This window comes from Streptomyces barringtoniae (assembly GCF_020819595.1).
GTDB lineage: Bacteria > Actinomycetota > Actinomycetes > Streptomycetales > Streptomycetaceae > Streptomyces > Streptomyces barringtoniae.
In genome coordinates, this window is the sequence record NZ_JAJHNP010000003.1 from 56,632 (window position 1) to 282,059 (window position 225,428).

The 225,428-nt window shown below is 70.8% G+C and carries 207 protein-coding genes and 9 pseudogenes (2 of these 216 only partly in view); 95 read left to right on the top strand and 121 right to left on the bottom strand.

Annotation, left to right across the window (positions count from 1 at the left end; genetic code table 11):
* Window positions 1-1,609: the 5' portion of a heavy metal translocating P-type ATPase gene (locus LMU33_RS05080; RefSeq protein WP_228617721.1), read on the bottom strand. The gene continues 371 nt to the left of window position 1, outside the view; only the first 1,609 of its 1,980 coding nucleotides appear in the window; its start codon is at window positions 1,607-1,609; its stop codon lies off the left edge, out of view.
* 142 nt (window positions 1,610-1,751) lie between these two features.
* On the opposite strand from LMU33_RS05080, the gene LMU33_RS05085 reads away from it, so the two are divergent.
* On the top strand, window positions 1,752-2,159 hold the full coding sequence (locus LMU33_RS05085; RefSeq protein WP_228617722.1) for an ArsR/SmtB family transcription factor: 408 nt from the start codon (window positions 1,752-1,754) through the stop codon (window positions 2,157-2,159).
* An 899-nt stretch (window positions 2,160-3,058) separates the two neighbouring features.
* Here the strand turns inward: LMU33_RS05085 and LMU33_RS05090 are convergent.
* On the bottom strand, window positions 3,059-3,292 hold the full coding sequence (locus LMU33_RS05090; protein ID WP_228617724.1) for a hypothetical protein: 234 nt from the start codon (window positions 3,290-3,292) through the stop codon (window positions 3,059-3,061).
* Between the two features lie 381 nt (window positions 3,293-3,673).
* Here LMU33_RS05090 and LMU33_RS05095 point away from each other — a divergent pair, with 381 nt between their 5' ends.
* From LMU33_RS05095 to LMU33_RS05105, 3 genes are all read left to right on the top strand, one after another.
* Complete coding sequence (locus tag LMU33_RS05095; RefSeq protein ID WP_228618340.1) at window positions 3,674-4,546, top strand: Sco1979 family transcriptional regulator; 873 nt, start codon at window positions 3,674-3,676, stop codon at window positions 4,544-4,546.
* Window positions 4,543-4,794: a DUF397 domain-containing protein gene (locus LMU33_RS05100; RefSeq protein ID WP_228617726.1), complete on the top strand. Its 252-nt coding sequence runs from the start codon at window positions 4,543-4,545 to the stop codon at window positions 4,792-4,794. Before LMU33_RS05095 ends, LMU33_RS05100 begins: the two co-directional genes overlap by 4 nt.
* An 80-nt stretch (window positions 4,795-4,874) precedes the next feature.
* Window positions 4,875-5,699 (top strand): SAM-dependent methyltransferase, encoded by an 825-nt coding sequence (locus LMU33_RS05105; RefSeq protein ID WP_228617727.1) that lies wholly within the window; start codon window positions 4,875-4,877, stop codon window positions 5,697-5,699.
* 273 nt (window positions 5,700-5,972) lie between these two features.
* Here the strand turns inward: LMU33_RS05105 and LMU33_RS05110 are convergent, their stop codons facing one another.
* A complete protein-coding gene (locus LMU33_RS05110; protein ID WP_228617729.1) occupies window positions 5,973-6,521 on the bottom strand; it encodes a GNAT family N-acetyltransferase in 549 nt (182 codons plus the stop codon).
* A gap of 1,002 nt (window positions 6,522-7,523) precedes the next feature.
* Between LMU33_RS05110 and LMU33_RS05115 the strand changes: the two genes are divergently transcribed.
* The 3 genes and pseudogenes from LMU33_RS05115 to LMU33_RS05125 all read left to right on the top strand — a co-directional run.
* Window positions 7,524-8,045 (top strand): hypothetical protein, encoded by a 522-nt coding sequence (locus tag LMU33_RS05115; protein ID WP_228617731.1) that lies wholly within the window; start codon window positions 7,524-7,526, stop codon window positions 8,043-8,045.
* A 454-nt stretch (window positions 8,046-8,499) separates the two neighbouring features.
* Window positions 8,500-9,351, top strand: coding sequence for a phosphotransferase enzyme family protein (locus LMU33_RS05120; RefSeq protein WP_228617732.1), 852 nt, complete (start codon window positions 8,500-8,502; stop codon window positions 9,349-9,351).
* Between the two features lie 237 nt (window positions 9,352-9,588).
* Window positions 9,589-9,710: pseudogene (locus tag LMU33_RS05125) on the top strand (NAD(P)-binding protein); the annotation flags it as partial.
* 104 nt (window positions 9,711-9,814) lie between these two features.
* Here LMU33_RS05125 and LMU33_RS05130 read toward each other — a convergent pair.
* The gene (locus tag LMU33_RS05130) at window positions 9,815-10,552 is read right to left on the bottom strand and encodes an SDR family oxidoreductase (RefSeq protein WP_228617734.1); all 738 of its coding nucleotides are present in this window, start codon (window positions 10,550-10,552) and stop codon (window positions 9,815-9,817) included.
* A gap of 216 nt (window positions 10,553-10,768) precedes the next feature.
* On the opposite strand from LMU33_RS05130, the gene LMU33_RS05135 reads away from it, so the two are divergent.
* The 5 genes from LMU33_RS05135 to LMU33_RS05155 all read left to right on the top strand — a co-directional run bounded on the left by LMU33_RS05135 (window position 10,769) and on the right by LMU33_RS05155 (window position 16,080).
* Window positions 10,769-11,569 carry a helix-turn-helix transcriptional regulator gene (locus LMU33_RS05135; protein ID WP_228617736.1) on the top strand — a complete coding sequence of 267 codons (801 nt, stop codon included), beginning with the start codon at window positions 10,769-10,771 and terminating at the stop codon, window positions 11,567-11,569.
* Between the two features lie 416 nt (window positions 11,570-11,985).
* Complete coding sequence (locus LMU33_RS05140; protein WP_228617737.1) at window positions 11,986-12,198, top strand: hypothetical protein; 213 nt, start codon at window positions 11,986-11,988, stop codon at window positions 12,196-12,198.
* A gap of 171 nt (window positions 12,199-12,369) precedes the next feature.
* Window positions 12,370-12,900 (top strand): (2Fe-2S)-binding protein, encoded by a 531-nt coding sequence (locus tag LMU33_RS05145; protein WP_228617739.1) that lies wholly within the window; start codon window positions 12,370-12,372, stop codon window positions 12,898-12,900.
* Window positions 12,887-13,876 carry an FAD binding domain-containing protein gene (locus LMU33_RS05150; RefSeq protein ID WP_228617741.1) on the top strand — a complete coding sequence of 330 codons (990 nt, stop codon included), beginning with the start codon at window positions 12,887-12,889 and terminating at the stop codon, window positions 13,874-13,876. Before LMU33_RS05145 ends, LMU33_RS05150 begins: the two co-directional genes overlap by 14 nt.
* Complete coding sequence (locus LMU33_RS05155) at window positions 13,873-16,080, top strand: xanthine dehydrogenase family protein molybdopterin-binding subunit (RefSeq protein ID WP_228617743.1); 2,208 nt, start codon at window positions 13,873-13,875, stop codon at window positions 16,078-16,080. The genes LMU33_RS05150 and LMU33_RS05155 overlap by 4 nt, the downstream gene beginning before the upstream one ends.
* A gap of 314 nt (window positions 16,081-16,394) precedes the next feature.
* Here LMU33_RS05155 and LMU33_RS05160 read toward each other — a convergent pair whose 3' ends face one another.
* Together LMU33_RS05160 and LMU33_RS05165 are read right to left on the bottom strand one after the other, a co-directional pair.
* On the bottom strand, window positions 16,395-17,255 hold the full coding sequence (locus LMU33_RS05160; protein ID WP_228617744.1) for a DUF427 domain-containing protein: 861 nt from the start codon (window positions 17,253-17,255) through the stop codon (window positions 16,395-16,397).
* Window positions 17,256-17,714: 459 nt separating this feature from the next.
* Entirely contained in the window at window positions 17,715-18,584 is an 870-nt protein-coding gene (locus LMU33_RS05165; protein WP_228617746.1) for an alpha/beta fold hydrolase, read from the bottom strand.
* 483 nt (window positions 18,585-19,067) lie between these two features.
* Here LMU33_RS05165 and LMU33_RS05170 point away from each other — a divergent pair, with 483 nt between their 5' ends.
* Window positions 19,068-20,831: an MOSC and FAD-binding oxidoreductase domain-containing protein gene (locus LMU33_RS05170; RefSeq protein ID WP_228617747.1), complete on the top strand. Its 1,764-nt coding sequence runs from the start codon at window positions 19,068-19,070 to the stop codon at window positions 20,829-20,831.
* Window positions 20,832-21,127: 296 nt separating this feature from the next.
* Here LMU33_RS05170 and LMU33_RS05175 read toward each other — a convergent pair whose 3' ends face one another.
* The gene (locus LMU33_RS05175; RefSeq protein WP_228617749.1) at window positions 21,128-21,562 is read right to left on the bottom strand and encodes a hypothetical protein; all 435 of its coding nucleotides are present in this window, start codon (window positions 21,560-21,562) and stop codon (window positions 21,128-21,130) included.
* A gap of 130 nt (window positions 21,563-21,692) precedes the next feature.
* Here LMU33_RS05175 and LMU33_RS05180 point away from each other — a divergent pair, with 130 nt between their 5' ends.
* Complete coding sequence (locus tag LMU33_RS05180) at window positions 21,693-21,947, top strand: hypothetical protein (RefSeq protein WP_228617750.1); 255 nt, start codon at window positions 21,693-21,695, stop codon at window positions 21,945-21,947.
* Window positions 21,948-22,347: 400 nt separating this feature from the next.
* Here LMU33_RS05180 and LMU33_RS05185 read toward each other — a convergent pair.
* Window positions 22,348-22,767: pseudogene (locus LMU33_RS05185) on the bottom strand (oxidoreductase dimerization domain-containing protein); the annotation flags it as partial.
* Window positions 22,768-22,799: 32 nt separating this feature from the next.
* Here LMU33_RS05185 and LMU33_RS05190 point away from each other — a divergent pair.
* On the top strand, window positions 22,800-23,129 hold the full coding sequence (locus LMU33_RS05190) for a hypothetical protein (protein ID WP_228617752.1): 330 nt from the start codon (window positions 22,800-22,802) through the stop codon (window positions 23,127-23,129).
* 94 nt (window positions 23,130-23,223) lie between these two features.
* Here the strand turns inward: LMU33_RS05190 and LMU33_RS05195 are convergent, their stop codons facing one another.
* Together LMU33_RS05195 and LMU33_RS05200 are read right to left on the bottom strand one after the other, a co-directional pair.
* On the bottom strand, window positions 23,224-23,742 hold the full coding sequence (locus tag LMU33_RS05195; protein WP_228617753.1) for a lamin tail domain-containing protein: 519 nt from the start codon (window positions 23,740-23,742) through the stop codon (window positions 23,224-23,226).
* Between the two features lie 446 nt (window positions 23,743-24,188).
* A complete protein-coding gene (locus tag LMU33_RS05200; RefSeq protein WP_228618341.1) occupies window positions 24,189-25,205 on the bottom strand; it encodes an NmrA family NAD(P)-binding protein in 1,017 nt (338 codons plus the stop codon).
* A gap of 526 nt (window positions 25,206-25,731) precedes the next feature.
* On the opposite strand from LMU33_RS05200, the gene LMU33_RS05205 reads away from it, so the two are divergent.
* The 5 genes from LMU33_RS05205 to LMU33_RS05225 are packed head-to-tail and all read left to right on the top strand — an operon-like array spanning window position 25,732 to window position 32,048.
* The gene (locus LMU33_RS05205) at window positions 25,732-27,681 is read left to right on the top strand and encodes a maleylacetate reductase and hydroxyquinol 1,2-dioxygenase domain-containing protein (protein WP_228617755.1); all 1,950 of its coding nucleotides are present in this window, start codon (window positions 25,732-25,734) and stop codon (window positions 27,679-27,681) included.
* Window positions 27,678-29,450, top strand: coding sequence for an FAD-dependent oxidoreductase (locus tag LMU33_RS05210; protein ID WP_228617757.1), 1,773 nt, complete (start codon window positions 27,678-27,680; stop codon window positions 29,448-29,450). The genes LMU33_RS05205 and LMU33_RS05210 overlap by 4 nt, the downstream gene beginning before the upstream one ends.
* Before the next feature lie 11 nt (window positions 29,451-29,461).
* Entirely contained in the window at window positions 29,462-30,220 is a 759-nt protein-coding gene (locus tag LMU33_RS05215) for a CoA transferase subunit A (protein WP_228617758.1), read from the top strand.
* Window positions 30,217-30,861: a CoA transferase subunit B gene (locus LMU33_RS05220; RefSeq protein ID WP_228617760.1), complete on the top strand. Its 645-nt coding sequence runs from the start codon at window positions 30,217-30,219 to the stop codon at window positions 30,859-30,861. The genes LMU33_RS05215 and LMU33_RS05220 overlap by 4 nt, the downstream gene beginning before the upstream one ends.
* Window positions 30,858-32,048: a thiolase family protein gene (locus tag LMU33_RS05225; RefSeq protein ID WP_228617762.1), complete on the top strand. Its 1,191-nt coding sequence runs from the start codon at window positions 30,858-30,860 to the stop codon at window positions 32,046-32,048. Before LMU33_RS05220 ends, LMU33_RS05225 begins: the two co-directional genes overlap by 4 nt.
* Before the next feature lie 22 nt (window positions 32,049-32,070).
* On the opposite strand, the gene LMU33_RS05230 is transcribed toward LMU33_RS05225, so the two are convergent.
* Entirely contained in the window at window positions 32,071-32,940 is an 870-nt protein-coding gene (locus LMU33_RS05230) for a helix-turn-helix domain-containing protein (RefSeq protein WP_228617764.1), read from the bottom strand.
* Window positions 32,941-33,114: 174 nt separating this feature from the next.
* Here LMU33_RS05230 and lpdA point away from each other — a divergent pair, with 174 nt between their 5' ends.
* Complete coding sequence (gene lpdA, locus LMU33_RS05235) at window positions 33,115-34,530, top strand: dihydrolipoyl dehydrogenase (RefSeq protein WP_228617766.1); 1,416 nt, start codon at window positions 33,115-33,117, stop codon at window positions 34,528-34,530.
* 623 nt (window positions 34,531-35,153) lie between these two features.
* Complete coding sequence (locus LMU33_RS05240) at window positions 35,154-35,666, top strand: F0F1 ATP synthase subunit B family protein (protein WP_228617768.1); 513 nt, start codon at window positions 35,154-35,156, stop codon at window positions 35,664-35,666.
* A 570-nt stretch (window positions 35,667-36,236) separates the two neighbouring features.
* Here LMU33_RS05240 and LMU33_RS05245 read toward each other — a convergent pair.
* Window positions 36,237-36,485: a hypothetical protein gene (locus LMU33_RS05245; RefSeq protein WP_228617769.1), complete on the bottom strand. Its 249-nt coding sequence runs from the start codon at window positions 36,483-36,485 to the stop codon at window positions 36,237-36,239.
* 189 nt (window positions 36,486-36,674) lie between these two features.
* On the opposite strand from LMU33_RS05245, the gene LMU33_RS05250 reads away from it, so the two are divergent.
* Complete coding sequence (locus LMU33_RS05250; protein ID WP_228617771.1) at window positions 36,675-36,875, top strand: hypothetical protein; 201 nt, start codon at window positions 36,675-36,677, stop codon at window positions 36,873-36,875.
* A gap of 766 nt (window positions 36,876-37,641) precedes the next feature.
* On the opposite strand, the gene LMU33_RS05255 is transcribed toward LMU33_RS05250, so the two are convergent.
* The gene (locus LMU33_RS05255; protein ID WP_228618343.1) at window positions 37,642-39,741 is read right to left on the bottom strand and encodes a HelD family protein; all 2,100 of its coding nucleotides are present in this window, start codon (window positions 39,739-39,741) and stop codon (window positions 37,642-37,644) included.
* Between the two features lie 505 nt (window positions 39,742-40,246).
* A complete protein-coding gene (locus LMU33_RS05260) occupies window positions 40,247-40,855 on the bottom strand; it encodes a TetR/AcrR family transcriptional regulator (RefSeq protein ID WP_228617773.1) in 609 nt (202 codons plus the stop codon).
* 46 nt (window positions 40,856-40,901) lie between these two features.
* Between LMU33_RS05260 and LMU33_RS05265 the strand changes: the two genes are divergently transcribed.
* Window positions 40,902-41,363, top strand: a complete 462-nt coding sequence (locus LMU33_RS05265) for an SRPBCC family protein (RefSeq protein ID WP_228617774.1) — start codon at window positions 40,902-40,904, stop codon at window positions 41,361-41,363.
* Window positions 41,364-41,945: 582 nt separating this feature from the next.
* Here the strand turns inward: LMU33_RS05265 and LMU33_RS05270 are convergent.
* A complete protein-coding gene (locus LMU33_RS05270; protein WP_228617776.1) occupies window positions 41,946-42,518 on the bottom strand; it encodes a hypothetical protein in 573 nt (190 codons plus the stop codon).
* 381 nt (window positions 42,519-42,899) lie between these two features.
* A complete protein-coding gene (locus LMU33_RS05275) occupies window positions 42,900-43,442 on the bottom strand; it encodes a hypothetical protein (protein ID WP_228617778.1) in 543 nt (180 codons plus the stop codon).
* Between the two features lie 194 nt (window positions 43,443-43,636).
* Here LMU33_RS05275 and LMU33_RS05280 point away from each other — a divergent pair, with 194 nt between their 5' ends.
* Complete coding sequence (locus LMU33_RS05280; protein WP_228617779.1) at window positions 43,637-44,443, top strand: nucleotidyltransferase domain-containing protein; 807 nt, start codon at window positions 43,637-43,639, stop codon at window positions 44,441-44,443.
* A 197-nt stretch (window positions 44,444-44,640) separates the two neighbouring features.
* On the opposite strand, the gene LMU33_RS05285 is transcribed toward LMU33_RS05280, so the two are convergent.
* The 4 genes from LMU33_RS05285 to LMU33_RS05300 all read right to left on the bottom strand — a co-directional run bounded on the left by LMU33_RS05285 (window position 44,641) and on the right by LMU33_RS05300 (window position 52,069).
* Entirely contained in the window at window positions 44,641-45,579 is a 939-nt protein-coding gene (locus LMU33_RS05285; RefSeq protein WP_228618345.1) for a L,D-transpeptidase, read from the bottom strand.
* Window positions 45,580-46,286: 707 nt separating this feature from the next.
* Complete coding sequence (locus LMU33_RS05290) at window positions 46,287-47,021, bottom strand: DUF1275 family protein (RefSeq protein ID WP_228617780.1); 735 nt, start codon at window positions 47,019-47,021, stop codon at window positions 46,287-46,289.
* A 214-nt stretch (window positions 47,022-47,235) separates the two neighbouring features.
* Window positions 47,236-50,601, bottom strand: coding sequence for a GH92 family glycosyl hydrolase (locus LMU33_RS05295; RefSeq protein WP_228617782.1), 3,366 nt, complete (start codon window positions 50,599-50,601; stop codon window positions 47,236-47,238).
* An 886-nt stretch (window positions 50,602-51,487) separates the two neighbouring features.
* Window positions 51,488-52,069 carry a peptidase inhibitor family I36 protein gene (locus tag LMU33_RS05300; protein WP_228617784.1) on the bottom strand — a complete coding sequence of 194 codons (582 nt, stop codon included), beginning with the start codon at window positions 52,067-52,069 and terminating at the stop codon, window positions 51,488-51,490.
* Between the two features lie 281 nt (window positions 52,070-52,350).
* Here LMU33_RS05300 and LMU33_RS05305 point away from each other — a divergent pair, with 281 nt between their 5' ends.
* Window positions 52,351-56,028, top strand: coding sequence for an nSTAND1 domain-containing NTPase (locus tag LMU33_RS05305; RefSeq protein ID WP_228617786.1), 3,678 nt, complete (start codon window positions 52,351-52,353; stop codon window positions 56,026-56,028).
* 184 nt (window positions 56,029-56,212) lie between these two features.
* On the opposite strand, the gene LMU33_RS05310 is transcribed toward LMU33_RS05305, so the two are convergent.
* Together LMU33_RS05310 and LMU33_RS05315 are read right to left on the bottom strand one after the other, a co-directional pair.
* On the bottom strand, window positions 56,213-57,379 hold the full coding sequence (locus tag LMU33_RS05310; protein ID WP_228617788.1) for a hypothetical protein: 1,167 nt from the start codon (window positions 57,377-57,379) through the stop codon (window positions 56,213-56,215).
* A gap of 211 nt (window positions 57,380-57,590) precedes the next feature.
* Window positions 57,591-58,340, bottom strand: coding sequence for a MerR family transcriptional regulator (locus LMU33_RS05315; protein ID WP_228617789.1), 750 nt, complete (start codon window positions 58,338-58,340; stop codon window positions 57,591-57,593).
* A 58-nt stretch (window positions 58,341-58,398) separates the two neighbouring features.
* Between LMU33_RS05315 and LMU33_RS05320 the strand changes: the two genes are divergently transcribed.
* Window positions 58,399-59,619 carry an erythromycin esterase family protein gene (locus tag LMU33_RS05320; RefSeq protein WP_228617791.1) on the top strand — a complete coding sequence of 407 codons (1,221 nt, stop codon included), beginning with the start codon at window positions 58,399-58,401 and terminating at the stop codon, window positions 59,617-59,619.
* Between the two features lie 72 nt (window positions 59,620-59,691).
* Here the strand turns inward: LMU33_RS05320 and pstS are convergent, their stop codons facing one another.
* The 3 genes from pstS to LMU33_RS05335 all read right to left on the bottom strand — a co-directional run bounded on the left by pstS (window position 59,692) and on the right by LMU33_RS05335 (window position 63,402).
* Window positions 59,692-60,840, bottom strand: coding sequence for a phosphate ABC transporter substrate-binding protein PstS (gene pstS, locus LMU33_RS05325; protein WP_228617793.1), 1,149 nt, complete (start codon window positions 60,838-60,840; stop codon window positions 59,692-59,694).
* 370 nt (window positions 60,841-61,210) lie between these two features.
* Entirely contained in the window at window positions 61,211-62,629 is a 1,419-nt protein-coding gene (locus tag LMU33_RS05330) for an MFS transporter (protein WP_372477873.1), read from the bottom strand.
* A gap of 251 nt (window positions 62,630-62,880) precedes the next feature.
* Entirely contained in the window at window positions 62,881-63,402 is a 522-nt protein-coding gene (locus LMU33_RS05335) for a transglycosylase SLT domain-containing protein (protein ID WP_228617795.1), read from the bottom strand.
* Between the two features lie 271 nt (window positions 63,403-63,673).
* Between LMU33_RS05335 and LMU33_RS05340 the strand changes: the two genes are divergently transcribed.
* Entirely contained in the window at window positions 63,674-64,273 is a 600-nt protein-coding gene (locus LMU33_RS05340) for a VOC family protein (protein WP_228617796.1), read from the top strand.
* Here LMU33_RS05340 and LMU33_RS05345 read toward each other — a convergent pair.
* A complete protein-coding gene (locus LMU33_RS05345; RefSeq protein ID WP_228617798.1) occupies window positions 64,171-64,599 on the bottom strand; it encodes a spore-associated protein in 429 nt (142 codons plus the stop codon). The genes LMU33_RS05340 and LMU33_RS05345 overlap by 103 nt on opposite strands.
* Window positions 64,600-64,980: 381 nt before the next feature.
* Window positions 64,981-65,205, bottom strand: a complete 225-nt coding sequence (locus LMU33_RS05350; protein WP_228617800.1) for a hypothetical protein — start codon at window positions 65,203-65,205, stop codon at window positions 64,981-64,983.
* Between the two features lie 294 nt (window positions 65,206-65,499).
* On the opposite strand from LMU33_RS05350, the gene LMU33_RS05355 reads away from it, so the two are divergent.
* Window positions 65,500-66,009 (top strand): DinB family protein, encoded by a 510-nt coding sequence (locus LMU33_RS05355; RefSeq protein WP_228617802.1) that lies wholly within the window; start codon window positions 65,500-65,502, stop codon window positions 66,007-66,009.
* Between the two features lie 715 nt (window positions 66,010-66,724).
* The gene (locus LMU33_RS05360; RefSeq protein WP_228618349.1) at window positions 66,725-67,510 is read left to right on the top strand and encodes a pentapeptide repeat-containing protein; all 786 of its coding nucleotides are present in this window, start codon (window positions 66,725-66,727) and stop codon (window positions 67,508-67,510) included.
* Window positions 67,511-67,696: 186 nt separating this feature from the next.
* On the opposite strand, the gene LMU33_RS05365 is transcribed toward LMU33_RS05360, so the two are convergent.
* On the bottom strand, window positions 67,697-68,341 hold the full coding sequence (locus LMU33_RS05365; RefSeq protein ID WP_308280752.1) for an SMI1/KNR4 family protein: 645 nt from the start codon (window positions 68,339-68,341) through the stop codon (window positions 67,697-67,699).
* Window positions 68,342-68,600: 259 nt separating this feature from the next.
* Between LMU33_RS05365 and LMU33_RS05370 the strand changes: the two genes are divergently transcribed.
* Entirely contained in the window at window positions 68,601-69,062 is a 462-nt protein-coding gene (locus LMU33_RS05370; protein ID WP_228617804.1) for an SRPBCC family protein, read from the top strand.
* A gap of 322 nt (window positions 69,063-69,384) precedes the next feature.
* Window positions 69,385-69,891 (top strand): hypothetical protein, encoded by a 507-nt coding sequence (locus tag LMU33_RS05375; RefSeq protein ID WP_228617805.1) that lies wholly within the window; start codon window positions 69,385-69,387, stop codon window positions 69,889-69,891.
* A gap of 155 nt (window positions 69,892-70,046) precedes the next feature.
* Here the strand turns inward: LMU33_RS05375 and LMU33_RS05380 are convergent, their stop codons facing one another.
* The 4 genes from LMU33_RS05380 to LMU33_RS05395 all read right to left on the bottom strand — a co-directional run bounded on the left by LMU33_RS05380 (window position 70,047) and on the right by LMU33_RS05395 (window position 73,821).
* Window positions 70,047-70,415 carry a YybH family protein gene (locus LMU33_RS05380; protein ID WP_228617807.1) on the bottom strand — a complete coding sequence of 123 codons (369 nt, stop codon included), beginning with the start codon at window positions 70,413-70,415 and terminating at the stop codon, window positions 70,047-70,049.
* Window positions 70,416-70,444: 29 nt separating this feature from the next.
* Window positions 70,445-71,158 carry an SDR family NAD(P)-dependent oxidoreductase gene (locus tag LMU33_RS05385; protein ID WP_228617809.1) on the bottom strand — a complete coding sequence of 238 codons (714 nt, stop codon included), beginning with the start codon at window positions 71,156-71,158 and terminating at the stop codon, window positions 70,445-70,447.
* A 148-nt stretch (window positions 71,159-71,306) separates the two neighbouring features.
* Window positions 71,307-72,236: a LysR family transcriptional regulator gene (locus tag LMU33_RS05390; protein ID WP_249813372.1), complete on the bottom strand. Its 930-nt coding sequence runs from the start codon at window positions 72,234-72,236 to the stop codon at window positions 71,307-71,309.
* Between the two features lie 322 nt (window positions 72,237-72,558).
* Window positions 72,559-73,821 (bottom strand): MFS transporter, encoded by a 1,263-nt coding sequence (locus LMU33_RS05395; RefSeq protein WP_228617812.1) that lies wholly within the window; start codon window positions 73,819-73,821, stop codon window positions 72,559-72,561.
* 137 nt (window positions 73,822-73,958) lie between these two features.
* Here LMU33_RS05395 and LMU33_RS05400 point away from each other — a divergent pair, with 137 nt between their 5' ends.
* On the top strand, window positions 73,959-74,894 hold the full coding sequence (locus tag LMU33_RS05400) for a LysR family transcriptional regulator (RefSeq protein WP_228617813.1): 936 nt from the start codon (window positions 73,959-73,961) through the stop codon (window positions 74,892-74,894).
* A 140-nt stretch (window positions 74,895-75,034) separates the two neighbouring features.
* Here LMU33_RS05400 and LMU33_RS05405 read toward each other — a convergent pair whose 3' ends face one another.
* On the bottom strand, window positions 75,035-76,318 hold the full coding sequence (locus LMU33_RS05405; RefSeq protein ID WP_228618352.1) for a phosphatase PAP2 family protein: 1,284 nt from the start codon (window positions 76,316-76,318) through the stop codon (window positions 75,035-75,037).
* Between the two features lie 375 nt (window positions 76,319-76,693).
* Between LMU33_RS05405 and LMU33_RS05410 the strand changes: the two genes are divergently transcribed.
* Window positions 76,694-76,849 carry a DUF6131 family protein gene (locus LMU33_RS05410; RefSeq protein WP_228617815.1) on the top strand — a complete coding sequence of 52 codons (156 nt, stop codon included), beginning with the start codon at window positions 76,694-76,696 and terminating at the stop codon, window positions 76,847-76,849.
* Window positions 76,850-77,299: 450 nt separating this feature from the next.
* Here LMU33_RS05410 and LMU33_RS05415 read toward each other — a convergent pair whose 3' ends face one another.
* A complete protein-coding gene (locus LMU33_RS05415) occupies window positions 77,300-78,133 on the bottom strand; it encodes a cytochrome c oxidase assembly protein (protein ID WP_228617816.1) in 834 nt (277 codons plus the stop codon).
* The gene (locus LMU33_RS05420; protein ID WP_228617818.1) at window positions 78,133-78,699 is read right to left on the bottom strand and encodes a DUF2243 domain-containing protein; all 567 of its coding nucleotides are present in this window, start codon (window positions 78,697-78,699) and stop codon (window positions 78,133-78,135) included. Before LMU33_RS05420 ends, LMU33_RS05415 begins: the two co-directional genes overlap by 1 nt.
* Before the next feature lie 481 nt (window positions 78,700-79,180).
* On the opposite strand from LMU33_RS05420, the gene LMU33_RS05425 reads away from it, so the two are divergent.
* The 3 genes from LMU33_RS05425 to LMU33_RS05435 all read left to right on the top strand — a co-directional run bounded on the left by LMU33_RS05425 (window position 79,181) and on the right by LMU33_RS05435 (window position 82,350).
* A complete protein-coding gene (locus tag LMU33_RS05425) occupies window positions 79,181-80,095 on the top strand; it encodes a GNAT family N-acetyltransferase (RefSeq protein WP_228617819.1) in 915 nt (304 codons plus the stop codon).
* 482 nt (window positions 80,096-80,577) lie between these two features.
* Entirely contained in the window at window positions 80,578-81,000 is a 423-nt protein-coding gene (locus LMU33_RS05430) for a hypothetical protein (protein ID WP_228617821.1), read from the top strand.
* Window positions 81,001-81,156: 156 nt separating this feature from the next.
* Entirely contained in the window at window positions 81,157-82,350 is a 1,194-nt protein-coding gene (locus LMU33_RS05435) for a permease (protein WP_228617822.1), read from the top strand.
* Between the two features lie 42 nt (window positions 82,351-82,392).
* On the opposite strand, the gene LMU33_RS05440 is transcribed toward LMU33_RS05435, so the two are convergent.
* The 3 genes from LMU33_RS05440 to LMU33_RS05450 all read right to left on the bottom strand — a co-directional run bounded on the left by LMU33_RS05440 (window position 82,393) and on the right by LMU33_RS05450 (window position 85,071).
* Window positions 82,393-83,373: a threonine synthase gene (locus LMU33_RS05440; RefSeq protein WP_228617824.1), complete on the bottom strand. Its 981-nt coding sequence runs from the start codon at window positions 83,371-83,373 to the stop codon at window positions 82,393-82,395.
* Window positions 83,374-83,486: 113 nt separating this feature from the next.
* Window positions 83,487-83,699 (bottom strand): hypothetical protein, encoded by a 213-nt coding sequence (locus LMU33_RS05445; protein WP_228617826.1) that lies wholly within the window; start codon window positions 83,697-83,699, stop codon window positions 83,487-83,489.
* Between the two features lie 265 nt (window positions 83,700-83,964).
* Window positions 83,965-85,071 carry a carboxylate-amine ligase gene (locus tag LMU33_RS05450; protein WP_228617828.1) on the bottom strand — a complete coding sequence of 369 codons (1,107 nt, stop codon included), beginning with the start codon at window positions 85,069-85,071 and terminating at the stop codon, window positions 83,965-83,967.
* Window positions 85,072-85,502: 431 nt separating this feature from the next.
* On the opposite strand from LMU33_RS05450, the gene LMU33_RS05455 reads away from it, so the two are divergent.
* Window positions 85,503-86,879: a glycoside hydrolase family 43 protein gene (locus tag LMU33_RS05455; protein ID WP_228617829.1), complete on the top strand. Its 1,377-nt coding sequence runs from the start codon at window positions 85,503-85,505 to the stop codon at window positions 86,877-86,879.
* 220 nt (window positions 86,880-87,099) lie between these two features.
* Window positions 87,100-87,336: a hypothetical protein gene (locus LMU33_RS05460; RefSeq protein WP_228617831.1), complete on the top strand. Its 237-nt coding sequence runs from the start codon at window positions 87,100-87,102 to the stop codon at window positions 87,334-87,336.
* Between the two features lie 42 nt (window positions 87,337-87,378).
* Here LMU33_RS05460 and LMU33_RS05465 read toward each other — a convergent pair whose 3' ends face one another.
* A complete protein-coding gene (locus LMU33_RS05465) occupies window positions 87,379-88,866 on the bottom strand; it encodes an extracellular catalytic domain type 1 short-chain-length polyhydroxyalkanoate depolymerase (RefSeq protein WP_228617833.1) in 1,488 nt (495 codons plus the stop codon).
* A gap of 821 nt (window positions 88,867-89,687) precedes the next feature.
* Here LMU33_RS05465 and LMU33_RS05470 point away from each other — a divergent pair.
* The 5 genes from LMU33_RS05470 to LMU33_RS05490 all read left to right on the top strand — a co-directional run bounded on the left by LMU33_RS05470 (window position 89,688) and on the right by LMU33_RS05490 (window position 95,671).
* On the top strand, window positions 89,688-89,825 hold the full coding sequence (locus LMU33_RS05470) for a hypothetical protein (RefSeq protein ID WP_228617835.1): 138 nt from the start codon (window positions 89,688-89,690) through the stop codon (window positions 89,823-89,825).
* A 101-nt stretch (window positions 89,826-89,926) separates the two neighbouring features.
* Complete coding sequence (locus tag LMU33_RS05475) at window positions 89,927-92,002, top strand: SpoIIE family protein phosphatase (protein WP_228617837.1); 2,076 nt, start codon at window positions 89,927-89,929, stop codon at window positions 92,000-92,002.
* 899 nt (window positions 92,003-92,901) lie between these two features.
* Window positions 92,902-93,111 carry a ferredoxin gene (locus LMU33_RS05480; RefSeq protein WP_228618354.1) on the top strand — a complete coding sequence of 70 codons (210 nt, stop codon included), beginning with the start codon at window positions 92,902-92,904 and terminating at the stop codon, window positions 93,109-93,111.
* Complete coding sequence (locus LMU33_RS05485; RefSeq protein WP_228617839.1) at window positions 93,101-94,456, top strand: NAD(P)/FAD-dependent oxidoreductase; 1,356 nt, start codon at window positions 93,101-93,103, stop codon at window positions 94,454-94,456. The genes LMU33_RS05480 and LMU33_RS05485 overlap by 11 nt, the downstream gene beginning before the upstream one ends.
* Window positions 94,457-94,486: 30 nt before the next feature.
* Window positions 94,487-95,671, top strand: coding sequence for a cytochrome P450 (locus LMU33_RS05490; protein ID WP_228617840.1), 1,185 nt, complete (start codon window positions 94,487-94,489; stop codon window positions 95,669-95,671).
* A 232-nt stretch (window positions 95,672-95,903) separates the two neighbouring features.
* Here LMU33_RS05490 and LMU33_RS05495 read toward each other — a convergent pair whose 3' ends face one another.
* Window positions 95,904-96,593 carry a TetR/AcrR family transcriptional regulator gene (locus LMU33_RS05495; RefSeq protein ID WP_228617842.1) on the bottom strand — a complete coding sequence of 230 codons (690 nt, stop codon included), beginning with the start codon at window positions 96,591-96,593 and terminating at the stop codon, window positions 95,904-95,906.
* Window positions 96,594-96,731: 138 nt separating this feature from the next.
* Here LMU33_RS05495 and LMU33_RS05500 point away from each other — a divergent pair, with 138 nt between their 5' ends.
* From LMU33_RS05500 to LMU33_RS05510, 3 genes are all read left to right on the top strand, one after another.
* Window positions 96,732-97,922 carry a cytochrome P450 gene (locus LMU33_RS05500; RefSeq protein WP_228617844.1) on the top strand — a complete coding sequence of 397 codons (1,191 nt, stop codon included), beginning with the start codon at window positions 96,732-96,734 and terminating at the stop codon, window positions 97,920-97,922.
* Window positions 97,923-97,929: 7 nt separating this feature from the next.
* Window positions 97,930-98,151, top strand: coding sequence for a ferredoxin (locus tag LMU33_RS05505; RefSeq protein WP_228617845.1), 222 nt, complete (start codon window positions 97,930-97,932; stop codon window positions 98,149-98,151).
* A gap of 75 nt (window positions 98,152-98,226) precedes the next feature.
* The gene (locus LMU33_RS05510) at window positions 98,227-99,213 is read left to right on the top strand and encodes an ornithine cyclodeaminase family protein (RefSeq protein ID WP_228617847.1); all 987 of its coding nucleotides are present in this window, start codon (window positions 98,227-98,229) and stop codon (window positions 99,211-99,213) included.
* Between the two features lie 225 nt (window positions 99,214-99,438).
* Here LMU33_RS05510 and LMU33_RS05515 read toward each other — a convergent pair whose 3' ends face one another.
* Window positions 99,439-100,434 carry a hypothetical protein gene (locus tag LMU33_RS05515; protein WP_228617848.1) on the bottom strand — a complete coding sequence of 332 codons (996 nt, stop codon included), beginning with the start codon at window positions 100,432-100,434 and terminating at the stop codon, window positions 99,439-99,441.
* 92 nt (window positions 100,435-100,526) lie between these two features.
* Window positions 100,527-100,964, bottom strand: coding sequence for a PPOX class F420-dependent oxidoreductase (locus LMU33_RS05520; protein WP_228617850.1), 438 nt, complete (start codon window positions 100,962-100,964; stop codon window positions 100,527-100,529).
* 124 nt (window positions 100,965-101,088) lie between these two features.
* Between LMU33_RS05520 and LMU33_RS05525 the strand changes: the two genes are divergently transcribed.
* From LMU33_RS05525 to LMU33_RS05555, 7 genes are all read left to right on the top strand, one after another.
* Window positions 101,089-101,901: an amidohydrolase family protein gene (locus tag LMU33_RS05525; RefSeq protein ID WP_228617852.1), complete on the top strand. Its 813-nt coding sequence runs from the start codon at window positions 101,089-101,091 to the stop codon at window positions 101,899-101,901.
* 802 nt (window positions 101,902-102,703) lie between these two features.
* On the top strand, window positions 102,704-103,987 hold the full coding sequence (locus LMU33_RS05530) for a gluconate:H+ symporter (protein WP_228617854.1): 1,284 nt from the start codon (window positions 102,704-102,706) through the stop codon (window positions 103,985-103,987).
* A gap of 115 nt (window positions 103,988-104,102) precedes the next feature.
* Window positions 104,103-104,969 (top strand): hypothetical protein, encoded by an 867-nt coding sequence (locus tag LMU33_RS05535; protein WP_228617855.1) that lies wholly within the window; start codon window positions 104,103-104,105, stop codon window positions 104,967-104,969.
* 79 nt (window positions 104,970-105,048) lie between these two features.
* Window positions 105,049-106,905 (top strand): molecular chaperone DnaK, encoded by a 1,857-nt coding sequence (gene dnaK / locus LMU33_RS05540; RefSeq protein ID WP_228617857.1) that lies wholly within the window; start codon window positions 105,049-105,051, stop codon window positions 106,903-106,905.
* Between the two features lie 2 nt (window positions 106,906-106,907).
* Window positions 106,908-107,453, top strand: coding sequence for a nucleotide exchange factor GrpE (gene grpE, locus LMU33_RS05545; protein WP_228617859.1), 546 nt, complete (start codon window positions 106,908-106,910; stop codon window positions 107,451-107,453).
* A 129-nt stretch (window positions 107,454-107,582) separates the two neighbouring features.
* Window positions 107,583-108,824: an LmeA family phospholipid-binding protein gene (locus LMU33_RS05550; RefSeq protein ID WP_228617861.1), complete on the top strand. Its 1,242-nt coding sequence runs from the start codon at window positions 107,583-107,585 to the stop codon at window positions 108,822-108,824.
* Window positions 108,825-108,926: 102 nt separating this feature from the next.
* On the top strand, window positions 108,927-110,213 hold the full coding sequence (locus tag LMU33_RS05555; protein WP_228618356.1) for an ATP-binding protein: 1,287 nt from the start codon (window positions 108,927-108,929) through the stop codon (window positions 110,211-110,213).
* Between the two features lie 71 nt (window positions 110,214-110,284).
* Here the strand turns inward: LMU33_RS05555 and LMU33_RS05560 are convergent, their stop codons facing one another.
* Window positions 110,285-111,508: a saccharopine dehydrogenase family protein gene (locus LMU33_RS05560; RefSeq protein WP_228617863.1), complete on the bottom strand. Its 1,224-nt coding sequence runs from the start codon at window positions 111,506-111,508 to the stop codon at window positions 110,285-110,287.
* Between the two features lie 136 nt (window positions 111,509-111,644).
* Here LMU33_RS05560 and LMU33_RS05565 point away from each other — a divergent pair, with 136 nt between their 5' ends.
* The 3 genes and pseudogenes from LMU33_RS05565 to LMU33_RS41620 all read left to right on the top strand — a co-directional run bounded on the left by LMU33_RS05565 (window position 111,645) and on the right by LMU33_RS41620 (window position 113,195).
* Window positions 111,645-112,352: a TetR/AcrR family transcriptional regulator gene (locus tag LMU33_RS05565; protein ID WP_228617864.1), complete on the top strand. Its 708-nt coding sequence runs from the start codon at window positions 111,645-111,647 to the stop codon at window positions 112,350-112,352.
* Between the two features lie 205 nt (window positions 112,353-112,557).
* A pseudogene (locus LMU33_RS41615) lies at window positions 112,558-112,701 on the top strand (hypothetical protein); the annotation flags it as partial.
* 284 nt (window positions 112,702-112,985) lie between these two features.
* Window positions 112,986-113,195, top strand: a complete 210-nt coding sequence (locus tag LMU33_RS41620) for a hypothetical protein (RefSeq protein WP_308280753.1) — start codon at window positions 112,986-112,988, stop codon at window positions 113,193-113,195.
* Here the strand turns inward: LMU33_RS41620 and LMU33_RS05575 are convergent.
* The 7 genes from LMU33_RS05575 to LMU33_RS05605 all read right to left on the bottom strand — a co-directional run bounded on the left by LMU33_RS05575 (window position 113,176) and on the right by LMU33_RS05605 (window position 117,509).
* A complete protein-coding gene (locus LMU33_RS05575; protein WP_308280754.1) occupies window positions 113,176-113,475 on the bottom strand; it encodes an NADH-quinone oxidoreductase subunit B family protein in 300 nt (99 codons plus the stop codon). The two genes, LMU33_RS41620 and LMU33_RS05575, sit on opposite strands and share 20 nt — an antisense overlap.
* A gap of 32 nt (window positions 113,476-113,507) precedes the next feature.
* Entirely contained in the window at window positions 113,508-113,858 is a 351-nt protein-coding gene (locus LMU33_RS05580; RefSeq protein WP_228617866.1) for an ArsR/SmtB family transcription factor, read from the bottom strand.
* Between the two features lie 159 nt (window positions 113,859-114,017).
* Complete coding sequence (locus tag LMU33_RS05585) at window positions 114,018-114,443, bottom strand: ATP-binding protein (protein ID WP_228617868.1); 426 nt, start codon at window positions 114,441-114,443, stop codon at window positions 114,018-114,020.
* Window positions 114,443-114,850, bottom strand: coding sequence for a pyridoxamine 5'-phosphate oxidase family protein (locus tag LMU33_RS05590; protein WP_228617870.1), 408 nt, complete (start codon window positions 114,848-114,850; stop codon window positions 114,443-114,445). The genes LMU33_RS05585 and LMU33_RS05590 overlap by 1 nt, the downstream gene beginning before the upstream one ends.
* Window positions 114,847-116,643 carry a SulP family inorganic anion transporter gene (locus LMU33_RS05595; protein ID WP_228617872.1) on the bottom strand — a complete coding sequence of 599 codons (1,797 nt, stop codon included), beginning with the start codon at window positions 116,641-116,643 and terminating at the stop codon, window positions 114,847-114,849. Before LMU33_RS05595 ends, LMU33_RS05590 begins: the two co-directional genes overlap by 4 nt.
* Window positions 116,640-116,981, bottom strand: a complete 342-nt coding sequence (locus LMU33_RS05600) for an ArsR/SmtB family transcription factor (RefSeq protein ID WP_228617874.1) — start codon at window positions 116,979-116,981, stop codon at window positions 116,640-116,642. Before LMU33_RS05600 ends, LMU33_RS05595 begins: the two co-directional genes overlap by 4 nt.
* 174 nt (window positions 116,982-117,155) lie before the next feature.
* A complete protein-coding gene (locus LMU33_RS05605) occupies window positions 117,156-117,509 on the bottom strand; it encodes a zinc ribbon domain-containing protein YjdM (RefSeq protein ID WP_228617875.1) in 354 nt (117 codons plus the stop codon).
* Window positions 117,510-117,683: 174 nt separating this feature from the next.
* Between LMU33_RS05605 and LMU33_RS05610 the strand changes: the two genes are divergently transcribed.
* Window positions 117,684-118,022 (top strand): hypothetical protein, encoded by a 339-nt coding sequence (locus LMU33_RS05610; protein ID WP_228617877.1) that lies wholly within the window; start codon window positions 117,684-117,686, stop codon window positions 118,020-118,022.
* 45 nt (window positions 118,023-118,067) lie between these two features.
* Here the strand turns inward: LMU33_RS05610 and LMU33_RS05615 are convergent, their stop codons facing one another.
* The 3 genes and pseudogenes from LMU33_RS05615 to LMU33_RS05625 form a co-directional block, all read right to left on the bottom strand.
* A complete protein-coding gene (locus LMU33_RS05615) occupies window positions 118,068-118,775 on the bottom strand; it encodes a B3/B4 domain-containing protein (RefSeq protein ID WP_228617879.1) in 708 nt (235 codons plus the stop codon).
* A 73-nt stretch (window positions 118,776-118,848) separates the two neighbouring features.
* Window positions 118,849-119,496, bottom strand: a pseudogene (locus LMU33_RS05620) (FMN-binding negative transcriptional regulator).
* Between the two features lie 49 nt (window positions 119,497-119,545).
* Window positions 119,546-120,382 (bottom strand): EamA family transporter, encoded by an 837-nt coding sequence (locus tag LMU33_RS05625; protein WP_228617880.1) that lies wholly within the window; start codon window positions 120,380-120,382, stop codon window positions 119,546-119,548.
* A gap of 119 nt (window positions 120,383-120,501) precedes the next feature.
* On the opposite strand from LMU33_RS05625, the gene LMU33_RS05630 reads away from it, so the two are divergent.
* Window positions 120,502-121,086, top strand: coding sequence for a helix-turn-helix domain-containing protein (locus tag LMU33_RS05630; RefSeq protein ID WP_228617882.1), 585 nt, complete (start codon window positions 120,502-120,504; stop codon window positions 121,084-121,086).
* 49 nt (window positions 121,087-121,135) lie between these two features.
* Here the strand turns inward: LMU33_RS05630 and LMU33_RS05635 are convergent, their stop codons facing one another.
* Window positions 121,136-121,522: an RICIN domain-containing protein gene (locus LMU33_RS05635; RefSeq protein WP_228618358.1), complete on the bottom strand. Its 387-nt coding sequence runs from the start codon at window positions 121,520-121,522 to the stop codon at window positions 121,136-121,138.
* A gap of 216 nt (window positions 121,523-121,738) precedes the next feature.
* Here LMU33_RS05635 and LMU33_RS05640 point away from each other — a divergent pair, with 216 nt between their 5' ends.
* The gene (locus LMU33_RS05640; protein ID WP_228617883.1) at window positions 121,739-122,299 is read left to right on the top strand and encodes a TetR/AcrR family transcriptional regulator; all 561 of its coding nucleotides are present in this window, start codon (window positions 121,739-121,741) and stop codon (window positions 122,297-122,299) included.
* Between the two features lie 40 nt (window positions 122,300-122,339).
* Here LMU33_RS05640 and LMU33_RS05645 read toward each other — a convergent pair whose 3' ends face one another.
* The 15 genes and pseudogenes from LMU33_RS05645 to LMU33_RS05710 all read right to left on the bottom strand — a co-directional run bounded on the left by LMU33_RS05645 (window position 122,340) and on the right by LMU33_RS05710 (window position 136,941).
* Window positions 122,340-122,615: a hypothetical protein gene (locus LMU33_RS05645; protein WP_228617885.1), complete on the bottom strand. Its 276-nt coding sequence runs from the start codon at window positions 122,613-122,615 to the stop codon at window positions 122,340-122,342.
* An 18-nt stretch (window positions 122,616-122,633) separates the two neighbouring features.
* On the bottom strand, window positions 122,634-122,990 hold the full coding sequence (locus LMU33_RS05650; protein WP_228617887.1) for a PP2C family protein-serine/threonine phosphatase: 357 nt from the start codon (window positions 122,988-122,990) through the stop codon (window positions 122,634-122,636).
* Window positions 122,991-123,051: 61 nt separating this feature from the next.
* Window positions 123,052-123,354, bottom strand: a pseudogene (locus LMU33_RS05655) (SUKH-4 family immunity protein); the annotation flags it as partial.
* Window positions 123,330-123,560, bottom strand: a complete 231-nt coding sequence (locus LMU33_RS05660) for a hypothetical protein (protein ID WP_228617889.1) — start codon at window positions 123,558-123,560, stop codon at window positions 123,330-123,332. The pseudogene LMU33_RS05655 and the gene LMU33_RS05660, both read right to left, overlap by 25 nt.
* Before the next feature lie 61 nt (window positions 123,561-123,621).
* A complete protein-coding gene (locus LMU33_RS05665) occupies window positions 123,622-124,008 on the bottom strand; it encodes a hypothetical protein (protein ID WP_228617890.1) in 387 nt (128 codons plus the stop codon).
* An 81-nt stretch (window positions 124,009-124,089) separates the two neighbouring features.
* Window positions 124,090-124,171, bottom strand: a pseudogene (locus tag LMU33_RS41900) (family 1 glycosylhydrolase); the annotation flags it as partial.
* A gap of 93 nt (window positions 124,172-124,264) precedes the next feature.
* Window positions 124,265-125,500: an RNA polymerase sigma factor gene (locus tag LMU33_RS05670; RefSeq protein ID WP_228617892.1), complete on the bottom strand. Its 1,236-nt coding sequence runs from the start codon at window positions 125,498-125,500 to the stop codon at window positions 124,265-124,267.
* Window positions 125,487-125,828 carry a YciI family protein gene (locus tag LMU33_RS05675; protein ID WP_228617893.1) on the bottom strand — a complete coding sequence of 114 codons (342 nt, stop codon included), beginning with the start codon at window positions 125,826-125,828 and terminating at the stop codon, window positions 125,487-125,489. Before LMU33_RS05675 ends, LMU33_RS05670 begins: the two co-directional genes overlap by 14 nt.
* A gap of 96 nt (window positions 125,829-125,924) precedes the next feature.
* On the bottom strand, window positions 125,925-127,220 hold the full coding sequence (locus LMU33_RS05680) for an FAD-dependent oxidoreductase (RefSeq protein ID WP_228617895.1): 1,296 nt from the start codon (window positions 127,218-127,220) through the stop codon (window positions 125,925-125,927).
* A 49-nt stretch (window positions 127,221-127,269) separates the two neighbouring features.
* Window positions 127,270-127,954: pseudogene (locus LMU33_RS05685) on the bottom strand (flavin reductase family protein).
* Between the two features lie 66 nt (window positions 127,955-128,020).
* On the bottom strand, window positions 128,021-129,037 hold the full coding sequence (locus LMU33_RS05690; RefSeq protein WP_228617897.1) for a cytochrome c oxidase assembly protein: 1,017 nt from the start codon (window positions 129,035-129,037) through the stop codon (window positions 128,021-128,023).
* 199 nt (window positions 129,038-129,236) lie between these two features.
* Window positions 129,237-133,388: a bifunctional nitrate reductase/sulfite reductase flavoprotein subunit alpha gene (locus LMU33_RS05695; RefSeq protein ID WP_228617899.1), complete on the bottom strand. Its 4,152-nt coding sequence runs from the start codon at window positions 133,386-133,388 to the stop codon at window positions 129,237-129,239.
* A gap of 250 nt (window positions 133,389-133,638) precedes the next feature.
* A complete protein-coding gene (locus tag LMU33_RS05700; protein WP_372477874.1) occupies window positions 133,639-134,301 on the bottom strand; it encodes a lamin tail domain-containing protein in 663 nt (220 codons plus the stop codon).
* Window positions 134,302-134,545: 244 nt separating this feature from the next.
* Window positions 134,546-136,207, bottom strand: a complete 1,662-nt coding sequence (locus LMU33_RS05705) for an alkaline phosphatase family protein (RefSeq protein WP_228617900.1) — start codon at window positions 136,205-136,207, stop codon at window positions 134,546-134,548.
* A 185-nt stretch (window positions 136,208-136,392) separates the two neighbouring features.
* Window positions 136,393-136,941, bottom strand: a complete 549-nt coding sequence (locus LMU33_RS05710; protein WP_228617902.1) for a YciI family protein — start codon at window positions 136,939-136,941, stop codon at window positions 136,393-136,395.
* 95 nt (window positions 136,942-137,036) lie between these two features.
* Between LMU33_RS05710 and LMU33_RS05715 the strand changes: the two genes are divergently transcribed.
* Window positions 137,037-137,702: a class I SAM-dependent methyltransferase gene (locus LMU33_RS05715; RefSeq protein ID WP_228617904.1), complete on the top strand. Its 666-nt coding sequence runs from the start codon at window positions 137,037-137,039 to the stop codon at window positions 137,700-137,702.
* A gap of 39 nt (window positions 137,703-137,741) precedes the next feature.
* On the opposite strand, the gene LMU33_RS05720 is transcribed toward LMU33_RS05715, so the two are convergent.
* The gene (locus LMU33_RS05720) at window positions 137,742-138,395 is read right to left on the bottom strand and encodes an HAD family hydrolase (protein ID WP_228617906.1); all 654 of its coding nucleotides are present in this window, start codon (window positions 138,393-138,395) and stop codon (window positions 137,742-137,744) included.
* Window positions 138,396-138,445: 50 nt separating this feature from the next.
* On the opposite strand from LMU33_RS05720, the gene LMU33_RS05725 reads away from it, so the two are divergent.
* Window positions 138,446-139,240: a PIG-L deacetylase family protein gene (locus LMU33_RS05725; RefSeq protein WP_228617908.1), complete on the top strand. Its 795-nt coding sequence runs from the start codon at window positions 138,446-138,448 to the stop codon at window positions 139,238-139,240.
* 290 nt (window positions 139,241-139,530) lie between these two features.
* Here LMU33_RS05725 and argS read toward each other — a convergent pair.
* The 4 genes and pseudogenes from argS to LMU33_RS05745 form a co-directional block, all read right to left on the bottom strand.
* Window positions 139,531-141,096, bottom strand: a pseudogene (gene argS / locus LMU33_RS05730) (arginine--tRNA ligase); the annotation flags it as partial.
* A complete protein-coding gene (locus LMU33_RS05735; protein ID WP_308280755.1) occupies window positions 140,985-142,178 on the bottom strand; it encodes a DSD1 family PLP-dependent enzyme in 1,194 nt (397 codons plus the stop codon). The gene LMU33_RS05735 and the pseudogene argS, both read right to left, overlap by 112 nt.
* Before the next feature lie 82 nt (window positions 142,179-142,260).
* A complete protein-coding gene (locus tag LMU33_RS05740) occupies window positions 142,261-142,893 on the bottom strand; it encodes a helix-turn-helix transcriptional regulator (protein ID WP_228617909.1) in 633 nt (210 codons plus the stop codon).
* 60 nt (window positions 142,894-142,953) lie between these two features.
* On the bottom strand, window positions 142,954-143,949 hold the full coding sequence (locus LMU33_RS05745; protein WP_228617911.1) for a helix-turn-helix transcriptional regulator: 996 nt from the start codon (window positions 143,947-143,949) through the stop codon (window positions 142,954-142,956).
* A gap of 103 nt (window positions 143,950-144,052) precedes the next feature.
* Here LMU33_RS05745 and LMU33_RS05750 point away from each other — a divergent pair, with 103 nt between their 5' ends.
* Together LMU33_RS05750 and LMU33_RS05755 are read left to right on the top strand one after the other, a co-directional pair.
* The gene (locus LMU33_RS05750) at window positions 144,053-144,559 is read left to right on the top strand and encodes a hypothetical protein (protein ID WP_228617913.1); all 507 of its coding nucleotides are present in this window, start codon (window positions 144,053-144,055) and stop codon (window positions 144,557-144,559) included.
* Window positions 144,556-145,848 (top strand): APC family permease, encoded by a 1,293-nt coding sequence (locus LMU33_RS05755; protein ID WP_228617914.1) that lies wholly within the window; start codon window positions 144,556-144,558, stop codon window positions 145,846-145,848. Before LMU33_RS05750 ends, LMU33_RS05755 begins: the two co-directional genes overlap by 4 nt.
* A 28-nt stretch (window positions 145,849-145,876) precedes the next feature.
* Here the strand turns inward: LMU33_RS05755 and LMU33_RS05760 are convergent, their stop codons facing one another.
* Window positions 145,877-147,091, bottom strand: coding sequence for a beta-ketoacyl-[acyl-carrier-protein] synthase family protein (locus tag LMU33_RS05760; RefSeq protein ID WP_228617916.1), 1,215 nt, complete (start codon window positions 147,089-147,091; stop codon window positions 145,877-145,879).
* A gap of 201 nt (window positions 147,092-147,292) precedes the next feature.
* Window positions 147,293-149,191: a molecular chaperone HtpG gene (gene htpG / locus LMU33_RS05765; protein ID WP_228617917.1), complete on the bottom strand. Its 1,899-nt coding sequence runs from the start codon at window positions 149,189-149,191 to the stop codon at window positions 147,293-147,295.
* Window positions 149,192-149,413: 222 nt separating this feature from the next.
* On the opposite strand from htpG, the gene LMU33_RS05770 reads away from it, so the two are divergent.
* Window positions 149,414-149,764, top strand: a complete 351-nt coding sequence (locus tag LMU33_RS05770; protein WP_228617919.1) for a DUF1330 domain-containing protein — start codon at window positions 149,414-149,416, stop codon at window positions 149,762-149,764.
* 48 nt (window positions 149,765-149,812) lie between these two features.
* On the opposite strand, the gene LMU33_RS05775 is transcribed toward LMU33_RS05770, so the two are convergent.
* Window positions 149,813-150,664, bottom strand: coding sequence for an SDR family oxidoreductase (locus LMU33_RS05775; protein ID WP_228617920.1), 852 nt, complete (start codon window positions 150,662-150,664; stop codon window positions 149,813-149,815).
* A 126-nt stretch (window positions 150,665-150,790) separates the two neighbouring features.
* On the opposite strand from LMU33_RS05775, the gene LMU33_RS05780 reads away from it, so the two are divergent.
* Complete coding sequence (locus tag LMU33_RS05780) at window positions 150,791-151,408, top strand: TOPRIM nucleotidyl transferase/hydrolase domain-containing protein (RefSeq protein ID WP_228617922.1); 618 nt, start codon at window positions 150,791-150,793, stop codon at window positions 151,406-151,408.
* A gap of 218 nt (window positions 151,409-151,626) precedes the next feature.
* Window positions 151,627-152,031: a RidA family protein gene (locus tag LMU33_RS05785; protein WP_228617923.1), complete on the top strand. Its 405-nt coding sequence runs from the start codon at window positions 151,627-151,629 to the stop codon at window positions 152,029-152,031.
* A gap of 36 nt (window positions 152,032-152,067) precedes the next feature.
* Here the strand turns inward: LMU33_RS05785 and LMU33_RS05790 are convergent, their stop codons facing one another.
* Window positions 152,068-152,718 carry an ester cyclase gene (locus LMU33_RS05790; protein WP_228617925.1) on the bottom strand — a complete coding sequence of 217 codons (651 nt, stop codon included), beginning with the start codon at window positions 152,716-152,718 and terminating at the stop codon, window positions 152,068-152,070.
* Between LMU33_RS05790 and LMU33_RS05795 the strand changes: the two genes are divergently transcribed.
* Together LMU33_RS05795 and LMU33_RS05800 are read left to right on the top strand one after the other, a co-directional pair.
* Window positions 152,708-153,094, top strand: a complete 387-nt coding sequence (locus LMU33_RS05795; protein ID WP_228617927.1) for a barstar family protein — start codon at window positions 152,708-152,710, stop codon at window positions 153,092-153,094. The two genes, LMU33_RS05790 and LMU33_RS05795, sit on opposite strands and share 11 nt — an antisense overlap.
* Window positions 153,095-153,203: 109 nt before the next feature.
* On the top strand, window positions 153,204-153,509 hold the full coding sequence (locus LMU33_RS05800) for a GatB/YqeY domain-containing protein (protein WP_228618362.1): 306 nt from the start codon (window positions 153,204-153,206) through the stop codon (window positions 153,507-153,509).
* Between the two features lie 226 nt (window positions 153,510-153,735).
* Here the strand turns inward: LMU33_RS05800 and LMU33_RS05805 are convergent, their stop codons facing one another.
* The 9 genes from LMU33_RS05805 to LMU33_RS05845 form a co-directional block, all read right to left on the bottom strand.
* Window positions 153,736-154,473 (bottom strand): DUF1345 domain-containing protein, encoded by a 738-nt coding sequence (locus LMU33_RS05805; protein WP_228617929.1) that lies wholly within the window; start codon window positions 154,471-154,473, stop codon window positions 153,736-153,738.
* A 202-nt stretch (window positions 154,474-154,675) separates the two neighbouring features.
* On the bottom strand, window positions 154,676-155,341 hold the full coding sequence (locus tag LMU33_RS05810) for an acetate uptake transporter (protein WP_228617931.1): 666 nt from the start codon (window positions 155,339-155,341) through the stop codon (window positions 154,676-154,678).
* 125 nt (window positions 155,342-155,466) lie between these two features.
* A complete protein-coding gene (locus LMU33_RS05815; protein ID WP_228617932.1) occupies window positions 155,467-156,918 on the bottom strand; it encodes a purine-cytosine permease family protein in 1,452 nt (483 codons plus the stop codon).
* A gap of 208 nt (window positions 156,919-157,126) precedes the next feature.
* Window positions 157,127-158,029 (bottom strand): polysaccharide deacetylase family protein, encoded by a 903-nt coding sequence (locus tag LMU33_RS05820; protein ID WP_228617934.1) that lies wholly within the window; start codon window positions 158,027-158,029, stop codon window positions 157,127-157,129.
* Window positions 158,030-158,411: 382 nt separating this feature from the next.
* Entirely contained in the window at window positions 158,412-158,534 is a 123-nt protein-coding gene (ykgO, locus tag LMU33_RS05825; protein WP_153537567.1) for a type B 50S ribosomal protein L36, read from the bottom strand.
* A 36-nt stretch (window positions 158,535-158,570) separates the two neighbouring features.
* Complete coding sequence (locus LMU33_RS05830; protein ID WP_228617936.1) at window positions 158,571-158,831, bottom strand: type B 50S ribosomal protein L31; 261 nt, start codon at window positions 158,829-158,831, stop codon at window positions 158,571-158,573.
* A 47-nt stretch (window positions 158,832-158,878) separates the two neighbouring features.
* The gene (rpmG, locus tag LMU33_RS05835; RefSeq protein ID WP_133923221.1) at window positions 158,879-159,043 is read right to left on the bottom strand and encodes a 50S ribosomal protein L33; all 165 of its coding nucleotides are present in this window, start codon (window positions 159,041-159,043) and stop codon (window positions 158,879-158,881) included.
* A gap of 158 nt (window positions 159,044-159,201) precedes the next feature.
* A complete protein-coding gene (locus LMU33_RS05840; protein ID WP_228617938.1) occupies window positions 159,202-160,023 on the bottom strand; it encodes an ABC transporter permease in 822 nt (273 codons plus the stop codon).
* The gene (locus tag LMU33_RS05845) at window positions 160,020-160,940 is read right to left on the bottom strand and encodes an ABC transporter ATP-binding protein (RefSeq protein ID WP_228617939.1); all 921 of its coding nucleotides are present in this window, start codon (window positions 160,938-160,940) and stop codon (window positions 160,020-160,022) included. The genes LMU33_RS05840 and LMU33_RS05845 overlap by 4 nt, the downstream gene beginning before the upstream one ends.
* Window positions 160,941-161,073: 133 nt before the next feature.
* Here LMU33_RS05845 and LMU33_RS05850 point away from each other — a divergent pair, with 133 nt between their 5' ends.
* Window positions 161,074-162,327, top strand: a complete 1,254-nt coding sequence (locus tag LMU33_RS05850) for a sensor histidine kinase (protein ID WP_228617941.1) — start codon at window positions 161,074-161,076, stop codon at window positions 162,325-162,327.
* A complete protein-coding gene (locus LMU33_RS05855) occupies window positions 162,324-162,986 on the top strand; it encodes a response regulator (RefSeq protein ID WP_228617942.1) in 663 nt (220 codons plus the stop codon). Before LMU33_RS05850 ends, LMU33_RS05855 begins: the two co-directional genes overlap by 4 nt.
* Before the next feature lie 30 nt (window positions 162,987-163,016).
* Here LMU33_RS05855 and LMU33_RS05860 read toward each other — a convergent pair whose 3' ends face one another.
* On the bottom strand, window positions 163,017-163,784 hold the full coding sequence (locus LMU33_RS05860; protein WP_228617944.1) for an AraC family transcriptional regulator: 768 nt from the start codon (window positions 163,782-163,784) through the stop codon (window positions 163,017-163,019).
* Window positions 163,785-163,869: 85 nt separating this feature from the next.
* Between LMU33_RS05860 and LMU33_RS05865 the strand changes: the two genes are divergently transcribed.
* Window positions 163,870-164,709, top strand: coding sequence for a sulfite exporter TauE/SafE family protein (locus tag LMU33_RS05865; protein ID WP_228617946.1), 840 nt, complete (start codon window positions 163,870-163,872; stop codon window positions 164,707-164,709).
* Window positions 164,710-164,772: 63 nt separating this feature from the next.
* On the opposite strand, the gene LMU33_RS05870 is transcribed toward LMU33_RS05865, so the two are convergent.
* The 5 genes from LMU33_RS05870 to LMU33_RS05890 form a co-directional block, all read right to left on the bottom strand.
* Window positions 164,773-165,849 carry a fatty acid desaturase family protein gene (locus LMU33_RS05870; protein ID WP_228617948.1) on the bottom strand — a complete coding sequence of 359 codons (1,077 nt, stop codon included), beginning with the start codon at window positions 165,847-165,849 and terminating at the stop codon, window positions 164,773-164,775.
* Window positions 165,850-165,962: 113 nt separating this feature from the next.
* Entirely contained in the window at window positions 165,963-166,976 is a 1,014-nt protein-coding gene (gap, locus tag LMU33_RS05875; protein ID WP_228617950.1) for a type I glyceraldehyde-3-phosphate dehydrogenase, read from the bottom strand.
* A 115-nt stretch (window positions 166,977-167,091) separates the two neighbouring features.
* Entirely contained in the window at window positions 167,092-168,048 is a 957-nt protein-coding gene (locus LMU33_RS05880; protein ID WP_228617951.1) for a GlxA family transcriptional regulator, read from the bottom strand.
* Window positions 168,049-168,199: 151 nt separating this feature from the next.
* Window positions 168,200-169,648, bottom strand: coding sequence for an argininosuccinate synthase (gene argG, locus LMU33_RS05885; RefSeq protein ID WP_228617953.1), 1,449 nt, complete (start codon window positions 169,646-169,648; stop codon window positions 168,200-168,202).
* A 270-nt stretch (window positions 169,649-169,918) separates the two neighbouring features.
* A complete protein-coding gene (locus tag LMU33_RS05890) occupies window positions 169,919-170,431 on the bottom strand; it encodes a redoxin domain-containing protein (RefSeq protein WP_228617954.1) in 513 nt (170 codons plus the stop codon).
* Between LMU33_RS05890 and LMU33_RS41905 the strand changes: the two are divergent.
* Window positions 170,430-170,549, top strand: a pseudogene (locus LMU33_RS41905) (methyltransferase); the annotation flags it as partial. The gene LMU33_RS05890 and the pseudogene LMU33_RS41905 overlap by 2 nt on opposite strands.
* A gap of 228 nt (window positions 170,550-170,777) precedes the next feature.
* On the opposite strand, the gene LMU33_RS05900 reads toward LMU33_RS41905, so the two are convergent.
* Window positions 170,778-172,436 carry a penicillin-binding transpeptidase domain-containing protein gene (locus tag LMU33_RS05900; RefSeq protein ID WP_228617956.1) on the bottom strand — a complete coding sequence of 553 codons (1,659 nt, stop codon included), beginning with the start codon at window positions 172,434-172,436 and terminating at the stop codon, window positions 170,778-170,780.
* A gap of 249 nt (window positions 172,437-172,685) precedes the next feature.
* Here LMU33_RS05900 and LMU33_RS05905 point away from each other — a divergent pair, with 249 nt between their 5' ends.
* Together LMU33_RS05905 and LMU33_RS05910 are read left to right on the top strand one after the other, a co-directional pair.
* A complete protein-coding gene (locus LMU33_RS05905; protein ID WP_228617958.1) occupies window positions 172,686-175,022 on the top strand; it encodes a glycosyl hydrolase family 95 catalytic domain-containing protein in 2,337 nt (778 codons plus the stop codon).
* 25 nt (window positions 175,023-175,047) lie between these two features.
* On the top strand, window positions 175,048-176,946 hold the full coding sequence (locus LMU33_RS05910; protein WP_228617960.1) for a glycoside hydrolase family 97 protein: 1,899 nt from the start codon (window positions 175,048-175,050) through the stop codon (window positions 176,944-176,946).
* A gap of 96 nt (window positions 176,947-177,042) precedes the next feature.
* Here the strand turns inward: LMU33_RS05910 and LMU33_RS05915 are convergent, their stop codons facing one another.
* Window positions 177,043-177,609, bottom strand: coding sequence for a TetR/AcrR family transcriptional regulator (locus tag LMU33_RS05915; RefSeq protein ID WP_228617961.1), 567 nt, complete (start codon window positions 177,607-177,609; stop codon window positions 177,043-177,045).
* 85 nt (window positions 177,610-177,694) lie between these two features.
* Between LMU33_RS05915 and LMU33_RS05920 the strand changes: the two genes are divergently transcribed.
* Window positions 177,695-178,615: an SDR family oxidoreductase gene (locus tag LMU33_RS05920; protein WP_228617963.1), complete on the top strand. Its 921-nt coding sequence runs from the start codon at window positions 177,695-177,697 to the stop codon at window positions 178,613-178,615.
* A gap of 113 nt (window positions 178,616-178,728) precedes the next feature.
* Here the strand turns inward: LMU33_RS05920 and LMU33_RS05925 are convergent, their stop codons facing one another.
* From LMU33_RS05925 to LMU33_RS05940, 4 genes are read right to left on the bottom strand one after another with little or no spacing between them, the layout of a single operon-like run.
* Window positions 178,729-178,923, bottom strand: a complete 195-nt coding sequence (locus LMU33_RS05925) for a hypothetical protein (RefSeq protein WP_228617965.1) — start codon at window positions 178,921-178,923, stop codon at window positions 178,729-178,731.
* A gap of 46 nt (window positions 178,924-178,969) precedes the next feature.
* A complete protein-coding gene (locus LMU33_RS05930; protein WP_228617967.1) occupies window positions 178,970-179,506 on the bottom strand; it encodes a P-loop NTPase family protein in 537 nt (178 codons plus the stop codon).
* 39 nt (window positions 179,507-179,545) lie between these two features.
* Window positions 179,546-180,217: a hypothetical protein gene (locus LMU33_RS05935; RefSeq protein ID WP_228617968.1), complete on the bottom strand. Its 672-nt coding sequence runs from the start codon at window positions 180,215-180,217 to the stop codon at window positions 179,546-179,548.
* A gap of 46 nt (window positions 180,218-180,263) precedes the next feature.
* Window positions 180,264-181,103, bottom strand: a complete 840-nt coding sequence (locus tag LMU33_RS05940) for an LLM class F420-dependent oxidoreductase (protein ID WP_228617970.1) — start codon at window positions 181,101-181,103, stop codon at window positions 180,264-180,266.
* Window positions 181,104-181,375: 272 nt separating this feature from the next.
* Between LMU33_RS05940 and LMU33_RS05945 the strand changes: the two genes are divergently transcribed.
* Window positions 181,376-181,774: an ACT domain-containing protein gene (locus LMU33_RS05945; protein WP_228617971.1), complete on the top strand. Its 399-nt coding sequence runs from the start codon at window positions 181,376-181,378 to the stop codon at window positions 181,772-181,774.
* Between the two features lie 403 nt (window positions 181,775-182,177).
* Window positions 182,178-183,134 (top strand): MerR family transcriptional regulator, encoded by a 957-nt coding sequence (locus LMU33_RS05950; protein ID WP_228617973.1) that lies wholly within the window; start codon window positions 182,178-182,180, stop codon window positions 183,132-183,134.
* 131 nt (window positions 183,135-183,265) lie between these two features.
* On the opposite strand, the gene LMU33_RS41345 is transcribed toward LMU33_RS05950, so the two are convergent.
* Window positions 183,266-183,400, bottom strand: a complete 135-nt coding sequence (locus LMU33_RS41345) for a hypothetical protein (protein WP_283844083.1) — start codon at window positions 183,398-183,400, stop codon at window positions 183,266-183,268.
* 243 nt (window positions 183,401-183,643) lie between these two features.
* Between LMU33_RS41345 and LMU33_RS05955 the strand changes: the two genes are divergently transcribed.
* Entirely contained in the window at window positions 183,644-184,330 is a 687-nt protein-coding gene (locus LMU33_RS05955) for a hypothetical protein (RefSeq protein ID WP_228617974.1), read from the top strand.
* Window positions 184,331-184,423: 93 nt separating this feature from the next.
* Here LMU33_RS05955 and LMU33_RS05960 read toward each other — a convergent pair whose 3' ends face one another.
* On the bottom strand, window positions 184,424-185,380 hold the full coding sequence (locus LMU33_RS05960) for a hypothetical protein (protein ID WP_228617976.1): 957 nt from the start codon (window positions 185,378-185,380) through the stop codon (window positions 184,424-184,426).
* A 103-nt stretch (window positions 185,381-185,483) separates the two neighbouring features.
* On the opposite strand from LMU33_RS05960, the gene LMU33_RS05965 reads away from it, so the two are divergent.
* Entirely contained in the window at window positions 185,484-185,999 is a 516-nt protein-coding gene (locus LMU33_RS05965) for a GNAT family N-acetyltransferase (protein ID WP_228617978.1), read from the top strand.
* Window positions 186,000-186,018: 19 nt separating this feature from the next.
* Here the strand turns inward: LMU33_RS05965 and LMU33_RS05970 are convergent, their stop codons facing one another.
* Window positions 186,019-187,203 (bottom strand): MFS transporter, encoded by a 1,185-nt coding sequence (locus LMU33_RS05970; protein WP_249813421.1) that lies wholly within the window; start codon window positions 187,201-187,203, stop codon window positions 186,019-186,021.
* 131 nt (window positions 187,204-187,334) lie between these two features.
* Here LMU33_RS05970 and LMU33_RS05975 point away from each other — a divergent pair, with 131 nt between their 5' ends.
* Window positions 187,335-187,856 carry a CGNR zinc finger domain-containing protein gene (locus LMU33_RS05975; protein WP_228618364.1) on the top strand — a complete coding sequence of 174 codons (522 nt, stop codon included), beginning with the start codon at window positions 187,335-187,337 and terminating at the stop codon, window positions 187,854-187,856.
* Between the two features lie 31 nt (window positions 187,857-187,887).
* On the opposite strand, the gene LMU33_RS05980 is transcribed toward LMU33_RS05975, so the two are convergent.
* The gene (locus LMU33_RS05980; protein WP_228617981.1) at window positions 187,888-188,034 is read right to left on the bottom strand and encodes a hypothetical protein; all 147 of its coding nucleotides are present in this window, start codon (window positions 188,032-188,034) and stop codon (window positions 187,888-187,890) included.
* A 10-nt stretch (window positions 188,035-188,044) separates the two neighbouring features.
* Window positions 188,045-189,355 (bottom strand): hypothetical protein, encoded by a 1,311-nt coding sequence (locus tag LMU33_RS05985; protein ID WP_228617982.1) that lies wholly within the window; start codon window positions 189,353-189,355, stop codon window positions 188,045-188,047.
* A gap of 134 nt (window positions 189,356-189,489) precedes the next feature.
* Between LMU33_RS05985 and LMU33_RS05990 the strand changes: the two genes are divergently transcribed.
* The gene (locus LMU33_RS05990) at window positions 189,490-190,239 is read left to right on the top strand and encodes an SDR family oxidoreductase (protein ID WP_228617984.1); all 750 of its coding nucleotides are present in this window, start codon (window positions 189,490-189,492) and stop codon (window positions 190,237-190,239) included.
* 57 nt (window positions 190,240-190,296) lie between these two features.
* Here LMU33_RS05990 and LMU33_RS05995 read toward each other — a convergent pair whose 3' ends face one another.
* Window positions 190,297-191,358 (bottom strand): YihY/virulence factor BrkB family protein, encoded by a 1,062-nt coding sequence (locus LMU33_RS05995; protein WP_228618365.1) that lies wholly within the window; start codon window positions 191,356-191,358, stop codon window positions 190,297-190,299.
* A gap of 196 nt (window positions 191,359-191,554) precedes the next feature.
* Between LMU33_RS05995 and LMU33_RS06000 the strand changes: the two genes are divergently transcribed.
* From LMU33_RS06000 to LMU33_RS06020, 5 genes are all read left to right on the top strand, one after another.
* Window positions 191,555-191,947 carry a DUF2267 domain-containing protein gene (locus LMU33_RS06000; protein WP_228618367.1) on the top strand — a complete coding sequence of 131 codons (393 nt, stop codon included), beginning with the start codon at window positions 191,555-191,557 and terminating at the stop codon, window positions 191,945-191,947.
* Window positions 191,948-192,036: 89 nt separating this feature from the next.
* On the top strand, window positions 192,037-192,642 hold the full coding sequence (locus LMU33_RS06005; RefSeq protein WP_228617986.1) for a YdeI/OmpD-associated family protein: 606 nt from the start codon (window positions 192,037-192,039) through the stop codon (window positions 192,640-192,642).
* 54 nt (window positions 192,643-192,696) lie between these two features.
* Window positions 192,697-193,161 (top strand): MerR family transcriptional regulator, encoded by a 465-nt coding sequence (locus LMU33_RS06010; RefSeq protein ID WP_228617988.1) that lies wholly within the window; start codon window positions 192,697-192,699, stop codon window positions 193,159-193,161.
* A gap of 8 nt (window positions 193,162-193,169) precedes the next feature.
* The gene (locus LMU33_RS06015) at window positions 193,170-194,201 is read left to right on the top strand and encodes an aldo/keto reductase (protein ID WP_228617990.1); all 1,032 of its coding nucleotides are present in this window, start codon (window positions 193,170-193,172) and stop codon (window positions 194,199-194,201) included.
* Between the two features lie 9 nt (window positions 194,202-194,210).
* On the top strand, window positions 194,211-194,768 hold the full coding sequence (locus LMU33_RS06020; protein ID WP_228617991.1) for a P-loop NTPase family protein: 558 nt from the start codon (window positions 194,211-194,213) through the stop codon (window positions 194,766-194,768).
* A 202-nt stretch (window positions 194,769-194,970) separates the two neighbouring features.
* Here the strand turns inward: LMU33_RS06020 and LMU33_RS06025 are convergent, their stop codons facing one another.
* The 3 genes from LMU33_RS06025 to LMU33_RS42290 form a co-directional block, all read right to left on the bottom strand.
* Window positions 194,971-195,420: a peptidoglycan-binding domain-containing protein gene (locus tag LMU33_RS06025; RefSeq protein WP_228617993.1), complete on the bottom strand. Its 450-nt coding sequence runs from the start codon at window positions 195,418-195,420 to the stop codon at window positions 194,971-194,973.
* Window positions 195,421-195,776: 356 nt separating this feature from the next.
* A complete protein-coding gene (locus tag LMU33_RS06030; RefSeq protein WP_372477880.1) occupies window positions 195,777-197,324 on the bottom strand; it encodes a phytoene desaturase family protein in 1,548 nt (515 codons plus the stop codon).
* Between the two features lie 66 nt (window positions 197,325-197,390).
* Window positions 197,391-197,468 carry a 50S ribosomal protein bL37 gene (locus LMU33_RS42290; RefSeq protein ID WP_468370288.1) on the bottom strand — a complete coding sequence of 26 codons (78 nt, stop codon included), beginning with the start codon at window positions 197,466-197,468 and terminating at the stop codon, window positions 197,391-197,393.
* 194 nt (window positions 197,469-197,662) lie between these two features.
* On the opposite strand from LMU33_RS42290, the gene LMU33_RS06035 reads away from it, so the two are divergent.
* On the top strand, window positions 197,663-198,139 hold the full coding sequence (locus tag LMU33_RS06035; protein ID WP_228617996.1) for a GreA/GreB family elongation factor: 477 nt from the start codon (window positions 197,663-197,665) through the stop codon (window positions 198,137-198,139).
* Window positions 198,140-198,174: 35 nt separating this feature from the next.
* Here LMU33_RS06035 and LMU33_RS06040 read toward each other — a convergent pair whose 3' ends face one another.
* The gene (locus LMU33_RS06040) at window positions 198,175-200,697 is read right to left on the bottom strand and encodes an ATP-dependent Clp protease ATP-binding subunit (protein ID WP_228617998.1); all 2,523 of its coding nucleotides are present in this window, start codon (window positions 200,695-200,697) and stop codon (window positions 198,175-198,177) included.
* A gap of 169 nt (window positions 200,698-200,866) precedes the next feature.
* Here LMU33_RS06040 and LMU33_RS06045 point away from each other — a divergent pair, with 169 nt between their 5' ends.
* Window positions 200,867-201,793 carry a LysR family transcriptional regulator gene (locus LMU33_RS06045; RefSeq protein ID WP_228618000.1) on the top strand — a complete coding sequence of 309 codons (927 nt, stop codon included), beginning with the start codon at window positions 200,867-200,869 and terminating at the stop codon, window positions 201,791-201,793.
* Window positions 201,794-201,919: 126 nt separating this feature from the next.
* Here LMU33_RS06045 and fdhD read toward each other — a convergent pair whose 3' ends face one another.
* The 5 genes from fdhD to LMU33_RS06070 form a co-directional block, all read right to left on the bottom strand.
* Window positions 201,920-202,756 carry a formate dehydrogenase accessory sulfurtransferase FdhD gene (fdhD, locus tag LMU33_RS06050; RefSeq protein ID WP_228618001.1) on the bottom strand — a complete coding sequence of 279 codons (837 nt, stop codon included), beginning with the start codon at window positions 202,754-202,756 and terminating at the stop codon, window positions 201,920-201,922.
* 42 nt (window positions 202,757-202,798) lie between these two features.
* Window positions 202,799-205,090, bottom strand: a complete 2,292-nt coding sequence (locus tag LMU33_RS06055) for an FdhF/YdeP family oxidoreductase (RefSeq protein ID WP_228618003.1) — start codon at window positions 205,088-205,090, stop codon at window positions 202,799-202,801.
* Window positions 205,091-205,697: 607 nt separating this feature from the next.
* Window positions 205,698-206,090 carry an NUDIX hydrolase gene (locus LMU33_RS06060; protein WP_228618005.1) on the bottom strand — a complete coding sequence of 131 codons (393 nt, stop codon included), beginning with the start codon at window positions 206,088-206,090 and terminating at the stop codon, window positions 205,698-205,700.
* Window positions 206,091-206,221: 131 nt separating this feature from the next.
* Window positions 206,222-207,103 (bottom strand): diacylglycerol kinase family protein, encoded by an 882-nt coding sequence (locus LMU33_RS06065; RefSeq protein ID WP_228618006.1) that lies wholly within the window; start codon window positions 207,101-207,103, stop codon window positions 206,222-206,224.
* A gap of 63 nt (window positions 207,104-207,166) precedes the next feature.
* Window positions 207,167-208,759 carry an FAD-binding oxidoreductase gene (locus LMU33_RS06070; RefSeq protein ID WP_228618008.1) on the bottom strand — a complete coding sequence of 531 codons (1,593 nt, stop codon included), beginning with the start codon at window positions 208,757-208,759 and terminating at the stop codon, window positions 207,167-207,169.
* 114 nt (window positions 208,760-208,873) lie between these two features.
* On the opposite strand from LMU33_RS06070, the gene LMU33_RS06075 reads away from it, so the two are divergent.
* Window positions 208,874-209,473, top strand: a complete 600-nt coding sequence (locus LMU33_RS06075; RefSeq protein ID WP_228618010.1) for a TetR/AcrR family transcriptional regulator — start codon at window positions 208,874-208,876, stop codon at window positions 209,471-209,473.
* The gene (locus LMU33_RS06080) at window positions 209,470-211,053 is read left to right on the top strand and encodes a glycerol-3-phosphate dehydrogenase/oxidase (RefSeq protein WP_228618012.1); all 1,584 of its coding nucleotides are present in this window, start codon (window positions 209,470-209,472) and stop codon (window positions 211,051-211,053) included. Before LMU33_RS06075 ends, LMU33_RS06080 begins: the two co-directional genes overlap by 4 nt.
* 133 nt (window positions 211,054-211,186) lie before the next feature.
* Here the strand turns inward: LMU33_RS06080 and LMU33_RS06085 are convergent, their stop codons facing one another.
* Together LMU33_RS06085 and LMU33_RS06090 are read right to left on the bottom strand one after the other, a co-directional pair.
* A complete protein-coding gene (locus LMU33_RS06085) occupies window positions 211,187-212,638 on the bottom strand; it encodes a WGR domain-containing protein (protein WP_228618014.1) in 1,452 nt (483 codons plus the stop codon).
* A 122-nt stretch (window positions 212,639-212,760) separates the two neighbouring features.
* Entirely contained in the window at window positions 212,761-214,101 is a 1,341-nt protein-coding gene (locus LMU33_RS06090; RefSeq protein ID WP_228618015.1) for an alpha/beta fold hydrolase, read from the bottom strand.
* A gap of 66 nt (window positions 214,102-214,167) precedes the next feature.
* On the opposite strand from LMU33_RS06090, the gene LMU33_RS06095 reads away from it, so the two are divergent.
* The gene (locus tag LMU33_RS06095) at window positions 214,168-214,824 is read left to right on the top strand and encodes a TetR/AcrR family transcriptional regulator (RefSeq protein ID WP_228618017.1); all 657 of its coding nucleotides are present in this window, start codon (window positions 214,168-214,170) and stop codon (window positions 214,822-214,824) included.
* 75 nt (window positions 214,825-214,899) lie between these two features.
* On the opposite strand, the gene LMU33_RS06100 is transcribed toward LMU33_RS06095, so the two are convergent.
* The 5 genes from LMU33_RS06100 to LMU33_RS06120 form a co-directional block, all read right to left on the bottom strand.
* Window positions 214,900-215,550: a TetR/AcrR family transcriptional regulator gene (locus tag LMU33_RS06100; RefSeq protein WP_228618018.1), complete on the bottom strand. Its 651-nt coding sequence runs from the start codon at window positions 215,548-215,550 to the stop codon at window positions 214,900-214,902.
* Window positions 215,551-215,740: 190 nt separating this feature from the next.
* Entirely contained in the window at window positions 215,741-217,966 is a 2,226-nt protein-coding gene (locus tag LMU33_RS41625) for an FG-GAP repeat domain-containing protein (protein ID WP_228618020.1), read from the bottom strand.
* Between the two features lie 288 nt (window positions 217,967-218,254).
* Window positions 218,255-218,944 carry a DUF6882 domain-containing protein gene (locus tag LMU33_RS06110; RefSeq protein WP_228618022.1) on the bottom strand — a complete coding sequence of 230 codons (690 nt, stop codon included), beginning with the start codon at window positions 218,942-218,944 and terminating at the stop codon, window positions 218,255-218,257.
* Window positions 218,945-219,066: 122 nt separating this feature from the next.
* The gene (locus tag LMU33_RS06115; RefSeq protein WP_228618024.1) at window positions 219,067-220,035 is read right to left on the bottom strand and encodes a threo-3-hydroxy-L-aspartate ammonia-lyase; all 969 of its coding nucleotides are present in this window, start codon (window positions 220,033-220,035) and stop codon (window positions 219,067-219,069) included.
* A gap of 128 nt (window positions 220,036-220,163) precedes the next feature.
* Window positions 220,164-222,053: an ATP-binding cassette domain-containing protein gene (locus LMU33_RS06120; protein ID WP_372477881.1), complete on the bottom strand. Its 1,890-nt coding sequence runs from the start codon at window positions 222,051-222,053 to the stop codon at window positions 220,164-220,166.
* An 862-nt stretch (window positions 222,054-222,915) separates the two neighbouring features.
* Here LMU33_RS06120 and LMU33_RS06125 point away from each other — a divergent pair.
* The 3 genes from LMU33_RS06125 to LMU33_RS06135 form a co-directional block, all read left to right on the top strand.
* The gene (locus LMU33_RS06125) at window positions 222,916-223,716 is read left to right on the top strand and encodes an SAM-dependent methyltransferase (protein WP_228618026.1); all 801 of its coding nucleotides are present in this window, start codon (window positions 222,916-222,918) and stop codon (window positions 223,714-223,716) included.
* 297 nt (window positions 223,717-224,013) lie between these two features.
* Window positions 224,014-225,357 (top strand): uracil-xanthine permease family protein, encoded by a 1,344-nt coding sequence (locus tag LMU33_RS06130; protein WP_372477892.1) that lies wholly within the window; start codon window positions 224,014-224,016, stop codon window positions 225,355-225,357.
* Window positions 225,358-225,393: 36 nt separating this feature from the next.
* Window positions 225,394-225,428, top strand: partial view of an amidohydrolase family protein gene (locus tag LMU33_RS06135; protein WP_228618030.1) — the start only. The gene runs 1,414 nt beyond the window's last position; the window shows 35 of its 1,449 coding nt (coding positions 1-35); its start codon is at window positions 225,394-225,396; its stop codon lies off the right edge, out of view.

A 225,428-nucleotide genomic window follows, 5' to 3' on the forward strand; every position in this document is an offset into this window, starting at 1 on the left:
TCTCCAGTTCCCGCACCGCGTCCACTTTGTGCTGGGGCAGCAGGCCGGCACGAACGTCCTCGATGCCGACCTCGGCCGCGAGGCGGGCGGCGGCGCGTGGATTGTCACCGGTCACCAGCAGGGGCACGGTGCCGGTGAGGGTCGTCAGGCAGGCGACGGTCGCGGCGGCGTCGGCGCGCAGCCGGTCGGCGGTGCCCAGCAGGCCCACGGGCACACCGTCCGCCATGACCAGCACCGCGGTCCGCCCGTCATCCTCCATCCCACCGGCGAGGGCAGCGGCACGCGCGGACGCGGTGTCCGTCGCGCCGCCGAGGAGCCGCGCCGGAGCCCCGACCACGACCACACGACCGTCGACGGCTGCGGTCACCCCGACGCCGGGTGTGGAATCAAAGTCCTCCGCCACCGCAGGAACGAGTCCGCGCTCGCGTGCCGCGGCCACAACCGCGCGGGCCAGCGGGTGCTCACTCGGGTGCTCGGCCCCGGCCGCCAGCGCCAGTAGTGCCGCCTCGTCCAGACCGGATCCGGTCAGCGGCCGTACGTCGGTGAGACGCGGAGTGCCCTCGGTCAGCGTTCCGGTCTTGTCGAGCGCCACGGCGTCGACCTCACCCAGTCGCTCCATCACCACCGCGGACTTGACCAGCACACCGTGCCGGCCGGCGTTCGCGATCGCCGACAGCAGCGGCGGCATGGTCGCCAGGACGACCGCGCAGGGCGACGCGACGATCATGAAGGTCATCGCCTTCAGGAGGGAGCCGGTGAGGTCCGCGCCCAAGGCGAGTGGCAGAAGGAACACGACGAGGGTCGCCGCCACCATGCCCAGCGAGTACCGCCGTTCGACCTTTTCGATGAACAGCTGGGTGGGCGCCTTGGTCTCCGACGCCTCCTCCACCATCCGCACGATCCGGGCGATCACCGTGTCGGAGGCCTCGCGCTCGACGCGCACGCGCAGGGCGCCGGTGCCGTTGAGGGTGCCCGCGAAGACCTCGTCGTCCTTCTCCTTGGCCACGGGCAGCGGTTCGCCGGTGATGGTGGCCTGGTCGACCTCGCTCGCCCCGTCGAGCACCCGTCCGTCGGCGCCGATGCGCTCGCCGGGCCGCACGAGGATGACATCGCCGACGGACAGCTCCTCGACGGTCACGACGACTTCGTCGCCGTCCGCGTCGATGCGGGTGGCGGTGGCCGGCGCCAGGTCGAGCAGCCCCCGCACCGAGTCGGCCGTACGCGCGGTGGCCAGCGCCTCCAGCGCCCCTGACGTGGCGAAGATGACGATCAGCAACGCCCCGTCCGTCACCTGCCCGATCGCCGCCGCCCCGAGCGCGGCGACGACCATCAGCAGGTCGACGTCGAGGGTCTTCTCCCGCAGCGCCTGCAGACCCGCCCAGCCCGGTTCCCAGCCGCCGGCCGCATAGGTGAGCGCGTAGAGCGGCCCCCACGCCCACGCCGGTGCACCGGTCAGCTGCGACGGGAGCGCGAGCAGGAACAGGACCGTGGCCGCGGCCGCCCAGCGCGCCTCGGGCAGCGCGAAGACGCGGGTGCCCCGGCGGGGCGCGCCGTCACCGCGTGCGTCGGCGGTGCGGACGGCCGGTGCCTGAGCGAGGGTGGAGGTCATCGGAGAAGCGGTCCTTCACATAGGCGCGATGGAACGACGAGAGTGCGGGCAGCCCAGGGCCGACGCCGCTCACCTCCACCGTACAGGATCACATGAAGACTCATTCATGCGTTCATGAATGGTTCTCCGTAGGATGAAGGACATGGGCCACCGAGCTGACGCCACCAAGACCAAAGCCACAGCGCGTGAGCGCCTGGAAACCGTGGGCGCCGCCGATGTGGCCGCCACCCTCCAGGCGCTGGCCACGCCCTCCCGGCTGCGGATCCTGGCCCGTCTCCAGGAAGGGCCGTGCCCGGCGACGGAACTCGCCGACGCCGTCGGCATGGAGCAGTCCGCCTGCTCCCACCAGCTCCGGCTGTTGCGCAACCTCGGCCTGGTCACCGGCGAACGCCGGGGCCGCTCGGTCATCTACGCCCTCTACGACAACCACGTCGCCGAGCTCCTTGAACAGGCCCTTTACCACGTCGAGCACCTGCGCCTCGGCCTGCGCGACGGCCTGACCGGTACCCCTGCTGAGAGCGCGGCCGCCGTGACGGCCGGGCCACGCTGAGCGCGACGGGTCCTCACCTCAGCCGGGCACCGGGACGGTGTTCGCCGCCAGGCATCCGGCGCGATGCAGCTGGGCCAGGAGCCCGGCGCAGCACAGACCGGTGGCGGCGAGCGCAACCCACGGCGGCCACCGCACTCCCGTGTCGAAACAGCGCCCCCACGGCCAGGTTACGAGCGAGATCGCGATGCGGGAGGCGGTGTTGTAGGCGCCGTAGCGCCTGTGGCGACCAGCCGGTCGCCGAAGAGGCGTACGACCGTGTCCGTCTCGAAGGGGGTAGACCAGTGCTCCACCCCCAGGACAGCAGCGCGGCGCACGCTGTCAGGGCCGCCACCCCGCGACGAGGACGAACGCCCCGTGACAGCAACGTCAGGAACGCCGCTCCCACCTGGCCCCCGGGCAAGGTGTCGAGCTGAGCATCGCCGTGCCCCGCTCCCCGACGCCCGTCCGTTCAGCGCGCCGTGAGGGCCCGGCACGTACGGCCGGCATCTCTTCGTATCCGTTGGCCTCGCGCGCTCGCGCCAGTCCCACTACGGCCGGCCGGGTCTTGGCAGCGGGCCGCTGACCGCAGGAAGACGCCCGCCCCGGACGGGTGAGGGGGAGGCGACGCAGCGGGAGGTGCAGCGGGAGGCACTGGTGACCGGTGCGGCGGCAATGGTCGCGGCATATGCGGTCACCCTGTGCAGCGAGTGGGCGGCACGCATGGGGCGGCGCAGAGGGTGGGGCGCCGACATCAACCCACTGAAACCAAACCGGCGCTTCGCAGCCCTACGCCCACTCAGATGGCCCGGTAAGCGCCATGGCGATCGGAGCGAACCACCTCCACAACACCTCAGGCATGCCTTGAGCGGCCTTCCAAGGCAGCTACGGCCGTGACGCACGGACGAGGGTGATCCGCTGCCTCACGTCGTCTCTTCCGGGCGGCTGGTCGGCGCGATCGGCGTGGGATCGGTCAGGTATTCGGGCGCCGTTGTCCATTCGATGCCGCCTCGCCGCGGGGCCAGCCAGGCGACCGGCGCCGGCGTCGTGCCCTCCGGGGCGATGGCGCGGAGAATTCCTCGCCGTCCCGTTGCGGAGTCCGTCACCATGTGGCCGAGCCATGGATGCGAGCGGTGCATCAAGCCCGTCGCGGTCACGACTGCTCCGCGCGAGGAGCCGGTGCCTGCGCCTTTTGACGAGGAGGTGAGGAGCGGTGTGTGGGGGGACATGGTGGTCGTCTTCCCTTCGAGGCCGGGCCGCGAGGATGCGAAGCGGCGGTAATGCCTTCCCGACAAATGTGTTCGAATTTACGTGCGTCCTCGGCGTTTGGTGGCGACAACTCTGTGGACCTGGCTGGCCGTTGACGATCGGGGTCTGGGGGTCCGGCTGGACCTCTCACGCATGTAACTATGCGCGCAGCCGACTTCACGCTGCAACTGCTTCCCTGATAATTTCAGCCAGACGATATCCGGTTGGTGTCATCAGCAAGTCGCCTGCAAACGCGTCATGGTGACGTGCTGTCAGGGGAGTGGGGTTGCCTGGTGGAGGGTCGTTCGGGGGCGGGGAACAGCGCGCCAACAGTTCTTCGTATGATCCTCGGTCGGCGACTGCGGGAGAGACGGCAGAGCGCCGACGTGTCGCTGGAGGACGCTGCCAAGGCCCTGCGGATGAAGTCGTTGACCGTCCGGCGCCTGGAAAAGGCAGAGGTCGCTCTCAAGCCGCTATACGTGGAGAGGTTGCTCGAGGCCTACGGAGCCGACCGGCAGGAGATCGACGAGTTCGTCGCCCTGGCCGAGCGGGCCAACGAACCGGGCTGGTGGCATGACTACCGCGATGTGCTGCCCGGCTGGTTCTCCGCCTACGTCAGCCTGGAGACCAGCGCCAGGACTCTGCGTACCTACGAGCCGCACTACGTCACCGGGCTGCTGCAGACGTACGCCTACGCGCGCGCCGTCCTGCGCGGCGGCTTTCCCAATGACTCCGAGGAAGATCTGGAGCGGCGCATCCAGCTGCGGCTGCGCCGGCAGGACCTGTTGGAAAGCAAGGACGCCCCCACGCTGTGGGTGGTGATGGAGGAGGCCGTCCTGCACCGCGTTGTCGGCGGGGCAGAGGTGATGCGCGCGCAGATCGACCGGCTCCTCGAAGCCTCAGAGCTGGAACATATCAGCATCGATGTTGTTCCGTTCTCCGCAGGCGCCCACGTCGGCGCGTGCGCCCCCTTCACCTACTTCCGGTTCGCGGAGCCGGAGTTGCCCGACGTCGTCTACAGCGAGGTGCTGACCGCCTCCATGTACCTGGACCAGCGCTCGGATGTCGCCGCCCATCTGGAAGCACACAACCGGATGTCGTTGCTGACCTCCTCCGCGGACAGCAGGGCGCTGTTGCAACGCATGCGCAAGGAGTACTCATGACCGTAAGCCATGGCAGTGTCTACAACGGGATGCCGGCTTCCGACCTTGGAGAGCACGGCTGGGAGTGCCCGTGGAGCGGGCCCAACGGGGGCCAGTGCGTGGAGACGAAGCAACTCGCCGACGGCCGCATTGCGTTGCGCCAGTCGACCGATCCCTCGGGGCCCGCGCTGATCTACACCACCGAGGAGATCAGCGCATTCCTCGAGGGAGTCAAGAAGGGTCTCGCCGATCACCTGACGGCCGGCTGAACCTCAGCGCGATCGGGAAGAAGGCGCCGCCACGAGGTCGCCCTCCGCCTGCACACCACACATCTACGGAAGGGAACAGCATGAGCAGCACGCCGGCCTCGCGGGACATCGACACCAGCAGGCCTCACTCCGCACGCATGTACGACTACTACCTGGGCGGCAAGGACCACTTCGAGGTGGACAAGCAGGCAGCCGAGAATGTCGCCGCCGTCTATCCCGGTATCTTTGTGTGCGCCCGTGAGAACCGGTCCTTCATGCACCGGGCGACTCGAGTCCTCGCGCGAGAGTACGGCATCCGCCAGTGGCTGGACATCGGTACCGGCATCCCCACGGAGCCGAACCTGCACCAGGTGGCCCAGTCCGTCGTCCCCGACGCCCGGGTCGTCTACGCCGACAACGACCCTCTCGTACTGAAGTACGCCGAACGCCTGATGCGGAGTACGTCCCAGGGCCGCACCGCGTACATCGAGGCTGACGTCAAGGACCCTGCCGCTCTGCTCAACGCCCCCATCCTCGCAGAGGTGTTGAACCTCAACGAGCCGGTGGCGCTGTCCCTCAACGCCCTGATGCACTTCATCACCGACCAGCAGGACCCGTACGCGATTGTCAAACGCCTGCTCGACGCCCTGCCTTCGGGCAGCGCCCTGGCACTCAGCCACTGCACGCCCGACCTCGATCCGCCCACCTGGCAGAAGGTCACCGACATCTACACCAACGCGGGAACGCCTGTGCAGTTCCGCTCCCGCGCCGACGTCGCCCGCTTCTTCGACGGTCTGGAACTTCTCGACCCCGGCATCACGATGGGTCACCGCTGGCGCCCCGCCCCGAACGAAGACTCCATCGCAGCTGAGCCGCCCACGGACGCCCAGGTCAGCCTGTGGACGGGTGTGGGCATCAAGCCCTAGTACTCCAGCTGCACTTCACCACTGCCGCTGGCCGGAGGCGGGATTGTCAGCACGTCCAGCTGACGCGCTGTCATGTGGCTCCGTTTGGGTCGTCGGCATGCGATGCCATGGCCGCGAGGCAGGCGTGGGCGAGCATCGCGAGACTGACGTGCCGGTACCAATCCGCCTAGCGGCGGATGTCCATATCCTTCGGCGGGTGAGTCTGATCGACGGGGTGCACCGCCACGAGGTCGAGGAACCGCTACGAGCGCCGAGCGCGACGACCGATCGAGCTCAACCGGACGGTGCGACCGAGGACCACACGCCCATCCACTGTTCGGCGCCCCACTCCTCGAACCGTCGCACCTCCGTGAACCCCAGCTTCGCGGCGAGGCGCATCGAGCGGGTGTTGGCGGTCTGGGTGCAGAGCACCACCGGCTCGCCGGGAAGCGCGTCGGCGTACCAGTCGAGTACCGCTGCGCAGGCCTCGGCGGCGTACCCGCGTCCCCATGCCCCCGGCAGGAACATGTAGCCGAGCTCGGCCTCCCCGGCATCCGGACGGACCCGGCTCCGGCGCTCCGCGTCGCGCCGGTTGAGCTCGATGGTGCCGATCACCGCTCCGTCGAGATCGATCACGAAAAGGCCGGGGCGCCGCCCGGGTACCTCAGGCACCGTGCGCTCGAGTTCATGACGCGGTCGAGGACCACCGAGGTAGGTGCCCACCTCTGGCGACGCGAACAGCTCGACGAACGCCGCACGGTCCCCGGCCTCGGACTCGCGGAGCACGAGCCGCTCCGTCCTGATCGGGGCAGGTGGCCAGGCGACGGGTCCGAGCTCAGTCATGGCGGGCAATGTATCGCACGCCAGCCGGCAGGAGCTTCGGCCGAAGGACAGCGGCAGCAGCTTCCGACCCGTCGGCCCGAGCTGGATGTCGGTGTCCGTGCACGGCTCGAAACCCTGACTGTGACTGTCTAGCTGTATGAGGCCGACCACGATGGTGACGCCCTCGCACAGCCGAGGGGGCACGGCTGACTCGCTGCTCCGCTGCGGCGTCGGTGACAGTTGCAGTGGACATTCCAGACGGTGGGGTTCTGCTCCGCTGATCTTCGCATGAAGTACGCCACTGGAGCGGTCGCATCGATTCGGAAGACAGTGACCTCGCCACCATCGCCATCGGGGTTGGTCTCGCGGTCAGATGCGCAATCAGCCACATGGGCATTACTTAGAGTAGCGGATTACTGTTTGCGGATCGCCACGCTCCCGCTCACCGCTCGGCCGGCAGGATGGCGTTGGAGTGCGTCAGCGACTCGTGCGACATCCTCGCGGTGGAGGCGGTGTCCACGGCCACTCCGGCACCTTCCAATGCAGCCTGATTAACGGCCGTTGGGCTCCCGTCGGGTGATAGTGCGGCTTATCAAGAAGATTCCAAGCATCACCGAAACCACGGCCAGCCACCCGATCCACGGCAATCGGTCCGCAGGCTGGCGCCGCCAGCACGCTGCGTGGTGGCAGGGGTCTGTCGAGGCCATGAATTCGTCCTGTGGAGGGCCTGTCGTTACGTGATCAGTTCAATAGGACTCCGCACCCATGAGACTGGCAGTGCAGCGACATCACCGTTGTGAGGCGACGGTGATGTCGCAGGTTCGCCTGGTCGACCGCTCGGGTATCGGTGCTGGTCAGGAGCTTCGGGGTAGGGCTCGTACGGGATGCCCTGCCCGGAGGGGCGATGGAAGCCGCTCTCGAGTGAGATGAGCAGCGGAGTCGTACGCCTCCGGCGTGTGTGGGCGGGCGGTGGCGCCTTCGTGGCGCGAAGCTGAGAGCGTGAGCAACAGAAGCGAGCATTCGGTGAGTGCTGAACAGATCTATGCAGCATTGGTCGCTCTCGGGGCTGAACCGGTGGCGGGCCCGGAAGCGCGGCCCGAGGAACCGCAGCAAGCAGACCGTCTGCGGCTGCTGGGCCATTTGCTGGCCAAGACGGAGTCGGAGATCACCACCGCCACGCGTCTGACCGAGGAAGGAGAGATCGAGGACGTCCTCGACACGATGGTCGGCTGGACGGATCAGCTGGGCCGCGACCCCGGCCTCGCGGTCAACGTCCTGACGAACAGACTGCAGCGCACCGCCATGCAGGTCTCGGAAACCGAGGCAGAGGAAACACCTCCGGGCCAGGAGGCGTCCTTCGCCGCCTCGATGGCGGCGTTGTACACCCTCAGCGCCCAACTCCACGCCGACCGAGGTGATGTGGAGGGAACCCGCCGAGCTCTGAGCGGGGCGGAGGAAGCCCTCATCGACATCATCCAGGGCATGCATGACCTGCGCGTCGCCATCGGCGACGCGGCCGGCGAGGACGAGGAGCCAGAGGGCTGACTGCCGGGCGGCGAAGCAGATAAGCTCGCGGCGGCTGTACGCCCCGGTTGCAGCAGCACCCCCTCCACGGCCTCCACGGCCTCCACGGCCTCCACGAAAGCCAAAACCCTGGGCCATGGAGACGAGCGCACGGAGCAGCCGGGCCTGGCGCTCCTTGCGCTCCAGGCCGGAGACAACGCGGGCTCTTCGCCACTCAAGCACAGCGCGGAGGTAGCAACGCCTGTCCACTGCATCTGGTCCATCTGGTCCGGATCCCGGGCAGCGACAGCCACCTCGTGGCGTCAGCGGACAGGGCGGCTTCCCGCGCGGCGGCGTCCTCAAGCAGCAGATCGCCGATGCAGCCGCATCCTGCCCGTCGCGCCAGCGCGGCTCTCTATCGACGACTTGCTAGGGTGCGCAGGTTGCACCGCTCGGAGAGTGGTGGCAGCGCTCAAGGGAGAGGGGCCAGGCGACGATGCACGCGTCAGAGGTTCCGCGTGCGGTGGCCGCGGCCATGTCGACCGCCTCATCACTTGGCCTGACAGTCGACGACGCGATCATTCTTCATGACTCGAACAAGCTCACTCTGCGTCTGCTGCCTTGTGACGTCCTGGCCCGCGTGGCACCTGTGGCGCATCAGGTCGCACAGTTCGAAGTCGAGCTTGCTCAGCGGCTCGCCGAATCCGGGTGCCCTGTGGCCGCTCTCGAGCCTCGAGTGGAGCCACGCGCCTATGAGCGTGATGGCTTCCTGGTCACGCTATGGACCTACTACGAACCCGTGACACCTCGCGAGGTCTCACCAGCCGACTACGCGAATGCGCTCGAGCAGCTGCATGCCGGCATGCGCGAGCTCGATGTCCCGACGCCGCGATTCACCGACCGGGTCGAGCAGGCTCAACAACTCGTGGCGAACCGCGACCACACTCCGGCGCTCGCCGACGCGGACCGGGAGCTGCTCGGCGACACGTTACGCGGCCTGAGACGAGTGATCGGCGAGCGTGGCGGCGCCGAGCAGCTGCTGCACGGCGAGCCGCACCCGGGCAACGTGCTCACCACGAAGAACGGGCTGCTGTTCATAGACCTTGAGACGTGTTGCCGTGGGCCCGTCGAGTTCGACCTCGCCCATGCGCCCGAAGCAGTCAGCGAGCACTATCCGGGTGTCGATCAAGACTTGCTGCGCGAGTGCCGGATCCTCGTGCTGGCGATGATCACAACATGGCGCTGGGATCGAGGCGACCAACTCCCGAACGGGCGCCGACTGGGCACACAGTGGCTCAGCCAGATCCGAGCAGCACTCGATCGCGAGGGCCTGGACGCCCATGACTGATCACGGACCTTCGAGGTCGTAGCCGGCCGGCTGTTGGTGTCAGGATCCACCCTGGTCCTGGCCCTGGCCCACGCACTTACGTTGCTGCAAGTCGGTCTCCTGGCAGTGCGAGCAGCGCGGGTGCCGCCGCAGCCGGGGTGCGGCCGGATCTGCCCGAGCGACCGTCGGCGGGGGCTGGCACCTTTCGGGAGACGGCCGGCCGGAGTCACCGGGCGGCCCGCCTCCCGAGGAGCCACCATGCGTACCCGTGACACGATCATCGGCGCCGGACTCGGCGGTCTCACGCTGGCCCGCGTCCTGCACGTCCACGGAATCCCGGTCACGGTTTTCGGGCCGAGCCCTCCCCATCGGCGCGTTCCGTCCGTGCTCTGCACCGACGCACCTGCTCGGAGCGGTTTGGAGTCGAGGGCTTCGAGGAACGATCAGGGGCCGGGGCTGCAATGCGCCTCGGACTTGAGCGGGTTCACTTCTGAGCCGTGGGCCGGACGACGATCTCGTTCACGTCGACGGCCGCCGGCTGCTCGATGGCGAACGCGATGGCTTGGGCGATCGCCTCCGGCGGGATCGCGATCCGGTCCCGCATCTCCGTGATCTCTGCCCGGACCTGCGAATTCGTTGATGCTTCGGCGAAATCGGTCCCAATGAGGCCGGGCGAGACGGTGGTCACCCGCAAGGAGTCACCGGCTTCCTGGCGCAGGCCCTCACAGATGGCGCGGACCGCGAACTTGGTACCGGCGTAGACCGCCATGGTCGGCACGATGCGAAACGCGGCCGTGGAGGCGATGGTGATGAACTGGCCCGTGCCCTGGGCCCGGAAGACCGGCAGCGCGGCGCCGATCCCGTGCAACACACCCTTGATGTTGACGTCGACCATCTGGTCCCACTCGTCGACCCGCAGATCGTCGAGAGGCGAGATCGTACCGGCCCCGGCGTTGCTGACCAGCACGTCGAGTCGCCCGAATCGCTCGCCGGCCAGTGCGACCAGGGTGTGCAGGTCGTCCCGTCGGGTCACGTCCGTGCGGGTCTGTACGGCCGCTCCGCCCGACTTCTCGATCCGCGCCACCAACTCCGCGAGGCGCTCGGACCGGCGCGCACCCAACACGAGCCGTGCGCCTCGTTCGGCGAGCAGCAGTGCGGTCGCCTCGCCGATGCCGCTGCTGGCTCCCGTGATCGCCACGACCTTGCCGTCGATTCCCGACATGATGTCTTCCTCATCCTTCTCGGTACCGGTATTCCTTCTCGGTACCGGTTCCGTGTGATCGCCCGGACCGCGTCCGCGCGCCGGGGCCGCAGGCGCCGGGATGAGCGGTCACAGCCCGCCGGTGAGAGCCGCACTTCCCGCTCGGACTTCAGTCTGCGATGGCTCTAGCCTGGTATCCAGAGCGCATTCATTCTGGAACCAGAGGTGCCATCCACCATGCCGCAACAGCCGGACCAACGCCGTGAGCTGGGCGCTTTCCTCCGTAGCCGCAGGGAGCGGATCACCCCTGACGAGGTCGGACTGCCACACACCGGCCGACGCCGGACCCCGGGCCTGCGCCGGGAGGAACTCGCGCTGCTCGCCGGGATCAGCGCGACCTGGTACACGTACCTTGAGCAGGGCCGGGACATCCGCGCCTCGGACCAGGTGCTCGACGCCGTCGCCTCGGTGCTGCAGCTCGACCGGCACGAGCGCGGTCACCTCTTCCGGCTGGCCGGACATGTGCCTGCGGCCGAACCCGAAGAACCTGAGCCGCTCGCCGCCGAGGTGGCTGCCGTCCCGCTCCTGCTCCAGCCGCACCCGGCGTACATCATCGGCGGCACCTATGACGTGCTCAGCTGCAACCAGGCGGCCGACGAGCTGTTCCCGCACCTCACCGCGGCCGCGGACCGGCCGGCGAACTTCGCGCGCTGGGTCTTCCTCGAACCTGCGGCCCGGGACGTCCTGGTCGACTGGGAGCCCGAGGCGCGCGGTCTGCTTGCCCGGCTGCGGACGCTGGCCGGACGCCACCCGGGCGACGTCCGGTACACCCGGCTGATCGACGAACTGACCGCGGGCAGCCCGGAAGTGCGTGCCTGGTGGCCGCAGTACGACGTGCAGGCCCGGCACGGCGGACGGAAACGGCTGCGGAGCCCGGGACGCGGGGTGGTCGATTTCGCTTACACCGCATTCCACCTGGCCGAACAGCCGGAACAGACACTGGTGATCTACTCCGACGGCCGGGAATCCGCCGATTGAGCGCCGGTGGCCGCGACGCGGTCCACCTTGTGTCGTGGTGCCGAGCGGCGATTCTTCGAACCTGGCGGACGTCCGACACCATGGCGGCGACGACAACGTTCCGCGTCCCGTGGTGTGTTCGAGGTCGATGCCGCGCAGGAACGTGTCTGGGTCAGCGGCCGTGCGGGCGGTAGGCGTCGGTGAACTCATCGCTGAGATGAGGCCCTTGGGGCACGAGCAGCATCAGGCACGTCTCGCGGCTCGGCCGTGGCGGCGGGTTGTCGGAGCCGGTGCGCAGCGCAGGCTCGTATTCATCGACCGGCTGCTGGCCACGCTGGTGATCCGCGCCGTCGCGCCACGCATGATCTGTCGGCCTGCTGGCTCGGCGCCGACCGCTCGACCGTCACCCGCGCCATCGGCAAGGTGCTCCCCTGCTGGTGCAACGAGGCTGCACCGCCGCACCAGATATCCGGCTGCGCGCTCTCACCGAGGTCATCGAGTACCGGCCGGAAGGACCGGCCCGGCAGTTGCGCTGCCTCATCCAGGTCCGGCGGCCCGGCCTGGTCGAGCTGTCGGCCGACCATTCGTGGAGATCCTCGCGGACGCCCGACCAGCACGGCCTGGAAGCGGCCCGGTGGCCGGGTGGATGACCCCACCGCACCGCAAGTTCGAGACGCAGCGGTCGGACCGCATGCCGATCACTTGTTTGGCTTATATCGTGAAATGAGGTTGTCAATCTTCCCAAAGCTGTCGAATCGGCTCACCGGGTCTGCGCCGCGTGTGGGCTGGAGCCGTGTGCGACCCGTCCCAAGGAGGACGCGATGACGGACGTGGCGAGCCGGCGGGACGTGGGTGAGCGGCCTGCGGCCCCGGAGCGGATCATGACACTCACAGTGAACGGACGGCCGTACGCCCTCCGTATGGACACGCGGGTCACCTTGCTGGACGCCCTGCGTGACCGGCTGGGCCTGGTGGGTACGAAGAAGGGCTGTGACCAGGGTGCCTGCGGCGCATGCACCGTCCATCTGGACGGCCGGAGGGTGCTGGCCTGCCTGACCCTCGCGGCGCAGGCGGAGGGCCGGGCGATCACCACCATCGAGGGCATCGCCGACGCCGACGGTCCGCACCCGGTGCAGCAGGCGTTCATGGAACACGACGCCTTCCAGTGCGGCTTCTGTACCCCGGGGCAGATCATGTCCGCGGTGGCGCTCATGGCCGAAGGCCGGGCCGGCTCGGACGAGGAGATCCGGGAGTTCATGAGCGGAAATCTGTGCCGGTGCGGTGCCTATCCCAACATCGTGGCGGCGATACGCGACGCGGCCTCCCGGGGAGGTCACGATGCGCGCCTTTGACTATGTCCGGGCCACCGACACCCGCGAGGCGGTGCGGCTGCTGGCGGAGGACCCGGCGGCATCCTGCCTCGCGGGCGGGACGACACAGCTCGACCTGATGAAGGACGGGGTCCTGGAGCCCCCGCGGCTGATCGACATCACCCGGCTCCCGCTGCACGGCATCGAACGACGCGGCGAGGCCCTCCACGTGGGGGCCCTGGCCACCATGGAGGAACTGGCCGCCGACGCCACGGTGAGCGAGCGCCTGCCCATGGTGCGCGAGGCCCTCCTGCAGGGCGCTTCGGTGCAGCTGCGGAACATGGCCACCATCGGTGGCAACCTGCTGCAGCGCACACGCTGCCGCTACTTCCGCGACCCAACGGTCGGCGCATGCAACAAACGCGCGCCGGGTTCCGGTTGCGCCGCGGTGCAGGGGGCGGCACGTATGCACGCCGTGCTCGGGGCGAGCGAGCGGTGCATCGCGCTGCACGCCTCCGACCTGGCCGTCGCCCTCGTGGCGCTCGACGCGGTCGTGCACATCCAGGGACTGTCGGAGGCCCGTACCGTGCCGCTGACCGAGTTCTACCTGACGGCCGACGACAGCCCCGAGCGCGAGAACGTCCTGGAGCACGCCGAGCTGATCACCGAGGTCGAGATCCCGCTCCCGCCGCCGGCCGCCCGGTCGGGCTACCTCAAGGTCCGCGATCGGGCATCGTACGAGTTCGCCCTCACTTCGGCCGCGGTGCTGCTCGTCGTGGAGGACGGCGCGATCCGCCAGGCCCGGATCGGCCTGGGCGGCGTGGGCACGAAACCCTGGCGGGCCTACGAGGCCGAGCACGTGCTGACCGGTGCCTCCGCCACGACCGCCACGTTCCGCGACGCGGCCGAGGCGACCATGCACGGCGCCTGGACCGTCCCCGGAACGGCGTTCAAGGTGCCGCTCGCCCGGCGCACCCTGGTGCGCGAGCTGCAGACCGTCTCAGGAGTGACCGCATGAGCACCGTCGAAAGCAGGCCGCGGGTCGGCGCCGGCGTCAACCGGGTCGACGGCCCGCGCAAGGTCACCGGCACTGCCCCGTACCCGATGGACTTCAGCGTCCCCGGCCAGGCCTACGGTGCCCTGGTGCAGAGCACCGTCGCCGCGGGCCGGATCGTCCGTATGCACACCGACGCGGCCGAGGGCGCCCCCGGTGTGATCACCGTCCTCACCCACGAGAACGCCCCGAAGGTCGGGAAGGGTCCCACGACGGTCCTCGGTGCGTCGCCTCTCCCGCCGCTGCGCAACGACCGGATCGTCCACCACGGGCAGCACATCGCCTTCGTGGTGGCCGAGACCCCGGAGCAGGCCACCGCCGCGGCGCGGCTGGTACGGGCCGACTACGAGACCGCGGAGCCGCTGCTGGACCTCCATGACCCGCGCGCCGAACAGGTCATCGACCCGTGGGGGATGGACACCTCGCGCGGCGACCCCGCGGCAGCGCTGGAATCCGCCGAGGTGACCGTGCGGGCCACCTACACCACGGCGGACAACACCAACAACCCGCTCGGCCTGTTCGCCACCCTGGCCGCGTGGGAGGGCGACACCCTCACCGTCCACGACACCAGTCAGTGGCCGTCGATGGTGCGCACCACCCTCGCCACGGTCTTCGGTATCCCCGAGAGCTCGGTACGGGTCCTGGTGCCCTATGTCGGCGGAGGCTTCGGTGCCGGTCTGCGCGCGTGGCCGCACGTGGTCCTCACCGCCATGGCCGCCCGGATGATCAAGCGACCGGTCAAGCTGGTGCTGACCCGGCCGCAGATGTTCACCTCCATCGGACACCGGCCCAGCGGGGTGCAGTGGCTGAGTGTCGGCGCCACACGCGACGGCGAGCTGGTCGCCCTGGACCACCGCAGCCTCACCTCCCTGAGCATGGAGGAAGCGGACTACGAGCCGTTCGCGTCGGGAACCGCGTTCGCCTACCGGTGCCCCAACGTGATCACGCAGGACCGGCAGGCCCGCCTGAACATCGCCGTGCCGACGTCCATGCGCGCCCCGGCCGAGGCGCAGGGCAACTTCGCGCTGGAGTCCGCGCTCGACGAGCTGGCCTGCAAACTGCGCATGGACCCGGTGGAGCTGAGGCTGCGCAATCACACCGACGTCGACCCGCGCAACGGTCTGCCCTGGTCCGGCAAGGCGCTCCTGGAGTGCTACGAGATCGGCGCGCGACGCTTCGGCTGGTCCGACCGGAACCCGGAACCCCGCTCCATGCGTGACGGCAACTGGCTCGTGGGCTACGGCATGGCGAGCGCGTGGTTCCCCTATTTCGCACAGCCCTGCGCGGCGCAGGCCACCGTCAACAGGGACGGCAGCGCGCTGGTGCGCAGCGCGGCGACCGACATCGGCACCGGAACCTACACGGTCATGGCCCAACTGGCCGCCGAGGAAATGGGCCTGCCGCTGGACCGGGTCCGCTTCGACCTGGGCGACTCCGACATGCCCAACTCGATGATGGCGGGCGGCTCAGGTCTCACCGGCGCGCTGGGCAACGCCGTGCACGACGCCTGCCGGCGGCTGGTGCGCACGTTCGCCGAACTCGCGTGCGGCGACACCGACTCACCCCTGTTTGGCTTCTCCCCGGACGACGTGGAGTGCACCGACGGGAGGGTCCACCCCGCGGGCCGCCCGGACCTCGGGGAGGCGTACGCCGACATCCTCGCCCGGCACGGGCTGTCCGAGCTCACGTCGAACGGGAACAGCACGCCGCCGGTCGACACCGAACTGGGCATGTCCCTCGCCGGCGCGTACGGCGCGAAGTTCGTGGAAGTCCGGGTCGACACGGACCTCGGCCTCATCCGGGTCGCGCGGGTGGTCTCCGTGATCGACGGTGGGCGCATCCTGAACGAGAAGACGGCGAGGAGCCAGATCATCGGCGGGACGGTCGGCGGCATCGGCATGGCCCTGTTCGAGGACACGGTCACCGACCCGCGCACCGGGCGCATCGCCAACGGGACGTTCGCCGACTACCTGATCGCGGTCAACGCCGATGTCCCGGAACTGGACGTGGTCTTCGTCGGCGAGCCCGATCACGGGACGGCCACCGGCACCAAAGGCGTCGGCGAGGTCGGCCTGGTCGGCATCGCGCCCGCGATCGCCAACGCCGTGCACCACGCCACCGGCAAGCGCATCCGCGAGCTGCCGATCACACTGGACGCTGTCCTTTGAATGGCCGGTCGAAACGGCGTTGTCGTGGCCCGGGGCGGGTCGGCCAGCCGACACCACGCTCCACGCGCGCCGTCGCGCCCTCACCGAAACAGGGCGCGGCTGCTTGTGACGGTTCATCTCCTGCACCTGAGCACCGGGGAGGGCGCGGTGAGCCAGCCGGTCTCGGTCTCACACTCCTGATGGATGACTGGAGAGCCACTGGGCTTGCCGATCGCGTGTCTGGTGACGCTCACGGAGCGCCACCGTCAGAGCCGTCGGCTGGACCCTGGCACTTCGAGTACCGGGGCTGAGACAGGAGCAGGCGCTCTGCGGACTCAGTGGTCCTTGACTTCGTCGGCGTCCAGGCCGCGATCGACGCCGTGGGGGACGACGTTCTGCCCGGGCTCGAGATGCAGGCGCGTGCCGTCGAGACGGACCTCGACCTTGTCCGCTTCGAAGGAGACCAGGTCGCCGATCCGGTCGACCTCCCGGTAGGCGTTGAGATACGACCATGCGGCGCGGCGTGCGTCGCCGATGTCGTAGTAGTCGCACAGGCCCTTGTAAGGGCAGAAGGTCTGGCCTTCCACAGGGCGCAGCCGGATCTCGTCGATGTCGGCGCGCGGGACGTACCAGCGCGGCGCGAATCCGGACTCGTAGAGGACGACGGGGTGTTCGGAGCGGGCGATCACCGTGTCGCCGAGGCGGACCTCCAGGGTGCGGGAGGTGTCGCGGATGTCGATCCGGTGGTACTGGTCCGCGGCGTGCCCCAGGATGCGTTCGTCCTCCTCGTAGACGGCATCCATCGCCCGCCAGGCGAAGGCGATGCGGCCCCGGAGCTCGGCGGCATGAGCGGGCGGCGCGGTGAACTCCCAGGCTGCGCGTTCGGTGGTGCGGTCGCCGGCGCGCACCGCGTACCAGGCCGTGTCGCCGAGATCCTTGTGGTGGGTGACCTTGCCACTCGGGAGCAGGGCCTGTGGGTCGACGTCTTCCCGGGAGAAGTAGGCGACGGGGTAGCGGCCCGGTTCGTGCAGCAGGATCACGTTCTCGCTGTCGGCGATCCACGTGTCGTTGAACTTCACGCGCATGCGGCGGCGCAGCGGCTCGGCGAACAGGAGGCGTTCCGGGAGCGGTTCGGGGGTGAGGAAGTGTCCGATCGCGCCGGCGGAGAGCGGGCCTTGCTGCCAGGACAATCCCATGGCGGGCTCCTTTCGGGGTGGGGGGTGGACGGTGGCCGCACCCCGGGTGGGGTGGTTGTCGTCGACGGTCGGGGGCGGTGCGCATGCCCCGCCCGGTATCCGCGGTCAGCGGGAGCGGCGGGATGCGGACGCCGCAGTGGCACGCGCTGCCATGAACGCCGACGTGAAGGCAGTACGGGCGCCTGATGAGGCGGACCAGGAGGTCGCGGCCGTCCGGGCTCTTGCGCTGGACGACGTGGCCGGCCGGATCCGTGGCGCAGGCCCGGATGTCGTCGCCGTACCGGAACCCGCCCAGCTGTCGAGGGCTTGCGTGGCGGAGTCCCGGGCGGCGCGCATGGTCCGCGGGGTGGAGCCGCGAACCGTGTGGGGCAAGGTGTCGCCTGGCGGGTCCTTTGTGCCGGCTGCGACAGGAGGGGGCTTTGGTCCCCGGCCACCGCAGCCGCCCCGACGCCCTGCCCGTCAGGCGAGGACGCGGCCGAGGAAGTCGCGGATGTGCTCGGCGATGGTCTCGAGGTGGCTCTCCAGCGCGAAGTGGCCGGAGGCGAGCAGGTGGATCTCGGCATCGGGCAGGTCCTGGCGGAACGCCTCCGCGCCCGCGGGGCCGAAGATCTCGTCGCCTGCGCCCCAGACCGCGAGCAGCGGAACCTGGGAGGCGCGGAAGTACTGATGGACCTGTGGGTAGAGGTCCACGTTGGTGGGGTAGTCGCGGAACAGCTTGAGCTGGATCTCGTCGTTGCCGGGACGGTCCAGCAGTGCCTGGTCGTGCACCCAGTTGTCCGGGCTGACGAGGCTGGGGTCCGCCACTCCGTTCACGTACTGCCAGCGTGTGGTCTCGAGGGTCAGGGCGCCGCGCATGGGGGCCTCGGTGCCCGGTCCCGGGGCCTCGGCATAGGCGAAGGCGTCGTCCCAGAAGGGCTTGACGAAGCCCTCTTCGTAGGCGTTGCCGTTCTGGGTGACGATCGCAGTGATGCGGTCCGGGGCCTGGAGGGCGAGACGCCAGCCGATGGGGGCGCCGTAGTCCTGCACGTACATCGCGAACCGGTCGATGCCCAGGTGCTGGAGCAGGCCGGAGGTGACCTCGGTGAGGGCGTCGAAGGTGTAGGGGAAGTCCTGCACGGCAGGCATCGCGGACTGCCCGAACCCGATGTGGTCGGGGGCGATCACGTGGTAGCGGTCGGCCAGCGCCGGGATCAGGTGGCGGAACATGTGCGAGCTGGTCGGGAAGCCGTGGAGAAGCACGACTGCGGGTGCCTGGGGGTCGCCGGCCTCCCGGTAGAAGACCTCGAGCCCGTTGACGGTGGCTGTGCGGTGGTGGACTGCGGAAGCCATATTTCTAACCCCTCTATCGAGCTTCAATGGTTATAGATCCAGTCGAGCACGCTTAACCTAACCTGTCAAGATGCTTTTAATGGTTAGATGGCGCTGAGGATGCCGTGCGCCCGGGCGGCGGAACGTGGGCCTGCCTCAAGCCTCCGTCCGTGATCGGCCATCAGCCAGCGCACCGCGCACCTCGGGCCTGCGTGCCTCGTGGTCCACCAGGGAACCGCTGCCATCACCGGCCTGGAGCGGGCACGCTCGACCCCTTCACGTGCCACATCGAGAGCCTGTGCAAGTGCGGCGATTTCCGTGGCCCACGTCCAGTCGAAACCGGACGCTCGTGCAGAAGACCAAAGAGCGGTCGACAACGCTCACGGGGAGGATGACGATGGATTCGTGATCACGGAATCGCGGCGGCACCGGCACGACGGCCCCGCCGCACAGATCCCAGCTCCCTGAGGGGTTGCCCGGCCGGCCACCCGCAGGAGGTCCGCAATGGCGACACTGCTGTCCGTCAACGTGGGGATGCCCAAGGACGTCTCCTGGCAGGGAAGGACCGTCCACACCGGAGCCTGGAAGGCCCCCGTCCAGGGCCCTCGTACGGTCCGGCGGCTGAACGTCGACGGAGACGGTCAAGGAGACCTGGCCGGGCACGGCGGCGAAATCCGTGCTGTCCTCGTCTACCAGCTGCAGTCCTACCAGTACTGGCAGAAGCAACTCGGCCGTGACGACCTGAGCTTCGGGATGTTCGGGGAGAACTTCACCGTCGACGGCCTGTCCGACGACGAAGTGTGCATCGGCGACCGGTACCGCATCGGCGAAGCCGAATTCGAGGTCACCCAGCCCCGCGTCACCTGCTACCGCGTCGGCATGCGCCTGGGCGAACCCGCCATGGCCTCCCTCCTGGTCGCCCACCACCGTCCCGGGTTCTACCTGCGCGTCATCACCGAGGGCCGCGTCCAGGCCGGGGACGAGATCACCCTCACCCGCAAGGGCCCGGAAGGACTCAGCGTCGCCGACACCGACGCGCTGCTCTACCTCCCCGACCGTGACCCCGCGAAGCTGCGCAAAGCACTGGACATCCCCGCCCTCAGCCCCGGATGGCAGCAGTCCTTCCGTGAACTCGCCACCGCCCAGCAGCCCACACAGGAACCGGGGTGGCCGGCCGAACGCGCAGCCACCCAGCAGCCCGGAGAAGAACCGGGATGGCCGGGCTTCAAGACCATGCGCGTCGCCCGCATCGTCCCCGAGACCCCCACCGTCTCTTCGATCTACCTCGAGACCACCGACGACACGCTCCTGCCCGAGGCCCGCCCGGGTCAGTACCTCTCCATCCGCCTCGCCGTCGGCGACGCCGCCCCCGCAGTGCGCAGCTACTCCCTGTCCTCCTCCCCCACAGCACGCACCTACCGCATCAGCGTCAAGCACGAACCTCAGGGGAGAGTCAGCGGCTACATCCATGCCGCGCTCCGTCCCGGGGACCTCGTGGACATCGCCAGCCCCCGCGGAACGTTCGTACTGGAAGAGACCACCCGCCCGATCCTCCTCGTCTCGGCAGGGATCGGCGCCACTCCCGTGCTCGCCATGCTGCACCGACTCGCCGCCACACGCGACCCACGCCCGGTCTGGTGGATCCACGTCGCCCACGACCGCGCCCACCACGCTTTCTCGGACGAGAGCCACGCGCTCCTGGCACAACTCCCCCACGCCCACGAGCACATCTACTACACCGCGGACACCGCCCCACATTCCGACGACCCGCACATCGCCCAGGGCCGCCCCACGGCCCGATCACTCAGCGCGATGGGGATCCCTGCCGAAGCCGACGCCTACCTCTGTGGACCGCCCGCCTTCATGGACGACCTCGGCAGCCTCCTGCGCGCCCACGGCCTGAACCCAGAGCGGATCCGCACGGAACAATTCAGCGCGCTCGCAGCCATCAACCCCGGCATCACTCCCACCGCCGCGGTCCGGCCGCACCAACCACCCGGTCCCACGGGCAACGGCCCCCTCATCACCTTCGCCCGCAGCGGCATCGCCACACCATGGTCACCCGCCCACTCCTCCCTCCTCGACCTCGCCGAAGCCTGCGACATCCCCACCCGTTGGTCGTGCCGCACCGGTGTCTGCCACACCTGCACGACCCACCTCGTGGCGGGCGACATCACCTACACCACCCCACCCCTCGAACCCCCCGAAGCCGGCACCATCCTCGTCTGCTGCAGCCAACCCACCACCGAAGTCGTCCTCGACCTCTAGGGCTGTCGGGCGGATCTTTGAACCGCCTGGTGTCCAAGTCCGCTCGCCTGGTCATGGGGCGGGACGATCTCACGAACCGCGAATGGTCTCGGCTGCTTGCCGCATCCGTCCAAAACCGGCGGGCGGGACGGACGCTGAGCCAGTCACCGCAAGGTGATCAACGGCAGACCGCACTGGACGGACGCCGCCCGCTTGCGTTCCTGGTCACGCCGGGGCAGGGGGACGACGCGCTCTGCGGAGGCGGCAGATCCAGCGCACCGTCCCCGAGCGACCAGACCGGCGGGCCGACCGCCGGTTCATCCCTGCCAGAGGAAGGCGGCCTCGCTACAGGGGGCGCAGTGAAAGATGTAGCCGCGGCCACCTCCGCCGAAGTTGGCGGAGGTGGCGAAGTCGGATCCCTCCTCGAGTTCGGCCGTGAAGGTCATACGGGCGGTGCAGGAGGGACAGTCAGGGGTCTCATCACCTTGGATCCAGTCTGCTTCGCCACCCAGCCGGCCCAGAACCGGCTCCTCGGTTGGGGCGTCGGCCGGGTACGGGCGCAAGGCGGTGACCGCACCGAGCAGCGTCTCGCCTTCGTCGGGGACCGTGGCCGCCGCCAGTCGACCTCTGAACACGAAGGCGCGGTTGGCACCGGCGGTGGCGTCCCAGTCGTCGCACATACCGGGATCGTTCTGGCAGAAGAACACCGCGACTGCCCCGAGATCGAGGGGCAGATGAGCGAGGAACTGCATGGGCCCGCCGCAGTTGCGGCAGTTCGGCCAGACGAATCCATCCGGGACGAGCGGGACTCCTCCCGTGCGCAGTACGGGAGCGTCGGCTACGGCTTCCCCGCCGTGGATCAGCAGCATGGCCAAAGCCTAGGTGCAGCCTCCCGCACTCCAGCCGGGGGTCCACCGGCGCCGCCAAGCCAAGATCCGCCGGACAACCCCTAGCGGAGAACACCTCTCCGGTGGTGCCGACCGCCATGCCACCGCCGCCTTTGCCGCCCTGGCCCAGCAGCGGACGGTCGACCGTTACCACCTGCCGCTCGCGGCGGTGACGCTTGTCGGATTCGGCACCGCAGGCATGGCATTCGGCAGCGTGATCACCGCGAGCGCCAAAATCGCCGAACCGTGACCAGGGTTTGGCCGGCGGAATGATCAACACCGGCCGACAGCCGGGCGCCGCGATGGGGGCAGCGCTGTTTGCCGCGGTCGCCGACGCGCTCGACCGAATACGGCGCGCTCGACGGCAGTCGGCAACCGGGCGGCCCCGGTCGCAGGGCTGGTGGCGGCCGCACTTGCCACGCTCGTGACGCTGAAGGCCGGGTACCGGGCACTACGGCAGGTGTCACTGTCCGGCGGATCATCCAGGACGTGCGGTGAGCGAGCGCTTGCCCGACCCCACGCAGGGCCCGGCGGGTGCTCTCGGCGGCCGCCCCCGCAGTCCACGCGGTGGTGACAGGCCCGGACGCGCGGGTGATGACAGGGGTCCGGCCCAGCGGCCAAGTGATCGTCTGCGCCACGGTACCCGGGCATCAGGCGGAGGTGGGGTGCGACGTCTCCTGGTCGCGCTGGTAGGCGGCGAGGAGGAAGAGCCAGATCTCGCTGACGGTCGGGAAGCAGGCGACCGCATGCCTGAGCCGTTTGAGCGGGACCTCGCCGGCGACCGCGATGGTCGCCGAGTGCAGGAGTTCGCTGACGCCCAGCCCGACGAACGTCACTCCGAGCAGTGCCTCCCGGTCGAGGCCGACGAGCAGCCGGGCGTGGCCCCGGTAGCCGTCGGCGTAGAGGTTGGCGCCCTGGGCGGCATTGAAGTCCAGGTCGACGGTCTTGATGCGGTAGCCGGCGTCGACCGCCTGTGCGGCGGTGAGGCCCGCTGCGGCCGCCTCGGGGTCGCTGAAGAAGACCTGCGGTACGGCGTGCTGGTCGGCGGTGGTGGCATGGTCACCCAGGGGACATCGTCCAGTTGGTGAGGAGGGGCGCCGGATTGGCCACGACCTCGGCCCTCACGGCGTCGGTGACGCCCGCGGCCCGGGCCGCTTTCGGCTGGGTGCCGGCGATGCTGCCGCAGATGCGGGCGATGGCGTCGGAGAAGGCGAGCAGTGCGGCGGTGTGCGGGTCGGGGGACTCGGCGTCGCGGGCCCGGTCCAGTTCCTCGACGTCGTCCTTGGCGACGTGCGCCCCTATGCAGGAGCAGCAACCCCAGGGGATCCTCGCAGGGTTCGAATCCTGCCTCGCTGTCTTCTCGCTGTCGTACTCGCGGCACTCTCAGCGCACCTGCTCCCGCCACCACGGCGTCCGCTACTGGTTCAAGTAGCCCGCCCTCGCACCGCAGGTCGCCTCCTCCGCAGCCGGAGAAGGCGACCTGCGCGCTGACACCCGGCTACGAGCCGGGGCCACCTACCGTCGGGTCAGTGACGGTGTCCGCCGCGGTGATCGCGGTCGTCGCCACGATGATCGCGGTCGTCGCCACGGTGGTCACCGCGGTGGTCGTCGTCACGGCCCCAGGAGACGGCGTCGACGAAGCGGCCGCGGTCGTTGCGCAGCGTCGCGGTGTCGCCGTCGTTCTCCCACGCCTCGCGGCGCCGGTCCTGGTACACGTCGGTGTGGCTGTCCCGGCCGAACCCGGTGTGGACCCGGACCGTGCCACGGCCCTCCAGCCACACGTGGCGGAACGTGTACGTGCGGCCGTCCTCGTCGGAGAGGGTCCAGCCCTCCAGGTTCACCGCCCGACGGGTCGAGTTGGTGATGTCCACCCACTCCCGGTTCAGCGAGCGGTTGGAACGGTCGTCGCGGCCCGGGGCGTCGTACTGCACACCGCTGATGTACACCGCGGTGTGCCACGGGTAGCCCGGGTGGTGGTCGGCGGCCGCCGCCGGCCATGCCACCGCGCCCAGGGCGGCGGCGGCCACGGCGGCGACGGCGGTCACGCGACGGACGGAAGAAGAAACGGACACGAGGTCCCCCTTCAAGGGTGCTCACACTCAGCCGGTCGTGCCAGCAGAACCGCAGGCCGACTGGATGTGTTGTGCTGGTGTGCAGCCGGTTGGCCGCACAGCCACACCTTGCGCTCCACTCCCCCACACTGTGAGGGAAATGCGAAGAGCATTACCGTTTCAGCAAATTTCTGTAACTCACGCCTGCAATAACCATCTAAATCCTGAATGCACCAGATTGGTGACATCTCGGGCTTACATGCCTTGCCAATACAGGCCTGAGGCAACCATCCGCCATCCGCGGCCGCCCACCACGACGACAGCGTTCACCCGAAAGTGAGTAACAAAGCTGGAGAGGGGCCGGAGTCGGTGAGAGACGGCAGAGGCTTACTCACTGCGGGCGGGGCTCGGCCACAGGCCGGTCATCGGTAGCGCCCGCTTCAGCGGACGAACATGTCGTCGTTCTTGCGCACGAAATCGGCTATCCCTGAAGGGGGCCGCCCGGTGACCTGCTCCACGCCGTCCGACTTGCGGTCGTACCGGCTCTCCGCGTGAAGGCGGGCCATGGTGGAGATGTGCTGGAAGACGTGGTCCGGCAGCCCCAAGGACCTGAGGTCGTTGTCGATCCATTCCTGCAGCGGGACGTCGGTGTAGCTGACAGGCCGGCCCAGGGCTGAGGAGACTTCCGCGGCCATGGCGGTGATGTCCTCCGAGCGAGGGCCGGTCAGTTCGTAGATCCGGCCGACGTGCGGGGCCGGGTCGGCAAGGATCTTCTCCACGACCGCGGCCACGTCGCCGGCCGCCACCGGGGAGGTCTTCGCCCGGCCGAAGGGCAGTCTGATGGTGCCGTCTTTTGCGATCGACGAGAAACCGATGCGGAAGAGGGGGTTTTCCATGAAGACCGTGGGCCTGATCTGGACGACGGGCAGGCCCGACCAGTCGAGAACCTGCTCGACCAGCCAGTGCTGTCGCTGCTGATGCGACTCGGAGGTGCTGGTGAGGTCCATCTCGGAGACCGTCAGCTGCGACATGTTGACGAACACTTCCAGGTGCCCGTACGCGCGCGCGACGGCCGCTGCCGTCATGGCGGCCTCCAGATACTGCGCCGAGACACCCATGCCGAAGTACATGCGTCCGCAGCCGGCCAAGGCGTCGGCGACGTCGCCCGCCCGCGTCAGGTCTCCGACGACGACCTGGGCGCCCGTCGCGCGCAGCGCCTGCGCCCGCTCGTCATCGCGACGCACCATGGCCCGGACGGGCAGGCCCCGTCGCCGAAGGCCTTCGACCACGGATCGCCCGATGGCGCCGACGCTGCCCGCAGCGCCGGTCACCAAAATGGGCAGCACACTGGCTTCCGACGTGTGGTCCATAGGTGCACCGTGCAGCTCCCGCGGCCATGGCGCAACCGGGGCCATCCTCCGGTCCCCCTGGGCGACCAAGCGGAATGCGGGGCGCATGGTCGTCACTCGACCGGCACGCGCCCAGGGCTCAGACTCGGAACAAGTTCACCGCCAAATCACCTGGCCCGCCCCTCGGACGCGAGTGACGCGTGCAGGTAAGACAGGTGCAGGTATGACGGGTGCAGGTATGACGGGTGCAGGTAAATGGTTGCGTCCCTGCTCCTCCCGGAGCATCGGGCGTGACATCACCAACTCCACGCCGGGCGCAGACGCCGACGCCGACGCCGTCAAACAACAACGCCGCATACGACCGTAACCCGACCGGTCGGCCGCCCGGACCGCGCGCATGTTCGCGTCCCTCTTCCGGCACGCGCAGGACAACGACCGCACCGACCACGCCGAACGCGACCTTGGCATGCAGGCGACCCGTCAGCTGCCCGTTCCCCATGGCGCTCCGCCGCAGCACGCACGCGTGTTTCGTGCAGGGCTGCGCGCGAAACGTGCAGGAGTTCACGCGGACGTCATCCGCATACTCGGTGGTCCAAGGGACCGACGCGACCGGATGACATGCGGAGGCAGTTCGATGCGGACGTTCGTCTACACATCCCACCCCTCCCGGGTGGTCTTCGGTGCCGGCACGGTCGGCCGCCTCGGCGAGGAGGTCGAGCGGCTGGGCTGCTCCCGGGTGCTGCTGCTGTCCAGCGGATCCCTCGCGGCAGCCTCCGACCAGGTCCGCGAGGCGCTCGGCGACCTCCTGGCGGCGGAGTTCGACGGCGCGGCCATGCACACGCCGGTCGAGGTGACCGAACAAGCGCTCATGGTGCTCAGGGAGTCCTCCGCGGACAGCATCGTCGCCGTCGGGGGCGGTTCGACGACGGGTCTGTCCAAGGCGCTCGCGCTGCGGACGGGACTGCCGCAGGTGATCCTTCCGACCACGTACGCCGGCTCCGAGGTGACACCCGTCCTCGGCGAGACCCGCGACGGACGCAAGGTCACCCAGTCGTCACCGGAGATCCTGCCCGAGACCGTCGTCTACGACGTCGACTTCACCCTGACCCTGCCGCTGTCCCTGACGGTCACGAGTGGCATCAACGCGCTCGCCCACGCCGTCGAGGCCCTGTACGCCGCCGACGCCAATCCGGTGACCGACCAGCAGGCCCTCGACGCGATCTCCCGCATCGCCCGGGCGCTGCCACGCCTCGCGGCCGACCCGGCCGACCTGGAGGCGCGCGCCGACCTGCTGCACGCGGCCTGGCTGGCCGGGACCTGCCTCGCCACGGTGGGTATGGGCCTGCACCACAAGCTGTGCCACACGCTCGGCGGCAGCTTCGATCTGCCGCACGCCGAGACGCACACCGTCGTGCTGCCGCATGCCATGGCCTACAACGCGCACGCGGTGCCCGGCGTGATGCGCCGTGTCGCAGACGCCCTGGGCGTACCGGACGCCCCCAGCGGCGTGTACGACCTGGTCGCCTCCCTGGGCGGCCCGACCTCGCTGCGCGCTCTCGGCATGCCGGAGTCCGGCCTCGCCCGCGCGGCCGAGCTGGCCACCTCGACGCCGTACCCGAACCCGCGCGAGCTGACCACCGAGGGCATCGCGGAGCTGCTGGCCGGCGCCTGGCACGGACGCCGCCCCGAGGGTCCTCAGTCCACGGAAGCCAAGCTGGCCCGTCTCACCGACCAGGTCGTCGCCAGCTTCGCGCGGGCCCCCGACCCGCGCGTGCGCACCCTGCTGAGCGACCTGGTCCGCCATCTGCACACCTTCGTCGCCGCCAACGACGTCACCGACTCCGAATGGCAGTACGCCATCGACTTCCTCACCCGCACCGGCGGCATCTGCAGCCCGACGCGACAGGAGTTCGTGCTGCTGTCGGACACACTCGGTGTCTCCAGCGCCGTGGACCTGCTCACCAACTCCCGTACGCCCCACACCACTCCGTCCGCGGTGCTCGGTCCCTTCTACGTGGAGGACCCGCCCGACACCCCACGCGGCGGCGACATCTCCGACGGGCTGCCCGGCACCCCGCTCTGGGTGGACGTGCGGGTCACGGACGCCGAAGGTGCGCCGGTCGAGGACGTGGTCGTGGACGTGTGGCAGTCCAACGAGGACGGTTTCTACGACGTCCAACTCCCCGACCTGGAAGGGCCGGTGCTGCGTGGCCGGCTGCGCACCGACGCCGATGGCCGGATCATGTTCTGGTCCATCCTGCCCTCGGAGTATCCGATCCCGGAGGACGGGCCGGTCGGGCAGATGCTCGCCGCGGTCGGGCGCCATCCCTACCGGGCGCCGCACCTGCACTTCATGTTCGACGCGCCCGGTCACCGCCGGCTCGTCACGCAGCTGTTCGTCTCGGGCGGCGCCTACCTCGACAGCGACACCGTCTTCGGCGTCAAGGACGAGCTGATCGTCGACTTCGCGCCGCAGACCGGCCCCGCTCCCGACGGCCGCCCGGTCGACGGCGAGTGGCGCCGGCTCGACTACACCTTCCGACTCGCCCCCCTGGCAGGATGCCCGAGGAGTGCCCGCCCATGACCATCACCCCTGCGCACGACACGTACGACACCGACGTCCTCGTCGTCGGCAGCGGCCCCGCCGGGGGTTCCGCCGCACTGCTGCTGGCCACCTACGGCATCCGCACCCTCCTGGTGACGAAGTACGGCTGGCTGGCCAACACACCGCGGGCGCACATCACCAACCAGCGCACCATGGAGGTCCTGCGCGACCTCGGCGTGGAATCCGAGGCGCTGGCTGTCGGCAGCCCGTCCCACCTCATGGGCGACACGGTGCTGTGCACCTCGCTGACCGGGCACGAGATCGGCCGCATCCGCACCTGGGGCACCGGGCCGGCGACGATCAGCGAATACGCGGCCAAGAGCCCCTGCGAGATGATCGACCTGCCGCAGACCTACCTGGAGCCGATCCTCGTGAACAACGCGGCGGCCCGCGGCGCCAAGGTCCGCTTCGACACCGAGTTCCTCAGCTTCACCCAGGACGACAGCGGCGTCACCGCGCGGCTGCGCGACCGGGTCCGCGGCGACGAGTTCATCGTACGGGCCCGCTACCTGATCGGCGCGGACGGCGGGCGCAGCACGGTCGCCGAGCAGCTCGGCCTCCCCTTCGACGGCCGCATGGCCAAGGCCGGAAGCATGAACATCGTCTTCAAGGCCGACCTCACCCGCTACTGCGCCCACCGGCCGAGCGTCCTGTACTGGGTGCTGCAGCCCGGGGCTGAGACCGGCGGCATCGGCATGGGCCTGGTCCGCATGGTCCGTCCGTGGAACGAGTGGCTGCTGGTGTGGGGTTACGACATCGAGCAGCCGCCCCCGGAGGTGGACGAGGAGGCGGCGCGGCGGATCGTGCGCGACCTCATCGGCGACCCCGACCTGCCGGTGGAGATCACCTCCACCTCGCTGTGGACGGTCAACCACAGCTACGCCTCGGCGTACGGGTCCGGGCGGGTCTTCTGTGCGGGCGACGCGGTACACCGTCATCCGCCGTCCAACGGGCTCGGCTCCAACACCTCCGTGCAGGACTCCTACAACCTCGCCTGGAAGCTCGCGATGGTGATCCGCGGCGAGGCCGGCCCCGGGCTGCTCGACAGCTACTCCGCTGAACGGGCCCCCGTCGGGCGGCAGATCGTCGAACGGGCCAACCTCAGCCGCGACCAGTTCGGACCGATCTTCGACGTGCTCGGCATCGGCGGTGGCGCCGACCACGAGGCCATCACCGAGGGGCTCGCGGTGCTGGGCGCGCCGACGCCCGAGGGTGCCAAGAAGCGGCGCCGGCTCGAAGAGGCGATCCAGCTCAAGAACTACGAGTTCAACGCACACGGCGTGGAGATGAACCAGCGCTACGTCTCCGCCGCGGTGCTTCCCGACGACGACTGCGCCGAAGTCTGGGAACAGGACCGGGAGTTGGTGGCCCAGACGACCACCCGCCCCGGCGCGAAGCTGCCGCACGCCTGGCTCGTCGACGCCCACGGCGAACGGCTGTCCACGCTGGACGTCGTCGGCGAGGGCACCTTCACCGTGCTGACCGGCCTGTCGGGCGGCGTCTGGGAAACGGCCGCGACCGCGTGCGGGGCAGAACTCGGCGTCCCGCTGCGGGTGGCGCGCATCGGTGACGCCAACTGCCGTGACGCGTACGGCGAGTGGAGCCGGGTGAGCGAGATCGCCGAGGACGGCGTGCTGCTGGTGCGCCCCGACGGCTACGTCGCCTGGCGCCGCGCCACGGCACCCGCAAGCGCGCAGTGGGCCCAGGACGAACTTCACGGCGCGCTGCGCCGGGTGCTGGACCGGTAGGAGAGAACGGGATGGACAAGGTGATGGCCACGGCCGCGGAGGCCCTGGCGGACGTGACGGACGGCCGGTCGTTCGCCGTCGGAGGCTTCGGGCTGAGCGGCGTCCCGGAGGTGCTCATCGCCGCCCTGTACGAGAGCGGGGCGGGCGGCCTGACGGTCGTGTCCAACAACTGCGGCGTCGACGGGCGTGGCCTCGGGATCCTGCTGGCCGCGGGGCGGATCAACCGGGTCACCGGCTCATACATCGGCGAGAACAAGGAGTTCGCCCGCCAGTACCTCGCGGGCGAGCTGGAGGTCGAGCTGACGCCGCAGGGCACGCTCGCCGAGCGGCTGCGGGCGGGCGGCGCGGGGATCCCTGCCTTCTACACCCCGGCCGGCGTCGGCACACAGGTCGCCGAGGGCGGACTGCCGTGGCGCTACGCCGCGGACGGATCGGTGGCGGTGGCCTCGCCGCCGAAGGAAGTGCGTACCTTCGGCGACGTGGACCACATCCTGGAACACGCCATCACCACGGACTACGCGCTGGTCAGGGCGGCGCGCGGGGATCGCCACGGCAACCTCGTCTTCCGCCGCGCGGCGCGCAACTTCAACCCGCTGGCCGCCATGGCCGGGCGCATCACCGTCGCCGAGGTGGAGGAGCTCGTGGAGCCGGGCGTACTCGACCCGGACGAGATCCATCTGCCGGGGGTCTTCGTGCAGCGCGTCGTGGCGCTCACCCCGGAGCAGGCGGCCGACAAGGGAATCGAGAAGAGGACGGTGCGCGAGCGATGAGCTGGAGCAGGGACGAGATGGCGGCGCGCGCCGCGAGCGAGCTGCGGGACGGCGACTACGTCAATCTGGGCATCGGGCTGCCCACCCGTGTGGCCGACTTCCTGCCGCCGGGCGTCGACGTCGTCCTGCACTCGGAGAACGGGCTGCTCGGCGTCGGGCCGTACCCGTCGCCCGACGAGGTCGACGCCGACCTCATCAACGCGGGCAAGGAGACGGTGACCGTACGGCCGGGGGCGTCCTTCTTCGACTCCTCGCTGTCCTTCGGCATGATCCGTGGCGGCCACATCGACACCGCCGTCCTGGGCGCGCTGCAGGTCTCGGTCCGCGGCGACCTCGCCAACTGGGCGGTCCCCGGAAAGATGATCAAAGGGATGGGCGGTGCGATGGACCTCGTCCACGGCGCCGGCCGGGTCGTCGTACTCATGGAGCACCTGACGAAGGACGGCACCTCCAAGATCGTCCGGGAGTGCACGCTACCGCTCACCGGCCGCGCCTGCGTGCACCGGATCATCACCGACCTGTGCGTCCTCGACGTCACGCCCGGCGGGCTCGAGCTCGTCGAGCTCGCCCCCGATGTGACGGCTGATCAGGTCGCCGCTCACACGCCATTCCTCATCAGTCCTGCTGGGAGCAACCGATGATCGAGCGCCCGCGTGACGTGTACGTCGTCGACGCCGTCCGTACCCCTTTCGGCCGATACGGCGGTGCCCTGGCGGGCGTACGACCGGACGACCTCGCCGCGGGAGTGCTGCGCGCCCTGGTGGAGCGCAGCCCCGGCCTGGACCCCGCGCGCATCGACGACGTGCTGCTCGGCAACGCGAACGGCGCGGGCGAGGAGAACCGCGACGTGGCCCGCATGGCCGTGCTGCTCGCCGGGCTCCCGGTCACCGTGCCGGGCGCCACGGTCAACCGGCTGTGCGGATCCGGTATGGAGGCAGTCATCCAGGCGGCGCGCGCCATCGCGCTCGGCGACGCGTCGATCGCGGTGGCGGGCGGTGTGGAGTCGATGACCCGCGCGCCCTGGGTGCTGCCGAAGCCCGAGCGGGCCTTTCCGGTGAAGGATCAGCAGCTGTACTCGACGACGCTCGGCTGGCGGATGGTGAACCCGCGGATGCCGGCGGAATGGACGATCCCGCTCGGCGAGAGCGCGGAACTCGTCGGTGCCAAGTACGCCGTCACCCGGGAGGCACAGGACGCGTTCGCCCTGGCCAGCCACCGCAACGCCGCCCGCGCCTGGCGCGAGGGCGCGTACGCGGGAGAGATCACCTCTGTCGAGGGGGTGGACCTGCCCCGCGACGAGGGCATCCGGGACAACACCTCCCTGGAGGCACTCGCCCGGCTGAAGCCGGCCTTCACGGCGGACGGCACGATCACGGCCGGGAACGCCTCGCCGCTCAACGACGGGGCAGCCGCGCTGCTGCTCGCCGACGAGGAAGGCCTGGCGGCGATCGGGCGTGAGCCCCTGGCCCGGGTCCGGGCGGCGGCGGTGACGGGCATCGAGCCGCAGTACTTCGGGCTCGGCCCGGTCGACGCCATCCGCAAGGTGCTCGCCAAGGCTGCGGTCGCTCCCGGCGATCTGCACACGGTCGAGCTGAACGAGGCCTACGCGGCCCAGGCACTGGCCTGCCTGGCCGCACTGCCGGAACTCGACCCAGAGGTGGTCAACCCCCGCGGCGGCGCAATCGCCATCGGCCACCCGCTGGGCGCGTCGGGTGCCCGTATCACCGGAGCGGTCGCGCACCAGCTGGCCGCGGCGGGCACCGGGACGGGCCTGGCAGCGCTGTGCATCGGGGTGGGCCAGGCACTGGCCCTGGTACTCGAACGCTGAGACGGGCCCGTGGGCGGCCTCCTCATCCGGACCGGCGCAGCGCGGCCGGTGTGGTGCCCAGCCGGGCGCGCATCACCCGGGTGAGGTGCTCCTGGTGCGAGAAGCCGCACGCGGCGGCCACCTCCGCGATCGGGGTGGACCCGGTGCGCAGCATCCGGCACGCGGCCTCCATCCGCAGCCCGAGCAGGAACTGGTGGGGCGAGCGGCCGGTGCTCGCCCGGAACCTCCGCGTGAACTGGCTCGAGCTCAGCGAAGCGGAGGCGGCGAGGTCCGCGATCGGCAGCGGTTCGGCGAGGCGCTGCTCCATGAGCTCGCGGACGGCGGCGAGCTGCCGGTCGGACAAGCCGCACCGGGCGGGCGGGGGCGTGCTCACCCCGACGCCGTGACGGCGTACGAGCTGCGCGGCGAGCATCCCGGTCAGCTGGTCGACGTACGTGCGGGCCGACGGCTCCCAGGAGCGGAGCGTGCCGTCCAGCGCGAGCATGAGCTGCTCGGCGAGTGGATCGCTGGCCCCGAGCTCCTCGGTCAGCTCTACGGGCCGCCCACCGTTCGCCTCGCGCAGCGCGTCGTCCGCGAGGTAGGCGTGGATCGTCTCCAGCCGCCCGCCGAGCTCGACGGCGAGACTCCGCCCAGCCGGCTGGAGGAAGAGCCCACCGGCCGGGATCGTCCCTGACCGCCGGTCCGCACCCTTCCCCCGCCGTACGGTGACGGGTCCGCTGAGGTGCAGGATCACCAGGTGGGTGAGGGCCGGATCGAACGCCGCGCGGTAGGGCTGTTCGACCTGCGCGGAGAGGTACAGCCGCTCCCATCCGAGCCCTGAGCTGCTGTGTCGTGTCCGCACGCCCGGCTGTCGCAGCATGCCGACCGTGTCGGCCAGGCCAAGTTCCGTCACGGTGTGACCTCCTCACGGCACCCCATGTGGTTGAAGGATAAACCAGCTCCGCCGAGAAGCAACCGGCTCACGCGGGTGAAGTCCACGACCGCCGGAAAGCACCCCTGTTTGCCGTCGCCATCGACGGGGGAATTCTGGCCGGAGCCCGAACGCGTTCCGCTGCAGGAGGCACCGATGACGGACGAGCAGGACGACCGCTTCGACGTGGTGGTACTCGGTGCGGGCCCCGGTGGTTACGTCGCCGCGATCCGGGCCGCCCAGCTGGGCAGACGCGTCGCCGTTGTCGAGCGGAAGTACTGGGGCGGCATCTGCCTGAACGTGGGCTGCATCCCGACCAAGGCCCTGCTGCGCAACGCCGAGCTGGCTCACGTCTTCACCCGTGAGGCGAAGACGTTCGGCATCCGCGTCGACGGACAGGTGTCCTTCGACTACGGCGAGGCCTTCCGCCGCAGCCGCAAGGTCGCCGACGGCCGCGTCAAGGGCGTGCACTACCTGATGAAGAAGAACAAGATCACTGAAATCGACGGTCAGGGCACCTTCCTCGATCCGCACACCCTCCAGGTGTCCGGCTTCGACGGCGATACGCGCACCATCGGGTTCGACCACTGCATCATCGCCACCGGCGCGACACCCAAGCTTCTGCCCGGCACCCGGCGTACCTCCCGCGTCGTCACCTTCGAGGAGCAGATCCTCGCCGAGGAGCTGCCGCAGTCGATCATCATCGCGGGCGCCGGCGCGATCGGCGTCGAATTCGCCTACATCCTGCACAACTACGGGGTGAAGGTCACGATCGTCGAGTTCCTGGACCGTCTCGCCCCGCTGGAGGACGCCGAGGTCTCCGCGGAGCTAGCCAAGCAGTACCGCAGGCTGGGCATCGAAGCCCTCACGTCCACCCGCGTCGACTCCATCGACGAGTCGGGCCCCCGGGTCCGCGTCGCGGTCACCGGCAAGGACGGCTCCCAGCAGGTCCTGGAGGCAGACAAGGTCCTCCAGGCCATCGGCTTCGCCCCCAACGTGTCCGGCTACGGCCTGGAGAACACCGGCGTGCGGGTCTCCGAGCGCGGCGCGATCGACGTCGACGGTCGCTGCCGCACGAACGTCCCGCACCTCTACGCCATCGGCGACGTCACCGCGAAGCTGATGCTGGCGCACGCGGCCGAAGCGATGGGCGTGATCGCGGCCGAGACGCTGGCGGACGCGGAGACCATGGAACTGGACTACGCGATGATCCCGCGGGCCACCTTCTGCCAGCCGCAGATCGCCAGCTTCGGCTACACCGAGGCCCAGGCACGCGAACTGGGCCACGACGTCAAGGTGGCGAAGTTCCCGTTCACCGCGAACGCCAAGGCGCACGGCCTGGGCGACGCCACCGGCTTCGTGAAGTTGATCAGCGACGCGAAGTACGGCGAGCTGATCGGCGGGCACCTGATCGGCCCGGACGTCACCGAACTGCTGCCCGAGTTGACCCTGGCGCAGCAATGGGATCTCAGCGTCCATGAGATCGCCCGCAACGTCCACGCTCATCCGACGCTCGGCGAGGCGATCCAGGAGGCGGTGCACGGCCTGGCCGGACACATGATCAACATGTGATGCACGCGGACACACCGGCCGTGGATCGTGATCTCGGTGGAGGGCGACCGCGTCCTCGCCATACTCGGCACGGGGACTGGCCACGGAGGACGTTCACCGCCGCCGGCGGACCCCACAACCGGCGCAGCCCCGTACGACCACCGTGAGCGGGGTGAGTCCACCGACGCGCCCGGCCCTTGTGGCATTGACCAGCTCACCGACGACGCCGAGCGCGTCATCGGCGAACTCGACTAGGCACCAGACCAGATCACCTCGCACATCAACGCGTTTCTCGCCCGCTGTGGTACCTGGTGGGCCCTCGGCGGGGCGCCATCGCCCCCTGCGGAAACCAGCTTTATCACGCTCTCATGAGGTCCGCATGATGCCATTAAGCACTCCGGGCCGCGGGAAAGCCGAAGCACACACGCAGCGTTTGGAATCTTCATCAGTGTCGTCACCACAGCTGCGGGTTTCGTCATTGGGACCCTCATCAGAAGGCCCGCCACGGCTGGCCCCGCAAGCCTTGATCGGCTCCGCGGGCCGACTCGCCTGAAGCCAACTACCCGGGACAGGAGGGTAGTTGAGGACCGAGAGAGACAGGGCCGGTCGGCATGGATGGATCTTGCGCTGATACGATCCGCGACATGGGACCTCTGCAGCCGCACCTGCTCGACCTCATAGCCGGAACAATCACCTTCACCATCGTCTTCGCGATCTTCACGCGGGTTCTTCTTCCCCGCATCGAGAACGTCCTCAAAGAGCGTGAAGAGGCGATCAACGGCACTGTTGAACGGGCCGGCGCGATCAATGAGGAAGCGCTCCGCATCCGCGACGAATACCGGGCCGAACTCAGCGCCGCCCGTCACGAAGCCGCCCGGCTTCGGCAGTCCGCAGCAGAAGAGGGGGCCTCCCTCCTCGCAGCCCTGCGCGCGGAGGGACAGAGGGAGCGCGACAACCTCGTGGCATCGGCGAAGGCGGAGCTGGAAGCCGACCGGATCATCGCGGAAGCCGAACTGCGCGAGGTCATGTTCGGCCTGGCCACCGAACTCGCAGGCCGTATCGTTGGTGAAGCGCTCCACGACCTGCCAGGCGCACGTACCATCGCCGAGGATTTCTTCGCCGGGCTCGACGAGGCGGACGGTTCCCTCAAGAGCTGACCAGGCCGGTCAGCTCCTGCTTGCCTTGCTCGAACTTCCAGCCAGAGGCAGTCGCGGGCCCAGTCCACGAGCTCGCTGGTGTCGGGGCCGTATCCCAACCGACCGTGACCGTTTCATTCTTGCCGGCCAGGCGTGGCTTCGCTTGGCGCCAGGGAGACATGCGCCGTTTTACGTCCGATGCATGAACGTGGGGTGTGCGGGTGGAGGGTCCGCGGGAGCAAGCCGCCCGGTCGGCTGAGGCGTTGGAGGCCGCGGAGCTTGAGCTGGACCGGCGGTTGATCGCGCGGGAGGAAACGGGTCGGGGCCTTGGCCGCCCCCGCAGTCGAGTCCAGTGCCGTGACCGGGAGGGAGGCAGGGCAGGGCAGGAGGCGGCGCCGTCGACCATTCCGATGCCGGGGTAGGTGGAACCACGTGGCACTGATCACCGGCAGGTGCGTGTCGCCCTCATAGGTCGAGGCGAACCGGTACTCATCGCACGAGGTCCGCCCGGAATCCCTCGCTCCTCGCTTGCTGAAAGGCACAGGGGCACCCCTGAGCGCCAGGCCTGCCCAGGCTCCAGGGCATAGCTGGTTATGCGCCTGTCCGGCAGAGCGCGTACAGAACGGCCATGGTGTGCGTCGTGGTCCGGCAGGGCGTCTCAGCAGCGAGCGCGCGGCCTGCGGCGAACAGCAAGTCCGCCGCGTCGCGAACCGTGCAGGACGCCTGGAACTCGCCGGCGATGCCGAGCTGCTTCGCCAGATGACGGACCTCTTCCTCGCGCGCGACGAGCTGACCGCGCAGGGTTGCGGTATCGAGAGGCGGCGAACTCTCTGTGTCCATCCGACCACGGTAGCGATCCGCTGACGCTGACTGTGCCGCTTTCTAGATATATCTGCGCGAAGTTTTTTGATACGTCGAAGGCATATGACACAGGTCTGAGCTGCCGAAGGAACGCGGTTCGTGGGGTGACCGGCAGTCTGGCGGTAACGGCCTGGGGGGTGGGGCCGGTGCGACGGCCCGATCTTCGCGTTGAGTGTGCCGCTGGCCGTGGGCCTGCCGGCTGTGGCGGGGCAACCGGCGCGGACCCTGGTGCAGCTGTGCCGCTCCCTGCCGCAGCGGCTCGGCTGGGCAGTACTGGTCTTCGTCATCGGCACGCTCGGCGCACTGGCCGGCCTGGCCGCCTACGGCAGGGGCGTCGGCTGGGGAGCACCAGCACCCGGTTCGCGTTGACGGGCGTGCCGTACGCCATGGCCGCGGCATTCTTCGTGCCGCACCCGTGGGTGCGACTGGGGGCGGTCGCAGCGCTGGCGGCCGGAGTGACCTACGGGGGTTTCGTCGGCCCGGCGCGGTCGCAGCAGCGGCAGCACGAGGCGGAGGTCGCCCAGTACCGGGAGCATCCGGAGCTGCTCTACCTGGGTGTCGCGCCGTACGGCATGGAGCTCTCCCGTGCCGAAGCCGGCCCCGCCTACTTCACAGTCGAACACCGCCCCGTGCGGCCTGACGAACTCGCGTACGCAGACCTCACGTTGCGCCCGCCACTCACGCCGCCTCCCCGATGCCCCGATGCCCCGGCGAAGGGCGAGACCCGCATCCAGGTTGTCTCATCCATCGCCGGAGGAAGCACCCTGTGTGATCGTGGCGTCGGCTCATGGGGCGGCGTCATCTACCATCAGCTGTCGGGTCATTGGCGGTGTGCGCCGCGGTGGTCGGCGACTGGTGGGCATACATCACCGCCGCGCCGCTGATCGCCGAGGCCATGGCTTGGCCACGGCGCCGCCCGCGGTCCTACCGCCCACCACGTCGCCCTCATTCACCGGGATGTTGGGACGCCAGGTCACCGCAGCCGCAGCCGCAGCCGCAGCCGGCTCCCCGAGCCCCAAGCGCCAACCCATGCCAGGCCCAGGCACTCTCGATACTCGGGTTCTGGCTCGACTTCCGTGGTCCGTGCACGCTGAGTGACTGCTGGCGAGGCCCTGGCTGTCTGCCCGGGTCATCCTCATCTCGTGATCTTCACGGTAGGCGGGACGGTGATGGTGCACAGTCGCTTGGTGGCCCGGGTGAGGGCGACGTACAGGTCGCGCTCGCCCCCAGGGCGGGCGGCGGTGATCCCGTCCGGGTCGACCACGACGGCGGCGTCGAACTCCAAGCCGCGCGCCTGTGAGGCCGGCACCAGCCGGGCATGCTCCTCGATCCCCGCAGCCGTGAGCTGCTCCATCCTGCCATCGGCGCAGATCACCCCGACCAACTCGCCCCGGTGCGCGGCGCCCTGCTCGCGCAGCTCCCGCACGAGGGTGGCGACGAGCGATGCAGGGGCCGCGGTGAGGGTTCGAGGCACCTCGCCACGCCTGATCGACCGGATCGGTGGCCGGCCCGGGGCGATCCGGGCGAGCAGGTTCCCGGTGGTGGCGAGGATCTCCTGGGTGGTCCGGTAGCTGACGGTCAGGGTGCGCAGGTCGAAGCGGCGTCCGAGGTGCGGGCCGAGTGCCTCCTTCCAGTCCCTGGCCACCGTCACAGGGCCTGCCTGGGCGAAATCTCCGACCAGTGTCATCGACCTGCCCGGGCAACGGCGCACGATCATTCGCCACTGCATGGCGGTGAGCTCTTGTGCCTCGTCGACGACGACATGCCCGAAGGCCTGCTCAGGCGGGCCGTCGACCAGGCTGGCCGCCTCGTCGAGCAGCGGCACATCGGCGTCCGTCCAGGGAGCACCGGGCGTTCGCCGCAGCAGGGCCCGCTGGTCGTCGGTGAACTGCCGCAGGTACGCGGCAAGCACGTCTGGATCCGCCAGCAGGGCGCGGACCACGTCGCCGGGCGTGAGCCTCGGCCACAGGTCCTCGACGGCCTGATCGAGCAAGGCATCGTCCAGGAGGTCGGCGCGCACGGCATCGGCGTCGAATTCGTCGGCACCAGTGACGGGCGCGTCGTCAAGGCCGAGGCGGCGCAGGTCCGCTGCCGCAGCCCTGTCGAGGTCGAGACCGGTCAGTTGCGCAACCTCGGCGTCGATACGTTCGAGCGCCTCGGCGCCACTGCGGGCAAGCTCACGGACGAGGGCGTCGACCAGCAGCTCCTTGAACAGCCGGCGCGCCCGGTTGTGCGCGAGACCACTGGTCTGTGCCGCCTCCCGCGCCTGGGCGACGTCCCTGTCCTGCAGACGAATCCACTCCTGCCCGACCCGGACGTCGAAGTCGCCGCTTGGGACTTGCCGTGAGCGGACCACAGCGGCCAGCGCGTCGGCCAGCGCGGCATTCCCCTTCAGGCGGGCCACTTCGAAGGGGTCCGTGGCGCCCGGTACGACGCCGGCCAGTTCCTCGCACGTCGCCAGGACGACGTCGTTCTCCCCGAGCGAAGGCAGGACTTGGCTGATGTAGTCGAGGAACCGCGCGTTCGGCCCCAGTACGAGCACGCCGCGCTCGGCTGCCTTCGGGAACGCGTACAGCACATACGCGGCGCGGTGCAGAGCCACCACCGTCTTTCCGGTGCCCGGACCACCCTGCACGACCGTTACCCCGCGGTGCGGGGACCGGACGATCGCGTCCTGCTCGGCCTGGAGCGTGGCAACCGCCGCACCCATCCGCCCCGTGCGCCGTTCCTGGAGCGCCGCGGTCAACGGGCCGTCGCCGATCACGTCCTGTCGGGTGGGTGCGGAGCCGTCGAGCAGCTCATCGCTCACTCCCACCACCGTGCGACCCGCCAGACGCAGGTGGCGGCGCCGCCGCAGCCCCATGGGATGGACCGGCGTCGCCTCATAGAAGGGCCGCGCGGCCTCGGCCCGCCAATCCACCAGCAGTGGCAGCTCGTCCGAGTCCCTGTGCAGCCCCAGCCGCCCGATCCGCAGGACGGTACCGTCCGCCAGGTCGATCCGGCCGAAGACCAACCCGTCCTCGGCCCCCTCCAGCCGACGAATCTCCCGCGCCAGCTGCCCGGCCGCCACCTCCCTCTCGTACGCCTCGCCCGCGCCGTCGGGCGGCGACGCGAGCACGCGCGCCAGCTGCTCCCGCGCCCCGGCCAGCCGCTCGTCGAACAGCTCGCCTATGACGGAAACCTGAACTTGCTCAAGTTCCACCTCGCGCGCGGCAACATCGTTGATCTGAGACAAGAAAAGGCCCTCTCGGCTCAACCCACCAGTATTTCGAGGCGCCACTATGCAGATGGAATCCGGGAAAGTAAATATTGACCAAAGCAGGTGGAATGTGTCCTCCGATGCACCACCGCGCCCGTTCATGGTCCGTAGCCGCCGTTTCGCGCTTCCATGCCAAGCGCCTTGCGGTCGGCCGAACTACACGGTGAGGCGGTGGAAGGCTCCTGCTCTGCGGGGCGCGCTTCACCGGCCACCCGCCTCACGGCTTCCGGGCCGTCGCTGAGACGGGAGCTGACCCGACGAAGACGAAACGTGTCGGCACTGGGTGCGGGGCACCGTGCCTGACCGACTGTCACGGCTGCGCGACGCCAGCCAGCATCGGTTCCACCGACGGTCGCAAGGCCATGGTCAGGTCTACGGCGGCGGCGCCCTACCCCCGACTTGAACGGCCCCGCTCACGGGTTACCCAACAGGGCCGCCCAAGATGAGCTCCCTCGCCGTAACGTACGTGTCGGCTGCTACGTCACTTCGGGCCGTAGTACAGCCGCAGGAATTCCTCCATCGCCGCGTCGACGCCCGCGCGGTCTCCGGTGGCGAGGAGATCCAGCAGGAGACCACGGACGGTGGCCAGTCCCAGCCTGGCACGGTTACGGGCCACGGCGGGGTCCGACCCCGCGCCCACCTCGGCGGCCACGAGCGGCTCCAGCCAGTCCGTCACCAACCCCTCGAGGACCGGGGCGGCCTCGGGGCGGCCCCGCAGCGCGTGCCCGCAGATCTCGAAGAAGAGCCGCTCCTGACCGGCCAGCCGGGGATCCGTCAGCTGCTGCCACAGTCGCCGGGCGACATCCGCGGGCGAGAGACCAGGCTCCAGTTGGAGCTGAGACATCAGATCGCGCTGGCGCTGCTCCGACGTGCGGACGATCTCGACGAACAGCTGTTCCTTGGACCCGAAGTAATGGATCAGCATGCGGTGACTGACACCGATCGCAGCGCCCAGGCGGCGCAGGCTCAGATCCGCGATGCCGTGCGCCGCGACGTGGTCGACAGCTGCGTCCACCAGTTGAGCGCGCCGGCCCGGGTCCGGGCCGTGCCCGTCCTGACCCTCGGGGTGCGAGACGTCCTTATTCACCACACCACGACTGTACCAATTGGTACATGCCGCATGTACCGTGTGGTACATGAAGTCTGTCACCGTGTCGATCGACGTACCGCAGACGCCCGAGCAGGTCTACGACTTCCTCGATGTCATGGCTCACCACGAGCGATTCACCAACCACTACCTGACCAACTGGCGCTACAGCGGCCCTGGCCGGGGCATCGGATCGCGCGCCACCGTCACCGCCGCGCTGGGCGGCACCAAGACCGACGTCACCATCGAGGTCGTCGAGGCCGAGGCGCCGGGACGCATCGTCGAACGCAACGTCAGCGCGGCCGGTCGGCGCCAGGCCCACGGCACTTACACCATCGAACCGCTGCGCAGCGGCGGCAGCCACGTCTCGTTCACGTACACGTGGGTGCGCGCCCCTCTGGCCGACCGGCTGCTGGCCCCCGTCGTGCGGGCCACGATGCGCCGCGCCAACCACACGGTCATGCGACGCCTGGCCACCGAACTGGCTCACCACTTCTCCGCCGCTGACTGACTCCTGACGGCGGTGCACACCCGCCCCCGATGCCCCTCTCGGCGACGGGCCTAGTACCACATCACGGACCGCACCGTTGCGCCATGCGGCACCTGCGGAGTGTCACGGTAGACATCTACCAGCTCTGGGATCACACCGCTGGTGTCGAGCCCCTCGATCCACGCAGCGCAGGCGCTCTCAGGTAGGCGACACCCTCCAGGACCCCGACAGCGTCGTCCGGGTCCATCCGCTCGTCCTCGCAGCCGTCGACGAACCAGAGGACATCAACGAGAGCCTCCGCCAGAGCGCGGGTCAGCGACGGGTCCACGGGCATCGGAACGGTCTCCCGCCTGGTGGCCTACGAAGCGCGGTCGTCCCACCACATGCCACTGACACTTCGGTCGATGAGGCAGCACTCGGCGGCCGGTCCGCACGCCGGCGGCCTCGCGTGTACGGCGCGATCCGGGCTGCGGTCTCGTCTGCCCGGAGCGTCACCATGCCGCGCAGTAGCTCCTCGCCTTCCGCGGACTGGGTCACGCACGAGGGCCCCCGGCAAGGCGAATTCCAGGGGCCCTCGTCCATGCGGCTGCAAGCCGTCCGCGGTCACCACACCGAGGCGACCGGCGACTCCACGTCTCCGTAATAGCCGTAGTGGCCGTTGATGGTGGCCCAGAAGCCCACCCGCACGACGTATGCCCCGCTGCCAGGGTTGTAGTTCTGACCGCCGTCGCTGATCCAGATGGCGTCGTTGGTGCCGGGCCCGTACCACGTGCCCATGCAGCCGTAGTCATGCACATAGGACCAGCCGCCGAAGCCGTCCGACTTCCACAGTTGCGCACACGGGAAGACGGCCGGGTGGGCGGAGCCGCTGCCGGGGTCGAGCGTGACGGCGATGCGGGCGTAGAAGCCACTGCCGTTGTTGCCCCACTGGTCCTCGATGCAGGAGTCGAGGTGAATACCGTGGCCGGCGTCGGCGAAGCTGCCGGTTCTCTCGGAGCGGCAGCCCCAGTTGCTGGTCGCCGCCGAAACGTTGCTCGTGCCTGCCACGACGCCGCCAAGCGCCAATGCCCCCACCACGGCAGCGCGTACCAGCCGGCTGATCTTTTTCACAGAATCTCCCAATTCCCCCTGGAACAGGCCGCCTTGTGGTGGCCGCTGGCAATCTTCCGTGGTCATCCTCTGTGCCACAAGGGTGGCTTCCGGCCTGACTTCCCACGCTTGCAGGGGACCTCGCCGGTCGCATGCTCCTCGCGTCCTGGCCGTGGAGGCCGGAGAAGATGTCAAGGCGGCGCGGCTCGAACCCAAGGCGCATCGGTTGTCAGGCCTGCTGTCGGCCAGTGGTCGGCTTCGCGGAGGGCGACGGTGGCGTTGCCGGCGGCATGCCGCCACCGCCAGAGTGCTCCGAGCGGGACTTCGGCCGCTTCATGCCCCACCACCCGCTCCCCGACGGCGACTTCCTCTGGCCCACCGGCGGTGGTCGACGCCTCTCCATGACGCAATCTGGCGCGGCTCAGCCCGGTTGTCGCCGAAAGGCTGATCAGCCGGCAAGGGCCTACGTCAGCCCTCATCCGCACGGGACAGGGCATCGGCGATCATGCGAGTGGCGAATTCACGGTCGTCGGTGATGCGGTTTATGTGTTCCGCGAGCAGGAAGGCGGTGGCTTCCAAGGGATTCATCTCGTCCTTGGTCCAGTAGCCGTACTGCTTGCGCCAAAGACCGGGGCTCAGGCCGGTGCCGGCGGCTACGACCAAGCCGGCCATGGTGGGGATGGTCTCGGGACGGATGCTCTTGGGCATCATGCGCAACGTGGCCACGAGGTTGGGCACCACGCACTCGATGACGTCCTTGTCGTGGTCCTCGTATGCCATCCGCAACCACTGCATGAACATGTAGATGAGCGTGCAGGCGCCGTCCAGCATGTCATCCACCTCATCGGGGCCCAGGGACGCCGCGAACTGCCCGGTCAGCTGCTGCTGTTCGGCGTCGGTCTCGGTCTCGGTCCTGTCAGCGTGGATGGCTCTGAGCCGAGAGTCGACCATCATGAGCGCTGCGCCCACATCGCCGACGGGAGCATGCTCGGGGTCGCAGGGCGATGACACAGGGTTCCTCCTCAGTCACCGTGGGCAGCCCGGTGTATCCGTACGGTAGCCCACCCGTGCTGGGGCGCGTCCACCGATCCCGGCAAGCCGGTACTGCGCCGCCCGCCGATGCGCGGACGATGCGATTCGTGCGACGCCACACCCCCTCGCAAATGCGCTCGGCAGCACGCAGACCCACAAGGCACAGTGACCCCATGGATGAACGAGGGCTGGACCGCGACGGAACGATCGCACGCGAAGGCGCACTGGAGCGAGTGCCGGCAGCGTTCGTCTCCGTCGTCGATGCCGCCCGCGCTCAGATCACCGAAACCTTCGGCACAACGCGCCTGCACAGCGCCTACCTCTACGGCAGCGTCCCCCGCGGCACCGCCACTCCCAAAGTCTCCGACCTCGACCTCCAGCTCGCCCTGCACCAGGAGCCCACCGAAGCCGACCGCGCCGACGCCGCAGCAATCGAGGTCGTACTAGACGGAGCATTCCCGCAGATCGACGGCGTCTGCATCCTGCTGACCAGCACGCGGGTCCTGCTCAGCGACGCCGAACGCCACGACGGCGGATTCTTCATCGCCTGCCTCTGCACCCCGCTGCTGGGCTCCGACCTCGCAGAACAACTCCCCCGGTACCGCCCCACGTCCCTCCTCGCCCGGGAGACCAACGGCGACCTCGCCCGCATGCTGCCACACTGGCGTGCCAAGGCAGCCCAAGCCACCACGGACGCCGATCGCCGCACCCTCGGCCGTCTCGTCGGCCGTCGCATCGTCCGCACAGCATTCACCCTGGTCATGCCCCGATGGGGCGGCTGGACCAGCGACCTCGACCAGTCCGCCGAGCTCTTCGGCCGCTACTACCCCGAGCGGGCCGAGCAGATGCGTCTCGCCGCCGCGATCGGCCGCACACCCACACCCGACCAGGCGGTGCTCGGCATGCTCATCAACGACCTCGGCCCCTGGCTCGCAGCCGAATACACGGCCGTGCACGGCGAGAAAGCCCCGCGGCCGTGACGAGGCGTCAGCCCGTCGATCCTGACCCCACGCCTGTCCGGCGACGCACACACCGAGCTGACGCCCAGGAACCGACGGACCTTCGGCCTCATCACCACCCGGCTACCGGCCATGGGGAGATCGGCAGGTCCCAGAAGGTACGAGCCGTGCACCCACGTCGACCGGCAGCCAGAGCCCCGACACCCGGCTCCCGCGTATTAGAGCGACGCGGTCGTCCCCTCCCCGGACGCGCTGCCCGCGAGCCACTGGTCCCATCCCAGGTTGAAGTCGGCGTAGCCGTTGTCGGCCGGGGCCTTGGCACGGGGCGAGCCGGTGATGGTGACGGGGTCGCCCTGCTTGACCTGGCCGTAGAACCACTTGGCGTCCGACAGGGACAGGTGGACGCAGCCGTGCGAGCCGCGGGCGCTGCCGCTGCCCGGATTGGGGTCGCCGGTCGAGTAGTGCACGTACGTGCCGGACTGGGTCAGGTGGATGTCCCAGGGCAGCGTCAGGTCGTAGTAGTTGGGGCTGCCCTTGTCGCAGCTGATGCCGACGCTGCAGGAGGTCATGTGGACCTTCTCCTCCTTGTCGATCACCGCCATCGTGCCGTTCCACGTCGGATACTGAGCGCTGCCCGCATTGATCGACAGGGTGCGCACGAGCTGCCCGTTCCGGGTCACCTTCATGGTGTGGCCGGTCACCGAGACGTCCGCGCGTACGTCGTCGCCGATGGTGAAGGTGTGGGTGTAGCTGCGTATGCCGTAGCGTCCGTTGCCGTTGCTGACGCCGTTCATGTCGGCGTCGATCCTCACCTTCGTGCCGGAGGGCCAGTACGTCTTCGGCCTCCAGTCGACGCGCTTGTCGCCCATCCAGTGCCAGGCGCCGGCCACCGGCTGCGAAGCACTCACCTTCATGTGCTTCTCCACCGCGGCCCGTGCCTTCGCCGCCACCGGGTTCGTGAAGACCACCGAGATCGGCATGGCCACGCCGACCGTGGTTCCCGTCTGAGGGGTGATCGTGTCCAGCAGCATCGGCGGACCCGCCGGCTTGGTCGGTGACGGAGAGGCACTCGCACTCGCCTTGCCCGGCGCCTTGGCGTCGTCCCCGCCCGCCTTGTCACTGCCGCCCCCGCCGCAGGCACTCGCGCCCACCAGCATCGCCCCGGTGACGAGTGCGATCCCTATGCCGCTCTTGCGCCGTCCCACGACCTGCCCCGTTCTCTCGCTCTTCGGCCCCTGTCGGCCCCGACTTCCTGTCAGACAGCAAGGGTGCGGCATGCAGTTGCGTGCGTCATGTAAAACGTGTCCCAAATCTCGGCGCGCGCCGCCGGTCGGGGACACGAGGACACGACATCGTCGCCTGCCGCCTTTCCTCCTTTCAGAGCACGTCAGGGAGACAAGGGGATTGGGCCGCACCTCTGCGGTCCGGCAGTCGGTGGTACCGGCCGGCATGCGGAGCAACACTTCGAACAAAGGTCTTCCATCTGCAGGACTTCACGCGATGACGGCCGTGGACTCCGCGGGGGAACCGGCCCCGCTGCGCCGACGATGGAAGGACGCGCCGCAGCCACCGCCATCTCGGACCTCACATCGAACTCGCCGCCGTTGACCAGGACTTCGAGGTCGTCGAGTACCGAGGGACAGGCACGCGGGGCTCGATCTCAACGAGGCCACGGCTCACGGGCGAATGTCTCGTGGTCGCGCAGCACTCGCACTCGGTCCGCGTAGCGAATCAGCGCCCACAGTCCATACCGTCACGCCAGGACACGGCACCTGCCGGTCGGTCGCAGACAGCATCGCGGACAGTGGCCGCCGGCTCGACGACGCGGGCGGACTCCTCCGGCTCCACAGCGACCCAGCGCGACTCACCCAGCGGCCGCGGTGTTCCGCCGCCGCGCGGCGAGCGGCACGCAGGCAGCGACGATCGCGCCCAGGATCAGGATCACCGAAGGGAGCGCGGCCCAGGCCCTCGCCTGCTTCAGCAGCACGGCGGAGGAGGCCGCACCCGCGATGAGGCCGACGAACCGCAGCGGCACCCAGACCCCGGGACGGCCGGTGCCAATTCCCTTCACGATGTAGGTGGCGAGCGTGCCGGTCAGGTAGGTGGTCGGCGCGGCGGCCTCTCCGGCGGCAACCATGCACGCGGCCTGCACGCCCATGGCGAGCGCGGCCCCGAACTGCATGACGTCCCGAGCCGCCTCGCCCGGTGTGCCGCCGGTCAGGCCCCAGGCCAGCGCACCCGCCGCCAGCAGGGCCGCCTCGGCGCCGAGAAAGAACATGACGTGCCGGGGCCAGTGGGTCGCCGGCGCCGCGGAGCCTCGCGTGTACCAGGCGACGACCGCTGTGCCCACACCGAACCCGGACAGTGCCAGCAACGCCGCGCTGACATCGACGGCCTTGCCCCGGCCGAGGGCCATACCGAGCAACGCGAGATTGCTGGTCATGACTCCCGCGAAGACCCGGTCGAGCCCGAGGAAGGACACGGATTCGACAGCGCCGGACGCCGCCACCAGCAGCACCACGGCGATGCACAGAGAGCGTCCCGGGAGGACTTTCGACTGCACCTGCTGCTCCACGGCTTCCCCCGGGGGGCTCGTCACTCAGAGTGTGTCATCGTAACCCTGGGGTGAAGCACGTACTTGCCCTGGATGCCCGCCGAGTCGCGGACCGCCGCGTCGAAGCCGGAGCCCTGCGATTCGCTCCGCCGTGTGTGCCGTTGGCGGGGCCGCGTGCGGTGCGGCACGGCGGCGGGGCCGGTTCCCGGGGCTCGCGCCTCCGGGAACCGGCCCCGCCGCCGTCAGTGCCTGCCGTCTCTCACTGGCCGAAGCCGTAGGCGAACAGATGGTCGGTGCCTGTCGAGCCCGTCACCGGCAGGGTGATCGACGCCACCTGCTTGGACGCGTCGAGCGGGACCTTTGTGGCGAAGACGTAGGTCTTCACGCCGTCCCGGCCCCCGCTGCCGGTGTTCCGGTAGCCGGTCGTGACGGCCGTGGTGTCACCCGGGAGCGGCTTGCTCGAACCGGCGTTGAGCGTCCAGTCGGAGAATCCGACCGTCGCCTTCGAGGTGGTGCCGTCGGTGTAGGTGACGCTCAGCGTGCCCGACACCCCACTGCCGTCGGTCGGTGCGTTGGCCGCCGTACCCAGCAGGCCCAGCGACGCGCCCGACGTGCCGGCCGGCATCGGGATGGTCTGGCCGGCCATTTCCAGATTGTCCAGCTGACCGGACGTCACCGTCGGCCAGGTGTAGGCGATGCCGTCGACCGTGACGGTGGAGCCGCTGGTGACGCCGGCCGCCGACAGCGCGTTCTGCGAGAAGGCCCAGCCGCCGCTGTCGAAGCCGCCCGAGAAGCTCGTGCCGTCGGGGTAGATGCCTTCGTTGGTGTCGTACGGCCACAGCTCGCCGGCCTTGGCCACGGCCACGCGGAGGGCCGCCCCGCTCAGTGCCGACCCGGTGCTTTGGTCGGTCAGCGCGAAGGTGACCGGGAACGTTCCTTCGCCCGCGCCCGCTGTCACATGGACCTTCGTCTCGGCGCGGCCCGAGGCGGGCACCTTGACCGAGCCGGACGTGGTGTCGAGGGTGACGCCGGAGGGCGCCGTCGCCTTCCAGTCGACGGTGACGTCCTTGCTGCCGAGGTTGGTGAGGTCGAGCGTGGCGTCGCCGGACGCGCCCGGCTGGAGCACGAGGCCGTCGCTGGAGGGGCCGGTCGCGGCCAGGACCCGGTCGCCGCCGGTGGTGTCCGACGGCGGCACCGCCGACGGGTCGGACGCCCAGGACTTGTTCGGCTGGGTGCCGAGGGCGAAGTCGACCGTGCCCGCGCCCTTGAACTGCTGGTACGTCAGCCAGGAGGTGTTCCACTCCTTGCCCTTGACGTCGAGGGACTGCACGTACGGGGCATCAGGTGCCGCCTGCGGCGCGTTGATCTGCACCGTCTTGCCGCCTGCGAAGGTCACCTTGGCCACCGGGAACGTCGGGCTGCCGAGCGCCAGGGTGTCCGTGCCCGGAGTCTCGGGGTACATGCCCAGCTCGGACCAGACGTACCAGGAGCTCATCGCGCCGAGGTCGTCGTTGCCGAACGAGCCGACCGGAGCGTTGAAGTACAGCTTCTGCTGCGCCGCGCGGACGGCCGCCTGGGTCTTCCACGGCTGGCCCGTGTAGTCGTACTCCCAGGGGATTTCCACACTGGGCTCGTTGCTCAGGTTGGCGTTGGTGTTGCCGGGGTCGGTGATGTTGTCGAGGAGGCTGTCCAGGAAGGACGAGTACGCCTTGTCACCGCCGCGCGCCTGGATGAGCTGCTGCAGGTTGAACGGGACCATCGGCGTGTACTGGGCCGACGTGCCTTCCACGAAGCCGTTGGAGGTGCCGGGGGTGAAACCGCCCGCGAACTGGCCGTTCTTGTTCTTCGCCTGCATGTAGCCGGTCTGCGGGTTGAAGACGTTCATCCAGTCCTGGGCGCGGGTGGCGAACTTCGTGTAGACGTCCGTCTTCCCCAGCGACTTCGCGAAGGCGGCGAGGGCGTAGTCGGCGGAGTCGTACTCCAGCTGCGTGGAGACCGGGCCGTAGAAGTTGCAGCAGCCGTAGTCGTTCTCGTCCAGCGGCAGGTAGCCCTTGGCGTCCCGCACCGACTCGCCGGGGCGGTCGTTGTTCGGGACGGTGGCCTCGTGCTGCAGGGCGGCGAGCGCCTTGTCCGTGTCGAAGCTCCGCGCGCCGAAGGCGTACGCGTCGGTGATGATGCCGGCGGCCGGGTCACCGACCATGACGTAGCTCTCGCCGTTGTTCGACGCCCACTTGGGCAGCAGGCCCGTCTGGTCGTAGCCGTTGAGCATCGAGGTGACGACGTCACTGGTGACCTTCGGCTCGACCATCGCCATCAGCTGGGTCTGGGAGCGGTACGTGTCCCAGCCCGAGTAGTTGGCGTACTGGGCCTGCTGGCCGCTGGCCAGCTTGTGGATCTGGTTGTCCATGCCCATGTACTGGCCGTTGGCGTCCGAGAAGACGTTGGGGTGCAGCAGTGCGTGGTAGAGCGCGGTGTAGAACTGCACCTGCTGGTCCGAGGTGCCGCCGCCGATCTGGATCTTGTTCAGCACCGCGTTCCAGGCGTCGTGGTTCGCCTGCTCGACGGCGTCGAAGTTCCAGTTCTTGATCTCGGTGGCGAGGTTGTCGGCCGCGTTGGCGTCACTCGTGTAGGAGATGCCGGCCTTCGCTCGCACCGTCGGGTTCGCGGAGGTGTCGAAGGTCAGGTACATGCCGTTCGCGCCCGTCGTGGGGGGCTCGGCGGACGTGCTCGCGGCGGTCTTGCCAGCTGCCGACGTCCGGGGCGCCGCGCTGCCGCTCGGGGCCGGGGACGGCGTGCCGGACGACTTCCCCGCGCTCCCGTGCACGGTCGGGGACGGGGCCGCGGGAACGGTGAAGTGCCTTTCCTTCAGCGGCTTCGACGGGTGCGCCTGCAGGCTCTGCCGGGCCTTGCCCGCTTCGAGCGACGTCGCGCCGGGGTTGATGGTGCTCCCGACCCAGGTGCCGCTGGTGGCGAACGGCTGGTCGAACTTGATGTCGAAGTGCAGCGTGTAGCGGTTGTCCGCACCGCAGAAGTGACCGCTGTCGATCGAGCCTCTGATCTCCTGCTTGTTCACCACCTGGACGCGGGTGCCGTCCACCTGTGTGGCTCCGCCGCTGAGCTTGAACAGCAGGTTCGCCTGCTTGCCCGCGGGGAAGGTGAAGGTGCCCAGGCCCGCTCGGGTGGTGTCGGTCAGCTGGGTCGTGACCCCGCCCGCGTCGGTGACCTTGTAGTTCCCGATGCCGGTGTGCTCGTCGTCGTGGCTGAACCCGACGGATGCGTTGCCGAGGTCGCCCGACAGGGTGCCGGTCACCGGCAGGACGGGGAGGTCGCCCGCTACGCCGCAGCCGGGACCCGAGACGTGGGTGAGGCTGAAGCCGGACAGTTTGCCGTCGTTGTACTCGTAGCCGCCGCCGGAGGGGCGGTCGGGCGTCGTGTCGGGACCCCACTGCACCATGCCGGCCGGCATGTCGGGGCCGGGGAAGGTGTCCACCTCGCCTGAAGTGCCGATGAGGGGGTTGACGAGGGACGCGGGGTCCTTCACCAGGGGCGGTGTCGCGGCGCTCGCGGCATGGGCGTCGCCAATCGCCGGGAGCGGGAGCGCGGCGATTCCCAGGACGCAGATCACGGCCAGGCGTTGACGGAGTCTTTTTCGGTTACGTGGCGCAGCTGAACGTCGGGGTCGGACCATCGGTTGCCTCCGCAGCGGTTCGTGCTTCGCACAGGTGCTGACGTGCCGAAGGACAGGCATGTCGTGGCAGGCAACGTTGTCAGGCCGTCTCGGAGGGCGGCCTGACAACGTTGCCATGCACGAGTGTCGAGTGAAACGCGTGGGCTCACGGGATGTCAACGAGGTCAACGCAGCTTTCTGTGCGCGAAGTTCGCAACCGGATGGCCTCGGTACCACGCCGTCGTTGTCGGCACGCGGTCCCGGACCCCCGGTGGATCCGGGGGCCGGCCACGGCCGGAGGTCACGCGGGCCCCCGGCGGTCGAGGGAACGGGCCCGCTCGCGCTTGACCGGACCGGCCAGGAACCGAGCCGAACCTTCACGCAGTTGCGCACCCTCAGCGCAATACCCCATCCTCACCGTCGCTCACGACGTGCACCAGCAAGGACACAGGCGAGCGCCATGCCCCGCCTTCGGGCCGCCGCCTCATGACCGGCGGCCCGCCGAGGCGGCGCGGCAACGGCGAAGCGGCTTCCGCCCCCACCCCGTCGACGCGGTCGACGGGTCGACCCGGGTGGCACTTCGAGGCGCTGCACACGGCTGATCCCCCCACGGTCGGCATCGTCGAGGAGTTGGCGATGTCGACGACGACGCAAGGGCAGCTTCCTCCCCGGCAACGCCCCCTGCATCGCAAAAGCGACCGGCAACGACACCGGGCGCGTCTGGGTCGCGCCGCGCTGTGGGTCGCCTTCGAACCCGGCCCTGGCAGTGCATGGGGCTCCGACGCAGCAGGTTCCCAGCACATCCTTGCCCGGATGTGCTGGGAACCGGCCATCAGGTGGTGCGTTACGCGGCGGTGATGCAGGTCTTGATGGCGTACACCGGAGACCAGTCGCCGTTCGGAGTGTGGTAGAAGGCGTTGGGGGTCGTGTAGATCACTGATCCGCTGGATCCGTACATGTACACGCGGCGGTGCTGGGTCTGGTTGTTGCTCCAGGAACCGCCGGTCAGCAGATAGGAGCTGGTGTCGGTCTTGGTGCAGGAGTAGAAGTCGTACCGGTGGCCGGTGTACGACGCTCCTGTGTAGGCGCAGAAGTTCGCGTACGGGCAGGAATCCGAGGCCGCCGGTGCGAAGGTGGTCCTCAGATCCCTGGCGTACTTCTCGCCCGGGACGGCCACGGTGACGTCTCCACCGCGGAAAGCGATGGTGTTCGGACCGGTCTGCCGGCCGTGCGTCCGGACGATCAGCTTGTCGACCGTACGCTGCAGGGCGTGAGCTTGCCGGGCGGTGAGCCCCGCCCGCTCCGCCTGAGCGGCATAGGAGTTGCCGACTGCTCCGGCAGGACTGGCTTGCACGCTGAAGGCCAGGGCGAGGATGCTCACCACCGCCATGAGCAGCAGTCTCGGTTTGGCAGAGCCCAGGGTCACAGGTCACCTCTCTCGTTTCGTGTCAGGAAGACAGCTCAGTGCCTGACGTGACGAATTCGGGGATGGCCGGCTCCCCCGGCCGGGACTCCGCCCGGCGCCGGCCGCCCACCAGGTTTCCGGGTCGGCTCGTTGATGCGCAGCCCCGTACTGCCCCATGCAACAAAGGACCGAGAGGGCGGACTACGGAGGTGGTCGGCCGGAACCGGCTGCTCACAGGTGCGGCCGGTGCAGGGCGGTGCAAAGGTTGTCCTTCGCTGATCGTGCCGATGGCGGGAGTGGGGATGGGACGTCGTGAACGTGAGCTGGACCCGGCGGGCGGTCCGGTGCAGCGGTTCGCTTTCGAGTTGCGCAAGCTGCGCCAGGAAGCCGGGAGCCTGACCTACCGCGCGATGGCGCAGCGCACGTTGTATTCGGCCGCGACGCTGTCACGCGCGGCCGCTGGAGAGCTGTTGCCCTCGCTCGAGGTGACTCGGGCTTACGCCCACGCGTGTGGCGCGGATGCCGTCACGTGGGAGCAGCGCTGGCGCGCAGCATCGCAGGAGCTGGCCTTCCAGCCCAAGGACGGTGAGGACACACCGGGGCCCTACCGCGGGCTGGCCCGGTACGAGCCCGGCGATGCGGGCTTGTTCTTCGGCCGTGATCAGCTGACCGACCGACTGCTCGGGCTCGCGTCGGCCCGCCGGTTCACTGCGGTGTTCGGCCCGTCGGGCAGCGGCAAGTCCTCTCTGCTGCGCGCCGGCCTCATCCCCCGCCTGCGCAGCCCCGAGGCACCGCGGCCGCTGCCGGCGGCATTACGTGTCCTCACCCCCGGCGAGCATCCGATGCGCACCCACGCCCAGCGCCTGGTCCCGAAGGAAACCGACGGCGACACGTGGCTGATCATCGACCAGTTCGAAGAGCTGTACACCCTCTGCACCGACCGGGTCGAGCGTGAGCTGTTCATCGACCGTCTGCTGACGGCCACCGATCCGGCGAGCCCGCTGCGCGTCGTGATCGCCGTGCGGGCCGATTTCCTTGGCCGTTGCGCCGAACACGCCGGCCTGACCGGTGCGTTGCAGGACGGGACCGTGCTGGCCGGCCCGTTGAGCCGGGAGGAGCTACGGGAAGCCATCGTCAAGCCGGCCCAGGCATCCGGGCTGATCGTGGAGCGCGCCCTGACCGCTCGCATACTCGACGAGGTCGAGGACGAGCCCGGTGCGCTTCCGTTGATGTCCCATGCCCTGCTGGAAACGTGGCATCGCCGCAAGGGCCGCGCCCTCACGCTTCAGGCCTACGAGGCCATCGGCGGTATGCAGGGCGCCGTTGCCGGTACTGCCGAAGAGGTCTACGCGCGCTTCAACCCGGCACAGGCCGACCTCGCGCGCCGCGTCCTGCTGCGTCTCATCGCCCCGGGGGAGGGAAGCCCTGACACCCGCCGGCCTGCTCGCCGAGCGGAGTTCGACATGGGCGATCCGACCGATGTGTCCATGGTCCTGGAATGTCTCGTGCGCGCGCGGCTGGTCATCGTGGACGAGGAAGTCGTCGATCTTGCCCACGAGGCTCTGATCACGGCTTGGCCTCGGCTGCGCGGATGGATCGAGGAGGACCGCGAGCGCCTGCTCCTGCACCGGCGGCTGACGGAAGCGGCCCAGACCTGGGAGGAACTGGGCCAGGACCCGGGCGCGCTGTACCGCGGCACCCGCCTGGCCACCGCCCGGGAACACTTCGGCTCCGGGCCCGCTGCAGACCTCACCAGCCTGGAACACGCCTTCCTCAGCGCCAGCCTCACCGCACGCGAGCAGGAGCAGCAGGCCTCGGCACGCACCACCCGGCGCCTGCGGATCCTCACCGCGGCCCTGTCCGTCCTCCTGGCCGTCGCCATGACCGCGGGCCTGCTCGCCTGGCAGCAGAGCCGGAACAGCGATCAGCAGCGCCGCGATGCCGAGGCCGCCAGGCAGGTGGCGCTGTCCCGGCAGCTCGCCGCCCAATCCGCCGGTCTCATCGGCACGGACTCCGACCTCGCCTCCCTGCTGGCCATACGCGCCTACCGGACCAGCCCCACACCTCAGGCCGTCGAAAGCCTCTACGCTGCCGCCGCCGTCCCCCTGCGGCACCGGCTCACCGGCCCCGGTGGCGCTGTGACCTCGGCGGCGTTCAGCCCCGACGGACGCATCCTGGCCACCAGTACGGAGGGCCGCGACGGCACGGTGCAGTTATGGGACGCCGGCACCGGAAGCCTCGAAAGAAGCCTGCCCGGGCACCACGCGTGGGTATGGTCCATGGCCTTCAGCCCGGACGGCCGCACCCTCGCCACGGCCGCCATGAACGACGGCGTTCAACTGTGGAACGCGGCCACCGGCCGCCTCCGCACAAGCCTGCCCGGCCCTGCTGATGCGTTTTCGCTGGCTTTCAGCCCTGACGGGCGCACCCTCGCCACCGCCGGCGCCGAGCGCGGGATAGAGCTGTGGGACGCATCCGCTCATCTGCGCATGAGCCTTCCCGAGCAAACCCACGCGATGACGTCGGTGGCCTTCAGCCCGGACGGACGCACACTCGCCGCCGGCGGCAACGGCCACGGTGTACAGCTGTGGAACACGGCCCGTGGCCGGCTCCGAAGGACCCTGCCCGGACAGCCCGTGGGCGTGTTCTCCGTGGCCTTCAGCCCGGACGGGCAGACCATCGCCGTCAGTGGTACCAACGCGGTACGACTGTGGAGTACGGCCACCGGTCGCCTCCGCACGAGTCTGCCCGGCCCTACCGATGGCAGGGCGCCACTGGCATTCAGCCCCGATGGGAAAACTCTCGCCACGACCGGCCCCGACAACAGCGTGCGCCTGTGGGACACATCCGCCGGCACCACTCTGGCAACGCTCACCGGGCACACGGACACCGTGCTTACCGTGGCGTTCAGCCCGGACGGGCACACCCTCGCCACAGGTGGCCGCGATCGGAGTGCGCGCCTGTGGGACACGATGGCCGGCCCGAACCGTGCCGTTCTCTCCGGGCCGCGGGGAAAGGTGCTCTCGGTAGCGTTCAGTCCGGACGGGCGGACCCTGGCCACCGCCAGTTACGGCCGCGGGGTGGACCTGTGGAACGCACGCGACGGACACCGTCGCAGGACGCTGTCCAACGCACTGAACGACGTGTCATCGGTGGCGTTCACGCCCGACGGACACACTCTCGCCACCCTCGGCCGCCAGCGTGGCGTAGCGCTCTGGAACCCAGCCACCGGCCGCCTGCGCACTCGCCTGTCCCATGACACCAGCGACGTGTTCCGGATGGCGATCAGCCCGGACGGCCGCACCCTGGCCACCCGTGGTGTGGAGCATGGAGTGGAGCTGTGGGACGCGAACACCGGCCGCCTTCGCACAGGGCTCCCCGAATTCGTGGACGGCACGGGCTCGTTGGCATTCAGCCCGGACGGCCGGATGCTGGCAATAGCCGGCGCGGACGGTGTGGCGCGACTGTGGGACACGGTTTCCGGCCGCCTGCGCACAACCCTGCCCGGGCATGCGGAAAGCGCGGACTCGATGGCGTTCAGTCCCGACGGGCGTACCCTCGCCACCGCCGGCGTCAACGGCACGATACGACTGTGGGACACGAAGGCCGAACGCGTCCGCGCGACCCTGCCCGCACGGGCCGCCCCCGCGTTCGCCATCGTGTTCAGCCCGGACGGCCGCACCCTGGCCACCGCCGGCAGCTCCGACAGCACCGTTCGGCTCTGGGACACCGTCACCGGGAACACGCTCGCCACGCTCACCGGGCATACCGACACCGTGTTCTCGGCGGCCTTCAGCCCTGACAGCCGCGTCCTCGCCACCGCCGGCGGCGACGGAACCGTACGCCTGTGGAACATCCTCCTGCCTCCCCCGGCCACGGCCATCGGCAAGATCTGCCAAGCCCTCGGCCGCGACCTCACCCCGCAGGAGCGCTCGACGTACCTGCCCGACCAGCCACCGCACACCACATGCCCGGGGTGAACCCGGCCCGGCCTCCGGAACCCGGCTCTCGCCCGAGGGAAGATGCGCAGCACGCGCAGACAGGGCTCGTCTGGTCCTCCTTGCGGCTGCCGAGCGGTAGCCAGCCGTGGGCGTTGCGGAGTCTCGGTCGCCATTGCGCAAGCCGGCAGTGCTCGACGCCATCGGTGGCGCGCCGTACGGCGGGTCAGGACGGGGACTCCGACTCCCTTCTGCGCCTGCTGACCAGCAGCGCTGCGACGGCGGATCCCAGAGTGCCGACTGCGGTGCCCACACCCAGCCACACGGCGGTGGGCAGTCCATTCGCGCCGTCGTGGCGAGCGGGGTCCTGGGTCACCGTGAGGTAGCTGGTCTTCTTCACGCGCCCACGGTGGCTGACGACGGTGACGGGATACGTGCCGGGGGCCAGGCCCGGCTTGATCCGCGCCGGGCCCCAGAAGACCGGGTCATCCGCCTCATGGCCCTTGACCATGTCGAACTCCAGCCTGGCCGGGGACCGGAACGCCGGGGAGGTCGCGGTCAGTTGCTCCTCCTCCCCCGGGTCCGGATGCGCGTCCTGCCACCTGACGTACACCGTCCGGCCCGCCGTGATCGTGAAGCCCTTGGCCCGGGCGCTGAGCAGATACCCCTCCTTCCCGAAGAACGCCGGGCCCCTGGCGTTGCCCAGATAGTCGTCGTCGCCCGGGCGGGCCGAGCGGACGTCCAGCCGGCTCTCGGCCTTCCGCCTCCCGGCCGCATCGGTCACCCACACCGGGTACGGCCCATCACGGAGGGTGCGCCGCAGCGGCACGTCAAAGGCGTTGAAAGTACGGGTGTTGTTCCAGGACTTCCTGTCGTGTGCGAGACGGACGGGCGCAGCGAATGCCGTGCAATGGGCAGTGAAGGACTTGCCGGTCTCTCCTGGGTACAGGTCGTCGAAGAACAGGTTCACCTTGATCCCCGGGCGTCCCGCGCCGACTCCGTCCACTTCGATGGATGGACGCTTCGGCGGCTTCACGTCGATGGTGTCACGGGCGACGATCTTGCCTCCTGCCTTGACCACCAGCGGATACGATCCGGGCTTGGCCGACACCGGGATGGGCGCCCTCACGCCCTCCCCGCCGGTGTCCCCCGCAGGGTCGTCCAGCCGTACCGGGGCCGCGAAGACCGGCGATTCGGCCACCAGATGCACGCCTGGCTTCCGTTCGTAGTTGAGCAGATCGATCCCGATGGCCTCGCCGGGGCGCGGGCCCGCATACGCCTGGCTGATCGTCGGAGGGTCTTCGGCGGCGACGGCCGGCATCGCCAGGCCCGCGCCACTCAGCACTCCGCCACATACCCCGGCGGCCACCACCCGCTGCCAGTTCGCCCGCATGGCGTCCCCCCTCTCACTCGAAGAGGAAGAGGGGAAGACCGGCGCGGCGGTTCGTCAAGCAGCCCAGGAAGGCACCTGGGGGCCGCCTTCATCAGCGATCCCGCCCAGATGGGAACGACACGGCGACAGCTCTCGCCACGGCCTTCGGGACTTCGCAACTGGAGGTGGTGACCTGGAAAGCAGCCTCGAAGGGCGTGTAGTGGCCGAAAGCTCAGCCGCGCTCGCGGAGGTACGCCTCCAGCTCTGCGGCCCCGGTCAGCATCGCCCGCCCGCGGGCGGACAGCCGGCCGTGCCAGTCACGCAGTGCGGCCTCCAGCGGCTCCAGCCCGCCCGCCGCCCGTACCTGGGCGATCAGCGGGGCGATCTGCTCCAGCAGGTAGCCGCCCCGCCTCAGCTGGTGGGCCAGCCGGGCATCCCGTACGTCGGCCTCGTCGTAGACGCGGTAGCCGGTCAGCGGGTCGCGGCGCGGGCGCACCAGTCCGGCGCGCTCCCATTTGCGCAGCGTCGCCGGCCGGATTCCGAGCTTCCGTGCCAGCGGCCCGATGAACGTGCCGCCGGCACCCGACACAGCGGCCGGCTCGGACTCCACACCGGGCTCGGGCGCCGCAGTGGCCCCGAGGTCCCGGAGGGCGCTCTCCACCGCCTGGAGGGTCCGCCTGTCGTCGAGGAGTTGGGCGTGGCTCTCGTCGATGAGGCGGAAGGCCTCATCGACCGCGCCCTGGTTCACGGCCCGCATGATCGACGTCGCCGTCTGGTGGCCATGGCCGGGCACCAGGGCGAGGAACGCGTGCAGGGCCCGCGCGTGCAGCGGCGTATAGGTGCGGTAGCCGTGGGGTGTGCGAGCGGCGGCCGGAAGGATGCCGGCCTCCTCGTAGTTCCTGATCGCCTGCGTGGACAGACCGTGCCCGCGAGCCAGATCAACCGGCCTGAGCCGCTCACCGTCTTGAAGGTTTCTCCCCATGATCCTGACAATATCGCGGAAAAGTTTCAATCGAAGGTTCAACGATACCGTTGAGGGCATGGCTACGGACATCAAGGACACCGCTCGTGCCGTCGAGGCTGCCGCCATCATGAGGTTGCTCCCGGCCCGGCCCCGGCTGCTCGCCCTGGGCGAGCCCACTCACGGCGAGGACACTCTGCTCGACCTGCGCAACGAGCTCTTCCGGCAGCTCGTCGAGGAGGAGGGCTACCGGACGATCGCGATCGAGAGCGACTGCATGATGGGCCTGGTCGTCGACGCATACGTCACCTCGGGCACCGGCAACCTTGACGAGGTCATGAAGCGCGGATTCAGCCATCCGGACCTCGGGTTGGGCGCCTCTGCGGCCAACCGCGAACTCGTGCGCTGGATGCGCGCCCGCAACGACGGCCGGCCCGCGTCCGAGCAGCTCCGCTTCGCCGGTTTCGACGGCCCGTTGGAGATCACCGGCGCCGCGAGCCCCCGGCAGGCCCTCACGGCACTCCACGGCTACCTCGCGGCCCGGGTGGACGCGGACCTGCTCCCCTGCCCCGGGGAAACACTCGACCGCCTGCTCGGCACCGACGACCGGTGGACCAATCCCGCCGCGATGATGGACCCGGCCCAGTCCGTTGGGCAGTCGGCCGAGGCCAGGGAGTTGCGGCTGCTTGCCGACGATCTGGTGGCGCTGCTCGACGCGCAGACGCCGCACCTGCTCGCGGCGACCTCGCGGGACGACTGGGATCGGGCGCGCCTGTACGGGCGCACTGCGACCGGCCTGCTGCGCTACCACTACTGGATGGCCGACACCTCACCGGCCCGCATGACGCGGCTGTGCGCGCTGCGGGATTCGATGATGGCCGCCAACCTCCTCGCCATCGCCGAAAAGGGCCCGGTGCTGGTGCACGCCCACAACTCCCATCTGCAGCGGGAGAAGAGCACGATGCAGATGTGGCAGGGCCCGGTGGAGTGGTGGAGCGCCGGTGCGCTGGTGAGCGCCCGACTCGGCGAGGGGTACGCCTTCGCGGCCACGGCCCTCGGCACGATCCGGCACCGCGGAGTGGACACCCCGCCCCCGGACACCGTCGAAGGCCTCCTGTACGCGCTCCCCGAGGACCGCTGCGTCATCGACGCCCCGCGGCTGGCCGCCGCCCTTGGCGACACGCGGCCCGCGCACCGCGTATCCCCCTGGTTCGGCTACTCCCCGCTCGACCCGGCACACCTGGCGAACAGCGACGGGATCGTGTTCGTCAAGGACATCCCACAGGCCTGGCGCTGCTGACTTCGGCTCGTCGGGGCGATTCTTCTCGAAGTCCCTGATGAGCTACGGCGCTCTTTCCGACCACCGGTTGAGTCAGGGAATGCTCTTGACCGTGGTTCGGACTTGGGAGATGACACTGGCGGGGAGTGTGGCGTAACCCTGGAAACTGAGATCTTGCTGGCCTTTTTCGCTGGCGATGTAGTCGAGGAACGCTTTGGTGGCGGGCCAGGTTGCCGGTTTGTTGCCTTTGTTGCAGACGACTTCGTAGGTGACCATGTCGATGGGGTAGGCGTCCGCCGCTTTGGTTGTGTAGTCGATGGTGAGCCTGATGTCACCCGCCGTATCGGCGGTCTTCGCGCCCGCGATGGCTTTCGACGCGTTGATGACGTTGGGGTCGACGGGAGAAGGAGCACCCGTGGCGATGGAGGCGGTGGGGATGGTGTTGTTGATGGCGTACGGCAACTCGAAGTAGCCGATCGCGCCCGCTGTCTGTTTGACCTTGGCGGCCAGGCCTGAGGAGCCTGCGGCGGACTGGCCGCCCTTGCCGCTCCATTGCTTGCCGTGCGCGTACGGCCAGGCGCTGGAGGCGGTGGTGCTCAGGTAGGTGGTGAAGTTGTCGGTCGTGCCCGAGGCATCGGAGCGGTGGAAGGTCTGGATCGGCGTCTTCGGAAAGGTGGTGCCCGGGTTGAGCTTCGCGATCGCGGGATCGTCCCAGCTGGTGATCTGTGAGTCGAAGATCTTCGCGAGGGTTGGGGCGTCAAGGACGAGTTTGGCGACTCCCTGTACGTTGTAGCCGACCGCGATCGGGCCGCCGACCATCGGCAGGTCGATGGCATTCCCTCCGCTCTTGCAGACGCTCTTGGACTGGGTGATCTGAGCGGGGCTCAGCGCGGAGTCGGAGCCTGCGAATGCGGTGCGGCCGTGCAGGAACTCCGTCTGGCCTGCTCCGGAACCGGTGCCGTTGTAGGTGATACGGATTCCTGGGCATGCCTGTGTGTAGTTCTTGATCCAGAACCGCATCGCGTACTGCTGGGCGGTGGAGCCGGATGCCAGCAGACTGGCCGCCTTGCCACAGGCGATGCCACCGGCCTTGGCGGTGTAACCGGAGGGGCTGGCAGGTGGTCTGCTGGCGGAGCCGGACGGCTTGTGCTTCGCACCGCAGCCGGCCAGCACCAGAGCCCCGCAGACCGCTGCCGCGCCGATGGCCAGTGGATGCGTCCCGCTCTTGGGATGAGCCTTCACTCTCGGGGTGTCCCTTCCTGGAGTCCGCCGGTACGACGAGGGCGTGCGGCGGCGCGGGGGTACGAGGTCACTGCGGCTGGAAATGGTCTGCGGCGGGTTCACCCCCGCATGACAGGTGAAGCCAGGGAAGATAGCTGTGCGTGATCAAATTATCGCGAAGCGTGTCCGATCTTCTGACTGGGCGGCGCGAGCCCCTGAGGCATACGGGGGAAGATCGAGGTCTCCGGCAGGAGAAGCAACGACAGCTGCGGAACCGGTGATCGCGGCACCGGCGATTGCGGGATCGGCGTCGGCGAGTCCGAGCGATCTCCGCGCGCCGAGGGCGTTCACTGCCTCGGGGTAGCAGCGCCGGGGCGCACAGGACCCCGCGCTACCTTGATCCCGGCGTCGTCGGCACGCACAGCCACGCGAGAACCGCTGCGGTCAGGTAGGCGAGCGCGCCGAGAGTCATGCTGGTGCGCAGCCCGGCGGCGTAGTGGGTGGACGTGGCGAGCAGGCTGCCCCCGAGCGCCACGCCGGTCGCGCTCCCGATCTGGCGGGCGGTGTTGAACAGGGCGGATGCGGCGCCTGAGTACGACGGAGGCGCGGCGCCCATCACCGTCGCGGTGGAGCCGGTGAGGGCGAAGGACGTGCCGAATCCGGCGGCCATCATCGGGGCCACCAGCAGCGGATAGGCGGGATCGGCACCCGCCGCGGCCCAGCCCGCAAGCCCCAGGGCGGCCAGCAGCATGCCGGTGATGACCAGGGGACGATCACCCGTACGGCGGGCCAACCGCCCGGACAGGACGGAGGCGAACATGGTCATCGCCACCGCCGGGAACAGCGCCAGTCCCGTGCCGAGGGCGCTGAAGCCGCGCTGGTGCTGGAACTCCAGGCTCGCGGTGAACACCATGCCGTAGAAGCCGAAGTTGAACAGCAGGCCGATGGCGACTCCCCCGCTCATCGCCCGGGAGCGCAGCAGGCGAAGGGGCACGACGGGCGACGCGGCCAGCCGCTCACGTACCACAAAGGCCGTGCCGGCCGCTGCGGCCAGGCCCACCCCGGCGAGGACAACCGGGGCCGTCCAGCCACGCCGTCCGGCCTCGTTGAGCGCCGCGGTCAGCAGCGCCACCGCCGCCACGACCGCGCACTGCGCCGGCCAGTCCAGGGCCCGGGCGGCACACCGGGGTGAACGCGCCACGTGCCGCAGGGTCAGCAGCAGGCAGGCCGCACCGACGGGAAGGTTGATCAGGAAGACCCAGCGCCATCCCACCGTGGACACGAGGAGGCCGCCCAGCAGCGGCCCGGCCGACGCCGCGACGCCCGCCATCGAGCCCCACAGCCCGAAGGCCCGCGAGCGTTCCGTCGGCAGTGGGTAGGCCTGCTGGAGCAGGGCCAGGGAACCGGGCACGATCAGCGCCGCGCCGAACCCCTCCAGCAGTCGGGCGGCGACCAGGAAGGGCGCATCGGGGGCAAGGGCGCATCCGGCTGAGGACGCGGTGAACACGGCCACGCCCCAACCGAAGACCCGTCGGTTGCCGAGCCGGTCGCCCAGTGCGCCGCCGGTCAGCAGGAAGCCGGCGAAGACCAGGGTGTAGCCGTCGGTGATCCACTGGATGCCAGTGAGCGAGGTCTGCAGGTCCCGGCCGATCACGGGCACGGCGACGTTGATGACCGTCACGTCCAGGATGACCATGAAATACCCGGCGCACACGGCGAGGAGCGGTACCCACATGCGCCGCTCGGGCCGGCGGGCCGGCTTGTGAGGGGACAGGGACTCACTGCCGTCGCTCGGCTCCGCGAACGCCACGGTCTCAACCCCATCCCGCGCACGGACGTACACAATCGAACGTCACAGTAAGGGACGTGTGCCCCGTTGCCCGGGAAGACCGGGCTGGTGTGCCTCACGGCTTGTGGAGGCCGCGGGACAGCGCGGTGTGCCGGTAGAACGCTTGTCGATCACGCTGTGTGTCTCGCGCGTGCTGACCGCCTGCGCGGTGGCGCGCGCACCGGTGGACCCGCCTCAGGTGCGGTTCGCTGCCCGCACGATCAGGGCCGGAATCAGTAGGCGGAGTTGACGTTGTCGATGGAGCCGTAGCGGTGGGCGGCGTAGTTGGCGGCCGCGGTGATGTTGGCGACCGGGTCGGTGACGCTCTTGGCGGTGCCGGTGACGTGGTAGGCGTTGAAGGTCGGGTCGATGACCTGGAGGAGGCCCTTGGAGGGGGTGCCCTTCTGGGCGTTGCCGTCCCAGTTGTTCTGGGCGCTGGGGTTGCCGCCGGACTCGCGCATGATGTTGCGCTTGAGGCCCTCGTAGCTGCCGGGGATGCCCTTGGCCTTCATGATCTGCAGGGACTGCTTGATCCAGCCGTCGAGGCTGTTGGCGGAGCCGCTGGTGGACCGGGCGGTGGTGCCGCTGTCGTTGGCGGAGGCCGTGACCGTGGTGGCGTGTGCCTGGGTGGCTTCGGCGGCCTGGGCGTTCGCGGGCATCAGGGTGATGGCGGCGGCTGCGGCGCCCGTGGTCGCGATGCCGGTGAGGCCGAGGGTGCGCAGACGGGCGAGGCGCGTGCGGTTGGTCATGATCATGCGTAAGCAACTCTCCGGCGGGGACATGGGCGGTGCCGGCCGCTGTTCGTTGCGGCGGCGTCGGTCTGCCCGCGCGGATGCGGGGCGGACCTCGGGGGTTCGCTGGGTGCGTGTTCCGGTTCCCGGCGACGACAGACATGGTTAGCGGCGGCCGGGGCGGAAGGCAATGATGTGACCTACTACCCCACTGCGGGCATATTGCCCTAAATCGGAAACTGTGGCGGTATCTGTCCTGTTCAGGGGCATCTCGTTCTACGATGCCGCTTAGGATGTGATCCCGCTCTCGTGGGCACCGTCACGCCCGGCAGCCCCGCAGACACCGAACAGCGAGGGCCGTCACACGGGCGCACGGCCTTGTCGACGCCCTTCTTTCCACTTCCAGCAGATGGACGCACCGCGCCCGCAGCGCAACCGGGTTCACATCGACGTCTGGGTGCCCTATGACCAAGCCGAAACCTGCATAGCCGTAGCCATCGCCGCCGGAGGGCGCCTGGTGACCGACGCCCACGCTCCCTCGCACTGGGTACTGGCCGGCCCGGATGGCAACGAAGCCTGCGTCGGAACCGCCGACTGGACCGGCCCGGAGCCCGCACGGCGGCAGGCGTCGACCATCGGGCAGCAGTCGGCGCCTGCCTCGACGGGTGCCCGCCTGTTCTCGCAGGCCGCCGTGCGGGGATGCGGTTGCCCTCCAACACTCCTACGTGTCCGACGGGCCCGGCGGAACGACGTCTGTTCCGCCAGGACAGGCCGGACCACTTCGCCAGCCAGTCAGCGGGTGAAGGTGACCCTGCTTTCCTTCAGAGCGCCACAGTTGGAGCCGGTCACCTGGACGTACACGTTGCTGATGTTGCCACCCCAGTCGACGCAGTGAGCCTTGCCGTAGACGTAGGTCGGCCCCGCGTACGACGTGTACTGCCCGTAGTCCTGGTCACCCTGATCGGTGGCGGAGACATAGATCCATGCGGACATGGCCACGGCGGTACCCGGGTTGCTGCGGATGGTCGCGACGCAGTTCTTTCCGTTCGCGGAGTTGTACGTCAGGTAGACGGTGCCCAACGACCCGACGGGCGCGGAGTTCACGGTCTTGTAGCCGCTTCCGCAGACCTTCTGCGGTGTGGTGTTGGCCGTGGCCGAGGCGGGTGCTGCCAAGGCCGTCGCGGTTCCCACCGACAGGGCCGCCAGTGCGGTGGCGGCCAAAACGGAACGAACAAATCACATATTTCCCCCTTGCGACTGTTGGAGGTGGTTGCTCCTGCCTGGAGTGACCCCCGAGGCGCCAAAGGGTTGTGCCCTGTTCGCCGGAGACGTCTTGCGGGCAGCCACAGCAGTACAGGTGGGCGGCGATCGCCGCCCCGCCGCAGCCACTCCGCACTTGAGAAGGCCACTCCTGCTGAAGTGTCAATCAGGCACGGGCGGCGGCGGGAAGCCACATCCCCAGCTGGTGGCGGCCCGATGCAACGAAATCAGGCGGGCGGCTCCAAACGCGCTGCGGCTCGCCGGGGCCCTGGTCATCCGGGCCTCGGCGTCCGACGTACACACGCGCCCGTAGGGGGGCGTGACAGGGACATCGAGGGCCGACTACACCTCGCCGGTGGCGAACAGTTCCAAGTGCCCGCACTTGGGGCAGCGGAAGGCCTCTATCTGCCGCCGGGGTCGGCCCATCCGCTTGGCGCCCCCGAAAATCCCCCTCTCCAGCGCGCCTTCGATCCATCGGGCGTAGCCACGGGAGTGCTCGCCGGCGTCCTCGATGAAACCTTCCACCAGCCCGACGGTGCCGCATTGTGTGCACGTGTAGTTGCTCATCCGGTGAGTGTAGGAAACGGTGCCCACTCCGCCGTCCCAGCCGGGCCGGGGTCGACGGCTGCGGGTACCGTCCTGGACCCGGGTGTTGTTGTCCGCCTCGGTGATGAGGGCGGGTACAGCGTCCGGACAGCGGGGCGCGCCGCCGCGGCGCTCCCGGCACACCGGCCGACGACGCCCCGGCCAGAGCGCGTCCTCCTGGCCCGCGCCGCATTGGCGCGGAGGGACCTCGCCGCACGACGACCCCGGTGAGTAGATACTGGCCCTGAATGCAGGCACGGACGAGGAGTACGACCAGTGGTCAGTGACAATCGCATAGGACCCCCCAACTTCGGCAGCGAACGCGACATGTTGAGGGCCTTCCTCGACTTCCACCGTGCCACCCTCGCCATGAAGTGCGAAGGGCTTACCGACGAGGAACTGCGACAGCAGTCGATGCCGCCGTCGACGCTTTCGCTGCTCGGTCTGGTGCGGCACATGGCAGAGGTGGAACGTGCCTGGTTCCGCCGGGTGTTCGAGGACAACGACGCGCCCATGGTCTGGTCCGACAAAATCGACTTCCAGGCGGCGTACGACGCGAGCGCTTCGACAAGGGCCGAGGCGTTCGCGGCCTGGGAGGCCGAGGTGGAGAACTCGCGCCGCATCGAGCAGAAGGCCGAATCCCTGGACCTGGCCGGGTTCCAGCCACGATGGGACGAGGAAGTATCGCTGCGGATGGTGATGGTGCACGTGCTTCTGGAGTATGGCCGCCACAACGGTCATGCGGACTTTCTCCGCGAGGGCATCGACGGAACCGTGGGCGCCTGAGTCCGCAGAGGCCCCCGCCCCGCCTCCGCATACCCACCGTTCACAGCGAATCGCCTGCGCTGGTGCTCAGCCCTGGCGGCCGCGTCTTTGAGGAACGGCTGTCCGGCCTGGGCGTCCGCCCAGACAGGATCGGCAGCTGCCCGTCCACGTCGACTGAGGAAGACGGGAGCCCGGCGCCCGGGCCTGCACCGCCGCGCCGGACCCGGCCGAGGCCGGCCGTCAGCGGTCCCGGCCGCCGTCGCTCGGGGTATCGCGTGCCGTCTGCGAGAATGCAAGGCGTTCTCGGAGCGCCGCGGTATGCGGTGGTCATCACCCAACAGGAGTACACACGGTGTCGCCACAGCACGGACTCCCCTCTTCCTCCGGGGAGCGCAAGCGCCCCGCCGCGGGCAAGGTGCGCAAGCAGCCCTCCCCCGCGCGAGGAACCAAGCGGTCCTTGGCCGCCGAGGGGCAGGGGCGGCCGTCCGAGGCGGGAGAGCGCGAGCGCCCGTCCGGGACGCAGGGCCGGGAGGGTGCCGCGTCCACGGCTCAGGGCCGCGAGCGCGCCATCGTCGGCCAGGCCCGCAATGCGCAGCAGACCGGGAAGAACCGGCACAACGGCCGGAAGAACCGACCGGACCAAAAGGGCGACGACCGCAGGGCATCCCACGACGCCGAGACACCCCGGAACGACGCAAGCGCCCCCGAGCGTGGGACCTCCCAGGACCGCGAGGACCTGCAGGCCGACTGTGCCAACTGTTTCGGCCTGTGCTGCGTGGCCCTGCCTTTCGCCCGCTCCGCCGACTTCGCCGTCAACAAGCCGGCCGGGCAGCCGTGCTCGAACCTCCAGTTGGACTTCCGCTGCGGCATCCACGAGCGGCTGCGCGACAAGGGCTACCCCGGCTGCACCGTCTTCGACTGTTTCGGCGCCGGCCAGAAGGTGTCCCAGATCACCTTCGGCGGCACCGACTGGCGTCAGGCACCGAAGACGGCGCGCTCCATGTTCGAGGTCTTCCCTGCCATGCGGCAGCTGCACGAGCTGCTCTATTACGTCACCGAGGCCCTCGACCTCGCACCGGCCCGCCCCGTCCACCAGGAGCTACGGCGGGCACGGGCCCACATCGACGGCCTGACCCGCGGCAGCGCCGAGTCGATCACCGGGCTCGATGTGAACGCGCTGCGCGGCGAGGTCAACACGCTGCTGCTGCGAGCCAGCGAGCTGGCCCGGGCTCAGGTCCCGGGCCGCAAGAAGAACCACCGCGGAGCCGACCTCATGGGCGCGAAGCTGGCAGGCGCCGACCTCAGGGGGGCGAGCCTGCGCGGCGCCCTGCTCGTCGCCGCCGACCTCAGCGGGGCCGATCTGCGCGACGCCGACCTGATCGGGGCCGACCTGCGCGACGCCGACCTCAGCGGGGCCGACCTCACCGGCGCTCTGTTCCTCACCCAGGCACAGTTGAACGCGGCCAAGGGAGACGCGGCGACCGAACTGCCTCCCACCGTCGGCCGACCCGCTCACTGGTAGGCGCGGGGAGCGCCCACGGCGCACACCACCAGCCCGTCACGGACCCGCCACCTCCGTCGAAGCAGTCCGGGCGTACCCCGCCCACGACCGGTCCGGGCACTTCCTTGACCGCGGACGCTGCGGGTGCCCACGGTGCTGGGTCCGGCCGGCTGGTCTCCCGGCAGAGTGCGCCGCGCGTCGGCGGGGTCACTGCCCGGACGCCTCCAGCATTGCGACAGCAGGCACGAAGCGGTGCTCCTCCGGTTGCAGCACTTCGTAGAGGTAGCCGAAGTACTCCGTCTCCGCCGTCCCCGTGAGCACCGCCAGCAGGAAGGCGAGGCACCCGGTGTCGTGGTGCTCCCACAGTGGGCCACGCCCCTCGTTGTAGAGCACCGTCCACTCATCGGGGTGCCGGCCGGGCCGCACGAGCCAGTACAGGAACGCCCCCGTTCCCTCCTCGAAGGCCCATGGCAGGACCCGCGCACCCTTTTCCAGCAGTTCGGCGGGTCTCTCCTCGCCCGCGTCCCACAACGTGGCCAGGATCTCGGCCCGTTCCGCGGTCTGCGCGTGCAAGTCGCAGTCGGTATGAGCGGAGTTGGGGACGAGCAGCCAGATCGTCTCGTCGAAGAGCCCGTCACCGTACGTCTCGACCAGCAGCTTGTAGTCGGCGGGCAGAGCTGTGCCGAGGGAACGCTCGGCCTCCGCCCAGTCCACCGCGCGCGGAGGGCCGACCGGCGGTGGGCAGAGGCGGACGAGGGTGTCGAGTGTGTGCACGGGACGGACGGTACTGGAAGCCCGGCCGGTGCGGGTGAGCAGGTCGGCAGGGCAGGCGAACTCCATCACCTTCGGCATGTTCGCCACGAAAGCCCCCGCTCAGCCGGCTCACACGGTGATCGCATATTCAACATTTCGAGCCGGCAGCAGCCGCGCTCAACGACTCTGATCGGTGCGTGCGCCTGATGGTCGCCGGCGCTCGGGTCGGTCGGCCCGCCAGTGCCCCGGATCGTGTCCTGAACGGCAGCGCCCAGGTCGCGGTAGCGCGAGCCCGAGGTAGTAGCCGGTGACTCGCCGGGTACTCGGCTCAGCATCAGATCGATCAACGGAGGTACTGATGAGCACGGTCAAGGAAACAGTGGAAGTCGACGTGCCCGTTCGCACCGCCTACAACCAATGGACGCAGTTCGAGAAGTTCCCGGACTTCATGGAAGGCGTCGAGGAAGTCAGGCAGCTGGACGATCGCCACAACCACTGGACCACCAAGATCGGTGGGATCCGCCGGGAGTTCGACACGGAGATCGTCGACCAGCTTCCCGACGAGCGGATCACATGGCGCACCACGAGCGGCGACGCGTCACAGAAGGGTTCCGTCCGCTTCCAGCGCGTGGACGACATGCACACCAGGGTGGAACTCGTCATGGATGTCGAACCCAGTGGAGCCGCAGAAAAGGCCGCGGACATGATCGGAACGCTCGACCGGCGCATCAAGGGCGATATGAAGCGTTTCAAGCAGTACATCGAGCAGCGCGGAGGAGAGTCCGGAGCGTGGCGCGGACGCATCAGGCCGGGGGGATAGCCGTACCCGCCGGAGGCTTCGATCCACCGCCATGAGGCTACGATCCGCCGCCATGTCCCGGCGATGAGCCCCATGTTCCGGCGATGACGGGTGCGAATGCGGCGGACGCCGGCTGCGGTTGCTCTCGATGGCCCCCGGAAGGGCGGCGTAAAGCCATGTCGGATCGACGCGTCCTTCCGGGCCGTCGGCGCGCCCGGCCGGCCCCTCCGAAGGGACACAGCCGTGACCACCGCCGTCGAACAGTACGAGCGACTGCTCGCCGACCACTGCACCTGGATGGCTCGGCGGTGACATCGAGGCGGCGGTCTCCGCGCAGGCCGCAATGCTGCGGGAGGCGGGTCTGCCGGCGGGCACCGCCGAGGCCGGCGGGGACATCGCGGTCGACCTCGGCCGCGGACCCGGCCGGCAGACCCTCGCGCCGGCCCGCCTCGGTTACGCCCCGGTGATCGCCGTGGACACCAGCGCCCTGCTGCTTTCTGCCCGACGTCGCCACCGCGCTCCGCCCGGGCGGACAGTTCCTGGCCACCTACCGCGACCTGTCCCGGGAAGTCCGGGGCACCGACCGCTTCATCCCTGTGCGCCCGCCGACGACCGCCTGCTCACCCGCTTCCTCGACTACACCGACGACGACACCGTCCAGGTACACGACCTGCTGCATGTTCGTGGCACGGACGGTGACTGGGAACTGCGTACCAGCAGCTCGCCCAAGCTGCGGCTCGGCCCGGCCTGGCTGGCGGACCAGTGCCGGGACGCGGGCCTGGAGGTCCGGCGCGCGGTCCCCGGGCCACGAGGGCTGCAGCTCCTGCACGCCGTGAAACCCGGCACCTGACCGGCCGGTCCGGCAGGACCGCGCGGACCCCGCACTGGCGTGCCGACGCCGCCGGACCGGAGCGTGCTGCCGGACCACCGTTGCCGAACAGGAACGATCACGCGAGGGAGTGCGGGCCGCGTCTCAATGATCCGATCCTTTGAAAGGAACGGCCTTTACAGGCGGGAGACCTGGTAGTGGCTGATGGACCAGCCTTCCGCCGCGCGGGTCACCAGGACCGACAGCTTCACCTCCAGCGGGGGCCGGTCCGTGAAGGAGAACTCCACGTGCAGGTAACCAAGGACGACGCCGGCGGCGGGCCGTCTGGTCTGAAGGACGCGGCATGCCGCCTTCATGCCGAGGGGCTGGGAGTCGTAGTACTCGGCGATCTTCTGCCGTCCGACGCCGTAGGGGTGCAGCCCCTGAAAGATGGCGTCCTCCGTGAAGAGGGAGGCGACGCGTTCGGGTTGGTGTGCGTCGACCGCCGCCTTCCACTGGTCGAGAACTCCGCTGAGGACCGCCGTGTCGTCGGGTGTGGTGGTCATGTCCGCTCCTCCCGTAACCTGACGTGCTGTCAGTGTCCGGCGCTCATACCGCCGTCGACGTGCAGGATTTCACCGGTGACGAACGGTGCCGTCTCCAGGAAGAGCACCGCGTCGACGATGTCACCCGCCTCGCCCATCCGGCCGACCGGGTGCAGGGCGGCGAGGAACTCATGGGTCTCCTCGGGGTGCATGGGGGTCTTGATGGTGCCGGGCGAGACGGCGTTGACGCGGATGTTGCGGGTGGCGTACTCGACGGCCAGGGACTTGGTCGCGGACTGCAGGCCGCCCTTGGTCAGCGAGGCCAGGACGGAGGGAACGCGTGAGTCCGCGTTGTCGACCAGGCTGGTGGTGACGCTGACGATGTGTCCGCCGCCCCGGGCGAGCAGGTGCGGGAGGGCCTGCTGCGTGAGGTGGAAGAAGCCGGTGACGTTGATGCCGGTCACGGCGGCGTAGTCCTCCGCCGTGTACTCGGTGAAGGGCTTGGCGATGAAGATGCCCGCGTTGTTGACCACGGTGTCGATACGGCCGAACCGCTCGAGGGCGGCGGAGACGACCCGCTCGGCGGTCGCCGGGTCGGCGATGTCGCCCTGGACGGTCAGGACGTCGGTGTCGGCGCCGGGGGCGATGGTGCGCGAGGTGGCGACGACGGCGTACCCGAGCTTGCGGTAGCCCTCGACGAGGGCGGCACCGATGCCCTGCGACGCGCCGGTGATGATCGCGACCTTCTGGTTCTGCGTGCTCATGAGGACCTTTCCTGGATGACCAGCGACTAGCCGACCGGTCGACTATTGATAGAACATAGGTCGGACACGCTGACGGCGTCAAAGGCCGGGAGGGTGTCCGGCGGGACTCGTTTCCTACCGCCTGAGAGGCTCAGGCTCGCAGTGCAGGTCAGCTGGGGAGCGCGTAGGGGTCGTGGGCCGGCAGCCAGGCGTCCGGGGCATGGATCCCGAGGTCTCCGACCCCGTCGCGCAGGGCGTCGATGGTGGCCAGGACCGCGGGGCGGTCCTCACTCGCGCGCCAGACCAAGGACCAGGTCCAGTACACCTTCGGCGCCACGACCTCACGGCGCACCAGGTCGGGCGGGAGCGCGTCGACCTGTCCTTTGGGCGAGTTCAGGACGGGTCGGGTGCAGCGGCGCACGTGGTCGAAATAGGCGGGGCCGGTGATCGCACCGTCGGAGATGCGCACCGGGCGGGCCCCGGTGACCTGCGCCAGCTCTTCCGCGTACACGTTCCACGAGGCCCATGAGGTGATGTCCTCGTCGATGAGGACGTCGATCTCCTTGGCCGGCAGATCGCTCGTGTCGGTGCCCTTCGCGACGGCGTAGAGGCGGTCCGCACCGAGCAGCGCGGCCCGCAGGCCGAGCCGTTCGAGGTCCTCGGTGCGCACCCAGCAGACAGCGAGGTCCAGGCTGCCGTCGGCGACCCTGGCGGCCTGGGTGTGGGAGGGGGCGACCCAGGCGTCGACGAGCACCCTGGCCACCGTGGTGGTTCGCGAAGCCAGGTCCGGCGGCAGCCAGTTGACGTAACCGATGCGCACCGTTTGTGAACCCGACAGCCGGCCGGCCCGGCGCTTGAGGTCGTCGGCTCGTTCCAGCAGGGCGCGGGTGTGCGGCAGGAGCGCGGCGCCGGCCGTGGTGAGGGAGACCGAGCGGCGGTCCCGGTCGAACAGCCGCACCCCCAGATCCCGTTCCAGCGCCTTGATCTGCTGGGACAGCGAAGGACCCGCGATGAGCAGCCGCTCGGCCGCCCGGCCGAAGTTCAGCTCCTCGGCGACCGCGACGAAGTACCGCAGCTGACGCAACTCCACGCGCGTCATGCTACGCGCGGCGGGGGACTGCGCCTGCCAGCTGAGACGAGGCCGGCCTGGACGGCGGCGGTGCGGGTGATCGACGGACGACATGCTCACCGCCGACGAGCCGAGCATGTCGTACGGCAGCTCTTGGCGGCGATCGGCGCCAGAGTTCCGGGAGGTCCCGGACAGGCCGACGCCGACCGGTGGCGGTCCGACGGACGAGGTGCGCCGCATCGGCTTGGGGCGGGCCGACGACAAGGCGGAGCTCGCCCGGAAGGCGCCGGGCCCGACCGGTACTCCACCCCGGCCGGGGCCGGGCCGCCGCGGCCGTCGCGATGGCCGCCCGTCAGGTGTGGCTCGGTTCCGGTTCCGGTTCCGGCTCGCAGAGATGCGCTGACGCGCGGCGGGGAAGCAGCAGCGGGGTCGCCAGCAGGAGCACGCCGGCCAGGCCGACGGCCGTACGCGGGCCGAGCAGGCTGCCGAGCATGCCCCAGACGGCCGTCAGGAGCGCGGTCGAGGCCTTCGTCGTCACCGCCCAGGCGGACAGTGTGCGGGTGACCCGGTCGGTTGCGGTGCGCTCGAGGCGGTAGGTGGCGTAGACGGGGTTGAAGACGCCGCAGCAGAAGATGAGCCCGAGCTCGACGCCCATCACCAGCAGCAGCCCTCCACTGCCCGGCCCCAGGAAGGCCAGGCCGACGGGCCAGAGCGCGCGCAGCGTCCCGGTTACCACCAGGACCCTGTGCTGCCCGAACCGGGTGACGAGCGGTCGGGCGAGCCGTGAACCGAGCAGCCCGCCGATCGAGGGCGCGGCAAAGGCGAGGCCGTACTGCCACGGTGCGAACCCGAGCCGGCCGAGCATCAGGACGGCCAGCAGCGGCTGGGCGGCCATCACCAGGCCGTTGAACAAGGCGGTGTTGAAGAACAGCGGACGCAGCGTGGCGTCGGCGAGGATGTACCGCCAGCCGTCGAGCAGGTCCCCGGCCCGCATGCGCGCGGTCTCCCGGCGCTCGGGCCTCGGCTCGTGCCGTCCCGTCGCGCGGATGCCCAGGGCGGAGAGCAGGTAGCTGACCGCGTCGGCCACCACCGTCGCCACGGGACCGAGGAGCCCGGTGGCCGCACCGCCCAGCGGCGGCCCGATGATCGTGGTCGTCCAGGACGTGGACTCGAACCGGGCGTTGGCGACGAGCAGGTGCTCGGCCGGCAGCAGCGTCTTCAGGTACGCGCCGGAGGCGGCGCGGAAGGTGATGTCGGCCGCCGCGACGACGACCGAGACCAGCAGGAGCTGCAGGAAGGTGAGCACGCCGAGCGCGTACGCGGCGGGGACCGTCAGCAGCGCCGCGAACCGCACCAGGTCCATCGCGATCAGCACCGGCCGCTTGCGGCGGAACTCCACCCACGGGCCGAGCGGCACCGCCACGGCGGCGCCCACCGCTGCCCCCACGGAGGAGAGCGCGGCCACCTCGGCCGGTCCGGCGTGCAGCACCCGGATGGCGATCAACGGGAACGCGCCGAAGGCGAGCCACGTGCCGAGCGCGCTGGTCCCGTACGCTCCCCAGAGCCACCCGAACCGCCGCCCCAGCCGATGTCCCAGCCGGTGCCCGCTCCTCATGCCCCACGCCCCTCGCCCGCTCACCCGCACCACCGATCCGCGTTGGGAAACATCAAAGCGAGCACCACAGGCAGGGATCAAACAACCACAGGGTCCGCCGTCCACAACCAAAGGTTGTGTTCCCATAGGGTGGCCACATGGACCTCGAGACCGTCCGGACCTTCGTCGCCGTCGCAGAAGCGGGGCAGTTCCAGGAGGCCGCCGCCGAGCTGGCGGTCACCCAGCAGGCCGTCTCCAAGCGCATCGCCGGGCTGGAGCGCAACCTCGGCGTACGGCTGTTCACCCGCAGCGCGCGCGGCGCCGAGCTGACCATCGACGGGCAGGCGTTCCTGCCCCACGCGCGCGAGCTGCTGCGCGTCGCCGAACGCGCGGTCGCATCCGTGCGCACCGGCCGCCGTCCGCTGCGCGTCGACGTGATCGCCTCGCGCAGCGCGCAGTCGGGCCTGATGCGCGGCTTCCACCACGCGCACCCCGAGATCGACCTCGACGTGATGATGCTGTTCGACATCGAGACGGCGGTCACCGCCATCCGGTCCGGCACGATCGACGCGTCCTTCCGGGCCGTCGGCGCGCCCGGCCGGCCCCTTCCCGAGGACATCGCCTCCGTCCGGGTCCTCGACGAGCCGCTCCAGCTCCTCACCGGCCCCGCCCACGCCCTGGCGGGCGCCCGGTCGGTGACCCTCGCGCAGCTCACCGGGCACCGGATCTGGATGCCCGGCATCGTCCCCGGCACCGAGTGGGCCGCCTACTACGACGACCTGGTCGCCGAGTTCGGCCTCACCATCGAGGCGACCGGCCCCAACTTCGGCTCCGACGCGCTCCTCGACACCATCGCCGACACCCCGGCCCTGGCCACCTTCATGGGCAAGCACACCCGCCTCATCTGGCCCGCCGGCCACGGCCTGCGCCGTATCCCGGTGACCGACCCGACACCCGTCTACCCGCACTCGCTGCTCTGGCGCCGCGACAATCCCCACCCGGCACTGGCCACCCTCCGCGCCCACCTCGCCGCCACAGCGGCCGACCACGACGCCGCCGGGACCTGGGCTCCGGGCTGGGTGATTCCGCGCTGAGCCGCGGCGCGCCTTCCGTCACCCTGGCCGGTTCGACAGACGGTGGCTCGGGGCAGGCCCGACAGCCGGTTGTGGGCGACCCCGGGCGTGGTGCCGCGGGCATGGCCTGGGGTCTCCCGCTCCTCCTGGTGCCACCTGGCTCATACGGGTTCGGGCTGCGGTTCCGGTTGCCGTACTGGTGCAGTCGCCGGGTCCCACAGTTTGGTGGTCCGTACGTAGCCGTGGACCACTGAGACCATAGCCAGGACGAGAAGCGGTCCGAACACCCAAGGGCGTTGGGCCATCTGCATCGGCAGATACCGATAGGTCAGCAAGAGCGCGACGAAGACCGTGGCGCCATGGGCGACCAACTGGATTCCCGACCGGTCCCAGCCACGTGCGAGCGAACGCATAGCTGCCTCGATCGTGAGCGCGAACACCACGCCGGCAACGAGATCCACGCCGTAGTGGTAGCCGAACCCCAGCGTTGCGCCGAGCGTGGCAACCAGCCAGAACGCGCCTGCGAACCGCAGAATCCGTGGTCCCTTGCGGGAGTGGACGAAAATGGTGGTGGCCCACGCCGTATGCAGGCTGGGCATGCAGTTGCGCGGGGTGATCTCGTCGAACGGAATCTGGTGCGGGGTATTGATCGGCGGAGGCGTGTCGGGCCACAGGTTGGCCACCGCCCAGTGCCCGCCGTCGGCGCCGTAGGCGAAGACCGGCCCGACCACCGGGAAGATCATATAGATGGCCGGCCCGAGCAGGCCGATGACCAGGAAGGTGCGCACCAGATGGTGGCTCGGGAATCGGCGCTCGATCGCCACGTTACGCAGCTGGTACGCAGCGACCACGACTGCGGCCACGGCAAGCTGAATGTAGACATAGTCGAGAATATGAGAGCCGATCGGACCGGTGGCCCTGACCATCCGGCCTGCCAGCCATGACGGGTTGCCGAGTGCGTGATCGGCAGTTGCCACGTACTGGTCGAACACGGCCGGGCGGGTCTTCGACGTGATCAGTAGCCAGGTATCACCTGCCTTGCGGCCGGCCACCAGCAGCAGGCCCAGCCCGACGCCCTTCAACAGCAGGACACGTTCCCGGCCCTTTCGGCGTGTGACAGCGATGACGGCATAGCCCAAAATCACCCACAACGCGCCATTACCGAAGGGGTGACCGTCGGTGACCTTGACGCCGAGCACCCACCTCACCAGGAAAAAAGCGATGTCGATGCCGATCGACGCACCCGCCGCGATGAGCCTTTGCCGCCAGGTGAGCACGACCATCATCAACGCCATGCTGGCGTACAAAAGAAAACCGGATTTGGGCGGGAATATCACCTCTCGCACTTGATTGGCGATCGGCCCGGACAGGCCGTAGCGACGCGCACCGACCTCCAGCGCGACAAGGAAGCCGAGGGCCACCACACCCGCCGTGGCCCACAGCATCACCTGCGGCCGGCGGCACGCGGCGAACTCAAATCTGGATCTTATTCGCGAAAACACCCGCGACGCGATAGGTATCAATTATTTGGCCGATTACTAGTTGTTAATTTGTTAATCAATTGGTCGCCCTTCACGCCGGACGGCGTGGTCCCCCCGGTGAAGGACAAGCAATGAGGGAGCTCGTGGTGAGTTCGATCATGTTACCCGAGGGGTGCACGTGGATTTCGCCGAGCCGAACCGGGACCGAAAGCGTCGCAGCGGCGGCTCGATGATGGTGATCCACAAAACTCCTGACGGACGGCACGGGCCTCATGGCGTATCACGTCCCGGTTCGGGGCACTCGGATGGCCTGAACGATTCATCACCAGGAGGCCTGTCATGATCGCCCTCGGTGTCATCCTGCTCATCATCGGTTTCGTCACAGGGGTATCCATCCTGTGGACCATCGGGATCATCCTCTTGGTCGTAGGCGCGGTGCTGTGGATCCTGGGCTCCATGGGCCACGCGGTTGCCGGTCGGCGGCACTATTGGTAGGCGTTGAGCCCTCTGCCTCGACGCCGGGGGCAAACCTTCTGCTCGCGTCCGAGTAACCCCCGGGCGCAGACGGTGAGTATCCGTCTGCCCGGCCGAGACGCCCGCCGCGTCGGCACGCCCGGCCCGGCGGGCGGAGCGTCTGCACGGGCGAGTCGAGCATGCCCGCAGCGAGCCGGAGTTGAGGCGCCCACGGAGTCCGCCTCGCTCCGCCCCTCCCCCCGCTGGGGCAATCTGCCGGTGTGAGGGGCCACAACCAGCTGTGTCTCGTCGACAGCAGGATGCGGGTCGTCCCTTCGGTGATCGACGTCTGGGTACGGATACGGCAGGAGACCAGGCCGGTGACGGCGCCGTGGGTCGCGGGGGCCTACGCGTGCCGCGGGTGCTGGAACCAGTGCCGCCGCTCTTGAACAGTGGGCCGGGGGCGACCGCTGGGCGAGGCGCGGAGTGGGTTCAGCGCGGCGTCGGCGCGCCGATGCCTGGTCGGCCGCGCCACCTTGCCGTCGTGGTGTGGCGCTCGGGCCGCCAGGTTGCCACCAGCGCGCCGGCCAGCAGGAGTTCGGCGATGTCCCCGCCGTAGTACATGATCTCCGCGCCTTGCTGGACCTGGTCGATGGGCGCGTGGACGTCGATGAAGAATCCGCCGTACATGGCCTGCGCGATCAGGGCGTGTACGGCGATGGCGATGCCCAGGTACACCAGGCGGCCCCGCACACCGGGCCGGGTGGGCGCGGGGTCGGAGCCGGCGATGACGTGGGCGAACAGGCAGCCCGACGCGAGGAAGTGGGCGTGCAGGAGCCAGTGCCCCGCCGGGTGCGCCATGGCGGCGTTGTACAGCGGGGTGAAGTACAGCACTGCCAGGGTCGCGGTGCTCAGCGTGAGCGCTGCCGCGGGATGCACCAGCAGCCGGGCCGGTGGGCTGTGCAGGAATACGGCCACCCTGCGGGCTTGGTCGTGAGGCAACGTGCGCAGCAGGAGCGTGACCGGCGCGGCCAGCACGAGCGCCAGGGGCGCGTACATGCCGATGAGCATGTGCTGGGCCATGTGCCCGCGGAAGTCGGAGTGCGCGGCGGGTGCCAGCGGCGGCAGCAGCGCGACGGCGAGCAGCGTCAGCCCGGTGAGGAAGGACGCCGACCGCCAGGGGCTCCATCCTTGTACAGCATTGCGGCGTCGGGCCCGCCGCGCGGCGAGCAGGTAGCCACCGGCAGCGCCGAGCAGGAGCAACGCCACCAGTACCGCTCCCGGCAGGCCGCCACCTCCCTCCCCGTGCTGGTGCATGGTGCCCATCAGGCGTGGCCTCCGGCCCGCTCGCCGCCACGGGCGGGCTCGGGGTCGAAGGGCCGGCCACTACGCTGCAGCAGATACCCGGTGATCACGAACAGGCCGCCCAGGAGGAGGAAGCCGGCGTCCCACCAAGCCTGGTGAGGGCCACCGTGGACGTGGTGGATACCGAGGATCTGGTGGTCCAGGACGCCCTCGACCAGGTTGAACAAGCCCCAGCCGGCCAGGATCCAGCCCCACAGCACCCGCGAGGCCCACACCGCTCGCCGGTTGTGCGTGACCCGCGCGTACAGGATGGCCAGGCCCACCAGTACGGCGATCCAGCACACCGCGTGGAAGATGCCGTCCCATATGGTGTTCATCTCCAGCCCTGACACCGTGTGGGGGTCGTAGTACTTCACCCCGATGTGGTCGTGGTTGGTGCTGGTGAGCATGTGGTGCCACTGCAGGAGCTGGTGCAGCAGAATGCCGTCGACAAACCCGCCGAGGCCGATCCCGAGCACAATCCCGGGCAGCCGCAAGCTGTTCGGCTCCGCCGGAAGCACGCGGGCCGTACCCGCCGTCGTGGCCATCACCTGATATCCGTCCCGTCGACAGTGTGAGTCGGAGTCAGACCCTCCCGACACCGTTTCCCGCCCGGCTCATCCCAATCAACTGCCCGCACGGCTTCAGCCACTCGCCGATGCAAGGCGATCCACCGCAGCGCCACTGTCGACATCGCGGAGAACATCGAGGTCGGCGGCATCTGGCAGGGCCGCGAAGCCGGTACTCCCCCTGCCCCGCCTCCGCCCCGGAAAGCCATCGGCGCGCCGCTCGCCCGGGCCGCCCCTGACTGCACATCGCCTGTGATCGCCGTATCGGTCTCGGGACGTGCGCCGGCGCCGAACTCCGACCTGTTCACTCACACAGATTTCGTGAACGAAGGCTCCCAGGAAGACGCCTGGCGAGTACCTCCGAGAGCCGTCGGGTGCGCACCTCATGGCCGGCCTCGGCACGACCCGCCTCCCCGACAGCGGCAGCGACTTCGCCCCCCGATCTGGCTACTGTGTTCAGGTGACAGAACTCAGCATCCTTGGTGACACAGCGCATTGGCAGAAGGACTTCGAGCGGCGGCTGCTCGCCTCGTACACCGCGGCCGGGCTCAGTGAGGCGGCCGCGGAGCGCATGCTCGAGGATGTACGGACCGACATCGGCGACTGGTCCGTGGCCGAGATCACGGACGCCGGGATGCGAGTGGGACACGTCGCCGTGGTCGTTGCCGAGAACCACGGTGCTCTCGCGGGCCGTATCGGCGACCTCCACATCGACGCGCCCCACACCGGCCGCGGACACGAGCAGGCCGCCAGAGACTGGGCCCAGCAGTGGTGTGCCGAGCGGGGCGCACGCCGCCTGAACATACGGCTCACCGAGCCCGCCGGCGAGCTGTTCGACGGTTACGGCGTCCGCGGCCAACTCAGGACGCGGCGCATCGATTCCCCGCCGACACCACTGGCCGGTGTCACCGCACGGCCGATGACGCGGGCCGAATACCCCGACTGGCTGGCCTTGGAGAAGGCCGCCTACGTCGACGACATCGTCCGCTCGGGATCCCTGACTCCCGAGGAGGCCGTACGCAAGTCCGACCGCGACTTCGCCGACCTGATCCCCCAGGGACTGGCGACGCCCGACAACACGTTCCTGGTGCTCGAGGCGCGGGGCGAGCAGATCGGCACCGGCTGGCTGAAGCACCGGTACCTCCCTGGGGTCACCTATGGCTACTCGCTGCACATCAAGGAGCAGTACCGCGGCAAAGGGTACGGACGGGCCGCGATGGCGGCCGGCGAACAGGCGACGCTCGAGGCCGGCGACACCGCGCTGATGTTCACCGTGTGGGGCGGCAACGAGGTGGCCATGAACCTGTACACGAGCGCCGGTTACCACGTGGTGGAGGAAAGCCGTTCCATCAGCCTTCCGCATCCTGGGGCCTGACGCCGGGGCACCGATGCGTCGTCGGGCGAGGGCGATCAAGGCTGCGACGTGGTGTTTCCCCGGCGGCCGGCCTGCCGGTGCAGGAAAGGCCCTTGACGGTACTCGACCCGTATGCACCCGTTGCCCCCGCAAGCTCTGCCGGACGGGGTGATGCTGCGTGCGTTGACAGCCGACGGCCCGGCCCTGCCCGCCGGCCTCGCCCTGCCCGGCATCGCCTTCGCCGAGTCGGGCACCCTTGTGGGCTCGGCAGCCCGCCGGGCGCAAGTCACACATCGCTGCCTTCGCCGCCGACGGCAACCCGCTCGCCGCCGGCCACTACCAACCGGCGGGCGGCGTCACCGGGATCGGGGGTGTCGGCACCCTGCCCGCCGCCCGCCGTCAGAGCCTCGCCGCCGTGACAGTGGCCTGGTTAGCGCCCTGGGCGGCCCGAGCACTGGCACCCATTGGCACGTGCTCCGCCTCAGTCGCCTATGATCATGAGCATGTCCGCCCTCCGTGAGCGTTCCGCCCACAGTCAACTCACCCCCGGCGAAAGCCTCTTGGCGTACGCCACCGTCGTCCCCGCCAAGAGCGCCAAGGGCATCGGTATCGGGGCATCCCTCGCGAACCACATGGTCAACTCCGTGGGCGCGGAGTCCGGTGGGGCGGGCAGCATCGCCGCGGGGATGCCGCCCACCTCCGGAGCGTTGCTGATGCGCGTGACCGACCAGCGCGTCGGACTGGTCCAGCCGCTGGACGGCACCCCGGTGTGGGAGGTGCCACGGGCGTGGGTGACCCGGGTCGAACGCCGGCCCCGGACGCAGCTGATGGCCCGCTTCCGGCTGCACTACGCCGACGGCTCCTGGCTCGCCTTCCTCACCATGCGACGCCGTACGGTCGAGCAGTTCCGCTCACTCATCGGCTGACGCAGGACCGGCCCCCTCCCCTCCGCTCCAACACACCCCCACCGGTGAGGGCGAGTTGAGCCTGCAGGCGCACACCGCGGCAAGTCGGTGCGATATACCCCGGCGGGGTATACCATCGGGCGTGCTGGCGGCAGTTCACGGCGAAGGGTGTGCATCATGCATGCGATCGGACACGCTCTGGTCATCGCCGCGTCCATGACCTGGGAGATCACCTGGGCGTTGATCCTCGGCTTCACGTTGTCCGCCGTCGTCCAGGCGGTGGTGCGCCGGGAGACCGTCGTACGACTGCTGGGCGACGACCGGCCCCGTACGCTCGCCCTGTCCGCGGGACTCGGCGCCGCGTCGTCGTCCTGTTCGTACGCAGCCGTCGCGCTCGCCCGCTCACTGTTCCGCAAGGGGGCGGACTTCACGGCGGCTATGGGCTTCGAGATCGCCTCGACCAACCTCGTGGTCGAACTGGGTGTGATCCTGGCGCTGTTGATGGGGTGGCAGTTCACCGCCGCGGAGTTCGTCGGCGGTCCGATCATGATCGTCGTACTCGCGGTGCTGTTCCGGCTCCTCCTGCGTGAGCGGCTGCTGCGGCAGGCGCGGGAGCAGGCCGAGCGCGGGCTGGCGGGGTCGATGGAGGGGCACGCGGCGATGGACATGTCCGTGGGCGGCGAGGGCGGGTTCCTCCGTCGGCTGCTCTCCCGCGACGGCCTCACCTCCGTCTCGCACATCTTCGTCATGGAGTGGGCGGCGATCCTGCGTGACCTGGTGGCGGGACTCCTGATCGCCGGGGCGATCGCCGCGTGGGTGCCGGACGACTTCTGGCACAGCTTCTTCCTGGCCGACCATCCGCTCGCGGCCAAGCTGATCGGGCCGCTGATCGGGCCGGTGGTGGCCATCGCCACGTTCGTCTGCTCCATCGGCAACGTGCCGCTGGCCGTGGTGCTGTGGAAGGGCGGCATCAGTTTCGGCGGTGTCATCGCCTTCATCTACGCCGACCTGCTGATCCTGCCGATCCTGAACATCTACCGGAAGTACTACGGCGCCCGGATGGCCGCCTTCCTGCTGGGCACGTTCTTCGCCGCGATGGCGGTGGCCGGCTATGTGGTGGAGTTCGCCTTCGGGGGTCTGGGCCTCATTCCCGACCAGGCCGACGCGAAGGTCCCCGAGGAGGGCGTCAGCTGGAACTACACGACCTGGCTCAACATCGCCTTCCTGCTGCTGGCCACCGCCCTCCTGGCCCGTTTCCTGCGCACCGGCGGTCCGGCGATGCTGCGCACGATGGGCGGCTCACCGGACCAGGGCGAACACGACCACAAGCACGACCAGGCACACGGGCAGGGTGGACACCACCATCACTGAACCGCCCAAGGGTTCTCCGTGCCGTGGCCGATCACCATACGCTCACTCACCGAGCCGGGCCGCCCGCAGCCAGGCCCGCACGGCAGTCCACTCGGGTGCGACGGACTCGCTGCGGTGCCGGCCGGCGCCTCGGTCCTTGAACCCGCTGGAGGTGGACACGCAGACCAGGGGGCGGTCGACGTCCTCGTCGGCGCAGGCCCTCAGCCCTGCCAGGCCGGCCGCTGCCGAGAGCTCCGCCCACAGGCCGGCACGGGCCAACTTGGTTCGGGGGGCGCGTAGTTGCTCGTCCGTGAGCAGGACCGCGCGGCCCGCGCTGCCGCGCACCGCGAGTACGCCGCGGTAGCTGTTCACCGGGCAGTCGATGCCGTACGCGTCGGTGGCGCCGACATCCATATGTGCTGCCGGCAGCCCCTGGCGCAGGGCGGCGGCCAGCGGTCCGCCGGCGGCGGGTTCGCAGGCGATCAGCCGGCGGACCCGGTCCGTGCCCCCGAGGCGGCGCAGCTCGGCGAAGCCCTTCCCGATGCCGAAGAGCACCACGCCGTAGCCGGTCGGGACGAAGACGGCCGCGGGGACACCGAGATCGGCGTGGATCTCGTACGCGACCGTCTTGTAGCCCTCGGGCCCGAAGGTGAGGCCGGTATGGGTGCGGGTCTGGTTGCTGACGGGCTGCAGCCCGAAGTGCTCGGCGATTCGCCGGGTAAGCGGCCAGCGTGCCTCCACCGGCACGGGCAGCACGACGGCGCCGTACGCCCGCAGGAAGGCGCCCATCGCCGGTGACAGGCCGGTGGAGGTGAGGACGACGCAGCGCCGCCCGGCACGCGCCGCGAACACCGCGGCGGAGGAGCCGTGGTTGCCGGATGACGCGACGACGACGCCGGGGGCGCCGGAGGCCAGGGCGCCGCTGACCGTGCAGCGGTTGAGGCGGTCCTTGTGGCTCCAGGTCGGATTGCGTGCCTCGTCCTTGACGGACACGGCCTCGGGCTCCACCAAGGGGGTGCCGCCCTCGCCGCCCCTCCAGCCCATGCGAGCGTCACCGATGCGCTTCCGCCATCCGGTCCAGCGGCGCCTGCGCGATGAGGGGCAGGGCCGGCACGCCGTGCTCCCGGTTCCGCGGCGTGCGGCACCAGGTCCCGGCGTCAGCGAGCGCAGCCGACGTCCAGCACCTCGACCACGTCGCCGCGGATCGTGTACACGAGCCAGCACCACTCCCCGAACGCGGCTGCAAGGTCCGGCGCCCGTGTCTCGTCGTCGCCGGTGACCGCGCTGATGAGCATGATGATCTCTTCGTGCATCTCGTCCGGTATGTCGAAGAGAACGTTGGCGGCCCTTTGGATCATTTCGACTTTCATGACACCTCCCGCACGAGCAGGAGCGGCACGGTTCGGCGAAGCCGAGTCCTCCGGGCTGCGCTCATTTTCCGAACAGAGCCCTCACGACCACCGTAAGCCCAAGGGCGTCCATCGATGTCGACGGATGGAAGCCGAGTTCGGTCCGCACGTCCACGAACCGCGCCCACTCCTATGGCTTGCGCAACAAAGCCAACACCAGCCACATCCTTCCCAGCCGCTTGACGCGCCAGGTTCCCCGGGGTCGTCCCATGACGTCCGCTCGATTTCACGGAATCTCGACGGCCAGGTCGTCCACCACAGCCCGTAGGCCGTCCTCGTGCCGTTCCGCGACACGCCTCTGCCGCGCCGAGCCGGACCCGTTCAGCTGGACATCCGCCAGCCAGTCGCCGACGCGCCGGTCGTCGCCGTACCGGCTGAGGTGGGGCTCGACCCGTTTCCAGAGCTCCTCGATCAGCCGGCCGACGGTCATGGGCGCGCAGTCGTGGATGTGGGTCCCGGGGAGGGTTCCGCTCGGCCCGTGCCGGGCGGCTTGCCAGTACGCCGCCCTCAGCAGCAGATCGGGGACCTCGGGCGCGAGTTCAGCGGCGCGTACCACCTCCACCGCATGGCCGACGAGGGCGCGGACGAGCAGTGCGTACGCGGTGGTGGCCCCGGCGTCGGGCAGCACGTCCGCGATGCGTACCTCGATAGTGGGAAGGTGCGCCGAGGGCCGGACGTACCAGTAGACCATGGCCGGATCCAGCGCCGCCCCGCTGCCCATGAGTTGGCCGACCACCTGTTCGTAGTGGGCCGCGCCGCGCAGGTGGGGAGGGGGTCCTGCCGAGGGCCATCGGCTCCACACCATCGAGCGCCAGCTCGCGTATCCGGTGTCCCTCCCGTCGCAGTAGGGGGAGTTGGCGGTCAGGGCCAACAGCAGAGGCATCCAGCCCCGCAGGTGGTTGACCGCCTGTATCGCTTCCTCCCGATCGGCCACGCCCACATGCACGTGACAGGCGTTCACGCCCTGCTCGTGGATCACTTGCCCGAAGCGGCGTGCGAGGGCCTGGTACCGTGCCTGGTCCAGGACGGGCGGCGGCCCGGAACGGCCCAGGACCGCCACGCCGCTGGGCACCAGCAGGCAGTCGTGCTCGGCCGCTGCGGCAGCCGCACCCGCGCGTAATCGGACGATCTCCGCCTCCAGTTCGACGCCCGTACGGCACACCCCGCTGACCGTCTCCACCTGGGACTGCGACAGCTCGGGTACGACATGCGGCCCGCCGAGGTGATCCCGAGCGGCAGATACGACGGAATGCGACCTGCAGACGGCCGACCTGGTGCCCCGGTCGGCCAGAACGAACTCCTCCTCCACGCCGAGGGTCGGCGGTGCGGGCACCTCCGGCGGGCACCCGGACCCGCCCGCGGCAGCAGCAGGGGTCACGGCATCAAACGGCTCTGGCACATCCAGCCCCTTCGGAAGACATCGGAAGACACGGGACACCGGCATCCACTCGTCACGACTCCGCGCAGCTCGCGATCACTCCTCACGCGCCCGGGCGCCCAAGCGACTTGTCGACGAACAACGAGTGGGAATCGTCATGCTGAGCCTTCGGGCGAAGGCCCTGCAAGCGGTTACCAAGCCACCATCGCACCGCGCGGACCGGCCACCAGGGTGTGCGCCGGGTCGTTCGCCCTCGAACCAATGATGCGCGAAGAGATTGACGCGAACATGGCCACCCCCTACCTTCTGACCGACTAACCGAACTATGTTCGATATACCAAACAGTACTTGCCGTCCTGAAGGCCCCACTCCCCCTTGGAGCCCGCATGACCACCTCCCGTCGCCACTTCCTGGGCCTTGCGGCCACCACCCCCCTGGCAGTGACCGGCGCGCTCACCCTCGGCGCCGGCACCGCGTACGCGGCCGACTCGGCGTACGTGATGTGCTACTTCACCGAGTCGACCAGCCTGGGCGAGGGCACCGACTACGGCCTCCACCTCGCCGTCAGCACCGACTCGCTCAACTGGACGCCGCTGAACCAGAACAACCCCGTCGTCACGCCCACCGAAGGCGACCTCGGGCTGCGCGATCCGTTCGTCCTGCGCAAGCAGGACGGCACGTTCGTCGTCCTGGCCACGGACCTCAAGGGCACCGACTGGACCTACGTCAGCCAGTACATCCACGTCTGGTACTCCACCGACCTGCGCACCTTCACCGGCTACCACCGGCTGAAGCTGCACGACATGAACACCCACTGCTGGGCACCCGAGGCCTTCTGGGACGCGGGCCGGGGCGAGTACGCGGTCATCTACTCGGCCGTCAACGACAGCGGACACAACGTCATCATGGTCAACTACACGACCGACTTCGTCACCGCCTCCGCACCCCAGGTCTTCTTCGACCCCGGCCATGACGTGATCGACGGTGACATGGCCGTCGGCGTCAACGGCGTCAACTACCTGTACTTCAAGAAGAACCAGACGCTGGTCGGCGCGAGGTCCACCTCCCTGGAGCCCGGGAGCTTCAAGGAGTTCAGCACGGCCGTCTCCCACGGCGGCACCGAGGCCCCGACCCTCGTCAGGTCGCTGACGTCGAACACCTGGTACCTGTGGGGCGACACCTACACGCCCAACGGCGTGTTCTACGCCTGGCAGACCAACGATCTCGCCACGGGCACCTGGACGGCCCTCGACCAGAAGACCTACACCCAGCCACTGAACTCCAAGCACTGCGGCATCACGGCCATCAGCAGGACCGAGTACGACAACCTCGTCGCCAAGTGGGACGCGCCCACCTGGAACCGCCTCAAGTCCTACAACCATCCGGCCCGTTACGTCCGCCACAGCAATTTCGTCGGCCGTATCGACGAATACCCCGTCGACCCGCCCACCGACTCGCAGTGGACGCTCGTCCCCGGCCTCGCGGACAGCGCGGGCGTCTCGTTCCGGTCGGTCAACTACCCGAACCGCTACCTCCGCCACTACGACTACCAGCTGCAACTGGACGTCGGCGACGGTACGTCGACGTTCGCCGCGGACGCGACCTTCTACCGCACAGCGGGCCTGGCGGACGCGGGGTGGGCGTCATTCCGTTCCTACAACAACCCGACCCGCTACATACGGCACTCGAACTACGTGTTGCGCATCGACCCGATCTCCACGACCACGGACCGGCAGGACGCGACGTTCCGGGTCGGCTACTGACCGGGAGTCGCCGCGGTGCGCATCCGGCCATAACCATCTTGCGGCGACGTTCTGCAAGGCATTCAAGCCCTCGGCGCTTCGGAGGGCGCCGAGGCCTTCTCCGCGAGACCTGGTGGAACTGCTCCGGATACGGGGCCACCAGCCTGTCGACGGCGTCGCCTGATCGGGGGCCCACAGGCGGGTCCGGGACGCGGGCAACGGGATGCCGTTGACGGAGCGGGTGCGATCGCCACCGCTGCCCGGCCGACTCCTGATGCCGTCCGCCGGAACGCCGATGATGACCGGCGGCGACGAATACCACCCCGCTGGCTTCTACACCGCCTCCGACACCAACGGCAACGGCATGGGCCGGCTCCAGTGGTTCGCCCCCGCCGGCACCACCCCGGACGGCGCGTACTGGTCCCGCGACACTCTTGCTGAGCGTCAAGTAGAGAGACGCGGCGGCGGCTTCACCTGACGGGGCGAGGCCACCGCCGCATGTCACGCCCTGTCCGAACGGTCAGGACGGGCAGCCGGAGTCCGCTATGACGTAGTAGCCGGACGAGGTCTCCTCAAGGGTGTGCGTGACAGCGACGTTGTAGAGGCCCATGTTCTGGTTGGAGCCGTTGGCGTAGACATAGCCGCCGCTCTGATGGGCGCGGCCCGCCGCCACCTGGTTGTAGTTGTTGGCGGTGAAGCACTGCGGCTGGTATCCGGTGGTGGTGGCCGAGACCGCCGACGACTGGGAGCCGGCCTTGCCGCCGGAGTCCACTGCGGCGACCGTGTAGCCGTAACCCGTACCGGAGTTGAGCCCCGTGTCGGTGTACGACGTGCCGGCCGTCGAGCCGACCTTGGTGCCGCCGCGATAGACGTTGTACGACGCCGCGCCGCTCACCGCGGACCAGGACAGGGACACGGTGGTGTCGGTCGTGCCGGTGACCGTGAGCCCTGAGGGTGCCGGCAGGCTGCCGGTGCCGCCCCCGCCGGAGGTGTCGAGCCCCCAGAACTTCGCGGTCCAGTACGACGAGCAGATGTAGTTGAGGTAGTACGTGCCCGTGCTGCCGCACTGGTCGGTGGCGGAACCGGGGTTCACCGCGAGGCCGTGTGCCATCCCTGAGACGGAGAAGGTCTCCACCGCCGGCCTGCTGTTCGCGTCGTTGTACATGGCCTGTGTCGTGCCGCCGGTCAGGCTCGTGGTCGAGGACGGGGTCTGGCTGATGCCCCAGACGTTCGTCCACTGGTCCCGTTCCTCGGTGGCGTTGGCCGGGTTGACCGTGCTGTCACCGGTGCCCTGCCAGATCGCGACGCGCGGCCACGGCCCGCCCCAGCCGCCGGAGGCGCTGCGCACCGCGTCGCCCCACTGTTGCGGCGTCTCGTTCACCGCGTTGTACTCGCAGGTCAGGCCGCTCGACAGATCGGTCGCGCAGCCGGCCGGGATACCGGAGTCGATGGCGCCGCCCGCGAACACGTCCGGGTAGTCGGCGAGCATGACCGAGGTCATCGCGCCGCCCGCCGACAGGCCCGTGACGTAGACGCGGCTGGAATCGCTGCCGTAGTGGGACTTGGCGTAGTCCACCATCTGCTTGATCGACAGTGCCTCGCCCTGGCCGCGGGTGTAGTCGGAGGACTGGTACCAGTTGAAGCAGGAGTTGGCGTTGTTGGAGCTGGTGGTCTGCGGGAAGACCAGCGCGAAGCCGTACATGTCTGCGTACTTGGGCCAGCCGGAGTGGCTGTAGTAGTCGCTCGCGCTCTGGGTGCACCCGTGCAGGGCCACGACCAACGGCGCGCCGGACGGCAGGTTGTCGGGGACGTACTGGAACATCTGCAGACTGCCGGGATTGGAGCCGAAGCCCGTCACCTCCTTCAGGCTCGCGGCCTGCGCGGGGGCCGGGGAGAGTCCGAGGACCACTGCGATCAGGGACAGGACCAGCGCCGCCGAGGAGGCGGGGCGCGGCCACGTTCGGCGCCACCAGCGGCGCGGTAGCGAATGGGGGGATGTGGGGTTCATCGTGCCACCTGGGTGCTCGCGTCGGTCGGGGAGGTCGGGGACAGCCGCGTCCCTTCTTCGAATGCGGGTGCGTGGCTGCGGAGTTACGGGGACGTTACGTCCGGCCTTACGCGGCGGTAATGGAGATGCACCCCACCTCCCGGCAGCCGGGCGTGTGGGTCCTCAACGTTGTGGAGCACTTCGCTCCGGCGGCGGGGAGTGGTGGTCCCACTTCTCGCCTGTCGCGTCGGTGGCGTTCGATCAGGGAGCGGGACGGGCGAGGAGCCGCCGCGCAGCAGGTGCCGCAGGTCGGGCAGGCCGCCACGGGCGGCTGTCTGGTCGACGACCGCCAGACCGCCACCGCCGAGCGCGCCGTGCGCCCGCTGCCCCGGACCGGTCGGCGGCGCGAGGTCGTGGCCGGTGTGGCGTCGCCCTGTGTGCGTGTCCCGATCTGCTCACCCTCGCGTACTCGCTCGCCGACGGTGACGTACAGGAACGTCTGGTGCTCGTACCCGGCGCCGCAGGTGACGTCGGCACCGACGCGTATCACCACGCCTCCCGCGAGTGCCCGGACGGCCGTGCTGCGTAAAGTCGCGGCACTGAGTGCCGTCACAAGGCGACACGGAGCCTGTCACGCCCTGCGAGCAGAGCGGTATCGGATCGAACCGTGCCGGTACGGCCAGATGCCCGGTGCGCGTCCGATACTGTGCAGCGCGGCGGTGAAGGCGAAGGCATGCGCGGACGGCCTGATCCCGCTGTCCACGGCTCCGAGGACGACGACCGTCGCGGTGCCCACGGCGTCCCCGCCTCGGGGCGGCCAGGACGCTCCCGGGTGCCCGCGCATGACGTCACCCCAGGCCACGGCCCATGGGTCCGGCTCGGTGCCATGGATGATCAGGGCGCTGCTCGCGGACGACGACGCGGCCGCGCGCAACCCCCGGCAGGGTGTCCTTTCCGCGTTGAGATTCCGGGCACCCTGAGTCAGCATCAGGCATGGAAGGTACCTTTCATCCGGTTCTCAGGGAACGAACGGAGCGCTGTGAGTACTCCGCGGGACACACCTGACGACACAGGGCGTGGAGTGGACGAGGCGATCCTCGCTGCGCTCTTCTCCGAGTCGCCCATCGGCCTGCACGTCCTGGACACCCAGCTGCGCATCGTGCGCTTCAACTCCGCCGCACGCCACATCCACTCCTTTCCCCTGAAGGGCTATCTGGGCCGCCCCCTGGGTGAGCTCCTGCGGGACTACGGCGTCGAGGACGCCGACGTCATCGAGTCCATGGTGCGCGAGGTCCTGCGCACCGGCACGCCCAAGCGCGACGTCCTGATCAGGCTGCGCTCACGCCGCGAGCCGTACACGGAGGCCGCAGCCTCGGTGTCCTGGTTCCGGTTGCAGGATGCGCAGGAACGCCCACTGGGCGTGGCGGCGGCTCTCCTGGACGTCACCGACCGGTACCGGGCGCAGGCGCGGCTGGCTCTCCTGGAGCGGGCGAGTGGTCGCATCGGCACGTCGATGGACCTCTTCTCCACCGCCCAGGAGCTGGCCGACGCCGCCGTTCCCGAGTTCGCCGACACCGTCACGGTCGATCTGCTCGACCCGGTGCTGCGCGGCGAGGCACCCGAGTCCGGACCGCTGGTCGGCGGCATCCCGCTGCGCCGCGCGGGCTGGTCCTCGATGCACAGCATCGAGGAGTCCGGGAGCCCCATGGCCGGGGAGGTGAGCGGCTTCCCCGCCGAGTCACCGTTCCGGCACAGCATGGCGGACCTGCGCCCGCGCCTGATCGGCCGGCTCGATCCCGAAGCCGGGTGGTTGAGCAATGAACCGTTCCGCTACCGCCTGCTGACGGCCATCCAGGTCCACTCGATGATCGTGACACCGATGCGCGCCCGCGGTCTCGTCCTCGGACTCGCCTGCTTCTACCGCTGGCGCTCCCCCGACGCGTACGAGGACGACGACCTGACGCTCGCCGAGCAGCTCACCGCCCGAACCGCGCTGTACCTGGACAATGCCCGACAGTACATCCGCGGCCGCTCGGCGGCTCGCCTCCTGCAGCCCACACCGAGACCTCCCGAATTCCCCGTCCACAGCGCGGTCGAGACCGCACACAGCTATGTGCCCTGCCAGTCCGGCGGCGACTGGTTCGACGTCATCCCCCTGCCCGGTGGCCGGGTGGCCCTGGTGGCGGGAGCGATCTCCGGGCAGGGCACCGGTGCCGTGACCGCCATGGGAGAGCTCAGAGCCGCCATCGGCGCCCTGGCCGCGCTCGACCTGCCGCCCGACGAACTCCTGGAGCGCCTGCACGAACTCGTCGCCCGGCTCAGCGGCCAGGAGTCCCACCCGTCGCAGGACGCCTCCGGCAGCCTGATGATGGGTGCGCATTGCCTGTACGCGATCTACGACCCCGTGACCCGGCAGTGCGCCATGTCCCGTGCGGGTGCACTGCGGCTGGTCGCCGTCCTGCCGGGCGGAAGCGCGGAACTCGCCGGCATCCCGTCCGGCCCGGCGCTGGGCCAGGGCATGCCCGCCTACCGGACGGCGGAGCGCGAGCTGCCCGAAGGCAGTGTCCTGATCCTCAACAGCACGGCCTTGCCGAGGGGCTGTTCACTGTGGGATGTCGAGGGCCGGCTCGACGAGGTGAGCGCCCTCTTCGCGGGCGGTCGCCGGTCGCTCCAGGAGGCCTGCGACGCCGTCACGCGCGTCCTCGTCCATGAGCAGCCCGGTCGGCCCGATTACGACGTGAACGTGCTGCTGGCCAGAACCCGCGCTTTCGGTCCCGACCGGCTTGCCTCCTGGGAACTGCGCCACGAACCCGAAAGCGCGTCGAAGGCCCGGAAGCTCACCGCCGACCGGCTCACCGCGTGGGAAATCGACGAACTCGCCTTCACCACCGAGCTGGTGGTGAGCGAACTGGTGACCAATGCCGTCCGCTACTCGGACGGGCCGATCGGACTGCGCCTGATCCGCGATCGCACCTTGGTCTGCGAGGTCACCGACACCAGCAGCACCGTCCCGCAGCTACGGCGGGCAGAGGACACCGACGAGGGCGGCCGCGGTCTGTACCTCACCGCCCAACTGACCCAACGCTGGGGCACCCGACCCGCCCGGCGCGGAAAGATCATCTGGGCCGAGCAGACCATCCCCGACGACTCCCCCTGACCTGGCAGGCAGGCGCTGCTCCCGGCTCCAGTCGATCTCTGTTCAGACGCTCGGAGCATCGTCCTCCGGGCAGCCCTGGTCAGTGACGTACAGCGGTTGTCCGCCCATGGCCGGGTGCCCGCACCGCCGCGGAATGCACCGCGCGCCCAACCGGGGGGCGCGGCCCGTGGCATTTTGCACCCCCGGTGGCCCGGAGTGCCGAGCCGCCCGGCGCATCACCGGCCCGCTTCCAGCCGCCGAGCACCGAGTGCTGCGAGGCGCGGCAGCCGGGAAGTCCCCCAGGGTGGCATCCAGCGGGTTGCCGACCACCGGCCGGCCCTGGTCGTCCACCTCCGTCTCCGTGCGCAGCCCCAAGGCCCAGCAGCGGGGACCGCATCTGGTGCCACAGGACGAGCCACGCCCGGGCTCGGTGCGAGTGGACTCGTTGGGTCCCCAGCGCTTCAGCCGCCGTGCCGCCTCCGCCGACGACAGCCGGCGTCGGTGACCTCGGCTTCTCGCAGCACTTCACAGGTGGGCCGAGCGGCCGCCGCCGCGGCACGCCCCGCGACCGCCGGCCGCACGGTGGTCACCATCACCGGCCACCCCCTGCCCTGGGCGCCTGCCCGACCGCACGGAACGACACGCGTATGCCGCGTCTGGCCCGCACGAGGCGTCATGGACTTCATCTGCGCCGGCCATGTCGGCGCGTGTACCGAGGAGATCAGCCGCACAGGCGAACAACTGGGCACATTCCTCCCGTCGTTCGGCCACCTGCCCCTTGTCGGCGTCACGTTCCGCCCCGACCGCGCACCGGGCTGACGACGGACCGGCGGAGTCCCTCGATCAGTCGCCGTGCGAGCCTCCCGCTCCCGCCCCATGCTGGAGGTGAGGGGGGTGTGACAGCGGAGGAAGTGGTGGAGATGCGGACCGTTGTCGACCTCACGCGCTGCCAGGGCTATGCACAGTGCGTGTTCCTCGCGCCGGAGGTGTTCCAGCTGCACGGCGAGGAGGGGCTGCTCTATGCCACTGCAGTACCCGACGATCAGGTCGAGCGCGTGCGCCAGGCCGCCGCGGCTTGCCCCGTCCAGGCCATCCTCCTGGGAGAAGAGGTGAGCACTGGTGCCCGGTGACCTCAAGGACGGCCGTATCGTCATCGTCGGCGCGTCGCTGGCCGGGCTGCGGGCCGCGGAGACCCTGCGCGAGGAGGGCTTCACCGGCTCACTGACGGTGGTCGGCGACGAGCCCCACGCGCCCTACGACCGGCCGCCGCTGTCCAAGCAGGTGCTGCTCGGGCAGGCGACGGCGGACACCACCGAGCTGCCGATGCGCCGGGACACCGAGGCCGAATGGCGCCTCGGCGTGCGCGCCACCGGTGTGGACCTGCTGGCCAAACAGGTGCTGCTGGCCGACGGCGAGTCGCTGCCCTACGACCGGCTGCTGATCGCCACCGGCACCCGGGCGCGGCCCTGGCCCAACCCTGAGGAAGGCGCCCTGGACGGGGTGTTCACCCTGCGCACGCGCGAGGACGGCGCGGGACTGGCCGAGCGGCTGGCCGCGAGGCCGGAACGGGTACTGGTGATCGGCGCCGGCTTCACCGGCTCGGAGATCGCTTCCGCCTGCCGGGAACTGGGACTGCAGGTCACGGTCGCCGAACGCGGCCCCGCACCCCTGGTGGGCGCGCTCGGCGGCACCCTGTCCAAGCTCGCCGCCGTCATGCAGCGCAACCACGGCGTGGACCTGCGCACCGGGGTGACGGTCACCGCCCTGAACGGCAACGGCGCCTTCACCGGCGCGGACCTGTCCGACGGCAGCCGCGTCGAGGCGGACGTGTGCGTCGTGGCCCTGGGCGCAGTCCGCAACGTGGAGTGGCTGGCGGACTCCGGGCTGGCGGCGGGCCCGCGCGGCATCGCCTGCGACGCCGGCTGCCGCGCCTTCAACATGTACGGGATCGTCACCGACGACGTCTTCGTGGCCGGCGACGTCTCCCGCTTCCCCCACCCGCTGTTCGGCTACCAGATGCTGTCCCTGGAACACTGGGGCAACGCGGTCGAGCAGGCCGAGGTGGCGGCCCACAACATGGTCAGCCCCGGGCCGCTGCAGCGCCCGCACCTGGCCGTCCCGGTGTTCTGGTCGACCCAGTTCGGACTCAACATCAAGTCGGTGGGCGTGCCCACCTACTCCGACCACGTGGTCATCGCCCAGGGCTCCCTGGAGGCACGCCGGCTCGCGATGGTCTACGGCTATCAGGGCCGGGTCACCGCCGCCGTCACCGTCGACATGGCCAAGGTGCTCGACTACTACCGGCACCTGATCGAGACCGCCGCTCCCTTCCCGCCCCCGCCCGGCGCGCAGGACCGTGCGATCGCCGCCGACATCACGATCCCCTCCGCCGTACCGGACCCCTCCGTGCTGTCCCACGGCCCGACCGTCGCACTCACCGGTCACCTTCCCGACCGCCGGCTGACGGTGGTGTAGCCCACATCCCGCCCCCTACGAGGAGCCACCATGGACTCCGCGACCTTGCTGGCACGGATCACCGACTACGCCAGCCGCCCCAACCCCTATCCGCTGTACGCGGAACTCCGCGAGGCCGGTCCTGTGGTCCAGCAGGCCGACGGCAGTTACCTGATCGGCACCTACCACCACATCGCCGCTCTGCTCCACGACCCACGGATGAGTGCCGATCCCCGCACCCGCGGCGAGGTGACCCACAAGCCGCCGTTCCTGCGGCTCGACGACCCCGAACACCACAGGCTGCGCACGCTCGCCATGCGGCCCTTCGGGCCTCCGCACAGTCCTGGCCGGGTCGACGGCATGCGCGGCGAGATCGACCGGATCACCAAGGAACTGCTGGAGCCGTTCGAGGCGGGCCGGCAGATCGACATCGTCGACGACTTCGCCTACCCGCTGCCCGTCACCGTGATCTGCCGCCTGCTCGGCGTGCCCCGCGAGGACGAGCCGCTCTTCCGGGCCTGGTCCGACGCGATCGTCGCAGCCGCCGACGTCAGGCCCGACGACGACTCCACCGAGCCGGACAAGGCTGGCGACCAGGCACGGATGGAGATGGGCGGCTACCTGCTGAACCTGGCCGAGCAACGCCGTGGCAAGCCGGGCGACGACCTGCTCTCCGCCTTCGTCAACGAGCCGGACCAGGCCCTGCGGCTCACCCAGGAGGAACTCGCGGAAACCGCCGTACTCCTCCTCATCGCCGGACATGAGACCACGGTCAATCTCATCACCAACGGCGTGCTCACCCTGCTGCGCCAGCCCGAGCAGCTCGACCTCCTGCGCCGCGAGCCCGGCCTGATGCCGCGAGCCGTCGAGGAGCTGCTGCGCTACGAACCACCGGTTCACATGCGCGAGCGCATCCCGCACGCCGACCTCGACGTCGCCGGCACCGTCATCCCCCAGGGCACCTCCGTCATCCTGGTCCTCGCCTCCGGCAGCCGCGACCCCAGGCGGTTCCACGAACCCGACCGTTTCGACCCCACCCGCCCCGACAACCAGCACCTCGGCTTCGGCAGCGGCATCCACCTCTGCTACGGCGCACCCCTCGCCCGCCTGGAAGCCCAGGCCGCACTCGGCGCGCTGCTCCCCCACCTCGGCACCGCCCGTCTCGTCCAGGACCCGCCGCCGTACCGGCAGAACGCCATGCTCCGCGGCCCCCGCCACCTGTCCGTCCAGCTCTGAGGCCGCGCGGCGGCTCACGGCAGAGGGGGCGGGCCTGTGCGGGGCCTTTTCCCGCGGCTTGGTCGCCGTCGGCCAGGGGCGACGCGCAACTGCAGGATCCGCATGGCTACGGCGCCCGCGAAGAAGCCAGCGGACACGCCCCGCGCGGCTGCTCCCGCCGCCGGCTGTCGGAGGCGAGGAGAGGGGGCCGGCTGCCCCGCGTCCTCACCGCTCTGCCCACCGGACGCCTCGGCTACGGCCGCTCGTCGGGCCGCCGCTTCGCCGCTCGGCCCGCCGGCGCTCTCCCGTCACGTGGGAGAACCTCGTCACGCAGGAGTCCGTCGAGTGCCGTGAGAACGTGGCGGCAGATCTCCTCGGGTTCCGCGCTCGCCAGTGGTTCCTGGCCGACGACGACGCGCATCAGGCCGATGCCGAGCAGCCAGGCCATGGCGAGCTGGGCGCGCAGCGTGCCGTCGTCGGCCGAGGAGAGGGCGGCGAGCGCGGCGGCGTACTCCTCCCCCAGCGCGCGGACGGTCTCCGGGGCGGCGTCGGCGCTGCCGATGGAGCGCAGGTAGACGGCCAGCAGCCGGTCCGAGCCGGGTTCGCCGCCGTCTTCCGCGAGGACACCGCGCAGCGCGGTCTCGAACAGCCGGTCCGGGGGCGTGTGGAGCAGCTGCTCCTTGCCTCCCTGCGCCATGACCTCGGTGAGCAGGGCCTTCTTGGACCCGAAGTAGCGGAATATGAGCGCCTGGTTCACCCCGGCCCGGCCGGCGATGTCACGGACCGTGGCCGCCTCGTATCCGCGTTCGGCGAACACCGCGCCGGCCGCGTGCAGGATGCGCGTGCGGGTCCCCCGGGCGTCACGCGGGCGGTGCGCGGCCTCCTCGCTCGCGGGGCTGCCGTCGGACCGGTCCTGCCGCCGCGTTTCGCCGCTGGTGTCCACCCTGTGCTCCCTTGTGCCGCCGTGAGCCCGTTCGCGCGTGCCGAGGAGCCGTCAGAGTAACGGGCCGATTAGCGTCGTTGACCGGCCGGGAAGCACCTCCTAGCGTTGTAAGCGCGTGCTTACACCAGGGAGGCAGCAGTGACGGCTACGGACCACACACCCCTCGCCTATCCCTTCAACTCCAGCCAGGACCTGGCCCTGTCCGCCGCGTACGAGCGAGCCCGTGAGACGCCGGGCCTGTTGCGCGTTCAGCTGCCGTACGGGGAGTCGGCCTGGCTCGTCACCCGCTACGCAGACGCCCGGCTGGTCCTCGGCGACCAGCGCTTCAGCCGGGCCCTGGCCCTCGAACACGACGAGCCACGCGCCTCCGAGGGCCGGCGGGACAGCGGGATCCTCAGCATGGATCCACCCGACCACACCCGGCTGCGCGCCCTGGTCGCCAAGGCCTTCACCGTCCGTCAAGTGGAGAAACTCCGCCCGCAGATCAGGGAGTTGACATCCACTCTGCTGGACGAGATGGAAGCGGCCGGGCCGCCCGTCGACCTGGTCGACCGTTACGCCCTGCCCATTCCGGTCGCGGTGATCTGCCGGCTCCTCGGGGTACCGGAGGAGGATCGCCCCCGGTTCCGCACGTGGAGCGACGCGGCGCTGTCCACCAGCTCACTGACGGCCGAAGAGTTCGACCGCAATCGCGAAGAGCTGCGCGCGTACATGGCCCAGCTGATCACGGCGCACCGCGATCAGCCCCGGGACGACCTCATGACGGCGCTGATCGGGGCGCGCGATCGCGACGACCGGCTTTCCGAGCTGGAGCTCGTCGACCTGTGCGTCGGCATCCTCGTCGCCGGCCACGAGACCACCGCGACACAGATCCCCAACTTCGTGCTCACCCTTCTCGACCACCCGGAGGCGCTGTCCCGCCTGCGCGCCGAACCCACGCTCATCACGAGCGCGGTCGAGGAACTGCTGCGCTTCGTGCCGCTGGGCAGCGGTGCCGGTCAACCGCGGTACGCCAAGGAGGACGTCGAGGTCGGTGGCACCCTGGTGCGAGCCGGGGATGCGGTGCTGGTCGCCATCGGCGCGGCCAACCGTGACGCGCTGCGCTTCACCGCGGCCGGCACCCTGGACATCTCCCGGAACGGCAACGCCCATCTGGGCTTCGGCCACGGCGTGCACCACTGTCTCGGGGCTCCCCTGGCCCGCCTCGAACTCCAGGAGGCCATCGGAGCACTGGTGGCCCGTTTCCCCCGGCTGCATGTCGCCGGGGACATCACCTGGAAGACCGAGATGCTGGTGCGCGGCCCTCGCGTCATGCCGGTGGGCTGGTGAGGCGGCCGTGACCTGGTATCTGCACGTCGCCTCCGGCCGCTGTATCGGCTCCGGGATGTGCGCGGCAGCCGCGCCGGATCTGTTCACTCTGGACGGCGAACACGCACGCCCCGTGAACGAGCGCATCCCGGAGGACGACGACCGCGCTCTCGAGGCTGCCGACATCTGCCCGATGCTGGCCATCACCGTCCGGGACGCGGAGGGAAGGGAGATCGGGCCTCGCGAATGAACGTTGGCATACGCTCGGATGTGATCAATCGGGGATGGCGGCGTTCGACCGGATGTGCCCCCAGGAGGTGAGGCGGTGCTGGTACTGGGGCGCTCCCAGGTCGAGGCCCTGCTCGACGTGGACACCCTCATCGATGCCCTGGGCTCGGCGATGGCCGATCTCAGTGCGGGCCGCGCCTCGGCCCCCGGCCGCATCGCCGCGCCGGTGCCGGAACACGAAGGGCTGCTGGCGGCGATGCCGGGATTCGTACCGTCGGCCGGGATGCTCATGAGCAAGCTGGTCTCCCTCTTCCCGCACAACGCCGGGACACCGCTGCCGACCCACCAGGCGCTGATCGTGGTGTTCGATCCGGACACCGGCGAGCCCGCGGCGTTGCTGGACGGTACGGCCATCACCGCGGCGCGGACCGGCGCCTGCTCCGCCCTTTCCGCCCGGCTGCTGGCCCGTGAGGACGCCACGGTCCTTGCCGTCCTGGGCACCGGCGTGCAGGCCCGCTCCCACGCCTACGCGATGTGCCGTGTCCGCCCCATCCGGCAGATCCGGATCGCCGGCCGGGATCCGGCGAAAGCGGCAGCCCTGGCCGGGGAGCTGTCGGCCGTACTGGACGCCAAGGTCCGCGCAGCGTCCAGCTACGCCGAGGCCCTCGACGGCGCGGACATCGCCGCCGCGGCCACCCATGCCCTGGAACCGGTGATCCGCCACCCCTGGCTGTCACCGGGGGTGCACATCACGTCGGTGGGGTTCAATCCGGCCGGCCGCGAGATCGATGACGCCACGATCGCCGAGGCTCTGGTGTGCGTCGAGTCGCGGCAGGCTGCGCTGGCTCCTTTCCCGACAGGCAGCAACGACCTGATCATCCCGATCGGAGAGGGGCGTATCAGGGTCGACCACGTGCACGCCGAGCTGGGTGAACTCGTCACCGGCAGCACGACGGGACGCAGCTCGCCGGACCAGATCACCCTCTACAAATCGGTCGGTGTGGCGGTGCAGGACGCCGCGGCCGCGGCCCTGGTCGTCGCCGCCGCCCGGGAGCAGTCGATCGGCCAGGAGATCACGTTGTGACACTGAATCCCGGAGTGACCTGGACCACACAACTGAAGGGGTTCCGCCACGGCCGGTGGAGGCGTAGGTTCCGTTTACCCCGTGAGAGCGCCTTCGCAGGCGCCGGTCCGCCAAGTCCCGGGGCGGCGGACCAGCGGGGGCCAACCTTCACATGGTGACGATCCGGCCGACCGCCGCCGTCACGATCCCGAACGGCCGGTGGCCGGGCCGGCTGCGGCATTGTCCTCAGCCGGTCGGGAGGCCCAGGCCGTAGAACGTCACGTGGTACGGGCCCATGTACTCCGCCTCGCCGCCGACGATGAGGTCCTCCGGCTGCCGCACTCCCGCCGCGCGTGCCGTCGCCAGCAGCAGCTCCGCCAGCTCGTGGCCCCGCGGCTCCCCGGGGCCGCCCGCGTCGACGCGCCAGCGGGGGTCGTGGTCGTCGTCCCACACCTCTCGCGTGGCCGGGTGGTCCGCCACCCGGCCCCAGCCCAGGGCCTCTGGTCGCGGGTCCATGTCATGCGGCGGGAAGCAGCCGATCACCAGGCGGTCGTCGCAGGATATTTCGAAGAGGAGTGGTGCGCCGGGGCCCGCCCCGCGGCCGTACACCGGCATGCCGACCGGTCTGCCCAGGGCCGTGGTCTCGGCCGGGAGGGTGGACAGGAAGTCCGCCAGCGAGCCCGTCACCGTCTCCCAGCTCTGCGCGCGCCAGCCGCCGGGGTGGCCCAGGCCCACGTTCGCCGGGTCGTTGCGGCTGCCGAAGAATCCGCTGATCGCGTGTTCCTCGCCGTGCCCCTGGCGCCAGAACCAGTTCTCCAGCGGATCGGTCGGCTGCAGCACGAGCTCGGGGCCTTCCGCACCGGCCCGGAGTTCCAGTGTGTTCGGGCGGCCGCGCCAGCGCAGGTACGGCGTGCCCCAGACCGGCCCTGAGGCGTAGAAGGGACCAAGGTCGCCGTACACGCCCATGATCGACGCCTCGCCGAGCTCCGCCGTCAGCTCCTCCCTCACCGCGCGGAAGGCGGCCGCCTGCGCCGCGGCACCCGTGCCTGCAGGCTTCAGCGCCGGCACCGCGAGCTCCACGTACGCCTCGCCGTTCACGTACGCCTCCTCGAACCGCCCCACCGGGCGCAGGCGGCCCTCCCGGCCAAGGGCAGCGAGCAGGGCCCGGGTGCCTGTCTCCGTCCAGCCGTCCGCGTCGGCCGCGAGCAGGCGCCTTGCCAGGCGAGCGTTCGTCTCGTTCATACGGAGATCATGGCAGCCGGCACTGACAATCCCGGAACTCGGCCACACTTGCCGGGCGTTGAGAAGGCGCGCGGTGATGCAGGAGGTCCGGCTCAGGAAGGTATGACGCCCGGCCGGAACGGTTCGACGCCGACGATGTGGCGCACCCGCTCGGGCTCGACCAGCACGTGTACCCGCTGCTCGCCCTCGAGCAGCCAGGGATATCCGTCCAGGCCCAGGTACTTGCGGGCCAGCCGGTCCATGCCGCGCTCGGCCTCCTCACCCTCCACGAAACGCACCGCGCGGCCGGAGATCTGCACCCGGTCGTAGGGGTTCTCGGCGTCGGCGTGCGAGAGGTGGACCCGGGCGTCGTTGCGCAGGTTCTCCTCCTTGATCCGGCCGACCGAGGTGTTGAAGACGATCAGCCCGTCCTCCAGCCCCAGCCACATCGGCGTGACGTGCGGTGCTCCGTCCGGCGTCACCGTGGCCACGTACCAGAAGTTCGGCTCCTCAAGCCGCTTCCGCACCAATTCGTTCAACTCCGCCGCCATGACCGTCTCTCCTCGCCCTGATCACCTCGTGCACAATCACTCTGTCACAGAGGCACACTGACGGCCTGTCAGTCCTGGGCGCTGTCGTACGGCGGCGATGCCACGAGAGAGAGGCGAGGAGCCCGTGCCGGTCATCGACGTGTGGATGCAGCACCCCACGCTCCGTCACTCCAACCACGAGATGTTCGAGTCGTTGCGCCGCTGGACGGGGCAGGGGCTGCGGGAGGAACCGCTGCCGGTCGAGGCCACCGTGGCGGCCATGGCCGCGGCGGATGTGGAGATCGGCCTTTCGGCCGCCTGGTACGGGCCTCAGGGACCGCTGATCAGCAACGACGAGGTGGCCGAGTTCGTCGCGCAGTCCGGCGGACGGCTGCGCGGGGTCGCAGGCGCCGACCTCACCCGGCCCGTCCGGGCCGTGCGCGAACTGCGCCGGGCCGTTGCGGAACTCGGCTTCATCGCCCTGCGGATCGTGCCCTGGCTGTGGCAACTGCCGCCCACCGACCGGCTGTACTACCCGCTGTACGCCACCTGTGTCGACCTCGGCATCCCCTTCTGCACCCAGGTCGGTCACACCGGCCCCCTGCGCCCCTCCGAAACCGGTCGCCCCATCCCCTATGTCGACCAGGTCGCGCTCGACTTCCCCGAACTGACCATCGTCTGTGGTCACATCGGCTACCCGTGGACCACGGAGATGATCGCGGTGGCCGACAAACACGCCAACGTCCACATCGACACCAGCGCCTACACCGCCCGCCGCTACCCGCGAGAGCTCGTCGAGTATCTGCGCGGCCGGGGCCGCAGGAAGGTGTTGTTCGGCACGAACTACCCCATGATCACGCCTGCCCAGGCGCTGGAACACCTCGGTGACCTCGGCCTGGACGAAGAAGCCACCGAGCTGTTCCTGTCCGGGAACGCCCGCAGGGTCTTCGGCCTGTGATCGCCGAGGCGGCCCGGGTCGGGTTCACCTGCGGTGGCCGTAGTGGGTGATGTCGTCCGTGGTCGCGTAGTTGCCGTGGTCGGCGTCGATGACGGTGACCGGTGCCGGTGGACCGGGGTGTAGTCGTTCGGGGTTGCCGTTCCGGGGTCGGACGTCCGAGTACCGGAGGCCGCGGTGGTGGGTGCCGCGCCCCCGTGACCGGCCTCCGGCCCCAGCACGCCGTAGATCACTCCGCCCACCGCCGCCGTGACGGCCGCCGACACCACGGCGGTCGTCACACGATCCCGGGTCAGCCACCACCGTCCGGCGGGCGGCAATAGCAGCGGGCCGGACGGATCCGCGTCCGGGCCGTCGGACGGATCCGCGTCCGGGCCGTCGGACGGATCCGCGTCCGGGCCGTGGGGGGATCCGCATCCGGGGCCGTCGTCGCGGCCGGCCGGCCGTTGTTCTGATCCGTGGAGGGCGCCGGCAGCGGCGGTGGCGCCGCCCACGGAGTCAGCGCCTTGTCCGCGGCTCCGGAGACCGCCACGGCGAAGGCGATGGCGACCGCCCACCGGTTGGCCGCATCGTGCGTCACCCATAACCCGCTCAGCGCGTACAGCGCCGTCAGCGCGGCGGCAAATGTCCCCGGTGTCACGACGGACGCGCCGGGGAGGGCGAAAGCGGCTGCGAGTCAGATCCCGTCCACGCAGACCCGTTGACCTTGATCGTCTACATCCATAGCCTCCATCTCCATATGTAGACGCTCAGGCCGCATATGAAGACAGCGTTCATACAGGCGAGTTCAAAGGGGAACCGGCCCATGCCACTTGTCGTCGTAGCCGTCGGCGTACTGCTCGTGGCCGTGGGCGTCGGCCTCGTCCGGGGCATTCCGCTGGAGAAGATCCCCGACGTGCTCTCCGAGGGGATCGGCGGGCAGATCGGCGACACCATGCTCACCATCGGGCTCGGCGCGATGGTCGGCCGGGTGATGGGCGACTCGGGCGCGGCCCAGCGGATCGCCGGCCGGCTGCTCGACCTCTGCGGCCCGCGCTGGGCCCAGGTCGCCATGGTGCTGTCCGCCATGGTCATCGGCGTCACGATGTTCTACGAGGTCGCGTTCGTCATCATCGTGCCGGTCGCCTTCACCCTCGTACGGGTCACGCGGACGAATCTGCTGTGGGTCGGGCTGCCGATGTCGATTGCCCTGTCCACCATGCACAGCTTCCTGCCGCCGCACCCCGGCCCGACCTCGGTCGCCGCGACCTTCCACGCCTCGGTCGGACTGACCCTGTTCTACGGCCTGTTCATCGCCGTTTCGGCCGGTGCGCTGGTCGCGCTGACGTGGCCGCGCCTTCCGTTCGTCCGGAGGATGAACCCCTCCATACCCACCGGCCTGGTCAGTGACCGGGTCTTCAGTGACGAGGAGATGCCGGGCATGGGCTGGTCGCTGTCGGTGGCCCTGCTGCCTGTGGTGCTCATCGCCGGAGCCGCGGTGACGGACCTGGCCGCCTCCGGGTCGGGGCCCCTCCTGCACTTCGTCGCGTTCATCGGTTCGGCGCCCATCGCCCTGCTGCTCACCCTGGGCGTCGCGATCTGGGCGTTCGGGCCTCGGATCGGCCGCAGCCTGGAAGAGGTCAGCGCCTCCTGCCGGTCGGCCGCCCAGGCGATGGCGATGATCCTGCTCGTGATCGGCGCGGGCGGCGCGTTCAAACAGGTCCTCGTGGACGGCGGGATCTCGGACTACATCAAGGACACCACCGCCGGCTGGTCGCTGTCGCCCATCATCCTCGCCTGGCTCATCGCCGCCATCCTCCGCGTGGCCCTCGGCTCCGCGACGGTCGCCGTCGTCACCGCCTCGGGCGTGGCACTGCCGCTGCTCACCGGCAGCGGAGTCCACCCGGAGATCATGGTCCTCGCCATCTCCTGCGGATCGATCGCCTTCTCGCACGTCAACGACCCCGGGTTCTGGATGTTCAAGGAGTACTTCAACCTGTCCGTCATCGACGCGATCAAGGCGCGCACCACGTACACGACCGCGCTCTCCGTCCTCGGCCTCGCCGGCGTCCTCGCCATGGAGTCGATTCTGGACGCCTTGAACGTGTGACCGTGCGGCCGGCTTCCAGCAAGCCCGGCAGCGCCGTGCGACCGAAGCACACGGAGCACCTCGGTGTGGCAGACATACCGGGGCACAAGGGGCGGGACATGATGGAGGCACCGATGTGTTCCGCGAGGAGGAGTACGGCATGGCCGAGTCGGGCTCTGGCGACACCGAGGCCGTGGCGAGCGGCAAGTCTCGGTTCGACGACATCTACGACCGGCCGGACCCCCGTATGTACTTCAGCCGGCTGGCCCCGCTGGAGTACGAGATCCCGCACCACGCCCAGCCGGCCTTCCGGCAGGCCGCCGCCGAACGGGCCGCGATCGACGACGGCATCCCTCACCGGCCTGCGGTGCTGGACGTGTGCTGCTCGTACGGGATCAACGCCGCGCTGCTCAACCACGACCTGACGCTGGCGGACCTGTACGAGCGGTACACCTCCCCCGACTGCCTGAAGATGTCGACGGCACAACTCGCGGCACGGGACAGGGAGTTCTACGCCGGGCGGCGCCGACCGGACGCGGTGCCGGTGTTCGGCCTGGACGTCGCGGCCCCCGCCGTGCGGTACGCGGTGGAGGTGGGTCTCCTGGACGCCGCCTTCACCGACGACCTGGAGCAGGGACCGCCGGGACCCGGGCTGAGGCGCGCGCTCGCCGAGGTCGGCCTCATCACGTTGACCGGGGGTGGCAGCTATGTCACCGCCCGCACCTTCACCGCGCTGCTCGACGGTGCCCGCAGACCGGTATGGGTCAGCGCGTTCGTGCTGCGGACGGTGTCGTACCACCCGGTCGTGCGCGCATTGGCCGCGCGCGGTCTGCACACCACGCTCGATGTATCCCGCACCTACCCCCAGCGGCTCTTCACGGACGAGCGGGAGCGCCGGTATGCGATCGATACGGTCCGGGCGCTGGGCCATGATCCTGCCGGGCGCGAGGAGAACGGTCGTTTTCACAGCCTGCACTACGAGTCCCGGCCCGGCACCCCCTGACAACCCGCCGCGGAGCGTGCTCGCTTTCCGCCATCGGCCAGGGCGCCGAGAATGGAGGTGACGAGGAAGGAGAGTCCAGATGGCGCGTCCAGTCGGCATAGACCTGGGAACGACGAACTCCGTGGTCTCGGTCCTCGAGGGCGGCGAGCCCACCGTGGTCACCAACGCCGAAGGTGCCCGTACGACGCCTTCGGTCGTGGCATTCGCGAAGAACGGCGAGGTGCTGGTCGGGGAGGTCGCCAAGCGGCAGGCCGTCACCAATGTCGATCGCACCGCGCGTTCGGTGAAGCGGCACATGGGCGATCACGCCTGGCGGTTCCCCGAGCACGGTGACATCGACGGCAAGCGCTACACGGCGCAGGAGATCTCCGCACGCGTGCTGCAGAAGCTGAAGCGGGACGCGGAGGCGCACCTGGGCGAGGACGTCACCGACGCCGTGGTCACCGTCCCCGCCTACTTCGACGACGCCCAGCGGCAGGCGACCAAGGAGGCCGGGGAGATCGCCGGCCTGAACGTGCTGCGGATCATCAACGAGCCGACGGCGGCTGCGCTGGCGTACGGCCTGGACAAGGAGAACGACCAGACGGTCCTCGTCTTCGACCTGGGCGGCGGCACCTTCGACGTGTCCCTGCTGGAGATCGGCGAGGGCGTCATCGAGGTCAAGGCCACCAACGGCGACACGCACCTCGGCGGCGACGACTGGGACCAGCGGATCGTCGACCACCTGGTCACGACCTTCAAGAACAACTACGGCATCGATCTCGCCAAGGACAAGATGGCCGTGCAGCGTCTGCGGGAGGCCGCCGAGCGGGCCAAGGTCGAGCTGTCGAGCTCGACGGAGACCAACATCAACCTCCCCTACATCACGGCCTCCGCGGAGGGCCCGCTGCACCTGGACGAGAAACTCACCCGCGCCCAGTTCCAGCAGCTCACCTCCGACCTGCTGGAGCGGTGCAAGGGCCCGTTCCACAACGCGGTCAAGGACGCCGGGATCAAGGTGTCCGACATCAACCACGTCATCCTGGTGGGCGGCTCGACCCGGATGCCCGCGGTGACGGACCTGGTGCGCGAACTGACCGGCAAGGACCCGCACAAGGGGGTGAACCCGGACGAGGTGGTGGCGGTCGGCGCCTCGCTCCAGGCCGGTGTCCTCAAGGGCGAGGTCAAGGACGTCCTGCTGCTCGACGTCACCCCGCTGTCCCTGGGAATCGAGACCAAGGGCGGCATCATGACCAAGCTGATCGAGCGCAACACCACGATCCCGACCCGCCGTTCGGAGATCTTCACCACCGCCGAGGACAACCAGCCCTCGGTGACCGTGCAGGTCTACCAGGGCGAAAGGGAGATCGCCGCGTACAACAAGAAGCTCGGCATGTTCGAGCTCACGGGCCTCGCACCCGCGCCGCGCGGAGTGCCGCAGATCGATGTCGCCTTCGACATCGACGCCAACGGGATCATGCACGTCTCGGCCAAGGACCTCGGCACCGGCAAGGAACAGAAGATGACCGTCACCGGCGGCTCGGCACTGCCCAGGGACGACATCGACCGCATGGTCCGCGAGGCGGAGCAGCACGCCGAGGAGGACCGCAGGCGCAAGGAGGCCGCGGAGACCCGTAACCAGGCCGAACAGCTCGTCTACTCCACCGAGGGGCTCATCAGGGACAACCCCGACAAGATCCCGGCAGACGCGAGGAGCGAGACGGAGAGCGCGATCACCGAGCTGAAGGAGAAGCTCAAGGGCGAGGACACAGCGGCGATCCGGCAGGCCATGGAACGTGCGGCCGAGGCGGCGCAGAAGATCGGTACGGCGATGTACGAGGGCTCCCGCGCGGAGACCCAGGCGTCCTCCGGTGCGGACACGTCCTCCGCAGCCGCCTCGGACGAGGGCGTGGTGGACGCCGAGATCGTCGACGACGACAAACCGGAGGCGGGCTGACGATGGACAAGGGCCGGCTGCACCACCCGGACCCCGCCGAGCTGCAGCGTCTGCTGGAGGAACGCACGGCCGACCTGCAGCGGGTGAAGGCCGAGTACGACAACTACCGCAAGCGGGTGCGCCGGGACCGCATGGCCGTGCGCGAGATCGCCGTGGCCAACGTCCTGCGCGCCCTGCTGCCCGTCCTGGACGCCGTCGACCGCACGTGCGCGCACGAGCCCATGACGCCGGGCCTGAAGGACATCACCGACACCCTGGCCGGCCAGCTGGGATCCCTGGGGCTCGAGGTCTTCGGGGACAGGGGCGACCCCTTCGACCCCGCGTGCCACGACGCCGTCACCCATCACGTCTCCTCCGACACCGACCGGCTGATCTGTACAAAGATCCTGCGCCCCGGCTACCGGCTCGGTCCCCGGCTGCTGCGCCCGGCCAACGTGGAGGTCACCGGGCCGGAGCCGGCCGCGAGAAACCCGCTCGAGCACGATCGAGCGGCGCCCCGGTTCACGATGATCGACGCCGGTGACGGTCCCCGCGGCTGCGGCGCGTAGACGGACGACGCCGCACGGTGTCGGCCGACTGGCCGGAGAGGCTGCGTCCCGGCCGCGGAGGGGCTGATTTCGCGCCTTACTTCTGGTAGGTCTTGCGGCTTGGGTGTGACTATATGATCAAATCTACCGATGCGTACCCCCCACCATCAGACGCATCATGCTGCCCAGTCGGACGGACCTGCCGGTGAGTTGGTTCCGCCCCGCCGTAACCCGTACGAGGAACTGGCCTCGCTGGCAGACCATCCGCTGGACGACTTCCTCACCGAAGACGGCACGGCGACCCGGCAGGACGACACCGAGGAGCCCTGGGCTCCGCCCAATCACCGGCGTGGCAGCCGCCGTCGCAACCGCGCAACGGGCCTGACCACCGTCGCCCGATGCCTTGTCTGGGTTCTCACCCTCGCCTGTCTCGCGACCCTGGCCGACCGATGGGCACTGCTCTACGCCGAGCACAAGGCCTCCCAACAGCTCAAGGGCAAGCTGCATCTCGCCGCCGCCCCCGAGGTCCACATCGGCGGCTTCCCCTTCCTCACCCAACTGGCCGCACAGCGCCTGGACTCGGTCTCCGTCACCGTCCCCGACATCCCCGCGCACCGGGTGACCCTCACCCAGGTCACCGCCACCGCCGACGACATACGCCTCGACGGCGACGGGCCCACCGCGGTGCGCGGAGCGCTCGTCCGGCAACTGCACGGTCAGGTCCTGCTGTCCTTCGCCGACATGAACCGCGAACTGGGCGCCTCGCAGGTGGCGTTCACGGCACATGGCCCCGGCCGTGTCCTCGCCAGGGGCACCGTGCGTGTCGGGGGCCGCGCGCTGAGCGTACGGGCCGACACCCGCATCCGGCGCGACGGGGACCGCGGCATCGCCACCTCCGTGGACGGCATACGGCTCGACATCGACGACCTCGCCACGTACCGGCCCGGCACCGGGTCCGCCGAGGGTCTCCACCTGACCCCCGCCTCGGCGCGCCGTCTCACCCGGGAGGCGGAGAAGATCAAGGCCCTGTTGTCGGTCCCGGCGATCGTGCACCGCCTGGGTGTCCCCGACAGCGCGCTGCGCGCCGCACTCCACGACGAGGACGAACTCCATCGACTCACCGGCGCGCCGCGCTTCCTGCACGAGCTGACCCGCGTCAACCTCCTGGACGTGGCACTCGCCCACCCGAAGCTCCTGAAGCGGCTGGGCCTGGACCTGACCCTGCTCACCGCACTGACCAAACTCACCCGCCCCGACATCGCCGACCGCTTCTCCTTCGCCTTCCAGCTGCCGGCACCACCCGACGGCGCCGTGCACCTGCAGCGCGTGACGGTGGACAGAGACGGCATCCGCGCGGACGTGTCGGGGACGGGACTGCTCCTGGGCCACTGAGCGCTCGGGTTCGGTCGCCGCACCGCCACGAAGGACCGGGATCGGCTCGGTTCGTCCCCGGCTGCCGCAGCGGGGACAATGGGATCCCCACACCCGGGCGAGGTGGTGGCGATGCCCGCTTGGCATCTGCGCGATTATCACGACGACGATCTCGACCAGGCCATCCAGATCTGGGACCAGAGCCGCCGGGCCGACGAGGACCGGGTGTTTCCCGTGTCGGAGGTGATGGCCGCGGCCAAGGCCGGCCAGACGGCGGTCGTCGCCGTGGTCGGCGACGAACTGGTGGGTATGGCCGTGGCGCAGGCCCAGGGCAAACGGGGTTGGATCCTTCTCGTGGCACTCGCCTCCCGATGGCGCGAGCGCGGGATCGGCAGCGCTCTGCTCGCCGAACTGGAACGGCGGCTGCGCGCACTGGGCGTGCGCCACATCAGCGCGCTGCTCCCCGCCGGCGCCGCTGGGACGAAGGCTCTGGAGAACTCCGGCTACCGGTTCCGCGACGACCTGACCTACTACGAGAAGCTCGAACCACCGGGAACCGCCAACGCCGATGTCCTCGCCGCGCTGGGCGGCCGTATGCTCCCCGAGGGGCTCTGGGGCACCATGGCCGGCATGGAGCGCGAGAAGGAGGTCATCGAGCGCCGCGTCGTGCTCCCGCTGACCGAGCCCGCACTGGCCGAGCGCTACGGTCTCACCCCGCCCAAGGCGATCATCCTGTTCGGGCCGCCCGGCACCGGCAAGACCAGTTTCGCCAAGGCGGTGGCCTCGCGGCTCGGCTGGCCGTTCGTGGAACTCTTCCCGTCCCGGCTCGCGGCCGACACGAGTGAGGGCCTGGCCGTGGCGCTGCGGGACACCTTCGCGGACCTGGCGGAACTGGACTCGGTACTGCTCTTCATCGACGAAGTGGAAGAGATCGCGGGGGTGCGATCCGGAAAGGCCGTCGATCCCGGCCATGGAGTCACCAACGAGCTGCTGAAACTCATCCCCGTCTTCCGCGAGCACGACTCGCGGCTGCTGGCCTGTGCCACCAATTCGGTGCGCTCGCTCGACCCGGCCTTCCTGCGGCCGGGCCGGTTCGACTACGTCATCCCCGTCGGCCCTCCGGACCGGGCCGCCCGCGCGGCGATCTGGGGCCGCTATCTCAGGGCATCCGCCGGCTCGGCCGACCTCAGCCAACTGGTCGGGGCCAGCGAACTGTTCACGCCGGCCGACATCGAATTCGCCGCCCGCAAGGGCGCGCAGGCGGCGTTCGAACGCGAAGTCACACAGCGCCAGGGCCGGCCGGCCACCACGGAGGACTACATGACCGCCATCGCCGACACCCGGCCCACGCTCACCGCGCAGGCCGTCGAGGAGTTCGCCGAGGACATCGACGCGTACAGCCGGCTCTGAGTCACGGCGTCGCTCAGTACGCGGCCGCCCGCCACGCGAGAAGGGCGAGGAAGCCGGGGATGAATGCGGGGTCAGCTGTCGTCGCGCAGGCCCCACGGGGAGCCGTACTCGGTGAGCAGGTCCAGGAACGGGCGCGGGGGCAGGGCCTCCGGGCCGAGGACGCCCTTGCCGGACCAGGCGCCGGTGGACAGCAGTTCCAGCGCGACGACCGGGTTGAGCGCCGTCTGCCAGACGACGGCCTGCGAGCCGTACTCGCGCATCGACCACTGGTTGTCGACCACGTGGTACAGGTACACCTCCCGAGGCGCCCCGTCCTTGCTGCCCTTGACCCATGTGCCGGCGCAGGTCTTGCCCGTCATCCGCTCCCCCAGACCGGCCGGGTCGGGCAGGCACGCGGCGACCACGTCGCGCGGCGAGACCTGTACGGGTCCGCCGTCCCCGGGCACGCTCACCGGGGCCGTCGAGTCCAGGCCCAGTTCGTGGAGGGTCTTCAGCTTGGCGATGAAGTCGTCGCCCAGGCCGTACTTGAACGTGACCCGTCGCGCGTCCACCCAGCGCGGTATCAGCAGCACCTCTTCGTGCTCGACGTTGACGCACTCCACCGGGCCGATGCCCTCGGGGAACTCGAAGACCTCGGGCTCGCTGAACGGAGGGGTGGTGAACCAGCCGCGGCCCTTTTCGTACACGACCGGCGGGTTGAGGCACTCCTCGATGGTCGTCCAGATACTGAAGGACGGCGCGAAGTCGTGGCCCTCGACCCGCAGGTCGGCACCGTCCCGGACACCGATCTCCTCGATGTCGTCGAAGAGTTCGTCGGCCGCGTACCGGGCGAAGACGTCGGACAGGCCCGGCTCCACGCCCATGCCGACCAGCGCCAGCCGTCCGGCCTCTTCCCAGCGCCGGGCCAGGGCGAACTGTTCGTCCCCGAGCTTGACACCGCACTCCTCATAAGGGCGCGCGCCGTGCGGCGCGGACAGCGACATCGCCATGTCCAGATAGTGCGCACCGGCCTCCAGGGCGGCCTGGAACAGCGGCATCACGAACCGGGGGTCGGTGGCGTTGAGCAGCACGTCGCAGCGCTCCTCGACGAGCATCCGGCGGACCGCGCCCTGGTCCGAGGCGTCCAGCCGCCGCGCGCTGAACCGGGTGCCCCGCTGCCCGAGCGCCGCGACCGCGGCCTCGGCGCGGCCGAGGTCGTAGTCGGCGACGACCATGTGGGCGAGGAACTCGCGGCGAGCGGCGATCCGGGTGACGGCCGTCCCCACGCCGCCCGCGCCGACCAGAAGTACGCGCATGTCACACACCTTTCTCCCGGGAGGCGAGCGCCTCCGGACGGGCTCGATGCAACGCGACGCCGGGATATAAGGTCAATCCCGTTGGCATAAGGTGGTCGCAGGGGCGGCTCGGTCCGGCGACGGAAGGACGACCTGGATGGCGAAGCAAGTGGTGCCGGAGGCGGCACGTCAGCGGCGGCGGCCCACACGCGGCGGCACCGTGCTGTCGGAGGAGATCATCGTGCGGACCGCCCTGCGCGTACTGCGGGAGCACGGCAGCACCGGGCTGACGGCACGCCGTCTCGGCGCGGCGCTGGGCGCCGATCCGAGCACCCTCTACCGTTACTTCGCCGGGATGGACGACCTGGCCCGGGCCATCGGGGACGAGCTGATGGGCAGGGCGCTCGACAGCTGGACGGCCACCGGGGACTGGCGCACGGACCTGCGCGCGCTGGGCCGGGCCATCCACGCCTCCTACCTCGCCCACCCGCAGGCGGCCGTCCTCACCGCCAGCCGGGTCACCGGGAGGCCTCGCGAGATCGCCGTGGACGAGGCCATCCTCGGCATCCTGCGCGGCGCCGGGCTGCCCGACCCGGTGGCGGTGCGCGTGTACCACGCGTTCATCGACCAGAGTCTCGCCTTCGCCGCGCTCGACGCCGGATCCCTCGCGCTGGCGGACGAGGCCCGCGCGGGCGACGAGGAGATGTGGCACTCCACCTACGCCCGCCTGCCCGCCGAGTCGCATCCGAACATCGCCGCCACGGCACACCTGCTCGCCCGGCACATGCCGCACAGCGCCTATCCGGTCGCCCTGGAGATACTGCTGGAACACACCGCCGCGCACCTGTCACGACCGGGTGCGTGACGCGTGCGGCTCCGCCGCTGCGCCTTCCCGTGCATGGGTCTCTCTGCCAGGCAGGCCTGAGCGTTGTGCGGAGGGTGCAGGATTCGAACCTGCGTGGACCCCGAGGATCCGACCATGAGGCGCCCGCACCGCCGTTCACGTGAACAACCATGGCAGAGGCGGCCGACAGGACCCTGACGCATCTCTGACGGCTTGCCACCCTGCTGTGGACTTCGGTCACCTGACGCGGCGCGGACCAGACCGTCGAGCTACTCGTCGGGGATGCCGTCCTGCCTGGCGGTGCAGGGCAACCTTCACGGCCGCCGCCCCGGCGCTCGGGCTGTCCCAGCCCACCGCGACCGCCCAGATCCGCACGCTGGAGCAGCAGACCAGCGGCGAGCTGTTCACCCCGCTGCCCCGACGCGCTCGCGGCGCTCGAAGGCGGCGGGCCCCCGGCCGGACAGGCCGCGCCCGTGCACCTCGCCGGACCGTCGGAGCCGCTGTGCGTGCGTGTCCTGCCCGCCCTGCTACCGCTAGTCGCCGACGGCGTCCAGCTGCGCGTCGCCCAGGGCCTGCCGGAACCGCTGCTGGAGGAGATGCGGGCGGGCCGCCACGACCTGGTCATCGCCACCCCGGCGGCCCCGCGGCCGCGCCGTGGAGTCGGTGCCGCTCGCCGACGAGGAGTATCTGCTCGTCGCCTCGCCGAACTGGGCGAGGCGCATCGCCGCGCAGCCGCAGGCCAGCGCCTACCTGTGCGCCGACCTGCGCGAGGTATCCCTCATCACCTACGCCGAAAATCTGCTCAACGTGCGGCGCTACTCGCGGACGATCTTCGGCAGGCAGCTCACCGCCACCCGGGCGTGATCCTGGTGCCCGACACCCTCCGGCGCGCCGCCCGCGCCTGGTAAGGGTGGACGGCAGGCGCGCAGTCCCCGACGGCAATCACCAGGCGCGGCTCAGCCATCGCAGCCTCGGTACGGCGCAGCGGCTGGCCCATGTTCCGGGTCACCGGCCCGGTCAGCAGCGCCATGTCCGCGTGCCGGGGCGGGGCCACCAGGCGTGGCCCGTACGCCTCGGCGTCGTACACCGGACGGAACGCGGCGGCGTTCTCGATCTCGCAGCCGTTGCAGGAACCCGCGTCCACGCAGCGAACCGGTGCGCGGCCGACGGCCGTCGCTACGACTGCGGCTCCCCCTGCGACTGGGCCGCCTTCAGGTCGGCGAGCAGTTCGGCCTGGCCGGCCAGCACACCGGAGAGGATCGTGCGGGCGACCCGGAGCAGCTCGGCGACGTGGGGGCTGGTGAGGGAGTAGTACACGTTCGAGCCCTCCTTTCGCGTCTTGACCAGGTTCGCGCGCCGCAGCACGGCCAACTGCTGGGACAGGTGCGCGGGCTCGATGCCCACCTCGGGCAGCATCTCGGCGACCGCGTGCTCGCGCTCGCTCAGCAGCTCCAGGACGCGGATGCGGGCCGGGTGGCCGAGGGTCTTGAAGAACTCGGCCTTCAGTTGGTACAGCGGCGTACTCATCGAGCCGTCTCCTTCTCGGCACAACGGAACGGCCCCGCCGGCCGGGCCCCGGCGCATCCCATCCATCCAGTCGTCAAGAACATGCGGCCATCCTCGCCTGCTGAACCGGCCTGGCCCAACCCGCATCGAGGAGCCGGGCCGGTCGGGCGCTCGCGGGTATCACAGCGGCAGGGTGATCCATATGCTCTTGCCCCCGCCGTCGGCGTCCGTGCGGACGACCGCCGTGCCGCTCAGGCCGAGGACGAGCTCCATGACGGTGCCGAGACCGCTCGTGCCGCCGCTGGTCGCCGATCCGTACAGCAGCGGCTGGTAGGGGTGGCGGTCGTGGACGGCGAAGGCCAGACAGTCCCGGCCGGCTGCGTAGATCACCGTGAGCTGCGGGGAGAGGGCCGCCGCGTGCCGGACGCTGTTGGTGACCAGTTCGCTCAGGATCAACAGGGCCGGGTCCACCGCGGGGTGCCGCAGTCCGATTCCCCACTCCACGAGCACCAGCTCCGCGGTCTCACGGGCCAGCCGGACGGCGGACGGCTCGCTGGGCAGGGTGAGCACATGCCGGTGCGGCAGCACCTCCAGCTGCGTCGGCATCACACCTCCGCGCGGGTCAGACGAAACCCGGTGACCGTCTTGGGGTGGATCCGCAGGACCGTGTCGTGCGGACCGTGGGCCCAGCCGGCCATCGTGCGCTGATAGTGGGCGATCTCGTCGCGATCCGTGATCACCTCGGCGGGGCCGGCCACGGTCACGGCCCAGCCCGTACCCGGCGCCTCCTGGATCTCGTCCACGTGGTACATCGCGGTAGCGGGCACCGCCGCGGTCGGGGCAGGCGTGCGCACGACCAGCCGACCGTACTGGAACACGTGGCGGGCCGGGCGGATGACGGCCTGGTCCCGCAGCACGTACACCAGGCGGCCCAGGCTGCCTCCCTCCAGCAGCCACAATGCCTCGGCGCCGGACAGCTCGTGCATGCGCACAGGGGTGGGGGACGCTCTCATACGGCGGCTTCCTCGGGCGTGGGGCCGGTCATGGCGGCGGGGCCGGTCTTGGGGGCGGGGCCGGTCTTGGGGGCGGGGCCGGTCTTGGGGGCGGGGACGGTCTTGGGGGCGGGGATGGCCGGCAGGACTCCGGCGTTCTCCAGGTGGTCGCGGGCGGCGCTGATCGCCTCGGGTGTGGTGGCGTACTCCGCGCCCTCCCGGCGCAGCAGTTCCAGTGCGCCGACGGAGTCGAGGACCTGACGCTGGCCGGGGCGGATACCGGAGGCGAGGACGAGAACGCCGCGCCGGTTCAGCTTCTCGACCGCGTCCTTGAGGACCAGGGCACCGGTCGCGTCCATGGTGGACACGCGGGACATGCGCAGGATCACCACCCGGACGTCCGCCACTTCGCTCAGCTCCAGCAGGAAGCGGTGGGCGGCGGCGAAGAACAGGGGCCCGTCGATGCGGTAGGCGACGATGTGCTCGGCGAGCAAGGCGTGTTCCTCGGCACTGTGGTTGCCCTGGTCGAGCGGCACCTGGTCGAGACGGGCCTGCCTGGCCACCGCACGCAGGGCGAGCGCGCCCGCGACGGCCATCCCGATGATGACGGCGTATACGAGGTCCAGGGCGAGTGTCGCGACAGCGGTCAGTACGAGTATCACCGCGTCCGAGCGGGTCGCCTTCGCCATCGCCCGCAGCGAGCCGACCTCCACCATGCGGATCGCCGTGGCCAGCAGCACACCGGCGAGGGCGGCGAGCGGGATCTTCGAGACGAGGGGCGCGGCGGCGAACACGATCAGCGCGAGGACGGCGGCATGCGCGAGCGCGGCGAGCCTGGAGCTCGCGCCGGTGCGGACGTTGACGGCGGTGCGGGCGATCGCGCCGGTCGCCGGGACGCCGCCGAACAGGGGGGCGGCGATGTTGGCCAGGCCCTGGCCGAACAGCTCTCGGTCCGGGTCGTGTTTCTGGCCCACGGTCATGCCGTCGGCGACCGATGCCGACAGCAGCGACTCCAGCGCGGCCAGGGCCGCGACCGCGACGGCCGGTGCCATCAGGGTGCCGAGGGAGCCCGGGTCGAGGAAGGACAGCGAGGGCACGGGCAGCCCCGCGGGCAGGGCACCGATCGGCCGCGCCGCGTCCAGCCCGGCCACCTGGGCCACGATCGTCGCGGCGATCACCGCGACGATGGAGAAGGGGATCGTCGGCCGCCACCGGACGCCGGCCAGCATGACCGCTGCCACGCCGCCCGCGAAGGCGAGGGCGGTCCAGTTCGGAGCCTTCGCAAACTCCTCGGCCGCCCGCCAGGTGACGACCAGGACGCGGTCGCCCCGGGGCTTGGGCACTCCAAGGGCGTTCGGGATCTGCTGGAGTCCGATCACACAGGCGATGCCGAGCGTGAAGCCCTCGACGACGGGCGCGGGCACGTACTGCATGTACTTCCCGGCGCGCAGCACGGCGAGCGCCACGAGCATCACTCCGGCCATCAGACCGACCGTGAGGACACCGCTCGGGCCGTACTTGCCGACGATCGGCACCAGTACGACGGTCATCGCGCCGGTCGGCCCCGACACCTGCAGATTCGAACCACCGAAGACGGCGGCGAGTGCACCGGCGACCACCGCGGTCGCCAGGCCCGCCTGCGCGCCCAGGCCGGAGGAGACACCGAAACCGAGCGCGAGCGGCAGCGCCACGATCGCCACGGTCAGCCCGGCCAGCAGATCCCGGCGTGGGTCACGCCGTATCCGGTCGAGGTCGGCACCGGAGGGCAGCAGTGAGACGATCCGGGCCCCGGCCCGGCTGATCCTCGCGGTCATCGCGCGGTGACCTCGGCGTCCCGTAGTTCGGCCAACAGCTCGTTCCGCCCGGCCAGCATCTCGGTCAGGATCCGGCGCGCGGCCTTCATCAGGTCCGCGACATCGCCGCCAGCCAGCGCGTAGACGACCGTGGAGCCGTCCCGGGTGGAGGTGACGATCCCGGAGCGGCGCAGTACCGCCAGCTGCTGCGACAGGCTGGACGGCTCCACCTCGATCTCGGCGAGCAGGTCCCGCACCGGCCTCGGCCCGTCCTGCAGGAGCTCCAGCACCCGTATGCGCACGGGATGACCGAGCATCCGGAAGAACTCGGCCTTCGCCTGGTACAGCGGAACGGACACGACGCCTCGGCTTCCCCTTGTGGACCCCCGGCCGGGGGCGGATGCGAACGGCTGTGCCCGCGGCTACCTGCAGGCACAGCCAACATAGCATCTAACCAATTGCGAAATTTTGCAATTGTGCATCAGGGTGCGCCCGGCGCCCCCTGCTCCCGCAGGCAGGGGCGATCAGGCCCTTCAGGCCTTCTTGACCACGCCGGACTTGAGCTGCATGGCCCCGAAGCCCTCGATCCTGCAGTCGATGTCGTGGCCGTCCACCCCGTCGACCAGCCGGATGTTGCGCACCTTCGTGCCGGCCTTGATCCCCGAGGGGCTCCCCTTCACCTTCAGCGCCTTCACCACGACCACGGAGTCGCCGTCCTGCAGCACATTGCCGACGGCGTCCCTGACGACTCGTTCCCCCACGGCGTCTGCAGGCCCGCTCTCGGCGGGAACCCATTCGTGGCCGCACTCCGGGCACACGACAAGGGAGTTCATCTCGTAGGTGTACTCACAGGAGCACTTCGGACAGGGAGGAAGGTTTTCAGTCATCCGACCAGCGTATCCGGCCTCGGCATGCGTCCCGAGTCGGCGGCGAGTTCGTTGTCGTGCATCCCGGCCCCTGGGCCGTACCGGCGCACCCTCAGAGGTCTCAGGTTCACGTCTGGGCACCGGTGCTCTTCACTGATCACAGGAAGAAGGAAACTCGACCTCACGGGGGTACACATGCACAGCAGGAAGCGCATCTTCGCGGCCGGCCTGGCCACCGCGGTCTCCGCCGTGGCTCTCTCCGTCGCCGGCGTGGCGGTTCCGGCGCAGGCCGCTGCCGAGGGGACCGTCGACTGCGACGGCTGGGTGCACAACAACGATCCGGACGTCGGCATCGCGGGCTGCCAGAACAACACCGACCACGCCGTCACCTTCCGCGCCGAGATCGTCTGCGGCTGGGCCCCGGACGTCTCCGGCAACTGGGTGACGCTGAACCCGGGGCAGTACGGTGAGTCCACCGGCTCCTGCGCGTTCTACAGCACGGGTGTCGGCAGTGTGGGCTGGACCATCCAGTGACACACGGGTAGTTCAGGCGCTCGTGTGACCGCGTAGTACCCGGTCTCAGGCCGTGGCCTCGGGTTGGGTCGGGCTGAGGTAGTGCACGGAGGTCTGGTCGGCGTGCGGGGCGAGCAGGCCCTGGAGCTCGTCTGCCGCGACCTTGAGGAGGTCGCCGTCCCGGTCCGCGTGGAGCGTTTCGCGGACGAAGGCGATGTGTGCGGAGTCCTCGGTGACGCGCGTGCGGTGGGCATCACGGTGGTTCCAGTGGCGGGTCAGGACGCCGGTGGTGTCCGCGTAGACGACCTCGCCCGGCTTGGGATTCTCGACGGCGCCGGGTTCGCCGAGCGGCGTGAAGGACTCGGTGCCGTCCGCGTACCGGATCTCCACGTCGCCGGTGACGCGGTCCAGGTCGAAGGCGCCGGCGGGCAGACCGTGCCGTACGGAGACGGAGTTGTAGGAGTCGACGGCCGGGTTGATGCGCGGCAGGCTCCCCTTCTTGGCGAGGCGGCGCCCGAGCGCGTCGACGCTGGGGCGGATGCGGCGGGGGTTGGTGCCGAAGGAGCGGTAGGCGGTGTGCCAGGCCTCGATGCGGGGGTCGGTCTCGTCGGCGGGGTGCCAGCTTCCGTCGGCGAGCCGCTGCTCCAGTTCCTCCAGGGCGGCGGCGGTGTGGGGCCAGGGCTCGTGGCCGCGCACGCCGGTGGCGGTGACCAGGGCGATGAGGACGGAGGGGAAGGCTTCTGCGACGGCGGGGGCGAGACGGAAGTCGGTCATGGGCGGGTTTTCCGTTTCCTGGGGCGAGCGTGCGTGTGTACGGGGAGGGGACGGTGTGTGCGGGTCCCCGGTGTCAGGGCTGCCAGGGGCCCACACGGTCCAGTCGGCGCAGCTGCTGGCGGGCGGTGGGCACGTCCAGGCCCTGGCCGCGCTCGGTGAGGCGGTCGGCGACGGCGGCGCGGTGCTCGACCGGTTTGTGGTCGTCGTACTTGAACTTGGCCCGCACATCGGTGACTTCCAGGCGCAGACCGCGGATGCCGGACAGCATCCGGCCGTACGGCGGCTAGTCCGCGGCGACGGCGGCGTGGTCGCCCTCGGGCTGGAAGTGGGCCAGCTGACGGCGCAGCAGGTCCGCCTTGGCCTCGGGGTCGTCGACGACATGGGCGCGGCAGGTGAACTGGACGGCCGCGTAGTAGCTGGTCGGCACGCCGTCGGTGGGCGGGGTGCCGGGTTTGGCGCGCCAGGGGCCCGGGACGAAGGCGTAGTCGCCGATGACGGTGAAGGTGACGTTCGGGTCGTGTTCGATCGTCCGCCAGACCGGGTTCGGCCGGGCGAGGTGGATCAGGAGGTGTGTGCCGTCGCTGGTGAAGTGGGTGGGGACGACGACGGGCGGGTGGCCGGGCAGGCCGTTGACGCTCAGCTGGCCGAAGTCGTGGCCTTCGGCGAGCCACGTCTGCCATTCGGCTGTGTCGAGGCCGGCGTCCCAGGGTTGGATGAACATCCGTTTCTCCTTGCGTGGCCGCGACTGCGGCGGGGTGTGACGCTGCGGCTCAGGTCAGGGCCAGGAGGCCGACGGCCACGGCGGCGGTGCCCAGGCCGACCAGCTGGCCGCGGTGGATGCGTTCGGCGAGCACACCGCGGGCGAGCAGGACCGTGCCGGCCGGGTAGAGGGCGGTGATCACGGCGACGACGGTCAGGTCCCCGCTGCGGGCGGCGAGCAGGAACAGCAGGTTCGCGACCGAGTCCAGCACACCCGCGGCCGCCGACATGCCGTACGCCGGCCGCTCGGGGCCGAGCCTGCGGCGCAGCAGCCCCGCTGCGGCCAGCGTGACGGCCGAGGACACGGCCCGGCCGGTGATCAGCGGGGCCACGCCGCTGCCGGACGGCGTCTGGTGCAGGAAGACCAGTTGGAGGGCGATGGCGGCGCCCGCACCGAAGGCCAGCAGGAGGGCCGTACGGGAGGGGCGGGCCGAGCCCGCGCCGTGCCCGGCGCTGACCAGCACCACCGCGAGCAGTGCGAGCGGCAGCCCCACCAGCCCGGTGACGGTCAGACGCTCGCCCTGCAGCAGGCCGACGGCGACGGGCAGCGCGGCGGAGACCAGCGCGGTCACCGGCGACAGGACGTTCATCGGACCGATCGCGAGGGTGCGGTAGAGCAGGGCGAACGCGGCGGCCGAGGCGACCCCGGACGCGGCGCCCCAGGCGAGGGCGCCCGCGCTGAACGAGGCACCGAGCACCGGCCACAGCACCAGCTCGACCGCGAGACTGGCCGGGGCCGCGACCATCACGGTCCGCAGCACATGGGCCCTGCGGGCGCCGAGACCGCCGAGGAAGTCGGCGCATCCGTACGCGAGGGAGCTGCCCAGGGCCAGCAGCAGAGCGATCACAGCACATCCCTTGAGTCAGTGGAACGACCACACGGTATAACGGACCGACCATGTCGTGCCAATCAAACGACCGTGCAGTACATTCCAGTACTCAAGGCATAGGTGAGGACGGTGATCAGGTGGCCGAGACAGCCGCCGCCCTGCGGTCGGTCGCGCACAACGTCCGGGCGGCCCGCATCCGCGCCGGGCTGTCCCTGGACGAACTCAGCAGGCGCGCCCAGGTCAGCAAGGGTGCTCTGGTGGGACTGGAGAAGGCCCAGGGCAACCCCAACCTGGCCACCCTGGTCCGGCTGGCCGACACCCTCGGCATCTCGGTGTCCGCGCTGATGCAGGGGCCGCCCGAAGGCCGCGTGCGTGTCGTGTCCGGTGACGCCGTGGCGCCCTTGTGGACCGGAGAACGCGGCAGCGAGGCCCGCCTCATGCTGACCACCTCCGGCCCCGCCCCGGTCGAGGTATGGCGCTGGCGGCTGGAACCGGGCGAGGAATATCCCAGCCACCCCCACCAGGCCGGGGTCGTGGAGACCGTCAGCGTCACCTCGGGCCACATGACCCTGATCGTCGACGGCGCCGAACACACGGTCTCGGCGGGCCAGACCGCCACGTTCGACGGCGACGCCCCGCACACCTACCGCGGCACGGGCACCGAGACCTGTCACCTGATCATGACGGTCCACCTGCCGCCCGGCCCCGCCGCCACCACGTGAAGTACGCCCCCGGCCGACATCCGGGGGCGTACTCGTCTCGGGTCCGACCTCAGCGCGAGGTCAGCTTCCACAGGTGGTCGGCGGTGCCGTTGTCGTCCCACTGGAGTACCTGGGCGCCGGAGGAGGTGCTCATCCGGTCGACACCGAGCAACAGCCCGCTGTTGTAGTTGGCGATCTCGTAGTAGCCGTCTCCGGACGGGACGAGCTGCCAGAGGTGGTCGGCGGTTCCGTTGTCGCCCCAGATCAGGGCCGTGCCGCCGTCGGCCGTGCTCATGTTCTGCATGCCGAGGAACAGGCCGCTCTTCTGGTTCACGATCTTGTAGAGACCCGCGCCCGCGGCCACCAGGGTCCAGTTCTGGTCGGTGCCGGTGGTCGAGGTCGCCTGGACCTCGGGCGTGCCCTGCGCGGTGCCCGCGTTCTGGGTGTCCAGGGCCAGACCGCTGCACCAGTGAACGGCACCCGATCGGCGCCTGGGTGCTCGACTGGACCCGTGCGCAGGTGGCCGTGATGCGCGGCGACGTCTACAGCCGTGCCCTCAGGGATGTGGGGCGAAGGCTCGCGGACAGGGGCCCTTAAGATAGAGAGTCTTATCTTGCGGCTCTCAGGCTAGGATGCCGAAATAAGAAAGGCAACTCTTTCCAAAGGGGTCTGGATGGCTGAGCGACGCCGCGGAGCGGCACTGGAGAAGGCGCTTCTCGACGCGGCCTGGGAAGAACTTGCAGACAGCGGCTACGCCGGATTCACCATGGACGCCGTCGTTCGGCGCGCGGGCACCAGCCCGCCCGTGCTCTACCGCCGCTGGTCGGGCCGCGACCAACTCGTCCGGGCGGCCATCACCCACGTCCTCGAGCAGTCCCGAGTCGACATCCCCGACACCGGCAGTCTGCGCGAGGACGTCCTCACCCTCATGCGGACGATCAACGCCACCCGCGTCCAGCTCGTCACCGTCATGAACGTGCACCTGGCCGGCTACTACCAGGAGACCGGCACCAGCCCCGGCGACCTCCTCGCCGCAGCACGCGCGAAGACCGCCGACGTCCTCTTCGACCGCGCCGTCGCCCGCGGCGAGGTCAGACCGGAACACCTCAGCGAACGCATCAAGTCCCTCCCCTTCGACCTGCTGCGCCACGAGATCCTCACGACTTTCACCCCCGCGCCCGACCACGTCCTCGAAGAGATCGTCGATACGATCTTCCTCCCCCTCGTGCGCTGACCACGGCACCCCTCACGGGAGGCCCTCTGCCCGACGGGGATCACTCAGTGGCCGGGAGACCCTCCGGATCCCGAATCGGTTCGCACGACTCGTTCTCATCAAAGACCGGGATCTCCCCTTTCGAGCCGCGGCAGTGTCCGATACGGGCGACATCGGGCGCGGCCACCCGCCGGATCGGCCCGCGGCTTGGTGCTGGAGATGTCGGCCGGTCGGCCTCGGTGAGGCGGCCGGCCCGCTTCGGCTCGGCCAGGACCTGCTGCATCAGCAGCGTGTCGGCGTGGACCAGGGCGGACTGCAGCAGGTGCAGGGCCAGCATGCTGACCTGCTGGCTCTCCTACCGCTGCCCCAGAAAGTGCAGTACGAGCAGCGCGACGTCGTCGGTGCGCTGCCGGTGGGCGCCGGTGGCCGCGACGAGGGTGTCGATGAGTGCGTCCAGGTCACTGTCGTCCGCCTGGGCCAAGTGGCCGGTGAGGGCAGCGATGGAGTCGTCCAGGTCGACTCCCGGTGTTTCGATGAGGCCGTCGGTGCAGCAGGTGAGCATGAACCCGGGCCTGAGCGGAACCTCGGTCACGGGGAAGTCGGCGTCCGCGTCGATGCCGAGGACGGGCCCGGGAGGCACCTCCAGGGGCCGCGTGCCGCTGCCGGGCAGGCGCATGATCGGTGGCGGATGGCCGGCACTGGCCAGGGTCACGCGTGGAGATGTCGGCGTTGACCGGGACGACGTGGTCGGCACCGGGCTCGGTGTAGTACAGGGCACCGGTGCGGCCGTCGATCAGGACGTCGAAGTCATGGACCAGCCCGCCGAGCACCACCAGGTGTTCCGCGTCGGGCGGCAACTGCTCGCTGCCGACCCACAGATGGGCGAGCCCCGGATCGCTCTGCGACCGCGCCCAGTCCTGCGGGAGTGTGACCAGCGGTTCCGCCCCGGGGCCGTAGAACATGAACCCGTCGCCGGGCAGGCCCACTTCGGTCAGGAATCGCCGGGTCGGCTCGTGGATGAGGGCAGACGGCAGCTGCTCGCCGGTGAGCCTCACCGTCTTGTCGGCTCCGAACACGCCGTCCAGCAGCCCTTCCAGCAGGTCCAGGGCCAGCCCCTCCCCGGCCCGGCGATCAGGCCGAGCGGGCGTATCACCGCCGCGATCCGCCAGAACACCGGGAGCGGCCTCTCCCAGCCGGACCGCGGGCCCGCCGGACCCCAGCCGTCCTCGCCCCACTCCTCCTCGGCGAACACGGCGGTCAGCAGGCGCTCCGCCTCCCGCACCGCCTCGGGGACCGTCCGCCCGGCCAGGGCCGCAAATACGCCCCGTGGCTCCCGGAACTCGTCAACAGCGTCGAGGAAGCGCGTCAGCGCCCCGACGGACGGGGCCAGCGGGAACAGCGCCGGCCGGCCGCTTCTCGTACAGACACATGCTGAACACGCGGCCGGCGGCGCCGTCGAGGACCACCTCCGGGCCCTCCTCGTATCCGTCGACGATCAGGTGGCCGAACAGCAGCAGTCCGGCGAGGGCCGGATCGAGCTCCGCCGGGTCACCGCCCCGCACGACGAGATGGTCGTGCATCGTCAGCGGCGACGGCCCGGTGAGCGGGCGGAAGTTCACCAGCCCCCGGCCGTCCAGTCGCTCGCCCGGGGCCAGGGCACGGCGGGTCGGCTCATGGACGATCGACGGATGCGATGCGCGTCCCGGCAGGACGACGCCGGTCTCGGACATGGTTCCCCCCGTGGGTTCAGGCCGACCGATTCCCACCATGGGGGCGCCCACTGACAATCCTCCGGCCCGTGGGCACCCGTCGGTTGCGAAGTCGACCCGGACGATCCCGAAGCGCTTGCGCGTAGCCGTGCGCCCACTCGAAGTCGTCGAGGAGGGACCAAACGTAGTGATCAGCCTGGTCGCTCCGGACCGCGAGGTGAGAGATCGGCGATGCCCTCGGCCGGAGCTGTCTGTCTCCCTGAAGCCGGGGCCCCGTCTACTGCGCCAGGCGGGCCGTGAGCAGCGAGCGTTCGGCGGGGTTGGTGGTGAGGCCGAGGGCCTTTCGGTCGGCCTCGGCGGCTTCCTGGTCGCGGCCGAGGTCGCGCAGGAGTGCGGCGCGGGTGGCGTGGAACAGGTGGTAGCGGCCCAACTGGTCGGCGAGGGCTTCCACTTGGGCGAGGGCCGCGGCCGGGCCGTCGGTGTGGCTGATCACGACGGCGCGGTTCAGGCGCACGACCGGCGAGGGGTCGACGGCCAGCAACATGTCGTACAGGCGCAGGAGTTGGGGCCAGTCGGTGTCTTTCCAGTCGGGTGCCTCGCAGTGTACGGCGGCGATGGCGGCCTCGATCTGGTACGGGCCCGGCCTGCCGAGCGCGGCGGCCCGCTCGATGAGGGCGGTGGCACTGCGGATGCGCCGGGTGTCCCATCGGGTGCGGTCCTGGTCGGCGAGCGGAACCAGCCGTCCCCCGCCGTCCAGGCGGGCTGCCCAGCGGGCCGCGTGCAGGCGGATGAGGGCGAGCAGGGCCAGGGGTTCCGGTTCGCGCGGCAGTGAGCCGGCGAGGAGGGCGGCGAGCCATTCGGCGTCGTCGACCAGTTCGCGCCGTACTCCCAGGTCTCCCCCGGTGGTGAAGCAGCCCTCGTTGAAGACGAGGTAGACCACGCGCATTACCTGGGGCAGTCGTGCGGCGCGCTCCTCGGGCTCGGGCGCGCGGTAGGGGATGCCGGCGGTGGCGATCTTCTGCTTGGCCCGGGTGATCCGCTTGGCGAGGGTGGCTTCGGGCACCATGAAAGCCCGGGCGATCTCGGCGGTCGTCAGGCCCACGACGGCGCGCAGGGTCAGCGCGACCTGGGCGTCCGGGTCCAGCGCCGGGTGGCAGCAGGTGAAGATGAGCCGGAGGCGGTCGTCGGGCTCGCGCTCGGCCGTCTCGGGCAGGGCCTCGATACGGGCGGCGAGTTGCGGGAGCCGGTCCCTGAAGCGGGCGTCGCGGCGGATGCGGTCCAGGGCCCTGTTGCGCGCGCAGGTCAGGAGCCAGGCTCCGGGCCGGCTGGGCGGGCCGGAGCTCGGCCAGCGCCGCAGCGCCTCGACCACGGCTTCGCTGACCATCTCCTCGGCCAGGTCGAAGTCGCCCAGGAGGCGGACCAGGCTGGCCGTCAGCCGGCCCGCCTCCTCGCGGAAGACCCGCTCGATCAGCGACCGGGTGTCCCGGGCGCCCGCCGGGTCAGCGCTCGACAACCGGTCGCACCTCCACCTTGCCGTCGGGCACCGGGAAGCTCGCCGCCAGTTCCAGGGCGGCGTCCAGGTCCGGCGCCTCGACGACCGCGTACCCGCCGATCGCCTCCTTGGCCTCCAGCAGCGGGCGGTCGATCATGGTGGAGCGGCCCTGCTCGACCACGACCGTGGTCGCGGTGCCGGGCTCGCGGAGTTGCTGGGCGTCGACGATCGTCCCGTCGGCACGGTGCTTGGCGAACCACTCCACGAGCCGGCCGTAGACCTCGCCGCGCTCCTGGTCGGAGCCCTCTTCCTGCCAGGCTCCGCGGGTCAGCAGCAGTACGTACTTCATGGCGTCCTCCTAGGCCGTTCTTCCTGTCCACCTTCACGACGAACGAGCACACGCCGACAGGACAGGGTCGTCCGGGCAACTTCGGTCGCGCCCATTTCAGGGGGACACCTCGGCGGCGGTGTCCGTCCCGCCGGGCGGCGCCGCGAGGCCCGGCCGTGCCCGGCGGACGGCCGAGGCGGGTGGCCGTTCCTTGAGTGCGCCGTAGCCGATGAAGTACGCGGGCACCCGGCGCAGCCACCGTGACTCGGCGAGCAGGCGTGCCGTGCGCCGGGCCCTCTTCTCACGTCCGAGGGGTGGCCGGCCCTGCAGGACGGGCGCGATGACGCGGGCGTGGGCCACCCGCTGGAGGGTCTGGGTGACGACCGTGGCGGGACGGCGGCGGCGCTGCAGACGGCGCACGTCCCGCGGTCGCACCGTCCCGCGGCGCAGTGGCTCGGTGAGGTAGCGGGCGGCGGCCACGGCGTCCTGGACGGCGAGGTTGATGCCGATGCCGAAGATCGGTGACATCGCGTGCGCGGCGTCGCCGATGCACAGCAGGCCGGGGCGGTGCCAGCGGCGCAGGCGGTCCAGGCGTACGTCGAGGAGTTTGACCTCGTCCCACGAGCGCAGGGCGTGCACGCGGTCGGCGGTCCAGGGGACGGCCGCCGTGAAGTCGGCCAGGAAGCGGTCGAGGCCGGCGGCGCGGCGCCGGCCGTCGGTGCCCTTGGGGATGATCCCGGCGCACTGCCAGTAGTCGCCGCGGTCGATCATCGCGGTCAGGAAGCGGTCCCCGGCGCTGCCGTAGAGCCCCTGCGGGTCGCCGTCCCGGCGCGGCAGCCGGAACCACCAGGCGTCCATCGGGCAGGGGAAGCGGCGCAGGCGCAGTTCCGGGCGGGAACGGGCCAGTGATCCCCGGCCGTCGCAGGCGACGGTGAGCAGGGCGCGCAACTCGCCGGTGCGGCCGTCGGCGGTGCGGTACCGCACTCCGTTGACCCGTCCGGACTCGATCAGGAAGTCGGTCGCTTCGGTGTTCATCCGCAGCTCGAAGGACGGCTCACGCCGGGCCTCGTCGGCAAGCAGGTCCAGCAGGTCCCACTGGGGCACCATCGCCACGTAGTTGTAGGGACCGGGCAGGACCGAGAGGTCCCCGACCATGACCGCCGAGCCGTCGGTTCCGATCGGCAACTGGACGGTCTGGACGCGGCGTTGCGGCAGCTCGGCGAAGCGCTCGGCCAGACCCAGGTCGTCCAGCAGCGCCAGGGTGGACGGGTGGACGGTGTCGCCGCGGAAGTCGCGCAGGAAGTCTCCGTGCTTCTCCAGCACCGTCACCGGAACGCCGGACCGGGCCAGCAGCAGAGCGAGCACCATGCCCGCGGGGCCGCCTCCCACGACGCAGCACCTGGTCTGTTCCATGGCGGTCCTGCCCTTCAGAAGACCATTAATTCACCAGTCGATGAATATTCTACTCCTTCTGCCGGCGCCCGGCCCGCGACACGAGGATTGCGGCACGAGGATTGCCGGGCGTCTCGGAGACGTGGCTGTGGCCGAGCTCCGGGCCGAGTCCGAAGTAGTGCCGGAAGTTGTAGATCAGCGGGCTCCAGGCCGCGGGCTCGATGTGCTGGGTGCCGGGGACCACCAGGCGCGGGTCGGCGTGTACCTTCAGCACCCGCGCCTCGACGATCAGGAAGTCCCCGGCGGCGTCGGTGCCCACGCGGACGGCCCGCGCCTCCAGCTGGATCGGGCATAGCCACCCGCGGCGGACGGACCGCGTGCGAGGCCTGTGCCCGGAAGCCTGCGGCCGTGAACTTGTCCGGCTCGTAACGGGCCCGTCGGGGCCCGTGCCCCGCCGCCTCGCGCCGGCCGGTGAGCTGTCCCAAGTGCTCGACGGCCGCCCACTGCCCGGGTTCGGGCAGGCTGATGACCAGCTCCGGCCGGGCCGCCAGGTTCGCACCGGTCTGGCCCTGCCTGCCGAGCCCCAGCACCACCACCTGCCCGAGCGCCCAGGCCGACGAGACCGGCGCCAGGTTGAAGGTGCCGTCGGCGTTCTCGGTGGTCAGCAGCACGACGGGGGTGCCGAAGTAGAGGATGCTCGGTGTGACGGTCAGATGGCTGCCGTTGGTCCCGGCCCGGTGCGCTGCGGTTTCCATGCGGCCGACCGTAGAACGCCGGCCCTTCGGCGGCAGCCGAACCGTGCACACGCGATCATGGCCGGCTCACTTCTCCCGGTGCTGGCTGCGGATCCTCGCGGCCACCTCGTTCTGTTCGGTCTCCCACCAGGGCCGTACCCGTTCGGAAACGACGGCCTGATCCTGCTCCGGGGCGGGGACCGTGACGGGAACGAGTTCCGCGTCGAGCCGCCGGTCGAGGGCCACGGTCTGCACCCGCTCCGCGCGCGCCCACTGGAACAGGAGCGCCAGCAGGAAGGGCAGCGCGACCAGCTCGGCGATGCTGAGCATCGCGCCGCCGCCGATCTGCTGGTCGCGCTGGACGTCCGGGGACCAGGTCGGGGCGTGGTGCAGGTACCAGGCGCCCGCGATCAGCGTGCTGTGCGTCATCACCACAATCCCCGGAACCGCGTCGACGATCCCGTCCAGGAACACCAGCGCCGCTCGCACCGGGTGGGTGCACCAGGCGGGCAGTGCCTCTTCGTGGGTCAGCACCGGTACGACGAACAGAGAGCCGGCCGCGAGCAGGTGCAGATACATCAGCTCGTGCAGCCAGCCCACGCGCAGAGCGGTCTCGAAGTACGGCGTGAAGTACACCGCCAGCTCGGTCCCCAGTACCAGGGCCGTGCTGACCAGCGGAAACGTCAGCACGCGTACCAGGCGGCCGGTCATGGCCCGGCGCACTCGCCCGGCGGCGCCCTCCGGCAGTGCCTCGACGGCGAGCCGCAGCGGATCGCCGAGGGCCAGGCCCAGGGGTGCGACGAGGTCGAGGAGGATGTTCTGCACGGCGGCGGGCCAGAACAGCACATGGTCGTACACGGCGAGGGCGGACATCGTGGCCACCACCAGCGCGCCGAGGCCGAGCAGCACGAAGGCCGCGACCCGGGCGGGCGGCCAGGTCGCGCCGCGCCTGCGCAGCCGCGCGACGCCCCAGCCGTACAGGGCGCCAAGGACGATGACCAGCAGCAGCGCGGGGACGTCCAGGTGCCACGTGGACAGCAGACGTCCCGTGGTCAGCTCGGGGAGCTGGCCCGCCGACAGTTCGGTCATCGCGTGACCATCCATGCAGATCGTCCTCCTTCGGCTCGACACGGAAGAACCGGCTCGGATCCGTGACGGGAAGACGCTAGTCCCCCGCGGCTCCAAGTCGGGCATGGGGGTGCTGCACGCCCGGGTGAAATCCGGGATCGAGCGGGCCGGCGCTCGTACGGGCGGGCCGGGTCCATGCTCGTACGGGCCGGGTCCATGCTCGTACGGGCCGGGGTCAGTACACGTCCCGCACGTACCGCTTGTCGGCGCCGAGCTGCTTGACGTACGCCGCCGCCTCCGCCGCGTCCATGCCGCCGTGGACGGTGGCGATCTCGCGGAGGGCCTGGTCGACGTCCTTGGCCATGCGGGAGGCGTCGCCGCAGACGTAGAGGTGGGCGCCGTCGCGGAGCCAGGACCACAGCAGGGGCCCGTGCTCGCGCATCCGGTCCTGGACGTACACCTTGGCCCGCTGGTCGCGGGAGAAGGCGGTGTCCAGGCGGGTAAGCGTGCCCTCGGCGAGGAACGCGGTCAGCTCCTGCTCGTAGTAGAAGTCCGTCGCGCGGTGCTGTTCGCCGAAGAACAGCCAGTTCGGGGCGCGGTGGCCGCGCGCCCGGCGTTCCTCCAGGAAGCCGATGAAGGGCGCTATGCCCGTGCCGGGGCCCACCATCACCGCCGGTGTGGCGGGGTCGGCGGGCGGGCGGAAGTGCGGTGCCCGCTGGACCCGGACCGGCACCGGAGTGCCGGGCTCGGCGTCGGCGAGGAAGGGCGAGCAGACGCCCTGTCGGGGCCGGCCGGCCAGGTTCTCGTACCGGACGACGGAGACGGTCAGCGACACCAGGTGGGGGTCCGTGAGGGGGCTGGAGGATATGGAGTACATGCGCGGTTGCAGGCGCCCCAGCAGGTCGGCCCACTCCTGTGCCCCGGCCCGGATGCCGAATTCGGCGACCACGTCGACGGCCTGGCGTCCCCAGGACCACTGCGCCAGCTCGCCCTTGTTGTCCGGGCGCAGGAGCTTGCGCAGCTCGCGCGGGTCGCGGGCCCGGTCGGCGGTGAAGCGGAGCAGGTCGGAAGTAATGCGCGTGATGTCCAGGTGGCGCAGCAGGGCCTCGGCGAACGGCAGCTCTCCCACGCTCCCGACTCGAACGGCCGCGTCCGCGTCCAGACCGGTCACGGCGAGCCACTCCGTCACGAGGCCGGGCGAGTTGACCGGGTGAACGGCCAGGGCGTCCCCGGCCTCGTAGACCAGCGGGGTGTCGCTGTCGCGGGTGTCGAAGGTGAAGCGGCGCACTTCCTTGCCCGCGCCGGCCAGGCTGAGCAGGCGGTTGCCGGTGAGGCGGGCGGTCACGGGGACGGGACGGCGGCTCGGCCGGGGAGCCATGGGGGTCGCGGAGAGTGAGGCGGCCTCGGCGGGGGCCGGCTGGTCACTGCCTTTCAGTGCGGCGAGCACCTGGTCGAGCCAGGCTCCGGCCGCCGTCTCGTAGTCCGGTTCGCAGTCGGTGCGTGGGGCCAGCCGTATCGCGTCGAGCTCTTCCAGGCGCCGGTCGAGGCGGCGGCCGTGGCCGCAGAAGTCGTCGTAGGAGGAGTCGCCGAAGGCCAGGACCGCATAGCGCCTGCCCTTCAGGCGCGGGGCGTCGGCAGCGGCGAGGGCGTCCCAGAACCCCGCGCCGTTGTCCGGGGCGTCGCCGTCACCGAAGGTGCTCGTGATGAGCAGCATGTCGGCGCCGGACGGCAGCGCGGCGGGGTCCGCCTCCGCCATGGGCAGGAGGGATGCGGCATGGCCGTCCGCGGTCAGCCGCTCCGCCGCCGCGCCCGCGAAGTCCTCCGCGTTCCCGGTCTGCGACGCCCAGAGGATCACGACCTGACGGCGAAGGGCCCCGGCGGTCGGCTGCTCGCTGCCGCCGGGGCCGTACCCGGTGGACGGCGGCGCCTCGGTCCTGGAGTACATCCCGGCCAGTACGCCGTTCACCCACAGGGCGTGCTCCGGGGTGAACGGGGCGTCCGGCGGGAGCACCGGCACGCCCGGGAAGCCGGACGGTATGCCGGCGAGGAAGCCGGTCAGATAGCGGCGTTCGTGTGCGGCCAGGACCGGCGGCGGCGCGGGGTCCAGTCCGAACACGGAGGGAGCGGGCACCGCGGACAGCGCGGCGGACGGTGCGGCGCCATCGGCCGGGGTCGGGGCCAGGGCGCCTGCCGGGGCCGGAGTCCGCGCGGTCACCGGGGTGGCCGCCTTGCTCAGCGAGACCGCGCACACCTTGAACTCGGGCTGGAACGACAGCGGGTCCACGGCGTCGCTGGTCACCGCGTTGACACTGAGGTACTCGCCGAACAGGTCGTTCCAGTGGAACGGCGCGAAACAGCAGCCCGGCCGCACCCGGTCGGTGACGACCGCGGGCAGCACGGCCCGCCCGCGCCGCGAGGCGACCTCCACCGAGTCCCCCTCGCCGAGGCCCAGTTCGGCGGCGTCCCGGGGGTGGATCTCCACGAAGGGTCCTGGGCTGAGCCTGTTCAGCTTGGCCACCTTGGCCGTCTTGGTCAGGGTGTGCCACTGGTGCTGGAGGCGGCCGGTGTTGAGGACACAGGGGTAGTCGTCGTCGGGCATCTCCGCGGCCGGGATGTGCGGGCGGGCGTAGAAGACCGCGCGGCCGCTCGCGGTCGGGAAGGTGGGCGAGCCGGCCCTTCCGTCCTCGCCGACGTACCGGATCGGATTGCGGTCGGGCCCGTCCTCGCTCGCCGCCGGCCACTGCACCGGGGTGGTGCGCAGGCGCTCGTAGCTCACTCCGCGCAGGTCCCAGCCGGTCGCCGGGTTCCAGGCGCGCTTGATCTCCTCGAAGACCTCCTCGGCGCTGTCGTACGCGAATCCCTTCTCGTAGCCCATCTCATGGGCCACGGCGGCGATGATCCGCCAGTCCGCCGTCGCCTCGCCGGGCGGATCGGCGGCCGGCCGGGCCAGGGTGAGGTTGCGCTCGCTGTTGATCAGGACGCCTTCGGTCTCGGTCCACAGCGCGCCGGGCAGGACCACGTCGGCGTACGCGTTCGTCTCCGTCTCGGCGAACACGTCCTGCGCGACGACGAACTCGGCGGCCTCCAGGCCCTCGATGACCGTCTTGCGGTTCGCGACGGAGGCCACCGGGTTGGTGCAGATGATCCAGCACGCCTTGATGTCCCCGTCGGCCATCTTCCGGAACATCTCGACCGTGCCCTTGCCGACGCCGTCGGCCCGCAGGGCTCCGGGCTCCAGTTCCCACAGCTCCTCGACGAAGGCCCGGTCGGCGTCGACGAGGACCGAGCGCTGCCCGGGCAGCCCCGGCCCCATGTAGCCCATCTCCCGGCCGCCCATCGCGTTGGGCTGGCCGGTGAGGGAGAAGGGGCCGGAGCCCGGGCGGCAGATCGCGCCGGTGGCGAGGTGCAGGTTGACCAGGGCGTTGGTGTTCCAGGTGCCGTGGGTGGACTGGTTCAGGCCCATCGTCCAGCAGCTCGTCCATTCCCCCGCTTCCCCGATCAGCCGCGCGGCCTCACGGATGTCGTCCTCCGGGAGGCCGGTGATCCCGGCGACGGTGGCGGGCGGGTAGTCGGCGAGGAAGGCGGGCATCGCCTCCCAGCCCTCCGTGTGCGCGGCGATGAAGCCGGGGTCGGTGTGGCCGTTCGCGTGCAGCAGGTGCAGCAGCCCGTTGAGCAGGGCGAGGTCGGTGCCGGGCCTGATCTGCAGGAAGAGATCGGCCTTGTCGGCGGTGGCGGTGCGCCGCGGGTCCACGACGATCAGCTTGGCGCCGGCCGACTTCACCCGCTCCATCATCCGCAGGAAGAGGATGGGGTGGCAGTCGGCCATGTTGGAGCCGATGACGAAGAAGACGTCGGCCTTGTCGAAGTCCTGGTACGAGCCGGGCGGCCCGTCCGCTCCCAGCGACAGTTTGTAGCCCGTTCCGGCACTCGCCATGCACAGCCGGGAGTTCGACTCGATCTGGTTGGTGCGTATGAAGCCCTTGGCCAGCTTGTTCGCCAGGTACTGCGCCTCCAGGCTCATCTGCCCGGAGACGTAGAGGGCGACCACGTCGGGGCCGTGCTCGTCGATGATGGCGCGCAGACGGCGGGCGGTCTCGGCGACGGCGGCGGCCAGGGGCGAGGGCCGGGGTTCCTCGCCACGGTCCGGCCGGACGAGGGCGGTGGTGAGCCAGCCCGGCGCGGCGAGCATGTCGGCGGTGGTCGCGCCCTTGGTGCACAGCCGGCCGGAGTTCGCCGGGTGCTCCTTGTCGCCCGTCGCCTTCAGGACCGTACGCCGCCCGTCCGGTCCTCGGCCGACGTCGAGGACCATGCCGCAGCCCAAACCGCAGTACGAGCAGACCGTCCGGACCTTCGTCGTGCCCTCACTCCGCGAGCCCGGCGCGGCCACGGGCGCCCCCCTCTCCTGTGCTCCACCTGATCTCACTCTTCGTGACCGTACGGAGGGCTCATTACGGAGGTGTCTCCGTGTCTGATCAGCGGGAGTTACACCCGCCGCACAGGGCTCGGGGACAGGGTGTGAGCACGATGCCGCCGGTGCCTGGCAGGGGACAGCCCCGGTCGGCGAGGAGGCCGTCCGGGGCTGGACCCGTGTGGATGTGCCGGTGGTGCACCCGGGGCGCGAGCCGCGGGTAGGCGGGTCAGCGGCGGTGGCTGCCCGCGTGGTCCCCGTGGTGGTGCTCGCCGATGCTGTGGAGGTGGTGGACGCCGCCGTGGAGGTAGTGGTCGACGCCGTGGTGGCGGAGGCCCGCATCGTGGTGGCGGAGGCCGGCCTCGTGGTGGCGGAGGCCGGCGTGGTGCCATCCGGCCCCGTCACGGCGGCCCATGTCCCCGGCGCGGTGGCTGCGACCCCAGGAGAGGGTGTCGACGAGGCGGCCGCGGGCGTCGCGCAGGGTCGCGGTGTCGGCGTTGACGTCCCACACGCGCGTACGGCGGTCCTGGTACAGGTCGGTCCTGGTGTCCCGGCCGACCCCGGTGTGGACACGGACGGTGGCCCGGCCCGACAGCCACACGTGACGGAAGGTGTAGGTGTGGCCGTCCCGGTCGGACAGCGTCCAGCTGTCCAGGTTCATCGCGCGGCGGGAGTCGTTGGTGATGTCCACCCACTCCTTGTTCAGCGAGCGGTTGGCACGGTCGTCCCGGCCCTGCCAGGCGTGCTGTACGCCGCTGATGTGCACCACTGACCGGTGCATACGGCCGGGCTGGTGGCCGGCGGCCGCGGCCGGGAGCGCCATGGCCCCGGCCATGGCGGCGGCCACGGCCGCGGCTGCGGTGATACGGCGGACGGAAGAAGAAGCGGACACAGTGTCCCCCTTCGCGAGGATGCGCGGGTTGGCGGCCGGTCGGCCGCACGGCCACACCCTGCAACCTTCGCCCCGTTTTACGCCGGTAACACACATGGCATTACGGATCCAGCAACAATCCATGACTCTCGCATGCAATAGCCATTTACATCACGAATGCCGGACTTTGCCGATGCATCAACCTCGTGCCACTGACACCCGGCCCGGAGTCTGCCCGCCGTCCATGCGGCCACCCGACCGAAGGTCAGCGCACGGGAAGGACGCGGGTGTGTTCGATGCGGACGGCGTCCAGCTCCCGCGGGTCGAGGCCCAGCAGCCGCAGGATCGTCGGCGCGATCTGGGTGGTGTGCACGGGTCCGTCGACCCGTACGCCGTGCGGGGTCGCGGCGCCGGAGACGACGAGCGGGACATCGAGGTCGTCGGCGTGGGCGCCCCCGTGCTCGGCGATCTTGCCCTTGCCGCCGGTGTAGACGACACCGTACTGGGCGACGCCGATCAGGTCGGGCACCCGGGAGTCGCCCGGCCGGGCGTGGAAGTACCGGGCGGCGTCCGCGCCCGCGTAGAGGCTCTGCAGACCGCTCGCGGTGAAGGGCCTGGCCTTGCCGTCGATGTCGTTGCCCGTACCGGACCGGGCGAGCAGGTAGGCCTTGGCGAAGTCGGCGGCGGCCTGGGAGCGGTCGGTGAGCCAGATCAGCATGGCGTCGTCGTCCACCGCGTGGGCGACGAGGTCGCCGGAGCCCGGGTGGGCCTCCTTCCAGGCGGAGTTGAGGCCGTCGAGCAGCGGGCCGTCGTCGATGCGGGTCAGCGCCTTGGGGTCGGTCGGCGACTGGCCGTGCTTGGAGGAGAGGATGACGGTGGTGCTGTCGGCGAGGTGCCGCTTGCGGAGTTCGGCGAGGAAGGCGCCGACCTGCTGGTCCACGAATTCGAGGTTCTTCACCACAAGGGGCCCGGGGACGCCCTTCTCCTGGTAACCACCGCTCAGGCCGTCGGAGTTGGGCAGCTTCTGGGCGGTCGAGACGGACTGGAAGTTCATGCCGAAGACCGCCGGGGTGCCGACCTTGTGGGTACGGCTGTGGTCGTAGCCGTCGATCTCGTTGAGCACGGCTTGCGCCTTGTACCCGTCGTACTGCTCGGTCGCGGCGTTGTCCTTCGTCCAGTCGCCCGCGTCGTAGCCGACGGCCTTGCTGTTGATCTCGGGCGTGAACAGGTCCTGAATGCCCTTGCCCGAGGGGCCCTCGAGGATGTCGTAGGCGGCGTGCTTGTCGGACCACGCGGTGCGCAGGCCGCCCGTGCGGACCACGTCGAAGACGGTGTTCACCCGCAGGTAGGAGTGCGGGTAGAGCGGTCTGCAGGTCTTCGGGTCCACCGGGAGCTTGGACGGGTCGATGAGGCGGGCGGGGTCGCCGGTCATCTGCAGGATGCTGCCGGGCAGACCGCTCAGGCCCTGACCGGCGTCGAGGGAGTCCTTGTCCCTGTCGAGGTCCTCGGTCAGGTCCACCTCGGCGCCGGGCTTGGCTCCGGTGCACTGGGTCGTACCGGCCGGCAGGAGGGCGGAGCTGTAGGTGTCGTCGTAGTAGACGCCCGTGGTGCCCGGGTTGCCGCCGGTGAGCTGGCCGACCATGCCGGGAAAGGAGTCCGAGGGGTTGGTGGTCGCGGCGTGGGTGTACTGCACGCCGCCGGCGGTGAGCCGGGCCAGCGCCGACTGGGGGTGACGGGCGATGTACCAGGCCAGGTCGGACTGGTGCAGACCGTCGACGGACAGCAACAGGACATGGCGGGCGGCCGGGTGCGGGTGTACGGAGGTGTGCGCCGAGCCGGGCGCGGCGGCGCTGAGCGCGCCGACCGCGGCCAGGGCGGCCGCGGCCGCCGTGACGGAACGTGCGGGATGGGCCGGGCGTCGGGACATGGCGTCTCCTCGGAGTGTGTCGAGCCGGCGAGCGGGTGCGAGTCGTGCACCGACATCCGAGGGGCGGAACATGTACGCAAGCAGGCCGTCACATCCTGTTCAGCCCAAGAAACGCATCGGCACGGGCAAAGACTTCGGCCTCCTGACCGACGCTCAGGCGGGCGTCTTCACGCGAGGACGGTTCATCATGGCCGTCCGCCGAACTGCCAGTTGTGGACCTCGATGTCGGCATACCGGTCCGCGGTCAGCACGGCGCGTGCCGCTTCCGGGTCCGGTGCCCGCACCAGCGCTGCCGTACCCACCCAGGTGTTGCCGTCGTCGGACAGCAGTGGGCCGTATGCGATCAGCTCGTTACGGTCCTGAGGAACGGCCAGGTCGGCGGCCTGTCCCTGGCCGAACCCGAGCACGAGGTATCGTCGGCCGCCGGTCCGTCCTCCGCGGAAGTCCCACATGGTGCGTCCCAGCAGGTTGCGCCATCGGCGCAGCAGCACGTCACGGTAGGCACCGGCCTGGTAGCCGGGTTCGTCGAACGCGAATGCGCGGGCGGCGGCGGGATCCGGCAGGTCGACGATGTGCACGCTGCCGGTGGGCACCTCGCCGTCGCCGCTGAGGGTCGGACCGCGGGCGATCATCTCCTTGTCGAACCGGTCCATGTAGGACCAGTGCGCCTCCAGCAGCTCCATGCGCAGCGCCAGGGAGTCTCGCCGGTCACGGTGGTAGCAGAAGAACTCCATGCCCGCAGTCTGTCGGACCTGGCCGCACCAGCACAGTGGTTATCCGTGATCTTCGTCGCGGCTACCGGGCCCAAGAGACCGTAGTGTCCCGGGACATGAGCAGTGACGCAACCGGCGAGCAGTTGCAGGGGATGGCCAGCACCGCCGGATACGGGGAGGCGGCCGAGGCGTTGGCCCAGCAGTACGAGAGCGTGACCTTCGCCGAGGTGCACCGCGAGGTGCTGCATCTGTTCCCCTCCCGGCCGAGCAGGGTGCTGGACGTCGGGGCGGGCAGCGGGCGCGACGCGGCGGCGCTGGCAGCCCAGGGTCATCGGGTCGTCGCCGCCGAACCCACCGTCGAACTGCGCACGCTGGGCCGGCGCCTCCATGCCGGCCGGCAGATCGAGTGGACCGATGACGCGCTGCCCGAACTGCCCGGCCTGACCGCAGCGGGGAGCCGCTTCGATTTGATCCTGCTCACCGCGGTCTGGATACATCTCGACGAACGGCAACGAGCCCTCGCGATGGCAAGTCTGGCCGGGCTGCTCGCGACCGACGGCCGGATCGTCCTCTCCCTGCGTCACGGCCCGGTGCCGAGGGGCCGCCGCATGTTCCCCGTCACCGCGCAGGAGACGATCGACCTCGCCCGCAGGCACGGCCTGGACGTCCTCCACCACGCCCAGCGGGAGGACCCGCATGGCCGTGCGGGCGTGTCCTGGACCTACCTCGGCTTCCAGTTGGACGAGGTACGGGGCGTCGCGGACGGCATCCTCGGGCAGTGACCACGGTCATCCCTCCGTCCGATTACGACCGCCGAGGACTCACTGCTGCCCGGCGATGAGCGCGGGCAGTTTGCGCATGTCGTGGAAGACGGTGGTGCCAGGGCCTTCGAGTCGTTCGGCAGGGGTGAGGCCGCCGGCGTATCCGAAGGCACGCATGCCGGCCGCCCGGGCGGCCAGGACACCGGGCAGGCTGTCCTCCACCACCACGCAGGCGGCGGGATCGACCCCCATGTGCCGGGCGGCGTGCAGGAACAGGTCGGGGGCAGGCTTGCCATGGGCGACTTCGGTGGCGCTGTGGATGCGGCCCGCGAAGCGGTCGTAGAGCCCGGTACGACCGAGAGTGTGGCGCATCTTGTCATGGGAGCCGCTGGAGGCCACGCAGGTCGGCAGAGCAATCGCATCCAGCGCCTCGGGCAGTCCGTCAACGGGGGCGAGATCGGCGTCCACGGCTTCGCGGTGGAGCTGTTCGAACCGCTGCGCCCATATCGCCGCGGTCTCCTCGCCGAGCCGGGCGGCGACCTGCCGGCGAATGGCGGCATGGGATCGGCCTATGAAGCGGTCGACGACCTCTCCCTCGGTGAGCGGCCAGCCCAACTCCGCACCGAGCGCGACCTGGACGCGTGCTGCGATGCGCTCACTGTCGACCAGCACACCGTCGCAGTCGAATATGACGAGCTCAATCGGCTTGATCATCCTGACAGCATAGGGACTTGTCGATCATGCCGCGGTGAAAGGATGGCCCCATGGGAACCCTCCTGGCCTTTCACGCCCACCCTGACGACGAGGTGATCCTGACGGGCGGCACGCTCGCGCGGGCCGCGGCCGAGGGGCATCGTGTGGTGATCGTGGTCGCCACGGACGGGCTCATGGACGCCGTGCCGGAAGGCGGAGCGCCACGGCTGGACGAGCTTCGGGCGAGCGCTGCCGTGCTGGGCGTGCGGCGCGTCGCGCATCTGGGGTATGCGGACAGCGGCCATGGTGCGCTGCTCTATCCGGATCCGCCGGACCGGGCACGTTTCGTGCGGGCGGATGCGGAGGAGGCGGCCGCCCGGCTGGCCGCCGTCCTGCGCGAGGAAGAGGTGGACCTGCTCCTCAGCTACGACGCACGGGGCGGCTACGGCCACCGCGACCACGTCAGGGTGCACGAGGTCGGCAGGCGTGCCGCCGAGCTCGCCGGGGTGCCCCGGGTGCTGGAGGCGACCGTCCCGCGCGATCGGGTGGCCCGCCTGGTAAAGCTGGTGCGTGTGCTGAGGATCCCGTTGCGGTTCGACGCGGACGCGGTGCGGACCGCCTTCACCTCGCGCGCGGCCATCACCCACACCGTCGATGTCCGACGGTTCGCGGCGCGGAAGCAGGCGGCTCTCGCCGCTCATCGTTCACAGGTGTCGGGCACGGGTCGGCTTGCTCCGGTGCTGCGGGTGCTGGTCCGGATTCCGGCCCCCGTCTTCGGATTGCTGCTCGGCCGGGAGTGGTTCGTCGAGGCACATGCGACGGCGGCATCCGACGTCGTCGGCGACATCTTCCGATCGGCCCCGTAGCGTCTGCCGACCGCCCTCGCGGCGCCTCGAGCCGGCCTCACATCCGTTCCGGTGCCGAGACGCCGAGCAGGTGCAGGCCGTTGTGCAGCACGCGTTGGCCGGCCTCCGTCAGCCACAGCCGTGCCCGCGTGCGGTCGTCCGGGGCCTCGCCGGCCCGCGGCAGGACCCGGCAGGCGTCGTAGAAGCGGTGGTACGTGCCGGCCAGCGCCTCCAGGTAGTGCGCCACCCGGTGTGGCCGCGGTGGCAACGACCTGCGGGAACTCGGCCAGCGTGGCCAGCAGTTCCACCTCTCGTTCGTGGGTGAGCCGGGTGGGGTCGAAGTCCTCCGGCGCGCCCTTGTCGATGCCGGCTTCCCTTGCCTTGCGCAGTACGGAGCAGGGCCGGGTGTGTGCGTACTGGACGTAGTGGACCGGGTTGTCGTTCGACTGCCGGGTCAGCAGGTCGATGTCCAGGTCGATCATCGTGTCGACGCCGGCCCGCGCCAGCGCGTACCGCGCGGCGTCGGTGCCGACCGCCTCGGTCAGGTCGTCGAGGGTGAGGACCGTACCGGCCCGCTTGCTCATCCGGACCGGCCTGCCGTCCCTGACCAGGTTGACCAGTTGGCCGATGAGGATCTCCAGGTGCCGGTCCGGGTCGTCGCCGAAGCAGGCCGCCATGGCCCGCATCCGGCCGACATAACCGGCGTGGTCGGCGCCGAGCATGATGACGACCCGTTCGAAGCCCCGGGAGCGCTTGTTCAGGTAGTAGGCGCAGTCCGCGGTGAAGTACGTCCACGAGCCGTCGCTCTTCACCAGGACGCGGTCCTTGTCGTCGCCGAAGTCCGTGGTGCGCAGCCAGACCGCGCCGTCGGCCTCGTAGACGTGGCCGCCGTTGCGCAGACGGGTGACGGCGGTGTCCAGGTCGCCCTGGTCGTGCAGGTCCTTCTCGTTGAAGTAGGTGTCGAAATGGGTGCCGAACGCGGCGAGCGACGTTTTGATCTCGTCGAACATCAGCTGCGTGCCCGCCGCCCGGAACACGGCGGCGGACTCGCTCTCCGGCAGGTCCAGGGCGCCGGGGTGGTGACGCAGCACGGCGTCGGCGATCTCCTTGATGTACGCGCCGCTGTAGCCGTCATCGGGCACCGGCAGGCCCTGCGCTGCGGCGAGCAGGGAGCGGACGAAGCGGTCGATCTGCACGCCGGCGTCGTTGAAGTAGTACTCCCGCGACACGTCCGCGCCGGCGGCCTCGAGCAGCCGGGCGAGGACGTCGCCCACGACCGCCCAGCGGGCTCCGCCGATGTGCACCGGGCCGGTGGGGTTGGCTGAGACGAACTCCAGGTTGAGCCGCAGGCCGTTCAGCCGGTCGGTGCGGCCGTAGGCGTCCCCGGCCAGGACGATGTCCCGTGCCAGGGCGCCGATCGCCGCGGACTCCAGCGTGATGTTGAGAAACCCGGGGCCGGCCACCTCGGCCTTCGCCACTCCGGTGGCCGTGCTCACCAGCGGCGACAGTGCCTCGGCGACGACGCGGGCGGGCAGGCCCGCCGACTTGGCGAGTTGCAGGGCGACGTTGGTCGAGTAGTCGCCGTGGCCGCGGTGCCGGGGGCGCTCCACGCGGATCTCCTCGGGCACCTCCGCCGCGATGCGTCCGGACTGGATGGCCGTGTGGATGGCGTCGGAGATGACGGCCGTGAGATCTGCTGGAGTCACAGGGGCGACGCTAGTGGAGGGCACGGCGCCTGTGACATCGGTTTTCCTCCGGCTGGAGTTCACCAGCCGGTGACACGTTCCCAGAAAGCGTCGACGGCCGGTGCCGGGCCGCCGGTGGGAAGGGTGCCGTCGACGACGTGATAGCCGCGGTGCTGGGCTGCGGTGGCGCATGCGTGGTTGGGCAGGATGCGCAGGCGGGTGCCCACCGGCAGGTCGGGCAGGCAGGCGCCGTCGCGGGCCGTGAGCGTGCCGTGCTCCTGGCTCGCGGCCGTCATGACCAGGCCCGGGAGGAGGTTGCCGGCGAGGTCGGTGACCAGGCCGTAGCCCTGGTCCTGGGCCTGCGCGGCCGTCCCGCGGTCGCGCGACATGGCCATCCAGCCGCCGTCGGTCACGATCCACCCGTACTCGGGGCGGCGACCGATGACGGTCACGACCACCGACAGGGCGATGTCCTCGACCCGGCAGACGCCCAGACCGGCCATGACCAGGTCGAAGAAGACGTAGTTCCCGGCGCGCAGTTCGGTGACGCCGGTGAGGTCCTCGGCGGCGTGCGCGGTGGGGGTGGAGCCCACGCTGACGACGTGCACGGGCAGGCCCTCCGCGCGCAGTCGCTCGGCGGCGGCGACGGCGGTGTCGCGTTCGTTCTTCGCCGCCAGGCGCTGTTCCTCGGCGGTGCGGGCGAAGTAGGACTCGCCGGCGTGGGTCAGGACGCCGTCCAGACAACCCTCGTCGTGCAGGATGCGGCCGATCCCGGTGAGCGCCGGGTCGTCGGGCTTCAGACCGCCCCGGTGGCCGTCGCAGTCGATCTCGATCTGGGCGGGCAGGGGGAGGCCGGACCGGCGGGAGGCTTCGGCGACGAACGACGCCTGCTCGACGCTGTCCAGCAGGATGCGCAGGGTGACGCCGCGGCGCAACAGCGCGATGACGCGCGGGAGTTTGTGCGGGTCGATGCCGACCGCGTACGTGATGTCGGTGTAGCCGCCGTCGGCGAACGCCTCGGCCTCCGCGAGGGTGGAGACGGTGACGGGACACGGTGTGCCGGAGTGCAGGAGGGCGGCGGCGTCGAGGCTCTTGGCGGTCTTCACGTGCGGGCGCAGGGTGACCGCGAGACGGTCGGCCCTGGCCTTGAGGCGCGCGATGTTCCGCCTCATCGTGTCGACGTCGACGACGGCGAACGGGGTGTCCGGATCGGCCAGGGTTCGTGCGGGGGCCGAAGGGGTGGTGCTTTCCTGGGTGTTCACATGAGGGTTCACAGAACGGTGGTCCGCTTTCTTCGGAAGGGCGGGGTCCAGGTCCCCGGACGGGTATGCGACGCGGACTCGGGAGCCGCTGCCGCTACTTGGCGTAGTTGTAGACGGTCGCCCGGGAGACACCGAGCAGGTCCGCGATGGTCTGTGCCGCGTCGCGCGAGTCGAAGTAGCCGTCCCGCTGCAACTGCCGTACGAGCGCCTTCTTGTCCTCCCGGCTCAGCGACCGGGGAGTCGCGGCGCGCTCCGCGGCGTGTGCCTCCACCGCCTGACGCAACTCGCGGGCGGTGCGGTCCCGCAGCGTCTCCAGGGGCTGCTCGCGGTGTTCGGTGTCCGTGGCCACCAGGTTGGACAGGGTCAGGGTCACCGGCGACAGCACGGACACGTCCAGGTTCAGGCAGAGAGCCGCGATGTACTCCCCCGCGGCGTTCTTGATGCCGATGGACGTGCTCTTCGCGGGGCGGCCGTCCGGGAACTGGTTGGGGTAATTCTGAATGACGCTGGGGTAGTCGGGATCTTCGATGCGGGCCAGGCCCAGCTCCGTGGCGGAGTCCCCGACCCGACGGCCGGAGAGGTTGTTCTCGATCGCCCGGATCGCATGCTCGGGATCCCGCAGGTCGTGCAGCACCACCTCGCACAGCCCCGGGAACATGCGCCCCAAGGCCATGGTGATCTTCTCGGCCTCACGGATGAGGTGTTCGTCGGCCTCAGCCTCTTCCACGGGAAGCCTCTCCAAAGAGCCGATTAGATCAATTTTCCATCTCTGGATGTCCAGTCTAGGTCAGGCTTCGTGTTTGTCCAGCGGCTGACGGTAGGTCTCTGCCAGGGCGCTGATCGTCCGTGCCATCAGCGCCCGCAATCCGGCCGGCGCCACGACCTCCGCCTCGGCACCGAGACGCAGCAGCAGGCCGACGGCGTGTTCCTCGGACTCGATGGGGACGACGGCCTGCACCCGTCCGTCGGGACCCGGTGGCCCGGCGCTGCCCTGGGCGGCGCGTGCCACTGCCGGTTCCAGGAGGTCGGGCAGCTGCGCCAGGATCCGCGGTGTCAGTCGTACGACCGCTTCGCCCCGGAGCCGGCGGGCGTCGAAGTCGGCCAGGTAGGTCTGCCAGTGCGCGCCCAGGTCGAAGTCGCGGGGGCGCTCGAAGCGGTCCTCCAGCACCTGGATCCGGAGGATCTGGGAGACGCGGTAGGTACGGACGGCTTCCGGGCGGGCCGCAACCAGGTACCAGCGGCCCGACTTGAGGACCAGCCCGTAGGGGTCAAGCGTCCGGGTCACCTCCTGGGGAGCCTTCCACCGCCGGTAGCGGAGGCGGATTCGGCGCTGTCGCCACACCGCGTCGGTGACGGCGGCCAGGTGCGGGGTCGGGTCGGCTTCGGCGTACCAGCCGGAGGGGTCCAGGTGGAACCGGTGCCGTATCTCACCGGTCCGGTCGCGCAGTTCCTCGGGCAGGGCGGCCGTCAGCTTCAGCTGGGCGGTGGCGAGTACGGTGCCCAGGCCGAGGTCCGCGGCGGGTCCGGGCAGTCCGGCCAGGGAGAGTGCCTCCGCCTCCTCGCGGGTCAGTCCGGTCAGCCGGGTGCGAAAGCCGTCGACCAGCCGGTAGCCGCCGTCGTGACCGGGGTCGCCGTAGAGCGGGACGCCGGCCGCGGCGAGCGACTCCATGTCCCGGTAGACCGTGCGGACGGACACCTCCAGCGCGTCGGCGAGCTGCTGGGCGGTCATCCGGCCGCGGGTCTGGAGCAGCAACAGGACGGACAGCAGTCGGCTCGCACGCATGACGGAAGTCTGCCGCAGTCCACTGACAGAGGTTGTCAGGGAAGCCGGTCTACTTTTCCGGCGGGCGTCCGCCCAACGCACGGACAGCAAAGGACATCCGCAGATGAACGCTCCTCTTCCCGCCCTTCGCAAGCCCGGTATCGGTGACTTCGACTTCCTGGTGGGCACCTGGCACGTGACGAACCGGCGGCTCGTCGCACCGCTGACCGGCTGCACCGAGTGGGACCGGTTCCCGGGCACGGTGGTGTGTCACGGCACGCTGTTCGGCGGAGCCGCGAACCTGGACGAGATCAGCTTCCCGACCAAGGGCTTCAGCGGCCTGACACTGCGCCTGTTCGACCCCGTTCGCGCGGAATGGTCGCTGAGCTGGGTGAGCAGCCGTACCGGGCTGCTGCAACCGCCCGTCGTCGGCCGGTTCCACGACGACGGACACGGCGAGTTCCACGGCGCCGACACCCACGAAGGCACCCCGGTCCTGTGCCGCTTCGTCTGGTCGCGGATCACCTCGGCATCGGCCCAATGGGAGCAGGCGTTCTCGACCGACGGCGGGCAGAGCTGGGAAACCAACTGGACCATGGACTTCCGCCGGACCGGGAAGGATGCCGCATGACGAGCGCGCCCGCCGCGCCGGAACTCTCGGCTCGGCCCGTCGGGAGTCTGACCGTCTGGCAGGGGGCGGCGCTGTACGTCGGCGCGGTGCTCGGTACCGGGGTGATCGCCCTTCCCGGTCTGGCCACCCGGGCGGCCGGGCCGGCCTCGCTGCTGGCCTGGCTCGGGCTGGTCCTGTTGTCGGTGCCGCTCGCGGCCACCTTCGCCGCGCTGGGCGCCCGCTACCCGGACGGCGGCGGCGTCTCCACCTACGTGCGGCACGCCTTCGGCGCGCGGGCGGCTGCAGTGGTCGGCTGGTGCTTCTACTTCGCCGTACCCGCCGGTGCTCCGGCGGCGGGCATGTTCGCCGGGGCGTACGTCGCGACCGCGCTCGGCGGCGGCCGGCGCACGGTGCTGGTCACCGCCGCGGTGCTGCTGGTCCTGGTGGCCGTGGCCAACGGATTCGGTCTGTCGGTCTCCGGCCGTCTGCAACTCGCCCTCGCCGTGCTGCTCGTCACGCTGTTGCTGACCGCCGTGCTGACCGCGCTGCCACACGCCCGCCTGCAGAACCTGCATCCGTTCGCGCCGCACGGCTGGACCGCGGTCGGCTCGGCCGCGGCGCTGCTCGTGTGGAGCTTCGCGGGCTGGGAGGCCATCACCCACCTCGCCGCCGACTTCCGCCGGCCGGCGCGCGACCTGCCCCGTGCCGCCGCCGTGGCGGTGGCCGTCGTCGGCGTGCTGTACCTCGCCGTCGCCACCTCCGGCGTCCTGGTGCTCGGCCCGGCTGCCGGGACCTCCGACGCCCCGCTGGCCGAACTGCTCGCCCTCGGCGTCGGCGGCACGGTCCACGTGCTGGCCGCGGCCGCCGCACTGCTGCTCACCCTCGGCACGATGAACGCCTACTTCGCCGGCGCGGCCAGACTGGGCGCCGCGCTCGGCCGCGACGGCGCGCTGCCCGCCCGGCTCGACCGGGGCGGCGCCGCCGGCGAGGTGCCGCGCCGCAGCCTGGCGGTCGTGACGGGGCTCTCCGGCCTCGCCCTGGCCGCCACCGCGGTCGCCGACGTGGGGCCCCAGCCGCTCGTGCTGCTCACCACCGGGTCGTTCGTGACCGTGTACGCACTGGGCACGGCCGCCGCTGTACGGCTCCTGCCCCGGGGCAGCCTGCCGTACCGCTGCGCGCTCGTCGCACTCGTCGCGGTCGCCGCCCTTCTCGTCATGACGGGCTGGTACCTGCTGTGGCCCCTGGTCATCACGGCGAGCGCGCTGTGCTACCTGCGGCGGCGCCGAGCGGCGGGTTCCGTGACGAGCTGAGCCGACGGCGAATCGTTTCGAGGCCTGGTCAGCCCGTGAAGACCAGGGTGACGTTGTGGCCGCCGAAGCCGAAGGAGTTGGCCAGGGCCGCCGTCCACCGCCCGGTGCGGTTCGCGCCCTGTACGACGTCGATCTCGACCTGCGGGTCGATCTTCTCGAGGTTGCGGGTGGCCGGCACGGTGCCTTCCTTGAGCGCCATGACCGTGGCCAGGGCGCCGACGGTTCCGGAGGCGCCGAGCATGTGGCCGGTCATGGACTTCGTCGCCGTCACCGCGGCGTGCGTGCCGACGGCGCGGCGGACGGCCTCCGCCTCCGCCAGGTCACCGGACTCGGTGGAGGTGGCGTGGGCATGGACGACGCCGATGTCCTCGCGGCCCAGCCCTGCGTCGCGCAGCGCCTGTTCGATGGCGAAGACCTGGCCGTCCGCGTCGGAGGCGGTGATGTGGTGCGCGCTGGAGGTCACTGCGCTGCCCGCGAGGGTTCCGTACACCCGTGCGCCACGGGCCCGGGCGAACGCGGGACGTTCCAGGACCATCATCCCCGCTCCCTCCCCCATCACGAACCCGGAGCGGTCGCGGTCGAAGGGCCGCGATACGGATGCCGGGTCCTCGGACCTCGTCGACAGCGCCTTCATCTGGGCGAAGGCGGCGATGGTGAAGGGGTGCAGACTGGCTTCCACGCCGCCGGCGACGACCACGTCCACCCGGCCGCTGCGGATCAGGTCCTGGCCGAGGGCGAGTGCCTCCGCGCCCGAAGCGCACGCGCTGACCGGTGTCCGGGCTCCCCCCTTCGCGCCGAGGTCCATGCTCACGCAGGCCGCCGGCCCGTTGGGCATGAGCATCGGCACGGCGAACGGCGACAGCCGGCGTACGCCGCTCTGCTCGAAGATGTCGTCCTGACCGAGTGTGGTGAGGACACCGCCGGTGCCGGTGCCGATGACCACGGCGAACCGCTCCGGCTCCACCTGAGGAACCCCGGCGTCCTGCCATGCCTCGCGTGCGCTGAGCACGGCGAGTTGCTCACCCCGGTCCAGTTTCCTCGCCTCGGCCCTGGGAAGCATCGTGGCGGGATCCACCGGGAGGCCGGCCGCGACGTGCACCGGCAGGCCCGCGGCCCACTCCTCGTCGAGAAGAGAGACACCCGACACCCCGGCCAGCAGTCCCGCCCAGGTCGAGGGCGCGTCGGCCCCCAACGGGGTCATCGCGCCGACACCCGTCACCAGCACTTCGCCGCTCTCCGTCATCCTTACCTCTCATGGGCCGAGGGCTTATGGGATCTCTACAAGATCCTTTTCGCTTCCGCCACGATCATTTCAGCGAGTGAAGAGGCAGTCAGGACGGGCACGGAACAATTTCGCCGCCACGGTTTGTCGTGTGTCCATAAAACGCGACCGGCGGCCCGCCCCGTTTCCCGGGACGGGCCGCCGGTGTCGGGCGGTGCTGGGTCACAGCGCGCGTTGCAGGCGGTCCGCCATCAGCTTGACGAAGCGGGCGGGGTCCTTGGGCTGGCCGCCCTCGGCGAGCACCGCCAGCCCGTGCAGGAGTTCCGCGGTCTCGGTGAGCTCGGTGCGGTCCTCACGTTCCTTGTACGCCTGGTTGAGGCCCTTCACCAGCTGGTGGTCCGGGTTGAGTTCCAGGATCCGCTTGGCGCGGGGCACCTCCTGGCCCATCGCCCGGTACATGTTCTCCAGGGCCGGGGTCAGGTCGTTCGCGTCGGAGACGACACAGGCCGGTGAGACGGTGAGACGGGAGGACAGTCGGACCTCCTTGATGTCCTCGTCCAGTTGCTCCCTCATCCAGCCGAGCAGGCCGGCGTAGTCCTCGGTCTGCTTCTCCCGCTCGCCCTCGGAGGCGTCGTCGTCCTTGGTGCCGAGGTCGATCTGCCCCTTGGCGACGGACCGCAGCTTCTTGCCCTCGTACTCGCCGACGGCGTCGGCCCACACCTCGTCGACGGCGTCGGTGAGCAGCAGCACCTCGATGCCCCGGTCCCGGAAGGCCTCCATGTGCGGGGAGTTCTCGATGCTCTGCCGGGACTCGCCGGTGAGGTAGTAGATGTCTTCCTGGCCGTCCTTCATCCGCTCGACGTAAGCCTTGAGCGTGGTCGGCTCGGTGTCGTCGTGCGTGCTCGCGAAGGACGCGACGGCGAGGACGGCGTCACGGTTCTCCGGGTCGGTGACCAGTCCCTCCTTGAGGACGGTGCCGAACTCCCGCCAGAACGTGGCGTATCGGTCCCGGTCCTTGGCCATCATGTCCTTGACCGTGGACAGGACCTTCTTGGTCAGCCGTCGCCGCATCATCTCGATGTGGCGGTCCTGCTGGAGGATCTCGCGAGACACGTTGAGCGAGAGGTCGGCCGCGTCGACGACACCCTTGACGAAGCGGAGGTACGGCGGCAGCAGCGCCTCGCAGTCGTCCATGATGAAGACGCGCCTGACGTACAGCTGCACGCCGCGCCTAAAGTCACGGGTGAACAGGTCGTGCGGAGCGTGCGCGGGGAGGAACAGCAGGGCCTGGAACTCGAAGGTGCCCTCGGCCTGCAGCCGGATGGTCTCCAGCGGGTCGCGCCAGTCGTGCCCGATGTGCTTGTACAGCTCGTGGTACTCGTCGTCGGACACCTCGTCGCGCGACCGCGCCCACAACGCCTTCATCGAGTTCAGCGTCTCGGGTTCGCGCGACTCGTCGCCCTCGCCCTGGTCCGGGAGCATCCGGATGGGCCAGGTGATGAAGTCCGAGTAGCGCTTGACGATCTCCCTGATCTTCCACGGGGAGGTGTAGTCGTGGAGCTGGTTCTCCGGGTCGGCGGGCTTGAGGTGGAGGGTGACCGAGGTGCCCTGCGGCGCATCGTCGACCGGTTCCAGCGTGTACGTGTCCTCGCCGCGCGAAGTCCAGCGGGTGCCCCGGCTCTCGCCGGCGCGGCGGGTGACCAGGGTGACCTCGTCCGCCACCATGAAACCGGAGTAGAACCCGACGCCGAACTGGCCGATGAGCCCCTCCGCCCCCGCGGCGTCCTTCGCCTCCCGCAGCTCCTGGAGGAACTGTGCGGTGCCGGAGTTGGCGATGGTGCCGATGAGCTGCCCGACCTCGTCGTACGACATACCGATGCCGTTGTCCCGCACCGTGAGGGTGCGGGCGTCCTTGTCGATGTCGAGCTCGATGTGCAGATCGGACACGTCGGCGTCCAGCGAGTCGTCCCGCAGCTTCTCCAGGCGCAGCTTGTCCAGCGCGTCGGAAGCGTTGGAGACGAGCTCACGCAGGAAGACGTCCTTGTTGGAGTAGACCGAGTGGATCATCAGCTGCAGGAGCTGACGGGCCTCCACCTGAAACTCGAGCGTTTCAGTCGGCATGGTCGCGCATTCCTCCCAGGTGTTATCGCCGGAACTGCTGCCAGCCACTGTAAAACACCATGTCAGGACGGTGGCCGGATATGCGGGTAGTGGCTGGATACAGACCCCGTGGCCAGGTGCGGATCCCGCGCGCGTCCTGGATTACCTGAAAGGTCATCGACCGCGGAACGCACCTGCGGCAAGATCGTGATCAGCACAGCAGCCGACCGACGGAGGGACACCATGACCGCCTACGCGATCGCTCACCTGCAGGAAGCGGCTCCGCACCCGGAGATCGCCGAGTACATCGCGCGCGTCACCGCCACCTTCGAACCGTACGGCGGCCGGTTCCTCGTCCACGGCAGCGCGCACGAGGTGAAGGAGGGCGCATGGCCCGGGCATGTCGTCGTGATCGGCTTCCCCTCGATCTCCCAGGCACGCGCCTGGTGGGACTCGGACGAGTATCAGGCCATCGCGCCCCTGCGCTCCCGGCACATCAAGGGCGACATCATCCTGGTTCCGGGTGTCAGCGAGGACTACGACGCGACTGTCACGGCACGGGCCATGCTCGAGGCCCTTTCCGCCCGCGACTGATGCCGTGAAGTCCTTGAGTTCGCCCGCCGTCCTGCTCCGCTCCGGGAGTCAGCCGAAGACGTCGCGGTTCCGGCGCACGAATGCGGCAAGGCCGACGGCCGGACGGCCGGTGAGATCGGGCACGGTCGAAGTGACGGTCTCGGCGCCGCCGTCGCGGTAGGCGCGGGCGACTTCTATCAGAGCGTCGGCGTGAAACTCGGGTGTCCCCCGGCGCAGCATCGCCGCGCGCGCTTCGTCGTCGGACAGGCCCACATAGCGAACCGGCCTCCCGAGGACGCGGGAGAACTCCTCCGCGACTTCGGTGTAGGTCAGTGCCTCGGGCCCGGTGAGGTCATGGACGCGGCCGTCGTGGCCCTCCGTGGTGAGGACGCGCGCGGCGACACGGGCGATGTCGCCGACGTCGACGAAGCTGACGGGTGCGTTGATCAGTGGCAGGCTGAACTCGCCTGCCGTGCGGATCGACGGCTGACGCAGGAAGTTCTGCAGGTAGAAGTTGGGGCGCAGGATCGTCCAGGGCAGTCCCGAGGTGACCAGTTCCTGTTCAACGGGCCGATGCAGCCGGGCAATCGGCGACAGCCCCTCGTCGGCCCGCCAGACCGACAGCTTGACCACGCGGGTCCCGGCCGCGCGGGCGGCGTCCACCATGTTGATTTCGTGCGTCGTCTGGGCGGGGCCCGTGGCACCGACGAGAAACACGGTGTCGATGCCATCAAGTGCGGGCGCCAGCGTGTCGGGGACCGCCAGGTCAAGCGTCACCGCGTGACCGCCGGACTCGATCACCTGGGCGGTCGTCCGCGGATCACGGTAAGCCGCCCGCGCGGGCACGCCGTCGGCGGCAAGGCGAGCGAGGAGGGCGCTGCCGACGTTCCCGCTCGCGCCGGTCACCAGAATCATCGTCATGTCCTCGTGTCGGTTGCCCAGATGGTAAGCGCGCTCTCGCAGGCAGCGGGCCGACTGCGCCGCGATCGGTTGGCGGCCGGCGGAAATTCCCTACCGCGGTGGTCCGAGAGGGCGGAGACTCATCGCATGGCTGACATGAGGTCGTTCCGGGAAGCGGTCACCGACTGGGCGGCCGGTGGACCCGGCGACCCCGCGCGCGAGCTGGCAGAACGGCTGCCCGTCCGGGCCGCCGTTCTGCTCGAAGGGCTGAGCGACGTCGCGGCGGTCGAGGCGCTGGCCGCGCGCCGCGACCGGGACCTGGCTGCGGAAGGTGTCTGCGTCCTGCCGATCGGCGGTGCGATGAGTGTCGGGCGTTTCGCCCGCCTCCTCGGGCCAACCGGCCTCGGCCTGCGCCTGACCGGACTGTGCGACGAGGGGGAGCGTGGCTACTACGCCCGCGCCTTGGAGGGGGCCGGCTCAGCGCAGCACGGGTTCTTCGTCTGCGCGGCGGATCTGGAGGACGAGCTCATCCGCGCGCTGGGCGTGCCCCGGGTGGAGGAGCTCGTGCGAGCGGAGGGGGATCTGCGCGCCCTGCAGACCTTCCTGCGCCAGCCCGCGCAACGGGGCCGCACCTCGCACCAGCAGTTGCGGCGCTTCTTGGGCACGAAGAAGGGGCGCAAGATCCACTACGGCCGCGTCCTCGTCGAGGCCCTCACCCCCGACCGCGTGCCCGCTCCCCTCGACGACCTGCTGACCAGCCTGTGACCGCAGGCAGGGGCGATGTTCGTCCGTCTCCGGGGTCCGCCGGTGGCCTCCGCGTCCCCCGGAGCGTGGAAGGAGACGTCGCCGCACCGCGCTTGCGCCGTTCGCGGAGGGGCCGGCCCGGATGGCGCTCGCCGCGTGCTCCCCCACCGGTGCGTGACGAACCCGGGCGAAGGGATTTCCGCTTCCGTGGGGACGGCCATGCGCAGCACAATGCCCGCATGATCGAGGGCATCCGCACCGACAGCGCCCCCTTCGTCCGCTTCCCCGACGGCACCGAGCCGCCCCTGTCCCAGGCCGTCAAGGTCGGCGACCTGGTGTTCACGTCCGGCCAGGGCCCGCTCCACCCCGTCACCCACGAGATACCGGACGACTTCTCCGCACAGGTCCGCCAGGTTCTGCACAACCTCGTCGCGGTCGTCACCGCCGCGGGCAGCAGGAAGGACCTGATCGTCAGGTGCACCTGCTACCTCGCGGACAGGGCCGACTTCGGGACCTTCAACGAGGTGTACCGCGAGTTCTTCGCGCACTGCCCGCGGTTTCCGGCCCGGACGACGGTCGTCACGCAACTCGTACGCGACGGCGAGCGCGTCGAGATCGACGGTGTGGCCGCGGTGGTCGGGTAGTCCCGGTCACGATCTGCGGGCGGAACGCGGGTTCGTTCACGAGACAACCCCCAGCTGGCGCATCTGTGAGAAGACGTCGACCACGCCCCAGACCTCGGCGATCCGACCGCCCTCGAAACGGAAGATGAAGATCTCCCCGTAGGTGACGGACCTGCCGGTCGGCGGCATCCCCCGGTACTCGCCCCGGTGGGTCCCCGTCACCGTGTTCCTGGCCACGACCCTGTCCCCCTCGGCGATCACATCCTCGACCGTGACGTACAGGTCAGGGAACGCGCGGAAGAGCACCGTCCACACCTGCTTGAGCGCCTGCACCCCCGTCATGCCCATCGGCACCGGTGCGTGGAACAGAACGTCCGGCGCCACGAGTTCGTCGATCGTCTTCGAGACGATCTCCAGATCTCTGGTGGCCACGGCGTCATGAAGACGCGCTGCCGCCGCTTTGTTGCGGGTCTCCTCATCGATGGACATACGACTTCCCCTCAGGCCGGTACGGAGGTGCGGGGCGGACATCCGCACCGGGACTCCTCCGCCGCCGCAACCGACTGCACACATATGACGAACCAGCCCGCCAGGATGTGACACGTCCTGTACGACGAAATCCGTGCCCTGCAGGCCCGGGCCGAGCGCGCCCACGCCGAAGTCGCCGGCGACGGCACCCTCGCGTAACCTCTGGGCGGTGACAGTCACTTACGTACTGGACGGCACGCAGATCAGGTCCATGGAAGACTTCTGGCGAGTCGTCGGCGAAGCCGTGAACGGTCCAGGCGGCTACTTCGGCAGTAACCTCGACGCCTTCGCCGACTGCCTCAGCGGTGGCTTCGGCGCTCCGGACGACGATGACTTCGTGGTGGAGTGGCGAGACCATCAGGTGTCCCGGGAGCATCTCGGCCACGCGGAGACGGCCCGCCAGCTGGAGATCCGGTTGGCCCGCTGCCACCCCACCAACCGGGCCCATGTGAGTGCCGAACTGGCCGAGGCCCGCGGCGGGCACGGATCGACCGTCTTCGACTGGCTGACCGAGATCTTCGAAAACCGGGCACCGGGTGCTCTGCGCCTGCGGTGAGGGCTTCGGGAACCGCTGAGCGGATATTCCGTTGAGTGTCCCGGGGACGGACCATAGGGTCACCGGCATGTCTCTGCGCCTTCATATGCGTCAAGCCCTGCGAGAAGCGATGCGTGCCCGCGACAAGGTCGCGGTGGGCGCCCTGCGTTCCACGCTTGCCGCGGTGGACAACGCCGAGGCGGTACCGGTCGGCCCGGCCGAGCTGCGCGGCTCGGCCATCGAGCAGGTGCCGCTCGGTGTCGGCGCCACCGAGGCTGCCCGGCGCGAGCTGAGCGAACAGCACATCACCGACATCGTGCGTGCCGAGGCCGACGAACGGCTCGCGATCGCAGCGCAGTTCACGGCGCCCGCGCAGGCCGACCGGGCAGCGCAGCTCCGCGCGGAGGCCGCCGTACTGCTCCGGCTCCTCGGCTGACGGGGATCGCGAAACGAGCACTCGGCGGCCCCGGCCCCGGGACCGCCGAGCATCGCCGACCGGTGCGGCGCAGCCACGCGGCTCGGGCGCGGCCGGGATCTCCAGCGCCTCGGTGCGGCAGCGCTCGCCCGCCTGCGGGTGCCTGGACGCGCACCACGGCCTCGCCGGGCCCCGCGTCGGCGCGAGTCTCCCGCGCCCGGGGCGCCTGAGCGTTCCTTCCCTGCGGCTACTTCAGGATGTTGACCGCCCGGGCGACCACGAGGACGACGGTCACCAGGGACACCGACGACTGCAGCAACATCAGCATCTTGGACCAGCGGGACAGGGGCATGACGTCGGTCGGGCTGAAGGCGGTGGCGTTGGTGAAGGAGAGGTAGAGGTAGTCCAGGAACGCCGGTTCCCAGTCCGGCGGCGCCAGCTCCGGGCTCTGCATCTGGACGAAGAGGAAGTCGGGGAACTGGTGCTGTCCCCGGACCCGGGCCATGGGTCCGCCCCGGTCCCACTCCCAGTACCACAGGGCGAACACGATGACGTTCGTCACCCAGATGACCCCACCGGTCAGCAGGAGCGGGACGGCGTTCTCTCCCCCTTTGCCGCTCACCAGGTCCTCTACGAGCCGGACCGCCGCCCAGCCGTTGGCCAGACTGATGACACACGTCAGGGCCAGGCCCAGGTAGCGCAGCAGGCGGGTGTGGGGCTCCACGCGCCGGGGGTTGGCCGCGATCAGTCCGGCCAGCAGCAGCAACTCCAGCGCGGGCAGGGCCCACACCGTGCGGAGGAGGATGAGTCGGTGCGGCAGGATCAGTTGCAGGGCCACGGCCGCGAGGATCACCGCCGTCACCGTCCAGCGCGGCTCACCACGGGTCGCCCGGCGCCAGGCGGGGACCAGTTCCCGTTCGCCGCTCTCCAGCAACTGCTCGATCCTGGCCAGTCGGCTCCGGGCGTCAGCCATGTCGTCGTTCATGACGGGGATTGTCCCGGGCCGGTGTGTGCCGGCGGGAACCGGGACTCCGGTGAGGCGGTCGTGCGTGTTGTCGGACGGCAGCACTTCGACGCAGTTCCCCGGTGGCGCGCCGAACCAGCCGCCGGCCGTACGTCGGTCGGTTCCGACTCGGCCCGAGCGGGGGGCGGCTGCCGAAGCGGACCGCTGCCGTCCCGCGGCGGCCTCAGACGACCCGCTCGTCCCCTGCCGGCCGCGCCACGCCGGGCCGTCGCGGGCCCGCGGGCAGCAGGGTGCGGCCGTGTGTGTCGTTGATGACGGTCGCCGCCGCCGCGTACCAGGCGGCGAGACCCGTGAGGACGCCGAACCATCCGCCCACCTGCGTCATGGCGTGCGGCTGCGCGCCGCTCTGGAAGGCGCCGATGGCCAGGAAGAGGTAGGTGAGCGTGAGCAGTGCCAGCATCGCCAGCACGGCGAGGCTGACCCGCAGCGCGGCGACGGCCATGAACGCGGTGAAGATCATCCAGCCGAGCAGGAACAGACCGACCGCGTTGTGCGTGTCACCGGCGAACGCCAGTCGCGGGACGATCCACCAGTAGGACAGCCAGAAGGCGGCGTACGAGCAGAACATCGTCGCACCGAACGTATTGCCGCGGCGGAACTCGAACAGGCCCGCGACGAACTGGGCGAGGCCGCCGTAGAACGCGGCAAGACCCAGCAACGGCACGATAGCGCCGGCCTCCTTCAGCAGGTTGGTGTTGCTGATCGAGAGCATCAGCGTGGTCAGCGCGAAGCCGGCCAGGCCCAGCGCGGCCGGATCGCCCCATACCGCCGGGCGCGGGCTCTCCGCGGACTGCTGCTCGGGGTGGAGGCTCCTCGTGTCCTCGTTCATGACCGGCACATCCCTTCGACCAGAGCCGCCTGCGCCTACCTTACAGAAAGTACCCATTTGTCGTATTTGGTAGACGCACAAGAGCGACCCGGCCTCGGCCGGCAGCAGCCGGCCGACAGCAGCCGTCAGGGCTCGCGGTGCTCGTGGGCCGCCTGCTCCAGCGCCTCCGCCTCGGCCTGGGCGATGCGTGTCTCGGCAGCCACGTCGATCGAGCGGGTCAGCCACCAGTACAGCAGCGCGGCGACCGGAAGGCCGATGAACAACGAGATGTCGGCTCCGCCCAGCGCCTTGGCGGCGGGACCCACGTACAGGGTGCCGACGGAGAAGAACGGGATCATGACGGCGAAGCCGACCACGTAGGAGATGATGCCGTGCCAGCCCCAACGGCCGTAGATGCCATGCGGGTTGAAGATCTCCGCGATCGCGTAGTGACCGCGGCGCACCACGTAGTAGTCCATCAGGTTCACCGCGGTCCACGGGATGAACAGGTAGAGGACCAGCAGCAGGAAGTTGTTGAAGTTCTCGAGGAAGTTGGAGGTCGCGGCCAGTGCGCCGACCAGGGAGAGGGCGGCGGTCAGACCGATGGTCAGCAGGCGTACGCCCAGTGTCGGCCGCACCCGCTTGAACGAGTCGATGCCGCTGATGAGGGTCAGCGAACCGCCGTACATGTTCAGCGCGGTGACGGACACCAGGCCCAGGGCGGCGAAGAGCAGCACGACCGCGCCGAAGCCGTCGAACACCTTGTCTCCGGCGGCGTTGATCGACTTGATCGTATCGAAGTCCTTGCCGGCCCACGCGGCGAGCAGCGTGCCGAGGACCATCAGCCAGATGCCGCCGAGCGCGGAGCCGAAGTACGTCCAGTAGAAGGTCTTGCGGACCGTCACGTCCGGCGGGAGGTAGCGCGAGTAGTCGGAGACGTAGATGGCCCAGCTGATCTGGTAGCCGGCGACCACGCCGAACTGCGCGAGGAACGGCGTCCACTTGAAGGCGCCGAGGTCGAAGGAGCCCGCCGGGTAGTGCAGCGTGACGAGCACGCCCACGGTGAAGATCCCGAAGACGACCAGGAAGGTGTACGTCAGGACTCTCTCGGCCTTGTGGATGATGTCGTAGCCCACCAGCGCGATCACGAGCGCGACGACGGTGACCACGACCACCCACAGTTTGACGCTGCCGTGCAGGGTGGTGTGCAGGGAGTCGGCGGCGAGGATGCTGTTGAAGACGTTGAATCCCGCGTACTGCACATAGGCGAAGAGCCACACCAGGAGGGCGCCGACGTAACCGAACTGGGGCCGCGACTGGATCATCTGGGGCAGGCCCAGCTGGGGTCCCTGTGCCGAGTGGAAGGCCATGAAGAAGGTGCCGATGACGGTGCCGGCGACGATGGCCAGCAGGGACCAGATCAGGTTGCCGCCCTCGGTGATACTGATGAGCCCCACGGCCAGGGTCGCGATCTGTGCGTTGGACATGAACCAGAGCGGGCCCAGGTGCCAGAGCTTGCCGTGCCGCTCGTCCAGGGGGACGTAGTCGATGGACCGGACCTCGAGGCCGGACACCCTTGGCTCAGCTGATGTGCTCACGACGCCTCCCCGGCGGCCGGTCTGCCTGTGGGACACATTGTGATCCCAAGGGGACGCGGTGACGAGTGGTGCGACACGGCCAGTAAGGGCCGCGAGGGGCAGCGGAGCGAGCCGGCCCGCCGCGTTCAGCGCGCTGTCGTCGGTGCGGTCACCCTGAGCGACGACCGGTCACCTTCGGTACGCCTGCCGTCCCGCTGCGTGACACATGTCAGGTCCGGTGCAACCCGTCCGAGAGGCGGACGAAGCGGTGGCCCCTGGCCAGCAGGTGCGGGACGGCGCTTGCGATGCCCCCTGCGGTGCCGCCCTCGGGGTGGTTCATGTGGCACAGGACGATCGAACCGGCCCGAGCCGAGGCGACGGTGGTGTGCACCTGCTCGGCGGTGAAGGTGGCACCGCCGTCACCGTTGACGGAGAAGCTGACGAAGCGTTCCCCGAGGTCGGTCACGATGCGGGCCGCGATGTCGTCGCAGTACGCGGTGCCGGACCGGAAGAAGCGCGGCGGGGCGCCCAGCAGGCGGGCCAGCTTGGCCTGGTTGCCGGCGATCTCGTCGTACACCTCGCCCGCGCCTTTTGTACCGGGAATGCCGTACGCGGAGCGACCGGTGACGGACAGCGGGCGGTGCCGGGTGCCGTGGTTGGCGATCTCGAACAGCGGGTCGCCGGCCAGCCGGTGGAACACCGCCGGGTTGGCGTCGATCCAGCGGGAATTGAGGAACAGCGTCGCCGGGATGTGCCGTGCGCGGAGAAGGTCGATGAGCGCCCGGTCATAGCCGCTGCCGCCGGGCCCGCCGCACGCGTCGAAGGTCAGCGCGATGTCACGGGTCGTGCGAGGCAGGGAGTGCACCACGCCCGGGGCGTCGAAGCCCCACGTGTGTGGCTCGCTGCGCCCGTAGCGGGCCACGATCTCCGCGCGGGTGACGGGCGGCCGCGTGGTGGAGGCCGTGGCCGAGGGGGTCGTGCCGGGGGTGGGCGGGGGTGCCGCGCCCGAGTCCGCTCCGGCCGGGCCGGAGGAGGGGGTGGCGGAGTCGCCGCCCCCGCTCTTCGGGCCCGTGCAACCGGCGAGCAGCCCTCCCGCCATGGCGGCCAGCACCGCACGGCGACCAGCCGCCATCCGTTCCCCCACACCTGATCGAAGGCTGCCACGGTCGGCAGCCGGCCACGACGGCAACCGTACGCAGCGGACCGTCCGCGACCGTGAAGACCGCGGTAAGAGATCATCCAGAATCGGGCGCGAGTCGAGGCACGGTGGCACCGCCTGTCGTTCCCGGCTGGAAGCGGTACGGCGGAGGACGCCCCGTCGGAGAAGGACTTGTGCCGGAGCGGCGCGGAGGAGGTCAGCTCCCGAGATGGGTCGTAGGAGGTCACCGCCGACGGCCTCACCCTGGCGCGCCGGCCTCGGCGCTCCGCCCTGAGGCGGCGAAGACACCTCCGACCCGGTGCCGGCCGGCCCTGCGCGGGGCAGGACCGGGCACATGTCCTCCCGTCGAGGCCGGTCAGCCCTGGCGTGCCTTGAAGCGGGGGTTCTTCTTGTTCACGACGAAGACCACCCCGCGGCGGCGCACCAGCTGGGCGCCCGGCTTGGACTTCAGTGAGCGCAGGGACTTGCGCACCTTCATGGCTGGGTTCTCCTCCTACTCAGGGACACAGGGCAGTCAGCCGCGGGACGCGGCAGGACGGCCGTAGCGGCGCTGGAAGCGTTCGATGCGGCCGGCGCTGTCGACGACCCGCGCCGTGCCGGTGTAGAAGGGGTGGCTCGCCGACGAGGTCTCCACGTCGACCAGCGGGTAGGTGGTGCCGTCTTCCCAGACGACGGTCTTCGACGCGGTGGCGGTCGAACGGGTCAGGAAGAGGGCGTCGGCGGCCCGGTCGCGGAAGACGACGAGCCGGGATGCGGGATGGATGCCTGGCCTCATGGATGTGCCTCCTGGTGGCCGTCGGCCCGAGAGGGCGGCGGCGTGGTTCAGCGTTCCTCGCGGAAGGTGACGTGCCGGCCGGCGACCGGGTCGTACTTGCGCAGGACGAGCCGGTCGGGGTCGCTCAGACGGTTCTTGCGCGTCACGTAGGTGACGCCGGTACCCGCCGTCGACTTCAGCCTGACGACGGGACGCGCGGTGCTGCGTGCCATGAGAATCTCCCTTCACCCGCACCCCGGCGATTGGCCAGGGCATGTCAGTGGGCTCGATGAGGTGAACCGTGCGGGGGCCGCGGGCATTCCCGCCGCTCACGGTGTGCGGTGGCGGGCTCTCGCGCGGGACTCCGCGAGCGCGTCGTCGGAGCCCGCGTTCACACGTCCCGCCCTCTGACGACCAGCACGGCGACGACGACCGCGATCAGCGGCCACAGCCCGTACACCGTCCAGGAACCGGGCACCGTGGCGCTGAACATGCGGGAGCCGGGCTCCGGTGCCCAGTTCTGGACCAGGCGCTGCCAGGCGGCGACGACCATGGTGTGGTTGACGTCGGCGGACCACCGCTTGCTCTGCGAGAAGACGGTGGGCAGCATCAGCAGCGTGAAGGCGCAGGTGGCCATGGTGGCGGCGCTGTGCCGGATCAGCACGCCCAGGCCGAGCCCGATCAGTGCGCAGACGGGGGCCAGCAGCGCGGAGGCCACGAGTGCCCGCGGCACTCCGGGATGCGTGATCGACACGCCCGCGTGCTGTGCGTCCAGGATGGCTTGGGAGACGAGGAAGGAGCCGGTGGCGACGACTGTGCCTACGGCCATCCACAGTGCGGCCACGACGGTCGCCTTGGCCAGGATCACCGAGCCGCGGGCGGGGACGGCCACGGTGGTGGTGCGGATCAGGCCGCTGCTGTACTCGCTGACGACCGTGATGGCGCCGACGCTGCCGGCGACGAGCATCAGCGTCATGTAGCCGGGCTGTGGAAAGGCGTCGAAGGGCCGGAAGTCGGCGGGGCCGCTCGGGGTCGTACGGGCGGCCGCCAGGTTGTGGGAGTCCGCGAGTGCCGCCACGGCGGCGGAACCGATCACGAACAGGCCGACGAGTGCGATCGTCCACCAAGTGGAGCGCAGGGACCGCGTTTTGATCCACTCGGCGGCGATCAGGTCACGGAAACGGGCGGGCGAGGGGCTGGTGAGGGTGGTCATCGGTGCTGTCCTGCCAGGTATTCGACGCTGTCGGCGGTGAGTTCCATGAACGCCTCCTCCAGCGAGGCCGTTCGCGTGGTCAGCTCGGTCAGCGCGATCCGCTGTTCCAGGGCGAGCGCTCCGATCCGGTCCGCCGGCAAGCCGGTCACGGCGAGTCTCCCGGCGCCCGCCGGGCCCTGCGGCAAGATCGACGCTCCGGCGGCGGTCAGGACGGCCGCCAGTTCCGTGGCCCGCGGGCTGCCGACCACCACGCTGCGGTGGGTGCCGCGGGCCGCGAACTCCTCCAGCGGCTCGGCGGCGATCAGCCGGCCCCGGCCGATGACGACGAGCTGGTCGGCGGTGTTCTCCATCTCCGACATCAGGTGGCTGGAGAGGAAGACCGTACGTCCCTCGGCGGCCAGTCGGCGGAAGAGGCGCCGCACCCAGAGAACGCCTTCGGGGTCCATGCCGTTGATCGGCTCGTCGAACATCAGCACCGGTGGATCGCCGAGCAGGGCGGCGGCGATACCGAGCCGTTGCTTCATGCCGAGCGAGAAACCGCCGATGCGCCCTCGCGCGGCCTCGGCCAGCCCGACCTCCTGCAGCACCTCCTCGACCCGCCGCGGCGGGATGCCGTTGCTTCGGGCCAGTGCGGACAGGTGGGCTGCCGCGCTGCGTCCGCCGTGCACCTGGCCGGCGTCCAGGAGTGCGCCGACGTGCCGCAGGCCACGCGGGTGGCTGCGGAAGTCGGTCTTGCCGACCGTGGCGGAGCCGGCGGTGGGTTCGTCGAGGCCGAGGATCATTCTCAGGGTGGTGGTCTTGCCGGCTCCGTTGGGGCCGAGGAAGCCGGTGACCTGTCCCGGCCGCACGGTGAAGGTCAGGCGCTCCACAGCCGTCTTGTCGCCGTAGCGCTTGGTGAGTTCGTTGACTTCGATCATGACGCCAACGGTGCCCGGAGGCGCCTTGTAGGGGCATGGGGCCGTGGGCGGCAAACGCGCGCACCGGATTGGCCCGTGGGCGTACGTCCCGGGGCCGATGCCGTGGCCGAGGACGGCTGGTTAGTCTCGCGGCATGACCATCACCGACGACCCGGCCGCCCTGGCGTCCTTCGCAGCCCGACGCAGTCGCCGGAAGGGCCCGACCGCGGTGACGCGAGCGACGGTCACGGCCTGGGCGGGGGGCGTGCTGTACGTCTTCCTGTTGCTGGTCCTGGTGTCGGGCGCGCCACCGGACGCGGGCCCTCTTCTCGCGGTCGGGTCGCTGCCGGCGCTTGCCCTGCTCGTCGGGGTGCTGCGGCGAAGGCCGCTGACGGCCCTGGCGCTGACGCTTCTCGGCGCCACCGCCGTGGTGGTCGTCCCTCCTCGCACCACCGCTGCGAGCCTGACGCTGTCCTATCAGGGCCAGTTCCTGGCGTACCTGGCGGCGGACCTCGTGCTGGGGTACATCGTCGCCACGTGCAGGCGCCGGGTCTGTGTCGTCGCCGTGACTCTGGCATTCGGTGTGCAGTTGACGGCGATCGGCTTGTTCGCGCACGGCCCGGAGTTCCTGATCGTGGACGGTGTGGTCGGCCTGCTGGCGATGGCGGCGTCGTGCATGCTCGGGCTGCTGAGCCGCGAGCGCCGCGAGCACGCGGTGGCGCTGCGCGCACAGGAGGTCGCCGAGGCGGTCACCGCTGAACGGCTGCGGATCGCACGGGAGTTGCATGACATGATCGCGCACTCCGTCGGCATCATCGCGATCCAGGCGGGGGTGGGCAGCCGGGTCATCCACACACAACCCGATGCGGCCCGCGACGCTCTGCGAGCCATCGAGAGCACCAGCAGACAGACCCTGTCCGGCCTGCGCCGCACGCTGGTGGCACTCCGTCAGGCCGAGCCGGACACCGCGACGGCGGAACGGACGCCGCCCGCGCCCTCGCCGGGTCTGGCGGACGTCGAACGGCTGGCCGCGGCGACGGCCGAGGCCGGGGTACGAGTCGAGGTGCGCGTCAGCGGGGAGCGGCGGCCGCTGCCGGCCGACGTCGATCTGTCGGCCTACCGCATCGTGCAGGAGGCGCTGACCAACGTGGTCCGCCACGCGGGCACCGGGTACTGCACGGTTGCCGTCGACTACGGGAACGAGGAGTTGTCCGTGGAGGTCGTCGACGACGGGTGCGGTGCCGCCGGGGAGGGCTCGGGCCACGGCTTCGGCATCGTCGGCATGCGGGAGCGGGCCGCGCTGCTGCACGGCCGGTTCAGCGCCGGACCGCGTCCCGAGGGCGGCTTCCGTGTGGCGGCCCGGCTGCCGCTGCCCGAACCCGTCGGCGTCGCGGTGGAGACCCGATGAGCGTCCGGATCGTCCTCGCCGACGACCAGCCGCTGGTACGGTCCGGACTGCGGGTCCTCATGGCCGATCATCCCGATCTGGAGGTCGTCGGCGAGGCCGCCACCGGCGAGGAGGCGGTCCGGCAGGTCCGGGAGACCGGCCCCGACGTCGTGGTCATGGACATCCGGATGCCCGGCATGGACGGCATCGAGGCCACACGCCGGATCACGGCCGACCACGCGTCGACCCGCGTGCTGATCCTCACGACCTTCGACGAGGACGACCATGTCTACGGCGCGCTGCGGGCCGGTGCCAGTGGCTTCGCCGTCAAGGACATGGCGCTGGACGACATCCTCGCCGCGATCCGCGTGGTCGCCGCCGGCGACGCACTGATCGCGCCGAGTGTGACACGCCGTCTGATCGCGGACTTCGTCGAACGCCGGACGGCCGCTCCGGAGCGCTCCGGGCGACTGCTCGAGGGCATCACCGAGCGGGAACGGGAAGTGCTGACCCTGGTCGGACGCGGGCGGTCCAACACCGAGATCGCGCAGGACCTCTTCATCACGGTGGCCACCGCCAAGTCACATGTCTCCCGGCTGCTCAGCAAACTCGGTGCCCGCGACCGGGTTCAGCTCGTGATCGCCGCGTACGAGGCGGGGCTGGTCACGCCGTGGAACTGAGCACCGTACGTTCCTGGATGTTTGTCCAAGTCACAGGACCGGCTCGGAGAAACGGGACGGCGGCATGCCGAACGCGCGGGTGAAGGCGGCCGTCAGTGCGGCGGGCGAGGCGTAGCCGAGGCGGCCGGAGACCTCGGTGACCGACGCCGTGCGCAGCAGCGGCACCGCGGCGAGGAGCCGCGCGCGGGTACGCCAGACCGCCGGGCTCTCCCCGGTCTCGGCGCGGAACCGCCGGGTGAAGGCCCTTTCGCTCATGGCCGTCCGTGCGGCCCATTCCGCGTTGGTGACTCCGGCGTCCGGGGCGGCCAGGTACGCACGGCAGATCGCCGCGAGGTCGGGGGCGGCGGGTATCGCCACATGGAACGGCAGCGGCGTGAGCGCGGCGATCTCGTGCAGAAGAAGCGCCACGACGCAGCCCTCGCGGCCGGAGAGGCCGTAGTCGGCCTCGAACTCGACGGCGGCCAGGAGCAGTTCGCGCAACAGGGGCGGAACGTCCACGACCGTGCAGGTGCCGGGCCACCAGGGCACGGCATCCGGCTCGATGTACAGGCTTCGGGTGCTCACCTCCAGCATGCGGACCCGGTGCCGGGTGGCGGACGGGATCAGCACGGCTCGCTCCGGCGGGACGGTCCAGGTGCCCCCGGGGGTGTCGACGACCATGACGCCGGTGGCGCCGTGGAGGAACTGCGCGCGCCGGTGCTCGTGCCAGTCGAGGAGATGACCGGGCGCGTAGTCCGTGCCGATGGGCAGGACGGCGCGGTCCACATGGTCGAGGTCGTCCAGGGAGACGTTCTTCACGCGGCCACTGTAGGTGGCCGAGTCTCGAAGGAATGGTGCCGGACATCGCATGCGGGAAGCTCGTCGTGACTGATGAGGTGGCCGCGTGGACTTCTTGGCACTTCTCGGAATCGGGCTCCTCACCGGGGTGACCACCGTCTTGTTCGGGTTCGGCGGCGGATTCGTCGCGGTCCCGGTGGTGGTGTGGGCGAACGCACCCCTCGGCACGGACGCCATGCGGGTGGCGACGGCCACCTCGGCCCTGGTCATGCTGGTGAACGCGGCGTTCGCCACGGCCGTAACACCCCGGTCCGTCCTGGCCGCCCTGCGCGGCAGCGGCACGCTGCTGCTCCTGCTGGCGGCCGGCGCGGCGGGCGGCGCGCTCGCCGCCCACCACACCCCGCCGGGTCAGGCCCACTGGGGTTTTGTCGGGTACGTGGCTCTCACCATCGTCGACCTGCTCCTGCGCCCCGGCTTCCTGCGCCCCCGCGCACGGGTCGGAGGGGTACGCGAGGGGGCGGTCGAGGAGGCCCGTGGAGTGACGGTCGAGGAGAGCCGTCCGCTGCCGGCCGTGCTCGGCGCTCCGATCGGGGCGGTGGCTGCCTTCCTGGGTGTGGGCGGCAGCGTCATGACCGTCCCGGCGCTGCGCCGCGCCGGACATCCGATGCGGACGGCGACCGCACTCGCCAATCCCCTCACCCTCGCCATCGCCCTTCCCGCCACCGTGCTCTCCCTGGACGGCGACACGGGCGTCCTCGCCGCCGGCACACACCTGCACCTGGTCGGCCTCGTCGACCTGCGCGCCTCCGCGGCTCTGCTCGTCGGCGCCCTGCCCGTCATCGCGGTGCTGCGACGGCGCCCGCCCCGGATCCCGGACCGCGCCTACGCCTGGACCTATCTCGCGCTGCTCTGCGTGGTGGAGGCCGCGATGCTGCTCGCGGGCTAGGCGGGCGCAGGCCCTTCCGGGGCGCTGTCGTCAGGCTCCGTCGGACATCCCCTGCGCCTGTCGTCAGGATGCCCTCCGCTGCCGCCTGATCGGTTCTCCCACCCGGTGCATATGGGTGAGGGCCTCGCGGTAGGACCGGATCAGGCCGGTCTCGTGGTACGGCACGCCGATCTCCGCGCAGTACGCGCGGACGATGACCTGGGCCCGCCGCAGATGGGGTGTGGGCATGCTCGGGAACAGGTGGTGCTCGATCTGGTAGTTGAGCCCGCCGAGCAGCACATCGGTGAGCCGGCCGCCGCGTACGTTGCGGGAGGTGAGGACCTGGCGGCGCAGGAAGTCGGGGCGTTCGTCGCCGCTGAACGTGGGCATGCCCTTGTGGTTCGGTGCGAAGGTGCAGCCGAGGTAGACACCGAAGAGGCACTGGTGCACGAAGAGGAACGCGACCGCCTTGCCGGGCGAGAGCACCAGGAACAGCGCGGACACATAGGCCGCGAGGTGGAGCAGGAGCAGGCCGGCTTCCAGGAACCGGTGCTTCATGGCGGGCGAGCGCAGCGCCCGCAGGCTCGCGACATGCAGGTTGAAGCCCTCCAGGGTCAGCAGCGGGAAGAAGAGCCACGCCTGGTGTCCCCCGATGAGACGGGCGAGGCCACGGCTGTCGCGGGCCTGGGCGGTGGACCACACCAGGATGTCCGGGGCGACATCCGGGTCGAGTTCCTCGTGGTTGGGGTTGGCGTGGTGGCGGGTGTGCTTGTTCATCCACCAGCCGTAGCTCATGCCGATGCCGAGATTGCCGAAGAGCCGGCCCCATGTCTCGCTCGGCCGTCCACGCCGGAACACCTGACGGTGCGCCAGGTCATGTGCCACCAGGGCGACTTGGCCGAAGGCGAAGGCCAGGATGGCCGCCACCGCCAGCTGCCACCAGGTGTCGCCGAGCACGAGGAAGGCGCCCCAGCCCGCCGCCAGCAGCGCGGTCACCAGACCGAGCCGTGCCGTGTAGTAGCCGGGGCGCCGCCCCATCAGGCCCGCCTCGGTGATACGCCGGGACAGCCGCGCGAAGTCGCTGCCGCCTTTGGGGCCGGACGTACGGGCACGGGCGGCGGACGCCTCGGCGGCGGACGAGGCATGCGTGGAGATCGTCATGCGTCGAGTCTCGGCGCGCCCGTCCGGCCGGAACATCCGGTCAGGCCCCGACCCGATGGGGGGGCTTTCCCTACGGCACCCCAGGGTGTTGCCCCCCTGCCGAGCCGCTGACCTCAGGCTTCTCGGGAGGCCGACCCGGCGAGGAGTTCGAGCGTGTCGATCACGCGGTTGGAGAAGCCCCACTCGTTGTCGTACCAGGCGACCACCTTGATGTGCCGGCCGTCGACTCGGGTCAGGGCCGAGTCGAAGATCGACGAGGCCGGATTGCCGGTGATGTCGGAGGACACGAGCGGGTCGTCGGAGTACTCGAGGACGCCGGCGAGCGGTCCCTGTGCCGCGGCGCGGTACGCGGCCAGGACGTCGTCGCGGGTCACGTCACGCGCGACGGTCGTGTTGAGTTCGACGATCGAGCCCACCGGAACGGGCACACGGATCGAGTCGCCCGACAGCTTGCCGTCGAGGCCCGGCAGCACCAGGCCGATCGCCTTGGCCGCGCCCGTCGTCGTCGGCACGATGTTGACCGCGGCGGCGCGGGCACGGCGGGCGTCGCGGTGCGGACCGTCCTGCAGGTTCTGCTCCTGCGTGTAGGCGTGCACGGTCGTCATGAAACCGTGCTCGATCCCGGCGAGTTCGTCCAGCACTGCGGCCAGCGGCGCGAGCGCGTTGGTGGTGCAGGAGGCGTTCGAGACGATCGTGTGCAGGTCGGGTTCGTAGGCGTCGGTGTTGACCCCGTACGCGAGCGTGACGTCGGCTCCGTCGGACGGCGCGCTCACGAGCACCTTCTTCGCGCCGGCGTCGAGGTGCGCCCGGGCGGCCTTCGCCGAGGTGAAGCGGCCGGTCGCCTCCAGGACGATGTCCACGCCGAGGTCGGCCCACGGCAGCTGCGACGGCTCGCGCTCGGCGAGGACCGTGATGCGACGGCCGTCGACGACGAGGGCGTCTCCGTCGGCGGTCACGGGACGGCCGAGCCGGCCGGCCGTGCTGTCGTAGGCGAGCAGCCGTGCGAGGGTCGCGGGCTCCGTCAGGTCGTTCACGGCGACGACTTCGAGGGCGCTGCCGCGTTCGAGCAGAGCGCGCAGCACGTTGCGTCCGATACGGCCGAATCCGTTGATGGCAATGCGAGTCATGGGCGGTGTCCCTTCGGTTTCCCCTCGGCTCCCTCGGTTCCCCACCAGCGTCGCGTGCCGCCTTCGCGCATGACCGTGTCGAGAGCGCCATGGTTCGCAAGGATCGCGCCAGGGGCTACTCGCCCTGGGTGAAGGTGCGCCGGTATTCGCTCGGGGTGGTGCCGAGGATCTGCTGGAAGTGGGTCCGCAGATTGGTGCCGGTGCCGAGGCCGACGTCAGCGGCGATCTGCTCGATGCTGCGCTCGGAACGTTCGAGGAGCTCGCGGGCCAGGTCGACGCGGGCGCGCATCACCCACTGCATGGGCGTGTATCCGGTGTCCTCGACGAAGCGCCGGGAGAGGGTGCGCGGTGAGACCGCGGCGTGCCGGGCGAGCACCGTCAGGGTGAGGGGCTCGCCGAGGCGGTGCAGCGCCCACTCGCGGGTGGCGGCGAACCGTTCGCCCAGCGGCTCGGGCACGCTGCGCGGCACGTACTGGGCCTGGCCGCCGCTGCGGTAGGGGGCGGCGACCAGGCGCCGTGCCGCATGGTTGGACACGGCGACCCCGAGGTCCTTCCGCAGGATGTGCAGGCACAGGTCGATGCCGGAGGCGGCGCCGGCCGAAGTCAGCACGCTGCCCTCGTCGACGAAGAGCACGTTCTCGTCCACCCGGATCAGCGGGTGCTTCGCGGCGAGGGCCCGCGAGTAGTGCCAGTGCGTCGTCGCACGCTTGCCGTCGAGCAGTCCCGTGGCCGCGAGCGCGAAGGCCCCCGTCGAGATCGCGGCGAGCCGCGTGCCCCGGGCGTGGGCGGCGAGCAGCGCGTCGACGACGGACCGCGGCGGATCCTCCCGGTCCGGAAACCGGTATCCGGGGATGAAGACGATGTCCGCCCACGCGAGCGCGTCGAGCCCGTGGGCGACGTGGTACGACAGCCCGTCTCCGCCCGCGGCGAGCCCGGGCTGCGCCCCGCACACCCGTACCTCGTACGGCATGCTCGCCCGCGTCGTGAACACCTGGGCGGGGATCCCGACATCGAGCGGTTTGGCGCCTTCGAGCACCAGGACGGCGACGCGTCGCAGACGGGGGGACGGCACGGGACACAGGGTACGAGAAGCTCACGAGGCGTTCGCAGTCCTCCCCGTGCCTGCGGGTAGGTCTTCTCGGACGACGGGCGTACGACGGCGGGCCCCGTCGGAGCTGAACCGACGGGGCCCGCTGCCCAAGGTGTGCGGCCGCTGCGGCCGGTCAGTCCGTGCCGGACTCCATCGCGGCGCGGTCCAGGGCCGCGTCCTCCTCCGTGACTTCGCCACGGGAGGCGATCGCCTCGGCGCCGCCCTGCGGCATGGCGCCGATCAGGCCGGTGGAGGCGGCCTGGGCGGCGCCGATCAGGGCCGGGTGCTCGGTGCCGACCATGCCCAGCCCGGCGTACTGCTCCAGGCGCGCGCGGGAGTCGGCGATGTCCAGGTTGCGCATGGTGAGCTGGCCGATCCGGTCCGCGGGGCCGAACGCGGAGTCCTCGGTGCGCTCCATGGACAGCTTGTCCGGGTGGTAGCTGAACGCCGGGCCCGTGGTGTCGAGGATCGAGTAGTCCTCGCCGCGCCGCAGCCGCAGGGTCACCTCGCCGGTGACCGCGGCACCGACCCACCGCTGCAGCGACTCGCGGATCATCAGCGCCTGCGGGTCCAGCCAGCGGCCCTCGTACATGAGGCGGCCGAGCTTGCGGCCCTCGTTGTGGTACTGGGCGAGCGTGTCCTCGTTGTGGATCGCGTTGACCAGGCGCTCGTAGGCCGCGTGCAGCAGGGCCATGCCGGGCGCCTCGTAGATGCCGCGGCTCTTGGCCTCGATGATCCGGTTCTCGATCTGGTCCGACATGCCGAGCCCGTGCCGGCCGCCGATGGCGTTGGCCTCCATGACCAGCTCGACCGGCGAGGCGAACTCCTTGCCGTTGACCGTCACCGGGCGGCCCTGGTCGAAGCCGATCGTCACGTCCTCGGGGGCGATCTCGACCGAGGGGTCCCAGAACCGCACGCCCATGATCGGCTCGACGGTCTCGACCCCGGTGTCCAGGTGCTCCAGGGTCTTCGCCTCGTGGGTCGCGCCCCAGATGTTGGCGTCGGTCGAGTACGCCTTCTCCGTGCTGTCGCGGTACGGCAGGCCGTGCGCGAGCAGCCACTCGGACATCTCCTTGCGGCCGCCCAGCTCGGTCACGAAGTCGGAGTCCAGCCAGGGCTTGTAGATCCGCAGGTGCGGGTTGGCGAGCAGGCCGTAGCGGTAGAACCGCTCGATGTCGTTGCCCTTGAAGGTGGAGCCGTCGCCCCAGATCTGTACGTCGTCCTCGAGCATCGCCCGGACCAGGAGGGTGCCGGTGACGGCGCGGCCGAGGGGTGTGGTGTTGAAGTAGGCACGCCCGCCCGAGCGGATGTGGAACGCGCCGCAGGCGAGCGCGGCCAGCCCCTCCTCGACCAGGGCGGCACGGCAGTCGACCAGGCGCGCGATCTCGGCACCGTAGGCCGTCGCACGGCCGGGTACCGAGGCGATGTCGGGCTCGTCGTACTGGCCGATGTCGGCGGTGTAGGTGCACGGGACGGCGCCCTTGTCGCGCATCCACGCGACGGCGACCGAGGTGTCGAGGCCGCCGGAGAAGGCGATTCCGACGCGCTCGCCGACCGGAAGGGAAGTGAGGACCTTGGACATAGGAAGAGTATGCATCATTACGCATGCCCATGCATAGCCCGGATCCAACTTCTCGTACCCGGGTGGCGGCCGGAGGCGGACATCAAGCCGGCACCTGCCCGGAGGCCGGCGCGCATCGTCGGCGTGGCGTTCGATGACGTCGGTCTCACCCAGCGGGCACATGCCCGCCCGCGGCGACGGCGAGGGCGAATGCCTGCTCCACCGCGGCGGGGATGCCGGTGGCCGGGAACAGCGTGTGCCGTACGGTCCGGTCGGGAGCGACGACGAGGATCAGCCGCTTGATGCGCAGGTCCTGTGCGGCCCGGAAGCCGGCAGCCGCAGGCGCGCGGTGAGCTGGAGCTGGGCGTCGGACAGCAGGGGGAAGGGCAGGTCCTCGGACCGCGCGAAGGCGGCTTGCCCCTCGGGGGTCCGGGTGCTCACACCGTGGACGACGATGCCCGCCGCATCGAACTGCCGCCAGGCGGCGCGGAACTGGCGGTTCTCCAGGGTGCAGCCCGCACTGCCGGGGATCGGCGGCCCGACGAGGCCGGGCGGGACGCCGGGGATGCCGGGGATGCCGGGGATGCCGGGGATGCCGGGGATGCCGGCCGCAGGGTAGGGCGAACAGCACGGTCGGGCCGGGCGCGGCTGCCACGGGGTCGTGCGAGCGGCCGTCGGTTCCCGGCAGCCGGAGATCGAGGGGTACGGTCCCGCCGCGGAGCGAGGCGACCCGCTGGGCCTCGGCCCCGCGGTCGGGGGCCTCGCCGGTGAGCGTGCCGTCGCCGAATTCGACCTGGCCTTCATCGACGCCGACAAACCAGCCCACCCGGATTACCCGGAGTGGTCCCTCGAGCTCACCCGGCCCGGGAGCACCATCGTCGGCGACAACGTGGTCCGCGAGGGCGCGGTCACCGACGCGGTCAGCGAGGACCCGCGCGTGCATGGCGTGCGCCGCTTCACCGAACTCATCGCCGAGCAGCCGCTTGATCACCACCCTGCAGACGGTCGGAGCCAAGGACTACGACGGCTTCACCCTCGCCCTCGTCACCGAGTGAGCGACCGTCCGGCAGGACGACACCGCCCGCCGACGGCCATCGGGGACGCCGCCCCCCGGCAGGAAGGATCACCAGCCTGCCGAGGGCGTCGAGGTTCAGCTGCCGGTCAGCAGCCGTCGTACGACATATCCCGCGGAGTCCACGCCCGAGCTGCCGCCCTCGACGAGCGCGGCGACCGAGATGCGGGAGTTGTAGGCGGTCAGCCAGCCGTTGGTGTGGTCGCCCTCCTCCGCGGTGCCGGTCTTGGCGCCGACGCCCACCAGCCCGCCCAGACGCGGCGCCGCCGTACCGCTGGTGGCCACATTGCGCATCATCGACTGCAGATAGCCGGCCGTGCGGGCGGAGATGGGCCGGGACACCGTCTCCTGGTGCTGTCCCGGCAGGATGACCGGCTGCTCGAAGCCGGCGCCCCGGACGGTGGCCGCCACGGACGCCATGAACAGAGGCGTGGCGGTGACCTTGCCCTGGCCGATGAACTGGGCCGCCTGGTCGCCGCCCTGGACGTCCGGCGGAATGCTCGGGTCGGTGGTGGCGACTCCCCCGCCGATGGACCAGTTGCCCATGCCGAAGACGTTCACGGCCTCGTCGTTCAGCGCCGAGGCGTCGCCGCCGTGCACGAGGTGGTGGAAACCGTCCTTGATGAAGGAGGTGTTGCACGACACCGTGAACGCCTGGGCCAGGGAGGAGCCGGGGTTGGCCCGCACGCCGGAGTCGTTGTGGAACAGCTGGCTGTTGGCCATCAGCGAGTCCGTGCACGGCGCCGGACTGCTCGGCGTGAGACCTGCCTTGTCGAAGAGGGCCGCGGAGGTGATGATCTTCATCGTGGAGCCGGGGGACTTGATGCCGTTGATGGCGATGTCGCCGTCGTCGCCCGAGTGCGCGATCGCCAGGATGTGGCCGTTGCGCCAGTCCAGTGCCACGGTACCGGCGGGCTTCTGCTGAAGGTGGTCGTCCTTCACCGCGCGCTCGGCCACTGTCTGGAGGCCGGCGTCGATGGTCGTCCTGACGACCGCGGGGCGGCCCTTGGAGAAGACCTTCAGCGTCTTCACGCCCGCGCCCTCGGCGTCGACGACGGCCACGCCCGTTCCGGGGGTACCGCCCGTGGGCTTCGCGTTCTTGGCGATCGTGGCCGCGATGTCCCGCAGTGACGCGAAGCCGGACAGGTCGGTCCTGCCGTCGCTCGCCGCGACCTTCGTACCGCCCGCGCCGGCCGGCAGCTTGCCCGCGGTCAGCGACTGGCCGTCCCCCAGGCCCGGATAGAGCACCGAGTTGTTCCAGTGAACGGCCGTGCGACCGTTCGTGCTCTTGAGCACGGCCACCGCGCTCGGGTAGCTCCAGGTGCCGCCCGCGACCTGGGCGGTCACGTCGAAGGTGACCTTGGTGGCACCCGGCGTCACCGACGAGGGGCCCGCCGACACGATGTGACCGAACGACAGCTTCTTCAGGTGCAGGCCGTCGGCGTAGTCCCGCAGCGCCTGCGAGGCCGTACCCGGTACGTCGGTGTCGCCTGCCGCGCCGTCGAGGCCCTGCCGGGACCAGCCGTCCAGGAAGGCGCGGGCCCGCTTCACCGCCTCGGCGTCCGACGGGGGTGTACTCGACAGCGCCGACGGGTCGAAAGCGCGCGCATCCCGGGAGTCCGCGTCACCAGCCGAGCCCGAGGCCAGGCCGTGCAGGATGTTGTAGGTACCGATTCCCCCGAGGGCGAGCAGCGCGGTGCAGGTACCGGCGAGGCCGATCTTCACAGCTCTGTTCATACGCAGGATCGTATGTATGTTGCACGAACGAGTGTGCCGATTTCCGGTAGATCGTTATCGGAACGTCAAGGTGCCCGGGGCGGCGCCCCACGAGCCGCTACCCAAGGGGGCGACCTGACAGCAACACCCCCATACATCGGATGTGTTCACCAGCGACAGTTGACCAACTCATTGACACGCACGTCAGCCATCCCTACGTTCCCCGATACACCCGATGTTTCGATGAACCGTCAGGTTTGGAGGGCAACGATGACCTCGCAGCCGGAGAAACGCTCGCCGGTTCCCCGCAGATCCGTACTCGGTACCGCGCTGGGCGGGGCGGCGGTGGCGGCGCTGCCCGGGACGGCCCGGGCGGCGCAGTCCGAAGGGACGGGGCCGTCCGGCGGCGCCGGGTCGACCGGCCAAGGAGCCGGGCGGCCCTGGAGACTCCGCGACACCATGACCTCCGACAGCGCGTGGGAAGGGTTCCTGCGCGGCCAGGACCTGCTGTGGACCAGGCTGCCGACGCTCTGGTACGAGGGCCCGTTCCTCGGGGACGGGCTGCTCGGCAGCATGGTCTACCAGGAGCCGGGGCCCAACCGGATCCGCTTCACCGTGCAGCACGGTCGCGTCCAGGACCACCGGCCCGAGTTCGGCAGCGGCTGGGGCACCTGCCGGCTCCCGGTCGGACATCTCACGCTCGACCCGGCCGGCACCATCACCGCCGTCGACTGGCGGCTGAGCCTGTGGAACGCCGAACTCACCGGCACCGTCACCACCACCGCCGGCACCCTCACCCTCTCCGCGCTCATCCACGACGAGGTCTTCGCCGCCCGCGTGACGGCGGCCGGCGGCGAGAAGGTCACCTGGACGTTCCACCCCGAGGACGCCATCAGCCCCCGCAAGATCCAGGAGGCCCCGCCCGCCGGATACACCGCCAACCCTCCCTGGACCACCCGGACCACCGCCGACGACACCGCCCAGGTGCTCCAGCCGCTGACCGGCGGCGGCCGGACCGTGACGTCCTACCGCCGCTCCGGCGACGACCTCCTGCTGAGCGTCGGCCACAGCTTCCCCTCGTCCGCCGCCGCCGAGGCCGACTCGCTGCGCAACCTCCGGCGCGCGCCGTCGTACGACGTCCTGCGGCGCCGGCACACCGGCTGGTGGCACGCGTTCTACCGGAAGAGCTTCGTGTCGTTCCCCGACCAGCGGCTGCAGAGCTTCCACTGGATCCAGCTCTACAAGGTCGCCTCCGCCAGCCGCACGGGCGGCCCCGTGATGGCCACCTCCGGGCCGTGGCTGGAGCCCACCCCCTGGCCGGCGGTCTGGTGGAACCTCAACGTCCAGCTGGAGTACTGGCTCATCCAGGGCTTCAACCACCCCGAACTCGACTCGCTGGCCAGCACGTTGCGCCAGAACCAGGAGCAGCTCACCGCCAACGTCCCCGCGGCCTACCGCTCGGACGGCTCCGGCATCGGACGCAGCTCCGACATGTTCTGCAACCGCGAGGTGGGACAACCGGGCACCGGAGCCGAGACCGGCGACCTCACCTGGGCGCTGCACAACGTGTGGCTGTCGTACCGGCACTCCATGGACACGTCCCTGCTGCGCGACACGATCTACCCCCTACTGCGCCGGACGATCAACTACTACCTGCACTTCCTCGCCCCGGGCAGCGACGGCAAGCTCCATCTGCCGAGCACGCTCTCACCGGAATATCCCGTGGTGCCGCCGCAGGACACCAACTACGACCTGGCCCTGATCCGCTGGGGCTGCCAGACGCTCCTGGACTCGGCGCACCTGCTGGGAATCGACGACGAGTCGAAGCCGCGCTGGCAGGAGGTGCTGGCCCGGCTCACGCCGTACCCGGTCGACGACAACGGCTTCATGATCGGCGCCGACACCCCGTACGCCCAGTCGCACCGGCACTACTCGCACCTGCTGATGGTGTACCCGCTCCACCTCGTCAACTGGGACCAGCCCGAGAACCGCGACCTGATCATCAAGTCGGTGGTCCACTGGCACGCGCTGACCGGAGCCCACCGGGGCTACAGCTACACCGGCGCCGCCTCGATCTACGCGCTGACGGGGGACGGCGACACCGCGATCGGCTACCTGCGGAAGTTCTTCGACCCCAGCACCCGGTACCCGTGCCGCGCCAACACCCACTACACCGAGGCCGGTCCGGTGATCGAGACGCCGCTGTCCGCCTCGCAGTCCCTGCACGACATGTTCTGCCAGAGCTGGGGCGGCGTCGTCCGGGTCTTCCCGGCCGTTCCGTCCGCCTGGAAGGACGTGACCCTGCACAACTTCCGCACCCAGGGCGCCTTCCTGGTCAGTGCCGTGCGCGAGGCGGGGGCCACCCGGTTCATCCGGGTCAGAAGTCTGGCGGGCGAGCCGCTGCGGCTCCGGCACGGCCTGAGCGGGCCCCTCACCGCGGTGCTCGACGACGGCACCCCGGCCCACACCGGAGACCTGGGCGACGGCACCCTCGCCATCGACCTGCCCAAGGGCCGCGAGGTGCTCGTGCACTCCGGTTCCCGGCCCGACCTCGTCATCGCCCCCGTCGCCGTCAGCGAGCCGGGCCCGGCGTGGGGCCTGCCGTAACCGCCGTCCGGAAGGGGAGGGTTCCATGGCTGTTCCACTGACCAGAGCAAGATCCGTGGTCGCCGCGCTCTGCGCCGGGCTCGCGGCCACGCTCCTCGCGACCGTGCCCGCGCGGGCCGAGCAGCACGCGCGCACCTGGGCCGTGTCCGAGGCGACGCACGCACCCCGCGCCCGAATATCCCTGGACGACACCACCGGCACGCTGTCCCTGTCGGTGTCCCGCGAGGGCCGTACCGTCGTCGAGCCGTCGCCCCTCGGCATCGTCACCGAACAGGCCGACCTGTCACAGGGGTTGCGCTTCGTGCGCCGCAAGGACCGTACGATCGGGGAGCGTTACCGGACGAAGTCCGGAAAGCGGCTCGACCGCAGGGTCCAGATGCACGAGACCCGGCTGTCCTTCGCCTCCGGCGCCGGCGCCCGCCTCGACCTCGTGGTCCGCGCCTCCGCCGACGGCGTCGCCTACCGGTACGTCCTGCCCTCCGGGTACGGCGACGTCGTCGGCGAGACCTCCGCTTTCAACCTGCCGCCGGACGCGAGCGCCTGGCTCGGCACCTACCGGGTGGACAACGAGGGCCAGTTCAACGAGTACACCGCCGCGACCGCCCCCACCGGCGAGTACTCCGACCAGGCCCTCTTCGCCACCGACGGCGGCTACGCCCTGCTCGCCGAGTCCGACCTCACCGGCACCTACTCCGGCGCCCGGCTCGCCCACACCCAGGGCACCGGCACCTACCGCATCAAGCTCGCCGACGACCGCGTCCACACCGACGGGCCCCTCACCACCCCCTGGCGGGCCTTGATCACCGGTGACCTCGCCACCGTCACCGGGTCCACCTTCACCGACGACCTGGCCCCCGCGTCCCAGGTCTCCGACACCTCCTGGATCCGCCCCGGAACCGTGCTGTGGACCTGGCTCGCCGGCGGCCGCGCGGCCGGCCAGAGCCTCGCCGCGCAGGAGGCGTACGTCGACTACGCCGCCGAGCGGCACTGGCCGTACGAAGCCGTCGACGCCGGCTGGTACTTCAGGTCCGACGCGTGGGACACCACCGATCCCGACTGGCAGACGGACAGCTGGCTTCCCCAGCTCGTGGACCACGCACGCGCCAAGGGCGTCGGGATCGTCGTCTGGATCCACCAGCGCGACCTCGACACACCCGAGGAACGCGCCCAGTGGCTCCCCACGCTGGAGCGGTGGGGCGTCAAGGGAGTCAAGATCGACTTCATGAACTCGGAGTCGCAGTCGATGCTCCAGTGGTACGACACGATCCTCCGGGAGACGGCCGCCCACCACCTCATGGTCGACTTCCATGGCTCCACGATCCCCAAGGGCATCCAGCGCGCCTGGCCGCAGGTGATGACCATGGAGGGTGTCGGCGGCGAGGAGAAGCGCACCAACACCGCCGTCCACCTCACCACCCTGCCCTTCACCCGGAACGTCATCGGCTCCATGGACTTCACGCCGGGCGGCTTCCAGCGCGTCGGCCGGCGCCCGGATTCCGACGCGGCCGAGGTCGGACTCACCGTCGCCTACGAGTCGGGGCTCCAGATGTTCGCGGGCACACCCGAGGCGTACGACGCCCGGCCGCTCGCCCGAGGCTTCCTCGAACAGGTCCCGGCGGCCTGGGACGACACCCGGCTGCTCGCCGGCCGCCCCGGGCAGGAGGCCGTCCTCGCCCGGCGCAGCGGCGACCGCTGGTTCCTCGGCGGGGTGTACGCGGGTGGCGCCCGCACGGCCGAGGTACCGCTGCGGATCGGACCTGGACGGTGGCTGGTCGAGACGATCCGGGACGGCGCCGACGGACTCGTCCAGGACCGGCAGGTACTGCGCGGCGGTGACACGTTCAGCGTGGGCATCACCGCGAACGGCGGTTTCGCGGGCATCGCCTGCCCCTGGCACCCCGGCATCACCACCTGTTACCGCTGACCCCTCGCGCCCGAGCGGCCGAACTGCCCTGCGCCGACAGGGCGGTTCGGCCGCACGCACGACCGGGACGGGCAAACACCTGCTGCCGTGCGGCGCCTAGACGCCCGAGGTCACGGCCTTGAGCTCGGTCAGTGACTCCCGGATCAGCTGCCGCATCGCGCGTTCCTCGCCCGGTGCGATCCAGCGTTCGAAGGCGACCTTGAAGACGGCGACCGCAGCCTCGGCGGCCAGGCTCGCGGTGGGCTCCGCGAGGCCACGGCCGCGCAACGTGTCGACGAGCGCGGCCGCCAACGACGCGAGCTTGATCAGCTCGCGCTCCTGGAGTTCCGCGTTCGCCGTGATCACGGCGTGCCGCCGGCGCGCGAACTCGCGTCGGTCGGCGAACATCTCGGCGACGGCGTCGAGCCCCACCGTCAGGGCGTCGAGCGGGACCGCGGCCCGCGGAGCGTCCGCGACCGCCCGGACGAACAGATCCTCCAGCTCACCGGCGCCGGCGAAGAGCACCTCGCGCTTGTCGGCGTAGTGCCGGAAGAAGGTCCGCTCCGTGAGCCCGGCCCGCTTGGCGATCTCCGCCACGGTGGTCTGCTCGTACCCGTGCTCGGCGTAGAGCTCCAGTGCGGCCTTCGCCAGGCGTCCGCGCGCGTCCGGCTCCCATCTACCCATGCCGAGATCTTACGTGATGACAGAGACTGACATCAGGTGTAGCGTCTATGACAGTCACTGACATCGAAAGGTCTGGGGTCTCCTCATGCGCATCTTCGTCACCGGCGCTTCCGGCTGGATCGGATCCGCCGTCGTACCCGAGCTCCTCGAAGCCGGTCACCAGGTCGTCGGGCTCGCCCGCTCCGACGCCTCCGCCGCCGCGCTCGTCGCGGCGGGCGCGGAGGTCGTCCGCGGCACCGTCGACGATCTCGACCTGCTGCGGGACGCGGCCGCCGCGTCGGACGGGGTGATCCACCTCGCCTTCAAGCACGACATCGCCTTCAGCGGCGACTTCCAGGGCGCCGCCGAGGCCGACCGTCGCGCCGTCGACGTCTTCGGCGAGGCGCTCGCCGGCAGCGACCGGCCCTTCGTCCTCGCCTCCGGCCTGGCCGGTCTCACATCCGGGCGGGTGGCGACCGAACAGGACATGGCCGCGTTCGACGGGTCGCCGATCTCGATCCGCGCCGCCACCGCACAGGAGGTGCTGGCGTTCGCCTCGCGCGGCATCCGCTCCTCCGTCGTACGGCTCTCGCCGACCTGTCACGGCGAGGGGGACAACGGATTCATGGCGACACTGGTCGCCATCGCCCACGAGAAGGGCGTCTCCGGCTACATCGGCGACGGCGCCAACCGCTGGCCGGCCGTCCACCGCCTCGACGCCGCGCATCTGTTCCGCCTCGCGGTCGAGCAGGCCCCGGCCGGATCGGTGCTGCACGGGGTCGCGGAGGAGGGCGTCGCGATCCGTGACGTCGCCGAGGTGATCGGCCGGCACCTCGACGTGCCGGTGGTCTCCGTGGCACCCGAGGCGGCGGCCGGGCACTTCGGCTGGCTGGCCGGCTTCATCGGCCTCGACCTGCCGGCGTCGAGCACGCTCACACGTGAACTGCTGGGCTGGAAGCCGACCCAGCCGGGCCTCCTCGAAGACCTGGCGAAGGGATACTCCCGCTCCCCTGCCGTCGGCGCCTGACGGAACTCCGCCGACCGGGGGACTCCGGTACTCGGCAGCCCCCGGGGGGACTCCGGTACTCGGCCCCCCGGGGGGACTCCGGTCCGGGCCGAAGGGGCGCAACGCCGGGCCTCCTACGTCCGGGGACGGGCGATCGGCACATCGCCGGGCTCGGCAGCCCGGGCGTACACGCCGATCGCCACCGGGCCGGCGCCTCCGACGGCCGCCCGGGCGTCCCCCGCCGACAGGAACGCGTCGGCGTCGGCACGACACTCGGTGCGGAGCAGCCGCCGGGCCTCGCGGCGTTCGGATATCTGACGGTGAGACATCGGTCCCGGACCGAGGGGCGGGCAGAGGGACGGGTGGGAGGCGGAGTCAGAAGTCCCGGGGCTGAAGGCCGGCCAGGCCCGTGTCGCGCATGATGCGCTCGACCGTCTCCGGCAGGGAGCTGTCGGCGCCGATGACCGTCTCCGCTCCCCCTGGCAGCAGGTCGCGCTGCCGGTACCACTCCCACAGGTCGGCCTCGCTCACGTGGTCGGCGATCGGCTTGGTCGCGTGGCGGGCGAGGGTCTCGTCGAACGGCACGTCGAGGTAGTAGCCGTAGGTGGGCCCCCGGTGGTCGGCGCGCAGCCGGGCGAGCATGTCCCCGTAGCGGTCGGCGTACAGGATGCCCTCGACGATCACGTGATATCCGGCGTCCAGGGCATAGCGGGCCACCATGTCGATCAGGCCGATGTTCGCCGCTCCCGGCCGGTCCCGCTCACGCAGCACGATCCGGCGCAGGTTGTCCTGTTCCACGAGGGCCAGCCCGCGGCCGAACCGGTCGCGGACACCCGCCGCGACGGAGGACTTGCCCGAGGCGCTGTTGCCGCGCAGCACCACGAGCCGGGTCTGTTCGGTACCGACTCCCATCTGGCGCAGGGTACCGGCAGCGCCGTCCGAGGCCGGGTGTCACCAGTCGACGTGTGCGGTGATCCATGCGGCCAAGCCGTCTTCGTCGCCCGCCGGGGGCAGTTCCGGACCGCAGGCGAGTGGCGTGCAGGACAGTTGCAGATGGGTGAGGTAGCCGTACGGGCCGTTGTCGGCCGACGGCCCGAGCACGAGGGCGTGGGTGGGAGTGCGCCAGATGCGATGTGTCAGCGCGGGCCCGGTGACGACGGTGGCGGACGACACGACCGTCCGCGCGGCGGCCGCGCCCAGGCACTGGGTCACGGCCTGTGCCGCCTGGGCGAGGACGGCCTCGCAGTCCTGGTCCGTGCACGGTTCCTGGGTGGTCCAGCCGGGCAGTTGCCGCCAGCCGTCCAGATGGCCGGACATCCACGGGCCGTTGGCCTTGGCCTCATCGTCCGGGTCGACGGGGTACATCTCGCCGAAGACGAGGAAGTACCGTGCGTCGAGGCTTCCGAACGGGCTGAGGCCGTCACTGCACAACACATACTGGTCGGCGGTGCGGAAGGAGTCGCAGACCAGTTCGTGCTCCCAGCTCCAGCCGCGACGCACTGTCTCCTCGTCAACGGCATCCACGTCTTCGGGGACGTACGGCACGAAGGGCAGCGCGACGAACTCGGCGACGGCCTCGACGGTCAAGGGGCGGTGCGCGAGGACGTGGACGGGTATCGGCATGTGGATCACTCTAGGAGCGGCGGCGGCCGGGCTCCCCCGTCCCCCGTCAGAAGAGCCGGGCGAACTCCTGTGCCAAAGGCTCCAGTACGTGTGGTGAGTAGGGCAGCGGGAGGTAGACGATCGCGAGTTCGGCGCCCTCGGCCGCGAAGGCGGCAGCGTCGGCGGCGGCTTCGGCCGGATCGCCGGTGAAGCGGACCTGGGCCGAGAGGCGGATCTCCGCGGGATCGCGCCCGATACGGCCACAGTGTTCGAACAGCACCTCGCGTGCCCTGCGGAACTGTGCCGGAGTCCCGGTGTCGAAGTTCCAGTGCTGGGCAAACCTGGCCGCCGTGCGCAGCGTGCGTTTCTCCCCGCTGCCGCCGATGCACAACGGCGGATGAGGGCGCTGAACGGGCTTGGGGTTGCAGCGCGCGTCCGACAGCTCGTAGTAGGCGCCCCTGAAGGTGGTGGTCCGCTTGGGCCCGAGAAGACCGGTGAGCACCTCGCAGGCCTCCTCGAAGCGGTCGCTCCGCTGTCGCGGCGTGCCCATCTCGATGCCGTACGCGCGCGACTCCTCCTCGTTCCACCCCGTCCCGATGCCGAGTTCCAGTCGTCCGTGGGAGATGACATCGAGGGTGGCGGCCATGTTGGCGAGGATCGCCGGGTGACGGTAGTGGATACCGGTCACCAGGGTGCCCAGCCGCAGCCTCCGCGTGGCCTGGGCCAGTGCCGCCAGGCTGATCCAGCCCTCCAGACGCGGTGTCGCGGGGTTCGTGCCGTGCATGGCCTGGAAGTGGTCGGAGGTCCATCCGGACTCGAAGATCTCGATCTCGTCGGCCGCACGCCATACGTCGAGCATGGCCTCCCACGAGGTGCCCTGCGGCGATGTCTTGAAAGCGAAGCGCATCGCGTCAACCTAGCTCAGGGGTAAGGCTGTCGAGGTGTGCTGAGCAGGCGTGGCCGCCTGCGACTGGGCCGTCCTGGGCGCCGTCATGTCGCCGGACGCCACCGTCGGGGCGGACCGGAAGGAGGCCACCGCTCTCCGGTCCGCCCGGACGCGGACGGACAGACACACCTGGCCGCGACCGGGAAGCCGAGCGCCATGCCGCCGGTGGCGACGCCGTGACCGTCACCGCTCGCCTCCCTGGCGAGCGGCCGGTCTCCCCGTAGGGTGGGTCCGTGACCGGCGAGACTGATCTGCAGACACTGCTCAGCGGCATGCGTCCGGAACTGAATCCGGGACGCTATGTCTTCACCATGGCGGAGGGCGGCGTGCCGTCCGGTGTCACCCCGGTGGTGACGGTGGCCGAACAGGAGGGCCTGACCCTCGTCGTGCCCCAGGCGGACGCGGACGCGGCGGGGATGGCGTACGACTACGTGGCCGGATGGATCACCCTGCGGGTGCACTCCGCGCTGGCCGCGGTCGGGCTGACCGCCGCTGTCTCCCGCGCCCTCGCCGACGCCGAGCTGAGCTGCAACGTCGTCGCCGGCTTCCACCACGACCACCTCTTCGTGCCCTACGAGCAGGCCGAGGAGGCCATGGACGTCCTGCGGCAGCTGGCCCGCGGCTCTTCCTGACTCCCTCGAGGACGGCGTCGACGCGGCCCGAGGCAGGGCAGCCATGCCGGTGCGTGCGCGGCACCGTCCTCGACGCCCGGCCGGCGCGTCGTACCCCTGCCCGTGGCCGGGTGCGGCGCCATCGTGCGGCGAAGGGCGAACATCTGGGACCGGCCGCGGTGTACGAGGTCGAGGCGGGCATGGTGGGAGGCGGCCGCGGGACGGCGAAGGCCGCTGGGAGGTACGGCTCGTCGTGCTGCTCCGTGGTCGTTCCCTCCTGCGCCCGGTCGCCGCGGTCGGTCTCCCGCTGTTCCGAAGCCGCCTCTGCGGCCTCGACGTCGTCCGCTGAGGCGGGCACCCGATCACCGGCCGCCTTGACCTTGACCCCGAGGTCAGGGTTTAGCGTTTGGGTGAGGTGAGCGGCATGAGGATCAGTGAGCTGGCGGGGCGGGCCGGGGTGACGGCGAAGGCGGTGCGGTACTACGAGTCGCTGGGGCTGATCGCACCCGAGCGCCTGCCCAACGGCTACCGGGACTACGGCGAGGACGACGTACGCCTCGTACGGGAGATCAGGACGCTCCACCGGCTCGGTATCCCCGTAGAGCGCACGCGGCCGTTCCTCGAGTGCCTGGCGGCCGGACGGGCGCACGCGGACGACTGTCCCGCCTCCCTCGCCGGCTACCGCGAGGCCATCGACGAGCTCACCGAGCGCATCGAGTCCCTGACCGCCCGCCGCGCGACGCTGATCGCCAACCTGAACGCCGCCGCCCACCGGGGCAGTCGCGCCGTACCGCCCGAGGAGAGAGGCACCGGACGCATGGACCACCTGACGCTGCCGGCGGACCTGCCCGTCCCCGAGGACGACGGCGCGGCGAACCACCTCCCGGGCATGGAGGTGCCGGGCCTGGAACTGCTCGACACCGCGGGCCGAATGGTCCGCCTGGACGGGCTCGGGCCCCGGCGCACGGTCGTCTACGTCTACCCCCTCACCGGCCGCCCCGGCACCGACCTGCCGGAAGGCTGGAACTCGATTCCCGGAGCCCGTGGCTGCACGCCCGAGTCATGCGGCTTCCGCGACCACTTCCACGACCTGCTCGAAGCCGGCGCGGGCCGTGTCTACGGGCTGTCCAGTCAGGACACCGACTACCAGCGCGAGGTGGTGGAGCGGCTGGGACTGCCCTTCGACATGCTCTCGGACCCCGCCCTCGGCCTTGCCGACACGCTCGGTCTGCCCACGTTCGAGGTCGAGGGGATGCGGTTGTTCAGGCGCCTGACGCTCGTCCTCCGCGCCGGTGTGATCGAGCATGTCTTCTACCCGGTCTTCCCGCCGAACGAGCACGCCCAGCAGGTGCTGACCTGGCTGCGCGGGAACCCTCTGTAGGTACCGGCACCGGCACCGGCCCTCGTGCCGGGCCGTAGAACGGGTGGAACGACGGGGCCGGCCGCGCGCCACTCCGCGCCGCCAACGCGCTGGCGGCGGCCTGGAGTTGCGGCACCGACTCCTTCGACACGTCATGGCACGACGGCGCCCAGGTCTCCCGGGTACGTCGACTGCTGCGGACCGCCGGGCAGGGACACCACGGGTGCGCCGTCCCCCGGGACGCTGTGGGCGAGTTCGGCGCCGTCGTACGCGGTGAAGGGTCCCATCACGGCATTCTGCCGGGGAAATGGCTGCTTCCGCCTCCCCGGTCTGCCCGGCAGGAGACATCGGAAGAGTGACATGGGGGGAGAACGGCACACGACCGGGCAACGCACAGGGTTCACTCGGTGGAAACCCGCCGGTCCATCCGTATCATCCATGTGTCGGGGGACCCGCAGGACAACTCCCGTTCCCCGCCTGCCGCGACCGGAGGCGATGGGAGCGCACCAGAGTCACGATAGGAGCCACAGATGCCTGAGCCCACCGCCCCCGTCACCGAGTTGACCTCGCAGTACGTCAGCCAGGTGACCAACGACCTCGAGCACAACGTCAAGGAGCAGGAACGCATCACCGCCGAAATCGCGGCGCTTCAGGAGCAGTTGGCCGCTCTGCAGCACGACCAGACGATCCTGGTGAACATGCGGCAGGCGCTCGGTGTCGCGACGTCGGTGGCCACCCCCACCCCGACCGAGGGCGCCGTGGTGCCCGCCCCGCGCAAGAAGACCACCACCCCCTCCGAGACGCGCCGGACGCCGAAGAAGGCGGCCCCGGAGCAGTCCGGGCGCGGGAAGCAGCAGCCCGCCAAGAAGCCCGCGGTGACGAAGCCCGAAGCGACGAAGCCCTCGGCGGCGAAGGTCTCCCCGGCGAAGAAGGCGACCGGCCAGGCCGCCCAGCCCACCCTCATCGAACTGGTCCGCCGCCATCTCGCCGAGCAGCAGGAGCCCCGCTCCGCGGCGGAGGTCTCCGAGGCGCTGGGCAAGGCACATCCGGACCGGGAGATCCAGACCAAGGTCATCCGCACCACCCTGGAGAACCTCGTGGCCCGCAACGCCGCCCAGCGCACCAAGCAGGGCTCGTCCGTCTTCTACACCCTCGCCACCGCAGCCGAGTCGGCGGCGGCGAACGCGGAGGAGTCCCGGCCCGACGCTGCCGAATGAGCCGTGGCGACATCGCCCCGTCCTGCACCGACAAGGGTCGGCGCGTTCGGACGGGGCGACCCGGCACAGCTGACGTGCGGTCGGTTCCGCGGCTCACAAACCTGCCATGGACCTCTGTCGCGTCTGGTCGAACTCGGCCACCGGGTTGCCCCCGGCCTGCCAGGGCCACGCGGTGACGACGCCGCCGATCTGCTCGAAGACGGCACGCGCCTCGGCGCGCCGGTCGGCGGCGACCAGCGAGTAGGCGAGGAGGTTGAGGTCGGCCAGCGCCTTGGCGTGGCGGAGGAACCCCGGCTGGGTCCAGGTGTGTGCCGCGCGGTCGAGGGCCTGCGTGGCCATGGCATGGGACCAGTGGTTCCGTGCCACCAGCGCCTCGAGCCCGCCGCGGTCGAGGATGGCGTGGTACTGGTGGACCTGAGCGGTGAGTTCGGTCCCCACACACGCCGCGTTGGCGGGCATGCGGGCGCGCAGGGTGTCCACGAACTCCAGGACCTGGATGCGCGACCCCGCCTCGTTCGGGCTGAGGTAGGCCAGCATGTTCAGGTAGGCCTCGCGGTTCCAGCGATCGCGTGCGAGCACCTCGTTCCACACCCCGAAGACCTGCGACTGCTCCCGGCGTTCCAGGCGTGCCACCGCGAGGAGGGCCACCCAGGGCGTGGGGTCCTCGGGGGCGAGTTCGGCGGCGCGCAGACAGGTCTGGACGGTGCCGGCGGGGTCTTCCAGGCGCCCCTGTGCGCGGCCCTGCGCGACCTGGGTCCAGGCGTGCAGGACGAGTGCGTCAACGCTGCGGGGCTCGCGCGTGGCCCAGGACCGGGGCAGATGCGAGCCGGCGAGGTATCCCGCCAGGACGTCGATGCGATGCCCCCGGCGGTCCCAGTCGCCGGGCTCCTGCTCCAGGAGGCGGGACATCTGCGCCACACACAGCTCGCTGGTCGCGATGGTGCCGGTCCTGGTGGTCGCCACGAGTGACTTCAGCAGCTTGCCCAGGTCCTGGTCGTCGAGCTCGGGAGCAAGACGGACCCTTCTGCGGCGACTGGAGAGAAATGCCATGCCCGGAGGCTAGGGCGGATCGGTGGGCGCGCAAGGGCTGGGACCGAGATCGTTATGGTTTACACGTACAACTTGCTCATACAACTTTCCTATATTGCGGTCCATGCCCGAGATACAGCTGCTCCGTCCGGCTCACGCCCTCGCGCTGTTCGCGTTCGAGCAGGAGAACCGGGGCTACTTCGCCGCGTCCGTCCCCGACCGGGGCGATGACTACTTCGCCCGGTTCGACGAGCGGCTCCGTGCCCTGCTCGACGAGCAGGAGGCCGGCCTCTGCTACTTCCACGTGCTGGTGGGCGCCGGAGACGAGGTGCTGGGCCGGATGAATCTGGTGGATGTCTCGGACGGCGCCGCCGAACTCGGGTATCGCATCGCGGAGCGTGCCGCGGGCCGGGGGCTCGCCACCTGGGCCGTGCGGGAGATCTGCGGCCTGGCCGCCCACCGCTACGGACTGACGGCGCTGCGTGCCGCGACCACCCTGGACAATGCGGCATCGCGAGCCGTCCTGGCCCGTTCGGGGTTCGCCGTCGTCGGCGAGACCCGGCTCTCCGGCCGCCCCGGTCTGTCGTATCTCCGCAGTCTTGCGGATCTCACCGCTCCGCCGGGTGCAACGACCGCCTAGTCGCGGAACGGGCACAGCATCAGTCCGGCCGCAGGTATCCCTCGGCGGCTTCGCCGGTGTGCCGCGGTACGGCGAAGAAGGCCGGCGCCGCGCAGGCCGCCACGCCCGCTGCCGTGGCCAGTGCGCCGGGAACCGACCAGGTCGCCAGCGGGCCGGCGACCGCCGCACCCGATGCGAAGGCGGTGATCTTCAGGCTGGCGCCAGTGGTGAAGATCTGGCCGCGCAGACGGTCCGGAGCCTCCCGGTGACGTATCGCGAACAAGGCGGTGAGCTGCGGGCCTTCACCGATGCCGGCCAGCAGCAGGGCCAGGACGAGCACCGCCGGGCGGCCTGTCGCCGCCAGGGCGAACGCGCCGGCCTGGACCAGGGCGCCGGCCCAGATGATCGAGTCGGGGGCGACGCGCCGCGGGAACCGTGCCAGTACGGCGTTGGCCATCAGGGCCGAGACGGCCGCACAGGACAGCAGCAGCGCGCCGCGCCCCGCTCCGCCGAGGACACGCTGCCCCAGCATCGGGACGCAGGCCGTCAGCATGCCCTGCGCGGCACAGCACACGACCGAGGCGAGGGTCGCCCGGGCCAGCCGGGGTCTCCCCACGATGACCCGCGTACCGGCGACGAGGTCATCGATGAGCGCGGGGGACCGCGGTTCCGGCACCCGCGCGGAGCGCGTCGGCAGCATCCACGCCGCGGGTGCCGCGGAGCCGATGAGTGCCGCCGACACCACGACGGCCGCCGACGCTCCCAGCACCTCGGCGAGGGCACCGGCGAGGACCGGACCGGACAGGCTCGCCATGCCGAAGGTCATGGCGTCGAGCGCGTCGGCCCGTGACAGCCAGTCCCCGTCGGCCGCCCTCGGCAGCTGGCCCGTCCAGCCGCCCGACAGCGCCGGCCCCAGCAGCCCGGTCAGGACGGCGATCAGCACGGTGACGCCGAGCGGAAGCTGGCCGAGTCCCACGAGGATCACCGCAAGGCCGGTCGCGTACAGGACGAGCGCAGCGGCCAGCAGCCGTCCCGGCCGCTGTTGTCTGTCGAGCACCGCCCCGAGCACGGGGCCGCCCGCCGCCGCCGCGGCCGTGATGCCCGCGAGCAGCGCCGAGGCTTCGGAGGCCGAGCCGGCGACCGCGTATCCGGACAGCATCAGCGCCGGTCCCGACATCTCGTCCCCGACGCGGGCCACGACCGCGCCCCCGAAATAGCGGGCCATCACGTAACGCCTCACCACCGAAGTGACGTTACGGAGGTAACTCAAAACTCCGCAATATACGTTACAGTGCGCTGGTGTCCTCCAGCATCGATGCAGGCGGTGACTGGTCCACCCGGCACTCCGTCCTGACCATGGCCCGCCGCACCGCCGCTCTCGTCAACGCCCTCACCGGGGACCGCCCCGACCCGGGCCGGGTGGCGGAGGTGCTCCTCGCCCATGGCGAGACGGGTCCGGTGGACCTCACCCCCCGGGATGTCTCGGAGATGCGCGAGGCCGCGGGCCGCCTGCGGGAGGTCTTCGCCGCCGAGCACGCCGGCGAGGCCGCCGTCGTCCTCAACCGTCTGCTGGGCGAGCACACCGGGCCGCTCCGCCTCACCTCACACGGTGGCGCCACACCCTGGCATCCCCACCTCGACCGAGACGACGACGCTCCCTGGGGTGAGTGGCTCCTCGCCTCGTCCTGCCTGGCCCTGACCGTTCTGGTCTGGGACCGCCAACTCCCGCCCGGCAGGATCTGTGCCTCGGCCGCATGCCGGAACGTCTTCATCACCCAGGGTCCCGGCCCCGAACGCCGCTACTGCTCCCGGCGCTGCGCGACCCGCGAACGCGTCGCGGCCCACCGGCGCGCCCGCTCCACTGCGTCGCCCGGGTGACCGATCTGCCCGTGCACGTGGCTCCTGGTCGTCACGGCAGCACGCGGACGAACCGCACCGACTCGATGCCGTCGTCGGTGCCGACCCGGTCCCGCTCGAAGCCGGGCTTCTCCGGCCCCGGACCGCCGCCGCGTTCCAGGCCCGCACCGTCGCCCGCAGCCCTTTCCACCAACACCACGGCCCGGCTGCTACGTGCGCCTGCCCCCGCACACCGACCAGACCTCCCGCAGCAGGGCCGGGTAGTCCTCGCCGTACGCGGCGACGCCCGCGTACACCGCGTCGAGAGCGGCCCGCAGCGGGTCGGGCTCGGCGGCGGCGAGCAATGCGGGAACGGCCATGTGCGGCTGCGAGACGGGCAGGGACGCTCCCGGCCCGCCGATCGTGGCCCACACGGTGTACCGCGTCGCTCCCGTGGGCTCGGGCAGCGGCGGTTCGGGCGACGTCGGCGCCGTTGCCCAGTCGGCCGCGGGACCGCACGCTGTCGGCTCGGCCACGGGAATCGGCAGGGACACCTCGTCCCAGGCCGGCGCCGGAGCTTCGAAGGGCGGGCGCTGGGGCGGCACGGCCCGGCCGACGGTCCGGTCCGGGACCCGCGGGTCGGCGTCCAGGGCCCGCCACACCTGGTCCTCGTCGTCGAGCGGCGGTGGCAGCGGCCGGCCCTCGGCGACGGCCGCGAGTCCGGCGGCGATCCAGTCCAGCTGTGCGAGACCCGCCGCCTCGCACGCGCGGCGCGCGGCCAGCAGGGCCACGGCACGCTGTGCGACAGGGCCCGCCTCGTCCACGGCGTGCACGAGCGCCGCGTCGAAGTCGAGCAGGCCGCGCACGTTTCCGTCGACCTCGCGCAGCGCCCGGCTCGGCGCCCGGCCGCCCCACTCCCAGCGTTCGTAGGCCAGTTCGCGTTCTCTCTCCTCCTGCTCCTGCGCGAGGCGGGCCTGGCGCAGGGCCTCGGCACGTTCGGCCGGTGTGGGAGGCGGTGGCAGCCGGCGGGCGTAGTCGTGCCAGTACGCCGCCATCCCCGAGGTCTGCTTCAGAACACGGTCCGGCGCCGGCGGCGCCGGCCAGAACTGCAGGAGATAGGAGTCCAGTTGTGGCTCGCCGTCGAGACGGGTGTCCTCGCCGTTCGCCGCGTCCATGCCCTTGGCGCAGTAGCGGACCCGGTAGTCGGTCTCCTCCAGGTCCAGCTCCCAGGAGCCTTCGCCTCCCCACAGCACGAGCGCGGTGCTGTCCGAGAGCGGCCGGAAGGACACCTCCACGACATCCTCCCAGTACGGGTCCAACGGCGGTGCTTCGTCGTGCACTTCGGCGGTGAAGCCGACGTCACCCGTGTGAAGTCCCGTCGTCAGCCACAGGGTCCCGGGGATCGCCGCGCCGCACAGCCCTGAGCACTGGCCGGCGAACGCCTCCGCGAGGTCCGGGCCGTAGCTGTCCGGATCGCTCTCGACGTAGAGCTGGCCGTAGTGGACATGGACTTCACCTTCGACCGGCCTGCGCACCACCATTACCCCCATCGCATCCGGAAACGGGCCATGTTCTGCACACTACGGCCCGCCACTGACAACGCCGTCCTCCGGGACCTCAGCTCGAGGTCCGTTCGCCGCCAGCCTTCGGCGCGCCTCGCCGGTGAGATGGACGCATGACTTCACAGGCAACCCTTGACGGTAGGAAGGCCCTGGTCACCGGGGGCAGCCGGGGCATCGGTGCGGCGACGGCGCTGCGCCTGGCGCGGCAGGGCGCGGATGTGGCAGTGACCTATGTGCACGGGAAGGAGACGGCGGAGGACGTGGTGCGGGCCGTCGAGGCGCAGGGCCGGCGGGCGGTGGCCCTGCGCGCCGACGCCGCGGACGCGGAGGAGGCGGCCGGCGCGGTGGGACAAGCGGCCGAGGCGCTCGGCGGCCTGGACATCCTCGTGAACAACGCGGCCCTCGGGCTGATGCAGCCGCTGGAGAGTCTCTCGCTCGCCGACGTGGACCGCCTGATCGCCGTGAACGTCCGCGGGATGTTCCTGGCCGCCCAGGCCGCCGCCGCACTCATGGCGCCGGGCGGCCGGATCATCACCGTCGGCAGCTGCATCACCCACCACACCCCGGGTCCCGGCGCCACCCTGTACGCGATGAGCAAGTCGGCGGTGGTCGGGCTGACGAAGGCGCTGGCCCGTGAGCTGGGCGGGCGCGGTATCACGGCGAACGTCGTGCATCCGGGCCCGACCGACACCGACATGAACCCCGCGGACGGTCCCTTCGCGTCCGCCCAGGCGGCTATGACCGCCCTCGGCCGCTTCGGCACGGCCGAGGAGGTGGCCTCCGCGGTGGCCTTCCTGGCGGGGCCGGAGGCGGCGTACGTGACGGGAGCGGAGCTCTCCGTGGACGGCGGGTACGCGGCGTGAGCGAGCGGGGCGTACCGCGTTCCCGGGCCCGGTTCGCCCCGCTCCGCACGGCCCGGGTCATGTCCCGTGCAGTCGGCGTACGTCGTCCTCGTCCCACTTCCTGGTGTCGCGCGGCTGGGTGTAGGGCTCGGCCCCGGGCGGAAGTCCGCCGACGATGGCCCGCTGGCGCACGGTCTCCGCGTCGAACTCCAGGCCGAGGAGGATCGCCAGATTGCTGATCCAGAGCCAGACCAGGAAGACGATCACGCCCGCCATGGTGCCGTAGGTCTTGTTGTAGGAGGCGAAGTTCGCGACGTAGAAGGCGAACCCGGCGGAGGCGATCATCCAGATCGTCAGGGCGAGGACGCTGCCCGGGGTGATCCACCTGAAGCCCTTGACCCTGGCGTTCGGCGTCGCCCAGTAAAGGATCGCGATCATCACCGTGACCAGCAGGACCAGCACCGGCCACTTCGCGATCGACCACACCGTCAGGGCCGTGTCGCCGACGCCCAGCGCCCGACCCGCGTGCCGGGCCAGGCTGCCGGTGAAGACGACGATCAGGGCGCCGGCCACGGCGAGCAGCATCAGTACGACGGTGACGGCGATCCGCACCGGGAGGATCTTCCACACCGGGCGCCCCTCCGGCATGTCGTAGACGGCGTTGGCGGCACGGATGAAGGCGGCCACGTACCCGGAGGCCGACCACACCGCCAGTACGATGCCGACGACGGCCATCACCGAGCCGGTGCCGCCGTGGTTCTGCAGCTGCTCCACGGCCCTGGTGAGGATGTCCCGGGCGGAGCCGGGCGCGAGGTGCCTGAGGTCGGTCAGCACCTTGTCGGTGACCGACCTGCCGGCTATGCCCAGCAGCGAGACCAGTACCAGCAGCGCCGGGAACAGGGCGAGGACCCCGTAATAGGTCAGGGCGGCGGCCCGATCGGTCAGCTCGTCGTCCCGGAACTCGCGCAGCGAGCCCTTCAGCACCGCGCCCCAGGCCCACTTGGGCAGCTGCGCCGGGGTGTCGGGCGCGGCCCGCTCGACCCTCTGGTCGGGCCCGGCCTCCTCCGGCGCCGGCACACGCGGCCGCGGGGCGGCGTCGCGGTGGCGGTGGTCGCGGCCGGGGAGACGCAGTTTCGGCATACCTGGCTTGGGCATACGCGCCGGGTATCCCGAGCCCGCGGTCTCACGCAGGCGGGCCCGCCGGATTCGGCCGTGCATCCCCCGGCGTGCTGGGTACCGGGACCGAGAGGTCCGGCTCAGGGGCCGCACACCTTCGAGACGACTCGGGTGCCGTGGACACGGCACGGCGGTGGACGGCACCGAAGTGGAGGTGACGATGAGGTACGACGAGTTCCTCGCCCGGGTACGCGAGCGCGGCGAGTACGACAGCCAGCACGAAGCGGCGGAGGTCACGGAAGCCGTGCTGAGTGTGCTGGCGCAGCGGATCAGCCCTGGGGAGGTCGACGACCTCGCCTCCCAGCTGCCCGGCCCCCTGGGTCCCCGGCTCGCCGACGCCAAGCAGGGGCAGCCGGAGGGCTTCGGGATCGAGGAGTTCCACCGCCGGGTCGCCGAGCGGATCGGCGGCAGGCCGGGCACGGCCCGGTGGGACACCGGCGCGGTCCTGACCACGGTCGCCGACAGCGTCAGCGGCGGAGAGCTGAACCATGTCCTCAGCCAGCTCCCGTCGGGCTATGCCACCCTGTTCGGCAAGACGGAACTGGCGGACTGAGAGCCGCAGCCTGCGCCGTCGTCGGGGCATGATCGGGCATGTCCCCGCTGTGGTTGACCGCGCCACCGGGGTGGGTTTTGATGTGGCGCATGCCGGGTGCAGCGCAGACGGGTGCAGCAGGGAACGGGGCCGATCCGGTCCTGGCCTTCGCCACCCAGGAGGCCTGGGAGGAGTGGCTGGAGGAGCATCACGCCGGTGTGCGGGGCATCTGGCTGAAGATCCCGAAGACAGGCTCCGGGCAGGAGGGCGTCGACTACGGGCGAGCGCTGGAGTCGGCGCTCTGCTTCGGCTGGATCGACGGGCAGAAGAAGAAGCTGGACGAGCGGCACTGGCTGCAGCGCTTCACCCCGCGCCGGCCGGGCAGCAAGTGGTCGAAGGTGAACCGGGAGAAGGCCACCGAGCTCATCGAGCGGGGCCGGATGCGACCGGCCGGCCTGCGGGAAGTGGAGAAGGCCACGGCGGACGGCCGCTGGGAGGCCGCGTACGCGGGTCAGCGCACGGCGACGGTACCCGATGACCTCCAGGCGGCCCTGGACGCCTGTCCCCAGGCGCGGGACTTCTTCGCGACGCTGGACAGCCGCAACCGGTACGCGATCCTCTACCGCGTCCAGGACGCCAAGAGGCCGCAGACGCGGGCGGCGCGCATCGAGAAGTTCGTCGCCATGCTCGCCGCGCAGCAGAAGCTCCACCCCTGATAGCCGTGGAACGCACTTGCTTCAAGCGCACTTGAACGTCCTAGCGTGTCCTGCATGACGGTGATCGACAGCACCCCCGTGACATCCTCGTCCGTGGACGCCTGCGCGCCCGCGGTGCCGGAGCCGCCTCGGCCCGATGGCCAGGACCGCTACACCATCAGGGAGGTCGCGGCGCTCACAGGGCTTCGCCCGCACACGCTGCGCTGGTACGAGCAGATCGGCCTGCTGCCCCAGGTGGAGCGGTCGCACGCCGGCCAGCGCCGGTTCGACAACCGGGACCTGGAGTGGCTCGCGTGTGTGAGCAAGCTGCGGCTGACCGGGATGCCGGTCGCCGAGATGGTGCGCTACGCCGAGTTGGTCCGCCGGGGAGCGGAGACCTACGAGGAACGGCAGCGGATGCTGGAGCGAACCCGGCGCGAAGTCCTCGCGCGCATCGCCGAGTTGCACGACACGCTCACCGTACTCGATACCAAGATCGACTTTTACGCGGACGCCCGCCGGGCGTCGGAAAGGGCCTGAGCGCCGTCATGGGCAACACCATCGAACAGATCCGCAAGGCCGAACTGGGCACCGGCGGCCCCCTCGTCGGCGTCCAGGGCTTCGGCGCCATGGGCATCAGCGCCGCCTACGGGCAGACCGACGACGCCGCGGCCCGCGACACCCTGGAGGCCACCGTCGAGGCGGGTGTCACCCTGATCGACACCGCCGACATGTACGGCGTCGGCGCCAACGAGGAGTTCCTCGCGCCGTTCGTGGCAGCGCACCGCGACGAGATCACCCTGGCCACGAAGTTCGGCATCGAGTACCGCGCGGACGACCCGGGTTACCGTGCCATCCGCAACGATCCCGCCTACGTCAAGAAGGCCGTCGAGGCGAGTCTGCGCCGCCTGGACGTCGAGGTCATCGACCTCTATTACATGCACCGCCGCGATCCCGGGATCCCGCTGTCCGAGTCGGTCGGAGCCATGGCCGAGCTGGTCCGGGAGGGCAAGGTCAGGCACCTCGGGCTGAGCGAGGTCACCGGTGCGGAGCTGCGCGAGGCGCACGCCGTGCACCCCATCGCGGCCGTGCAGACGGAGTGGTCGCTGTTCAGCCGGGACGTGGAGCGCGGTGTGGTGGGCACTGCCGCCGAGCTGGGGGTCGCCTTCGTGCCGTACTCGCCGCTCGGCCGGGGCTTTCTGACCGGCTCCTTCTCCGACGCGAGCAAGGAACTGTCCGGCAGCGACTTCCGGCAGCTGCTGCCCCGTTTCACCGGCGACAACGCCAAGGCGAACGCCGCTCTGCTCGCCCCCCTGCACAGGATCGCGGCCGATCACGGGGCCACCACGGCGCAGATCGCGCTGGCCTGGGTGCACCAGCGGGCCGAGGTCCACGGGCTGACCGTGGTGCCGATCCCCGGCACCCGCAAGCGCAGCCGCCTGCTCGAGAACGCCCGGGCCACCCGGATCACGCTGAGCGCCGACGAACTGGCCGTGCTGGAGCCGATCGCCGGGCAGGTGGAGGGCGAACGCTATGCGGACATGTCCCTCACATCCGCCGCCCGGGAGTCCCGGGCGTAGCATGCGCCCATGGAGCGGATCTTGGTGGTGGGGATCAGCGGTGCAGGAAAGTCCACGCTGGCCCGCAGTGTGAGCGGTGTACTGAACCTTCCCTACCACGAGATGGACGCGCTCCACTTCACCGGGCCCGGGTGGGCCGTCGACTCCGGCTTCGCCGGGGAGGTGTCGCGCCTGGCGGCCGGACCTCGTTGGATCGTCGACTCGCTCGACTACCCGGAGGTCCGTGACCTGCTCTGGGGCCGCGCCGACACCGTGATATGGCTGGACTATCCCAGACGCGTGATCATGCCGCGCGTCCTGCGCAGGTCCCTGCGGCGCACGGTGACCCGTGAGGTCATCTTCGGCGGCAACAGGGAGACCTGGGCGGGGTGGCTGAGCAGGGAGCACCCGGTCTGGTGGGCCTGGTCCCAGCACGCCGCCAGGCGCCGCGAGATCGAGCACCGCACCCGCGATCCGCGTTTCGCTCCGCTCGAGACCCTCCGTTTCCGCCATCCCGACGACACCGCCGCCTGGCTGGCATCCCTGGGAGCGGACAGGACACCGGAACGGCGGAGCGGGAGAGCGTGAAGCCGGGGGCGAGGAGAGGTGCCCGGAGCGGTCGACCGGGTCCCGGTCAGCGTTGGCTCGAGGTCGGATCCGTTGGGTCCACGCAGGTTCGTATCCTGCCCTCCCCGCACGGCCGAGGCCCGGTGAATGGCCTCCGCCCGCCCCGGAATCCTGACCGGGACGGGCGGGGGCAGCAAGTGGGTCACACGGCTCGGTGTGGCCCTCAGTGGCCGTCGGCGAACCGTTTGAAGGCGGCCTTGGTGCCGGAGCCGGCGATGCCGTCGATGGGGCCGGTGTAGCCCCAGTACTGCTTCAGCAGGCGCTGCAGGCCCTTGACCGTGCCCTTGCCGACGACGCCGTCGATCGGGCCGGTGTACCCCCAGTACTGCTTCAGGCAGCGCTGGAAGGCCTTCCAGCTGTTCGGGCCGAGCTGTCCGTCGATGGAGCCGGTGTAGTGCCAGTACGTCTTCAGCCAGCGCTGGACCTTCTTGGCCTGGGTGGCGTTCAGGCCGAGGTTGTTCACCGCCTGCGGCGTGACGGCCGCGCCGGCCACCGCCGGGTGGGCCGACGCGGGAGCGGCAACGCCGGTGCCCGCGGCGGCGAGGCTGCCGGCAGCGAGGGCCACGGCGGTCGTGGCGGTGACGAGCGCCTTGGCCAGGATGTTCGTTCGCATGGTGTTCCCCCTGGTGGTCGAGTACCTCTCGGCACGCCACACAAGGTATGCGCCGGGGCTTCCGCCGTCGCCAACCCGGGAGTTGACTCCCGGCTCCACCGGCCGCGGTAGGACGGCGCGCCGTACAACCTGCGCGGTATCCGGGAGGGGCACTCCGTCCGCCGCCGGGCGTCACACGGCGGCCGTCAGGTGGGGGACGTGTGGCCCGGCGCGCCGTTGGCCATCACGGTGGGGCCTGTGTCCTCGGCACCCTCGCCCGCGACCGCAAGGGCCTGGCCCGGCACCACGGCACGCCTCCGGAACAGACCGTCTGCCCGGCCCAGGCGCCGTGGCCGCTGGGACGCCCCGGCGACGAGTCATCGCGGGTACGCGGCCCGCACCCCCAGGTGGCGCAGTGCGGCCGCCGCGGCTCCGGCGCCGCACATACCGTGCGCGCCGGCACCGGGCGGGGTCGCCGCCGAGCACAGGAACACGCCCGGCACGCCGGTCGAGTACGGCTCGGTGGTCGGGCGGGGACCCCGGAGGAGCTGAGGGACCGTACTGGCCCCGGTGATGATGTCGCCGCCGGCGAAGTTGGGATTGGCGGCGGCGAACCGGGCGGGCGAGGTGGCCAGGCGGCCCACGACGCGGTCGCGGACACCGGGGGCGAACCGCTCCAGCTGACGGAGTATCGCGTCGGTCTCGTCCCCGTCGTAGCCGTACGGGACATGGGCGTAGGTGTAGACGGGGTGGATGTCGCCCACGGAACGGGAGGGGTCCGCCAGGTACTGCTGGCCGACCAGCACGAAGGGGCGTTCCGGCATGTGGCCGGCCGCCACGGCCCGCTCCGCGTCGGCCACCTCGGCGAGCGGGCCGCCGAGGTGCACGGTGCCCGCCCGGCGTGCGTGTGCGTTCGTCCAGGGCACGCCGCCTTCGACGGCCAGGTCGAGCTTGAAGACGGCGGGGGCCCGCCGGAACCGCCGGTAGGCGCGGCGCATCCGGGCCGGGAGCCGGTCGCCGTAGAGGGCGACGACCTGGCCGGGGTCGAGGTCGAGGAGGGTCACGTCGGCGCGCGGCAGCTGCCGGTGGTCGGTGACGCGCACGCCGGTGTGGACGCTGCCTCCGTGCAGGCGCAGCACGCTTTCCATGCTGCGGGCGATGGACTGTGAGCCGCCTTCGGCCACGGCCCAGCCGGCGGCATGACCCGCGGTGAGGATGCCCAGCCCGATGGCCGAGGTGAACGGCAGTGACAGGGGACGGAAGGCGTGTGCCGCGACGCCTGCCCACAGGGCCCGTGCCCGCGCGGTGGTGAAGAGGCGGGCGAGGAGGGAGGCGGGGAGGGTGGTCGGCAGGCCGAAGCGGGCGAGCAGCAGCGGGTGCGAGGGGATGCGCGCCAGGGGGCCCATCACATCGTGGGCCAGGGCGTCCCAGTGGCGTACCGGGGTGGTGAGGAGTGCGCGGTACCGGTCACGGTCCGGACCGAGCATGCGAGCGGTGTCCGGCACGGAACGCAGCAGGACGCCGGCGCTGCCGTCGTCCAGCGGGTGCGCGCAGTCGATGTCCGGCAACAGCCAGCGCAGCCCGTGCCGTTCGAGGCCCAGCGTACGCAGCGCCGGGGAGCTGACGGCCATGGGATGGACGGCCGAGCAGTGGTCGTGCACGAGTCCCGGCCGGATCGCCTCGTGGCTGCGGGTGCCTCCCCCGACCTCGTCCGCGGCCTCCAGGAGCGTGACCTGCAGGCCTGCCTTGGCGAGGAGGGCAGCGGCGGCGAGGCCGTTGGGTCCGCCGCCGACGACCACGGCGGAGGTCATGTGACGTGCCTCAATGCGATCGGGGCCGACACTGCGCGCGGTGACGTCATCAGTCTCATGTGTCCGAGTCTGGCGGTGCACCGGCCCGATGTCCCCGTGTTTCCGGCGGGGCACACGAGAAGGGCGCCGGTCCGGGATGGCGCCGGCGCCCTTCAGGCCCGTACGTGTCCGTCCGAGTCCTCAGGACTGGGGCCGTTTGCCGTGATTGGCGCGATGGTTGCGCCGCGACTTCTTCTTCCGGCGTCGCTTCGAGGACATGGAGACCTCCTGGGGGAGCGGGAATCAGGCATAGAAAAACACCTCAAAACACCGTATATCGGTACAGCTGGCGCCTCCACCGCAGCCGCCTCGCCGACCCCGAGCGCGGGGCGGCACGACCTCGGGCACTCGTTGATACGATGCGAAAAATGCCCGACTCGTCAATGTTTCTCCCCTGGACCAGAGGAGCCGGAATGACCGGTGACCCCGAGCCGATCAGTGCCGCTGCCCGCCGCGCGCTGGAGCAGGAGCTGGCCGACCTGCACGACGAGCGCCGACTCGTCGCCGGAATCCTGCAGGACCGCACGGATGTGGGCGACCAGGCCGACCAGGCCGAGCAGTTGCAGCGCGCCAATCAGCTCGATCGCCTGGACCGTCGTATCGAGGCCATCACCGAGCGGCTGCGCCAGGCGGAGGTGGCCGGTCCCGCCCCCACGGACGTGGTCGGCGTGGGCAGCACGGTAACCGTCCGCTTCCCGGACGGCTCGGTGGAGATGCTCCAGATCGGCGAGGTCGCCGAGGCCCTGGACCAGAACCTGGTCACCTCCGACAGCCCGCTCGGCCGCGCGCTGCTCGGACACCGTCCCGGTGACTCGGTCGACTTCGTCACGCCGGACGGCCCGTCGAGCGTGGTCGTGGTGTCGATCGGGGAGCAGACCGAGCACGGGTGAACGGGGCGGGGGCGGCGCTCCCAGCCCTCCCGCCGTCACTTCTCCGCCGACGCGGCCCCTTCGCCGGCAGGCTCGCTGCTCCTGCGGACCGTGCAGTGGAGCGAGTCGTGTTCGACGTCGGCGACGATGGTGTCTCCCGGCTCGGCCTCGCCGCTGAGCAGCAGGGTCGCGATCCGGTTGTCGAGTTCCGCCTGGATCGTGCGGCGCAGCGGCCGGGCACCGAACTCCGGCTGGTGGCCGTGCGCGATGAGCAGTTTCTTCGCCGCTTCGGTCACCTCCAGCGCCATCCCCTGGGCGCGGACGCGGCGCTTGCTCTGGTCCAGCAGATGGTCGACGATCTCCCCGAGATCCTCCTCGGTCAGCCCGTGGAAGATGATGATGTCGTCGATCCGGTTGAGGAACTCCGGCAGGAACCTGGTCCGCAGGTCCGCCATCAACTCGTCCTTCAGATCCGACACATCACCCTTGTGGTCCAGGATCCGGTGCGCGCCGATGTTGGACGTCATGATGATCACGCAGTGCCGGAAGTCGACGGTGCGGCCCTGGGCGTCGGTGAGCCGGCCGTCGTCCAGGATCTGCAGCAGGGTGTTGAAGACGTCCGGGTGCGCCTTCTCCACCTCGTCGAACAGCACCACGCTGTAAGGCCGGCGGCGCACCTTCTCCGTCAGCTGACCCGCTTCCTCATAGCCCACGTATCCCGGAGGGGCACCCACGAGCCGGGCGACGGTGTGCTTCTCCTGGAACTCGCTCATGTCGAACCGGATCATCCGGTCCTCGTCCCCGAACAGCAACGCCGCGAGGGTCTTGGCGAGTTCGGTCTTGCCGACACCCGTGGGCCCGAGGAACAGGAAGGATCCCACCGGCCGGTTCGGATCCCCCATCCCCGCCCGATTGCGCCGTACCGCCTGCGAGACGGCAGTGACGGCCTCGTCCTGGCCGACGATCCGGGCGTGCATCTCCTCCTCGAGCCGGAGCAGCTTCTCCTTCTCGCTCGCCGTCAGCTGCGACACCGGGATCCCCGTACGGCGGGAGACCACGTCGGCGATGTCGGAGGCCGTCACCGACACCACACCCTCGCGGCGTTCCTCGATACCTGCGCGTTCGCCCTCCACCTCGGCGATCTGCCGCTTCAGCTCCGACGCCTTCTCGAAGTCCTCCACGGAGACGGCCTGGTCGAGTTCGCGGCGGAGTTGGGCGATACGGTCCTCGCAGCTGACCACCTCCGTGGACCGGCCCACGCTGCGCAGCCGGACCCGCGCACCGGCCTGGTCCATCACATCGATCGCCTTGTCGGGCAGGAAACGGTCGGTGATGTAGCGGTCGGAGAGCTCCGCCGCGGCCGCCAACGCGCCATCGTCGAACCGGACCTGATGGTGGGCCTCGTAGGAGTCCCGCAGACCCTCCAGGATCTGCACGGTCTCCTCCACCGTCGGCTCGGGCACCATCACCGGCTGGAACCGCCGCTCCAACGCCGCGTCCTTCTCCACGTACTTGCGGTACTCGTCGATCGTCGTGGCGCCCACGACATGGAGTTCACCGCGCGCGAGGGCGGGCTTGAGCATGTTGCCCGCGTCCATCGACCCCTCCCCCGTCGCGCCGGCACCCACGACGGTGTGGAGTTCGTCGATGAACAGGATGATCCGGCCCTTGGCGGCCTGGACGTCCTCGATGACCTTCTTCAACCGCTCCTCGAACTGGCCCCGGTACTGCGCCCCCGCGACCATCCCCGACAGGTCCAGGGCCACGACCCTCTTGTCCTTGAGGGTGTCGGGCACCTCGCCGGCCACGATCCGCTGCGCGAGCCCCTCCACGATCGCCGTCTTGCCCACACCGGGCTCGCCGATGAGCACCGGATTGTTCTTCGACCGCCGCGAGAGGACCTCGACCGTCTGCTCGATCTCCTCCGCACGCCCCACCACCGGATCCAGCTTCCCCGCCTTGGCCTCCTCCGTCAGATCCCGGCCGAACTCGTCCAGAGTCGTCGCCGGGGTCTTCTTCCGTTCGGCGGGGCTACCGTCGCTGCGAGCCGCCCGCTCGGTGAGACCGGCCAGTTTCCGCGTGTCCATGCCCTCGGCGCGCAGCAGCCTGGCAGCGCCCGTGTCGCTGTCGCCCAGCAGGGCGCCGAGGATGTGCTCGGGACCGATGTACGACACACCGGCCGCCTGTGACTGTGCGTAGGCGGCCCGGAGCGTGCGCTTGGCCGCCGGGGTGAGGCCCGGTTGGGCGGACGGCTCGCCTGCCTCCCGGGGCAGGATCTTGACGAGCTCGGCCGCCAGCGCGTCGGGGTCGACATCCAGCTGGGAGAGCAGTCTCCGGGACGGTTCGACCTTGGTGGCGGCCCACAGCAGATGCTCGGTGTCCAGATCGGACGTGCCGTCCTCGACCGCCCGCTGCGCGGCCAGGTTGAGCAGTTCCTGCGACGACTCCGTCAGCAGCCGGCCGATGGGCACCCGCTGCACCGCGGGAGGCGACGACGAGGGTGACATCCCGAAGAATCGGTTGAACAACTCGCTGAAGGGATCCGACGAACCGAGCGGTGCACCGAACGACATCGACATGGCAGCTCCTGGGCGCGGGGGGAAGCCGGTAACCGCGGGGCCGTTGTTCCGGGGTCCGTAATCACTGAACCCCGCACGACACGGCACCGCAAACGGAAGACACGGACACGGGCGGAGGACGAGCGGGCCCGGACTGGCTTTACGGGGTGGTGTCGGGTACACCCGTGCCGTGCTCTTTCGTCAGCTGGAATACCTCGTCGCCCTCTCCCGGGAGCGCCACTTCGCCCGTGCCGCCCAGGCCTGCTACGTCTCCCAGCCCGCCCTGTCGGAGGCGCTGCGCAAGCTGGAGGAGGAGCTCGACGTGCCGCTGGTGCGGCGCGGCCGCAAGTACGAGGGCCTCACCCCGGAGGGAGAGCGCATCGTCGTATGGGCCCAGCGGATCCTCGCCGACCGTGATGCCCTCAAGGACGAGGTCGACGCGCTGCGCACCGGGTTGAGCGGCAGGATGCGGATCGGTACGGTGCCGACCGCGTCCGGTGCCGTCGCCCTGCTCACCGGCCCGTTCTGCGCGGCGCACCCGCTGGTCACGGTCGAGGTCACGGCGGACATGCAGTCGGTGGACATCCTGCGGCAGCTGCAGAACTTCGAGCTCGATGCCGGGGTCACCTATCTGCGCGAGGATGTCTCGGACGGCTTCCACACGGTTCCGCTGTACCGGGAGCGGTACGTCCTGCTGCTCACGGCCGCCGACGGTCTGGCCCGGCCTACGTCGGCCACCTGGGCGGAGGCGGCACGGCTGCCGCTGTGCATGCTGACCCCGGCGATGCAGGGCCGCCGGGTGCTGGACGGGCTGTTCGCACGGGCGGGGACGCGGCCCTCGCCCCGGCTGGAGACCGACTCCGTGGCGGCGCTGTTCGCCCACGTCAGGACGGGCCGGTGGGCGGCCGTCGTGCCGCACGCCTGGCTCCATGTGTTCGGTGTCCCGCACGGGATGCGGGCAGTGCCGCTGGTCGAGCCCGCCGCGGCGGTGCCGGTGGGTCTGGTGATCGCCGCCCGGGAGCCGGGGTCGGTGATGGCGAGGGCGCTGACGGACATCGCGCGCGCCATCGACGTGGCCTCGGCCCTGGAGCGCGTGCCGGGGGATCCGGGGCGGTAGCCGACGGGCGCCGGGCCCGGACATGGCTGCGGTGTGCGCTGCCCTCCCGTCGCCATGGAACGGCCGGCCGGTGTCAGCCGGCCCGGGCGGCTGACACCGGCCCCCTCCGTTCCGCATCAGCCCGCGTCAGCTCACCGGCTGCGGCTGGAGCCGCTCCGCACCGGCGTACAGGTTCATCGACGTACCGCGCAGGAAGCCGATCAGGGTCAGCCCGCTCTCGGCCGCCAGGTCCACGGCCAGCGACGAGGGGGCGGAGACGGCCGCCAGCAGGGGAATCCCGGCGAGTACGGCCTTCTGCACCAGCTCGAAGGAGGCGCGGCCGCTGACCATCAGCAGGGTCCCGCGCAGCGGCAGCAGGCCTGAGCGCAGGGCATGGCCGACGACCTTGTCCACGGCGTTGTGCCGGCCCACGTCCTCGCGCAGGCACAGCAGCTCGCCGTCGGCCGTGAACAAACCGGCCGCGTGCAGGCCCCCGGTGCTGTCGAACACCTTCTGTGCCGCGCGGAGTTTTCCGGGCAGGGAGGCCAGCAGCTCCGGGCCCACGCTCAGCGGGTCCTCGGCCACGGACCACCTCGTGGCCATGCGCACCGCGTCCAGGCCGGCCTTGCCGCACAGACCGCACGAGGAGGTGGTGTAGAAGTTCCGTTCCAGGGACGCGGTGGGCATGGCCACGCCCGGGGCCAGGGCGACGTCCACCACGTTGTAGGTGTTGCCGCCGTCCGCGGTGGCGCCGGCGCAGTAGCGGATCCCCGTCATGTCGTCGGCGGCGTGGACGACGCCCTCGCCGACGAGGAAGCCGGCCGCGAGGTCGAAGTCGTCGCCCGGGGTGCGCATGGTCACGGTGAGGGGGCGCCCGCCGACCCGTATCTCCATCGGTTCCTCGGCGGCCAGGGTGTCCGGCCGGGCGGAGGGCACTCCGTCGCGGATGCGAAGTACCCGCCGACGAACCGTCACTCGCCCCATGGTCCTGCTCCTCTCCCCTGCCTCCTGGGTGCTCCAGGTGTCTCAGTCGGCCGCGCGCGTGGCTTCCAGGCGGATCAACACCCCTTTCGAAGTGGGGGTGTTGCTGATGTCGGCGACGCTGTCCAGCGGTACCAGCACGTTGGTCTCGGGGTAGTAGGAGGCCGCCGAGCCGCGGCTGGCGGGGTAGGCGACGACGCGGAAGTCCTCCGCCCGGCGCTCCAGCCCGTCGTGCCAGACGGCGACCAGGTCCACCCGGTCGCGGTCGGCGAACCCGAGGGCCGTCAGGTCGGCGGGGTTGACGAGCACCACCCGGCGGGCGTTGTGGATGCCTCGGTAGCGGTCGTCCATCGCATACGGCACGGTGTTCCACTGGTCGTGGGAGCGCAGCGTCTGCAGCAGCAGATGGCCCTCGGGGATGTCCGGCATCGTGAACCCGTTGACGGTGAAGACCGCCTTGCCGCTCGAGGTGCGGAAGACACGCCGGTTGACCGGGTTGGGCAGCCGGAACCCGCCCGGAGCGGCCACCCGGGCGTTGAAGTCCTCGAAGCCGGGCACGACGCGGGAGATGCGGTCGCGCACGCTGCCGTAGTCCGCCTCGAACTCCTCCCAGGGGATGGCCGGGGTGCCGCCGAGGGTGCGGTGGGCCAGCCGGCTGATGATCGCGACCTCGCTGAGCAGGTGCGGGGAGGCCGGCGCCAGGCGACCGCGGGAGGCGTGCACCTCGCTCATGGAGTCCTCGACGGTGATGAACTGCTCGCCGGAGGCCTGGATGTCGCGGTCGCTGCGGCCGAGGGTGGGCAGGATGAGGGCGGTGTCGCCGCAGACCGTGTGGGAGCGGTTGAGCTTGGTGGAGATGTGCGCGGTGAGCCGGCAGCGCCGCATCGCCTCCTCGGTGACATGGCTGTCGGGGCTGGCCCGGACGAAGTTGCCGGCGACGCCGAGGAAGAGCTTCGCGGTGCCGTCGCGCATGGCCCGGATGCCGTCGACCGAGTCCAGTCCGTGCCGCGTGGGCGGGGTGAAGCCGAACTCGCGGCCCAGGGCGTCGAGGAAGGTCTGGGGCATGCGCTCCCAAATGCCCATGGTGCGGTCGCCCTGGACGTTGCTGTGGCCGCGCACCGGGCACACCCCGGCGCCCGGCCGGCCGATGTTGCCGCGCAGCAGCAGGAAGTTGACGACCTCGCGGATGGTGGGGACACCGTGCTTGTGCTGGGTGAGGCCCATGGCCCAGCAGACGATGATCTTTCCGCTCTCCAGCACCCGGTCGTGGACGCGCTCGATCTCCTCCCGGGTGAGCCCGGTCGCGTCGAGGACGTCCTCCCAGGCGATCTTCCGGGCGTGGTCGGCGAAGTCGGCGAAGCCGGTGGTGTGGGCGCTGATGAAGGCGTGGTCGAGCACGGTGCCCGGGCGCTCGTCCTCGGCCTCCAGCAGCAGCCGGTTGAGTGCCTGGAAGAGGGCGAGGTCTCCGCCGGGGCGGATCTGCAGGAACTGGTCGGCGATGGCGGTGCCCCGGCCGATCACTCCGCGTGCCTTCTGCGGGTGCTTGAAGCGGATGAGTCCGGCCTCCGGCAGCGGGTTCACGGCGATGACCTTGCCGCCGTTGCGTTTGGTCTCCTCCAGTGCGGTCAGCATCCGCGGATGGTTGGTGCCCGGGTTCTGTCCGACGACGAAGACGAGGTCCGCGGTGTGGATGTCGTCCAGGGAGACACTGCCCTTGCCGATGCCCAGGGTCTCCGTCAGCGCCGAACCGCTCGACTCGTGGCACATGTTCGAGCAGTCGGGCAGGTTGTTGGTGCCGTAGGCGCGTGCGAAGAGCTGCAGCAGGAAGGCGGCCTCGTTGTTGAGCCGGCCGGAGGTGTAGAACAGGGCCTCGTCGGGGGAGTCCAGCCGGCGGAGCTCTCCGGCGAGCACGTCGAGCGCCTCGTCCCAGCCGATCGGTTCGTAGTGCTCGGCACCGGGCCGCTTGATCATGGGTTCGGTGAGGCGGCCCTGCTGGTTGAGCCAGTAGTCCGACCTGGCGCCCAGTTCGGCGATCGAGTACTGCTGGAAGAAGTCGGCGGTGACCCGGCGCGAGGTGGCTTCGTCGCTGATGTGCTTGGCGCCGTTCTCGCAGTATTCGTTGCGGTGCCGCTTGCCCGCTGCGGGCTCGGGCCAGGCGCAGCCCGGGCAGTCGAAGCCCTTGACCTGGTTGATGTTCAGCAGCGTCAGCGCGGTGCGTCGGACGGTCGTCTGCCCCAGCGAGTACTCCAGTGCGTGCGTCACCGCCGGGACACCGGTCGCCCAGCGCTTGGGCGGGGTGACCGACAGATCGTCGACGGGGTCCTCGATACCGCTCATGGTCCGGTCCGCCTCTTTCTCCGATGGGCACTGCGGGGCAGCATCCGCTTGTTTCCGGAGGCACGTCAAAGAGGCGTTTTCGATGGCCTGATAGGCGCTGGTTATCAGATGGGCGGGGCCTGTCGGCGGCCGAACGGGACCTCTTCGACTTCGTCGGACGGCTCACCAAACGATGACCCGCATGACGGCTTCCCGGACGCACCCGGCCGACGGCACGGCACCGCACGGACCGCGGACCGGGCCGGAATCGCTCCGGCTCGCGCGGGCCTGGGAATTTCGACGGTCCGGCTGTGCTGTGCGGCCTGGCCCCGGCGGACGGCCTCGTGGCAGTCCCAACAGGAGATGTGCCGGCCGGCGCCGGCGTGATGGCATGTCCCACGTGGTGACCGATGCCGACACCGCGGTGACGGTGGGCAGCGGTGACGTGCCCCTTCTCGCCACCCCAAGGGTCCGTCTCCGTCACGGGCGGGCGGCTCACGTTCGCGGTGCGGGGCGTCGACGGCTCGGGCCGGCTGGTGGCCACGGTGAGATCGACCGGGTGATCGTCGACCGGCAGCGGTTCCTGGCGCGCACGCCGGACCCTGCAAACCGCTGACCGGCAGGCCCGTCACACGGGCGTGTGTCCGCGGAGGTACTCGCGTACGGCTGCCGGGAGTGCGACTTCGGTGGTCTCGGGAATCGCCGCCCAGCGCACCTGCTCGGGTGCCAGAGCGGCCCCGTCCGACGGTGACTCGCTCAGCAGTTGGCACACCACCGCCGACGCACCGTCGGCCGATGCACCGCCTGCCTGCGGAGCGTGGTGTGGGGCGAGGGACTCCGTGCCGTCGACGAGGTATCCGGTGAGTTCGTAGACCGCTCGCGCCGCGGTGGCCTCTGCCGGCTCGGCCTGTTGGGGAGTACCGGACGGCAGTGTCCAGCCGTGGCCGTCCGCCACGAGCAGCAGCCGTCCGTCGTACAGGACGACCGCCTGCACCACTCCCTCCGCGGGCTCCAGCGTCATGTCCGACCAACCCCTCCCCCGGCGCGCTCGGCCCGGTTCCCTTCCCCCTACCCAGGGTCGGCCGGTCATGCACCGACGCCGTGTCACTTCTCGGTCCGGGCCGGGAATTCCTGTGCCGCGGCCGAGCGGGATCAGTACAGCACCGGCAGGTCTCCGGGGCGTACCCGCACCGTGACGGGCAGAGTGGCGTCGACCTCGCCGTCGGCGCCGTAGGGGACGGGCCGGTTCGCCTCGATGCGCAGTTCCCTGCCGCGCAGCACGCGCACCTCGGGGCGGTGCACATGTCCTCCCGTCTTCAGCTCGTTCATGAGGGTGAAGAAGAGCCGGCGCGGTGCCTCGCGGATCATCACGACGTCCAGCAGGCCGTCGTCGATGCGGGCGTCGGGGGCGATGAGCCGGCCGGAGCCGTAGTAGGGGGAGTTGGCGGCCACGACGGTGTAGCCGCGGTGGGTGTGTTCCTCGCCGTCGATGGTGACGCGGTAGTCGGCCGCGCGCCAGGTGGTGACGGCGCGCAGGCCGCCCGCGTAGTAGGAGGCGGAGCCGCGCAGCAGCCGGGCGTGGTTGGCGTGCCGGTTGGCCACCGCGTCCACGCCTGCGTAGACGCTGCCCAGGACGACGGTGCGGGGGTGGACTGCCGACTCCACCTCGATGGTGTCGACCGGCCGTGGCTCGGCGTGCAGCAGGATGCCGGCGAGCGCGGCGGGGTCGGCGGGGAGTTCCAGGGCACGGGCGAAGTCGTTGCCGCGTCCGGCGGGCACCAGGCCGAGGACGGTTCCGGTGCCGCTGAGTGCGCCGCCGATGCCGCCCGCGATGCCGTCGCCGCCGACGGCCAGGACGATCCGGCCGCGCTCGCCGGCGCGGCGGGCGAGGTCCTGGGCGTGGGCGAGGCTGTGGCTGTACTCCGTCTCCAGCTCGGCCCCGGCCTCGCGCAGCAGCCGGGCCAGGTGCAGCAGTGTCGCCGCCCCGGTGGAGCCGCCCGCGGTGGGGTTGACGACGGCGGTGAACTGTCGCATCGGTGTGCCTCCGAAGCAGGCGGATCGGGTGGGGGTCGGTCGGTGCGGGTGAGTGGGTACGGGTCAGTCGGTGGGGAGCAGGACGCCTGGGTTGAGCAGGCCCTCGGGGTCCAGGCGGCGCTTGACGGCGCGCAGGGCCGAGATGCCGAGCGGTCCGGCCTCGCGGATGTACCAGTCGCGGTGGTCGGTGCCGACTCCGTGGTGGTGGGAGATGGTGCCACCGGCCGCCAGCACGGCCTCGTTGGCCGCGTGTTTGGCGGGCGTCCAGTGGGCCACCGGGTCCTCGCCCTGGGCGCTGACCACCGTGAAGTACAGCGAGGCGCCGTTCTCGTACACGTGGGAGATGTGGCACATCACCAGGGGCGGGGTGCCGGCCTCGGTGAGGGTGTCGGTGAGGGCGGTGCGTACGGCCGTGTAGAGGTCGGGGATGCGGGACCAGAAGGCGGCGGTCTCGAGGGTTTCGGCGAAGGCGCCGACGTCGAGCAGCGCGTCGCGCAGGTACGGCGCCGAGAAACGGCCGTGGGCCCAGCGTTCGCCCGGTTCCGCGCCGACGAGGGTGCCGCCGCAGGCGGTGAGGACGGCCGCCGCCTGCTCCCGGCGCTGTGCGGTGTCCTCGGCCGTGCCCTCGTAGCCGGTGATGGCGAGACAGCCTGCCGCGCTCTGCGCCAGGTCGCCGCCGATGGCGTCCGGTTGGGCCAGGCCGATGAGGGTCTCGGTCTCGTCGGACAGGCGCAGTACGGTCGGCCGGGGTCCGTCCTGGGCGAGCCTGCGCAGCGCGGCGGCGCCCTCCTCGAAGGACGCGAACCGCCAGCCCTCGTAGACGCGCACCTGCGGCAGCGGGCGGATCCGTACGGTGACGGAGGTGATGACGCCGAAGGCTCCCTCCGAGCCGAGGATCAGCTGGCGCAGGTCGGGTCCTGCGGCGGAGCGCGGGGCGCGGCCGGTCTCGATGGTTCCCTCGGGCGTGGCGAGGGTCAGGCCGAGGACCATCTCGTCGAAGCGGCCGTACCCGGCGGAGGCCTGGCCGCTGGAGCGGGCGGCGGCGAAGCCGCCGATGGTGGCCCACTCGAAGGACTGCGGGAAGTGGCCGAGGGTGAAGCCGTGTTCGGCGAGCAGGGCCTCGGCCTCGGGGGCGCGCAGTCCGGGCTGGAGCACGGCGGTGCGCGAGACGGGGTCCAGGTCGAGCAGGCCGCTCATGCGGCGCAGGTCCAGGGCGATGAACGCGGTGCGCTGGGGAGCGAGTCCGCCGACGACCGAGGTGCCACCGCCGAAGGGGACGACGGCGAGGCCGTGCGCGGCACAGGCGCGAAGGACGGCCAGGACCTCCTCGTGCGAGGCGGGCAGGACCACGGCCTGCGGGACGTCCGCGAAGTCCCCGGCGCGGATGCGCAGCAGGTCGGGGGTGGACTTGCCACGGGTGTGGCGGATGCGGCTCTCGCTGTCGGTGCGGACGTGGCCCTCGCCGCCGACGGCCTCGGCGAGCGCCTTGAGCGCGGCGGGGGCGGCCGTGGTGGCGGGCAGCTCGATGTCCTGGAGGGTGAGGGCGGGGGCGGTGTGGGGCTTGACGCCGAGCAGGTCGCGCAGCAGTCCGGTCACCGAGTCGGGCAGCGGTGCCGCCTTGGCCGGGTCGCCCCAGCCGTTCCACAGCATGTCCATTTGAACGGTCGTCCTCACAGGTCGGTGTGCTCGGTTCGCGCGACGGCCGGCGGGCCGTGCCCGGGGCGACGGTGTCTGCTCCGCCGCCCCCCCCGGGGCGTTACACTGTGACACATGACGCCTATTCGTCACAACGGTTCGGACAACGATCAGGTGCTCGACGCGGTACGCGACTGTGTACTGGCCGTCGGGGTCCGCCGCACCACCCTCGCCGACGTGGCGCGCCGCGCCGGTGTCTCACGGATGACGCTGTACCGGCGCTGGCCGGATCTGCGGACCCTGGTGGGCGATCTGATGACCCGCGAGTGGGTCGACGTGGCCACCCGGGCGATCCCCGAGCCCGCCTCCGGCACGGACACCCGCACCCGGATCGTGGACGGACTGGTGGCGGGTGTCGAGGCCTTCCGGGCGCACCCGCTCTTCCGCAAGATCGTCGACGTCGATCCGGAACTGCTGCTCCCCTATGTGCTCGACCGGCGCGGAGCGAGCCAGGAGGCACTGCTGGCGCTGCTGGCCGACGGGCTGCGCGACGGCCACGCGGATGGCTCCGTGCGCCCCGGACATGTCGAACGGCAGGCACGCGCCCTGCTGTTGACCGTGCAGTCCTTCACCCTGTCCCTGCGCACGATGACCGACGAGGACGATCCGGAGCTGGACTCCGCAGCCTTCCTCGACGAGTTGCGCACCCTCCTGGAGAGGACCCTCACGCCGTGAGCCACACCAGGGCCGACGCCGGCTCGTCCCTCAGCGCACACCGCCGTAGCCGCGAACTGGCCGAGGCCGCCGACGGCAGGGTCGCCGACGTCCTCGTCGTCGGGCTCGGCGCCACCGGGGCCGGAGCCGCGCTGGACGCGGCGGCCCGCGGCCTCGACGTGATCGCGGTGGACGCCCACGACCTCGCCTTCGGCACCTCGCGCTGGAGCTCGAAGCTCATCCACGGCGGGCTGCGCTATCTGGCCTCCGCGCAGTTCGACGTCGCGCACGAGAGCGCGGTCGAACGCGGGGTGCTGATGACCCGGACCGCCCCGCACCTGGTGGCCGCCCAGCCGTTCGTCCTGCCGCTGACCCCGCTGGTGTCCCGGGCCCAGGCCTCCCTGGCGTGGGCCGGGTTCCGGGCCGGCGACATGCTGCGGCTGGCCGCCCGGACCCCGCGCCAGGTCCTGCCCGCCCCGCGCCGGCTGTCGGCGACGGAGGCCCGGCACCTGGCGCCCTCGGTGCGCTCGGCCGGGCTGCGCGGCGGACTGCTGTCCTGGGACGGCAAGGTGACCGACGACGCCCGGCTGGTGACCGCCCTCGCCAGGACGGCCGCCGCTCGGGGTGCCCGGGTGCTGACCCGGGTCAGGGTGCTGGAGCTGACCGGCACCGGCGCCCGGATCCGCGACGAACTCACCGGCGAAGAGGGCGAGATCAGGGCCCGCGCGGTCATCAACGCGGCCGGGGTCTGGGCGGGCGACCTCGTGGCGGGCATCCGGATCCGGCCCTCCCGCGGCACCCATCTTGTCCTGCGTTCGGAGCGGCTGGGCACCCTGCCGGCCGGCCTGCACATCCCCATCCCCGGCGAGACCAACCGGTTCGTGCTGGTCCTGCCCCAGGGCGACGGCAGGGTGTACGTCGGTCTCACCGACGAGCCGGTCGAGGGCGGGATCCCGGACGTCCCTGAGGTGCCCGAGACCGACATCGGCTTCCTGCTGGACGTGCTCGGCTCGGTCCTGGACACGCCGGTGACCCGGGAGGAGGTCGTCGGCGCGTTCGCCGGACTGCGCCCCCTGCTGGACACCTCCGGACACGACGGCCGCGACGGCGCACCCGCCCGCACCTCGGACATCTCCCGCCGGCACGCGGTGCTGACGACCCCCGACGGCATCACCACGATCGTCGGCGGCAAGCTCACCACCTACCGGCGGATGGCCGAGGACGCCGTGGACGCCGCCACCGCCGCCCGGGGGCTTCCCGCCACGCCCTCCCCCACCGCCGCGCTGCCCCTGGTCGGCGCCGCCGCGCCCGGCCGGCTGCGCACCCTGTCCGCACCCGCGCGCCTGGTCCGCCGCTACGGCACCGAGGCCCAGGCCGTCCACGCCCTCGCGGCCGAGGACCCCGCCCTGGCCGAGCGGGTCCTGCCGGGCCACCCGGTCACCCGCGCGGAACTGCTGTGGGCGGTCCGGCACGAGGGCGCGCTGGACGAGTCGGATCTCCTGGACCGCCGTACCCGCATCGGACTGGTGCCCGAGGACCGCGCCGAGGTGCTCTCGGTGGCCCGGGAGGTGCTGGCGGAGGCGGCGAGCGCACGGCCCTGAGGGCTCACGCCGCGTCGAGCCGGGGAGCACGAGGTTCACCCTCAATGTCCTTGCCCGGCAGGGACGTCGGCCACGGAGGCGACGGCCGTGCGGCCCCGGAATCCTGGCGGCCGCCCGGAGACAGGGATGAGGGTCACAGCAGGCGGCGGATGTCGCCGCGGACGCGGTAGAAGCCGCCGGCCGCCGGGTGCAGGGCGTCCACGACGTAGCGGGCGCCCGGGTGGCGTATCGCCCGCGGGAACTGGACGTTCCAGGAGGTGTCGTAGCCCTCGGACACCACGTGCACTCGGAGCCGGCCGCTCTCCTGCACGCACTCGACCACGACGGCTCCGGCGGGAGCCTGCGCGACGGTGGCCACCGCGGCCACGGCGGTGGCGGGTTGGTAGGTCGGCAGGGCCGCGGCGAGCTTGACGTCCCGGGCCACCGGCACCGTGCCCTGCTGGGCGGCGGTGATGGCCGTCTCGCTCGCGTCGACGCACACCAGCGAGCCGTCGGTGGTCACCAGGTACAGCCGCTCGTCGCGGTACTGCATCGACAGCGCCGAGCCGCCGCCCGTGCCGAGCTTCCACAGGCGCGTGCCGTCCCGGTCGAAGCAGTAGACGGAGGACGCGGCGTCCCCGGCGAAGACGAACCGCCCGCCCGGAGAGGTGGCGCACGAGTACACCGCGCTGTCACAACGGTATGTGGCCTCGATGGCGCCGGTCGTCTTCGACAGCCGCTGGACCACGTGGTGTCCGGTGCCCGCGTAGACGGCGGCGTCCTCCTGCCAGCCGAAGAGGACGCTGCCGTTGGTGGCCGTGTGCCACAACTCGCCGGTGCCGTCGGGCGCGTAGGCCGTGACGCCCCGGTGGTGGCCGTGGTAGACGGCGCGGTCGTCGGCGCGGACCATCCAGGCGTGTTCGCCCTGGCTGCGGCGGGACCACTGGTGTTCGTCCTCGTGGTCGATGACGGTGAGCCGGCCGTCGCGGTCCGACACGTTCAGGATGCCCTCGTGGATGTCCAGCCAGAAGATGTCGACGTCGGCGGCGATGTCGTACGCGGCGAACGGCAGCTTGGAGGAGAGGTCGTAGACCTTGCCGTCGTCGCAGCCCGCGTAGATCCAGAAGTCGTCGGCGACCAGGCACTTCACCCCGTCCGGCAGGCCGAACCGGGCGAGGACGGCGCCGTCGTGGCCGAGGGTGTAGACGTCACCCGCCTGGTTGCCGACCCAGCAGTGGTCGTCGTCGACATGGATGCCGAAGGCGGCCGAGCCGGTGCGGAACCGCCACAGCACGGGCGCCACCGCCCGCGCGGTGGACGGGGCCGAGCTGACCTGACGCCGGGTCACCGGGCGCGGGGCGCGCTGACCCCGGACTGCCGGGGCGTATCCCTTGCGGACCTTCTCCCCCACCTTCTTGGCGGCGGCCGCCCTGGCCTTCTCGGCGGTCGGGAAGGTCGTCGTCTGGGTCTGCCCGGCGGCGCCGATCCTGCCGTACCGCACCGTCACCACTGTGCCGTCGACGGTCACTTCGTAGAACTTGTGGGCGCCGCCGCCCTCCTGCGACAGCTCCAGATACGTCGTCGACACCGCGGACGCCGTGGTCATGGCAGACCCCTCCCCAGGACGGACCCGCGGCCTTTCCCGCAGGTCCTCACTGATCAAACCGTAAGGGCGACCACTGACAACGGCCGGAGTCCGGCCGGGGAGCCGGGGGCCGGGTGCCGGCCTCACTTCCCGGCACGCAGGAAGGCCGGTATGTCCGCACGGGTCGGGTAGTTCGGCAGGGGTGCCCGTGCGCCCTGGAGGAACGCGGTGACGACGGCGGCGGCTCGTTCGTTGTTGTCGTCGAGGCCGTTCCACAGGTGATGTCCGACTCCGGGCAGGTACTGGGTGCGCTCGACGGCGGGATCGGCGGCCAGGACGGCGGTCTCCCACCGGCGGAGCTGGGAGGAGCACTCGGCGATCATCAGCATCGCCGGAGTCCGGGAGCGCCGCAGTCGGGGGGCAAGGGACGCCGAGTCCTTGACCGTCTGCTCGATGCGAAGACTCGCGGCGGGGCTGAAGGAGAAGCTCTCCGCCGTGTCCTCCACCGGGATGCGACGGGCGTCGCGGGCGCAGTAGGCGGACGCGGTGTCGCCGCCGAGGTCGGCGGCGGTGAACGCGTTGTCGCCCTCGGCCTGGCCGATCAGACCGTTGTCGGGACTGAGGAGCCCGAGGCGCATCAGGCCGAACGCGACGGCGTACCGCGGGACATGGGTCGACCGCGGCCCCGTCGGAGCCGGTGCCAGGCCGCGCGCGGAGGGGCGGCCGGTGTGTCCGGTGAGTCGCGCGGTGGGGCCGTCCATCGGGCCCGGCTCGGCGATGACCGCCCGGTGCAGGTGCGCGGCGACACGCGGGTCGGCCAGCGCCCGGGTGAGGACGACCGCGCCCGAGGAGAAGCCGAGGACGTCGACTCCGCCCCGGCCCAGGCGGTCGGCGAAGGCGCCGAGGTCGCGCACCGACCTGTCGATCGTGTACTGGCTCATCGGGAGCAGGTCGCTGCGCCCGCCACCGGCCTGCTCGTAGGTATAGACGTCGTAGCCCCTGCGTGCCAGGAGGCGCAGGAAGCGGTGGTCCAGCAGCGAGATGCCCCGGACCGGGCCGCCGTTGAGATACACCAGCGGGACGCGGTGCCGGGCGCCGGAGTGACGGGGTGGGTAGTGGTAGACCGCGACCGTGCTGCCCGTGGACAGCCGCCAGTGCTGTGCGGTCACGAAGGGCAGTGCGGCCGGGTACCGCCGGGCCGTCGGCACGGTCGGGACGCAGACCGATGCCGTCAACGCGGCTGCGAGAGCCACCGGCAGGAAGGGAACGAGCCGGGCGGGCCCGGTGCGGGGCCGGCCGCGCCAGAGCGCGACGGCCGTCCCGGCCGCGAGAGTCGTCCCCCACGCGGCCAGTCCTCCACCGGCCCCGTCCGTCAGCACGAGCGACGTGAGGAAGACGACGACCAGGCCGGCGACGGCGGCGGTGACCAGCAGTAAGCGACCGACGGCACGGAGCGGACGCGGAGCGGATCCGGATGTGGACATGGTGAGCCCCCAGAGTTTCGGAACGACGTTTCAAAACGACGTTATCAAACTCGCTAGACTGCTTCCATGGGACGGCCGAGAACGAACGACGAGTCAGTCGCGGAACGACTGGTCGCGTGCGCGACCGAACTGCTCGCCACCGGCACGCGCGAGTCACTGACCGTGCGCGCCGTCGCCGCGGCTGCGGGCACGTCGACGACGGCGGTCTACTCGCTGTTCGGCGGCAAGGACGGACTGATCGGCGAGGTACGGGACACAGCCGTCGCCGGGCTGCACCAGCACCTCTCGGCGGTACCCGTCTCGGCGGACCCCCTCGCCGACCTCCACGCGCTGGCCGTCGCCTACCGGCGGTGGGGACTCGAGCACCCCCGGCTGTACGCGGTCCTGTTCGGCGGGGTCCAGTCCTTCGACCCGTCGGGCCCGGTCGGCACCGCCGACCCCGTCCGACCGCTGCTCGCGGCGATCGACCGCGCGTCGACGGCGTCCGTGCTCACCGGCGGGGCGACCCGGATCGCCCTCTCGCTGTGGGTGACTTTGCACGGCCTGGTGATGCTCGAACTGGCCGGCGCCCTCGACGCCGCAACGGCACAGACCACGTTCCGGTCGACGATCGAGGCCACGCTGCGCGGCTGGATGACCCCTGCCGCGTTCCGCAGACACGGGGTGCCCACGTCGTCGTCCGGCACCGACCGAGGGATGCGAGAGCGTCCCGGCGAAGGATGACGGTGTCCTGGAGGCGCGGCCGGTGACCGCTGGGCGGATTGCCTCTCCTGTGCTGGGGACGCCCTCCCGGTACCGCTAACCCTCGCTGTCGCCTGTCGCCACCAACGTCCTCATTCCGCCCGACAGTTGGCGCAGACAGTGGATCGCCAGGGCGGCCGGTGAGCCCTCGCCGGTGACTCCTGCCTCCGTTTCCGCCCAGGTCTCCAGCGCGATCCGGATCGCGTCCGCGGCCGCCGCCGCGACGAGTCGCACCTGTATCGCTCCGAGCCGACCGTCCGCGAGTCGGGCCACGACCGGCACGAGCCGTTCCTCCGACTCCTGGTTGACGCGGTACCAGACCGCGCGGAGCGCGGGATCGTCGGCCGCGGCGCGCAGCAGCTCGCGGGTGCGCAGCAGCGCCGTCGTGGCCGCCTCGTCCGGTGCCGCCAGGGACCGCTCCGCCGCCGTCTCCAACGCCGAGGTCAGGTCGGCGCCGGGTTCCGCGGCCTCCAGCAGGGTCCGCCATCGGTCGGCACCGGCGGCGAGCAGCGGGCTCACGGCGTCCTGCTTGGAGCGGAAGTAACGGTAGAAGGTGCGCAGCGCGACACCCGCGTGCCGGGCGATCTCCTCGGCCGTGGTCGCGTGCGGCCCCTGCGTGGCGAACAGTTCGGCCGCCGCGTGCGCGATCTCGATCTGGGTGGCGGCCTTGCGGCGCTCGGTCAGGGAAGAGGGCGGCTTGGTGCTCACTTCAGCAGGGTACGGTCCGACGGTCCACGGTGGCGCAGATGGACTTTATGGCACATGTGCCACCGCCCAGGCGTACCGTGAACCGGTTACGAAGACCGCCGTGACCGGGGCCTGGACGTTCGCCGGCCCCGAGACGGTGGTGACGGTCGTGGGCCCGCACCATGGGGCACCCCCTGGTGCGGGCCGCCGATCAGGAAAGGGTGCGGCCGGACCAGCCCGAGCCGACGCGGACCCGGCTGCCGAAGGTGCCGTGACCGGTGCCCGGGTTGAGCCAGGCCACGCCGTCGGAGTCGACCGAGAGCAGGTCGGCCTTGCCGTCGCCGTTCAGGTCGTCGGCGCCGAGCACCTGGCGGTAGGACTTGCCCCAGTCACGGAAGACCAGCACACGGTCGGCGAGCTTGCCGGTGCCGGTGCCGTTGTAGCGCCACAGCTCGCCGGAGCCGTCGAGGGCCAGCACGTCGCCATGGCCGTCGCCGTTGAGGTCCCCGGCACCGATCACCCGGCTGTACCCCTTCCAGCCGGACCGGATCTCGACGCGCGGGGCGAAGCCGGCGCTGCCGTTGCCCGCGTACAGGTAGATGTCACCGGTCGCGGCGGAACGGGCCAGCAGGTCGGCGCGGCCGTCGCCGGTCAGGTCGCCGGGGGTGGTGAGGACGTTGTAGCCGCGCCAGTCGCTGCTGGTCTTCTTGTACGGGGAGGTCGGCGCGGGCAGCCGGCCCGCCGGGGTCTCGTACATGCGTGCCTCGCCCGTGGGCAGCACGGCGAGGACGTCGTTGACGCGGTCGCCGTTGAGGTCGCCGAAGCCGGTGAACCGCGTGCCTGCGGGCCAGCCGGTGGTGACGGCTCCGCTGTGCACGGAGCCCGCGGTGAGGTGGCCCGCGGCGTCACCGTCGTACCGGGTCAGGGCGGTACCGCTCAGGGAGAGCACGTCGGCGCGGCGGTCGTCGCCGTAGTCCCGGGCGCGGGGCAGCGGGCGGGTGGTGCCGAAGACGCAGTGCAGCGGGCCGCCGAGGGTGGAGCTGTCGTACCAGAGCGCGGTGGGTCGGGTGCCCGCGACCGTGAGGGCGCCGCCGACGGTCCGGTTGCCGGTGGTCGTGGCCAGCGTCCGGGGAGCCGACCAGCCGCCACGGGTGTGGAAGCCGGAGACATACCGGTACGAGCCGTTGCCGATGGACACCGCCCAGCCCGCGAACACGGTGCCGTCGGTGGCGACGCCGGAGCTGACGGCCGAGCCGAGGGGACGGCGGTCGTCGGCCTGCTCGACGGCGCTCCAGACGCCGACGCGGGCGGAGCGGGTGGTGGAGACGACTGCCTTGTCCGCGGCGCCGACCAGGGTGACGTCGCCGTTCGGTGCGGTCAGCGGACGGGGCAGGGCGGCGGGGGCGTACCAACCGGTGAGCGGGGTCTGCTCGACGGCGCTCCACGCCTCACCGGGGGCGCCCTTGCGGGCGAAGCGGACAGGGCCGCCGACCGTCGCCCACAGGAGGGTGAGACCGCCGGCCGGGTCGGCGTCGAGGCGCAGGGCACCGGGCTGGGTACCGGTGAGCGGGGTCAGGTCCTCGGCGTCGACCCACGCGGTCGCACCGGCCTTGCGCTCCATGATCCGGGAGTGGTACGAGGGTCCGTCCGCCGAGGCGGAGCCGCCGCCGTCGCGCGGGCGGTCGTCGAGATTCCAGGCGATGGCCGCGTTGCCCGCCTTGTCGATGGCGGCGTGCAGCCCGGTCAGGAAGAACTCCCCGTCGTCCGCGTCGCTCGTGACGGTGTCGAACACGGTGGGCTCCGACCAGGTGTCGCCGGGTGCCGGCCGCTCGGACATGCGCAACTCCCGGCCGCCGGCGATCCGGACGGCCCAGACGGCGGTCAGGCGGCCGGTGGCGTTGCCGAAGACCAGGGGGTACTCGGCCCAGGAGGAGAGGGTGGCGACGGTCGTCGGCGCGGACCAGTTGGTGGCCCCGGGGGCAAGGGTGGCGGCCTTCAGGAGACTCGTGCCGTCCGGGAGGCGTTCGCGCCAGTGGGCGACGAAGGAGCCGTCGGCCTGCGGGGCGAGGGCACTGTCGTAGAGGTCGGCGGCGGTGGACAGCGTCCGGGGCGCGGCCCAGGTGGTGGTGCCCGCCGGGCGGACCTGGACCGTGAGCCGGCGGACCTCCGCGGTGACCGCGGGGTCCTGGGGCTGGTCGCGCAGGGCGACGAGGGCGCCGTCAGCGCGGGCCTGCAGGCCCAGGACGCGGTGCTGGGCGGAGGGGGCGAGCTCGGTGGCCGTACCCCAGACGCCGGGCTGTACGGGGTCGGTGGCCACCGTGGCCGTCCCCGCGGCAGTGCCCGCGGTCGGCGCGGACGCCGCCTCGGTGGACAGCGCCCCCACCATGGTCCCGCTCAGCACGAGCGCGAAAGCCCCCTTGACGACATGCGAGTTCACGATCCGGTCCCCCCAGGCCCCTGATTTGGTAAGCAAATTGTGTGGATCTTATATGGCCGAAGTGGAACTCGAACGAGGGGGCGAAGGCAGCAGCAGGACGCGGTCCGGGTGGAGGACGTTGCGGGGAAGCCGACCGGCCCGGTGTGTGTGATCGTGCCGGCGGAGGGCCGGGACCGTCCGGCGAGCGCGGTCAGCAGGGCGGTCCTGCCGGGGCCGTTGCGGCCGACGAGGCCGGGCTTCGAGCGGCGCAGATGTTCTCGCGCCGCCCGCATGCCTGCGCAGCCGGCGTCAGGGTAGCACCTTGACCCCGACGCCCGCGATCCGGCCGGCCGTGTCGAAGTCGACCTCGACGGCGTTGCCGCCCGGCAGGTCGGCGACGATCCGGCCGGCCTCGTCGCGCCGGGGCAGGCCGTGGTGGTCGAAGTAGCCGGTCACCACGTGCCGGGACGAGCGGCCGATGAGTCCGGCTCCGGTGAGCAGGGTCCTGGGCAGGCTCACGGGGTCGACTCCGGCGCGCGGGACCTGCGGGTCGTCGGGGAGGAAGTAGACCTGGGTGTCACCGCCCGCGGGCACGCCGATGTAGCCGGGTGCTCCAGCCACTCCCATCCCGGTGAAGGCGAGCATCTCCGCCGCGCGCCGTGGGTCGGGGAACCCGGACAGGTGCAGGACCTCCTCGGTCAGTTCGGCGATGCCGTGGGCTCGTCCATACCGCTCGACGGCGCCGGTCGCGGCCACCACCTCGGTGCCCCGCAGGCCGGGGTTGGCCCAACCCCACATCCAGGACCGCTCGGCCATGTCGTACGTGCCCAGCACGGCCACGCGCAGGGTCACATCCCCCTGCCGGTACAGGCAGGACGACAGCTCGGCGCTCCACGGCCCCTCGGGCAGGAACGCGGTCAGGGCCTCCAACTGCGCGGCGCCCCAGGCGGCGTGCCGTTCTGCCTCCAGCAGGAAGACGTCGCTGAACTCACTCGTCATGGCTCGACCCTAGGGGACGGCCGCGACGGGCTGTCTGCCAGCCCTACCGGCCTTGTGCGGCGCGGCCGGACGTCTGCGCGTGCAGCCGGGGGCGCTTGGTCTGCGCCGCGCGGTAACGACCCTCATCCACCGACGAGTTCGGCGAACCGCCCGGTGTCGATGTTGCCGCCGGAGGCGATGATGCCGATGCGGTGCGGGAGGTTGTCGACGCGGCCGGCCAGGAGTGCGGCCAGGCCGGTGGCGCCGCTGGGTTCGAGGACGATCTTCAGGCGCTCGAAGGCGAAGCGCATGGCGGTGACGATCTCCGCGTCGCTGACGAGGGCGATGGCGTCGACCAGGCGTCGGTTGATCTCGAAGGTGAGCTCGCCCGGCGTGGGCAGGGCCTGCCCGTCGGCGATGGTCCGGGGCACGGGCACGGTGACGCGGGTACCGCTCTCCAGGGAGCGCTTGGTGTCGTCCCCTTCCTCCGGCTCGACGCCGACGATCCGGATGCCGGGTTGCAGGGCCTTGGCGGCCGTGGCGCTGCCCGCGATCAGGCCACCGCCTCCGACAGGCACGAGCAGCGCGTCAAGCGGGCCGGTCTCGTCGAGGAGTTCAAGGGCGGCGGTGCCCTGTCCGGCGATGACATGGGGGTGGTCGTAGGGCGGGATGAGAGCCAGGCCGCGGTCCTCGGCCAGCGCCGTACCGAGCGCGGTGCGGTCCTCGGTGTAGCGGTCGTAGGTGACGATCTCGGCACCGTATCCGGCGGTCGCCTCCCGCTTGAGGCGCGGGGCGTCCTCGGGCATCAGGATGACGGCGCTGGTGCCGAGTTCGCGGGCGGCCAGGGCGGTGGCCTGGGCGTGGTTGCCCGAGGAGTACGCGGCAATGCCCTTGGCGAGCTGGTCCGGGGAGAGCTGGGCGGCCGCGTTGTACGCGCCGCGGAACTTGAAGGCGCCGACGCGCTGGAAGTTCTCGCACTTGATGAACACCTCGGCGCCCACGCGGGCGTTCAGGGTGCGCGAGGTGACGACGGGGGTGCGGTGGGCGACGCCTTCGAGGCGTGCGGCGGCCGCACGGACGTCGTCGAACGTTACGGGCGAAGCGGCTGCCATGGTGGTCTCCCCTTGTCACTTGGACCAGTTTTCCATCATTGGACAAGAACTCTAAGGATCCCGCAGCCCGTCTGTCCAGGGAAAGGGCGGACGGGCGCTCGGCGACGGCAGGACACCGGCCCCTTCCCTCACCGGTCCTTGGCCAGAGCGACGAGTTCGGCGAAGAGCCCGTCGGCGTGCACCAGGTCGTCGTAGGTCCCCTGCTCGACGACGCGGCCGTTCTGCAGGACCACGATCCGGTCCGCGAGGCGGGTGTTCTCCAGCTGGTGGGTGACCACGATGGTGATGCGCCGCGCGGCGATGCGTTTGATCTCCAGGAAGATCTGGTGCTCGCCGCGCGGATCCATCTGTGATGTCGGCTCGTCCAGAATGAGCAGGGGCGTACGGCGGTACAGCGCGCGCCCGCAGGCCAGGCGCTGCCACTGGCCGCCGGACAGCTCGGCGCCGCCGAAGATCTCGCGTGCGAGCAGGGTGTCGAGCCCGTGGGGAAGCCGCTCGACCGCTTCGCGCATGCCGACCGCGTCGACGGCCTCCCACACCGGACCGTCGTCATGGGTGCGGGGCTGGCCGAGCGTGATGTTCTCCCTTGCGCGCAGCGGCCAGCAGGCGAAGTTCTGCGGGACGAGCGCGGTCCGGCTCCACACGGAGTCGGGCCGGGCACGCGCGAGGTCGACACCGTCCCACAGGACCCGGCCCTTGTCGGCGAGGAGGATGCCGGTGATGAGCTTGGTCAGCGTGGACTTGCCGGAGCCGTTCTCGCCGACGACCGCGAGGATCTCGCCGCGCCGCAGGGTGAGGGAGACACCGTCCACGGCGGGCTCGTCCTTGCCGGGGTAGTGGTGGACGACCTCCTCGAGCCGGATCTCCTCGACCTGACCGGGAATCGCCAACTCCCCTCGTTTCGGGGCGCGTTCGGCGGCCATGTCGAGGAAGGAACGCATGTCGGCGAGGTAGAGGGAGGTGTGGAACATCGCGGCGCCGTACTGCACGAACTGGGACAGCGCGGCGAGCGTGGTCTGTACGGCGACCACCGCCGTCGCGGCGACGGGCAGGGCGACCCGCCCGGTCATGGCGAGCCAGGCGAGGGCGGCCCAGGTGATGAGCAGGAAGGCACCGCCGAGGGCGGAGGTCGCGAGGACGATCCGGAGCATGCGGGGCGCGGCGGTCAGGGTGCGCCGGTCGATGCGCTCGGACAGCGCGCGGTACCAGTAGACGAGGTAGTCGGTCATGCCGTTCGCGCGGACCTCGTCGCCGTGCCGCGAGTAGGTGGCCCACCAGCGCATCATGCCGCGTACGTTGCGGTCGCCGACGTTGGCGTAGTGCGTCTCGTAGTCGACGCGGGCGGAGAGCACGGCCCCCAGGCCCGCGGGGAGGACGGCCAGCAGCAACAGCGGCAGCATCAGCCAGTGCAGTGCGGTGATGACCCCGCCGGCGGCGATCATGCGGATGAGCGAGGCCAGGAACTGCTGCGCGTCCTTGACCATCGTGGTGGTGCGGGTGACGCCGACCTCGGCGGCCTCCTGACGGTCGGTGAAGCCGTCCTCGTCGTGGGCGGAGGCCTCCACCCGGCAGACGGCGGAGACGAGCGCCACGTCGGCCTCGGTCACCAGCCGCGGAGTGATCCGCCCGTCGGCGTAGGACGCGAGGGCCCGGCCGATCCGGCCGACCGCCGCGGCCGCGGTGACGACCGCGAGCGCGGGCAGGGCCCCGTGCAGACGTTCGGACACGGGGCCCGGCCCGAGGATGTGGGTCATGGCCTGCGCGGTGCAGCCGAGGACCACGGCGGCCGAGACGCCCGTGAGGAACTGGCAGACGAGAAGCAGCACGACCCCGGAACGGTCGACGGACCAGGCCATGCTCGCGGTGCTGCGCAGCACCGACGGCAGCCGCCGGCACATCCTGCGGAAACTGGCTTCTTCCAGGGGGTTCTTGCCGAACTTGCCCTCGTAGCTGATGGTGGCCGGCGGCGGCGGAGGAGGTGGCGGGAAGTCTTCTGTCGAGGCGTCGGTCACGGTCACCTGCGTCCCTCCTTCGGGTCGGCACCGCACCTGGATGGTCCGGGGATGCCCAACTCAACGAGGACGCGGGCGATTCGAACGCACGCGTTTCCGGACGAAGCGCGGCCCCGGGATTCCGGGGCGTCGAACGCGCGGTCGCAGCCCCGCAGGGCTTCCGCCACCGAGGTACGTGGCCGAAACGCCGGTGCTCGCGACGGCTGTGACCAGTGAGGTTTCGCCGGTCGACCGCCTGCGGACGCCTGCTCGGGCAACTGGGGACAGCGCCGCGAGGTCTCCGGCGAGCCCCGGCCGAGCCGGGGCGGGAGTGATGGAAGGGCGGGGAACGACCCGAGCGCATGGATTAACCGTTCCCCGCCCCCGGCGCGTCGGCCCGCCTCGTCACGGACACGGAGGGACGACCCGCGACCGGTCGGACGAAGCTTCGACTCACCGATCTTGTTCCGACCATCCGACACCGACGGCACACAGGCCAGCGGAACGAGCCGCGCGGGTGACGCCCACCCGGTGCACGGGCAGGCCGGCCCGCGAGATGCGTCCGGCGCACGGGAATACGTCCGGCCCTTGAGGCACCTCCGATGCGCAGGGCAGACCGCCCGAGTGCCGCGCACGGCCGGGCGTACGGGCAGGCCCGGCCGTGTGAGACGCGCCCGGTTCACCAGGTCGCGCCCAGAGACCACCCACCGCAGACGCAGACGCAGACGCAGACGCAGACGCAGCGATATGTGCGCGGCATCCTGCCCGGCCGCCAGGATCGCATCCTGAGCTCCGGGAACTCCAGGCGCGCACCGGGTAGTTGATATGGGAAGCTTTGGCCAACCGTTTGCGGGACCGAGGCCGTGACGGTCGTGGAGAGGAGCACAGCGTGACTCAGGAAGGCGGCCAGGCCGTGCACATCGACACCAGCAAGCCGCACCCCGCACGGATCTACGACTACCTCCTGGGCGGCAAGGACAACTACGAGGTGGACCAGCTGGCGGGCGACCAACTGGCCGCGGCGGCACCCGAGGTGTGGATCTCCGTGCAGGCCAACCGCGCCTTCCTGCACCGCGCGGTCCGGTACGTCATCGGCAGCGGTGTCCGCCAGATCCTCGACATCGGCACCGGGCTGCCCACCTCGCCGAACGTGCACGAGGTCGCCCAGGAAGAGGCCCCGGACGCGCGCGTCGCCTATGTGGACAACGACCCGATCGTGAAGGCGCACGCCGACGCGCTGCTCAGCCGGGCCGGCACGACCAGCATCGTCCTCGCCGACCTGCGCGATCCGCGGTCCGTCATCGATCACCCCGAGGTCCGCCGGATCATCGACTTCGACGAGCCGGTCGCCCTGTTCCTCGTCGCCATCCTGCACTTCATCCGCGACACGGAGGAGCCCGAGCGGATCGTGGCCACCCTGCGCGACGCACTCCCGGCCGGCAGCTTCCTGGTGCTCTCGCACGCGACGGGCGACTTCGCCGACGACCGCAGCGAGGCCGAGGCCGTCTACAACGGCGCGACCGCCACCATGAACCTGCGGCCCCGGGACCGGGTCGAGCGGTTCTTCGACGGGTTCGAACTGGTCGAGCCCGGCCTGACCCAGGTTCCGTTCTGGCGCCCGGACGCCACTCCGCCGCCCGGCTCCGAAGCGATCGGCTTCTACGGAGGCGTGGCCCGCAAGACCGTCTGAATCCGGGAACTCCGACGCGGGCATTGAGGCATCCCGCCCGCACGTCCCCTCCGCCTCCCCTGGCCCGGTGTTCCGTTTGCGGTTCACCCCCTTGACCCACCCCCCGTCGGCGGCTCCATACTGACGGCCAAATCGATTTGGCCAAATCGATTTGGCCGCCGTCCCGGCCGGATCGTCGAGGCCTGCGCCGAGCGAGCCGAACGGAGCCCGCGCGTGTCCAGTCCCCTACATCCCGTCGACCCCACCCCCGTACCGTCCGACGACCCCACTCCCGCACCGTCCGCCGGACCCGGTGCCGTGCATCCCGTCGACGAGTCCCGCCCCCTCGGGCGGATCGTGCTCTTCGGCATCCAGCACGTCCTCGTCATGGCGGCCACACCGATCTCCGCGATCTTCCTGATGAGCGCCACCCTTCGGCTCGACCCGGGCATCACCGTCGACCTGCTGTCGGCGGCCCTGCTGCTGTCCGGGGTCGGCTCGCTCGTCCAGTCCCTCGGCCCGTGGAAGTTCGGGCCACGGCTGCCGTTCGTGATGCTGCCCGGCGGTGCGCCGCTGATCCTGTTCCTGTCGATCGCCCAGCAGCACGGGTTGCGCACGGCGACCGGTGCGGTGCTGCTCGCCGCCGCCTTCACCTTCCTGGTGCTGCCGCTGTTCGCACGGCTGCTGAGGTTCTTCCCGCCGCTGGTCATCGGTACGATGATCGTGATCGTCGGGGTCAACCTGGTGAAGGTCGGCGCACTGCTGGTCACCGGGCAGCCCGGCACGCCCGGCTTCGCGGACCCGGTACGGCTGGGGCTCGCCTTCGCCACCATCGGCCTGATCGTCGTCTTCACCCGGCTGCTGCGCGGAGTCCTGCGCCAACTCGCCGTGCTGCTCGGCCTCGCGGTCGGCACCGCCCTCGCCTTCGCCCTCGGCCAGGTCCACGCGGGCTCCGCGCTCTCCGGTCAACTGGTGGGCGTGCCCAGGCCGTTGCCGTTCGGCGCACCCGTCTTCGACCTGCTCGCCGCGCTCCCGCTGATGCTGTACAGCCTCGCGTCCATGGCGGAGGCGACCGGGCAGACCGTCATCAACGCCGAGGCGGTCGGCAAGGACATCGACGTCCGCACCGACGTGCCGCGCACGGTGCGCGGGGACGCGCTGACCTCACTGCTCGGCGGCTGCTTCGGGCTGCCGCTGATGGTGACCAGCGGGGAGAACATCGGCATCGTCCGGGTCACCGGCGTGCGCAGCCGGTACGTCACGGCCGCCGCGGGCGTCGTCCTCGTCGTCCTGGGCTTCGTGACCCCCGTCGCGCGGGCGATCAGTGTGATGCCGTCGTCCGTGGTCGGGGGCGCAGCGATGGTCGTGTTCGCGGTGATCACCGTACTCGGTGTGCAGATGCTCGGCCGGGCTCGGCTGGAGGACCACACCGCCACGGTGACCTGCGCCGTCGCGCTCGCGCTGGGGCTGCTGCCGATCCTCGTCCCCGGCGTCTACGCCGGGTTCCCGTCCGACGTGCGGATCCTGCTGGAGAGCGGCGTCGCCGTGGGCGCCCTCGTCGCCGCCGTCCTCAACGTCGTCTTCCACCACCTGGGGCGGCGCGGCGCGGACACCGGTGCCGCCGTACCGGCCGAGGCGCCGAGTCCGGCCGCCCGTGCCTGAACTCCCGCACCGCCACCTCTCGAACAACGGAGAAGCATGACCGACCTGACCCCCGACCGGCTCCGCGACGA

Excerpts from the sequence above, each read along its gene's own strand:
- LMU33_RS05085 (WP_228617722.1), top strand. The coding sequence starts at position 1,752 with ATGGGCCACCGAGCTGACGCCACCAAGACCAAAGCCACAGCGCGTGAG.
- LMU33_RS05100 (WP_228617726.1), top strand. The coding sequence starts at position 4,543 with ATGACCGTAAGCCATGGCAGTGTCTACAACGGGATGCCGGCTTCCGAC.
- LMU33_RS05105 (WP_228617727.1), top strand. The coding sequence starts at position 4,875 with ATGAGCAGCACGCCGGCCTCGCGGGACATCGACACCAGCAGGCCTCAC.
- LMU33_RS05110 (WP_228617729.1), bottom strand. The coding sequence starts at position 6,521 with ATGACTGAGCTCGGACCCGTCGCCTGGCCACCTGCCCCGATCAGGACG.
- LMU33_RS05120 (WP_228617732.1), top strand. The coding sequence starts at position 8,500 with ATGCACGCGTCAGAGGTTCCGCGTGCGGTGGCCGCGGCCATGTCGACC.
- LMU33_RS05130 (WP_228617734.1), bottom strand. The coding sequence starts at position 10,552 with ATGTCGGGAATCGACGGCAAGGTCGTGGCGATCACGGGAGCCAGCAGC.
- LMU33_RS05135 (WP_228617736.1), top strand. The coding sequence starts at position 10,769 with ATGCCGCAACAGCCGGACCAACGCCGTGAGCTGGGCGCTTTCCTCCGT.
- LMU33_RS05145 (WP_228617739.1), top strand. The coding sequence starts at position 12,370 with ATGACGGACGTGGCGAGCCGGCGGGACGTGGGTGAGCGGCCTGCGGCC.
- LMU33_RS05150 (WP_228617741.1), top strand. The coding sequence starts at position 12,887 with ATGCGCGCCTTTGACTATGTCCGGGCCACCGACACCCGCGAGGCGGTG.
- LMU33_RS05155 (WP_228617743.1), top strand. The coding sequence starts at position 13,873 with ATGAGCACCGTCGAAAGCAGGCCGCGGGTCGGCGCCGGCGTCAACCGG.
- LMU33_RS05160 (WP_228617744.1), bottom strand. The coding sequence starts at position 17,255 with ATGGGATTGTCCTGGCAGCAAGGCCCGCTCTCCGCCGGCGCGATCGGA.
- LMU33_RS05165 (WP_228617746.1), bottom strand. The coding sequence starts at position 18,584 with ATGGCTTCCGCAGTCCACCACCGCACAGCCACCGTCAACGGGCTCGAG.
- LMU33_RS05170 (WP_228617747.1), top strand. The coding sequence starts at position 19,068 with ATGGCGACACTGCTGTCCGTCAACGTGGGGATGCCCAAGGACGTCTCC.
- LMU33_RS05175 (WP_228617749.1), bottom strand. The coding sequence starts at position 21,562 with ATGCAGTTCCTCGCTCATCTGCCCCTCGATCTCGGGGCAGTCGCGGTG.
- LMU33_RS05200 (WP_228618341.1), bottom strand. The coding sequence starts at position 25,205 with ATGCGCCCCGCATTCCGCTTGGTCGCCCAGGGGGACCGGAGGATGGCC.
- LMU33_RS05205 (WP_228617755.1), top strand. The coding sequence starts at position 25,732 with ATGCGGACGTTCGTCTACACATCCCACCCCTCCCGGGTGGTCTTCGGT.
- LMU33_RS05210 (WP_228617757.1), top strand. The coding sequence starts at position 27,678 with ATGACCATCACCCCTGCGCACGACACGTACGACACCGACGTCCTCGTC.
- LMU33_RS05215 (WP_228617758.1), top strand. The coding sequence starts at position 29,462 with ATGGACAAGGTGATGGCCACGGCCGCGGAGGCCCTGGCGGACGTGACG.
- LMU33_RS05220 (WP_228617760.1), top strand. The coding sequence starts at position 30,217 with ATGAGCTGGAGCAGGGACGAGATGGCGGCGCGCGCCGCGAGCGAGCTG.
- LMU33_RS05225 (WP_228617762.1), top strand. The coding sequence starts at position 30,858 with ATGATCGAGCGCCCGCGTGACGTGTACGTCGTCGACGCCGTCCGTACC.
- lpdA (WP_228617766.1), top strand. The coding sequence starts at position 33,115 with ATGACGGACGAGCAGGACGACCGCTTCGACGTGGTGGTACTCGGTGCG.
- LMU33_RS05240 (WP_228617768.1), top strand. The coding sequence starts at position 35,154 with ATGGGACCTCTGCAGCCGCACCTGCTCGACCTCATAGCCGGAACAATC.
- LMU33_RS05245 (WP_228617769.1), bottom strand. The coding sequence starts at position 36,485 with ATGGACACAGAGAGTTCGCCGCCTCTCGATACCGCAACCCTGCGCGGT.
- LMU33_RS05265 (WP_228617774.1), top strand. The coding sequence starts at position 40,902 with ATGAAGTCTGTCACCGTGTCGATCGACGTACCGCAGACGCCCGAGCAG.
- LMU33_RS05270 (WP_228617776.1), bottom strand. The coding sequence starts at position 42,518 with ATGACCACGGAAGATTGCCAGCGGCCACCACAAGGCGGCCTGTTCCAG.
- LMU33_RS05280 (WP_228617779.1), top strand. The coding sequence starts at position 43,637 with ATGGATGAACGAGGGCTGGACCGCGACGGAACGATCGCACGCGAAGGC.
- LMU33_RS05285 (WP_228618345.1), bottom strand. The coding sequence starts at position 45,579 with ATGCTGGTGGGCGCGAGTGCCTGCGGCGGGGGCGGCAGTGACAAGGCG.
- LMU33_RS05305 (WP_228617786.1), top strand. The coding sequence starts at position 52,351 with ATGGGACGTCGTGAACGTGAGCTGGACCCGGCGGGCGGTCCGGTGCAG.
- LMU33_RS05310 (WP_228617788.1), bottom strand. The coding sequence starts at position 57,379 with ATGCGGGCGAACTGGCAGCGGGTGGTGGCCGCCGGGGTATGTGGCGGA.
- LMU33_RS05315 (WP_228617789.1), bottom strand. The coding sequence starts at position 58,340 with ATGGGGAGAAACCTTCAAGACGGTGAGCGGCTCAGGCCGGTTGATCTG.
- LMU33_RS05320 (WP_228617791.1), top strand. The coding sequence starts at position 58,399 with ATGGCTACGGACATCAAGGACACCGCTCGTGCCGTCGAGGCTGCCGCC.
- LMU33_RS05335 (WP_228617795.1), bottom strand. The coding sequence starts at position 63,402 with ATGATCATGACCAACCGCACGCGCCTCGCCCGTCTGCGCACCCTCGGC.
- LMU33_RS05350 (WP_228617800.1), bottom strand. The coding sequence starts at position 65,205 with ATGAGCAACTACACGTGCACACAATGCGGCACCGTCGGGCTGGTGGAA.
- LMU33_RS05365 (WP_308280752.1), bottom strand. The coding sequence starts at position 68,341 with ATGCCGAAGGTGATGGAGTTCGCCTGCCCTGCCGACCTGCTCACCCGC.
- LMU33_RS05370 (WP_228617804.1), top strand. The coding sequence starts at position 68,601 with ATGAGCACGGTCAAGGAAACAGTGGAAGTCGACGTGCCCGTTCGCACC.
- LMU33_RS05375 (WP_228617805.1), top strand. The coding sequence starts at position 69,385 with ATGCTGCGGGAGGCGGGTCTGCCGGCGGGCACCGCCGAGGCCGGCGGG.
- LMU33_RS05380 (WP_228617807.1), bottom strand. The coding sequence starts at position 70,415 with ATGACCACCACACCCGACGACACGGCGGTCCTCAGCGGAGTTCTCGAC.
- LMU33_RS05385 (WP_228617809.1), bottom strand. The coding sequence starts at position 71,158 with ATGAGCACGCAGAACCAGAAGGTCGCGATCATCACCGGCGCGTCGCAG.
- LMU33_RS05390 (WP_249813372.1), bottom strand. The coding sequence starts at position 72,236 with ATGACGCGCGTGGAGTTGCGTCAGCTGCGGTACTTCGTCGCGGTCGCC.
- LMU33_RS05395 (WP_228617812.1), bottom strand. The coding sequence starts at position 73,821 with ATGAGGAGCGGGCACCGGCTGGGACATCGGCTGGGGCGGCGGTTCGGG.
- LMU33_RS05400 (WP_228617813.1), top strand. The coding sequence starts at position 73,959 with ATGGACCTCGAGACCGTCCGGACCTTCGTCGCCGTCGCAGAAGCGGGG.
- LMU33_RS05405 (WP_228618352.1), bottom strand. The coding sequence starts at position 76,318 with ATGCTGTGGGCCACGGCGGGTGTGGTGGCCCTCGGCTTCCTTGTCGCG.
- LMU33_RS05410 (WP_228617815.1), top strand. The coding sequence starts at position 76,694 with ATGATCGCCCTCGGTGTCATCCTGCTCATCATCGGTTTCGTCACAGGG.
- LMU33_RS05415 (WP_228617816.1), bottom strand. The coding sequence starts at position 78,133 with ATGGGCACCATGCACCAGCACGGGGAGGGAGGTGGCGGCCTGCCGGGA.
- LMU33_RS05420 (WP_228617818.1), bottom strand. The coding sequence starts at position 78,699 with ATGGCCACGACGGCGGGTACGGCCCGCGTGCTTCCGGCGGAGCCGAAC.
- LMU33_RS05430 (WP_228617821.1), top strand. The coding sequence starts at position 80,578 with ATGTCCGCCCTCCGTGAGCGTTCCGCCCACAGTCAACTCACCCCCGGC.
- LMU33_RS05435 (WP_228617822.1), top strand. The coding sequence starts at position 81,157 with ATGCATGCGATCGGACACGCTCTGGTCATCGCCGCGTCCATGACCTGG.
- LMU33_RS05440 (WP_228617824.1), bottom strand. The coding sequence starts at position 83,373 with ATGGGCTGGAGGGGCGGCGAGGGCGGCACCCCCTTGGTGGAGCCCGAG.
- LMU33_RS05445 (WP_228617826.1), bottom strand. The coding sequence starts at position 83,699 with ATGAAAGTCGAAATGATCCAAAGGGCCGCCAACGTTCTCTTCGACATA.
- LMU33_RS05455 (WP_228617829.1), top strand. The coding sequence starts at position 85,503 with ATGACCACCTCCCGTCGCCACTTCCTGGGCCTTGCGGCCACCACCCCC.
- LMU33_RS05465 (WP_228617833.1), bottom strand. The coding sequence starts at position 88,866 with ATGAACCCCACATCCCCCCATTCGCTACCGCGCCGCTGGTGGCGCCGA.
- LMU33_RS05470 (WP_228617835.1), top strand. The coding sequence starts at position 89,688 with ATGACGTCACCCCAGGCCACGGCCCATGGGTCCGGCTCGGTGCCATGG.
- LMU33_RS05480 (WP_228618354.1), top strand. The coding sequence starts at position 92,902 with ATGCGGACCGTTGTCGACCTCACGCGCTGCCAGGGCTATGCACAGTGC.
- LMU33_RS05490 (WP_228617840.1), top strand. The coding sequence starts at position 94,487 with ATGGACTCCGCGACCTTGCTGGCACGGATCACCGACTACGCCAGCCGC.
- LMU33_RS05515 (WP_228617848.1), bottom strand. The coding sequence starts at position 100,434 with ATGAACGAGACGAACGCTCGCCTGGCAAGGCGCCTGCTCGCGGCCGAC.
- LMU33_RS05520 (WP_228617850.1), bottom strand. The coding sequence starts at position 100,964 with ATGGCGGCGGAGTTGAACGAATTGGTGCGGAAGCGGCTTGAGGAGCCG.
- LMU33_RS05530 (WP_228617854.1), top strand. The coding sequence starts at position 102,704 with ATGCCACTTGTCGTCGTAGCCGTCGGCGTACTGCTCGTGGCCGTGGGC.
- dnaK (WP_228617857.1), top strand. The coding sequence starts at position 105,049 with ATGGCGCGTCCAGTCGGCATAGACCTGGGAACGACGAACTCCGTGGTC.
- grpE (WP_228617859.1), top strand. The coding sequence starts at position 106,908 with ATGGACAAGGGCCGGCTGCACCACCCGGACCCCGCCGAGCTGCAGCGT.
- LMU33_RS05550 (WP_228617861.1), top strand. The coding sequence starts at position 107,583 with ATGCGTACCCCCCACCATCAGACGCATCATGCTGCCCAGTCGGACGGA.
- LMU33_RS05560 (WP_228617863.1), bottom strand. The coding sequence starts at position 111,508 with ATGCGCGTACTTCTGGTCGGCGCGGGCGGCGTGGGGACGGCCGTCACC.
- LMU33_RS05565 (WP_228617864.1), top strand. The coding sequence starts at position 111,645 with ATGGCGAAGCAAGTGGTGCCGGAGGCGGCACGTCAGCGGCGGCGGCCC.
- LMU33_RS05580 (WP_228617866.1), bottom strand. The coding sequence starts at position 113,858 with ATGAGTACGCCGCTGTACCAACTGAAGGCCGAGTTCTTCAAGACCCTC.
- LMU33_RS05585 (WP_228617868.1), bottom strand. The coding sequence starts at position 114,443 with ATGCCGACGCAGCTGGAGGTGCTGCCGCACCGGCATGTGCTCACCCTG.
- LMU33_RS05590 (WP_228617870.1), bottom strand. The coding sequence starts at position 114,850 with ATGAGAGCGTCCCCCACCCCTGTGCGCATGCACGAGCTGTCCGGCGCC.
- LMU33_RS05595 (WP_228617872.1), bottom strand. The coding sequence starts at position 116,643 with ATGACCGCGAGGATCAGCCGGGCCGGGGCCCGGATCGTCTCACTGCTG.
- LMU33_RS05605 (WP_228617875.1), bottom strand. The coding sequence starts at position 117,509 with ATGACTGAAAACCTTCCTCCCTGTCCGAAGTGCTCCTGTGAGTACACC.
- LMU33_RS05610 (WP_228617877.1), top strand. The coding sequence starts at position 117,684 with ATGCACAGCAGGAAGCGCATCTTCGCGGCCGGCCTGGCCACCGCGGTC.
- LMU33_RS05615 (WP_228617879.1), bottom strand. The coding sequence starts at position 118,775 with ATGACCGACTTCCGTCTCGCCCCCGCCGTCGCAGAAGCCTTCCCCTCC.
- LMU33_RS05640 (WP_228617883.1), top strand. The coding sequence starts at position 121,739 with ATGGCTGAGCGACGCCGCGGAGCGGCACTGGAGAAGGCGCTTCTCGAC.
- LMU33_RS05645 (WP_228617885.1), bottom strand. The coding sequence starts at position 122,615 with ATGCTGGCCCTGCACCTGCTGCAGTCCGCCCTGGTCCACGCCGACACG.
- LMU33_RS05665 (WP_228617890.1), bottom strand. The coding sequence starts at position 124,008 with ATGTCCGAGACCGGCGTCGTCCTGCCGGGACGCGCATCGCATCCGTCG.
- LMU33_RS05675 (WP_228617893.1), bottom strand. The coding sequence starts at position 125,828 with ATGAAGTACGTACTGCTGCTGACCCGCGGAGCCTGGCAGGAAGAGGGC.
- LMU33_RS05680 (WP_228617895.1), bottom strand. The coding sequence starts at position 127,220 with ATGGAACAGACCAGGTGCTGCGTCGTGGGAGGCGGCCCCGCGGGCATG.
- LMU33_RS05690 (WP_228617897.1), bottom strand. The coding sequence starts at position 129,037 with ATGGATGGTCACGCGATGACCGAACTGTCGGCGGGCCAGCTCCCCGAG.
- LMU33_RS05705 (WP_228617900.1), bottom strand. The coding sequence starts at position 136,207 with ATGTCCCGACGCCCGGCCCATCCCGCACGTTCCGTCACGGCGGCCGCG.
- LMU33_RS05710 (WP_228617902.1), bottom strand. The coding sequence starts at position 136,941 with ATGGAGTTCTTCTGCTACCACCGTGACCGGCGAGACTCCCTGGCGCTG.
- LMU33_RS05715 (WP_228617904.1), top strand. The coding sequence starts at position 137,037 with ATGAGCAGTGACGCAACCGGCGAGCAGTTGCAGGGGATGGCCAGCACC.
- LMU33_RS05720 (WP_228617906.1), bottom strand. The coding sequence starts at position 138,395 with ATGATCAAGCCGATTGAGCTCGTCATATTCGACTGCGACGGTGTGCTG.
- LMU33_RS05725 (WP_228617908.1), top strand. The coding sequence starts at position 138,446 with ATGGGAACCCTCCTGGCCTTTCACGCCCACCCTGACGACGAGGTGATC.
- LMU33_RS05745 (WP_228617911.1), bottom strand. The coding sequence starts at position 143,949 with ATGCGTGCGAGCCGACTGCTGTCCGTCCTGTTGCTGCTCCAGACCCGC.
- LMU33_RS05750 (WP_228617913.1), top strand. The coding sequence starts at position 144,053 with ATGAACGCTCCTCTTCCCGCCCTTCGCAAGCCCGGTATCGGTGACTTC.
- LMU33_RS05755 (WP_228617914.1), top strand. The coding sequence starts at position 144,556 with ATGACGAGCGCGCCCGCCGCGCCGGAACTCTCGGCTCGGCCCGTCGGG.
- LMU33_RS05760 (WP_228617916.1), bottom strand. The coding sequence starts at position 147,091 with ATGACGGAGAGCGGCGAAGTGCTGGTGACGGGTGTCGGCGCGATGACC.
- htpG (WP_228617917.1), bottom strand. The coding sequence starts at position 149,191 with ATGCCGACTGAAACGCTCGAGTTTCAGGTGGAGGCCCGTCAGCTCCTG.
- LMU33_RS05770 (WP_228617919.1), top strand. The coding sequence starts at position 149,414 with ATGACCGCCTACGCGATCGCTCACCTGCAGGAAGCGGCTCCGCACCCG.
- LMU33_RS05775 (WP_228617920.1), bottom strand. The coding sequence starts at position 150,664 with ATGACGATGATTCTGGTGACCGGCGCGAGCGGGAACGTCGGCAGCGCC.
- LMU33_RS05780 (WP_228617922.1), top strand. The coding sequence starts at position 150,791 with ATGGCTGACATGAGGTCGTTCCGGGAAGCGGTCACCGACTGGGCGGCC.
- LMU33_RS05785 (WP_228617923.1), top strand. The coding sequence starts at position 151,627 with ATGATCGAGGGCATCCGCACCGACAGCGCCCCCTTCGTCCGCTTCCCC.
- LMU33_RS05800 (WP_228618362.1), top strand. The coding sequence starts at position 153,204 with ATGCGTGCCCGCGACAAGGTCGCGGTGGGCGCCCTGCGTTCCACGCTT.
- LMU33_RS05805 (WP_228617929.1), bottom strand. The coding sequence starts at position 154,473 with ATGAACGACGACATGGCTGACGCCCGGAGCCGACTGGCCAGGATCGAG.
- LMU33_RS05810 (WP_228617931.1), bottom strand. The coding sequence starts at position 155,341 with ATGAACGAGGACACGAGGAGCCTCCACCCCGAGCAGCAGTCCGCGGAG.
- LMU33_RS05820 (WP_228617934.1), bottom strand. The coding sequence starts at position 158,029 with ATGGCGGCTGGTCGCCGTGCGGTGCTGGCCGCCATGGCGGGAGGGCTG.
- ykgO (WP_153537567.1), bottom strand. The coding sequence starts at position 158,534 with ATGAAGGTGCGCAAGTCCCTGCGCTCACTGAAGTCCAAGCCGGGCGCC.
- LMU33_RS05830 (WP_228617936.1), bottom strand. The coding sequence starts at position 158,831 with ATGAGGCCAGGCATCCATCCCGCATCCCGGCTCGTCGTCTTCCGCGAC.
- rpmG (WP_133923221.1), bottom strand. The coding sequence starts at position 159,043 with ATGGCACGCAGCACCGCGCGTCCCGTCGTCAGGCTGAAGTCGACGGCG.
- LMU33_RS05840 (WP_228617938.1), bottom strand. The coding sequence starts at position 160,023 with ATGACCACCCTCACCAGCCCCTCGCCCGCCCGTTTCCGTGACCTGATC.
- LMU33_RS05845 (WP_228617939.1), bottom strand. The coding sequence starts at position 160,940 with ATGATCGAAGTCAACGAACTCACCAAGCGCTACGGCGACAAGACGGCT.
- LMU33_RS05850 (WP_228617941.1), top strand. The coding sequence starts at position 161,074 with ATGACCATCACCGACGACCCGGCCGCCCTGGCGTCCTTCGCAGCCCGA.
- LMU33_RS05855 (WP_228617942.1), top strand. The coding sequence starts at position 162,324 with ATGAGCGTCCGGATCGTCCTCGCCGACGACCAGCCGCTGGTACGGTCC.
- LMU33_RS05870 (WP_228617948.1), bottom strand. The coding sequence starts at position 165,849 with ATGACGATCTCCACGCATGCCTCGTCCGCCGCCGAGGCGTCCGCCGCC.
- gap (WP_228617950.1), bottom strand. The coding sequence starts at position 166,976 with ATGACTCGCATTGCCATCAACGGATTCGGCCGTATCGGACGCAACGTG.
- argG (WP_228617953.1), bottom strand. The coding sequence starts at position 169,648 with ATGTCCAAGGTCCTCACTTCCCTTCCGGTCGGCGAGCGCGTCGGAATC.
- LMU33_RS05890 (WP_228617954.1), bottom strand. The coding sequence starts at position 170,431 with ATGAAGGCCAGGTCGAATTCGGCGACGGCACGCTCACCGGCGAGGCCC.
- LMU33_RS05900 (WP_228617956.1), bottom strand. The coding sequence starts at position 172,436 with ATGAACAGAGCTGTGAAGATCGGCCTCGCCGGTACCTGCACCGCGCTG.
- LMU33_RS05905 (WP_228617958.1), top strand. The coding sequence starts at position 172,686 with ATGACCTCGCAGCCGGAGAAACGCTCGCCGGTTCCCCGCAGATCCGTA.
- LMU33_RS05910 (WP_228617960.1), top strand. The coding sequence starts at position 175,048 with ATGGCTGTTCCACTGACCAGAGCAAGATCCGTGGTCGCCGCGCTCTGC.
- LMU33_RS05915 (WP_228617961.1), bottom strand. The coding sequence starts at position 177,609 with ATGGGTAGATGGGAGCCGGACGCGCGCGGACGCCTGGCGAAGGCCGCA.
- LMU33_RS05920 (WP_228617963.1), top strand. The coding sequence starts at position 177,695 with ATGCGCATCTTCGTCACCGGCGCTTCCGGCTGGATCGGATCCGCCGTC.
- LMU33_RS05925 (WP_228617965.1), bottom strand. The coding sequence starts at position 178,923 with ATGTCTCACCGTCAGATATCCGAACGCCGCGAGGCCCGGCGGCTGCTC.
- LMU33_RS05930 (WP_228617967.1), bottom strand. The coding sequence starts at position 179,506 with ATGGGAGTCGGTACCGAACAGACCCGGCTCGTGGTGCTGCGCGGCAAC.
- LMU33_RS05935 (WP_228617968.1), bottom strand. The coding sequence starts at position 180,217 with ATGCCGATACCCGTCCACGTCCTCGCGCACCGCCCCTTGACCGTCGAG.
- LMU33_RS05940 (WP_228617970.1), bottom strand. The coding sequence starts at position 181,103 with ATGCGCTTCGCTTTCAAGACATCGCCGCAGGGCACCTCGTGGGAGGCC.
- LMU33_RS05950 (WP_228617973.1), top strand. The coding sequence starts at position 182,178 with ATGAGGATCAGTGAGCTGGCGGGGCGGGCCGGGGTGACGGCGAAGGCG.
- LMU33_RS41345 (WP_283844083.1), bottom strand. The coding sequence starts at position 183,400 with ATGGGACCCTTCACCGCGTACGACGGCGCCGAACTCGCCCACAGCGTC.
- LMU33_RS05955 (WP_228617974.1), top strand. The coding sequence starts at position 183,644 with ATGCCTGAGCCCACCGCCCCCGTCACCGAGTTGACCTCGCAGTACGTC.
- LMU33_RS05960 (WP_228617976.1), bottom strand. The coding sequence starts at position 185,380 with ATGGCATTTCTCTCCAGTCGCCGCAGAAGGGTCCGTCTTGCTCCCGAG.
- LMU33_RS05965 (WP_228617978.1), top strand. The coding sequence starts at position 185,484 with ATGCCCGAGATACAGCTGCTCCGTCCGGCTCACGCCCTCGCGCTGTTC.
- LMU33_RS05970 (WP_249813421.1), bottom strand. The coding sequence starts at position 187,203 with ATGGCCCGCTATTTCGGGGGCGCGGTCGTGGCCCGCGTCGGGGACGAG.
- LMU33_RS05975 (WP_228618364.1), top strand. The coding sequence starts at position 187,335 with ATGGCCCGCCGCACCGCCGCTCTCGTCAACGCCCTCACCGGGGACCGC.
- LMU33_RS05985 (WP_228617982.1), bottom strand. The coding sequence starts at position 189,355 with ATGGTGGTGCGCAGGCCGGTCGAAGGTGAAGTCCATGTCCACTACGGC.
- LMU33_RS05990 (WP_228617984.1), top strand. The coding sequence starts at position 189,490 with ATGACTTCACAGGCAACCCTTGACGGTAGGAAGGCCCTGGTCACCGGG.
- LMU33_RS05995 (WP_228618365.1), bottom strand. The coding sequence starts at position 191,358 with ATGCCGAAACTGCGTCTCCCCGGCCGCGACCACCGCCACCGCGACGCC.
- LMU33_RS06000 (WP_228618367.1), top strand. The coding sequence starts at position 191,555 with ATGAGGTACGACGAGTTCCTCGCCCGGGTACGCGAGCGCGGCGAGTAC.
- LMU33_RS06005 (WP_228617986.1), top strand. The coding sequence starts at position 192,037 with ATGCCGGGTGCAGCGCAGACGGGTGCAGCAGGGAACGGGGCCGATCCG.
- LMU33_RS06010 (WP_228617988.1), top strand. The coding sequence starts at position 192,697 with ATGACGGTGATCGACAGCACCCCCGTGACATCCTCGTCCGTGGACGCC.
- LMU33_RS06015 (WP_228617990.1), top strand. The coding sequence starts at position 193,170 with ATGGGCAACACCATCGAACAGATCCGCAAGGCCGAACTGGGCACCGGC.
- LMU33_RS06020 (WP_228617991.1), top strand. The coding sequence starts at position 194,211 with ATGGAGCGGATCTTGGTGGTGGGGATCAGCGGTGCAGGAAAGTCCACG.
- LMU33_RS06025 (WP_228617993.1), bottom strand. The coding sequence starts at position 195,420 with ATGCGAACGAACATCCTGGCCAAGGCGCTCGTCACCGCCACGACCGCC.
- LMU33_RS42290 (WP_468370288.1), bottom strand. The coding sequence starts at position 197,468 with ATGTCCTCGAAGCGACGCCGGAAGAAGAAGTCGCGGCGCAACCATCGC.
- LMU33_RS06035 (WP_228617996.1), top strand. The coding sequence starts at position 197,663 with ATGACCGGTGACCCCGAGCCGATCAGTGCCGCTGCCCGCCGCGCGCTG.
- LMU33_RS06040 (WP_228617998.1), bottom strand. The coding sequence starts at position 200,697 with ATGTCGATGTCGTTCGGTGCACCGCTCGGTTCGTCGGATCCCTTCAGC.
- fdhD (WP_228618001.1), bottom strand. The coding sequence starts at position 202,756 with ATGGGGCGAGTGACGGTTCGTCGGCGGGTACTTCGCATCCGCGACGGA.
- LMU33_RS06055 (WP_228618003.1), bottom strand. The coding sequence starts at position 205,090 with ATGAGCGGTATCGAGGACCCCGTCGACGATCTGTCGGTCACCCCGCCC.
- LMU33_RS06060 (WP_228618005.1), bottom strand. The coding sequence starts at position 206,090 with ATGACGCTGGAGCCCGCGGAGGGAGTGGTGCAGGCGGTCGTCCTGTAC.
- LMU33_RS06065 (WP_228618006.1), bottom strand. The coding sequence starts at position 207,103 with ATGCGACAGTTCACCGCCGTCGTCAACCCCACCGCGGGCGGCTCCACC.
- LMU33_RS06070 (WP_228618008.1), bottom strand. The coding sequence starts at position 208,759 with ATGGACATGCTGTGGAACGGCTGGGGCGACCCGGCCAAGGCGGCACCG.
- LMU33_RS06075 (WP_228618010.1), top strand. The coding sequence starts at position 208,874 with ATGACGCCTATTCGTCACAACGGTTCGGACAACGATCAGGTGCTCGAC.
- LMU33_RS06085 (WP_228618014.1), bottom strand. The coding sequence starts at position 212,638 with ATGACCACGGCGTCCGCGGTGTCGACGACGTATCTGGAGCTGTCGCAG.
- LMU33_RS06090 (WP_228618015.1), bottom strand. The coding sequence starts at position 214,101 with ATGTCCACATCCGGATCCGCTCCGCGTCCGCTCCGTGCCGTCGGTCGC.
- LMU33_RS06095 (WP_228618017.1), top strand. The coding sequence starts at position 214,168 with ATGGGACGGCCGAGAACGAACGACGAGTCAGTCGCGGAACGACTGGTC.
- LMU33_RS06110 (WP_228618022.1), bottom strand. The coding sequence starts at position 218,944 with ATGACGAGTGAGTTCAGCGACGTCTTCCTGCTGGAGGCAGAACGGCAC.
- LMU33_RS06115 (WP_228618024.1), bottom strand. The coding sequence starts at position 220,035 with ATGGCAGCCGCTTCGCCCGTAACGTTCGACGACGTCCGTGCGGCCGCC.